Source organism: Paraburkholderia sp. EB58 (genome assembly GCF_050436665.1).
Lineage (GTDB): Bacteria > Pseudomonadota > Gammaproteobacteria > Burkholderiales > Burkholderiaceae > Paraburkholderia.
In genome coordinates, this window is record NZ_JBNDMQ010000002.1 from 344,642 (window position 1) to 561,087 (window position 216,446).

Annotated in this window: 190 protein-coding genes, 1 tRNA gene and 3 riboswitches (1 of these 194 cut by a window edge); of the genes, 105 read left to right on the forward strand and 86 right to left on the reverse strand. The window is 62.7% G+C overall.

The genetic code is table 11. The features are described from left to right. Positions 1–391: the 3' portion of a hypothetical protein gene (locus P3T40_RS04200; protein WP_429266407.1), read on the forward strand. 68 nt of this gene lie to the left of the window's left edge; only the last 391 of its 459 coding nucleotides appear in the window; its start codon lies off the left edge, out of view; the stop codon is at positions 389–391. Further along, positions 372–611 (forward strand): hypothetical protein, encoded by a 240-nt coding sequence (locus tag P3T40_RS04205; protein WP_429266408.1) that lies wholly within the window; start codon positions 372–374, stop codon positions 609–611. Before P3T40_RS04200 ends, P3T40_RS04205 begins: the two co-directional genes overlap by 20 nt. Before the next feature lie 154 nt (positions 612–765). Here P3T40_RS04205 and P3T40_RS04210 read toward each other — a convergent pair whose 3' ends face one another. The 8 genes from P3T40_RS04210 to P3T40_RS04245 all read right to left on the reverse strand — a co-directional run bounded on the left by P3T40_RS04210 (position 766) and on the right by P3T40_RS04245 (position 12,011). Then, on the reverse strand, positions 766–2,472 hold the full coding sequence (locus tag P3T40_RS04210) for a thiamine pyrophosphate-binding protein (protein ID WP_429266409.1): 1,707 nt from the start codon (positions 2,470–2,472) through the stop codon (positions 766–768). 173 nt (positions 2,473–2,645) lie between these two features. Further along, positions 2,646–4,034, reverse strand: a complete 1,389-nt coding sequence (locus P3T40_RS04215; RefSeq protein WP_429266410.1) for an L-serine ammonia-lyase — start codon at positions 4,032–4,034, stop codon at positions 2,646–2,648. Between the two features lie 29 nt (positions 4,035–4,063). Continuing rightward, on the reverse strand, positions 4,064–5,206 hold the full coding sequence (locus P3T40_RS04220) for an alginate lyase family protein (protein WP_429266411.1): 1,143 nt from the start codon (positions 5,204–5,206) through the stop codon (positions 4,064–4,066). A 119-nt stretch (positions 5,207–5,325) separates the two neighbouring features. Further along, positions 5,326–8,256, reverse strand: a complete 2,931-nt coding sequence (gcvP, locus tag P3T40_RS04225) for an aminomethyl-transferring glycine dehydrogenase (protein WP_429266412.1) — start codon at positions 8,254–8,256, stop codon at positions 5,326–5,328. 75 nt (positions 8,257–8,331) lie between these two features. After that, complete coding sequence (gene gcvH, locus P3T40_RS04230; RefSeq protein ID WP_429266413.1) at positions 8,332–8,712, reverse strand: glycine cleavage system protein GcvH; 381 nt, start codon at positions 8,710–8,712, stop codon at positions 8,332–8,334. Positions 8,713–8,778: 66 nt separating this feature from the next. After that, positions 8,779–9,897 (reverse strand): glycine cleavage system aminomethyltransferase GcvT, encoded by a 1,119-nt coding sequence (gene gcvT / locus P3T40_RS04235; RefSeq protein WP_429266414.1) that lies wholly within the window; start codon positions 9,895–9,897, stop codon positions 8,779–8,781. A gap of 83 nt (positions 9,898–9,980) precedes the next feature. Further along, positions 9,981–10,132, reverse strand: a riboswitch (glycine riboswitch). A gap of 48 nt (positions 10,133–10,180) precedes the next feature. Next, positions 10,181–10,283, reverse strand: a riboswitch (glycine riboswitch). A 141-nt stretch (positions 10,284–10,424) separates the two neighbouring features. Next, positions 10,425–10,775 (reverse strand): hypothetical protein, encoded by a 351-nt coding sequence (locus tag P3T40_RS04240; protein WP_429266415.1) that lies wholly within the window; start codon positions 10,773–10,775, stop codon positions 10,425–10,427. A 183-nt stretch (positions 10,776–10,958) separates the two neighbouring features. Then, a complete protein-coding gene (locus P3T40_RS04245; RefSeq protein ID WP_429266416.1) occupies positions 10,959–12,011 on the reverse strand; it encodes an oxidoreductase in 1,053 nt (350 codons plus the stop codon). Positions 12,012–12,255: 244 nt separating this feature from the next. Here P3T40_RS04245 and P3T40_RS04250 point away from each other — a divergent pair, with 244 nt between their 5' ends. Then, complete coding sequence (locus P3T40_RS04250) at positions 12,256–14,340, forward strand: UvrD-helicase domain-containing protein (protein ID WP_429266417.1); 2,085 nt, start codon at positions 12,256–12,258, stop codon at positions 14,338–14,340. Between the two features lie 141 nt (positions 14,341–14,481). Here the strand turns inward: P3T40_RS04250 and P3T40_RS04255 are convergent, their stop codons facing one another. Beyond that, complete coding sequence (locus P3T40_RS04255; protein WP_429266418.1) at positions 14,482–15,387, reverse strand: c-type cytochrome; 906 nt, start codon at positions 15,385–15,387, stop codon at positions 14,482–14,484. Between the two features lie 278 nt (positions 15,388–15,665). Here P3T40_RS04255 and P3T40_RS04260 point away from each other — a divergent pair. Together P3T40_RS04260 and P3T40_RS04265 are read left to right on the forward strand one after the other, a co-directional pair. Beyond that, positions 15,666–15,741, forward strand: a tRNA-Arg gene (locus P3T40_RS04260). A gap of 126 nt (positions 15,742–15,867) precedes the next feature. Then, complete coding sequence (locus tag P3T40_RS04265; protein ID WP_429266419.1) at positions 15,868–16,074, forward strand: hypothetical protein; 207 nt, start codon at positions 15,868–15,870, stop codon at positions 16,072–16,074. Between the two features lie 175 nt (positions 16,075–16,249). Here P3T40_RS04265 and P3T40_RS04270 read toward each other — a convergent pair whose 3' ends face one another. The 3 genes from P3T40_RS04270 to P3T40_RS04280 all read right to left on the reverse strand — a co-directional run bounded on the left by P3T40_RS04270 (position 16,250) and on the right by P3T40_RS04280 (position 19,125). Continuing rightward, entirely contained in the window at positions 16,250–17,125 is an 876-nt protein-coding gene (locus tag P3T40_RS04270; protein ID WP_429266420.1) for an SDR family oxidoreductase, read from the reverse strand. 17 nt (positions 17,126–17,142) lie between these two features. Beyond that, positions 17,143–18,513: a tryptophan leader peptide gene (locus P3T40_RS04275; RefSeq protein ID WP_429266421.1), complete on the reverse strand. Its 1,371-nt coding sequence runs from the start codon at positions 18,511–18,513 to the stop codon at positions 17,143–17,145. Positions 18,514–18,615: 102 nt separating this feature from the next. Next, positions 18,616–19,125, reverse strand: a complete 510-nt coding sequence (locus P3T40_RS04280; RefSeq protein ID WP_429266422.1) for a hypothetical protein — start codon at positions 19,123–19,125, stop codon at positions 18,616–18,618. 324 nt (positions 19,126–19,449) lie between these two features. Between P3T40_RS04280 and P3T40_RS04285 the strand changes: the two genes are divergently transcribed. From P3T40_RS04285 to P3T40_RS04305, 5 genes are all read left to right on the forward strand, one after another. Next, on the forward strand, positions 19,450–19,746 hold the full coding sequence (locus tag P3T40_RS04285) for a DUF2442 domain-containing protein (protein WP_429266423.1): 297 nt from the start codon (positions 19,450–19,452) through the stop codon (positions 19,744–19,746). Positions 19,747–19,839: 93 nt separating this feature from the next. Next, complete coding sequence (locus P3T40_RS04290; RefSeq protein WP_429266424.1) at positions 19,840–20,043, forward strand: cold-shock protein; 204 nt, start codon at positions 19,840–19,842, stop codon at positions 20,041–20,043. Positions 20,044–20,202: 159 nt separating this feature from the next. Continuing rightward, positions 20,203–21,432 (forward strand): patatin-like phospholipase family protein, encoded by a 1,230-nt coding sequence (locus P3T40_RS04295; protein WP_429266425.1) that lies wholly within the window; start codon positions 20,203–20,205, stop codon positions 21,430–21,432. A 382-nt stretch (positions 21,433–21,814) separates the two neighbouring features. Further along, positions 21,815–22,522: a phosphate signaling complex protein PhoU gene (phoU, locus tag P3T40_RS04300; protein ID WP_429266426.1), complete on the forward strand. Its 708-nt coding sequence runs from the start codon at positions 21,815–21,817 to the stop codon at positions 22,520–22,522. Positions 22,523–22,742: 220 nt separating this feature from the next. Beyond that, entirely contained in the window at positions 22,743–23,618 is an 876-nt protein-coding gene (locus P3T40_RS04305) for a DUF3300 domain-containing protein (protein ID WP_429266427.1), read from the forward strand. Positions 23,619–23,701: 83 nt separating this feature from the next. Here P3T40_RS04305 and P3T40_RS04310 read toward each other — a convergent pair whose 3' ends face one another. Beyond that, positions 23,702–24,544 carry a helix-turn-helix transcriptional regulator gene (locus P3T40_RS04310; protein WP_429266428.1) on the reverse strand — a complete coding sequence of 281 codons (843 nt, stop codon included), beginning with the start codon at positions 24,542–24,544 and terminating at the stop codon, positions 23,702–23,704. A 513-nt stretch (positions 24,545–25,057) separates the two neighbouring features. Between P3T40_RS04310 and P3T40_RS04315 the strand changes: the two genes are divergently transcribed. From P3T40_RS04315 to lpdA, 4 genes are read left to right on the forward strand one after another with little or no spacing between them, the layout of a single operon-like run. Next, positions 25,058–26,290 (forward strand): 3-methyl-2-oxobutanoate dehydrogenase (2-methylpropanoyl-transferring) subunit alpha, encoded by a 1,233-nt coding sequence (locus tag P3T40_RS04315; protein ID WP_429266429.1) that lies wholly within the window; start codon positions 25,058–25,060, stop codon positions 26,288–26,290. A 2-nt stretch (positions 26,291–26,292) separates the two neighbouring features. Continuing rightward, positions 26,293–27,345, forward strand: coding sequence for an alpha-ketoacid dehydrogenase subunit beta (locus tag P3T40_RS04320; protein ID WP_429266430.1), 1,053 nt, complete (start codon positions 26,293–26,295; stop codon positions 27,343–27,345). Position 27,346: 1 nt separating this feature from the next. Beyond that, complete coding sequence (locus P3T40_RS04325; protein ID WP_429266431.1) at positions 27,347–28,804, forward strand: dihydrolipoamide acetyltransferase family protein; 1,458 nt, start codon at positions 27,347–27,349, stop codon at positions 28,802–28,804. Between the two features lie 2 nt (positions 28,805–28,806). Continuing rightward, positions 28,807–30,228 carry a dihydrolipoyl dehydrogenase gene (lpdA, locus tag P3T40_RS04330; RefSeq protein ID WP_429266432.1) on the forward strand — a complete coding sequence of 474 codons (1,422 nt, stop codon included), beginning with the start codon at positions 28,807–28,809 and terminating at the stop codon, positions 30,226–30,228. A gap of 73 nt (positions 30,229–30,301) precedes the next feature. On the opposite strand, the gene P3T40_RS04335 is transcribed toward lpdA, so the two are convergent. Further along, a complete protein-coding gene (locus P3T40_RS04335; RefSeq protein WP_429266433.1) occupies positions 30,302–31,234 on the reverse strand; it encodes an HAD family hydrolase in 933 nt (310 codons plus the stop codon). A gap of 983 nt (positions 31,235–32,217) precedes the next feature. Between P3T40_RS04335 and P3T40_RS04340 the strand changes: the two genes are divergently transcribed. The 3 genes from P3T40_RS04340 to P3T40_RS04350 all read left to right on the forward strand — a co-directional run bounded on the left by P3T40_RS04340 (position 32,218) and on the right by P3T40_RS04350 (position 36,175). Further along, positions 32,218–33,633 carry a DUF1254 domain-containing protein gene (locus tag P3T40_RS04340; RefSeq protein WP_429266434.1) on the forward strand — a complete coding sequence of 472 codons (1,416 nt, stop codon included), beginning with the start codon at positions 32,218–32,220 and terminating at the stop codon, positions 33,631–33,633. Positions 33,634–33,660: 27 nt separating this feature from the next. Next, entirely contained in the window at positions 33,661–35,136 is a 1,476-nt protein-coding gene (locus tag P3T40_RS04345; RefSeq protein ID WP_429266435.1) for a DUF1254 domain-containing protein, read from the forward strand. A 64-nt stretch (positions 35,137–35,200) separates the two neighbouring features. Further along, positions 35,201–36,175, forward strand: coding sequence for a SphA family protein (locus tag P3T40_RS04350; protein ID WP_429266436.1), 975 nt, complete (start codon positions 35,201–35,203; stop codon positions 36,173–36,175). A 67-nt stretch (positions 36,176–36,242) separates the two neighbouring features. Here the strand turns inward: P3T40_RS04350 and P3T40_RS04355 are convergent, their stop codons facing one another. Next, positions 36,243–37,697: a hypothetical protein gene (locus tag P3T40_RS04355; RefSeq protein WP_429266437.1), complete on the reverse strand. Its 1,455-nt coding sequence runs from the start codon at positions 37,695–37,697 to the stop codon at positions 36,243–36,245. A gap of 194 nt (positions 37,698–37,891) precedes the next feature. Here P3T40_RS04355 and P3T40_RS04360 point away from each other — a divergent pair, with 194 nt between their 5' ends. Then, complete coding sequence (locus P3T40_RS04360; protein ID WP_429266438.1) at positions 37,892–38,371, forward strand: hypothetical protein; 480 nt, start codon at positions 37,892–37,894, stop codon at positions 38,369–38,371. 122 nt (positions 38,372–38,493) lie between these two features. On the opposite strand, the gene P3T40_RS04365 is transcribed toward P3T40_RS04360, so the two are convergent. The 6 genes from P3T40_RS04365 to P3T40_RS04390 all read right to left on the reverse strand — a co-directional run bounded on the left by P3T40_RS04365 (position 38,494) and on the right by P3T40_RS04390 (position 44,055). Then, complete coding sequence (locus tag P3T40_RS04365) at positions 38,494–39,501, reverse strand: hypothetical protein (RefSeq protein ID WP_429266439.1); 1,008 nt, start codon at positions 39,499–39,501, stop codon at positions 38,494–38,496. Positions 39,502–39,547: 46 nt separating this feature from the next. Continuing rightward, on the reverse strand, positions 39,548–39,913 hold the full coding sequence (locus P3T40_RS04370; protein WP_429266440.1) for a hypothetical protein: 366 nt from the start codon (positions 39,911–39,913) through the stop codon (positions 39,548–39,550). Then, positions 39,910–41,439, reverse strand: coding sequence for an NTP transferase domain-containing protein (locus P3T40_RS04375; protein WP_429266441.1), 1,530 nt, complete (start codon positions 41,437–41,439; stop codon positions 39,910–39,912). Before P3T40_RS04375 ends, P3T40_RS04370 begins: the two co-directional genes overlap by 4 nt. 120 nt (positions 41,440–41,559) lie before the next feature. Further along, a complete protein-coding gene (locus tag P3T40_RS04380) occupies positions 41,560–42,669 on the reverse strand; it encodes a DegT/DnrJ/EryC1/StrS family aminotransferase (RefSeq protein WP_429266442.1) in 1,110 nt (369 codons plus the stop codon). Beyond that, positions 42,650–43,093 (reverse strand): sugar 3,4-ketoisomerase, encoded by a 444-nt coding sequence (locus P3T40_RS04385; RefSeq protein ID WP_429266443.1) that lies wholly within the window; start codon positions 43,091–43,093, stop codon positions 42,650–42,652. The genes P3T40_RS04380 and P3T40_RS04385 overlap by 20 nt, the downstream gene beginning before the upstream one ends. After that, positions 43,090–44,055, reverse strand: a complete 966-nt coding sequence (locus tag P3T40_RS04390; RefSeq protein WP_429266444.1) for a glycosyltransferase family 2 protein — start codon at positions 44,053–44,055, stop codon at positions 43,090–43,092. Before P3T40_RS04390 ends, P3T40_RS04385 begins: the two co-directional genes overlap by 4 nt. A 219-nt stretch (positions 44,056–44,274) precedes the next feature. Here P3T40_RS04390 and P3T40_RS04395 point away from each other — a divergent pair, with 219 nt between their 5' ends. The 3 genes from P3T40_RS04395 (at position 44,275) to P3T40_RS04405 (ending at position 52,070) form a co-directional block, all read left to right on the forward strand. Further along, positions 44,275–44,754, forward strand: a complete 480-nt coding sequence (locus P3T40_RS04395; RefSeq protein WP_429266445.1) for an acyltransferase — start codon at positions 44,275–44,277, stop codon at positions 44,752–44,754. Positions 44,755–45,248: 494 nt separating this feature from the next. Next, positions 45,249–49,076, forward strand: coding sequence for a beta strand repeat-containing protein (locus P3T40_RS04400; RefSeq protein ID WP_429266446.1), 3,828 nt, complete (start codon positions 45,249–45,251; stop codon positions 49,074–49,076). A gap of 240 nt (positions 49,077–49,316) precedes the next feature. Beyond that, positions 49,317–52,070: a beta strand repeat-containing protein gene (locus tag P3T40_RS04405; protein ID WP_429266447.1), complete on the forward strand. Its 2,754-nt coding sequence runs from the start codon at positions 49,317–49,319 to the stop codon at positions 52,068–52,070. A gap of 92 nt (positions 52,071–52,162) precedes the next feature. Here P3T40_RS04405 and P3T40_RS04410 read toward each other — a convergent pair whose 3' ends face one another. Then, positions 52,163–54,010 (reverse strand): tetratricopeptide repeat protein, encoded by a 1,848-nt coding sequence (locus tag P3T40_RS04410; RefSeq protein ID WP_429266448.1) that lies wholly within the window; start codon positions 54,008–54,010, stop codon positions 52,163–52,165. A 343-nt stretch (positions 54,011–54,353) separates the two neighbouring features. Here P3T40_RS04410 and P3T40_RS04415 point away from each other — a divergent pair, with 343 nt between their 5' ends. From P3T40_RS04415 to P3T40_RS04425, 3 genes are all read left to right on the forward strand, one after another. Beyond that, the gene (locus P3T40_RS04415; RefSeq protein ID WP_429266449.1) at positions 54,354–55,880 is read left to right on the forward strand and encodes a flagellin; all 1,527 of its coding nucleotides are present in this window, start codon (positions 54,354–54,356) and stop codon (positions 55,878–55,880) included. A 169-nt stretch (positions 55,881–56,049) separates the two neighbouring features. Then, positions 56,050–57,711: a hypothetical protein gene (locus P3T40_RS04420; protein ID WP_429266450.1), complete on the forward strand. Its 1,662-nt coding sequence runs from the start codon at positions 56,050–56,052 to the stop codon at positions 57,709–57,711. Positions 57,712–57,747: 36 nt separating this feature from the next. After that, positions 57,748–58,296 carry a dTDP-4-dehydrorhamnose 3,5-epimerase family protein gene (locus tag P3T40_RS04425; RefSeq protein ID WP_429266451.1) on the forward strand — a complete coding sequence of 183 codons (549 nt, stop codon included), beginning with the start codon at positions 57,748–57,750 and terminating at the stop codon, positions 58,294–58,296. 36 nt (positions 58,297–58,332) lie between these two features. Here P3T40_RS04425 and P3T40_RS04430 read toward each other — a convergent pair whose 3' ends face one another. The 10 genes from P3T40_RS04430 to P3T40_RS04475 form a co-directional block, all read right to left on the reverse strand. Then, entirely contained in the window at positions 58,333–59,556 is a 1,224-nt protein-coding gene (locus P3T40_RS04430; protein ID WP_429266452.1) for a class I SAM-dependent methyltransferase, read from the reverse strand. A gap of 16 nt (positions 59,557–59,572) precedes the next feature. Further along, positions 59,573–60,688 carry a CDP-glucose 4,6-dehydratase gene (gene rfbG / locus P3T40_RS04435; RefSeq protein ID WP_429266453.1) on the reverse strand — a complete coding sequence of 372 codons (1,116 nt, stop codon included), beginning with the start codon at positions 60,686–60,688 and terminating at the stop codon, positions 59,573–59,575. After that, positions 60,688–61,464 carry a glucose-1-phosphate cytidylyltransferase gene (gene rfbF / locus P3T40_RS04440; RefSeq protein ID WP_429266454.1) on the reverse strand — a complete coding sequence of 259 codons (777 nt, stop codon included), beginning with the start codon at positions 61,462–61,464 and terminating at the stop codon, positions 60,688–60,690. The genes rfbG and rfbF overlap by 1 nt, the downstream gene beginning before the upstream one ends. Positions 61,465–61,538: 74 nt before the next feature. After that, the gene (locus tag P3T40_RS04445; protein WP_429266455.1) at positions 61,539–62,309 is read right to left on the reverse strand and encodes a cephalosporin hydroxylase family protein; all 771 of its coding nucleotides are present in this window, start codon (positions 62,307–62,309) and stop codon (positions 61,539–61,541) included. Between the two features lie 35 nt (positions 62,310–62,344). Next, positions 62,345–63,196, reverse strand: coding sequence for an NAD-dependent epimerase/dehydratase family protein (locus P3T40_RS04450; RefSeq protein ID WP_429266456.1), 852 nt, complete (start codon positions 63,194–63,196; stop codon positions 62,345–62,347). Positions 63,197–63,355: 159 nt separating this feature from the next. Next, positions 63,356–65,977: a tetratricopeptide repeat protein gene (locus tag P3T40_RS04455; protein ID WP_429266457.1), complete on the reverse strand. Its 2,622-nt coding sequence runs from the start codon at positions 65,975–65,977 to the stop codon at positions 63,356–63,358. Next, positions 65,974–68,631, reverse strand: a complete 2,658-nt coding sequence (locus tag P3T40_RS04460) for a tetratricopeptide repeat protein (RefSeq protein WP_429266458.1) — start codon at positions 68,629–68,631, stop codon at positions 65,974–65,976. Before P3T40_RS04460 ends, P3T40_RS04455 begins: the two co-directional genes overlap by 4 nt. A 237-nt stretch (positions 68,632–68,868) precedes the next feature. Then, a complete protein-coding gene (gene fliT / locus P3T40_RS04465; protein ID WP_429266459.1) occupies positions 68,869–69,186 on the reverse strand; it encodes a flagellar protein FliT in 318 nt (105 codons plus the stop codon). 26 nt (positions 69,187–69,212) lie between these two features. Beyond that, complete coding sequence (gene fliD / locus P3T40_RS04470; RefSeq protein ID WP_429266460.1) at positions 69,213–70,808, reverse strand: flagellar filament capping protein FliD; 1,596 nt, start codon at positions 70,806–70,808, stop codon at positions 69,213–69,215. Between the two features lie 177 nt (positions 70,809–70,985). Next, positions 70,986–72,497, reverse strand: coding sequence for a flagellin (locus P3T40_RS04475; protein WP_429266461.1), 1,512 nt, complete (start codon positions 72,495–72,497; stop codon positions 70,986–70,988). A gap of 279 nt (positions 72,498–72,776) precedes the next feature. Between P3T40_RS04475 and P3T40_RS04480 the strand changes: the two genes are divergently transcribed. Together P3T40_RS04480 and rpsU are read left to right on the forward strand one after the other, a co-directional pair. Continuing rightward, complete coding sequence (locus P3T40_RS04480; protein ID WP_429266462.1) at positions 72,777–73,733, forward strand: aldo/keto reductase; 957 nt, start codon at positions 72,777–72,779, stop codon at positions 73,731–73,733. Positions 73,734–74,036: 303 nt separating this feature from the next. Further along, a complete protein-coding gene (gene rpsU / locus P3T40_RS04485) occupies positions 74,037–74,249 on the forward strand; it encodes a 30S ribosomal protein S21 (RefSeq protein ID WP_074262890.1) in 213 nt (70 codons plus the stop codon). Positions 74,250–74,372: 123 nt separating this feature from the next. Here rpsU and P3T40_RS04490 read toward each other — a convergent pair whose 3' ends face one another. Further along, complete coding sequence (locus P3T40_RS04490; protein WP_429266610.1) at positions 74,373–74,798, reverse strand: hypothetical protein; 426 nt, start codon at positions 74,796–74,798, stop codon at positions 74,373–74,375. 485 nt (positions 74,799–75,283) lie between these two features. Continuing rightward, entirely contained in the window at positions 75,284–75,880 is a 597-nt protein-coding gene (locus tag P3T40_RS04495) for a DNA-3-methyladenine glycosylase I (protein WP_429266463.1), read from the reverse strand. Between the two features lie 158 nt (positions 75,881–76,038). Between P3T40_RS04495 and P3T40_RS04500 the strand changes: the two genes are divergently transcribed. After that, positions 76,039–76,932 (forward strand): BadF/BadG/BcrA/BcrD ATPase family protein, encoded by an 894-nt coding sequence (locus tag P3T40_RS04500; protein ID WP_429266464.1) that lies wholly within the window; start codon positions 76,039–76,041, stop codon positions 76,930–76,932. 95 nt (positions 76,933–77,027) lie between these two features. Further along, positions 77,028–77,849 carry a Cof-type HAD-IIB family hydrolase gene (locus P3T40_RS04505; RefSeq protein WP_429266465.1) on the forward strand — a complete coding sequence of 274 codons (822 nt, stop codon included), beginning with the start codon at positions 77,028–77,030 and terminating at the stop codon, positions 77,847–77,849. A 13-nt stretch (positions 77,850–77,862) separates the two neighbouring features. Here P3T40_RS04505 and P3T40_RS04510 read toward each other — a convergent pair whose 3' ends face one another. Continuing rightward, positions 77,863–78,582, reverse strand: a complete 720-nt coding sequence (locus P3T40_RS04510; protein ID WP_429266466.1) for a histidine phosphatase family protein — start codon at positions 78,580–78,582, stop codon at positions 77,863–77,865. Positions 78,583–78,715: 133 nt separating this feature from the next. Then, a complete protein-coding gene (gene aqpZ / locus P3T40_RS04515; RefSeq protein ID WP_429266467.1) occupies positions 78,716–79,459 on the reverse strand; it encodes an aquaporin Z in 744 nt (247 codons plus the stop codon). A 295-nt stretch (positions 79,460–79,754) separates the two neighbouring features. Between aqpZ and P3T40_RS04520 the strand changes: the two genes are divergently transcribed. Then, positions 79,755–80,057, forward strand: a complete 303-nt coding sequence (locus tag P3T40_RS04520) for an H-NS histone family protein (RefSeq protein ID WP_429266468.1) — start codon at positions 79,755–79,757, stop codon at positions 80,055–80,057. A gap of 222 nt (positions 80,058–80,279) precedes the next feature. Here P3T40_RS04520 and P3T40_RS04525 read toward each other — a convergent pair whose 3' ends face one another. Next, the gene (locus P3T40_RS04525; RefSeq protein ID WP_429266469.1) at positions 80,280–81,344 is read right to left on the reverse strand and encodes a glycosyltransferase family 4 protein; all 1,065 of its coding nucleotides are present in this window, start codon (positions 81,342–81,344) and stop codon (positions 80,280–80,282) included. Positions 81,345–82,020: 676 nt separating this feature from the next. Between P3T40_RS04525 and flhD the strand changes: the two genes are divergently transcribed. The 20 genes from flhD to P3T40_RS04625 all read left to right on the forward strand — a co-directional run bounded on the left by flhD (position 82,021) and on the right by P3T40_RS04625 (position 104,045). Continuing rightward, on the forward strand, positions 82,021–82,341 hold the full coding sequence (flhD, locus tag P3T40_RS04530; RefSeq protein ID WP_429266470.1) for a flagellar transcriptional regulator FlhD: 321 nt from the start codon (positions 82,021–82,023) through the stop codon (positions 82,339–82,341). 60 nt (positions 82,342–82,401) lie between these two features. Beyond that, positions 82,402–82,965, forward strand: coding sequence for a flagellar transcriptional regulator FlhC (gene flhC / locus P3T40_RS04535; RefSeq protein ID WP_429266471.1), 564 nt, complete (start codon positions 82,402–82,404; stop codon positions 82,963–82,965). Between the two features lie 192 nt (positions 82,966–83,157). Next, a complete protein-coding gene (gene motA / locus P3T40_RS04540; protein ID WP_122152876.1) occupies positions 83,158–84,018 on the forward strand; it encodes a flagellar motor stator protein MotA in 861 nt (286 codons plus the stop codon). A 24-nt stretch (positions 84,019–84,042) separates the two neighbouring features. After that, a complete protein-coding gene (gene motB, locus P3T40_RS04545) occupies positions 84,043–85,050 on the forward strand; it encodes a flagellar motor protein MotB (protein ID WP_429266472.1) in 1,008 nt (335 codons plus the stop codon). 79 nt (positions 85,051–85,129) lie between these two features. Then, positions 85,130–85,507 (forward strand): response regulator, encoded by a 378-nt coding sequence (locus tag P3T40_RS04550; RefSeq protein ID WP_429266473.1) that lies wholly within the window; start codon positions 85,130–85,132, stop codon positions 85,505–85,507. Positions 85,508–85,577: 70 nt separating this feature from the next. Next, positions 85,578–87,875 carry a chemotaxis protein CheA gene (cheA, locus tag P3T40_RS04555; RefSeq protein ID WP_429266474.1) on the forward strand — a complete coding sequence of 766 codons (2,298 nt, stop codon included), beginning with the start codon at positions 85,578–85,580 and terminating at the stop codon, positions 87,873–87,875. A 53-nt stretch (positions 87,876–87,928) separates the two neighbouring features. Next, on the forward strand, positions 87,929–88,465 hold the full coding sequence (gene cheW / locus P3T40_RS04560; RefSeq protein ID WP_429266475.1) for a chemotaxis protein CheW: 537 nt from the start codon (positions 87,929–87,931) through the stop codon (positions 88,463–88,465). A 43-nt stretch (positions 88,466–88,508) separates the two neighbouring features. Continuing rightward, the gene (locus P3T40_RS04565; protein WP_429266476.1) at positions 88,509–90,392 is read left to right on the forward strand and encodes a methyl-accepting chemotaxis protein; all 1,884 of its coding nucleotides are present in this window, start codon (positions 88,509–88,511) and stop codon (positions 90,390–90,392) included. 189 nt (positions 90,393–90,581) lie between these two features. Beyond that, on the forward strand, positions 90,582–91,535 hold the full coding sequence (locus tag P3T40_RS04570) for a CheR family methyltransferase (protein WP_429266477.1): 954 nt from the start codon (positions 90,582–90,584) through the stop codon (positions 91,533–91,535). Beyond that, entirely contained in the window at positions 91,532–92,323 is a 792-nt protein-coding gene (gene cheD / locus P3T40_RS04575; protein ID WP_429266478.1) for a chemoreceptor glutamine deamidase CheD, read from the forward strand. Before P3T40_RS04570 ends, cheD begins: the two co-directional genes overlap by 4 nt. A 5-nt stretch (positions 92,324–92,328) precedes the next feature. After that, on the forward strand, positions 92,329–93,423 hold the full coding sequence (locus P3T40_RS04580; protein WP_429266479.1) for a protein-glutamate methylesterase/protein-glutamine glutaminase: 1,095 nt from the start codon (positions 92,329–92,331) through the stop codon (positions 93,421–93,423). Positions 93,424–93,489: 66 nt separating this feature from the next. Next, positions 93,490–93,885 carry a chemotaxis response regulator CheY gene (cheY, locus tag P3T40_RS04585; RefSeq protein ID WP_429266480.1) on the forward strand — a complete coding sequence of 132 codons (396 nt, stop codon included), beginning with the start codon at positions 93,490–93,492 and terminating at the stop codon, positions 93,883–93,885. Between the two features lies 1 nt (position 93,886). Next, a complete protein-coding gene (cheZ, locus tag P3T40_RS04590; RefSeq protein ID WP_429266481.1) occupies positions 93,887–94,594 on the forward strand; it encodes a protein phosphatase CheZ in 708 nt (235 codons plus the stop codon). Between the two features lie 256 nt (positions 94,595–94,850). After that, on the forward strand, positions 94,851–95,372 hold the full coding sequence (locus P3T40_RS04595; protein ID WP_429266482.1) for a DUF2844 domain-containing protein: 522 nt from the start codon (positions 94,851–94,853) through the stop codon (positions 95,370–95,372). 23 nt (positions 95,373–95,395) lie between these two features. Then, the gene (locus tag P3T40_RS04600; protein ID WP_429266483.1) at positions 95,396–96,661 is read left to right on the forward strand and encodes a DUF3443 domain-containing protein; all 1,266 of its coding nucleotides are present in this window, start codon (positions 95,396–95,398) and stop codon (positions 96,659–96,661) included. 249 nt (positions 96,662–96,910) lie between these two features. Further along, a complete protein-coding gene (gene flhB, locus P3T40_RS04605; protein ID WP_429266484.1) occupies positions 96,911–98,125 on the forward strand; it encodes a flagellar biosynthesis protein FlhB in 1,215 nt (404 codons plus the stop codon). Continuing rightward, positions 98,122–100,218, forward strand: coding sequence for a flagellar biosynthesis protein FlhA (gene flhA, locus P3T40_RS04610; protein ID WP_429266485.1), 2,097 nt, complete (start codon positions 98,122–98,124; stop codon positions 100,216–100,218). The genes flhB and flhA overlap by 4 nt, the downstream gene beginning before the upstream one ends. A 262-nt stretch (positions 100,219–100,480) precedes the next feature. Further along, positions 100,481–102,421 carry a flagellar biosynthesis protein FlhF gene (gene flhF, locus P3T40_RS04615; RefSeq protein ID WP_429266486.1) on the forward strand — a complete coding sequence of 647 codons (1,941 nt, stop codon included), beginning with the start codon at positions 100,481–100,483 and terminating at the stop codon, positions 102,419–102,421. After that, on the forward strand, positions 102,414–103,283 hold the full coding sequence (locus P3T40_RS04620; RefSeq protein WP_429266487.1) for a MinD/ParA family ATP-binding protein: 870 nt from the start codon (positions 102,414–102,416) through the stop codon (positions 103,281–103,283). Before flhF ends, P3T40_RS04620 begins: the two co-directional genes overlap by 8 nt. Before the next feature lie 27 nt (positions 103,284–103,310). Further along, positions 103,311–104,045, forward strand: a complete 735-nt coding sequence (locus P3T40_RS04625) for an RNA polymerase sigma factor FliA (protein ID WP_429266488.1) — start codon at positions 103,311–103,313, stop codon at positions 104,043–104,045. A gap of 178 nt (positions 104,046–104,223) precedes the next feature. Here P3T40_RS04625 and P3T40_RS04630 read toward each other — a convergent pair whose 3' ends face one another. From P3T40_RS04630 to flgA, 3 genes are all read right to left on the reverse strand, one after another. Then, positions 104,224–104,667: a flagella synthesis protein FlgN gene (locus P3T40_RS04630; RefSeq protein WP_429266489.1), complete on the reverse strand. Its 444-nt coding sequence runs from the start codon at positions 104,665–104,667 to the stop codon at positions 104,224–104,226. Positions 104,668–104,743: 76 nt separating this feature from the next. Then, positions 104,744–105,097 (reverse strand): flagellar biosynthesis anti-sigma factor FlgM, encoded by a 354-nt coding sequence (gene flgM / locus P3T40_RS04635; RefSeq protein ID WP_429266490.1) that lies wholly within the window; start codon positions 105,095–105,097, stop codon positions 104,744–104,746. A 141-nt stretch (positions 105,098–105,238) separates the two neighbouring features. Then, positions 105,239–106,744, reverse strand: a complete 1,506-nt coding sequence (gene flgA / locus P3T40_RS04640) for a flagellar basal body P-ring formation chaperone FlgA (RefSeq protein WP_429266491.1) — start codon at positions 106,742–106,744, stop codon at positions 105,239–105,241. A gap of 220 nt (positions 106,745–106,964) precedes the next feature. Between flgA and flgB the strand changes: the two genes are divergently transcribed. The 12 genes from flgB (at position 106,965) to flgL (ending at position 119,267) form a co-directional block, all read left to right on the forward strand. After that, positions 106,965–107,462: a flagellar basal body rod protein FlgB gene (gene flgB, locus P3T40_RS04645; protein WP_429266492.1), complete on the forward strand. Its 498-nt coding sequence runs from the start codon at positions 106,965–106,967 to the stop codon at positions 107,460–107,462. Between the two features lie 107 nt (positions 107,463–107,569). After that, complete coding sequence (gene flgC / locus P3T40_RS04650; protein WP_429266493.1) at positions 107,570–107,995, forward strand: flagellar basal body rod protein FlgC; 426 nt, start codon at positions 107,570–107,572, stop codon at positions 107,993–107,995. 56 nt (positions 107,996–108,051) lie between these two features. After that, positions 108,052–108,735, forward strand: a complete 684-nt coding sequence (locus tag P3T40_RS04655) for a flagellar hook assembly protein FlgD (RefSeq protein ID WP_429266611.1) — start codon at positions 108,052–108,054, stop codon at positions 108,733–108,735. Positions 108,736–108,782: 47 nt separating this feature from the next. Further along, a complete protein-coding gene (locus P3T40_RS04660) occupies positions 108,783–110,297 on the forward strand; it encodes a flagellar hook-basal body complex protein (RefSeq protein WP_429266494.1) in 1,515 nt (504 codons plus the stop codon). A 20-nt stretch (positions 110,298–110,317) separates the two neighbouring features. After that, positions 110,318–111,079 (forward strand): flagellar basal-body rod protein FlgF, encoded by a 762-nt coding sequence (flgF, locus tag P3T40_RS04665; protein WP_429266495.1) that lies wholly within the window; start codon positions 110,318–110,320, stop codon positions 111,077–111,079. Positions 111,080–111,118: 39 nt separating this feature from the next. Continuing rightward, positions 111,119–111,907, forward strand: coding sequence for a flagellar basal-body rod protein FlgG (gene flgG / locus P3T40_RS04670; RefSeq protein ID WP_429266496.1), 789 nt, complete (start codon positions 111,119–111,121; stop codon positions 111,905–111,907). A 32-nt stretch (positions 111,908–111,939) separates the two neighbouring features. Continuing rightward, positions 111,940–112,644, forward strand: coding sequence for a flagellar basal body L-ring protein FlgH (flgH, locus tag P3T40_RS04675; protein ID WP_429266497.1), 705 nt, complete (start codon positions 111,940–111,942; stop codon positions 112,642–112,644). Between the two features lie 2 nt (positions 112,645–112,646). Beyond that, positions 112,647–113,813: a flagellar basal body P-ring protein FlgI gene (locus P3T40_RS04680; protein ID WP_429266498.1), complete on the forward strand. Its 1,167-nt coding sequence runs from the start codon at positions 112,647–112,649 to the stop codon at positions 113,811–113,813. 9 nt (positions 113,814–113,822) lie between these two features. Continuing rightward, on the forward strand, positions 113,823–114,749 hold the full coding sequence (flgJ, locus tag P3T40_RS04685; RefSeq protein ID WP_429266499.1) for a flagellar assembly peptidoglycan hydrolase FlgJ: 927 nt from the start codon (positions 113,823–113,825) through the stop codon (positions 114,747–114,749). 349 nt (positions 114,750–115,098) lie between these two features. Beyond that, positions 115,099–115,854 (forward strand): flagellar brake protein, encoded by a 756-nt coding sequence (locus P3T40_RS04690; RefSeq protein WP_429266500.1) that lies wholly within the window; start codon positions 115,099–115,101, stop codon positions 115,852–115,854. Between the two features lie 135 nt (positions 115,855–115,989). Then, complete coding sequence (flgK, locus tag P3T40_RS04695) at positions 115,990–117,984, forward strand: flagellar hook-associated protein FlgK (protein ID WP_429266501.1); 1,995 nt, start codon at positions 115,990–115,992, stop codon at positions 117,982–117,984. An 11-nt stretch (positions 117,985–117,995) separates the two neighbouring features. After that, a complete protein-coding gene (gene flgL / locus P3T40_RS04700; RefSeq protein ID WP_429266502.1) occupies positions 117,996–119,267 on the forward strand; it encodes a flagellar hook-associated protein FlgL in 1,272 nt (423 codons plus the stop codon). Between the two features lie 39 nt (positions 119,268–119,306). On the opposite strand, the gene fliR is transcribed toward flgL, so the two are convergent. The 13 genes from fliR to fliF all read right to left on the reverse strand — a co-directional run bounded on the left by fliR (position 119,307) and on the right by fliF (position 132,006). Beyond that, positions 119,307–120,089 (reverse strand): flagellar biosynthetic protein FliR, encoded by a 783-nt coding sequence (gene fliR / locus P3T40_RS04705; RefSeq protein ID WP_429266503.1) that lies wholly within the window; start codon positions 120,087–120,089, stop codon positions 119,307–119,309. A gap of 26 nt (positions 120,090–120,115) precedes the next feature. Next, entirely contained in the window at positions 120,116–120,385 is a 270-nt protein-coding gene (fliQ, locus tag P3T40_RS04710) for a flagellar biosynthesis protein FliQ (protein ID WP_429266504.1), read from the reverse strand. Between the two features lie 35 nt (positions 120,386–120,420). Then, complete coding sequence (gene fliP / locus P3T40_RS04715; RefSeq protein WP_429266505.1) at positions 120,421–121,275, reverse strand: flagellar type III secretion system pore protein FliP; 855 nt, start codon at positions 121,273–121,275, stop codon at positions 120,421–120,423. After that, positions 121,276–121,836, reverse strand: coding sequence for a flagellar biosynthetic protein FliO (gene fliO, locus P3T40_RS04720; RefSeq protein WP_429266506.1), 561 nt, complete (start codon positions 121,834–121,836; stop codon positions 121,276–121,278). Further along, positions 121,833–122,285 carry a flagellar motor switch protein FliN gene (gene fliN, locus P3T40_RS04725; RefSeq protein ID WP_429266507.1) on the reverse strand — a complete coding sequence of 151 codons (453 nt, stop codon included), beginning with the start codon at positions 122,283–122,285 and terminating at the stop codon, positions 121,833–121,835. Before fliN ends, fliO begins: the two co-directional genes overlap by 4 nt. Continuing rightward, positions 122,278–123,276 carry a flagellar motor switch protein FliM gene (gene fliM, locus P3T40_RS04730; RefSeq protein WP_429266508.1) on the reverse strand — a complete coding sequence of 333 codons (999 nt, stop codon included), beginning with the start codon at positions 123,274–123,276 and terminating at the stop codon, positions 122,278–122,280. Before fliM ends, fliN begins: the two co-directional genes overlap by 8 nt. 55 nt (positions 123,277–123,331) lie before the next feature. Then, a complete protein-coding gene (gene fliL / locus P3T40_RS04735) occupies positions 123,332–123,847 on the reverse strand; it encodes a flagellar basal body-associated protein FliL (protein WP_429266509.1) in 516 nt (171 codons plus the stop codon). Between the two features lie 1,000 nt (positions 123,848–124,847). Beyond that, complete coding sequence (locus P3T40_RS04740) at positions 124,848–126,374, reverse strand: flagellar hook-length control protein FliK (RefSeq protein ID WP_429266510.1); 1,527 nt, start codon at positions 126,372–126,374, stop codon at positions 124,848–124,850. Between the two features lie 109 nt (positions 126,375–126,483). Next, positions 126,484–126,933 (reverse strand): flagellar export protein FliJ, encoded by a 450-nt coding sequence (gene fliJ / locus P3T40_RS04745; protein WP_429266511.1) that lies wholly within the window; start codon positions 126,931–126,933, stop codon positions 126,484–126,486. A gap of 11 nt (positions 126,934–126,944) precedes the next feature. Then, a complete protein-coding gene (gene fliI, locus P3T40_RS04750) occupies positions 126,945–128,570 on the reverse strand; it encodes a flagellar protein export ATPase FliI (protein ID WP_429266512.1) in 1,626 nt (541 codons plus the stop codon). Then, positions 128,564–129,247, reverse strand: coding sequence for a flagellar assembly protein FliH (gene fliH / locus P3T40_RS04755; protein WP_429266513.1), 684 nt, complete (start codon positions 129,245–129,247; stop codon positions 128,564–128,566). Before fliH ends, fliI begins: the two co-directional genes overlap by 7 nt. Next, complete coding sequence (fliG, locus tag P3T40_RS04760) at positions 129,234–130,229, reverse strand: flagellar motor switch protein FliG (protein ID WP_429266514.1); 996 nt, start codon at positions 130,227–130,229, stop codon at positions 129,234–129,236. The genes fliH and fliG overlap by 14 nt, the downstream gene beginning before the upstream one ends. Beyond that, the gene (gene fliF / locus P3T40_RS04765) at positions 130,219–132,006 is read right to left on the reverse strand and encodes a flagellar basal-body MS-ring/collar protein FliF (protein ID WP_429266515.1); all 1,788 of its coding nucleotides are present in this window, start codon (positions 132,004–132,006) and stop codon (positions 130,219–130,221) included. The genes fliG and fliF overlap by 11 nt, the downstream gene beginning before the upstream one ends. A gap of 236 nt (positions 132,007–132,242) precedes the next feature. Here fliF and fliE point away from each other — a divergent pair, with 236 nt between their 5' ends. From fliE to P3T40_RS04790, 5 genes are all read left to right on the forward strand, one after another. Then, a complete protein-coding gene (gene fliE / locus P3T40_RS04770; protein ID WP_429266516.1) occupies positions 132,243–132,578 on the forward strand; it encodes a flagellar hook-basal body complex protein FliE in 336 nt (111 codons plus the stop codon). 296 nt (positions 132,579–132,874) lie between these two features. Next, positions 132,875–133,318, forward strand: a complete 444-nt coding sequence (fliS, locus tag P3T40_RS04775) for a flagellar export chaperone FliS (protein ID WP_429266517.1) — start codon at positions 132,875–132,877, stop codon at positions 133,316–133,318. Then, entirely contained in the window at positions 133,315–133,641 is a 327-nt protein-coding gene (locus P3T40_RS04780; RefSeq protein ID WP_429266518.1) for a flagellar protein FliT, read from the forward strand. The genes fliS and P3T40_RS04780 overlap by 4 nt, the downstream gene beginning before the upstream one ends. A gap of 178 nt (positions 133,642–133,819) precedes the next feature. After that, on the forward strand, positions 133,820–135,367 hold the full coding sequence (locus P3T40_RS04785) for a flagellar hook-length control protein FliK (RefSeq protein ID WP_429266519.1): 1,548 nt from the start codon (positions 133,820–133,822) through the stop codon (positions 135,365–135,367). Then, positions 135,367–135,696 (forward strand): EscU/YscU/HrcU family type III secretion system export apparatus switch protein, encoded by a 330-nt coding sequence (locus P3T40_RS04790; protein ID WP_429266520.1) that lies wholly within the window; start codon positions 135,367–135,369, stop codon positions 135,694–135,696. The genes P3T40_RS04785 and P3T40_RS04790 overlap by 1 nt, the downstream gene beginning before the upstream one ends. A gap of 60 nt (positions 135,697–135,756) precedes the next feature. On the opposite strand, the gene P3T40_RS04795 is transcribed toward P3T40_RS04790, so the two are convergent. Then, complete coding sequence (locus P3T40_RS04795; RefSeq protein ID WP_429266521.1) at positions 135,757–137,175, reverse strand: coniferyl aldehyde dehydrogenase; 1,419 nt, start codon at positions 137,173–137,175, stop codon at positions 135,757–135,759. A gap of 50 nt (positions 137,176–137,225) precedes the next feature. Beyond that, the gene (locus tag P3T40_RS04800; RefSeq protein WP_429266522.1) at positions 137,226–138,908 is read right to left on the reverse strand and encodes an isovaleryl-CoA dehydrogenase; all 1,683 of its coding nucleotides are present in this window, start codon (positions 138,906–138,908) and stop codon (positions 137,226–137,228) included. 347 nt (positions 138,909–139,255) lie between these two features. Between P3T40_RS04800 and P3T40_RS04805 the strand changes: the two genes are divergently transcribed. Further along, positions 139,256–140,896 carry a GMC family oxidoreductase gene (locus tag P3T40_RS04805; RefSeq protein WP_429266523.1) on the forward strand — a complete coding sequence of 547 codons (1,641 nt, stop codon included), beginning with the start codon at positions 139,256–139,258 and terminating at the stop codon, positions 140,894–140,896. Positions 140,897–141,300: 404 nt separating this feature from the next. After that, positions 141,301–143,064: an OmpA family protein gene (locus tag P3T40_RS04810; protein WP_429266524.1), complete on the forward strand. Its 1,764-nt coding sequence runs from the start codon at positions 141,301–141,303 to the stop codon at positions 143,062–143,064. Positions 143,065–143,140: 76 nt separating this feature from the next. Here the strand turns inward: P3T40_RS04810 and P3T40_RS04815 are convergent, their stop codons facing one another. Beyond that, the gene (locus P3T40_RS04815; protein ID WP_429266525.1) at positions 143,141–144,106 is read right to left on the reverse strand and encodes a LysR substrate-binding domain-containing protein; all 966 of its coding nucleotides are present in this window, start codon (positions 144,104–144,106) and stop codon (positions 143,141–143,143) included. Between the two features lie 302 nt (positions 144,107–144,408). Here P3T40_RS04815 and P3T40_RS04820 point away from each other — a divergent pair, with 302 nt between their 5' ends. The 11 genes from P3T40_RS04820 to P3T40_RS04870 all read left to right on the forward strand — a co-directional run bounded on the left by P3T40_RS04820 (position 144,409) and on the right by P3T40_RS04870 (position 157,230). After that, positions 144,409–145,182 (forward strand): glycosyltransferase family 2 protein, encoded by a 774-nt coding sequence (locus tag P3T40_RS04820; RefSeq protein ID WP_429266526.1) that lies wholly within the window; start codon positions 144,409–144,411, stop codon positions 145,180–145,182. Positions 145,183–145,251: 69 nt separating this feature from the next. Continuing rightward, positions 145,252–145,387, forward strand: a riboswitch (S-adenosyl-L-homocysteine riboswitch). A 33-nt stretch (positions 145,388–145,420) separates the two neighbouring features. Then, on the forward strand, positions 145,421–146,842 hold the full coding sequence (ahcY, locus tag P3T40_RS04825) for an adenosylhomocysteinase (protein ID WP_429266527.1): 1,422 nt from the start codon (positions 145,421–145,423) through the stop codon (positions 146,840–146,842). A 191-nt stretch (positions 146,843–147,033) separates the two neighbouring features. Continuing rightward, a complete protein-coding gene (locus tag P3T40_RS04830) occupies positions 147,034–147,387 on the forward strand; it encodes a phage holin family protein (protein WP_429266528.1) in 354 nt (117 codons plus the stop codon). 33 nt (positions 147,388–147,420) lie between these two features. Continuing rightward, positions 147,421–148,251 carry a methylenetetrahydrofolate reductase [NAD(P)H] gene (gene metF, locus P3T40_RS04835; RefSeq protein WP_429266529.1) on the forward strand — a complete coding sequence of 277 codons (831 nt, stop codon included), beginning with the start codon at positions 147,421–147,423 and terminating at the stop codon, positions 148,249–148,251. Between the two features lie 282 nt (positions 148,252–148,533). Beyond that, positions 148,534–150,177 (forward strand): ABC transporter substrate-binding protein, encoded by a 1,644-nt coding sequence (locus P3T40_RS04840; protein ID WP_429266530.1) that lies wholly within the window; start codon positions 148,534–148,536, stop codon positions 150,175–150,177. Between the two features lie 203 nt (positions 150,178–150,380). After that, positions 150,381–152,009, forward strand: coding sequence for an ABC transporter substrate-binding protein (locus P3T40_RS04845; RefSeq protein WP_429266531.1), 1,629 nt, complete (start codon positions 150,381–150,383; stop codon positions 152,007–152,009). Positions 152,010–152,128: 119 nt separating this feature from the next. Further along, on the forward strand, positions 152,129–153,142 hold the full coding sequence (locus P3T40_RS04850) for an ABC transporter permease subunit (protein ID WP_429266532.1): 1,014 nt from the start codon (positions 152,129–152,131) through the stop codon (positions 153,140–153,142). Between the two features lie 4 nt (positions 153,143–153,146). Continuing rightward, on the forward strand, positions 153,147–154,064 hold the full coding sequence (locus tag P3T40_RS04855) for an ABC transporter permease subunit (RefSeq protein WP_429266533.1): 918 nt from the start codon (positions 153,147–153,149) through the stop codon (positions 154,062–154,064). Between the two features lies 1 nt (position 154,065). Then, entirely contained in the window at positions 154,066–155,070 is a 1,005-nt protein-coding gene (locus P3T40_RS04860; RefSeq protein ID WP_429266534.1) for an ABC transporter ATP-binding protein, read from the forward strand. Further along, positions 155,067–156,086 (forward strand): peptide ABC transporter ATP-binding protein, encoded by a 1,020-nt coding sequence (locus tag P3T40_RS04865; RefSeq protein WP_429266535.1) that lies wholly within the window; start codon positions 155,067–155,069, stop codon positions 156,084–156,086. The genes P3T40_RS04860 and P3T40_RS04865 overlap by 4 nt, the downstream gene beginning before the upstream one ends. After that, positions 156,079–157,230: a TraB/GumN family protein gene (locus tag P3T40_RS04870; RefSeq protein WP_429266536.1), complete on the forward strand. Its 1,152-nt coding sequence runs from the start codon at positions 156,079–156,081 to the stop codon at positions 157,228–157,230. Before P3T40_RS04865 ends, P3T40_RS04870 begins: the two co-directional genes overlap by 8 nt. Positions 157,231–157,240: 10 nt before the next feature. On the opposite strand, the gene P3T40_RS04875 is transcribed toward P3T40_RS04870, so the two are convergent. From P3T40_RS04875 to pxpB, 6 genes are all read right to left on the reverse strand, one after another. Continuing rightward, entirely contained in the window at positions 157,241–159,037 is a 1,797-nt protein-coding gene (locus P3T40_RS04875) for a tetratricopeptide repeat protein (protein WP_429266537.1), read from the reverse strand. A gap of 198 nt (positions 159,038–159,235) precedes the next feature. After that, a complete protein-coding gene (locus P3T40_RS04880; RefSeq protein WP_429266538.1) occupies positions 159,236–160,192 on the reverse strand; it encodes a DUF979 domain-containing protein in 957 nt (318 codons plus the stop codon). Continuing rightward, complete coding sequence (locus P3T40_RS04885; protein ID WP_429266539.1) at positions 160,189–160,932, reverse strand: DUF969 domain-containing protein; 744 nt, start codon at positions 160,930–160,932, stop codon at positions 160,189–160,191. The genes P3T40_RS04880 and P3T40_RS04885 overlap by 4 nt, the downstream gene beginning before the upstream one ends. Positions 160,933–161,138: 206 nt before the next feature. After that, positions 161,139–161,891: a 5-oxoprolinase subunit PxpA gene (pxpA, locus tag P3T40_RS04890; RefSeq protein WP_429266540.1), complete on the reverse strand. Its 753-nt coding sequence runs from the start codon at positions 161,889–161,891 to the stop codon at positions 161,139–161,141. Positions 161,892–161,909: 18 nt separating this feature from the next. Continuing rightward, a complete protein-coding gene (locus P3T40_RS04895; protein WP_429266541.1) occupies positions 161,910–162,962 on the reverse strand; it encodes a biotin-dependent carboxyltransferase family protein in 1,053 nt (350 codons plus the stop codon). Then, positions 162,959–163,612, reverse strand: a complete 654-nt coding sequence (gene pxpB, locus P3T40_RS04900; protein WP_429266542.1) for a 5-oxoprolinase subunit PxpB — start codon at positions 163,610–163,612, stop codon at positions 162,959–162,961. The genes P3T40_RS04895 and pxpB overlap by 4 nt, the downstream gene beginning before the upstream one ends. 216 nt (positions 163,613–163,828) lie before the next feature. Between pxpB and P3T40_RS04905 the strand changes: the two genes are divergently transcribed. Next, on the forward strand, positions 163,829–164,341 hold the full coding sequence (locus tag P3T40_RS04905; RefSeq protein ID WP_074301362.1) for a winged helix DNA-binding protein: 513 nt from the start codon (positions 163,829–163,831) through the stop codon (positions 164,339–164,341). Positions 164,342–164,401: 60 nt separating this feature from the next. Here P3T40_RS04905 and P3T40_RS04910 read toward each other — a convergent pair whose 3' ends face one another. Continuing rightward, positions 164,402–165,007, reverse strand: a complete 606-nt coding sequence (locus P3T40_RS04910) for a 5-formyltetrahydrofolate cyclo-ligase (protein WP_429266543.1) — start codon at positions 165,005–165,007, stop codon at positions 164,402–164,404. A 20-nt stretch (positions 165,008–165,027) separates the two neighbouring features. Between P3T40_RS04910 and P3T40_RS04915 the strand changes: the two genes are divergently transcribed. The 4 genes from P3T40_RS04915 to P3T40_RS04930 all read left to right on the forward strand — a co-directional run bounded on the left by P3T40_RS04915 (position 165,028) and on the right by P3T40_RS04930 (position 169,939). Next, positions 165,028–166,998: a transglycosylase SLT domain-containing protein gene (locus P3T40_RS04915; protein WP_429266544.1), complete on the forward strand. Its 1,971-nt coding sequence runs from the start codon at positions 165,028–165,030 to the stop codon at positions 166,996–166,998. 74 nt (positions 166,999–167,072) lie between these two features. Next, on the forward strand, positions 167,073–168,026 hold the full coding sequence (locus P3T40_RS04920; protein WP_429266545.1) for a complex I NDUFA9 subunit family protein: 954 nt from the start codon (positions 167,073–167,075) through the stop codon (positions 168,024–168,026). A 33-nt stretch (positions 168,027–168,059) separates the two neighbouring features. Next, positions 168,060–168,707, forward strand: coding sequence for a glutathione S-transferase family protein (locus P3T40_RS04925; RefSeq protein ID WP_429266546.1), 648 nt, complete (start codon positions 168,060–168,062; stop codon positions 168,705–168,707). After that, positions 168,704–169,939, forward strand: coding sequence for a multifunctional CCA addition/repair protein (locus P3T40_RS04930; protein ID WP_429266547.1), 1,236 nt, complete (start codon positions 168,704–168,706; stop codon positions 169,937–169,939). Before P3T40_RS04925 ends, P3T40_RS04930 begins: the two co-directional genes overlap by 4 nt. Positions 169,940–170,357: 418 nt before the next feature. Here P3T40_RS04930 and P3T40_RS04935 read toward each other — a convergent pair whose 3' ends face one another. Both P3T40_RS04935 and P3T40_RS04940 read right to left on the reverse strand, forming a co-directional pair. Next, complete coding sequence (locus P3T40_RS04935) at positions 170,358–170,552, reverse strand: DUF2905 domain-containing protein (RefSeq protein ID WP_429266548.1); 195 nt, start codon at positions 170,550–170,552, stop codon at positions 170,358–170,360. Between the two features lie 55 nt (positions 170,553–170,607). After that, entirely contained in the window at positions 170,608–171,795 is a 1,188-nt protein-coding gene (locus tag P3T40_RS04940; RefSeq protein ID WP_429266549.1) for a class I SAM-dependent methyltransferase, read from the reverse strand. A 13-nt stretch (positions 171,796–171,808) separates the two neighbouring features. Between P3T40_RS04940 and P3T40_RS04945 the strand changes: the two genes are divergently transcribed. The 6 genes from P3T40_RS04945 (at position 171,809) to P3T40_RS04970 (ending at position 178,223) form a co-directional block, all read left to right on the forward strand. Then, positions 171,809–172,633: an SDR family oxidoreductase gene (locus tag P3T40_RS04945; protein ID WP_429266550.1), complete on the forward strand. Its 825-nt coding sequence runs from the start codon at positions 171,809–171,811 to the stop codon at positions 172,631–172,633. Positions 172,634–172,712: 79 nt separating this feature from the next. After that, complete coding sequence (locus P3T40_RS04950) at positions 172,713–173,108, forward strand: dihydroneopterin aldolase (RefSeq protein ID WP_429266551.1); 396 nt, start codon at positions 172,713–172,715, stop codon at positions 173,106–173,108. A 3-nt stretch (positions 173,109–173,111) separates the two neighbouring features. Beyond that, entirely contained in the window at positions 173,112–174,128 is a 1,017-nt protein-coding gene (gene ttcA / locus P3T40_RS04955; RefSeq protein WP_429266552.1) for a tRNA 2-thiocytidine(32) synthetase TtcA, read from the forward strand. A 157-nt stretch (positions 174,129–174,285) separates the two neighbouring features. Next, the gene (gene glmU, locus P3T40_RS04960; RefSeq protein WP_429266553.1) at positions 174,286–175,647 is read left to right on the forward strand and encodes a bifunctional UDP-N-acetylglucosamine diphosphorylase/glucosamine-1-phosphate N-acetyltransferase GlmU; all 1,362 of its coding nucleotides are present in this window, start codon (positions 174,286–174,288) and stop codon (positions 175,645–175,647) included. Between the two features lie 61 nt (positions 175,648–175,708). Then, positions 175,709–177,526 (forward strand): glutamine--fructose-6-phosphate transaminase (isomerizing), encoded by a 1,818-nt coding sequence (glmS, locus tag P3T40_RS04965; protein ID WP_429266554.1) that lies wholly within the window; start codon positions 175,709–175,711, stop codon positions 177,524–177,526. 235 nt (positions 177,527–177,761) lie between these two features. After that, positions 177,762–178,223, forward strand: a complete 462-nt coding sequence (locus P3T40_RS04970) for a lipocalin-like domain-containing protein (RefSeq protein ID WP_429266555.1) — start codon at positions 177,762–177,764, stop codon at positions 178,221–178,223. Between the two features lie 51 nt (positions 178,224–178,274). On the opposite strand, the gene P3T40_RS04975 is transcribed toward P3T40_RS04970, so the two are convergent. Both P3T40_RS04975 and P3T40_RS04980 read right to left on the reverse strand, forming a co-directional pair. Next, a complete protein-coding gene (locus P3T40_RS04975; protein ID WP_429266556.1) occupies positions 178,275–178,613 on the reverse strand; it encodes a hypothetical protein in 339 nt (112 codons plus the stop codon). 131 nt (positions 178,614–178,744) lie between these two features. Beyond that, positions 178,745–179,089 carry a hypothetical protein gene (locus P3T40_RS04980; protein ID WP_429266557.1) on the reverse strand — a complete coding sequence of 115 codons (345 nt, stop codon included), beginning with the start codon at positions 179,087–179,089 and terminating at the stop codon, positions 178,745–178,747. Positions 179,090–179,473: 384 nt separating this feature from the next. On the opposite strand from P3T40_RS04980, the gene P3T40_RS04985 reads away from it, so the two are divergent. The 5 genes from P3T40_RS04985 to P3T40_RS05005 all read left to right on the forward strand — a co-directional run bounded on the left by P3T40_RS04985 (position 179,474) and on the right by P3T40_RS05005 (position 183,082). Then, on the forward strand, positions 179,474–179,722 hold the full coding sequence (locus P3T40_RS04985) for a hypothetical protein (RefSeq protein WP_429266558.1): 249 nt from the start codon (positions 179,474–179,476) through the stop codon (positions 179,720–179,722). A gap of 144 nt (positions 179,723–179,866) precedes the next feature. After that, entirely contained in the window at positions 179,867–180,520 is a 654-nt protein-coding gene (locus P3T40_RS04990; RefSeq protein ID WP_429266559.1) for a lytic transglycosylase domain-containing protein, read from the forward strand. A gap of 181 nt (positions 180,521–180,701) precedes the next feature. After that, positions 180,702–181,445, forward strand: coding sequence for a DUF2242 domain-containing protein (locus P3T40_RS04995; protein WP_429266560.1), 744 nt, complete (start codon positions 180,702–180,704; stop codon positions 181,443–181,445). Positions 181,446–182,296: 851 nt separating this feature from the next. After that, positions 182,297–182,572 carry a hypothetical protein gene (locus P3T40_RS05000; protein WP_429266561.1) on the forward strand — a complete coding sequence of 92 codons (276 nt, stop codon included), beginning with the start codon at positions 182,297–182,299 and terminating at the stop codon, positions 182,570–182,572. 297 nt (positions 182,573–182,869) lie between these two features. Then, positions 182,870–183,082 (forward strand): hypothetical protein, encoded by a 213-nt coding sequence (locus P3T40_RS05005; RefSeq protein WP_429266562.1) that lies wholly within the window; start codon positions 182,870–182,872, stop codon positions 183,080–183,082. A 367-nt stretch (positions 183,083–183,449) separates the two neighbouring features. On the opposite strand, the gene P3T40_RS05010 is transcribed toward P3T40_RS05005, so the two are convergent. Further along, the gene (locus P3T40_RS05010; RefSeq protein WP_429266563.1) at positions 183,450–183,737 is read right to left on the reverse strand and encodes a hypothetical protein; all 288 of its coding nucleotides are present in this window, start codon (positions 183,735–183,737) and stop codon (positions 183,450–183,452) included. Positions 183,738–183,796: 59 nt separating this feature from the next. Further along, a complete protein-coding gene (locus P3T40_RS05015) occupies positions 183,797–184,585 on the reverse strand; it encodes a Mut7-C RNAse domain-containing protein (RefSeq protein WP_429266564.1) in 789 nt (262 codons plus the stop codon). A gap of 94 nt (positions 184,586–184,679) precedes the next feature. Between P3T40_RS05015 and P3T40_RS05020 the strand changes: the two genes are divergently transcribed. Further along, positions 184,680–185,549 carry an NAD(P)-dependent oxidoreductase gene (locus P3T40_RS05020; RefSeq protein ID WP_429266565.1) on the forward strand — a complete coding sequence of 290 codons (870 nt, stop codon included), beginning with the start codon at positions 184,680–184,682 and terminating at the stop codon, positions 185,547–185,549. Between the two features lie 104 nt (positions 185,550–185,653). Continuing rightward, positions 185,654–186,289, forward strand: a complete 636-nt coding sequence (locus P3T40_RS05025; RefSeq protein ID WP_429266612.1) for a LysE family translocator — start codon at positions 185,654–185,656, stop codon at positions 186,287–186,289. 296 nt (positions 186,290–186,585) lie between these two features. On the opposite strand, the gene P3T40_RS05030 is transcribed toward P3T40_RS05025, so the two are convergent. The 5 genes from P3T40_RS05030 to P3T40_RS05050 all read right to left on the reverse strand — a co-directional run bounded on the left by P3T40_RS05030 (position 186,586) and on the right by P3T40_RS05050 (position 192,531). Next, complete coding sequence (locus tag P3T40_RS05030) at positions 186,586–187,410, reverse strand: OmpW/AlkL family protein (protein ID WP_429266566.1); 825 nt, start codon at positions 187,408–187,410, stop codon at positions 186,586–186,588. Between the two features lie 152 nt (positions 187,411–187,562). Further along, positions 187,563–188,780, reverse strand: a complete 1,218-nt coding sequence (locus tag P3T40_RS05035) for a DUF2957 domain-containing protein (RefSeq protein ID WP_429266567.1) — start codon at positions 188,778–188,780, stop codon at positions 187,563–187,565. Between the two features lie 77 nt (positions 188,781–188,857). After that, on the reverse strand, positions 188,858–190,267 hold the full coding sequence (locus P3T40_RS05040) for a DUF2957 domain-containing protein (RefSeq protein WP_429266568.1): 1,410 nt from the start codon (positions 190,265–190,267) through the stop codon (positions 188,858–188,860). 498 nt (positions 190,268–190,765) lie between these two features. Next, the gene (gene argC, locus P3T40_RS05045; protein ID WP_429266569.1) at positions 190,766–191,713 is read right to left on the reverse strand and encodes an N-acetyl-gamma-glutamyl-phosphate reductase; all 948 of its coding nucleotides are present in this window, start codon (positions 191,711–191,713) and stop codon (positions 190,766–190,768) included. A gap of 215 nt (positions 191,714–191,928) precedes the next feature. Then, positions 191,929–192,531: a YbhB/YbcL family Raf kinase inhibitor-like protein gene (locus P3T40_RS05050; protein ID WP_429266570.1), complete on the reverse strand. Its 603-nt coding sequence runs from the start codon at positions 192,529–192,531 to the stop codon at positions 191,929–191,931. A 336-nt stretch (positions 192,532–192,867) separates the two neighbouring features. Between P3T40_RS05050 and P3T40_RS05055 the strand changes: the two genes are divergently transcribed. Then, on the forward strand, positions 192,868–193,557 hold the full coding sequence (locus P3T40_RS05055) for a response regulator (RefSeq protein ID WP_429266571.1): 690 nt from the start codon (positions 192,868–192,870) through the stop codon (positions 193,555–193,557). A 166-nt stretch (positions 193,558–193,723) separates the two neighbouring features. Here the strand turns inward: P3T40_RS05055 and P3T40_RS05060 are convergent, their stop codons facing one another. Continuing rightward, positions 193,724–194,410, reverse strand: coding sequence for an orotate phosphoribosyltransferase (locus tag P3T40_RS05060; protein ID WP_429266572.1), 687 nt, complete (start codon positions 194,408–194,410; stop codon positions 193,724–193,726). A gap of 445 nt (positions 194,411–194,855) precedes the next feature. Between P3T40_RS05060 and P3T40_RS05065 the strand changes: the two genes are divergently transcribed. After that, positions 194,856–196,127: an MFS transporter gene (locus P3T40_RS05065; protein WP_429266573.1), complete on the forward strand. Its 1,272-nt coding sequence runs from the start codon at positions 194,856–194,858 to the stop codon at positions 196,125–196,127. A gap of 355 nt (positions 196,128–196,482) precedes the next feature. Beyond that, positions 196,483–198,765 (forward strand): NADP-dependent malic enzyme, encoded by a 2,283-nt coding sequence (locus P3T40_RS05070; protein WP_429266574.1) that lies wholly within the window; start codon positions 196,483–196,485, stop codon positions 198,763–198,765. Between the two features lie 1,023 nt (positions 198,766–199,788). Here the strand turns inward: P3T40_RS05070 and P3T40_RS05075 are convergent. After that, a complete protein-coding gene (locus P3T40_RS05075; protein WP_429266575.1) occupies positions 199,789–203,388 on the reverse strand; it encodes an indolepyruvate ferredoxin oxidoreductase family protein in 3,600 nt (1,199 codons plus the stop codon). A 377-nt stretch (positions 203,389–203,765) separates the two neighbouring features. On the opposite strand from P3T40_RS05075, the gene P3T40_RS05080 reads away from it, so the two are divergent. After that, the gene (locus P3T40_RS05080; protein WP_429266576.1) at positions 203,766–203,960 is read left to right on the forward strand and encodes a hypothetical protein; all 195 of its coding nucleotides are present in this window, start codon (positions 203,766–203,768) and stop codon (positions 203,958–203,960) included. A gap of 254 nt (positions 203,961–204,214) precedes the next feature. On the opposite strand, the gene hppD is transcribed toward P3T40_RS05080, so the two are convergent. Next, the gene (gene hppD, locus P3T40_RS05085; protein ID WP_429266577.1) at positions 204,215–205,312 is read right to left on the reverse strand and encodes a 4-hydroxyphenylpyruvate dioxygenase; all 1,098 of its coding nucleotides are present in this window, start codon (positions 205,310–205,312) and stop codon (positions 204,215–204,217) included. A 163-nt stretch (positions 205,313–205,475) separates the two neighbouring features. On the opposite strand from hppD, the gene P3T40_RS05090 reads away from it, so the two are divergent. Beyond that, on the forward strand, positions 205,476–205,994 hold the full coding sequence (locus tag P3T40_RS05090) for an Lrp/AsnC family transcriptional regulator (protein ID WP_429266578.1): 519 nt from the start codon (positions 205,476–205,478) through the stop codon (positions 205,992–205,994). 133 nt (positions 205,995–206,127) lie between these two features. Here the strand turns inward: P3T40_RS05090 and P3T40_RS05095 are convergent, their stop codons facing one another. The 8 genes from P3T40_RS05095 to paaA form a co-directional block, all read right to left on the reverse strand. After that, complete coding sequence (locus tag P3T40_RS05095) at positions 206,128–206,796, reverse strand: GNAT family N-acetyltransferase (RefSeq protein WP_429266579.1); 669 nt, start codon at positions 206,794–206,796, stop codon at positions 206,128–206,130. 240 nt (positions 206,797–207,036) lie between these two features. Further along, positions 207,037–207,642, reverse strand: coding sequence for a TetR/AcrR family transcriptional regulator (locus P3T40_RS05100; RefSeq protein WP_429266580.1), 606 nt, complete (start codon positions 207,640–207,642; stop codon positions 207,037–207,039). A 14-nt stretch (positions 207,643–207,656) separates the two neighbouring features. After that, positions 207,657–208,469, reverse strand: coding sequence for a DUF1835 domain-containing protein (locus P3T40_RS05105; RefSeq protein WP_429266581.1), 813 nt, complete (start codon positions 208,467–208,469; stop codon positions 207,657–207,659). Positions 208,470–208,618: 149 nt separating this feature from the next. After that, entirely contained in the window at positions 208,619–209,707 is a 1,089-nt protein-coding gene (paaE, locus tag P3T40_RS05110; RefSeq protein WP_429266582.1) for a 1,2-phenylacetyl-CoA epoxidase subunit PaaE, read from the reverse strand. Position 209,708: 1 nt separating this feature from the next. Then, positions 209,709–210,257, reverse strand: a complete 549-nt coding sequence (gene paaD / locus P3T40_RS05115) for a 1,2-phenylacetyl-CoA epoxidase subunit PaaD (RefSeq protein WP_429266583.1) — start codon at positions 210,255–210,257, stop codon at positions 209,709–209,711. A gap of 10 nt (positions 210,258–210,267) precedes the next feature. Next, entirely contained in the window at positions 210,268–211,071 is an 804-nt protein-coding gene (gene paaC, locus P3T40_RS05120; protein WP_429266584.1) for a 1,2-phenylacetyl-CoA epoxidase subunit PaaC, read from the reverse strand. 7 nt (positions 211,072–211,078) lie between these two features. Next, positions 211,079–211,375, reverse strand: coding sequence for a 1,2-phenylacetyl-CoA epoxidase subunit PaaB (gene paaB, locus P3T40_RS05125; protein WP_429266585.1), 297 nt, complete (start codon positions 211,373–211,375; stop codon positions 211,079–211,081). A gap of 82 nt (positions 211,376–211,457) precedes the next feature. Next, positions 211,458–212,456 (reverse strand): 1,2-phenylacetyl-CoA epoxidase subunit PaaA, encoded by a 999-nt coding sequence (paaA, locus tag P3T40_RS05130; RefSeq protein WP_429266586.1) that lies wholly within the window; start codon positions 212,454–212,456, stop codon positions 211,458–211,460. Between the two features lie 174 nt (positions 212,457–212,630). On the opposite strand from paaA, the gene P3T40_RS05135 reads away from it, so the two are divergent. The 3 genes from P3T40_RS05135 (at position 212,631) to P3T40_RS05145 (ending at position 216,075) form a co-directional block, all read left to right on the forward strand. Next, entirely contained in the window at positions 212,631–212,936 is a 306-nt protein-coding gene (locus tag P3T40_RS05135) for a DUF2628 domain-containing protein (protein ID WP_429266587.1), read from the forward strand. A 145-nt stretch (positions 212,937–213,081) separates the two neighbouring features. Continuing rightward, entirely contained in the window at positions 213,082–214,704 is a 1,623-nt protein-coding gene (locus tag P3T40_RS05140; protein WP_429266588.1) for an NAD(P)/FAD-dependent oxidoreductase, read from the forward strand. A 105-nt stretch (positions 214,705–214,809) separates the two neighbouring features. Beyond that, a complete protein-coding gene (locus P3T40_RS05145; RefSeq protein ID WP_429266589.1) occupies positions 214,810–216,075 on the forward strand; it encodes an SGNH/GDSL hydrolase family protein in 1,266 nt (421 codons plus the stop codon). 110 nt (positions 216,076–216,185) lie between these two features. Here the strand turns inward: P3T40_RS05145 and P3T40_RS05150 are convergent. Next, a partial coding sequence (locus tag P3T40_RS05150; protein WP_429266590.1) for a hypothetical protein occupies positions 216,186–216,446 on the reverse strand: 261 nt, incomplete at its 5' end.

Here is a 216,446-nt window from a genome sequence, read left to right on the forward strand (position 1 = left end):
CATTCGGATTGAGCACCGTCCCGATGAACACCAATTGGACCTTGGTTTCAAACGTGTCAACGGTGAAATCGAGTTTCTGCGTTTCCTGCAGGTAAGCGCTCTACGCATCGTAGACTTCGCCGAACAAAACGTCGCGTCCCGAATACTGCTAACGCCAATGCACGTGTTCTCTAACCTCGATGTGTGTTCATTCGTCGGATGGGTCCGCAGCTATGTAGATTCACGACCCGCGCACGTAAGCGAAGAGCAGGCGGAACAGCTCACTCAAGACTTCTTGGAAGGGAAAAAAGCCTTGTTCGCGCTCGAACCTTCATGCGGCGCTGAGATTGTCGTTCTCTGCGAATCAGCATGGCTACTCAGTGAGCGAACCCATGAACACGAAACTGAATGAAAAAGGTGAGAAGAGCAAGGCGATCTGCGAGAGTTGTCGGCAGATCGTGAGTACAACCTTTGCCCGGCGCGATGTGCCCTTTAGTGACGGCAAAGGCGAGGTAAAAGACATCCTTGTTGCAGTCTGCGGTCTGTGCAACCAAGTGGTCGCTGTTCCGGCGCAGTCCATTCCGGCTATTCGGGAAGCGCGCCTGAAGGAAGTGAAGGCCACCAAGGCGTAATGATCTATCAGATTCAGGCGGACGTAATCGAAGCGCGCAAGCCGGCTTTGATGAAGGAGCTCAGCGCCTTGGCCGCGATTTCTGCTTAGCAGCGGACCTTCGTGAGCGCGTTGGGCGGCCGTCGCCGGTAAGAGCGCCCCCTTGCCGCCTATTTCTACTCACCCCGCAGCTTGCGCCCCTGCTCCCGAATCTGCTCCAAGGTCGCGCCAGGCGTGCTGGCTTCCTGCGGCATGCGAATTTCGATCACCGCCGCGCGCTTTGCCGCAAGTGAGCGCTCGAGCGCCGGCAGGAAATCCTCGGTACGCTCCACCGTCTCGCCATGCGCGCCAAACGACCGCGCGAAGGCCGCGAAATCCGGATTGGTGAGACCCGTGCCGTGCACACGGTTCGGATAGTGCCGCTCCTGGTGCATGCGGATCGTGCCAAAGTGGCTGTTGTTCACGACGATGAAAAGCACGTGCAGGTCGTACTGCATCGCCGTCGCCAGCTCTTGAGCAGACATCATGAAGCAGCCGTCGCCGGCCAGTGCTACCACCGCGCGCTGAGGGTAGAGCGACTTCGCTGCAATCGCCGCCGGCACGCCGTAGCCCATCGCGCCGCTGGTCGGCGCGAGCTGCGAGCGGAAATGGCGATACGAGAAATGCCGGTGCAGCCATGTCGCGTAATTGCCCGCGCCATTGGTCACGATCGCGTCGTCCGGCAAGTGCGCGCGCAGTTGCTGGATCACTTCGCCCATCTGCACGTCGCCCGGGATCGGGCGCGGCGTGCGCCAGTCGAGATAGGCGCGATGTGCTTCCTCCACAGCCCCCGCCCACGCCGGCTTTCCTGAAGGAGGTTGCAGGGCCGCGAGAAGCGATGCGAGTTCGGGCATCCCCGAGACGATCGGTAGATCCGCGGAATACACGCGGCCTAATTCCTCCGCGCCCTGATGCACATGGACTAACGTCTGCTTCGTCTTCGGAATATCGAGAAGCGTGTAGCCGCCGGTCGTCGCTTCGCCGAGACGCGGGCCTAACGCGAGCAACAGGTCCGCATCACGGATGCGTTTCGCCAACGCGGGGTTAATGCCGAGACCCACATCGCCTGCGTAATTGGGGTGCTCGTTATCGAGCGTGTCCTGGAAGCGGAACGCCAGGCCAATCGGCAACTGCCAGTTTTCGACGAAGCGCTGCAGATCGGCGCAGGCTTCTGGCGTCCAGCCGCTGCCGCCGGCGATGAGCATCGGCCGCTGGGCGCTTTCCAGCAGTTGCCGCAGTTGCTCCATCTGCGCTGCCGACGGCGACGCCGCCACCCGGTGATAAGCGGGTGCACCCGGCACCACCGGGCATACGTCGCTCAGCACATCTTCCGGCAACGACAGCACAACCGGACCCGGCCGTCCTGAAGTTGCGGTATGGAACGCGTGGCTCAGATATTCGGGAATACGCTTCGGATCGTCGATCTGCGCGACCCACTTGGCCATCTGGCCGAACATGCGTCGATAGTCGATTTCCTGGAAGGCCTCGCGGTCCAGATGCTCACGCGCGCATTGGCCGATCAGCAGGATCATCGGCGTCGAATCCTGGAACGCGGTGTGCACGCCTATCGAGGCGTGCGTCGCGCCGGGGCCGCGCGTGACGAGCGCGACGCCGGGTCGACCGGTGAGCTTGCCGACTGCTTCGGCCATATTGGCCGCGGCAGCTTCGTGCCGGCAGACGACGGTCTCGATGCGTTCGGTCTCATCGTGCAGCGAGTCGAGTACGGCAAGAAAACTCTCGCCGGGAACACAGAACACACGTTCGACACCATGCGTCAGCAGGGCATCGACTACAAGTCGCGCACCAGTGGTGGTGGCGGAAGCGGGAACATTCGGCAGCGGCATTGCGATGAAGCCTCCAGTCGGGTCGGTCGGCTGGTCGGCCAAAGGGTGGCCGACGGGCTTCGACAGCTTACGCCGACTGGGCGGCTGGTGTCACGGGGAAGGCCATGCCGCGGCGCATCAACGGCGGTGTGCCGCAAGGGTGCTGTCAGCAATGCACCTCGTGCCTTATGAGATCAACACTCAACAATATTCACCGCCAAGCCGCCGCGCGAGGTTTCCTTGTACTTGGTCTTCATATCTGCGCCGGTTTCGCGCATGGTCTTGATGACCGAGTCCAGCGAAACATAGTGGCTGCCATCGCCACGCAGCGCCATCCGTGCCGCATTGACCGCCTTCACCGACGCCATCGCGTTACGCTCGATACAAGGAATCTGCACCATGCCGCCCACCGGATCGCAGGTCAGCCCAAGGTTATGTTCCATGCCGATTTCCGCGGCGTTCTCAACCTGCTCCGGTGTGCCGCCCATCACCGCAGCCAACGCGCCCGCAGCCATCGAGCAGGCCACGCCCACTTCGCCCTGGCAGCCCACTTCTGCGCCCGAAATCGACGCATTCAGTTTGTACAGAATGCCAATCGCCGCAGCGGTCATCAGAAAATCGATCACACCCTGCTGGTTCGAACCCGGCATGAAGCGCGTGTAGTAATGCAGTACCGCCGGAATGATCCCAGCAGCGCCGTTAGTCGGCGCGGTGACCACACGTCCACCGGCCGCGTTCTCTTCATTGACGGCAATCGCGTACAGATTGATCCAGTCGACCATCGACAACGGATCGCGCAGCGCCAGTTCCGGATTACCCGACAGCGAGCGATACAACTGCGGCGCGCGCCGCTTCACCTGGAAAGGCCCCGGCAGCGTACCGTCCGCATCCGGATTGCCGATGCCGCAGCCGCGCGCGACACACGACTGCATCACGTCCCAGATCTTCAGCAGGCCCGTGCGTGTCTCCTCTTCGGTATGCCACACGCGCTCGTTTTCCCACATCAACTGCGCAATGCTCTTACCGGTGGCCTTGCACAGCGCCAGCAGTTCATTGCCGCTGCGAAACGGATGCGGCAGTTGATCGACGGCGCTCAGCACCTTGGTATTCGGCGCGCCTGCGGTGACGACAAACCCTCCGCCCACCGACAAATATGTGGATTCGCGCAGCGTCTCACCTTGCGCGTCGAACGCGCGCAGCTTGAGCCCGTTCGGATGCTCGGTAAGCGCCTGACGGTAGAACGAAATGTGATCCTTCTGCACGAACGGCACGGGATGCGTGCCGAGCAGCGCCAAAGAGCGCGAGGTGCGCACCGTTTCCAGCCGCTGCGCAATCGTATCCGGATCGACGGTATCCGGCGCATCGCCCATCAAGCCGAGCATCACGCCGCGATCCGTACCGTGGCCCTTGCCAGTTGCGCCGAGCGAGCCGTACAGATCCACCTTCACCGAAGCCGTGGCCGCAAGCAGTCCGTCGCGCTCGAGCCCCTGGACGAACATCAGCGCCGCGCGCATCGGCCCGACCGTATGCGAACTGGACGGCCCAATGCCGATTTTGAAGAGGTCGAACACACTGACTGCCATTACTGCTCCTGCAAAAGAATGAATCGGGTCTACCGCGCCGGTAGCGGCAGGCACACGGCCAGCCACGCGGGCGGAGTGGGCGCCAGATGCAGCGCGATCGGCGTATAGCGGCCATCGAGCCGCGCAGCCAGGTGAAACAGTTCCGTCGCGTTCTTCGGATCCCACTGACCCGAATAGCCCGGCAAGCCGGCTTCGCGACGCTTTGCATCGAACGGGACGTCCGAATGCACAAATTCTTCATGCGTCTTCGTGCCCAATGCGTAGGGCGTCAACCAGTTGAGTGCGGCTGCCAGCGTCGCACCGTTGCTTCCCTTCTCCGGCAACCAGTTGCGGTTGTGGCGGCGTGCCGCTAGCGCCGCGGTTACCAGCGGCTGTAAGTCGTAGGCCACGTAATGCAGCGCATCGCGTTCCTTGAAATCGATCGTCGAACCGTCCGGCTCGATGTTGTCGCCAATGTGTTCCACAAACAGACGCTGCGCCGCGTTGATCATCTTGCGGTTGTCGAGCGTGAACGCGGCCATTGCAATCAGCTTGATCCGGTGGCTCTGCCAGTTGTTGCGAAACGTGCCGGTCAGCGGGCGCGGCTGCGCGTCGATCTGCGCGATGTAACCGTTTCCGAGTTTTGTCAGGAACGCCATGGACGCGTTACGGGTCTTCACCGGCAACGCGCTCGCGGTCATGTCGTAGGCGAGGATCGAGCCTTCTAACTGGGTTTCGTCGATCGGGTTGAAGCTCGGTTGGTACGTAGTCACCCACGCGTACAGCAGACGGTCGACCAGTTTCAGATAGCGGTCGTCGCTGGTGGCGCGCCAGGCGAGCGCGGCGTCGCGCAACAGGTCGAGATCCTTCTCCGCTTCGACGCTTTGATCGTAAATGCCCTCGTGCGGCAGCGTGCCTTCGGTATGTAGTTTGGACACGGCATGGGCCGGGTCGTTCAGATGCGCTTCCACATTGCTGACAAGTGCCTTGACGCCGGGATCGGCATTGGTGCGTTCGCTCGTCTGCAGCGCAGGCGCTGCACAAAAATTCATCGCTGCGCGGGCGTGCCGCATCGGCAGCATGACGGCGCCGCACACCAGCAGCAGCGTCGCGAGCGGCGTGCCCGCTGCCTGCCAGGACGGCATGCGCCGTGAATAGCTCCGGCTTTCCATCATTAGCACCTTTCGCACCATGCGAAACTCCTTCGTTGGGCTGATTCGGTGTGTGATGTTAGCCGTTCCCGGGCGCGAACGACAGGACCGCGCGCCACCTGTAAGGCGGTGCGCGGTTCGAGACAGTTGCTAAAGCGGCGTTACGCGTAATCCGCGATCGGCACGCAGGAGCAGAACAGATTGCGGTCGCCGTACACGTTGTCGGCACGGCCGACTGGCGGCCAATACTTGTTCGCGATCAGCGACGGCAGCGGATATGCCGCAGTTTCGCGCGCATAAGCATGCTTCCAGTCATCCGCGATCACCACGGCTGCCGTGTGCGGCGCGTGCTTGAGCGGGTTGTCTTCACGATCCGAGCGGCCTTCCTCGACGGCGCGAATTTCCTCGCGGATTGCCGTCATCGCTTCGATGAAGCGGTCGAGTTCTTCCTTCGATTCCGATTCGGTCGGCTCGACCATCAGCGTGCCCGGCACCGGGAAGCTCATGGTCGGCGCGTGGAAGCCGTAGTCGGCGAGACGCTTGGCGACGTCGTCGACGGTAATGCCGCTGGTTTCCTTGATCGGACGCAGATCGAGAATGCACTCGTGCGCGACCAGACCGCCGGGGCCCGAGTACAGCACCGGATAGTGCGGCGCGAGCTTGTTGGCGACGTAGTTGGCGTTGAGGATCGCGGTCTCGGTCGCAGCGGTGAGGTTCTTCGCGCCCATCATCGCGATGTACATCCACGAGATCGGCAGAATCGAAGCGGAACCGTAAGGCGCACCCGACACGGCACCGATACCTTGCGGCGCACGTTCGTAACCCGACGACGTCTGATTCGGCAGGAACTGCGCAAGGTGCGCGCCGACTGCCACCGGACCGACGCCCGGTCCGCCGCCGCCGTGCGGAATGCAGAAGGTCTTGTGAAGATTCAGGTGCGAAACGTCGCCGCCGAACTGCCCCGGTGCACAGAGGCCGACCATCGCGTTCATGTTAGCGCCGTCCACGTAGACCTGGCCGCCGTGCGCATGCACGATTTCGCAGATTTCGCGCACGTTCGCTTCGAACACGCCGTGCGTCGACGGATACGTGATCATGATCGCCGCCAGCTTGTCCGCGTGTTGCGCGGCCTTCGCCTTCAGGTCTTCAATGTCGACGTTGCCTTGGGCATCACATGCCACGACGACCACCTGCATGCCGGCCATCTGTGCCGAAGCCGGGTTCGTGCCGTGTGCCGAAGCGGGGATCAGGCAGACGTTGCGGTGCCCTTCGCCACGCGAGGCGTGGTAAGCGTGGATGATCAACAGGCCCGCGTACTCGCCTTGCGAGCCGGCGTTCGGTTGCAGCGACACAGCCGCGTAACCGGTTGCCGCCACGAGCATCTGCTCGAGCTGATCGATCATTTCGCGGTAGCCGACCGTTTGCTCGGCCGGAGCGAACGGGTGGATCTGACCGAACTCGGGCCACGTGACCGGCAGCATTTCCGAGGTCGCATTCAGCTTCATCGTGCAGGAGCCGAGCGGGATCATCGAGCGGTCGAGCGCCAGGTCCTTGTCGGAGAGGCTGCGCAGGTAGCGCAGCATTTCCGTTTCCGAATGGTGACGGTTGAACACATGGTGCGTGAGGTACGCGCTGGTGCGTTCGAGCGCGGCCGGCACGGTGCTTTCTGCGGGCAGTTCGGCGTCGAGCGCGTCGATTTGCGGCACTTCGCTTACGAACGCCGCTTGCGCGAACACGGCCAGCAGATCGGCCAGATCGCTGCGCTTGGTGGTTTCGTCGATCGAGATGCCGACGCGCGTATCGCTCACACGGCGCAGGTTGATGCGCTTGGCGGTCGCCGCGTCATGCAATGCCTGGGTGCGGGCGCCGGTTTCGAACGTAAGCGTATCGAAGAACGTCTCGTTGACGAGCGTATAGCCGAGCTTTCTCGCGCCCGCTGCGAGCAGCGAGGCGATGCGGTTCACGCGCTGTGCAATCGTCTTCAGGCCATGCGGGCCGTGATAGACCGCGTACATGCTGGCCATGATCGCGAGCAGCGCTTGCGCGGTACACACGTTCGAGGTCGCCTTTTCGCGGCGGATATGCTGTTCGCGCGTTTGCAGCGCGAGACGCAGGGCGGGCTTGCCTTGTGCATCGACGGTCACGCCGACCAGACGGCCCGGCATTTGCCGCTTGAATTCGTCGCGCACGGCGAGGTACGCCGCGTGCGGGCCGCCGAAACCAACCGGCACGCCGAAGCGCTGCGTGTTGCCGACGGCCACGTCCGCGCCCCATTCGCCCGGAGGGGTAAGCACGGTGAGGGCGAGCAGATCGGCGGCGACCACCACATGGCCGCCCGCTGCGTGGATGGCTTCAGCCAGCGCGCGGTAGTCGCGCACGTCGCCGTTCACGCCCGGATATTGCAGCAGCACGCCGAAGGCGTTGGCGCTGGCAGCGCCCGCAGCCGGACCGACCTTCACTTCGATGCCCACCGGCGTGGCGCGTGTCTTCACCACTTCGATGGTTTGCGGCAGCACGTCGTCGGCTACGTAGAACACGTTCGACTTCGGCTTGCCCACGCGTTGCAGCAGCGTCATCGCCTCGGCGGCGGCGGTGGCCTCGTCGAGCAGCGATGCGTTGGAGATGGCGAGGCCCGTCAGGTCGATGATCATCTGCTGGAAGTTCAGCAGCGCTTCGAGACGGCCTTGCGAGATTTCCGGCTGATACGGCGTGTAAGCCGTGTACCACGCGGGGTTTTCGAGCACGTTGCGCAGGATCACCGTCGGGGTGTGCGCGTTGTAATAGCCCTGCCCGATATACGAGCGGAACACCTGGTTCTTGTCCGCCAGTTCGCGCAGCGCGGCGAGTGCTTCGGCTTCGCTCTTCGGTTGCGCGAAGGGGCCGAGCGGCAGCGCTTCGCTGCGGCGGATCGTCTTCGGAATCACGGCGTCGATCAGCGCGGCGCGCGACGCGAAGCCGAGGGCTTCGAGCATCGCTTGCTGGTCGGCCGAATCCGGGCCGATGTGCCGTTCGGCGAAGGCGTCATGCACTTCGAGCGCGGCGAGCGAGAGAGGAGTGCGGTTCATCAGACGATCCGGGTGTTCGAGCTTCATGGGGTGTTCCTGGTGGTGCGGCCGTCCGCGTTCGTCGGACGCCGCACCTGACGGTTAAAGCGGGTTTGAAATAACTTACTCGCCGATGGACTTGCTGTACGCGTCGGCGTCGATCAGGCGTTCTTGCGTTGCGCCCGCTGCCGGCTTGATCTTGAACAGCCAACTGTCATACGGCGCGCTGTTGACGGAGTCCGGCGTGTCGGCCACGGCTGTGTTCGCTTCGATGATTTCGCCCGAAACCGGCGCGTAGATATCGGAAGCGGCTTTCACGGATTCGATGACCGCGACGGTGTCGCCTGCGCTGACGGTCTTGCCCAGTTCCTGGACTTCGAAAAAGACGATGTCGCCGAGCGCTTCTTGCGCGTGGTCGGTGATGCCGACCGTCAGCGTGCCGTCTGCTTCGGTGCGGACCCATTCGTGCGATTCGGTGTATTTCAGATCGGCCGGGATGCTCATCGGATGCTCCTATGCGGTGTGTTCGGGAATGACTTAAAAGTGTGGGCGCGTACGCGACGGTATGGCTTAAGCAGCAAGCACCTTGCCGTTGCGCACGAATGGCAGTTTTACCACGCTTGCGGGAAGGGCTTTATCACGGATTTGCACGTGAACGATATCGCCGGGTTTCACTTCCTTCGGCACGCGGGCGAAGGCGATGGATTCCTGCATGGTCGGCGAGAACGTGCCGCTGGTGATTTCACCGTCGCCGTGCGGCGTGACGACCTTCTGATGGGCGCGCAGCACGCCGCCCGCCTTGCCGTTTTCCTTCTGCAGGATCAGGCCGACGAACGCGCACTGGCAACCGTCCGCTTCGAGCTTCGACTTGCCGACAAAATCGCGCGGCGAAGTCAGATCAACCGTCCAGGCGAGACCGGCGTCCAGCGGCGAGACATTGTCGTCCATGTCCTGGCCGTAGAGGTTCATGCCGGCTTCGAGACGCAACGTGTCGCGCGCACCGAGCCCGGCTGGGCGCACGCCTTGGCGCACCAATGCGTCCCAGAACTCGCAGACGGAAGTGGCCGGCAACACGACTTCAAAACCGTCTTCGCCGGTGTAGCCGGTGCGGGCGATCATCAACTCGCCGAACGGCGTGTTGTCGACGATGGCGGCGTTAAACGGCTTGAGCAGTTCGGTCGAGGTGCGGCTGGACGGCGCGACTTGCCAGACTTTGTCGCGGGCGTTCGGGCCTTGGACTGCGACAATCGCCAGATCGCGGCGCGGCGTGATGGTGAGGCCGTAGTTGCCTTCGGCGTTCAGCTTGCCGAACCAGGCGACGTCTTTTTCGGCGGTGCCGGCATTGACGACCAGACGGAAATGATCTTCGCTGAAGTAATAGACGATCAGATCGTCGATCACGCCGCCGTTCGGGTTTAGTAGGCAGGAGTAGAGCGCGCGGCCCGGCGTCTGCAGTTTGCCGACGTTGTTGGCAATCGCGTGTTCGAAGAAGGCGCGCACGCGCTCGCCTTTGAAATCGACGACGCACATGTGCGACACGTCGAACATGCCGGCGTCGGTACGCACGGCGCGATGTTCGTCGATCTGCGAGCCGTAGTTGACGGGCATGTCCCAGCCGCCGAAATCGACCATACGGGCGTTCAGCGCGCGATGGGTGGCGTTAAGCGGGGTGTGTTTGAGTTCGTTCATCAGGGCCTCAGGCAATCTCGCGAAACAAAAAAGGCCATGCGGCTTGATCCCTCGCGGCCGGAATGCCTGCGAGCGATGCCTTGCATGACCCCTCTGTCCTCGATACCTGAGAGATTGCGCTGCCGTGAGCTTTTGCAAGCCGTCACGGCGAAACGCGCGCCCCTTCGGTGGGCAGCCTGCCTGGCTCGATGACGTTCGATGCCGGTGGCTACTGCCGCTCTCCAGAGTGCGAAAAACCGGTGCCTGATGGAAGCCCGGAACATGCCGGTATCAGACGGGTTCTTCGACGCAGTCGGTCCTTTTGCCTGAGAGTTTGCGGGTGTGCCCCTTCGGCGGCGCGGCCTGCGAAAACAACAGCAGCCAGCGCGCTCTCCCGACGCGTGCGGCGAATGTACGCGAGGCCCGGAGGCTTGTCAAATGGAGGCTTCGGAGGAAGGCGGGGTGGTGCAATGCACACCGCGCACGCCAAAAAAAAGCGCGAGGAGCGACCCCCGCGCTTGTACCGAGACGGCAGATTGCTGAGAGGATTACTCGCCGATCGCGTGAGCTGCGCCGTCGAGTTCCTGATTCAGCACGCGCTGTTCGTCACCGGACAGGCCGCCGCCATGTTGTGCAGCCATGTCGTGCGCTTCCTGACGGATCACGTCGAGGCGATGATGCAGTGCGCCACCTTGCGGGGGCGGATATGCGCCTGCGTTGACGTGAGCGTCGATGCGGCGGCTCAGGTTGTCGGCACGGCCGTCAACCTGCCTGAGACGCTGTACGGCAATTTCGTGTGCGTCCGGATGCGGTGCCGGTGCTTGCGGCTGCGTCACCACGCAGGCCGCCAGCGAAGAAACCAGCGCGCAGCCAGCCAGCGCACGGATGAAACGTTGCATACCAACTCCTTGTCGTCGTCTTTTCTTGATCGATGGTCAGATCGATACCGGATAGCAACGGCCAAGCCGTGCCACCCGATGACCTGAACTCAGCAACATATTGTAACGGAGCGTTCCTTTCGGAACTGTTGCCAGAGGTTACCGTCATGTAAGCCGAGATTTAAGGTGACTTGCGCGGCGATCTCAACGAATGCGTTCGAACGGCAGACGCTGGCCTTCCTCTTCGCTGCGCGCGGCCAGTTCGATGATCGTCATGACGTCGACGGCGTCCTGCGGGCTAACCGGGAAGCGGTCGCCATCCAGGATCGTGGCGGCGAGGGCCTGATAGAAGCCGACGTAGTCACCGTCGCGAGTGGGCAAAGTGCGCTCGACTTCCTGATTGTTGGCGTCCAGTACGCGCAGGAGGCCAGCCGCGTTGCCGCCACCGAAACCGGCGTCACCCGGCCGCAGACCGGCCTTCAATTGATCTTCCTGGGTGTCCAGTTCGCGTTTGACGTAGCTGCCGCGCGTGCCGTCCATTGCGAAGCGCGGCGGCGCCAGCGCGGTGAGAGCGCTGGCGTGCAGCACGACTTCGAGGCCCTCATAGCCAAGTTGCAGATGCACGTAATCAGGCGCGCCGCCCCCGTCGCGATACGTCTTGACGGTGGCCGACACGGTGACCGGGGTGCCGAAAAGCGCGAGCGCCTGGTCGATCAGATGCGGCCCGAGATCGAACAGCAGGCCGCCGCCACGCGACGCTTCCTCGCGCCAGCGCGGCCGCACATCGGGACGGAAGCGGTCGAAGTGCGATTCGTAGTGGGTGACGCGGCCCAACTCGCCGCTCGCGAGCAGATCGCGGACGGTGAGGAAATCGCCGTCCCAGCGACGGTTGTGAAACGGCGCGAAGGTGAGGCGGCGCGCCAGTGCCAGATTGGCGAGCGTCATGGCCTCTGTGGCCGTCAGCGTGACCGGCTTGTCGACCACCACGTGTTTGCCCGCTTCGAGCGTGCGTTTGGCCAGTTCGAAGTGGGTGTCGTTCGGCGTCGCGATCACGACGCACTGGATGTCGTCGAGGGCAAGGAGAGCCTCGAGATCGGGCACGACGGTGGCGCGCGGATAGTCGGCGCTGGCCTGCTCGGCCTTGCTGGTGGCAATCGCTGCGACGGTGGCCCGGCCGCAATGTTCGATCACCGGTGCATGGAAGGTTGCGCCAGCGAAACCGTAACCCATCAATCCTGTTTTCAGCGGTGCAGACATGTGAGTTTCCTGCAAAAAAGGCGCGCCGCTTTGCCACCGCGGCGGCGGCGCGCGGCCTCTAATTGTGGCATGTCCCGCGCGGCGCTTGTTCCCGCAGCTCGGTTGGCAATTTAGGGCGGCACGCGGCGCGGCGCTCGCGAGGGCGGTGCGGGCTTCGTGTTAACATCGCTCCTCTCGCGCGAATCGGCTCAGCCGACCTGCCGCCGCACTTCCCCTCTCAACCGTAAGACCCCATCCACAGACGATGTCCGCAGGCCTGAACCCCGCCCAAAACGAAGCGGTGCGCTATCTCGATGGTCCCTGTCTCGTGCTTGCCGGCGCGGGCAGTGGCAAGACGCGCGTGATTACGCAAAAGATTGCGCACCTGATCGAAGTCAAAGGCTTCGAGCCGCGCCATATCGCCGCCGTGACCTTCACGAACAAGGCGGCGGCGGAAATGCGCGAGCGTGTCGGCAAGCTGCTCGAAGGCAAGACGCTGACCACGCCCGGCAAGGAAGGCCGCAAGGTGCCGGTCAATCAGTTGACGGTGTGTACCTTCCACTCGCTCGGCGTGCAGATCCTGCGTCAGGAGGCTGAGCACGTCGGCCTGAAGCCGCAGTTCTCGATCATGGATTCGGACGACTGCTTCGGCATGATCCAGGAACAGGTCGGCTCGACGGATAAGGGGTTCATCCGCAAGATCCAGTCGATCATCTCGCTGTGGAAGAACGGCATGATCATGCCCGAAGAGGCGATTGCGATTGCCGCCAATGAGGATGAACATCAGGCGGCAATCGTCTACCGTAATTACGTGGCGACGCTGCACGCGTATCAGGCGGTGGATTTTGACGATCTGATCCGCGTGCCCGCCGAGCTCTTCGCGAAGAACGAGCAGGTGCGCGAGCGCTGGCAAAACAAACTGCGCTATCTGCTGATCGACGAGTATCAGGACACGAATGCGTGCCAGTACGAACTCGTGAAGCTGCTCGCCGGGCCGCGCGCGGCATTCACGGCGGTGGGCGACGACGACCAGGCCATCTACGGCTGGCGCGGTGCGACGCTCGAGAACCTGGGCCAGCTCAGCAAGGACTTCCCGAAGCTGCATCTGATCAAGCTCGAGCAAAACTACCGGTCGACGGTGCGCATCCTGACCGCCGCGAACAACGTGATTGCGAACAACCCGAAGCTGTTCGAGAAGAAGCTGTGGTCCGAGCACGGTATGGGCGACACGATCACCGTGACCGGCTGCAATGACGAAGAGCACGAAGCCGAATCCGTCGTGTTCCGATTGTCCGCGCACAAGTTCGAGCGGCGCGCGCAGTTCCGCGACTACGCGATCCTGTACCGCGGCAATTTCCAGGCGCGCATCTTCGAACAGGTGCTGCGGCGCGAGCGGATTCCATATGTGCTGTCGGGCGGCCAGTCGTTCTTCGACAAGGCCGAGATCAAGGATATCTGCGCGTATCTGCGCCTGATCGCCAATGCCGACGACGATCCTGCGTTCATTCGCGCGATCACCACGCCGCGGCGTGGTGTGGGCAATACGACGCTCGAAGCGCTCGGGTCGTTCGCGGGTCAGGCGAAGGTGTCGCTGTTCGAGGCGGTGTATATGGGCGGCATCGAGGCGCGGTTGTCGGCGCGTCAGGTTGAGCCGCTGCGCACCTTCTGCGATTTCATGCAGCGCCTGACCGACCGCGCGGACAAGGATCCCGCCTCCGAGGTGCTCAACGACCTGATGGACGCGATCCACTACGAGGCCTACCTGTACGACGCGTTCGACGAGCGCCAGGCGCAGTCGAAATGGCAGAACGTGCTGGAGTTTATCGAGTGGTTGAAGCGCAAGGGCACCAAGCCTGAGCCGGCGGCGGGGTCCGAGGTCACTGGCTATGACAACGCCGATGGTCTCGCGGATACCGGCAAGAACCTGCTCGGCCTGATCCAGACGGTCGCGCTGATGTCGATGCTCGAAGGCAAGGAAGAAGATCCGGATGCGGTGCGGCTTTCGACGGTGCATGCGTCGAAGGGACTCGAGTATCCGCACGTGTTTCTGGTGGGCGTCGAGGAAGGCATCATGCCGCACCGCGGCGGCTCGGACGACGCGCCGATCGACGACGCGCGCATCGAAGAAGAACGCCGGCTGATGTACGTGGCGATTACGCGCGCGCAGCGCAGTCTGCACCTGAACTGGTGCAAGAAGAGGAAGCGCGCGCGGGAGACGGTAGTGTGCGAGCCGTCGCGATTTATTCCCGAAATGGGTTTGGACGAGGCACCGCCGCCGACGGCGGAAGAGGCACCGATGTCGCCGAAGGATCGGCTCGCGAGTTTGAAGGCGTTGTTGCAGAAGCCTTGATTGGTGGCTGGGCTTGGCGTTACGCCTTTGCCGCCGCCTGCTGGCCTATCGCCCGTTATTAGCACGTAAAAAATCCCTGCCCGTGTTGCCACGGTGCAGGGATTTTTGTTTTCCAGCTACGAAATGAAGCGGGGTTGGTGTTTATTTCGCCGCGCTGACCATGTAATCGACGGCGGCCTTCACGTCCGCATCCGACGCGTTCGACCCGCCCTTGGGCGGCATCGCGCCCTTGCCGTGCAGTGCGTAGTTGTAAATCGTGTCCATCGGATCCTTGAGGCGCGGCGCCCAGGCGGTCTTGTCGCCGAACTTCGGCGCGTTGAGCACGCCGGCGGCGTGGCACGTCTGGCAAACCTGCTCGTAGAGCGCCTTGCCGGCCTGCGCGCTGTCGGCGCTCGGCGTGGCGCCGGCGGGCGGGGCTTCCGGTGCGCTGGCGATGGCGGCAAGCGCGGCCGCAGCCTGGGAAGCCGCCGCGCCTGCGTCTGCTGCGGCACCCGATGCGGGTGCTGCCGCTGCGGCTGCGCCCGAAGCGGCTTGCGCCGCGGTCGGCACCGGCGGCTCGGCGAAATTGCCGCCCGAATTGTTCGCCATGTAGACGACGGCGCGGGCAATCTCGTAGTCGCTGTAGTCGTCCGGACTGGTGCCGCCGCGTGCGGGCATGGCGCCCTTGCCAGTCAAGGCGGTATGCCAGAGCGTGTCGAAGCCCTGCGCGATGCGCGGCGCCCAGTCGGCGGAGTTGGTGAATTTCGGTGCGCCTGCCGCCCCGGTGGCGTGACAGGCCGAGCAGACCGCCTTGTAGACTTCCTCACCAGTCTTGTAGACGCGAGGCGCGTTGGCGTCGCGAATGTCGACCTGGGCGAGCGGCGCGATGCGCGCGCTGACCTCGGCGTCGGAGAGACTATCGGTGCCGGCGCCGGTGCGGGTCCAGTTGTCGGCGTAGACCGCTAGCAGGACGATGATGACGATCGGGATCGCAAAACTGGCGATGATCGCGGCAATGAGCTGTCCTGGCGTTTTGATCGGGGCTTCGTGATTTGGTGCTTCGCTCATGCTTGTCTCGTCTCCCGTGGGTATTGTGAGCGGTACAGCGTGACGGCAACGACCTTTTGATTATTTAGCCACGGACGATTATAGACGCAGAGTTTCGGCGGCGGCGAGCGGCGGCTGAGGGTCTTCAGCGGGCGTTTACCCGAATCGGCGGCGGCGGACGGCGCCTTGGGGCGGGCGCCGGCGGGGCCTCTCCAGGGCGGCCGGTGGACGGGTTGCCGGAAACCGGGTATCCTCTCGGTCTCGCTTTGGCGCTGCTTTCGTGGCGCTTTCGTGTTGAAGCGCCCGTAGCTCAATGGATAGAGTACTGCCCTCCGAAGGCAGGGGTTGCTGGTTCGATCCCAGCCGGGCGCACCAATTCTGACAAGGGTTCTGACGAATCCACCTGTTCCCGCTCCCCCCGAATTTCACGTAAGACGCGACCCTTCAGTCGTGAACGTGGCATTCGCGTCGCGACTGTCTCCGTTCGACCAACGCTCGCCCGTGGGCATCGTCATCGAATCAGCGACCGCAGCAGATCACCGCAATCTTGACCATGGACTTGTGAGTTTCGAAACCGAATATTTCGCTTCGGACGCGATTTGCGAGAAGGCTCGCGCCGGCGAGCTGTTTCAACCCACACGTCTCGTTACACACAAACACACTGGTAATCTGCGCGCCAAATATATTGGCTTCACTACTAACAAGTGAGGCACGTATGAAACGAATTCTTGCGCTGATGCTGATGGCTGTATGTCTCGGAACCGCGTTGAGCGGCTGCATCGTTGTTCCTGAAGGAGGCTACTATCACCGCTATTAACGGTAGCTGACGCGCACCGGCAAACGTCGTTGCGCGCTAAACAGGCTTATCGTCTACGCCCGAATCTCACGAGGGCCTGCTGCGCTTTGTCATGTTGTCCGAGGGCAGCATGCCTGGCAATGCCTCTACAAAGAAGTCTGCTTGCAGCGCAGCGCCGGCCTGCACGTCATACTGTGCAAAGTCGCGCACACCCGCTGCCAGCAAGACTTCGTCGTCGAGAAAGAAGTTTCCCGAACACTCGTTGGCTGGACGCGTCAGGATATAGTGGGCCGCGTCGGCGACAATCTCTGGCTTGCGACACGCCGCAATCATTTCCGCTCCGCCAATCTCGTTTCGCACCGCAGCGGTCGCGATCGCCGTTCGGGGCCACAGTGAATTGACTGCGACACCACGGTTTTTGAATTCGCCAGCAAGCGCCCGCGTGAACAGGCTCATCGTGTACTTTGCGATGGTGTATGCGGGAAAATCGCTAAACCACTTCGCGTCCTGGACCAATGGCGGCGACAGTGTAAGGATGTGCGGGTTTGCCGAATTGAGGAGGTGCGGCAGACATGCCTGTGCGCACACGAACGTGCCTCTGCCGTTGACTCCGTGCATCAGGTCATACCTTTTGACGGGCGTATCCAGCGTGCCAGTCAGTCGAATGGCGCTGGCATTGTTCACCAAGGCGTCGATACCACCGAACCGCCCGACGGCCTCGGCAACTGCGGCTTTCACGCGTTCTTCGTCCCGAATGTCCACAACAAGCGGGAGCGCCTTGCCGCCAGCAGCTTCTATAGCGGCAGCTGCCGTATAAATCGTTCCCTCGAGACGCGTGTCCGCGTCGGCGGTCTTGGCTGCAATCACGACGTTCGCGCCGTCGCGTGCGGCTCTGAGGGCAATTGCGAGTCCGATGCCGCGACTGCCACCGGAAATAAATATGGTCTTGCCGGCTAGGTCCATGGTCGTGTCCTGACGATTTACAGGAGGATGCGCAACTTGTCGTCGATGTCGGGCAGGGAATGGCCCCCCGCGCGGACTTCTGCCACCAGCCTCTGTGCATACGAGCGGCAGTTTTCGAGCGTGCTGTGCAGTTGTGGCTCGGCCTGCAGTGCGACAACCGCTCTTTCAATTTCTGTCGGCGAGTCACTCAACAGGGCTGCGACGACTTCTTGCGGCGGTATCGGCGACGAATGACTGCGTAGCTGACACATCCAGTCCGTTGCAAATAGTGCGGTACGGCGTTCCCGCTGAACGCTCTCGGCTTGCTCGAGCGTTGCGAGATGGCGGGCATTGTTGTGAAGCGCCGAGCGCCAAACGTCCATGACCTTGCTCCGCAGTTCTGCAATCGCGCCTCCGAGCAACTCGTTTTCGCCCCCTGTCATCAGACGATGGTCTTCTAGCTGGTCCAGTCGCTCTCTCAGCCCATTCAGAAGTGGGTGCCAGTCGGCAGGCAACTCAGTGAGTCCGTAAAACTCCCGAGCGAGTTCAGCGAGTTCGTTGCGAATATTAGCCAGCGCCTCATGGTCCGCGACACGCGCTTCGTAGACGTCGCTTGAGGTGACAACCTGGCGATGTAGCGGAAACAGAGGATTGCTATAGCGCCGCTGCAGATGGCGCTCCTTGGCACCGGGCGCCGCGCTCCATTTCCATCGAGGCAGAGTGCGGGCGTCAAAGCCCTGGATAGCCTGCACCATCGGTTTGAAAATCGGCAGTGCTTGCTCGGTGGCACTGCGAAGGCAACCCGCCAGCTTGATGTCGTTGCCCTCGAAGTCGACACCCGGTCGAGCATAGTAAGGTGAGTCGGGAGACTGAAGCAGGAAGCCTGTTGCCAGAAAAAACTCCATCGGCAGCGCTACCGTCTGGCCATTTTGTACGAAGCTGCGTTGTTCAATCGGAGTTGCGTCGAATGACTGGATAAGCCGATTCTCCAGTTCAATCAGATTGTCGAGAACTTCCCCTGTGGACGGCTGAGCGTCTTCCGCCAGGAGACAAAATGTGTCGCGAGCCATTCTCGCGGCGACCACGCCGTGCTTCTCGGCAAAGACCCAGAACCAGAGGGCGAGCAGATAGCCTTTCGTCGCACTCTGCACGGTGTTCTCAACGTTGGGCGCGAACACGACGTCCTGCGCCTTCCAGTTCGAAAAAGGCGGCGCGTCTGCTCGCATCAGCATACCAAGCAGATGCCCCGACGCCTCATAGGTATCGGTTGGCCGTTCGGACTCAGCGGGAGTAGGAGAGCTTGTCTTGTTCCAGAACTTCCAGTCCACGATTTCCTCGACGGTGCAATACACGCGTTTTCGGGGCACGATTGGCGCCCGGATATGCAAGTTTGAGGTCTCGCCAATCATGGGGTCTTGCGCGCTCTTAGGCAAGGTCTGCTTGACGATTCGCTGCGCTTGTCCACAAGCGAATCTGGGCAGAGGAGGCGCGGTACCCTAAACAGCAGTGCGTCAGGACGTCGACCCAGGCTGGGGCCAAGGCCAACCCCTCTTCTCTTCGGGCGCATCCCAATCCGAGGCCAGCGCGGTCTTGCCCGGACCCGCCTCTTCAGCAGCATCGGGCGTCAGTTTGGTCGAGGCGTCCTCTTTTATCTTGGGAAGCCCGGCCCCAAACCACTTCACCTTCTTTTGCATGTGGGCGGCATATGCCTTCCAGCCGTCAGGGTTGCCATCAAAAAGGTCGTGCTGAACGGTTGACGCCAGCGCATTCCGGTTGAGCTCCGTATCGAGCAGTTCCTTTGGCCACAGGAAGAAGGCGCTCGCGACGCGGGCGCTGAACTCGGCCACTGTCATCTTCGGAGAAACCGTGCGGAGGAACTCGAAGCCTTGCAACGAATCCTGTTCCTTCGCGAGTTGTCTCACCAGCGCTTCTGGCCGACCTGTCCTGCCTAAACAGCTCAAAGCTTCGAGCATGTCCGCGAGGTGCAACAGCAGTTCCCGTCTATCAAATCGGTCGTCCATTGCAATATCTCCGTTGTGTTCGGTGCGCGCCCCGTGTGCCATTGCTTACGAGGGGTCATTGCGATTGATGAAGCTTCAGTCCCTCTTCGACAGGTTGCTACGCCCGACAGTTTCCACGTGTCGCCGTTCCTGGAAACGCGAAGTAACGGTAGTAGTTGCTCGCAGAATAGACCTGGATTGAAACGTACCTGGCGGCGGGTTGACCGGTTCGGTCGCTAATCGGGGCGTGATGAAATTCGGCGCGAAAAACCAGCTCGAATCGCGCCGTACGCCGTTCTCCTGAATCGCCCTGCAAAGCTCGTACCGGTTTTGGCGCCATTTCTCTTGAAGGTCGCTCCGGCGCCACCTATCTTTAAATTGCTTTACGTCCTGGAGATGGCCATGGCTTGCGGTGTGATAAGCGTGCATTTTGACAGCAGGCACTTGTTTCTCGACCTGTCCAGCGGTCGGGCCGTTCTGTTTCCGTTGGACCGATTTCCTATCCTGCAGGCGGCAACATCAGCGCAGCGTGAGCATTTTGCAATCTCTATGGACCGTAAGCGGTTGCTTTGGCCGGAAATCGACGAGGAAATCGAGGTCTCCGCGCTGTTTTCACGCCAGCACGAGACTGCGCATCACTAGCGCTTCTCTAACACTGCGTCATCGGACTTTCGATACGAAGCAGCCAATTGCAGCCGTGTAACGCGGCCTGCAATATTTTTCGAAGGAGGCGCTATGGCGACTGGCACTGTGAAGTGGTTTAACGATGCAAAGGGCTTTGGTTTCATTACACCTGACGATGGCGGCGATGACCTGTTTGCTCATTTCTCGGAAGTGAAGGCGGAGGGGTTCAAGTCTCTCCAGGAGGGGCAAAAGGTAAGCTTCGAGGTCAAGCAGGGACCGAAGGGCAAGCAGGCGGCGAATATCAAACCGGTATAAGCACAGAGGATTTGCCTACCGCCACCCTTTTTAAGCAGGCGACGCTGCCCCGCGACTCACCGTATGCTACATGACCGCACTATGGTTGATGTCTTGCCACCATGCGAGTCAGGTTGAGCCGCGTGGACAGGAAACGGGAGTCAACGGGGAGCGCGCGCCATGGCATTTCGCATTCTGTCGCTCGACGGCGGCGGCACGTGGTCGTTGATACAGATTCGAGTGCTTCAGCACCTTTATGGCCCAGACGAAACCGGGCATGAGGTACTTAGGAATTTCGGGCTCGTCGTCGCCAATTCCGGCGGCAGCGTCGTCCTTGGTGGCCTGTTGGCGGATATGAAGCTGTCGGAGTTGACGAAACTGTATCTCGACAAATCCGCGCGTCAGGCAATCTTTCATTATCTGAATGTGTTCGCGCATCCGATTGACAGGGGCGTACACGCGCTTTGGCATGTCTATCCTCAGTTTTCAACTGAAGCGAAGCTTAAGGCGCTGCAGCAAATCCTTGGGACAGTCGGCGCTAAAACGCTGGAAGCGATTGCGAATGAGGTGCCGCGATGTCCGCACATCCTGATACCTGCATTCGATTACGATTCGCGTCGTGCGACTTTCTTTCGCAGCGATATCAACTCGGTAGCTAATGCGAGCAGAGGACGTCCAGCACCGACGCTCGCTGAAGCCATTCATGCATCAAGCACGGCGCCCGTTAACTTCTTCGACCACCCAGCCGGTTTTGGGACCGGCATCGACTTCCTGCATCGACGTTTTTGGGATGGAGCCGTGGGTGGCTACAACAACCCGGTACTGGCTGGGGCAATTGAAGCGCTGGCGAATGCCGCCCGATATGAATGCCACGCTGCAAGCATTAGGGCGCTTTCTATCGGGACGGCGAGAACCGCGTTGCCTCTGCAAGGTACCTACGCCACGCAGTCCCCCCTCCTGGTCGAACAGCCTCAGACGTCGAGGCCGGTGACCGATATCAAGCTACTGGCCACGGCAATCGTCGATGATCCGCCCGATGCAGCCAGTTTTGCTGCGCATGTCATGCTTGGTGGACGCGTAACAGGCGACGCGTCAACGCCTGTCGCTGATGGTCCAGTCGTGAGATTGAATCCGCTCATTCAACCGAAGTTAGCGGGTAACGAATGGCAACTGCCCGATAAGTCGGTGCCAGCCGTCGGCCGGACACTTGATATCGCGTCCTTCAACGCACTGACGAAGATTGACCTGGCAGCGGTTGAAGACAATCAGGTCAAGCTTATCCAACTGCTCTGCGATGCGTGGATGGACGGCAACGCTTTGAATCAGCCAGTACAGGCCGGCGTCGAACTTCAGCCTCTCATTGGTCACCGGTACTACGACGAAGGCGTAGCGGCCTGGATGAAGAGCTAAGCCGCTATGCGAGGCTCGTGTCTGGCGCAAACGCTTGCCATTGCATGCGCAAAGGCCGCCGCTGAATGCGGATGCGCACGGCCGAGCCCGGGACGTCTCGCCACAAAAAAACGCCCACGACTGGCGAGGGCTAAATCATGCGCATGAGTCGGGGAATTCACGCGCATGTCATGCCTAAACGTTAGGCGACATTCTAGAAAATACTTTAGATAAGTTTGTAACTGATTGTTTTATATTAATAATATGCAAGACAGTCGCGGGGGGCGGTTCAGTGCGGTCCGGTTCGGAGGAGGGAAATCGAACCCCCCACATCAAATTTTTTCCTGTAGTAATACGGTATATACTGTTTTTAACAAGGATAAGCCGTTCTTGAGGAGCAAATATGCCGGACAAACATCTCTCAAGTCGGTTTGACGCGGATCTCACTCTGCTTTCAACACGACTACTCGAAATGGGCGGACTGGTGGAGTCACAGATCGCCCACGCAATCGAGGCGCTGCACACATCCGACCTGGACCTTGTCGAGCGTGTGCTCGAGGGCGAACGCCGCCTCAATGTGATGGAAATGGAAATCGACGAAGAAATAAGTAACGTCATCGCTCGTCGACAACCGGCCGCTCGCGACCTTCGCCTCCTCATGGCTGCTTCAAAATGTGTCACGAACCTCGAGCGTGCGGGCGACGAGGCACGCAAGATTGCGAAGCGAACCCGTCGAATTGCGCTGGATTCGAACGCGCGGGACATCAACATTGCTGAAATCAAGGTCTCTGGCGAAATGGCTTCAAACGTTCTTCGCCGAGCTTTGGACGCGTTCGCACGCATGGACACGACTGCCGCAGAACAGATTATCCGGGATGACGAAGCCATCGATAACGAGTTTCGCGCGTTTGTGCGAAAGCTGGTGACATACATGATGGAAGACCCTCGGGCAATCACGACAGGTTTGGATTACCTGTTCATTGCGAAGGCCATCGAACGTATCGGCGACCACGCGACCAACATTGCCGAATCCGTGGTCTACGTTGTTCGCGGCACCGATATCCGCCACGAACATAGAAAGCAGCGTGAGCGCGAGGAGCTTCACAGCTAAAGGCAGAAGTGGACGGGCCAGACAGTTGTGGTTCGCATTCCAAATGATTAAATACGCAGCCCGAAACGGGTTATTGCAAAAAAATTCAGGCGGCCGGAAGGAGCCTTGAGAGCGCCTTCATCAAAAGGAACGTGAAGAAAACGTCATCAACCGACAAGTTTCCGGATACCTCGTTTTGCATATAGTGGGGTTGTCAGATTGCAAGCCGGGAGCACATTCCATGAAGTTGATGAAACGGGTCTTCTCGTTCGTTGTGTCGTCATGCATCGCGTTCGGGATGGCAGGCCGGGCGTTCGCTGATCAGGATAACCAGGCATTGGTTGCGCCGTCCGCTGCCATCCACCGCTCGCCTGCCGAGCTGCAGCAACTTGTCGCACCCATCGCGCTGTATCCGGATGCTCTGGTCGCACCCATTCTCGCGGCAGCCACTCATATGGTGGAAGTCGTCGCAGCGGACCGCTGGATGCATTTGCATTCCCAACTGAAGGGCGACGAACTCGCCGCTCAAGTCGATCAGCAGATCTGGGATGCGAGCGTCAAGGCGCTCACCGGATTTCCCATAGTGCTCGCGAACATGGACCAGAATGTGGTCTGGACATTATCGCTTGGCGACGCGTACCGGAGCCAGCCACAGCAGGTGATGGCGGCCATCCAGGCGATGCGAGATCGAGCCAGCACAGCGGGCAACCTGGAGATCAACCAACATCAGACGGTAACGACCGATGGTGGATTGATCAGCATCCAGCCGGCCGATCCCGAGGTCGTGTACGTGCCGGAATACGATCCGGCGCTTGTGTATGGCGCGCCGGTGGCGCTGTGGCCAAGCTGGTATCCGGATCCGAATCTCTACCTTGATGGGCCGGGCGTTGCGTTCGGCGCTGGATTCGATTTAGGATACTTCGGCGGCTACGGATGGGGCTGGCGACACTGGAGGCCCGACTGGCAACATCGGGCGGTGTGGTTTAACGGCGGCCAGTATGCGTGGCACGACCGCAGTCTCATCGACGCCAATTACCTCTTTCATGGCAACGAAGATTTTAGTCTTGCTCATGGAGATTACGACGTGCGCGCCGATGCCGGGAGCGGCCGCAGCTAGGCGCAGTGCAATCGCCCACCGGCGCTGTCGCCGCGCCAGTAAAACTCCGAAGGCAGGCATTGCTGGTTCGACCCCCAGTCTCCTCACGCCACCTGAAGCTTCCTCGAAACAAGCGCCTCAATCGCCTGCTTATCCGCCACGGACACCGGCGAAAACACAACCATATTCAGCCCCTCTGCACCATTAATAGCGAAAGACGAATATTCGAGCGTAAGCACCCCGGCGACAGGATGCCGAAAGTGCTTCACCCCACCCCACAGACTGTGCACCTCGTTCTCGGCATAGAGTCGCCGGAACTCCGGACTTGTTTCCTGCAGTTCGGCGGCAAGCGCCGCAGCTTCTGGATCACCACCCACCCGCGCGACATCAATGCGAAACACGCCCACCGCAAGCCGTGCGCTTTCCTCCCAATTCTTCTGCGACCCGCGCGCGGCCTTGTTGCCAAACAGAAGCCTGAGCACATTTCGCTCGCGAACCGGCAGTGCAGCGTAGTCGGTCAGCACCGCAGCCGCGGCAGCATTCCACGCCACAACATCCCAAGCCGCCGTCTTCACAATTGCGGGGCTGGTGTGCATACCGTCCAGCACACGTTGCAAGGCAGGCGTGACCGCAGACGACGCACCCGGATTAAGCGGCGGCGGCCGCTGCTGCGCGAGCAGAAACAGCATCTCCCGCCCGGTAGCGTCGAGCTCCAGCGCGCGGACCAACCGCTCCAGCACCTCATCCGAAGGCGGCCCGCCACGTCCTTGTTCGAGCCACGTGTACCACGCGACGCTGACGTTAGCCCGCATCGCCACTTCCTCCCGCCTGAGACCGGGCGTTCGACGCCGGCCCCGGACATCCTGCCCAGGTTGCAGGCGTGACCGGCGATCGCGAAGGAAGCTGCCTAACGAGGCAACCGGATCTGGAAGGGTGTTGACGGTCATAACGGTGTACGCCTCCAGCTTTTACAGCCCGAAGGTACGCAGGGAAATGTGCTCATTCGTTCCGCCCATTCATTCGCGAACCCATGAGACGGTCAGAACGCGTGGATTCGCAAAGGGAGCCGCAGGCTCGATAGGTGAAGCCATCCTGGATGAGATTATCACAGCAGAACCAGCGGATCCTGGAGTCGCGCTCGGGGCCACCGGCGGGTCTCGCCGCACTGCAGCCAGGCTCTCGGTCTGCTCAGGTAAGCGCGGCGGCCGGTCGGCCTGATAGCAGATACGCCGCAGTGCACAAGAGCCAGCTCGAACCCGCGCACCCACCCGCCCCGCCAGCCCCATGGCAAACCAGATCACCCCAATTGAGCGGCTTGGACATCGAACCCCGCTAGCAGATTGGCCTACACTCTTAAGAGACCAGCGCGCGATACAACACGCGCCGGCTTGGCGCTCGTCCGGCTACCCCCGGCGAGCTGCCTATCAGCGTGAGACACAATCAAGCGTGGAGACAACCCAATGAGCTTAAATGAGCCGTTGCGTCTGCATGTACCGGAGCCCACCGGGCGCCCTGGCTGCAGAACCGACTTTTCCTATCTTCATCTTTCCCCTGCCGGCTCGGTGCGCAAACCGCCAATCGACGTCAGTGCCATCGATACCAGCGATCTGGCACACAGCCTCATACGCGTACTCGACGATGACGGCCGCGCCATCGGCCCCTGGGCCCCGGATCTCACTGACGAACAATTGCTGGCCGGCATGCGGGCCATGCTCAAGACGCGCATCTTCGATGCCCGTATGCTGATCGCCCAGCGTCAGAAAAAGATCTCTTTCTACATGCAAAGCCTCGGTGAAGAGGCGATCGGTGCGGCCCAGGCCATGGCCTTGCGGCGCGACGACATGTGCTTTCCGACCTACCGGCAGCAGAGCATCCTGATGGCGCGCGAGGTGCCGCTGGTGGGCATGATGTGCCAGTTGATGTCAAACGAAGCCGACCCGCTCAAAGGCCGCCAGTTGCCGGTGATGTATTCCGACCGCGAGGCCGGCTTCTTCTCGATCTCCGGCAACCTCGCGACGCAGTTCATTCAGGCGGTGGGCTGGGCGATGGCGTCAGCCATCAAGGGCGACACGAAAATCGCCTCGGCGTGGATCGGCGATGGCGCGACTGCCGAGTCTGATTTCCATACGGCGCTCACCTTCGCGCACGTCTATCGCGCCCCTGTCATTCTGAACGTGGTGAACAACCAGTGGGCGATCTCGACCTTCCAGGCGATCGCCGGCGGCGAGGGCGCGACCTTTGCAGGACGCGGCGTCGGCTGCGGCATCGCCTCGCTGCGCGTCGACGGTAACGACTATCTCGCCGTGTATGCGGCCTCGTGCTGGGCGGCTCAGCGCGCCCGTCGCAACCTCGGGCCAACGCTGATCGAATGGGTCACCTATCGCGCAGGCGCTCACTCGACCTCCGACGATCCGTCGAAATACCGCCCCGGCGACGACTGGGCCGATTTCCCGCTCGGCGACCCGATCGCGCGCTTCAGGAAGTACCTCAACGCGAAGGGCATCTGGTCGGATCAGTCGCACGACGCACTGATGGCCTCACTCGAAGCCGAGGTCATCGCGGCCCAGAAGGAAGCCGAACAATTCGGCACGCTGAACGACGAGCGCATCCCGAGCGCCGCCAGCATGTTCGACGATGTCTACAAGGACATGCCGGAACATCTGCGCCGTCAGCGTCAAGAACTAGGAGTGTGAGCATGGCGGAATTCGATCCTATCCACGAAACGAGCACGACCACCCGGCCGATGACGATGATCCAGGCGCTGCGCTCAGCGATGGACGTGATGCTCGGACGCGACGACAACGTCGTCGTGTTCGGTCAGGACGTGGGCTACTTCGGCGGCGTGTTTCGCTGCACCGAGGGCCTGCAGGCGAAATACGGCACCTCGCGCGTGTTCGACGCGCCGATCTCCGAAGGCGGGATTGTCGGCGCGGCGGTCGGCATGGGCGCGTACGGTCTGCGTCCCGTCTGCGAGATCCAGTTCGCCGACTATTTCTACCCGGCGTCGGACCAGATCGTTTCGGAAGGCGCGCGCTTGCGCTATCGCTCGGCCGGGCAATTCATCGCACCCCTGACTATTCGCATGCCCTGCGGCGGCGGCATCTATGGCGGCCAGACTCACAGTCAGAGCCCCGAGGCGATGTTCACGCAGGTCTGCGGATTGCGCACGGTGATGCCGTCGAATCCGTACGACGCCAAAGGGTTGTTGATCGCCTCCATCGAGAACGACGACCCGGTGATCTTCCTCGAACCGAAGCGCCTCTACAACGGACCGTTCGACGGTCATCACGAACGCCCGGTCACGTCGTGGGCGAAGCATGCGTCGAACGCAGTGCCTGAGGGCTACTACACCGTGCCGCTCGATTCGGCAGCGGTCGTGCGTCCCGGCAATGCGGTGACGGTGCTGACCTACGGGACGACCGTCCATGTGTCGCTCGCGGCGGCTGAAGAAACCGGTATCGATGCGGAAGTGATCGACCTGCGGACCCTCTGGCCGCTCGATCTCGAGACCATCGTCAAGTCGGTGCGCAAGACGCGGCGCTGCGTGGTCGTGCATGAGGCCACGCGGACCTGCGGTTACGGCGCGGAACTGGTGTCGCTCGTGCAGGAGCATTGCTTCTATCACCTGGAAGCGCCGATCGAGCGGGTTACCGGCTGGGATACGCCGTATCCGCATGCGCAGGAATGGGCCTATTTCCCCGGCCCTCGCCGGGTTGGGGAAGCACTACGACGCGTGATGGAGGCCTGAGATGGGTGTGCACGTAATCAAGATGCCGGATATCGGTGAAGGCATTGCAGAAGTGGAGCTAGGCGCCTGGCACGTGGAAGTGGGCCAGATGGTCAAGGAAGACGGGCCGCTCGCGGACGTGATGACGGATAAGGCCGCGGTCGAGATTCCATCGCCGGTCGCTGGCAAGGTGATCGCGCTCGGCGGCAAGGTGGGGGAAGTGCTGGCAGTCGGCAGCGAGTTGATCCGGCTGGAGGTTGAAGGCGAGGGCAATCTTAAGGCGGGCAGTGGAGCACACGCGCCTGCAGCGAACGGGGCGAATGGGACGCACGGCGGTAGCGGCACGAACGGTCATCATGGGACGCACGCCGCTGCGGCAGCGAACGACGCTGGGGTAGGGCGGGCACAAGAAGCGAGCGCCGCGTCCGCGTCCAAAGCTGCCGTTGACGTAGGCGCTGCGGCAGCTACCGTCGCCGCGTCCACTCCCGCCGCGTCGACGCCGCGTCTGCACGCATCCAACTCACCGCAAGCGTCGGCAGCGCCGCACGGCTCAACCACAGTCGCCGCGCGTTCGCCGGTGGCAGTGCGCCAGCCCGACGAGCGTCCGCTCGCTTCACCCGCAGTCCGCCAGCGCGCCTGGGACATGGGCGTCGAGCTGCGTTTTGTACAGGGCACCGGCGAGGCAGGGCGCATCTTGCACGCGGACCTCGATGCCTACGCGCAAACTCGTGGCGCTGTGCCGTCCTCTGCGGTGCAGGCACGCTCAGGCTACGCCGAACGTCTCGACGAGACAGAGGTGCCGGTGATCGGCATGCGTCGCGCTATCGCTCGAAAGATGCAGGAGGCCAAGCGTCGCATTCCGCATTTCAGCTACGTCGAAGAGATTGACGTCACCGAACTCGAAGACCTGCGCGCACAATTGAACAAGCGTTGGGGTGAAACGCGTGGCCGCCTGACCATGCTGCCGCTGCTGATTCGTGCCATGGTGATCGCGTTGCGCGATTTCCCGCAGATCAACGCGCGCTTCGACGACGAGGCCGGCGTCGTCACGCGCTATGGCGCGGTGCACGTGGGCGTGGCCACGCAGACCGACGCAGGGCTCACCGTGCCGGTGCTGCGCCACGCCGAAGCACGCGACGTCTGGTCGATCGCGGCGGAGATTGTGCGCCTCGCCGAAGCGGTGCGCAGCGGCAAGGCCAGCCGCGACGAACTGACTGGCTCGACCATCACAATCTCCAGCCTGGGTGCGCTCGGCGGAATCGTCTCGACGCCGGTCATCAATCATCCTGAAGTCGGCATAGTCGGCGTCAACCGTATGGTGGAGCGCCCCATGATCCGCCAAGGCGCCGTGGTGGCCCGCAAGATGATGAATCTGTCGTCGTCGTTCGATCATCGGGTGGTCGACGGTATGGATGCCGCTGAATTCATCCAGTCGGTTCGAGCGCTGCTGGAGCAGCCCGCCCTGCTTTTCGTGGAGTGAGCATGACCCAGATCGAACATACAAGCCTGCTGGTCATCGGCGGCGGGCCGGGTGGCTATGTCGCGGCGATCCGCGCGGGGCAGCTCGGCATTCCGACCGTGCTGGTCGAGCGCGAGCAACTGGGCGGCACCTGCCTGAACATCGGCTGCATTCCGTCCAAGGCCCTGATTCACGTTGCGGAGGAATTCGACAGGACTCTGCAGTACGCCGAAGCATCGCCGCTCGGCATTCGCGTGCGTGTGCCGGAGATCGACATTGAGCGCACGGTGGCATGGAAAGACGGCATCGTGCAGAGACTGACCCGCGGTGTGGGTGCGCTCCTCAAGAAGCACGGCGTCAAGGTCGTCAAGGGCGAGGCCCGGGTGATCGACGGCAAGACCGTGGAAGTCACCACCAGCGGTCAAGGTCAGGGTGAGGGTGAAGGCGAGCGTGTGCGCATCCATTGCGAACACTTGCTGCTGGCGGCCGGCTCCGAACCTACCGCGTTACCGTCGATGCCGTTCGGCGGCAAGGTGGTGTCGTCCACCGAAGCCTTGTCGCCGAAGACGTTGCCTAAACGCCTCGTGGTGGTTGGCGCCGGCTACATCGGCCTGGAACTGGGCACGGTATATCGCAAGCTGGGCGTCGAGGTGACTGTCGTCGAGGCGTTGGACCGCGTTCTGCCCGCCTACGACGCCGAGCTCGTCAAACCGGTGGCGGACGCGCTGGCGCGAAAAGGCGTCTCGGTGCTGCGCGGACACAAGGTGCTGGGTCTTAGCGCGGACGGCAATGCCGTACGTGTTCAGAACCGCGAGGGCAGCGAGAAGGCGTTGCCGGCCGATCAGGTGCTGGTGGCGGTCGGCCGCCGTCCGCGCACCCAGGGCTGGGGGCTCGAGAGCCTCCAGCTCGATCGCAACGGGGCCGCGTTGCGCATCGACGATCAATGCCGCACGTCGATGCGTGGCGTGTGGGCGATCGGCGATCTGGCGGGCGAACCCATGCTTGCCCATCGGGCGATGGCGCAAGGAGAGATGGTTGCGGAACTGATTGCCGGCAAGGAGCGCCGCTTCGTGCCGGCGGCGATTCCGGCCGTGTGCTTCACCGATCCCGAGATCGTGACGGCCGGGATGTCACCGACAGACGCCGAAGCCGCAGGCCTCGATTGTCTGAGCGCGTCGTTCCCGTTCGCCGCGAACGGCCGCGCGATGACGCTCGAGGCAACCGACGGCTTCGTTCGCGTCGTGGCGCGTCGCGACAACCATCTGATCGTCGGATGGCAGGCGGTGGGTCGTGGGGTATCGGAACTGGCCGCGGCGTTCTCGCAGTCCATGGAGATGGGGGCGCGGCTGGAGGACATTGGCGGGACCATTCACGCGCATCCCACCTTGGGCGAAGCGGTCCAGGAAGCGGCGCTGCGTGCGCTGGGGCACGCGCTGCACATCTGATCGGGTCTGCGATCTGCAACCACAGTGACAGCAGGGCACACGGGTCGGGCATGGCATGCGCCCGGCCCGGCCGTTATTTACCCGTCGTCGCCCCGTTCGCTTCACCTTTGAATAACGTCCGCCAATCGTCCTTCACGTCGACGATCAGCCAGCCCTTCACGTTCGCCTCTTCCAGCCCGTTATCCAGTTTCCCGCTGCGCGCCGTGCGATCGTAGGCATACTCGCGTTGCGCGTCGGTGTGATGCACGAGGGCCGCAAAGCGCGGACCATCGCCGGAAGTGGTCCATTCGAGCATTGGCAGGTCACCGTCCGAACTACCGAACGCCATCAACGGCCGCCGGCCGATCACGGCCTGGATGGTTTGCGGTTTCATCGGGCCGTCGTTGATCGTCTCGATCTGCGCGGTTCGCGTGAGCGAAGCTGCGCCGTTCACCAGCCCGTACTGATACCGGATCGTGCTGCCGATCACCTCCTCAGGCGGCACGCCGTACATGCGCTGCGAAATCGCGCGCATGAATTCGACGCTCTCAGGCACGACGATGTAGGTCTTGAAGCCGTTGGCGCGCAGGTAGGCGAGCAATTCGACCATCGGCTGATACGCGAGACTCGTATAGGGCCGGTTGAAGTGCGGATCGCTCGCTGTGTCGAACCAGTCGTGCACGATCGACGCGAAGCTGTCCGTCGTCATGCCCGCATGGCTCGCGGCCAGCAGTTTCAGCGCGCCCGCATCGCCACTGCTGTCAACGACCTTCAGATTGCCGCGCAGGATCGAGCGGAACGGCTCCTGGCGTTTCCATTCCGGATGATGGGGGGCCAGCGTCTTCACCCGTTGCAGCGTGAAGACCAGTTGTACGGAGGCGGGTTGCTCGACCCACAGCGTGCCGTCCAGATTGAATACCGCAATCCGTTCGGCGCGTGGCACGAAGTCTTTCGATTCGGGCGTCGTGACTCGCGTGACGAAGTCGACAATCGAGCGCTCAGCCGGCGTGTCGTTCCACGACGCCATGGTTGAGTTGCCAGACGGCGCGCGGGCTGGGCGGGAGGCTTGCGTCGTGCCCGGGTGCGACGTGCTTGCGCAGGCGCAGAGAATGACAACGGCCAACCCGATCCAGCATCTGCGCATCGAGCAAATCATGAAAGCCCCATTAGTATTAGTGTGTGATGTCGTGCGGCATTGGATTCTCCATTAGTCCAATTCGCGCTTACTAGATATCACATTCGGCGCGTTTGTTTAGCGGTTTATGGCGCATTTGCGAGGCGGTGAGAGGCATCTGGGTCAGAGGTCGGTGCGCATGCTGCGCACGGGCCTCCCAGTTCGGTACCGGGACGCGCCAGGCGGACCATGGCGAATCCATCCTGTGCCCCGACCGCTTGCCGGTTCCGATCGCCGAGCCACTCAGCGCCGCGCTGGTCAGGTGCAATTGTTTATCTATTCGCATCAATTCAATAGAACGACCATCGGCATTTCAAAAACAGGTTTTATCAGACGGAATGGTCATTCAATAAACATCAAAAAGTCTGCCTTTCTATCGTGTTACAAATTTATCTCTGTGCATTTAGGAAACGTTTGCTAGTATTTTCCAAGGATGCCACCGATCGACTGCATCCATTATCGGCCGCACATGTGCCGTCCTGCGCGGCTTACGGGTCATATACGAGGAGCGTCCATGCAAGCCCGGTTTCCTGCCGTCGAGCTCCACACAGGCGTCCCTGATACCTAGCGCCTATTTAGTCGCACCTATTCGCGTTTCAGCATTTTCCCGCCACTTCCGGTGATAGCGGGCAGTATGAATTCGCGCCAGCATTAATCAACTGACCGCGTTATCACGCGACCTCCTGTTTGTTTTGTGCAAAGGAATGCGTTCGCTCATTAATAACGCCAGAACCGGGGAAATTGAATGTCCATGAAACGATCCGTTGCAGCAAGTGCGGTGTTGTGCGCGGCGGCGTTTTCGTCGGCGTGACGGATAAACCCTGGAAGACCACCCTATGAATCTTTCTACGCTCCTGCGCATTGGTGCGATATCAGTCGCACTGACGCTCATGACGCTGCCTCAGCAGTACGCCAGCGCACAGGCGAGCGCCACGACGGCCACGGTGACCGCGTCGCCGGACGAAGCGCGCGGCATCGCCAAAGATGCGTTCATCTACGCCTACCCGATGCTGTTCAACTACAAGACGTTGTATCAGCAGGCGCTCGATCCCGGTTCGAAGTCCTACGTGGGCGGCTTCGGCAAATTCCGCAACTACTCGCAGCCGTACGGTCCGGAGAACAAGGAGATCGTGACGCCCAACAACGACACGCCGTACTCGTGGGCGTGGCTCGATCTGCGCCGTGAGCCCTGGGTGCTGACCGTGCCCGCCGTGAAGAACGACCGCTACTACGTGTTCCAGTGGATCGACCTGTTCACCTATAACTTTGCCTACGTCGGCTCACGCACGACCGGGAACGGCGCGGGTCATTACCTGTTTGCCGGTCCCAACTGGCACGGCGATACCCCGAAGGGCATTGACAAGGTGTTCCGCTCGGAGACCGACCTCATTCTCACCTTGGGGCGTACCGCGCTCAGCGGCTCGGCTGATGTGAAGAATGTCCAGGCAATCCAGAAGCAGTATCAAGTCACGCCGCTGTCCGCGTTCGAACATACCAGTGCGCCGCCGCCGGTGGCCAAGGTAACGTTCCCGAAATGGGACGAAGCGAAAGCCACCTCGATCGACTTCATCTCCTACCTGAACTTCCTGTTGCAGTTCACGCAGCCGACGGCGCCGTCCGAAGTGGAACTGATGCAGCGCTTCGCGAAGATCGGCATTGCACCGGGCGAGGCCTTCGATCCCGCTGCACTGCCACCCGCGACGCGCGAGGCGATCGAAGCAGGCGTCGCAGATGGTAAAGCGGCACTCGCCGACGCGGAGAAACACACCACTAGCTCGTACGACCTATTCGGCAGCCGGCAGGATCTGAACGGCGATTACATGAAACGTGCGGTCGCCGCCGCGATGGGTATCTACGGCAACACCAAGGAAGAAGCGGTTTACGTCGGCACGCACGTCAACGCCGACCACGAACAACTGGTGGGCACGCAACCCTACGTGATCCACTTCGACAAGAAAGACCTGCCGCCAGCGAAGTTCTTCTGGTCGATGACGATGTACGACCTGCCCGCCCGCCATCTGGTGGCGAATCCGATCCATCGCTACTCGATCGGTGACCGCACCAAGGGCATCCAATATGGCGCCGACGGCTCGCTCGATATCTACGTTCAGCACGCCTCGCCCGGCGCTGATAAGGAGTCCAACTGGTTGCCCGCTCCAGAAGGCGCATACGACGTCATCGCGCGTATTTACGGACCGGATGCTTCGGTCTTCGACGGCAGCTGGAAATTCCCGGAACCGCAAAAGCGATGAACACAAATGGACGAGTCGGAGCCTGACATGAACAAGAAAACCGCAACTTGGGTCACCGCGGCCGTGCTGGCGTCCCTTGCAAGCCCGATTCTGGCGCGAGCCCCCACTGGCACTCAGATGTCAGCGGCGCCAGCACTCGCAGTACCGGGCCCGGTACCTGGCTACAACATCTCAGAGGAGTACGCACGGCTAGTAGCACGTCAGACCTACTTTTGGGCGTGGCCGATGGTCAACGTCTATAACCGTCTGCTGGCGATGAAGCAGGTGCCGCAGCCTGGCCTGAACGGTGGCATTGTGCCGGTGGCCCCGCCCAATCATCTGTCGATGTTGCACGACTATATCGAGCCGCAGGAACGTTTCGTGGCGTGCCCGAACCAGGACGTGGTGTACGGCTCGGCGATCTTCGACTTGGATCAGACGCCGGTCGTCGTACAGGTGCCGGATTTTGGCGCGCGCTTCTGGGTGTACCAGGCCGTTGATCTGCGCACCGACGGATTCGCCAGTCTCGGCAAGCTATACGGTACGAAACCGGGCTTCTATCTGTTCGTTGGGCCAGATTGGCACGGACAAGTGCCCAAGGGCATCCGCCAGGTGTTCCGGTCCGCGACGGCGGTGGGCAGTTTCATCCCGCGCGTGTTTATGGATGACACGCCGGAAGACCGCGCTGCTGTTCAGGCGGTCATCGGCAAGATCGGCCTGTACCCGCTGTCCGAGTTCGACGGTAAGGTGAAGGTGACTGACTGGTCGAAGCTGCCGAGCTTCGGCTCAGGCGAAACGAGCGCCGAAGAAATCAAATGGGTGGACCCCGCAAAGTTCTGGGACGAACTGCCTACAGTGCTTGATCAGACGCCACCGCAGCCGGGCGAAGAGGCGCTTTACGCGCAAGCCAGGGCGCTCGTGGCCGCCGCGCAGAAAGATCCTGCCATCAGGGCGGCTATCGTGGATGAGGCGGCGCAAACCGATGCCCGCCTGGTCACGCCGCTCTTCAACTTCAACACGTTCGGCAAGGCGTTGCCGGCTCACTGGAACACCATCAGCAACGGCGCGGAATTCGGCACCGACTACTTCACGCGCACGGCAGTGGCGAAGTCCAACATCTTCGTCAACAAGCCCAACGAGACGAAATACTTCTATGCCGATTCCGACGCTTCAGGCCAGCGGCTTAACGGCGCGCAGCGCTATACCGTGACGTTTCCGAAGGGACAGTTGCCGCCCGTCAAGGGTTTCTGGTCCCTGACTCTGTACAACGCACATCACTTCTTTTCGCCAAACGAGCAGAAACGCTATTCGCTCGGCACCAAGAACAAGAAGCTGAAATACAACGACGACGGCTCGCTGACGCTCTATGTGCAGAGTTCGACGCCCGGCGCCGACAAGGCCGACAACTGGCTGCCCGCCCCGGCCAACGAAGATTTTTCGCTGTATGTACGGGCTTACTGGCCGGAGCAAGCCGCGCTGGATGGTACATGGACGCCGCCGCCGGTTGTGCAGGACACACGGTAGTTGATGGCAATGCAAATAACCTTCCTCGCCGCAGGGAGCGAGAACCAGATTCGTGAGGATGGCTATGAATGAGTTTCGCACCTTGTTTCAAGGCAGTTCCCGAGCCGCGCGGTTCTCCGCCGGAGCGGTGATCGCTGCCGCCGGCGTGGCACTTCCGCCGCACGCACTGGCGACGGAAACCGGCATTGGGCGCCCGATCACAGGCATGCAGATCGCCCCGTATGCCGGCATCGTGCCGCCCACCGACGACTGGATCGTGTCGATCACCTCGATTTACTACGAGGGCTCGCTCGGTGCTAGCAAGACGTTGCCGATTGCCGGGAAAATCACGGCGGGTCTCGATTACCACCTCTCGTACAACATCGTGAACGCGATCAAGACCTGGGGCATTACCGCCGGTGGGTGGAATTTCGCGTCGTCGTTCGGCATGCCGCTTCAGTACACCGACGTTTCGTCGTTTCATGGCCGTCTGCCGGATGACCATGCCACGCAGTTCGCCGATATCTTCTTTACGCCGGTGGTGGCGGGGTATCACCTGACCAAGACCGATCACATCGCGTTGAGCGTGCAGATCTACGCGCCGACGGGTGCCTACAACACGGACCGCCTCGCCAATGCCGGGCAGAACACCTGGACTTTCACTCCGACCTTCGCGTACACCAAGCTGCTGCCGAAGGAAAACATCGAGCTGTCGCTGAATTACGGCGTCGAGTTCTACACCACCAACAACCAGACGGAGTATCACAATGCGCCGGTCAGCGTGCTCGATGTCCTGGCGCTCAAGCGCTTTGGTGCGGGCTGGGGCGTGGGCGTCGTGGGTGGCTATATCCAGCAGCTTGGCCATGACACTGGCGGTCTCGCGGATATTGTGGGCGGCGCGCAAGGGCATTCGGTGGGCGTCGGGCCGATGGTCACGTGGAACGGCAAGGTTAGCAAGACACCCGTGGGCGCGACGTTGCGCTGGGTGAACGAGTTCAACGTGAGCAATCGGCCGAAGGGGAATGCGGTGGAGTTGTCGGTGAATGCGACGTTTCAGTGACGGGGGGCGGTTCAGGCGCTGAGTTGCGGGTGGTGAGCTATGGGGTTCCTCGAGCACGGTTCGGCCATTATCGGCCGGCGCGAGTCCGTGAATCCTGTAGTTGCTCGAAAGCATCGACAATGCGCTGCACGAATGCGTTCTTGTGGGCGAGTACGCCATCGGGCGATTCGGGATGAATCAGCATGGTTGCGTTAGCTTCGAAGACGAGCACGCGGCCATCCGCTAGCAACGTAAAGTCGATCCCCGCGTAGTCGAGATCGAGCCGGCGTCCTATCGCAGCGATCGCCTTGGCTGCCCGCTCGCCAAGTGCCTCGCTCGTATTCTCGAGAAAGCGGCGCTCTTCGTCGAGCTTCCATGGATTCGTGGTCATTTCCGCCGAGACATAGTGGACCATCCACTGCGGCGAGATCGCGAGATGGTAGGCGTACGGCTCGCGATCGACGAACACGATGCGGTACTTCCGAAAGTACCCGTCCGCACTGCAGAAGTTGCGAAACATCGTCAGATAGCACGGCGCGCCGAGCGCATCGAGCGCGGGCCACAGCGTGTCGACGGAGTGGTGCAGCGTCAAATCGTCGCCACCGTGTTTCGCGAGCGGGCGCATCAGCAGCGGAAAACCGATGCCGAGTCCGACAAGGTGATGCGCGAGTGCGTCGGGCGACTCATAGGTGCCTTCGAGACGGACGCACGGCGGGACCAGCACGTCGTCGAGGCCGGCAAGCAATTCGGGCAGCCGGTGACGCTGGGTACGCATGACTGGCGCGGGCTGGTTGAGCAGCGGCCGGGCGCAGCGCCGGGCGAAGCTCTCCAGCCGTTGCGTGAGCGGCTGGGCGACGTCCGGATCGCCGACCGTGTTGAAGACCAGATCGAACGGAGGTAAGTGGTAGTCTTCGGCTTCGCGGGCCCAATCGATCGCGTATTTGATGAGGTAACTGGTGGCCTGTGGAAGCAGCGTCGCGATAGGGATGTTGCCCGACTCGCGCCCGGCACACAGGATCAGCACACGGCGTGAGGCCCGTTCCGACGGTTCGACGAAGACGCGTTGCAGGCTATAGGCGCGACTACGGTGGGTCTGTGCGTCGCCGGCGCGGCCCAGCAGGTCGAATACGGCGGCGAGGTTCTGGTGCGCCATCGCGAGATTCGGCTCGACTTCGAGCGTGTGCTCGTACCATCGCAGCGCTGACGTGTTGTCGGCTTTCAGGTAGTAGTAAGTGGCAAGGTTGAAGAGCGCAAGCGCAGGTCGGGGCTGCGCTGCGGCTGCAACGGCCTCGAAGGTTTCGAGCGCTATGCGGTGAGCACGGGAGCCGGTTTCGTCGCCCGCGTCGTGCATCGCATCGGCGACAGTGCTGTGCAGGGCGACGTTCAGCGGATCGAGGTCGAGCAAGCGGGCCAGCTCCTTAAGCGCAGCGGGCATGTGCTCCCGGCCGTTTCCCGGCGACACCGGCTGCGCCTGGGGCGCGGCGCTGGTGGCGTCGGCTTGATCGCGTGAGGGGGCGGGGGCGGTTCCTGAGGCAGACGTCATGTCGGTCCTTGAAATGGGCACCGTCTCGCACGCTTTTGCGACGGAGCCGGGCGAAAAAAACGAACGAATAGGGCGGCGCCGGACCGGTCCGTGTCTACCGCTCGATCTCGGTTTCCGCGGACCGGCGTCCAAAAATCGGTTCAGGTTGCCGGGGAGGGTGCCGTTATACAGGCAAACCGCTACCGTCCAGAGTCATGCTGCGCAAAAAATTCGTCCCTCCCGTGCCTGTTCCGCCCAAGCGGGTGCGGCCGAGTTCGCACGATCGGCAGCCACTGCCGGAACGCAACCTCACTCATGCCGCACTGGAGTATCACTTTGCACTTCGCTGGCTCGATAACGGATGCGGAACCCTGCAGAACTTCATATTGCTCGCGCGGCATCTTGTCGTCGCCCGTGCGCTCGGAAAACTAGGCTGCCAACGCATTCCGGATGTCATGCTGGCCGGAGCTGACGAAGCCATCACGAAGTGGACGCGCCACGGTCTCAAGACGGGCGAATTCCGGGTCGATAGCCATGCGTTCGAAGCGATCCGGTGTTTTCTTCTGGCGCACGATGAACAACTCAGCACAGCATCGAGCGCGGCGGTTTCTGTTGCGCTAGCCGATCTGAACGAGGTGTGCAGCACGGCTTGGGCAACACCCGCTGCCCCGTATGCCAGCGCGGGGTCAGGATGAATCGTTTCAGCGGCGATAAACCGATGCACAGCGCCTCCCTCAGGGTCGTCCAGTTGCGGGACGGTTCGCGGTCAGTCGGGAAACAGCAGCGACATGCTTATGGAACACCGCCGCCTATCCGGTTATTTGGCTCTTCGAAGTGACCGCTTTGCCTTTCCTTTGACGGCGAAATCGGTGATTTGGCTGATCTCGCCCTGGTCGAGCGTATCGCCGTCGACCTCGAAATCGCGGATGGAATCGTTGCCAGGGTAGATTCGGGCAAGTGCCAGGCCCGACGTGGACACCCCGCGCGCGTGATTGAAACGCTGCTCTTCCGCCGGCGGTTCAGCTGTCACGTGGTACACGACAGCAAGTTTCCCGCGCTGGGTGGACGGCACGGAGCCCATCAGGTCGGTCAGTCCGCTACGAAGGGCGACCACCGCGTCGAAGGCGCCCATGCTGCCGATCAACTCCTTGACTGACATCTGCAGCAGTTGGGCATTGAGTGGAATCGCACCCGGGTAGCTCGTGCTTTCGAAGAACACCTGATAGCCCTCTGCGTTCAGCTGGTCAGTCAGGATCTGCCACATTTCGGGTTGAAACGGCTTGTGGCTGTTGGCATGCGGGATCACCAGGACGCGGCGTGCCTGCGCCAGCAGTGCCTCGGGAAGGGGCACTTCCGGCACGAGTGCCTCTATGCCGGCGGATGTCAGCGGCAAGCCCAGGGCGTAGGCGTAGCTTTCCTTCAGCGTCAGGCGGCCTTCCCTGCACACCAGTTCCATGTTGAAACGTCCGTCGGCAAACCAATCGGTAAATGGAACGAAGGGGTAGCCAGGCTTGCGCATGCCCTGGTGGAACAGTTCGGGCAGAAACTGGACGAAATGTGGCGCGTAGCGCACCACGAAATCAGCCGCCTGCGGAAAGAGTTCAAAGAAGTCCATCCGATGGTCGGGCAGGAACAACGCAACCGGGCCTTCTTGACGCAAGAGGGGAAGCAAGGAGCAAATGAAGGTGAATTCGCCGAAACCGCCAAACGGAAATACGAAAAACGTTTTGTCGGGGTCCATGCCATTTTGTTTGACGTGTTCGCGGCACAGATCGAAAAATGCGTGAGCCGATTCGCGTGCAGAGCCGTGCCTGAGGCGTATCATTTCTGGTCCTTTCCAGCAGGATAATGAGTATGACTACGTAGATGAATCAATCGGTCAGCTCGAACGCGATGCCGGACAGACCCTCGTCGCGCTTGAGGTTGAATGCCAACGCAGTTTGAAGTCCGCGTGGCTTGACGTCGTTAAGCAGCACGCGCTCACCCTGCGGCAGCCCGAAAATCGCCTGGTCGAATCGAAGTCCCGCCTGGCTCAGGAATTCCAGCGTGCTCTGGCGGTATTGTTCCTCGCGCGCACTAAGCAACAGAATAAAATCCGTTTCCGGAATGTTTTTCCAGAACGCAAGCACACCGGGCAGCAACTCGTCGCCGCTGGATTTGTGGCCGTTGTGCTTGAGGATGGTTCCGTCGAGATCGATCAGCCAGGTGTGCGCGAGACTGCTCAAGGCTATGCTCATAGTTTCGCCGTGCCGCCTTCCAGCCAATACAAGCCAAGGTAGAACGAGCCAATCACCGAATCGATGTCATCGCGAGCGTACCCGGACAACGCAAGCCAGATGAGACCATGCAGCACTTCGATGCGCGCAAGCTCCGGGCCAAAATACTCGGCGAAGATTTCCCGCGCGGTATGCGCATAACGTGGCTCCTCGAGCAAAACCTCGACGGTCTCGTTATCGACATGTAGCTTGAATTTGCGCCGATTGAACGTGTCGTAGCCGCCCACTGCCGAATAGAACACTTTGGCGAAGTCATACCATGGGTCGCCCATGATCCCGGGCTTCGAAAAGTAACCGCGCGGGTCGATAAACCAGGTGCGCAGCTTGTTGTCGATCAGCGAATTGGAGAAGGTTGCGTCGCCGTGGATCGGCTTGAACCGGTCTGGAATCAGGCGCGGCATCAGTGACCCGATGACATCAGCATGCTTGTCAGCGAACAGGTTGCGGCATTTGCGACCATTGATGGTGATGGAGGGGCGGTCGAAGTTGGGGATAATCGAAGCGACGCTGTTGACGCGGCTGATGGTCTTATTCAGGTAAACGTCGATCACTTCGTCGTGCCGGGTTTCGATGCTGCTTTTGTCGTGCAGCGAAGTCAGTGCATCGAGATAGTCGGCGAGCACGGCACGCTGCTCACGCAGCGACAGGTCCGGAATCTGGTACAGGTGCATGCCGTCTATCCGTTCCAGCACAAACGGCGTTTCCGACAGGACCTTGGGAATGCGACGGAACCCGAGCCGGGTCGCTTCGCGGTACCAAGCTTGCTCCTTTTCGACCAATCCCTCGTATTGCGGATCAATCGCGCACTTCTCGACCGTCTTGTCGCGGATGGTCACCTTATTGAAGAAGCGGGAAAAGCCGGCAGCATCATTGGCGCTCTCGAGCGTCGCGAAGTCGCCCAACTCCTGGAGGTCGTTGAAGTTGGCCAACTCGAAATCGTGCACATTGGCCGCAAACCACTTGACGAATTCGCCTTGTGGCGGCGGCGCCGGAAACAACTTTGCCTGGGGGAAGTAAAACATCCCCGGGATACCGCCGTCCGAGGCCGGCGATTCGTGCAAGGCGCCTTCCGCGGATACGGTCCAGCGGCAGGCGAAGGCCGACGTGGTAAACACGACGGGCTTTTCCGTTTCGGGCCACTGCGGCTGGGAGGTCACGATCAGATCGCTCCATATCAGGGCCAGCGGCTGCTCGGCTGGAACCTGATGTAGCGCTTCCGCGATGCCGGAGGCGGTCCCTTCGCCGCCCGCGCGCAACAGCTTGTGCGGCACTCGCGGCGGATTCATCAGCAGGTATTTTTCCAGCTGTTCGTATGCGTAGTCCCCGATGACCGTAAAACTGGCTTCAGGAAAGCGGTCGAACAGGTGATACAGCAGCGGCTTGCCTTGAACCGAGACCAGGCATTTCGGCTTGTTCCAGGTATGGTGACGCAAGCGGCTGCCGCGCCCCCCTGCTTGCACGATGATGTGGAGTGCCTTGTCAGTCATATAACTCTAAGGGGCTATTCACAGATTAGAGGAAGGCCAGTTGCAAGCGAACGGATGCACGTGTCATCCATGCCTGCGCATGGGTTTCGCCAGGCGGCTTGCTGCCCGGCCAACGGAGCGCTAACCGACGGACGCGACTGCGGATTTCACTGCTGCGATCACATGCTCCACGGCGGCATCATCCAGTTGAGGGCCGATCGGCAAACTGAGCAGTTCTGCGGCCATTGTTTCGGCCAGTGGGAACTGCCCTGGGCGGAACCCGGCGTCGCTATAGGCGGCCTGCAGGTGTGGCGGAATCGGGTAGTGGATGAGTGTCGAGACACCTGCTTCCTTGAGTGCATTCTGCAAGGCGTCACGACGCGGATGGCGGACCACATAGAGATGCCAGACCGGCTCGGCCGAGCGATGGACCGAGGCAGGAGTCAGGGGCAAGCCGGCGAACGCCGCGGTATACCGGTTTGCCACCACTGCCCGGCGCGCGTTCCAATCGTCGAGCCGCCGAAGCTTCACGCGAAGCGCCGCCGCCTGGAGCGGATCAAGCCGACTGTTGAACCCTTGCGCCTCGTTGACGTATTTGACGCGCGATCCGTAGTTGCCCAGCACCCGTAGTTTGTCGGCAACGGCAGGGTCGTTGGTCGTCACCGCACCGGCATCACCGAGCGCCCCGAGGTTTTTGCCGGGATAGAAGCTCCACGCTACGGCATCGCCATGACCACCGAGCCGTCGGCCCTTGTATCGAGCGCCATGCGCCTGGGCGGCGTCCTCCAGAACCTTCAGGTTATGCCGGCGCGCAATGTCCAGGATCGGGTCGAGGTCGGCCGGCTGGCCATACAGATGAACCGGCAGGATTGCGCGTGTCCAGGGCGTCAATGCGGCTTCGATACGAGCCGGGTCGAGGTTGTACGTTCCCTCAGCCGGTTCGACCGGCACGGGCACGGCACCGCACTGGGTCACCGCCAGCCAGGTTGCAATATAAGTGTTGGACGGCACGATCACTTCATCGCCGGGACCGACTCCGAGAGCGCGTAGCGCCAGGTGCAAGGCATCGAGGCCGTTGGCGACGCCGACGCAATGGCCGGTTCCCGTATAGGTAGCGAATTCCCGCTCGAAGGCCGTGACTTCCTCGCCGCCGATGTACCAACCGGAGCGCATCGAGGCGAGCACGGCCGACTCGATGTCATCCTGCAGTTCGCGGTACGCCGCGCCAACGTCAAGAAACGGAATGCTCATGGATGTTCTGTGCACGGAGGTATTGTTGATAGTCGCGGTAATAGTCGTCTTCGTCGTATTTGTTCGAGGCAAGGACGAGGCAGACCGAACCGGACGAGAAGTTATCGAGCTCGCGCCAGATCATCGGGCACACATACAAGCCGTGATAGGAGCGGTTCAGATGAAAGCGCCGCTTGTTGCGGCCGTCGTCGAGCACGACATCGAAGCTGCCGGACATCGCAATGATCAGCTGCTGCAAGCCCTTGTGGGCATGACCGCCTCGCTCTGCGCCGCCGGGTACGTCATATAGGTAATAGACGCGGCTGATATCGAACGGAATGTGGCCCGAGCCTTCGACGAAGGTCAGGTTGCCGCGCGGCTCATGGATCTTCGGCAAGCTGATCGTTTCGCAATAGTCCAGAGTGCCTTGCTTGATTGGTCTCATGCTGGCGTGTCCACGAGAAGGTTGCGGGGCTTCGCAGCCTTGGCGGCCGGCTTGCGAGTCGATTTCTTTGGCGGCTCGGTCTGCTTCGCCTGAAGCGTTTCGAGAAAGCTCAGGTAGCGCTCGCAGGACGCGCTGACCTGTGGGAATACCGCACCCAGCCGGGCCGCCAGGGCCTGGACCTGTTCCCGCATCCCGGCAAGCTCAGCCGCCGTGATCACGCCGGTGGCATAGGACGCGACGAGCAGGTCGATATAGTCGGAGAAGCAATATCCAAAGTCGGGGTTGGCACTGGCGTTGGAGTTCGACGCCAGGCGATCGTCGCGCCGGAAATAGGTCAGTTCCTCGTCGATATAGAAGGCGGAGCCGCCCTCCGCCACCTGGCAGTAAAAGGCCAGATCGGCCAGTCCGGACGTGAAGTCGTGACCGCCGAAGCGGAACATGTCACGTGTACCGATCTTCCAAAGCTTTTCCCGTCTGAACAGGATCGACGAGAACTCACCGACGAAGTTGCGCATCCCCAGCGTCATGATGCGATGCATCTCCCTGCCGGTGAGCGAACCGTGCGCCTCGTAGGGGCGGCGCGTTTCCGTGCGCTGGTTGTCGATGTTGATGACCTGCGAGGCCGAGAACACGAGTTCCACGTCGCTGGCACTGCGCAACGCGGCCACCATCCGCTCGACGCAGAAGGGGTGCAGCAGATCGTCGTCGAACAAGGGTTTGATCAGCTCGCCTTTGGCCGAGAACAGGGCGGCGAGTACGTTGTCGGTGCGCTTCACCGGGCAGCGTTGGTAGATCACGCTGGGAAACTGGCGGCAGATCGTCTCGATAGCGTCGGTCGGGCAGTTGTCGCTGACCAGGATCTCTATGTTCGGGTAGGTCTGGCCGATCGCGGAGCGCAGGCATTGCTCGAAGTGCGCCGGCTTGTACGACGGGATCACGATGCTAACTAACGGCAGCGACATGGTGTACTCGTTCTGGGAGGTTAGGCGATTCAGGTATCGACGCGCTCGAGGTTGCGCTTGTAAGGCAGGATGATCTCCCGACCGGCGCACCGATGATCGGCTGAAAAGATCGGGTTTTAGGCTTCAAATCGGCGGCTGATGCCTGCCTGGCCAACCTGGCGTAAGCCGATGATAAAATTCGCCGCTTGATTGCCAACGCGCAGACTCAAGGCCGCCTACATGAACCATCAAGCCGAGCCGTACTTCATCCACGCGCTTGCGGACGTGCAAACGGACGCCATCGGTGCGGGTACAAAAATCTGGCAATTCGTTGTCGTTCTGGCGGGAGCCGTGATCGGTCGCAACTGCAACGTCAACGCACACTGCCTCATAGAAAGCGATGTCGTGGTTGGGGATAACGTCACGGTCAAGTGCGGCAACTTTCTGTGGGACGGCTTGCGGATTGAAGACAATGTCTTTATCGGGCCGAATGTCACGTTTACAAACGACAAACATCCACGCTCGAAGCAATATCCGGAGGCTTTTCTGCCGACTACGGTCAGGCGCGGCGCATCGATCGGCGGCGGCGCCACAATTTTGCCTGGCATTACGATCGGCGAGGGCGCCATGGTCGGCGCAGGCTCGGTCGTCACGCGGGATGTGCCTGCGGGCGCGACGGTAGTCGGGTCGCCTGCCCGGATACTGAAAACAGGTGGTTGATCCGGCGCTCTGATCACACTCTGATCAAATATTCGTGGTCATGTCTGGCGTGACCACTTCTTCCGGCTTCGCGCATCGTGCCGGGATTGTCCAGTGTCAAACGGCCCGCATCCTTGGCGCGCGCCACCTCCCTCTCTCGTGATCCCGCTAACTCGCATGCCTGAAGCAAGTTTCAGGCCAATTCGTCACCAAGGCGTCACGATCAGGAAAGGAATCGAACGGAAAACACGCTTGTAAACGCGCGCCGTCCGTGATACGCGACGTTCATGCGAGGACGCGCGGTTTTTTTCATGTCTTTGAATAAATTGAATAAATCCGAATTCTGATGGTTTTGGATTGGCGTCGTTTGAAGTTTATTTAAGCCGGTCCCTAAAGTTTAGGTAAGGAATGTCGATGACCAGATTGAGTCAGGCGTCGAGTGGGCCATTGAATCTAGTGCGATAGACGAGTGTGAAAGACGCCGCCCGGGAACAATAAACTAGGAAGGATCAAGCATGACCTCAATCGTATCGTCGCTTACGCCGGCTCAGATCGGCGCCCTGACCACGAGCCAGATCGCGAGTTTGACGACCGCCGATACCGCCGCGCTGACGACCGCGCAGGCTGCAGCTCTCACGACGACGCAATTGTCGGTGATGCCGACCGCCGATGTGGTCTCGATCAGCACGGCGGGCCTGGCCGCCCTTTCTAGCAGTCAAATTGATGCGATCTCGACGACCGCTATTGCCGGCCTGAAGACCAACCAGATCAGCGCGCTGACAACGTCACAACTGGAAAACCTGACTACGGCTCAAGCGGCAGCGCTGACCTATGTTCAGGTGGCGGCGTTGACGACGACGCAAGTGGCGAACGGCCTGTCGACGGCGCAAATCGGAGCGCTGAACACGAGTCAGGCGACGGCTCTGACCACGGCCGACGTGGCTGCGCTGAGCAGCGCGCAGGTTGGCGCGCTATCGACGGCCGACGTGGCCGCGTTGAAGACCAACCAGATTAGCGCGCTGACGACGGCGCAATTGCCGGGCCTGACGACGACCCAGATCGCCGTGCTGAACACCGCACAGGCAGCAGCACTGACGACCGGGCAAGTGGCCGCGCTGAGCACGACTCAGCTTGGCGCGCTGTCAACGGCCGACATCGCTGCACTGAAGACAAACCAGATCACCGCGCTGACGACATCGCAACTGCAAAATCTGACGACGAGCCAGGCGGCCGCGCTGACGACGTCGCAAGTAGCCGCGCTGACGACGGCACAACTGTCCACCGGCCTGACGACGACCCAGGTCAACGCACTGAGCACGGCGCAGGCATCGGCTCTGACGACGGCACAAGTGGCGGCCCTGACGACGGCCCAGGCTAACGCGCTGTCGACGACCGACGTGGCCGCGCTGAAGACCAACCAGGTCAGCGCGCTGACGACCTCGCAACTGCAGGGCATGACGACGACGCAGATCGCTGCGCTGAACACCGCGCAGGCATCGTCGCTGACGACCGGGCAAGTGGCCGCACTGAGCACGGCTCAGACCGCCGCGCTGTCGACGGCAGACATTGCTGCGCTGAAGACGAGCCAGATCACCGCGCTGACGACGTCGCAACTGCAGAACCTGACGACGAGCCAGACGGCCGCGCTGACGACATCGCAAGTGGCCGCGCTGACGACGGCACAATTGTCCACCGGCCTGACGACGACCCAGGTCAACGCACTGAGCACGGCGCAGGCATCGGCCCTGACGACGGCACAAGTGGCGGCCCTGACGACGGCCCAGGCTAACGCGCTGTCGACGACCGACGTGGCTGCGCTGAAGACCAGCCAGGTCAGCGCGCTCACGACCTCGCAACTGCAAGGCATGACGACGACGCAGATCGCCGCGCTGAATACCGCGCAGGCATCGTCGCTGACGACCGGGCAAGTGGCCGCGCTGAGCACGGCTCAGACCGCCGCGCTGTCGACGGCCGATATCGCCGCGCTGAAGACGAGCCAGATCACCGCGCTGACGACATCGCAATTGCAGAACCTGACGACGAGCCAGGCGGCCGCACTGACTTCCGCACAAGTAGCGGCGCTGACCACGGCTCAGGCCGACAGCCTGACGACGGCGCAGGTCAACGCACTCACCACGGCGCAGGCATCGGCGCTGAGCACCGCTGACCTCGCCGCGCTGACCACGGCTCAGACGAGCGCGCTGTCGACGTCCGATATCGCCGCGCTGAAGACGAACCAGGTGGCAGCCCTCACGACCGCACAACTGCAAAACCTGACGACGACCCAGACCGCAGCGCTGACGACGTCGCAAGTGGAGGCGCTGACGACTGCACAGCTGTCCACCGGTCTGACGACGACGCAGATCAACGCACTGAGCACGGCGCAGGCATCGGCCCTGACGACGGCACAAGTGGCGGCCCTGACGACGGCCCAGGCTAACGCGCTGTCGACGGCCGACGTGGCTGCGCTGAAGACCAGCCAGGTCGGCGCGCTGACGACCTCGCAACTGCAGGGCATGACGACGACGCAGATCGCCGCGCTGAACACCGCGCAGGCATCGTCGCTGACGACGTCGCAAGTGGCCGCGCTGAGCACGGCTCAGACCGCCGCGCTGTCGACGGCAGACATTGCTGCGCTGAAGACGAGCCAGATCACCGCACTGACGACGTCGCAACTGCAGAACCTGACGACGAGCCAGGCTGCCGCGCTGACGACGTCGCAAGTGGCCGCACTGACGACCGCACAGGTGGCCAACGGTCTGACGACGACGCAGATCAACGCACTGAGCACGGCGCAGGCATCGGCACTGACGACGGGGCAAGTGGTGGCCCTGACGACGGCACAGGCTAACGCGCTGTCGACGACCGACGTGGCCGCGCTGAAGACCAGCCAGGTCAGCGCGCTCACGACCTCGCAACTGCAGGGCATGACGACGACGCAGATCGCTGCGCTGAACACCGCGCAGGCATCTTCGCTGACGACGGGGCAAGTGGCCGCGCTGAGCACGACCCAGCTTGGCGCGCTGTCGACGGCCGACATCGCCGCGCTGAAGACGAGCCAGATCACCGCGCTGACGACGTCGCAACTGCAGAACCTGACGACCAGCCAGGCAGCCGCGCTGACGACGTCGCAAGTGGCCGCGCTGACGACGGCACAGCTGTCCACCGGCCTGACGACGACCCAGATCAACGCACTGAGCACGGCGCAAGCATCGGCACTGACCACGAGTCAAGTGGCCGCGCTGACGACGGCACAGTCGAGCGCGCTGTCGACGGCAGACGTGGCTGCGCTGAAGACGAGCCAGGTGGCCGCATTGACGACCACACAACTGCAAAACCTGACGACGGCCCAGACGGCCGCTCTGACGACGTCGCAAGTGGCCGCGCTGACGACCGGGCAGGTAGCCAACGGCCTGACGACGACGCAGGTCAACGCACTGAGCACGGCGCAAGCATCGTCGCTGACGACGGCACAAGTGGCGGCATTGACGACGGCCCAGGCTAACGCGCTGTCGACGACCGACGTGGCCGCGCTGAAGACCAGCCAGGTCAGCGCCCTCACGACCTCGCAACTGCAGGGCATGACGACGACGCAGATCGCCGCGCTGAACACCGCGCAGGCATCGTCGCTGACGACGTCGCAAGTGGCCGCGCTGACGACGGCGCAGACCGCTGCGCTGTCGACGGCCGACATCGCCGCGCTGAAGACCAACCAGGTCGCAGCGCTGACGACGTCGCAACTGCAGAACCTGACGACGGGCCAGGCAGCCGCGCTGACGACGTCGCAAGTGGCGGCACTGACGACCGCACAGGTGGCCACGGGTCTGACATCGACGCAGGTCGGCGCACTGAGCACGGCGCAGGCAGCGGCGCTGTCGACGGCCGACGTGGCCGCGCTGACGACGGCCCAAGCTAGCGCGCTGTCGACGTCCGATATCGCCGCGCTGAAGACGAACCAGGTCAGCGCGTTGACGACGTCGCAGCTGCAGAACCTGGGCACGAGCCAGATCGCAGCGTTGTCATACGCACAGATCGCTGCACTGACGACGACGCAGGCACAGAACGGCTTGACCACCGGCCAGATCGGCGCGTTGAGCACGGGTCAGGCATCCGCGCTGACGACGGCGGATCTGGTGGCGTTGAGCACGGCGCAGATCAACGCGCTGTCGACAGCAGACGTGGCGGCGTTGAAGACCAACCAGGTTTCGGCACTGACGACGGCTCAGGTACAGAGCCTGACGACGACCCAGGTGCAAGCGCTGTCGAGCGCACAGGTCAACGCGCTGACGTCGTCGCAGGTGCAAGCCATGACGACAACCCAGATCCAGTATCTGACCTTGTAATCCACGTCATCGATTGACGCATCTTCGATGACGGCCCAAGTCGCCTGACCACGGTCAGGCGACCAGGGTGCAGCAGCGAAATTTTACGGCGCTAGGCTCTTGAGGGCTGATTGCGCCGTTTTTTTATAGGAAGCGCAGATCTTCGATCGACTCCATGGTCGAGCGATCCGGGGGGCGGACAACCATGCATGTGTGCGGAAAGCGCCGTCGCGCAACAATAAAATCCAGGAAGTGTGAAGCATGACTTCAATCGTATCGTCGCTGACGCCGTCTCAGATTGCTGCCCTGACGACCCAACAGATCGGGAAACTCACGACCTCCAACATTCAGGCGCTGACGACCGCGCAGGCCGCAGCCCTGACGACCACGCAATTGTCGGTGGTGTCGACTGCCGACGTCGTCTCGATCAGCACGGCGGCGCTCGCCGTCCTTTCCAGCAGTCAGATCGACGCGCTTTCGACGGGCGATATTGCCGCGCTGAAGACCAACCAGATTGCGACGCTGTCGACGGTACAACTGCAGAACCTGACGACCGCGCAAGCGGCCGCGCTGACCTACGCCCAGGTAGGGGCGTTGACGACGACGCAGGTCGCGAACGGCCTGTCGACAGCGCAAATCGGAGCCATGAGTACTAGCCAGGCGAGCGCGCTGACGACGGCGGACGTGGCTGCGCTGAGCACAGCGCAGGTTAGCGCGCTGTCGACGCAAGACGTCGCCGCGCTGAAGACCAGCCAGATCAGCGCGTTGACAACGGGGCAACTGCAGGCGCTGACGACGGGCCAGATCGCCGCGCTCAACACCGCGCAGGCAGTGGCACTGACTACGATGCAAGTGGCCGCGCTGACGACGGCTCAGTCGAGCGCGTTGTCGACGCAGGACATCGCGGCGCTGAAGACCAGCCAGATCCGCGCGCTCACGACAGCGCAACTGCAGAACCTGACAACGAGCCAGGCCGCAGCGATGACGACGGCGCAAGTGGCGGCCATGACGGCAACGCAGGTATCGAGTTGGCTGTCGACGTCGCAGATCGGCGCAATGAGCACCGCGCAGGCAGCGGCACTGACGACCGCGCAAGTGGCCGCACTGACGACGGCACAAGCTAGCGCGTTGTCGACGCAGGACATCGCGGCGCTGAAGACGAACCAGATCGGCGCGCTGACGACGACGCAGCTGCAGAACCTGACGACAAGCCAGGTGGCGGCGCTGACAACGGCACAAGTGGCCGCGCTGACGACATCGCAACTGGTCAACGGCCTGACGACGTCGCAGATCAACGCGCTGGGTACGGCGCAGGCAGCGGCGCTGACCACGGCGCAAGTGGCCGCGTTGACGACGGCACAAGCTAACGCGCTGTCGACGCAGGACGTCGCCGCACTGAAGACCAATCAGGTCGACGTGCTGACGACGGCGCAACTGCAGAGCTTGACGACGGACCGGATTGCCGCGCTGGGCACCGCGCAGACAGCGGCGCTGACGACGGCACAAGTCGCCGCGCTGACGACGGCACAGTCGAGCGCGTTGTCCACGCAGGACGTCGCTGCGCTGAAGACGAACCAGATCACCGCGCTGACGACGGCGCAGCTGCAAACCTTGACGACGAGCCAGGCAGCCGCGCTGACGACGGCGCAAGTGGCGGCACTGACCACGGCACAACTGGTCAATGGCTTGTCCACCACGCAGATCAACGCACTGAGCACCGCACAGGCCGCGGCGCTGACGACGGCGCAAGTCGCCGCGTTGACGACGGCACAAGCTAACGCGCTGTCGACGCAGGACATCGCCGCGCTGAAGGCCAGCCAGGTATCGGCGCTGACGACGGCGCAGGTCCAGAGCCTGACGACGGGCCAGGCAGCGGCGCTGAGCGCCGCACAAGTAGCGGCGCTGACTACGGCTCAGGCCGACAGCCTGACTACCACGCAGATCAACGCGCTGACCACTGCGCAGGTGTCAGGACTGTCGACGGCAGACGTGGCGGCGCTAAGCACGTCCCAGACCGGCGCGCTGTCGACGGCAGACATCGCCGCCCTGAAGAACAGCCAGATCAGCGCACTGACGACATCGCAACTGCAGAACCTGACGACGGACCAGGCAGCAGCACTGACGACATCGCAAGTCGCCGCGCTGACCACGGCACAAGTGGCCAACGGCCTGTCGACCACGCAGATCGCGGCACTCAGTACGGCTCAGTCGTCGTCGCTAACAACAGCCCAGTTGGCCGCGCTGACGACTACCCAAACGCAGAGTCTGACGACGAGCCAGGTGGCTGCGTTGTCCACCGCGCAGGTAGCAGCGCTGACGACGGCGCAAGTCGCAGCGCTGAGCACGGCTCAAACGAGCGCGCTATCCACTGGCGATATCGCCGCGCTTACCACCGGCCAGGTCGCGGCGCTGACTACCGCGCAACTGCAGAATCTGACGACGAGCCAGACGTCGGCACTGAGCGCCGCGCAGGTGGCGGCATTGACGACGGCACAGGTATCGAACGGTCTGACGACGGATCAACTCGCCGCATTGAGTACCAGCCAGGCGGCTGCGCTGACGACGTCGGACGTGGCAGCGCTGAGCACCACGCAGGCGAGCGCGCTCTCAACCGCGGACATCAGTGCTCTTGGGACAAATCAGGTAGAGGCGCTGACCACGACCCAGCTGCAAAACCTGACGACCAGCCAGATGGCAGCGTTGACGTACTCACAAGTGGCTGCGCTGACAACGGTGCAGGTGCAAAGCGGTCTGTCGACTGGGCAGATCGCGGCCTTGACCACGGCTCAGGTGTCGGCACTGACGACGTCGGATCTCTCGGTGTTGAGCACAGATCAGACGGTTGCGCTGTCCACCGCAAGTATTGTCGCGCTCAGCACGGGTCAGATGGCAGCGCTCACCTCGGATCAGGTGCAAAGCCTGACGTCCAGCCAGGTGGGTGCGTTGAGCGCAGCACAAGAAGAGGCACTCACAACACCGTTGACGTCGAGCCAGATTCAGTACCTGACGGTTTGATGTGTGACCGCGATCGCAGCGTAACGCTGCGTCGCAACGACGCGGCGAGAGGATTCTCTCGCCGCTTGCAACAGCTTAGGTTGAGTGCCGGGTCAAACAGCAGATTGGTCCAGCGCACCAACAAGCTTCCTGAACTGCTTTTCGAGGTTGGCGGTAAAGCGCGGTGTGTCGAACAGCACCCCGCTTTCCCTGACCTGGGCGAGATGCGCACGCAGGCGCAAGCAATCCTCCTGCGCATTGGCGAGGGCCACGGCCTTTTCCTCGTAGTCCTTCAGGCTGTAGGTGATCAGCTCCTCCAACCCGGCAGCGGTCAACAGCGCGCCGGCCATGCGGGAGGCGAAGGTCCGACCGCTGTAGGTGAGGACCGGCAAACCCATCCACAACGCGTCATTGGCAGTAGTGCCGGCATTGAACGGGAACGAATCGAGGAACAGGTCGGCGACCGCATAGCGGGCCAGATAGTTCTCCGGCGCCACGCGCGGCGCGAACACCAGGCGGTTCGCGTCGACGCCAAGCGCCTCTGCGGTCTTGCGCAAATTCGCCTCGGCCCACGGGTTGTCGGACAGCAGCCAAAGCACGCTATTGGGCACCTGGCGCAGGATATTCATCCAGACTTCGAATACCTCAGGCGTGAATTTGAAATTGTTGTTGAATGAGCAGAACACGAACCCTTCAGGCGGCAAGCCGCAGCTTTCGCGCGAAGGCGCCGGTCCGCTGACGCGTTTTCGATCGCTGACCTGGTACACGTCCGGCATGTACAACGGTGTTTCGGAGTAGTACTTCGCGAATTTCTTCGGAATCAGGAAGCGATCGGCAATGACGTAGTCGATAAACGGCAGACCTGTCGTAGCCGGCAATCCGAGGTAGGTCACCTGGATGGGCGCGGGACGATAGGCCAGCAAGTTCGGGCGTGCCCCGAGAGTCTGGCCGTGCAGATCGACGAGGATATCGACCTCATGTTCGCGGATCAGCCGCGCCGCCGCCTCGTCAGTGAGTTCGTGGATCCGCTCAAAGCGGTCCATCGACTGGATGATGCGCTGGCGAAGGGCGGAGCCGTCTTCACGCGACCAGCAATAGCCGTAGACTTCAAAGCGCTTCCTGTCATGGAGCTCGAACAATTCGGCGGTTAGCATCGCGACCGGATGCAGGCAGAAATCCGATGACAGGTAGCCGATGCGGATCTTCTTGTGCCCGTATGCCGTCGGACCCGACAAAGCGGGAACGTTGAGGTTGATCTTGTTCTTGACGTAGTTCCTGGCAGCTGCCAACTGCGCTTCCGGATCGTCGGACAGGGCGATCATCGCCAGCGCCGAGGTGGATTGGCGCATCAGCGCCGGATCCACCTGACCGACCGGCGTGTAGACCGGCCAGTCGCACTGTTTGCCGCGCAGGAACACCCAGTGATGGAGCACGTCGGGTTGATTCGGTTCCAGCTCCAGACTTCTCGTCAAGCTGGATAGCGCTTGTGCGTACTGCTGTCTGGTTTCCTGCAACCGGCCGAGATTGTTGAGCGCCAGCAGCCGAAGCGGCCGATCCTCTGCCTCGTCAGGCGAGGTGTTCTCCGCGACCCATGACCATTGGGCAAGGGCGTCGTCAACCTGATTCGCCCGCTCATAGATCAGGCCAAGGTTGAAATGCGGTTGAACGAAAGAAGCCGACAGATCGATGGCCTGAAGGTAGGCGCGTTTGGCCCCTTCCAGATCGTTCAGGTTGAATAAGGTCGTGCCGAGGTTGAAATGGGCAAAATGCTTGAACGGCGAACTGCTGTGCGCGATCCAGGTTTCATACAGTACGGCCGCCAATTCGGCCTGCTGCACCGCCTCCAGTTGGCTCGCAATCGTGAACAGCTCGGTCAGATTGAGCGTTCCTCGCCGCGCCGAGAGGATGTGCGACACGAAATCCGTTACGGGAGAGAGAACGACCTCGCTTGCAACATTCATAAAAAGCGGTCCTGTTGAAAAATGGTATGCGCTCGCGCGAGGCAACTAATGACAGATGTGTGCGGATCAGGCGGGCGTCTTGAACTTGCGTGATGCAGGAGGAGGGCAATTTTGAGCAGTGTAGAGGCAGACTGTATCGCCTAAAGCGCAGAGCAGAGCCTTGATTTCCTCGTATTTCGGATGATTGGCGGGGGCACGAGAGACGGCGGATGCCATCCAGTGTCTCAAGTTTCAGCCCTCCGCCGCCGATATCCAGATTCAGGAGGCCGCTACGAGTGAATACATGCTTCCGTCAAATCTCAGCGTAGCCACATCGCCGATGTGACGCGATTACGGACCCCGGATGCTCAGCATCAGCAGCAACATCGATTCGCTCATCGCACAGGAAAACCTGAATGGCTCGGGCAGTGCCCTGACGCAGGCGGTCACCCGTCTCTCGTCCGGCAAACGCCTCAACAGCGCCGCTGACGACGCAGCGGACCTCGCGATCGCGACCACGCTGCAATCGTCGATCAACGGGCTGAATCAGGGCGTGTCCAACGCCAACGACGGCGTATCGCTGCTGCAAACGGCCAGCGAGGGCGTGACCCAGATTACACAGAGTTTGCAGACGATCCGTCAGCTTGCAGTCGAAGCGGCGGGTGGCACCTTATCGGTGAGCGACAAGGCTGCGCTGCAACAGGATGTGGCCCAGCAGATCGCCGAAGTGAACCGCATTGCGTCTCAAACGTCCTACAACGGTCTGAATCTGCTGAACGGTACGGCCGGCGTGATCACTGTTCAGGTCGGCGCAGAAGTCGGCCAGACCGTCAGCATCAACCTGGGTCAAGGTCTGTCGGCAGCCTTGCTTGGAGCCGTCTCCGGTCCGGATGACTACCTGCCAGGCGGTACACCGCTCGGCACCCTCGCGGGCCTCGACCTGACCTCGAGCGGAGCCGAAAACACCTCAGGCGGCGCCGGTGCGATCACCGCAATCAATGTCGTGGCTAACGGTCTGGGCGGTTTCAGATTCACCGACCAGAACGGCCAGACGATCTCGAGCACGGTAACCAGCGCGCTGTTCACTACTACATCCGGCAGCGCCGGACAGCAGTTATCGCTCAACACGGGCGGCAACAGCGCGCTCCTGCCGTCGACAGAGCTCGCGGCCATTAGTGCTGCGGCAGGGGCCAGCAACACGTCGACGGCCAACGCCGCTGCCGGCACCGTGCTCGGTGTGATTTCGGGCGTCGATATCGATCCGCAGACCGGTGCAGCCGCGACGTCCAGCACGGCAAACGCGATTACCTCGATCAGCGTGCAAGCCAATGGCGCGGGTAGCGTGACGTTCGTCGACCAGAACGGCAACCAGCTGTCGAGCACGGCCGCGTCCGCCCTGTTCGATGTTGCCGGCAACGGAACCAGTCTGGCCGTCTCGTGGAACACGGCGGGCGGCCCGGCGAGCACTTTTGGGGCGAGCGTGGCCATACAGCCGGCTGGAACCGCTCTCGCCAGCATCAATGCGAACAACGGCCTCGTCGTCACGAACAGCACGGGCAACGCTACCAGTGTGCCGACCTCGGTGGCAGCCCTGGACGTCACCACCATGGCCGGCGCGAACCTCGCAATGGAAACGATCGACGATGCGCTGGCGTCGGTGAGCGCCATTCAGGCGACGCTCGGCGCGGCGCAAAATCGCTTCGTCGGGATAGCCGGTTCGCAGCAGGCCGAGTCGACGGACCTTTCGAGCGCGCAATCGCAAATCACAGATGCTGATTTCGCGCAGGAAACCGCCAACCTGAGCCAGGCAGAAGTGCTGAATCAGGCGGGTATTTCGGTGCTGGCCCAGGCAAACTCGCAGCCGCAGCAAGTGATGAAACTGCTGCAATAACAAGCCGCCACATCGCCCCTGCCGATCGGTTCATCCTCTAAATTGCGCCCGATTCAGGGGTCTGTTTATCGCCTGCCATTGACCCGAACCACGCGATACTGCGGAACCATGGGGCAGGCTGGCCTTGCCGCGGATGGATATATGACGGGCGAACAACAGGCGGGCAGTGATGAAAGCCAATATCTTTCAGATTACTAATGACGAAGCGGGCCACAGCCTGCTCGACCCGGGGTTTCCGGTGCTCGACAACACCGCGAACGCGAAACCGGATTGGCGCGAATACAGTGCGGTGCGGAATTTTTTCCTGAGCCATACCGTCAATGAGGACGAGCTCTACGGCTTCCTGTCATCGGACTTCGCGCAGCGGACCGCACTGAATGCGGAGTCGGTTCACGCGTTCATCGAGGGCAATCCAGGTTACGAGGCTTACACCTTTTCGCCCGCCAGCGAGGAACAAGCCTGCTACCTGAACGTGTTTGAGCACGGCAACCAGCTTCATCCTGGCTTGATTGAAGCGGCAGAGGCGTATCTGCGGGAACTCCAGCTCGACGTTAACCTCCGCACGCTGGCGATGGATTTCCGCTCTGCCATGACGGGCTACTACATCGTTGCGAAGCCATCGTTCTGGAACACCTGGTTCGCGCTCACGGAAAAGCTCTTCGACCTGTTTGAAGGCGAGCCCGGCGAATTCCGCAAGGCGCTTGACTCGCTTGCGACTTGTGCGGACGGGACCAGTTTCAAAACGCTTCTCGTCGAACGGATCACAGCGCTGGTACTGGCATTGTGTCCTGACATCCAGGTGCGCGCATTCGAACCGTCGTCCTTACCCGCTCCGCATCCGAACTACCGGAAACACGGGGAACAGATAGCATTCCTGAACGAACTGAAGGAAACCATTCGCCAGAGTGAAGACCCGTCCCGCTTGAGCAATTTCTACGCACTGCGCGGCGCGGTACTGCAGGCGTGCGAGGGCAAGCGGTTTGGCCAGGCGAGCGAGAGTTTCATCGCGACGCCGTTGGCCGCCTCGCGCGAGCTACTGTACGTGTGCTTTACCCACGTGCCGCCGCCTTATGCGTTTCCGTCTTACGTGACCATGCTGCACCTCGGGGAGGCCCAAGGTCCCGGCAAAACCAACCTGCGCGATCTCGCGCCCGAGTGGGAACCCTATCATCCGCAACTGGGCTCGCTCGCTGGATGCTTCGCCCTCAAGAACTACATTGTCAAAAATCGGCTTCAGGTACGCCATGTAGGGATGTGCCAGTACCGGAAGTTCGTCTCCAACACGAGGATCAGCGGTGTGCCTGCCGCGAATTACCCCGTGATGGACGTAGTGAACCGCCGCATGCTCGACAACGCCTTGCTGCACCAGTCTATGTTGCCGGGCGGTCGCGAATTTCTGGTTGTCAAACCGGGGACGGTGAGCGGCGGCTACTACAACCAGTACAAGTTGGCGCACGTCCCGGAGGATTTTCTCCGCTTCACATCGGAAGCCGTGGAACTGGGTGTGTTGACTGGCGACGAAGTCATGCCGTTTTTCCGCAGCGACGCGTTTATGCCCGGCGGCATCGAGCTCGGCGTGTTCCCGACTGACTTCTGGATACAGACCATTTCGTCGATCGAAAAGGTGGTGCGGGCCTGTGTGACGCGCTATCCGGCAAAGCGTTCGGGTTATCAGACCCGCAATTGGGCGTTCTGTGTGGAACGCCTCGGCAGCTACCTGCTGCTGAAGCACCTGACCTCCGCCTATCCGGGCGTCTGGCAACAGCAGTTCATCGGCCAGCTCAATCTGCTGACCGAGGATGAGAAAGCCGTGTACGTGGCCGGACGCTAATCGGATCTCTCCCGGCTTTTCTTTCAGACACAGCGTATGACATCCAACCCATTGAGCGCCCTGCCGATAGCAGGTGCGTTTGTCGCACAGAGCAGTCCGAAGGAAGATGCGCGCGGTAGCTTCATGAGGCTCTTCTGCGCAAACGATTTTGGCGAGGCCCACGGTGCACGGCAGATCGTGCAGATCAACTGGTCGCATACGGTCACGGCCGGCACGGTGCGGGGCCTGCATTTTCAGCAAGGCGCTGAGGCCGATGCAAAGTGGGTGCGCTGCGTTGAGGGCCGGGTTTGGGACGTGATCGTGGATCTGCGGCCCGCTAGCGCGACCTTTATGAAATGGCATGCGGTGGAACTGTCGGCGGCCAATTGCCGGGCGGTGTTCATTCCGGAAGGCTGCGCACACGGTTTTCAGAGCCTCGAGCCCGATAGCCGGTTGCTCTATCTGCATACCGCTTTTCACAACCCGGCGGCCGAGCGTGGCGTAGCCTTCAATGATCCGCAACTCGCGATCGGATGGCCGCGCGAAGTCACGTTGTTGTCCGAGCGGGACCGCGCGCTACCGACCGTGCAGGCCCTGTTCGGCTAACCCGCGCCGTCGGCTGACGCGGGCACCGCCAGCCTGTCACAGGTATCTGACCGCCGGCATGGCTACTGCGAAGCGGACCTCGGGCCCGAGCGCCGGTCTCTGTTGCGCGACGATCTCATCCGAAATATTCCACGGCAGGATCAACACGACATCGGGCTTCGCACGGGCGAGATCGGCGGGAGAAACGATGGGAATATGGCTGCCGGGCATGAACTTGCCCTGCTTGGAAGGTGCAGCATCGCAGACGATGGGCAGCAGGTCAGGTCTGACACCCGCGTAGTTGAGCAACGTATTGCCTTTCGCGGCGGCGCCGTACGCCGCCACCTTGAGGCCGGCATCTTTGGCGTCCAGCAGAAAGCGCAGCAGGCCGTTCTTCGCATCGTCCACGCGTTGCTGGAAATTCCTGTAGGTCTCGGGCTGCGTGATGCCGCGCGCTTCTTCGAGGTGACGGATGCGTTCGACCGAAGCGTCGTCGGCGCGCGGGTCCTCTGCATGGCAGCCGAACACACGCAGGCTGCCGCCATGAGTGCGGATCTGCTCGACGCGACAAACTCGCAGGCCAGCCACGTGGAAGATATGCTCGACGGCCTGCAATGAAAAATATGAGAAGTGCTCGTGATACACCGTATCGAACTGCACTTCGTCGAGCAGGTTCACCAGATGCGGAAACTCCAGCGTAATCGTGCCGCCGGGTTTGAGCACGGTTTTCAGGCCGGCGGCGAAGTCGTTGACGTCGGGCACGTGGGCAAACACGTTATTGCCGATGATCAGGTCGGCCAGGGGGCCGGACGCAGCCAGTGAGCGCGCTAGCTGCTCGCCAAAAAATTCCCGCACGACCGGAATGCCGAGCGCTTCGGCGCGCGCCGCGGTGCTCGCGGTCGGCTCGATGCCGAGACACGGGATCTGCGCGGAGACGAAATTGCGCAACAGATAGCCGTCGTTCGAGGCGACCTCGATCACGAACGAATCGCGGCCCAGCGACAATTCTTCGATAACCGATGACGCATAGTGGCGCGCGTGCGCGAGCCAGCTTTCGGAGACCGAAGAGAAGTACGCATAATCCGCATCGAACAACGTCTCCCGCGCGGCGTAGTCCTCGGTTTGCACCAGTCGGCACGCGTCGCAGACGAACAGCTTGAGCGGATAGTGGCGTTCGGGCCGCGCCAGATCGGCATGGCTCAGATAGGCATTCGAGGGCGGTGCGAAGCCAAGATCCAGAAACGGAAACGTCAGCGGATGATCACAGTGGCGGCAGTTCAAGACTTCAATCCTCGCATCAATTGACAGCAGGCGCAGTCGTTTCGGTTGCTGTCACGCCAATTCTGGCTTCGTAGCGCCCGATTTGCTCGAGCGTGATTTGCCGTACGCTAGCGCCGGCTTGTCGTGCGCGGTGCCACTGCGCGATCCAGACGAGCGCTTCCTCCAGTTCGAGCCACGATCCCCAGCCAAGCTCGCGGCGCGACTTGCTGGCGTCCAGCAACAACAGTCCCGTCTCGTGCGGAGCGCTGGCTTCGGCCTGCACAGTGAACGACGCGCCGTCGCCAAGCGCCGACGTAAGTGCGGCAGCTATTTCGTCGACGGCGCGCATGTCGTCGGCGCGAGGCCCGAAGTTCCATGCCCCGGAATAATGTTCAGGGCTCCTGTGCAGGCGCTCGGCGAGCGCAAGATATCCCGCGAGCGGCTCCAGCACGTGCTGCCAGGGGCGAACCGCGCGTGGGCGGCGCACGATCGCGGGGGCGCCGCGCTCGAATGCGCGCAACAGGTCGGGTACCAGGCGGTCGACAGCCCAGTCGCCACCGCCGATCACATTGCCGGCCCGAGCGCTGGCAATGCCTACGCGCGCTACCGCACCCGTGGCGGACGCGAAGAACGAGCGTTGATAGGCGGCGGTGACCAGTTCCGAACATGCCTTACTGTTGCTATACGGATCGTAGCCGCCGAGCCGGTCGCTTTCCGCGTAAGCGTGCGTGCTTTCAAGATTTTCGTAGCATTTGTCACTTGTCACGTTGACCACGGCGCGCACGCTGCCGATCTGGCGAACCGCGTCGAGCACGTGAACGGTGCCCATCACATTGGTCCCGTACGTGTCGACCGGGTCCACATAAGAGCGCCTGACCAGCGATTGCGCGGCGAGGTGAAACACCACTTCGGGCCGCGCGGCGTTCATAGCGTCGCGTATGGCGGCCAGATCCCGCACGTCGCCGCTAACGGATTGCATACCCCGCGCCACCTCGGCTTCTGCGAATAGCGATGGCTGGGTGGGGGCGTCAAGAGAAAAGCCTGTGACCTGTGCGCCGAGCTGCTGCAGCCATAGGCACAACCAGCTTCCCTTGAAGCCGGTGTGGCCGGTCACGAAGACGCGCCGACCGAGCCAGAAGCGAGTGTCGTTCATCACCAGGTCTTCCAGGGCGCTTTGCCAGTTGCCCAGATCGCATCGAGCTGATGCTTGTCGCGCAAGGTGTCCATCGGTTGCCAGAATCCGTTGTGGCGATACGTCTGCAGTTCTCCGTTAGCGGCTAGCTGCTCCATCGGTGCGGATTCCCACGGCGTCGCATCGTCGGCGATGTAGTCGAGCACGCGTGGTGAGGCGACGAAATAGCCGCCATTGATCCACGACGTGCCATCCTGTGGCTTCTCCGTGAAACCCACCACGGCATTCTCGTCATCGGCGAACTGCAGCACGCCGTAGCGTCCCGGCGGCTGCACGCCGGTCACGGTGGCGAGGCGGCCATGACGCTTGTGAAAACGCACCAGTTCGGTGATGTTGACGTCGCCAACACCGTCACCATAGGTGAAGCAAAACGCGTCTTCGTCGCGCAGCAGATGCGACGCGCGCTTCAGGCGACCGCCGGTCATGGAATGCTCGCCGGTATCGATCAGCGTGACCCGCCACGGTTCGGCGTAGCGCTGATGTACCTCCATGCTGTTCTTCGCAAGGTCGAAGGTGACGTCGGACGAGTGCAGGAAGTAGTTGGCAAAATACTCCTTGATCACATAGCCCTTGTAGCCACAGCAGATGATGAAGTCGGTCATCCCGTGCGAGGCGTAGATCTTCATGATGTGCCACAGGATCGGCCGGTCGCCGACTGTGACCATCGGCTTCGGACGCGACTGTGTCTCTTCGGATAAACGCGAGCCGAGCCCGCCAGCGAGAATGACGACTTTCATTTCGATTTGCTTCGTGCAGGATGTGGACTACGGTTAGCCATTGCCGGCTCCGGAACCTGAACGCCTCACGCGTATCAGCGAACGCGTTTGAGATAGCCTTCGGGCGCCACGGAAATCAGCAGTTTGTTATCGATCTGCCAGTCGACCTCGAACTCCGGGTGTCGTGCGACGTAGGCCCTGACGGCCGTTTTCGGATTGTTGCCGACGTCCCATGGCCGGTCGGGATAGCTGCCGGCCGGCATGTCCTCGATGAGCGTATCGAAGGCGACACAGTAGCTGCCGGGCGTGACCAGTGGCGCGTAGGCCTCAAGTTCGGCGAGCACGTGTTCGTGCGTGTGGTTCGAGTCGAGGCAGACCAGCACCGTTTGCCAACCTTCCGCATGACGGCGCACCTGGTCGATGACCTCGGGGGCGGTCGACGAACCCTGGATCATATCGATCCGGTTTGCCAACGGATGGGCTTCGATCGCGTGGCGATTGTGCGCACGGATGTCGATATCGATGCCGAGCACACGGCGCCTGGGGCGGCTCGGATCGAGCATCTGCTTGCTTTCGACCGCGTCGCAATAGTCGAGCAATGCCAGCATCGACGCGCTCAGGATCAGGGAGCCGCCATGCGCGATCCCGGTCTCGATGATGAGGTCCGGCCGCACTTTCCAGATCAGCTCCTGCATCGCGACCATGTCCTGTGGATACTGGATGATCGGACGGCCAAGCGAGGCGAAGTTGTACGAATAGCGTTGCTCGGCGCTGAGCCGCAGAAACGCCTGACCCGCATCGCGCAGCTCGGCATTCTCGCCGTTAGCCGCGATACGCTCCCGCACTTCCTGTTGGAAATCATTCATGGGCGATACCGGTGTAGTTGAAGTTTGAAGCTGGGTCATGACGTCTCCAGTAGCTGCTCGAGTTTGCGCGGCACGCCCCAGAACGCCATCGGCTCATAGTCGGGGTAGGGGTAGTGACCCAGATCGAGCGCAATCCGCCAGTCGTTGTCACGCAGCCATTGTTCGACCATTCCGCGAACCGAGCGTGGCGTTCCCGAGCAGACATTCAAGGTCCCGATGTCCTCTTGCCTGAGCGCCAGCTCGACGAGCTGCTTTGCCACCTCGCTGACGCGTAAATAGTCGCGTAGCTGTTCGCCCCCAGACATCCTGAAAACGGGGTCGCCTCGCTCCACAGCCTGCTTGAGTTGCGGCAAGAGCGAGGTGGGGGCTTGCCCTTCGCCGTGCATGAAGAAGAGCCGTGCCCAGGTCAGCTTGAATGCAGAACCGCTCTCGCGTTGCAGGTATTCGAGTTGGCGGCGTAGCGTGTCCTTGGCAAATCCGTACGGCGTGACCGGGGCAGTCGGGTCGGTCTCACTGAGGGCGCCTGAACGCAAGCCATACTCGAGGCAGGTTCCTGCGACGAGCAATGATTTCAGTCCCGCGTCGGTCAATTGCCGCAAGAACGCATAGTGCGCGGGGAGTTCCACCTCGAAATGCCTGAGCGAGCGATAGTTCGGCAGGCCGCCCCAAGCGAGGTGGATCAGCACGTCAGGACGGCCGAGTGCCTCGAAGGCTTGCCCGGGCGCTGAGGACAGGTCGAGGTTGACCCATTTCACGTTGGCCAGGTGCGGCTCATCGAGCGAGTGGCTGCGCCTTGTCGCGACGACACCAAGATCGCGCGAGGCGAGTTCAGCGAGCACATGCCGGCCGACAAATCCGGTTGCGCCGGTGATGGCGACTTTGGTCATGAGAAGGCTGCGTCGAGTCTGAAGTGGCGTTTGCGGATTGGAAATACCTGATGCGAAGTCTACGGGGCGCTGTACCGAAGCATTCCGAGGAACAGCGGCCTAAACGCTGGTCAATTCGTGAGGCGCCCGGCAACGCAGCAAGCCAGGCGATCTGCGCCGTCAGGTGCGATGCCGGTGCAAGGCGCCGTGGCCCTCGTGGGGGCTGACGTCGAACGATTCGGCCGGCAAGCCGTCGCACCAGCGTTGCCACATGATGCGCAGCGCAGCGCTTGCGCCCGTGGCGATCATGTCCGGGCGGAACATCGGTGACTGCAGGCAGCGCTCGCGCATGCCGGCGCGCAGCGCGGCGAGCGCCGGCAGGTCCGCCGCGGCGGCAATGCCGCGGCGCACGAAGTCCTGCGCATCAGTGGCAACGAATTCTTCCAGCCCGGCATGCCCCATCGCAGTGGCGCCGCTGCGGCCGGGCACCGTCCGGCCGGGCAGCGTCAGGGTCGGCACGCCCATCCACAACGACTGGAGGGCCGTGGTGAGGCCGCCGAACGGCAGGGTATCGAGACAGATATCGACATGATGATGCTGCTGCAGAAAGACCGGCACCGACGCGCGCTCGCGGAAGTTGAGGCGTTCGCGAGCGATGCCCTCTTCGGCGAACCAGTCGGCCAGCCGCTCAGTGGCGCTGCCGTCGGCCGGCATGGCGCCGATCAGCATGCGCGAGGTCGGCAATGCGTGCAGCAGTTGCGACCACAGCGCGATGACATCGCGGCGTAGTTTGTTGAGCCGGTTGAAACTGCCGAACGTGATGTAGCCCTTGTGCAGGGCGGGCAGCAGGTTGACGGGCGGGGCATTGCGCTCGGGCAGGAACGGCGCGAGCGCGGGCAACCGCGCGATCTTTTCGGTGAACTGACTGCTGTACTGTTCGGAGGGCACCCAGAAACGGTCGGCCATGAAGTAGTCGACCGCGCTTAGGCCGGTCGTGCCGGGGTAGCCGATCCAACTGGCCTGGACCGGAGCCGGCTTGCATGCCATTACCAGCAGACGGTTATTGGCCGTGTGTCCGGCGAGGTCGATCAGGATATCGATTCCATCGGTGCGGATCAGGTTGGCCACCGTGTGGTCAGGAGTACCGTAAATGTCTTTCCAACCGGCGAAATGGCCGCGTAGCCGCTCAGTCACTTCGTCGACACGTGGTGTATTGGAGTAGGCATGCAGGCACAGGCTGGCGTCGCGAGCGAGATAGGGCAGCACGGGTTCTAGGAAGCTCGCCACTGCATGACGGCGGAAGTCGCCAGAAATGAGGCCGATCCTTAGCAGGCGTTCTGGCTCCTTCGGATTGGTGTGCTGCGGCCAGTGCGCCTTGCGCGGTGTTTCGAATTGGGCGCCGAACCGGCGATGCTCAGCGAACAGCCCGGCAGGCTCCGCCGCTTCGCTGTGGGTCAGACAGAGCAGCAGATTGCTCCTGGTCTGGTCGCCGTCTGGGCCATGCTCGAGCGAGCGCTGGAACCACACGGCCGCCTCGGTGAGCCGCCCCAGCCTCATGTACAGCAAGCCCAGCGTGTTGGGCGCCAGAGCGGTATTCGGCGCCGCCTCCACCGCGCGCAAGCACACTTGTTCGGCTTCGTCGAATTGTCCCGTCGACATCAGGACGATGCCAAGGATGCGCAGTCCTTCCGCGTGGCGCGGGGCCAATTCAAGCAGTTGCCGGCAGGCTTGCCCCGCTTCCTCGTGCCGGCCTTTCGCTTCCAGGATGGCGGCGCACACCTGGAGCGCGTCGACATCGCGTGGGTTCAGCTCGCGGGCACGCAGCAACGCCGAGAGCGCATCGTCGTAACGATTCAGCCGGTACAGCGAAATACCGAGCAACTTCCAGCCCATTGCGTGTTGCGGGAACTGTTCTACGAGGATGCTCGCGCCCGCTTCTGCTTCGCTGAAGCGCCCGCCGTTGAACAACGCCACCACCGTGTCGACTTGCTGACGGGGCGGCTGCGCGACGGGGCCGTCGCGCTCGTGACTGGCGTTCGTGTGCTTTGCCGTTGTGGCTAGCGGCCCACGCTCCTGTGGGGAAGACGCCTTTTGCTCGCCAGAAGGCGGCTTCGACACAGGGCTGGCGGTCTGCGTGGAGAGCGCGGTCATCCGTGCGATCAGGGCATCTGCGAGCGGGCCGCTCATGCCACGTTGTTGCCCCATCTCCAGCGCGATCCAGGCGGCCTTCATCTGCCCGGACTGGACTAATGCATCGACGTAGCTAATCCAGTACTGGCCAATTCCCGGGCTGGCGCCGAGGGCCGTTTCGAGAAGGGGAATCGCGGCGTCAGGCTGGCCGAGGCGAAGCGCAATGACGCCCAGCCTGTGGTTCGCCTCGGGATGGTGCGGGTAGGTTTGCAGAACGGTTTGATATTGCTTGCCCGCCTCGGCGTATCGGCCAGGTTGGTCCAGCGCGAGCGCCTCGTGCATGGCCGTAGCTGCGTGCAGATGGCGCGCAAGTTCGGCGTCGGCTGGCAGCAATGCGGCACCTCTGCGCAGCGGTTCGAGTGCGCCGGCGAGGTTGCCGCGCCTCAGGTATCCATAGGCGAGCGTTTTCCAGCCGAGGCCTTCAGCGGGCAGAAGTTCGACCATCCGCCGGGCCAGCGCGTCGCCCTCGTCATGCAGGCCGCGGGCCGTCAGCGTCCCGAGGGTCGCGATGAATTCGCCCGCCAGCGCGGCGCGCTGGGCGGCGTCCGGTTCGTCGAATGCCTGGACATGTTGATGATTCACGGTCTGCTGCAGCTCGGCGTCGATAGTCATGAATTGCCGTGGGCGTCCGCGACCACGGGTGAGCCAGCGCTGCGTTCGTCCGTCCGCGCCGCATCGTAGACGTCGAACGATTCGGCCGGTAAGCCGTTGCACCAGCGCCGCCACATCACACGCAGCGCCTCGCTTGCGCCTGCGGCGATCATCTCGGGGCGGAACATCGGCGACTGCATGCAGCGCTCGCGCATGCCGGCGCGCAGCGTCGCCAGCGCCGGCAGATCCGCCGCGGCGGCGATGCCGCGGCGCACGAAGTCCTGCTCGTCGATGGCGACGTATTCTTCCAGCCCGGCGTGTCCCATCGCGGTGGCACCACTGCGGCCGGGTACCGTCGGGCCGGGCAGCGTCAAGGTCGGCACACCCATCCACAACGACTGGAGAGCCGTGGTGAGGCCACCGAACGGCAGCGTATCGAGGCAGATGTCGACATGGTGATGCTGTTGCAGGAAGACCGGCACCGTCCCGCGCGGGCGGAAATCAAGACGATCGCGCGCGATGCCCTCTTCTGCGAACCAGCCGGCCAGCCGCCCGGTGGCGCTGCCGTCGGTCGGCATGGCGCCGATCAGCATGCGCGAAGTCGGCAGTGCGCGCAGCAGTTGGGACCACAGCGCGACGACCTCGCGGTGCAGTTTATCCAGCCGGTTGAAGCTGCCAAACGTGACATAGCCCTTGTGCAAGGCAGGCAGCAGGTTGACGGGCGGAGCTTCGCGCTCGGGCAGGAACGGTGCGAGCGCGGGCAGCCGTGCGATCTTTTCGGTGAACTGGCTGCTATACCGTTCGGAGGGCACCCAGAAGCGGTCGGCCATGAAATAGTCGACCGCGCTCATGCCGGTCGTGCCGGGGTGGCCGATCCAGCTCGCCTGGAGCGGGGCCGGCTTGTACGCCATCACCACCAGGCGATTTTCAGCCGTGTGACCGGCGAGGTCGATCAGGATATCGATCCCGTCGGCGCGGATCAGGCCGGCCACGATGTCGGAGCCGACCTGACAGATATTGTGCCAGCCGACGAATTGACGGCGCATCCGCTCGGTGACTTCGTCAGAGCCTGGTGTATTCGAGTAGGCATACAGGGACAAGCTGGCGTCGCGGGCGAGGTGTTGCAGCACGGGTTCGAAGAAGCTCGCCACCGCGTGACGGCGGAAGTCGCCGGAAATGAAGCCGACGCGCAGCGGGCGCTCCGGATCTTTCTTATTGGCGTGCTTCGGCCAATTCGGCTTGAGCGGCGTTTCGAAATGCTTGCCGAACCGGCGATGCTCGGCAAACAGCGCGACAGGGTCCAGTTCCTCGCTGTGAGTCAGAGAGAAAAGCAGGTTGCTCCAGTTGAGGTCCCTACTGGGATCCAGTTCAATAGCGCGCCGATATTGCGCGCTTGCCTCGGCAAGCCGTCCTTGCTTCATGTAGACGGTGCCCAGCGTAGTGGGGACGAGAGCGGATTCGGGCATGCCCTGCAAGGCCTGCAGACAGGCCTGCTCGGCTTCGTCGAGCCGTGTCAGCGACATCAGGATGATGCTGAGAATGCGCAGCGCCTCCGGGTTGTTCGGGGACACTTCGAGGAACTCCCGGCAGGCGCGTTCCGCTTCCTCGTGCTTGCCCGTCCCCTCCAGCACGGTGGCGGAAATATGCAGCACCTGGCTGTCCCGCGGACTGAGTTCACGCGCTGTCGCCATGGGCTTCACCGCCTCGGCATAGCGGCCGAGGTTGTAGAGCGAAATGCCGAGCACCTTCCAGCCGAGCGGATGCTGCGGGAACGCCTCGACGAGCGCGCGTGCACGGGCTTCGGCTTCGTTGAAGCGCCTTGCATTGAATAGGGCAACTGCGTCTTCGAGATGCTGGCGGGGCGGTTCTGCGATGACCTCCTGGTTCGGCTGACCGCTGGTCTTCGCGGACTCCGCCGGGGTCAGCTTGGGCTTCGGCTGCTGGGCCGCCGGCCCCCGGGGAGCGGTAACGAAGCGCCGAAGTCGCTGCAGCCTCGCGTCCGTATCGTTGGACAGCGTGCTCATCAGGGAGATCAGGTTTTCTGCAACCGGGCCCGTCATGCCGTGCTGTTGGCCCATCTCCAATGCGATCCAGGCGGCCTTCAACTGGCCGGACTGGATCAGTGCGTCGACGTAGTTGGCCCAGTACTGGCCGTTGCCTGGATTGGCGCCTAGCGCCGTTTCGAGAAGGGGGATCGCGGCTTCGGGCTGGCTGAGGCGAAGCGCCACGACGCCAAGCCTGTGGCTCGCGTCAGGATGGTTCGGATAGGCTTGGAGAACCATCTGATACTGCTTGCCCGCCTCGGCGTAGCGGCCGGACCGGTCTAGCAGGAGGCCCTCGTGCATGGCCGTGGCCGCCTGCAGATGACGCGCGAGTTCGGCGTCCGGCGGCAGCAGTGTGGCGCACTGGCGCAGCGGCTCGCGCGCGCCGAGGAGGTTGCCGCGCCGCAGGTGCGCGTAGGCGAGCGTCTTCCAGCCGAAGCCTTCGGTGGGTACGAGTGTGACCATCTGCCGGGCCAGCGCTTCGGCCTCGTCGTGCAAGCCGCGGGCCGTCAGCGTCTCGATGGTCGCGATGAATTCGCCGGCCAGTGCGGCAAGCTGCGCGGCGTTTGGTTCGTCGGACGCCGGGGCTTGTTGATGATTCACAGTCTGCTGCAGGTCGGCATCGGTACTCATGATTTCCTTGGAGCCCCGCGGAATGGGCCTAGGATGAGTCTACCGATTCGCCTTTTGGGCGATTCAGGGAGCAACGATGGGATTTCCCGCCATTTCGCCGGGTAGGGCGAGGGCGCGCCAAGAAAAAAAGCCCGCGCAAGGCGGGCTCGAGTCGAACGAGCGCGCCTTTACATCGGCGCGTTTATTGTTGATGTCTTGTCGGGTTCGTACCTGCGAACCCGGGCATGCGTCCGTGGCCTACAGCAGGGCAGCGCGGTGATAGGCCTTTACCGTGCCCGCACGGTCCATTGCCCCGCGATATTCCGAGGCCAGTTCGGACTGGGCGCGCGACGCATCGCGCAGGATCGCGTCCCCGATTGCCTGAATCCGACGAACGAGTTCAAGCGAGCGGGGCTGCTGATTCGCCTGGATCGACTGCAGCAGCGGCGAGCGCTCTTCCCCGAGGCGCGCCGCATGCCGCCAGTCGGCGAGGTTGACGGCGTGTTCCATTGCTTGCGTCAGCTCGAACACACGTTCGACAAGCTGAACCTGATCCTGGCCGTGCTCTTGCGTCATGGTTGACCTTCGAACGTTATGGCGGGTTACGAGGACGATGCACCGGTGGCCAGCGCGCCGGCACTGTTGGTGCCGCCGAACAGGGCCGTCAGATATTTCGAATCGCTGTTGGTGCTGGCCATCAAGGAATTCAGCGCGGTGAACTCGTTGGTGTATTGCGAAGTCAACTGTGCCTCGTAGGCTGTCAGCGCCGTCGCCTGGGTCTTCACGCTCTGCAGATCGGCCGTGTACTGGGCGGTCCGTTGATCGAGGACGCCGCCGCTTTCCGAGAACGTGTTGACCGCGGCGTTCAACTGTTGCCCAAGGCCGTTGGTCATGTTGAACAGTGCGGCAACCTGCGTCGGGTTGTTTTGCACGGCGTTGTCGAGGGTGGCCGTATTGACCGACAAGGTGCCGCTGTCACTCGAACCGTCCGATACCAGCGTGATGCCGATCGATGCAAGCGACACAGTGCCGTTCGGGCCCGGGACGCCACTCGAAACCAGGTTGCCGAGCATGTTCTGGACCGCAGTGAGCGCCGAATCGCCGAGCAGCGGGCCGGACGACGAGCTTGAAGTTGCGCCGGCGGTAAACGAGGTCTGCGCAGCCATCAGGCTCACGACCGCGTTGTAGTCGGACACGAAATTCGTGATGTCGCTCTCGATCGTCGTCGGGTCCGACGCCACCGTCAGCGTTTGCGTTGTTCCGACGGCGGCGGAGGCGATATTCAATGTCACGCCGGTCAGCGCAGTGCTGTCCGAATTGGTGGCGCTGGACACCGGCGTGCCGTTCAGCGTGAATTGAGCGTTTTGCGCCGCGGCTCCTTGGGTCCAGGTGTTGGGGTACGACGAGTTCGTGCCCGTCGAGGTGATCGTCGATGCGCCGATTGCACCGGCCGTGGTGCCGGCGCCTGCTGTGGACGTCACGCCAAGGGCCGACAGTCCGGTGTCGGTCGTAGCATTGACGACGACGTTGATCGTGTTGGTCTGACCAGTTCCCGTCGCCTGGAGTACGAGGTGGGCGCCGTCGGAGCCGTTGACGACCTGCGCCGTAAGGCCAGGGTTGCTGCTCGAGGAGTTGATCGCCGCGGCGATCCCAGTCAGGCTGTTGTTCGATGACGTGACGTTAAGACTCATCGACTTGCCGCCGACCGAGATGGTCATGGTGCCGGTGCCCAGCGAGTTGGCCTCTGACGAACTGAACGCCCCCGAGGTGAGGCTTTGCGCCTGGGCGATCTGTGTCACGTCCACGGAGTAGGTGCCTGCCGTTACGCCCGCGCCGGCCGTCGCACTCAGGCCGTTGCCGCTGGCAGTCGCAGTGAAGGTCGCCTGCAACTGTCCGTTGAAGAGCGGAGCAAGACCGACCTGAAGCTGCGATAGGGCCGCCTGAAGCTGGCCGTACGATGAAATCTCGGCGGTGTCGGTGGCGGACTCGTCCTGCAAAGCGGCACTTTGAGCGGCGACTTTTGACGTGACGAGCGCCGATACGATGGTCGAGGTGTCGAGAGTCGTATCGCCCGTTACACCACTGATCAAAGACTGTCCTGCTTCCTGCAACGCAGACTGCGCAGCCGCGGCAGCAGCAGCAGCAGCTTGTGCAGCCGACTCTGGCGGGGTCGAACTGGTACCGGTTACGGACGACATGAAAGATTCCTCAAAAGATCCGGATCACGCGACAAATCGCAATTGACGTGGTCGATTCGAAGTGGACGTCTTGAGAGAAAATCTCCCATCTGCGCCCGGATAAAACGTCTACGCGGACGAGCTCCTGGCGTTAGCCAGTGGCTCGTCCGCGCTCGCATACTGCGCGAGACTACTACCTTATTGCAACAGCTTCAGTACGCTCTGCGGCAGCGAGTTTGCCTGAGCCAGCACCGAGATACCCGCTTGCTGGAGCACCTGCGCCGAGCTCAGGTTCGCCGTTTCCGTTGCGAAGTCCGCGTCGGTGATCTGCGATTGAGCGCTCGACAGGTCGGTCGACTCGTCCTGCTGCGACGTCGCAATGCCGGTGAAGCGGTTTTGCGCTGCGCCGAGCGATGCTTGCAGGTTGCTCACGGTTGCCAACGCGTTCTGGACGATTTCCATCGCGAGAGTCGCGCCTGCCGTGGTGCTGACGTTGACGGCTGACACCGAGGTCGGTGCGTTGTTGATGTTGATCTGACCCATCGTCGAAACGAGCCCGCCAGCGTCGGCGGCCGTGGTGGGGGTAGTCGAGGCGCCTGCAGTGTCGACTGCGCCGTCAAACGTGCTGGTCGGCGGAGTAGCCGAAAACCCGATGGTGCCCGGGGTTGCGGTGGTTCCGGTCAGCGAGCCATTGGTGATGGCGAACAGTCCAGCCGTTGCGGCGCTCGACAACTGTTGGCCGTTCTGGTCCAGCAACGTGAAGCCGCCTTGGCCGTTCGCCTCGACGGTAACCGAAGTGATGATGTTCGCGATGCCTGTCGACGCCACATCGAGGCCGGTGGTCGGGTCGACCGAGATGCCCGAGATCGTGCCGAGGACGGCGCCCGCGGTCGTTACCGTGGTTGCCGCGCTTTGGATCGAGGTCATTTCGTTCGCTTGATTCAGGCCGTTGTTAGCAGCCGTGGACAGCGAAACCGATGCGATGCCGTTGGTCGTCGTGGTCGTGAACAGGTTGGCTGCCGTTCCAGACGAAATCACCGCGCCGTTTTGGTCGGTGTAGCTAAAGCCGCCTTCGCCGTTCGCCACCACGTTGATCGAGGTGATCGCGCCCGGGGTGCCCGACGTGTTTTCCGAGCCATCCGAGTTCAGGTTGAGGCCCGAGAGCGTGCCAACCGTGTTGCCGGCTTCCACGTAGCCGCCGCCGAGCGATTCAGCCGACAGGCCTTGGCTCAGGTCGAGCGAAACGGTCTGGCCAACTGCTGCGCCAACCTGAACGTTGATCACGCCAGCCGTGCCGTCCAGCAGGTTCAAGCCGTTATAGCTGGTTTGCGAAGCAATACGGTTCACTTCCTGGATCTGCTGCGCCACGTCTTGTTGCAGTGCTTGCTGGTCGCTCGGTGCCAGCGTGCCGCCAGCGGCTTCGCCAGCGAGCGAGCGGATCGTTTGCAGGCTCTGCGTGATCTGGGTCAGGCCCGTGCTGGCCGTTTCCACCATCGAGACTGCGTCGTTCGCGTTCGACACACCTTGGGTCAAGCCGTTGATCGACGTTTGCAGCGTGGTCGAGATCGCCAGGCCTGCCGCATCGTCGGCCGCGCTGTTGATGCGCTTGCCCGACGACAGACGCGTAATCGCTTGCGTCAGTGCAGAACCCGAACCGTTCAGGTTTTCCTGAGCGATCATCGACGGGATATTACTGTTGATGCTGAGCATGAATTTCTCCCAAGAGGCTGTTGGCCTAAAGTTACTGCCACGTTGACATGGGCGGAGCACTCGTTCATTGCTGGCCGCCTCTGAGCAGGATGTCGGCGCCGGAAAAAAAAACTTGAGGGACTTTATTCAACACGCACTCAATTCTTTTACATTGAATTACGGCGTTGGCCGGTCGAAAGGAGGCTTAAGAGGTCTGTTGGTCAAGCGTTGGCGCGGTCGGCAGAGGTGGAAAAGTCGGCGTATTCTTTTGTTCGACTAGTCGGAATCCTTGGAGAAATCATGCAAAGACGCAAGATCGGCAATTCGAAATTAGAGGTTGCGCCGCTCATGTTCGGCGGCAATGTGTTTGGCTGGAGCGCGGACGAAGCGGCTTCCTTTACGATACTCGATGCGTTCGTGGACGCCGGCCTGAACTTCATCGATACCGCGGATGTTTACTCCGTCTGGGTGCCGGGCAACCAGGGCGGCGAGTCGGAAACCATCCTCGGCAAATGGTTTCGTCGCAGCGGTAAGCGCGAGCAGATCGTGCTGGCGACCAAGGTGGCCAAGCACCCGCAACGGAAGGGGCTGTCCGCCGGCAACATCCAGGCGGCCGTCGAGGATTCGTTGCGCCGTCTGCAAACCGATTACATAGACGTGTATTTCTCCCACGAGGATGCGAGCGATACACCACTTGCCGAGACGCTCGGCGCCTATCAGCGGCTGATCGAGGCGGGCAAGGTGAGGGTGATCGGCGCATCGAATTACAGCGGCGAGCGTATTCGCGAGGCGCTGGCGGTATCGCGCCAGCACGGCCTGCCTGAGTATCAGATCATCCAGCCCGAATACAATCTTTACGACCGTGAAGCCTATGAGACCGACCTCGAACCGGTGGTGCTGGCTGAGCACCTGAGTTCGGTCGTGTACTACAGTCTTGCAAGTGGCTTTCTGTCAGGGAAATACCGCTCGGCGGCCGATCTGGGTAAGAGTAGTGCGCGCGGCAGCCGGGTCGAAAAGTACCTGAACGAGCGCGGCACGCGGATCCTCGATGCACTCGACACCGTGGCCGACCAGCACGGCAGCACACCCGCCGCCGTGGCGCTCGCATGGCTGATCGCGCGGCCCAGCGTGACGGCGCCCATTGCCAGCGCGACTTCGGTGCAACAGCTTGAAAGCCTTGCCGCGGCTGTCCACCTGATGCTGACCGGCGCGGACACGCGCCTGCTCGATGACGCAAGTGCCTGGCGGAATGGCTAAAATGGTGGTAGGCACGTTATTTTCCTGATATTATCGGGAGTGAATTGAGATCTTTGCCTGTTTCGTCTGCTCTTGGACGGGCGAAGCGGCAACAGACGCGGCGCTTACGATGTGCGTCTGCCCGCGTTAAGCGGTGAACTCCCCACCTCTCTTTTCCGGCCCTCCGTGGCCGCTTGCCTCTCGCTTCGTGCATGGTTACGTTTTCCTGTTATTGGCCATGAAATCGAAGCGACCGGAGGACCGGCGCGTGAGCGGTATGCCGCCACGCAATTACCCGTATCCAGCGATTTAGTTAGGAATTACATGACGACGATTCTTCTGAAGGAAAACGAGCCGTTCGAAGTGGCGATCCGCCGCTTTCGTCGCGCAATCGAAAAGAACGGCCTGATCGCAGAACTGCGTGAACGCCAATCGTACGAAAAGCCGACGACGGCACGTAAGCGTAAGAAAGCGGCTGCTGTGAAGCGCCTGCACAAGCGCCTGCGCAGCCAGCAGCTGCCGAAAAAGCTGCACTAAGCACGCTTTTCAAGCACAGCCGAACGGCGGTGTGAGCTTCGAAAGAAGCCACATCGCCGTTTTGCATTGTGGGGCGCGATCAGGGCGGTTTCGCGGCCGTCGGGTGGTTAAGCTATCGAACGGTCAGGCTGCGTTTTTCACCCGTGCGGCGGATACCCCGAACTGGCGGGCGATCGACATCAGCCGGTCCTGCCATTCCCACGGGCCGAACACGTCATGGACGTTTTGCAGGCAACTGAGCAGATCGACCGTGGCGGGGTCGTAAATATTGATGCGCGCGCGCAGTAGTGCCTTTTTCAGTGCGGCGATGCCGACGTCCATATAGGCAGGCACTTCGACCGGCGTCTTGCCGATATAGCGGACCGGAATCCCTTCCATCGCCGTCATATAGTCGCGCGGCTTGATGAAGCTGCCGACCGGGCAGCCACCGCAGTAACCCCGATAGGCGCCGCCGCCGCGAGGAAGAAGTGCGGCGCACCCTTGGCCGTCGAGGTGGCTGACGGCTCGGTCGAATATCTCCTGATGCGTCAGGAAGTTCAGACTTTTCATGGTGGTTCTCCCCTGCGGTGTGGGCGCAGCGGTCATTCGTTCGTTGTTTGAGTACGTTTCGTAGCGGGCGACGCGTCGCCAACGCGGTGCGGCGACGTTTGCGCCTTCAATTGTTATAACGACCGAAACCGGTAAAAACGTAGAGGCGCCGCACGCGAGCGCGCAATTTTGACACAACGGCGCTTTGGCTGCAGTCGGCCCGCCTTCGGCAAAGGCAGGCGGGATAAGGGCGGCAGCCTGCCGCACGGGGAGATTGGGATTTTCCCGAAGACGTCGTGTCATTGCCGTCGCCGCGCTGAGGTGCGCCAAGTCGGCGCTTCGGCCGTGCAGATAGAAAGGTGCGCGACATTCAATACTGCGGCCTCTCAGCCCGAATGGCGCGTCGGATACCAGACTTGGCGGATTGAAATGTGCGCGCGATTCGATAGACGGCCATGGGGGCTCAAAGGTGCGCGAGATCGGCTACGTCTCGCCGAGACCCTCCTTCAGCCCACCTTCTTATTGCGCCCCTTTTTGCCGAGCGCCGCGCAGCGTGCCCGACAGTCGCAATCCGTCTGATGGTCGTTGACCATGCCCACGGCCTGCATGAACGCGTAGCAGATGGTGGTGCCGACGAACTTGCAGCCGTAGCGCTTGAGCCCTTTGCTGAGTGCGTCTGAGATCTCGGTCGAGGCCGGCGCGTGCTGATATGAGGCCCAGTCGTTCTGGATCGGTGTCTGATCGACGAAGGACCAGATGAAATTCGCCAGCGAGCCGTGTTCCGCCTGGATCTGCTGTACCGCGCGCGCATTGGTGATCGCCGCTTCAATCTTGCCCCGATGACGCACGATGGATTCGTCGAGCACCAGTGCATCCACGTGCTTTGGCGTGAAGCGGGCCACCTTGTCGATCTCGAAGTCAGCGAACGCCCGACGGTATCCGCTGCGCTTGTTCAGGATCGTCGACCACGACAGGCCGGCCTGTGCGCCCTCCAGCACGAGCATTTCGAAGAGGTGCTGATCGTCGCGCGACGGCACGCCCCATTCCGTGTCGTGGTAGTGTGCGAGCGCTTCGCTCGTTGCCCAATTGCATCGCTGTGTCACGTTCCGGCTCCTGCTTGGTCATCTGTCGAAATCCCGGTTCGTCCGGGCTTTGCCAGCATATCGGAACGCTCGCGCGGTGCAACTAGGCCATTCGGCCAGTTGCCGGATCGAAATGGACCTGCCACGCTATGCGGCAACTCTTCACTGACACTCATTCGATGAATACAGACCTCTTTCTGATCGGCGTCGACGGCGGCGGCACCGGCACGCGCGTGGTGCTCGGCGACGGGCACGGCCGCGAACTGGCTCAGGCGGCAAGCGGCCCGTCTGGCCTTGGCCTCGGCGTCGAGCGCGCCTGGCAGGCCATTCAGGCGGGTTGCGCCGAAGCGTTCAGTCGGGCTGGCGTCGCGCCACAGTGGGAACGTTGCGTGATTGGCTGTGGGCTTGCCGGGGTCAACAATCGCGTCTGGCTTGCCGGGTTTCGGGCGCAGGCGCCGAAGCTGGCTGGGCTGGCCGTGGAGAGTGATGCGTACACGACATTGCTCGGGGCACACGGCGGCTCACATGGGGTGATCGTGGCGCTGGGCACCGGCAGTGTCGCCGCCGCAGCAGACGGGGAGGGCGAATGCCGCATCGCCAGCGGTTTCGGTTTCCCTTCCGGTGACGAGGCAAGCGGCGCCTGGCTCGGCTTGCGTGCGATCGTCCACGCGCAGCAGGCGCTCGACGGCCGTGTCCCGCTGGACGAGTTTGCTCAGGCGTTGCTCGATCGGGTTGGGGCGCAGGACCGCGATAGCCTCATCGTCTGGCTGTGCGCAACCAATCAGACTGGCTACGCGAGCCTCGCGCCGATTGTGCTCGCCCACGCCGGCCATCCTTTCGCCGCGCGCCTCCTGGCCGAAGCGGGCGAGGAAATCGGTAAGATGATTGCAGCGCTAGACCCATCTGGCGCGCTGCCGGTCGCCCTATGCGGCGGACTCGGTGCGCCTCTGCGCGCCTATGTGCCGCAGCGTTATCAGGCGCGCTTGCGTGCGCCGCTGGCCGATTCCGCGCACGGCGCTCTGCAGCTGGCACAGCATGAAGCCGCGCGAACCGGTGCCAGTGCGGCCGGCTGATCTGGCGTAGGCGCCCAGCCAATCCAGCCGTGGCCTCGAAAGCCTCGAAAGGAACGCTAAAATAGCGCCTTTGACGCCGCCCGGTTGCCCACACCATGTACAAAGTTATCGCCACGGATCTCGACGGCACCCTGCTCAACGGCGACCATCAGCTCGATCCGTTCACCGTCGCCACGGTGCGTCGGCTGGAAGCCGAGGGGCTGCACTTCATTATCGCCACCGGCCGGCACTACCGTGACGTGGCGGGCATTCGCGACCTGCTGGGTATCCGGCCGTACCTGATCACGTCGAACGGCGCGCGCGTGCATGCTCCGGATGACACAAGAATCTACGCGGACGATCTTCCGCCCGCTGCCGTCCACCGCCTCGTGCGGCCGGAGATTGCCGGCGCGCATGGCCGGGTGATCGTCAATCTGTTCGCCGATGAGGAATGGCTGATCGATCGCGACGCGCCGGAACTGCTGCGCCTGCATCAGGATTCGGGCTTCGGCTATGCCGTGACCGATCTGCAGCGGCACAACGGCGTCGGCATAGCAAAGGCGCTGTATATCGGCGAACCCGCCGACCTCGCGCCGGTTGCGGCGAATCTGCAACGCGAGTTTGGCGACGCGTTGTACGTCACCTACTCGCTGCCCGATTGTCTCGAGGTCATGACATCGAACGTGTCAAAGGGCCGCGCGCTGAAGTTTGTGCTCGAGCGCCTCGGCGTGGACGCCGCGCGCTGCGTCGCGTTCGGCGACAACATGAACGACATTGACCTGCTCGAAACCGCCGGCCATCCGTTCATGATGAACAACGCCAATCCGGACCTGATCACGCGTCTGCCGAATGTGCCGCGCATCGGCAACAATTTCGAAGCGGGCGTCGCGCATCATTTGCGTAAGCTGTTCGCCCTGGATGACGAACTGGCGTCGTAAGGCGCCTCTGGTGTCAAGGCGCCGCGCCTGATGCCGCGGCCGGCGGCAGCGCTGCGCACGGGCAATCCGCGGACCGTCCATTCAGTCCTTCCTGGCTATGCTGGAAAGTCGCATGCGGCGTGCCGCCTTGCCAGTCGAGCTTGACGATATAGATGCTGTCGAAATCGTCGCTGTGCCACTTCGGGACCTCGCTGGCGTTGCCGCCATGGGCGCTCACGATCTGTCGTACCAGCTTCTCGATCAGCTTGTGCTCCCAAGCCACCACCACAAACTTGTTGCGATATGCAGGGGCGACCAGCGTACTGCTTAGCTTGTCTATCTCCGCGAAGCCATAAGGCGTTTGCACAGGCATCTCGAATTGAATCGCGGTGGGCTCGATGGTCGCCAGCGGGCGGACATAGTAGTAAGGATGTCCGCTGTCGTTCTTCTGCTGGCCCGGGTCGGGCGCGAAGAGCGCATCGGGCTTGCCGAATTTGGCGGCAATCACCGCGGGCAGCGCCATCGAGCGGTTGAGGCCCTGGCAATTGAGCTGGCCGAAACCTTGCGCCGGCTTCTCGCCATGGCGGACAAACACCAGTGTTTCAACCGGGCGGTCGGCCGCCGGAGCGCCAGCCGCCGGATGGCTGGCCCCCTGGTTGCCAGCCGCATACGCCGTGGCGGGCAACAGCGCGCCGCCGCAAGAAGCGGCGAGCCAGAGAGCGACGCCACGCAGGAATCGGCGGGAACGGTTCATGGGGAGCCCCTTTGCGAGCCGTATGAAAGTCGGACGATTCTAGCAGCGACGTCTTGGCTTGCTGCGGATCGGCCGCATCAAAAGCAAAGCGGGCGCCGCAGCGCCCGCTTTACAGATTAGCCTGGCCAGTCCGTCAATCGGCCAGCGCAGCGCGTTGGTTGGCGGTTGCGCGGCTTTCCGCGATGACCGGGTACACGAAACCGGCAATGACCGCGCCGAGGATCGGAGCAACCCAGAAGAGCCACAGCTGGTCGACGGCCGCGCCGCCGACGAACAATGCCGGGCCCGTCGAACGCGCCGGATTGACCGAGGTGTTCGTGACCGGAATCGAGATCAGGTGGATCAGCGTCAGGCACAGGCCGATGGCGATCGGGGCGAAGCCTGCCGGCGTGCGCTTGTCGGTCGAGCCCAGAATCACGAACAGGAAGAAGGCGGTCATCACCACTTCGCAGATGAACGCGGCCATCAGCGAGTAGTGGCCCGGCGAGCGGTCGCCGTAGCCATTGCTGGCGAAGCCGCTTGCCACCAGGTCGAAGCCCGGTTTGCCGCTGGCGATGAGGGAGAGCACGAAGGCGCCGAGCACCGCGCCGACTACCTGCGCGACGATATACGGCACGAGATCGCGCGCCGGGAACCGGCCCGCCACGGTCAAGCCGACGCTCACCGCCGGATTCAGGTGGCAGCCCGAGATGTGGCCGATGGCATACGCCATGGTCAGCACCGTCAGGCCGAACGCGAACGAAACGCCCACGAAGCCGATGCCCAGCCCGTGTACCGGGCCAGCGAAATTAGCGGCGAGGACGGCGCTGCCGCAGCCCCCGAGGACAAGCCAGAAGGTGCCGAACAATTCGGCTGCGAGGCGCTTTGACAACTGCATGATATGGAATCCTAAAAAGTTTGACTTGCTGGCGGCGGCACAAAGGGTATTCAGGTGCACACCTCCGAGCGCGAAATTCTAGGCAAATATCGTTGAATCAGGTGTCAAGAATTGTCAATGTGGTGGTTTGCGAACGGAATTATTTCGCGATAAAGCGCGGAGTCATTTAACAATTCACCTGCATTAAAATTATCAGACGATATCTCGAATTGTGAGTATTAGTGTCCATTGCGAAATTCGCTAATTGCGGCTAGTCTCCGAATGACAATGCGTTCTACAAAAGGGGAGAAGGGAAATGTCGCAATATGCAGAACTCAAGGCGCAGATCGCCAGATTGCAGGCTCAGGCAGACGAGGCGCGACGCACCGAACTCGGTAATGTAATCGAGGAAATCCGCGGCAAGATCGCTGAGTACGGCTTGACGGCCCAGGACCTGGGCTTCGCCGTCGCGGCACGGCGCGGGCGCCCGCCCAAGAAGGCGCCGCTGCCGCCGAAGTATCAGGATCCGAAGTCGGGCAACACATGGAGCGGGCGCGGCAAGCCGCCCAAGTGGATTGCCGGAAAGAACCGTGAGCGGTTTCTGATCGAGCAGGTTTAGTCTCAACAACTCATTTTTGCCATGAAAGCTTTCTGAAGGTTGTTGGTATTCAGGAAGCGCATTCGTTACGTAATATGTATCGAATTTGTGGCGGAATTTGCCAGTAAAAAAAGCCGCCTATGAAAGGCGGCTTTTTAGAAGATGCGCGGCGTATCGACGCGGTTCTGCTCACGCAAACGATTCACATAGGGTTTTTACGCGTAATACCCTGGGTAAAGCCGTTCAACCCATCGCCACACGGCGCAACATGGGGCGGCGTTCAGCTTCGATAAGCGTGGCGTAGCCGTCCAGATAGTTCTGCGCCATGGTCTTCGCGCTAAACCGCCGTTCGAATTGCGCGCGGATTTCCGTGCGCGACAGTTCGTCCAGCCGCTGCAGCGCGGCCACGGCGCCTTGCACGTCCTCTACGACGAAACCCGTCACGCCGTGATCGATCACCTCGGGCACCGAGCCACGGTTAAAGGCGATTACCGGCGTGCCGCATGCCATCGATTCGATCATCACCAGCCCGAACGGCTCCGACCAATCGATCGGAAACAGCAGCGCCTTAGCGCCCGAGAGGAACTCCGGCTTCTGCGCCTCGTTGATCTCGCCGACGAATTCGACGTGCGCCTGCGACAGCAGCGGCTCGATTTCCGTCTTGAAGTACTCCTGGTCGACCTTGTCCACCTTGGCGGCGATCTTCAGCGGCAGACCGCTTTGGGCAGCGATCTTGATGGCTGTATCGACGCGCTTCTCCGGACAGATACGACCGAGGAACGCCAGATATTCGGGCTTCTTGTGCGGCTGCGGCGTGAGCAGCTGCTCCGGCAGCCCGTGGTAAATCGTATTGAGCCAGTTCGCCTGTTTGAGCGGCAGGCGCTGCGAATCCGAGATCGACACCACCGGCGCTTGCGTGAACGTATCGAAAATCGGCTGCAGCTCGGGTAGGTCCAGACGGCCATGCAGCGTCGTGACGAACGGCGTGTCCATCGACGAAAACAGCGGGAACGGCAGATAGTCGAGGTGGAAGTGCAGCACATCGAACTCGTGGGTGATGCTGCGCACCCGCTCCATCAGCAGGACGTGCGGCGCCATCGCGTCGCGCACCGTCGGGTCGAGGCGCAGCGCGCGCGGCCAAGCCGCTTCGAGCTTGGCGGAGGTGACCGAATCGCCGCTCGCAAACAGCGTCACGTCGTGGCCGAGGTCGACCAGAGCCTCGGTCAGGTAGGACACGACACGTTCGGTGCCGCCATAGAATTTTGGCGGTACAGCCTCGTATAAGGGCGCAATTTGTGCGATTCGCATGCGTACTCTCCTAAGTTCATGGCGGCTTCGCACGGCGGCGCTCGGATCGAGCGAGGGGCGAATGCCTTACGGACGGTCGGGCGCGGTGAAGCCCGCCGCCCAGAGACAAACCGACACTGCATCGGGTTATCCCTTAAGGCCATTATCGGGATCGGGCGACGCAATTCGAGTTGTTTTTCAAACACTTAACGTTGTTACAGCGCGAAACATGCTCCGTTACAGGTCGCCGAGGCTTCCTGGTGGCGGTTTCAAGAGATCGCATATCCTTCGCATGTCACCCTTAGCAAGGCGCGTGCCGCGGGTGGCCACTTTCGCCTCGCGGCCGATACCATGCGCCGCGCATAGCAAGCGTGTGTTGCCCTAGTGTGAAAAACATCTATAATCCGACCTCACCGGTAACGGTGCGTGAAATACGCATAATTCGCGCACCGATCGATCCCCTAAATCCGCCTCACCTTTCAGACCTCTTTCAGGCCGCCTATTTGTAGGAAAAATTCCTACATCATTTATGGATGAATCCGTCATTCATATAGGGTGTCTGTCCGATTTCCGTTCGCATTCCCTTTGGACACAATGCTGGCAAGACCATAAACGGGCCGTTCGTGCGGATGTAGTGCGCGCGATCGAGCAAACGTTTCCGTAACGGCCTGACCAGCCAGATCGACCCGGGGGAATCATGAGCACCACAAGTGACATGCTCAATGAGATAAGAGAAGTGAATCTTTCTTATCTCCTGCTCGCTCAACGTCTGCTGCGTGAAGACAAGCCCATGGGCATGTTCCGCATGGGCATTTCGGATCAGTTGGCCGACGTCATCGCCAATCTGTCGCTCGCGCAGACCGTCAAACTGGCCGCATCCAGCCAGGTTCTATGCCGCTTCCGCTTCGATGACCACGCTGTCCTGTCCACGCTTGCGGACAAGGGCAAGACCAGCGCCATTTCTCAGGCGCATTCCGCGATCCTGATGGCTAGCCAGCCCGTCGAGCAGGTCGGCTGATGCCGGCACGCCACGGCAGCAATGCCAACCAGCAATACCAGGATGCGGGAAGCCGAGCGGATGGCCACTAAAAGCGTAATTCTCGAAGTCAGGGAAATCACCCTGGCGATCGAATTGATCGAACTCGGCGCGCGTTTGCAATTGCTCGAGGCCGAGACCAGTCTGTCGCGCGACCGGTTGATCAGGCTTTACAAGGAATTGAAAGGAGTGTCGCCGCCCAAGGGCATGCTGCCGTTCTCGACGGACTGGTTCATGACCTGGCAGCCGAACTTTCATTCGTCGTTGTTCTATAACATTTACCGCTTCATGGCGAACCACGGCGGCTGCGAGACGATCCAGTCGATCGTGAAGAGCTACCGGCTCTATCTCGAACACATCAAGCTGCACGACGACGAGCCCGTGCTCAGTCTGACCCGCGCGTGGACGCTCGTGCGCTTTTTCGACTCCGGGATGCTGCAAATGACACCCTGCTGCCGCTGCGGCGGGCATTTCGTTGCGCATGCACACGATCCGCAGCACGCCTTCGTCTGTGGATTGTGCCAACCCCCGTCCCGCGCAGGTAAGACAAAGAAAGTTGCCGAAGCCAAGGTACGGGCGAGCCAGCTCGCCGAACTGGCGCTTTGAGCCGCGGGGCGGGCACGCCCGTCCCGCTTGCATCCCAGCCTGGGCAGAATGGGCGCCCCGCACCCCGGACCGGGGGCGTGCGCCTGTGGTTTACACGGGCTCCTCCACTCGCTTTTCCACCAAAGTTTTCCGCTCCGTTGCCGTAAACCAGTTTAACGACGGTCTCCGTCGCTTCCTTGTGAGGGCTCGGCTGTGCTGATTTTCGTGGGAACACTCGTGACGCTGTTGTCCGTCTTTGGCGGTTATGCCATGGAAGGCGGGCACTTGGGCGCGCTGATGCAGCCAGTCGAATTGCTGATGATCGGGGGCGCCGGCGTCGGCGCATTCGTCCTCGGTAACGGGATGAAAACGATCAAATCGACGCTGGGCGTGCTTCCGACCCTGTTTAAGGGCTCCAAATACAACAAGGACGTCTATATGGAGCTGATGGCGCTTCTGTACGTCCTGCTGGCGAAGGCGCGCAAAGAGGGCACGCTGACGCTCGAAGCCGATATCGACGATCCGTCCAAGAGCCCGATCTTCACCCAGTATCCGAAGATCCTCGCCGACCACCACATCATTGAGTTTCTGACCGATTACCTGCGTCTGATGGTCGGCGGCAACATGAATGCGTTTGAAATCGAAAGCCTGATGGATGAGGAAATCGAAACGCATCACACCGAGGGCGAAGCCCCGGCGCATGCGCTCGCCAAGGTCGGCGACGCCATGCCGGCGTTCGGGATCGTCGCGGCGGTGATGGGCGTGGTGCACACCATGGCTTCGGCCGACAAACCGCCTGCCGTGCTAGGCGAGATGATCGCCCAGGCGCTGGTCGGCACCTTCCTCGGCATTCTGCTTTCGTACGGGCTGATTGGGCCGCTCTCGAGCGTCGCGGAACAACGCGTCGCCGAGTCGACCAAGATGTTCCAGTGCATCAAGGTGACGATTCTCGCGAGCCTGAATGGCTATGCGCCGGCGATCGCCGTCGAATTTGGCCGCAAGGTGCTCTTCTCGACTGAACGCCCGTCGTTCGCCGAGCTGGAAGAGCACGTGCGCCGCGTGAAAGCCAAGTAACCGCGCGGACCAGGGACCGATTCGATGAGCAAGGACAAAGACCGCGCGATTGTCGTCAAGCGCGCCGCGCCGAAGAAGGCGGGCCATCACGGCGGCGCGTGGAAGCTCGCCTACGCGGACTTCATGACCGCGATGATGGCGTTCTTCCTGCTGATGTGGCTGCTCAGTTCGGCGACCACCGTGCAGTTGCGCGGCATTGCGGACTACTTCAACCAGCCGCTGAAGATCACCCTGTGGGGCGGCGATCGCAGCGCGGAGGATTCGAGCATCCTGAAGGGCGGTGGACGGGATATTTCCACGGATCAGCAGGGCATCACGCGCCAGAGCGACGGTTCGATGAGTCGCGCCGAGCGCACCGCCGCGCGCAACGACGAAGATGCGGTGAAGCAGATGCAGGGCCAGCTCGAACGCCAGGAGCAGGTCCGCCTGCACGATCTGCAGATCAAGTTGATGGCTGCGATCGAGGCCAACCCGGTCCTGCGCCAGTTCAAGCAGCAGATCCGCATTGACTCGACCTTGACGGGGCTGCGCATCGAGATCGTGGACTCGCAGAAACGGCCCATGTTTGACACCGCCAGCGACGAGGTCCAGCCGTATATGCGCGACATCTTGCGCGAAATCGGCCACACGCTGAACGATGTGCCGAACCGCATCATCGTGCAGGGTCACACCGACGCCGTGCAGTACGCCGGTGGCGAAAAGGGCTACAGCAACTGGGAGCTGTCGGCAGACCGCGCGAACGCGTCGCGCCGCGAGCTGATCGCAGGCGGCATGGACGAGCCGAAGGTGATGCGCGTGATAGGCATGGCGTCGACGCAGAACCTGAACAAGACCGATCCGCTCGATCCGGAAAATCGCCGTATCAGCATTCTGGTTCTGAACAAGAAGTCGGAGGACGCGATGATGCACGACGACTCGACCACGACCACCTTGTCGGACGACGCAGCCGGTTCAGCACAACAGCCGCTGCTGCAACAAATTGCGCAACCGGTGACGGTTGCTCCAAAGGCGCCCAGCGTGGCGCCGAAGTGAAGGACATGATGGCCCGACCCGCGCAGCCGCTCGTACGGCGCGCAGTCGGGCGATCCATAGTGAGCGCAGCGAGGTTTTAATGATCAGGCACATTCTGGCAATCGACGACTCGGCAGCGATGCGGCAGATTCTCTCCGCCACGCTGACGACGGCCGGCTATCAGGTGACGCTCGCGGCCGATGGCGAAGAGGGCCTCGAGAACGCGCTTGCCATGCCGTACGACCTCGTGCTGACGGACCAGCACATGCCGGGCAAGACTGGCCTTGATCTGATCACGGCGCTGCGCGGCAACCCGGCTTACCAAGTGACGCCGATCCTCGTCCTTACGACGGAATCCGGCGAACCATTCAAGGCGGCGGCGCGAGCGGCCGGGGCGACCGGCTGGATTGAAAAGCCGCTCGACCCCGACATGCTGACCGAACTGGTCGCGGCGCTCGCCGAGTCAGGCGAAGCCTGAGCTCATCCACCATTTATATAAGCGGCACGGCAGCCAAAGCCTAGACAGGATCTCTCGCGGTGACCCAGGCATGACACTCGACATCACTCAGTTCTATCAGACGTTCTTCGACGAAGCGGACGAACTGCTCGCGCAGATGGAGCAGTTGCTGCTCAATCTGGACATCGGCCATCCCGATCCGGAAGATCTCGCGGCCATTTTCCGCGCGGCGCATTCAATCAAGGGCGGCGCGGCGACCTTCGGTTTCACCGCACTCACCGAAACGACCCACATTCTCGAATCGCTGCTCGATCGCGCACGCAATAACGAACTCGTGCTGCGCAAGGACATGATCGACACGTTCCTTGAAACCAAGGACGTGCTGTCCGGCCAGCTCGCGGACTATCGCGCGAGCGCCGAACCGGATGCGGCGGTGGCGAAGGCGATTTGCGCCAAGCTTGACCAGCTCTATAAGGAAAGCCTGGGACAACCGACTGCCGCAGCGCCAGCTCCGGTCGCAGCCAGCACTCCCGCGCCGGCCGCCGTCCCTGATGGCCACGCGCCCGAGCACGTCGTTCAACAGGCCGTCGAGGCGGCAGGCGAACTATCAGGCAACGAGCCGGCACAGACCGGCGCAACAACAGCAGGAACGGCAGGAACGGCAGGAACGAACGGAACAAACGGGACCGCAAGCGCAGACGGCGGCCCGCATCTGAAAATCACGCTACGGGGTGTAGGTGAGAAGGACCAGGAACTGCTGGCCGAAGAGCTCGGCAACCTGGGGCATATCGTTGGGCAGGTCAAGGCAGGCGGCGATCTGACGCTGTGGCTGCAGACCGATGTCACGTCCGACGACATTATCGCCGTGTGCTGTTTCGTGATCGACGACAGTCAGATCCTGATCGGCCGCGGCACTGCACCGGTGGATGAATCGCAGGAAGGCGAACCTGGAACGCCTGCCACTGCGGCGCATGCACCGGCGCCTGCGCCGGCACCGGCCCCCGCGCCGGTTGCCGCACCGCAGTCAAGTGCAGCTGCGCCGACGCACGAGCTGTTCAGCGCACCGGCGCAGGCGGCTCCGGTTCCGGCGCCCGCGCCGGCACCCGCCGCAGTTGCTGCGGCGCCCGCAGCGGCACCGGCCGCAGCTACGGCAGCCGCCGAGAATGACCGCAAGGCGCGTCCGGCTGCTGCCGCCGCAGCCGAAGGCAGTTCGATCCGGGTGGGCGTCGAGAAGGTAGACCAGCTGATCAATCTGGTCGGCGAACTGGTGATCACGCAGGCGATGCTGGCCGAGACCACCAGCACCTTCGATCCGGCCTTGCACGACCGGCTGTTCAACGGCATGGCGCAACTGGAGCGCAACGCCCGCGATTTGCAGGAAGCGGTGATGTCGATCCGCATGATGCCGATGGATTATGTCTTCAGCCGCTTTCCGCGCCTCGTGCGCGATCTGGCGGCGAAGCTCGGTAAAGAGGTCGAGCTTGTCACCTTCGGTCAGGCGACCGAACTCGACAAGAGCCTCATCGAGCGGATCATCGATCCGCTCACCCACCTTGTGCGCAACAGTCTCGATCACGGTATCGAGACGGTGGAAGCGCGCCGCGCCGCGGGCAAGGATTCGACCGGCCAACTGGTGCTGTCGGCGGCGCACCACGGCGGCAATATCGTGATCGAAGTCAGCGACGACGGCGCGGGCCTGCGCCGCGACAAGATTCTCGCGAAGGCCGCCAAGCAGGGCATGCAGGTCAGCGAAAGCATGACCGATGACGAGGTCTGGAACCTGATCTTCCTGCCCGGCTTCTCGACTGCCGAGCAGGTGACGGACGTGTCCGGCCGCGGCGTCGGCATGGATGTGGTGAAGCGCAACATTCAGTCGATGGGCGGTCACGTCGAAATTAGCTCGCAGGCAGGCAAGGGCAGCACCACGCGCATCGTGTTGCCGCTAACGTTAGCGATCCTCGACGGCATGTCGGTGAAGGTCGGCAACGAAATCTTCATTCTGCCGCTGAACTTCGTGATGGAGTCGCTGCAGCCGCAAGCCGAAGACATCTACACGGTGGCGAACGGCGAACGGGTGGTGCGCGTGCGCGGCGAATACCTGCCGCTCGTCGCGCTGCATGAAGTGTTCTCGGTGGAGGACGCCAAGTCGGAACCGACCCAAGGCATCGTCACCATCATGCAGACCGAAGGACGGCGCTTCGCCATGTTGATCGACGAACTGGTCGGCCAGCAGCAGGTAGTCGTGAAGAATCTGGAAACGAATTACCGCAAGGTGCACGGCATTTCCGCGGCGACCATCCTCGGCGACGGCAGCGTCGCGCTGATCGTGGACGTGGCGGCGTTGAACCGCGAGACGCGCAACGCGCATGGCGCAATGAGCCTCGCGTAACCCTCGAGCAACTTTTTACTTAACTCATTTCATCCCAACCGTTTGGGGGTAACGTGGCAGAAGTCCAATTCAACAATTCGAGCGTCGCAAACGCGAGCGGTACGAATGGCCGCCGCGACGCGCTGCAGGCAGACGCCGGCGGTCAGGAATTTCTCGTCTTCACGCTGGGCGCGGAAGAGTACGGCATCGACATTCTCAAGGTGCAGGAAATCCGCGGCTACGACAGCGTGACGCGCATCGCCAACGCACCGGAATTCATCAAGGGCGTGATCAATCTGCGCGGCATCATCGTGCCGATCGTCGACATGCGTATCAAGTTTCATCTGGGCCGTGTCGAATACGACCATCAGACCGTCGTGATCATCCTGAACGTCGCGCATCGCGTGGTCGGGATGGTGGTGGACGGCGTGTCGGACGTGCTGACCTTGCAGATGGATCAGATCATGCCGGCGCCGGAATTTGGCGCAACGCTTACCACGGAGTACCTGACGGGTCTCGGCACGGTCGATGGCCGCATGCTGATCCTGATGGACATCGAAAAGCTGATGACCAGCCGCGAAATGGCGCTGATCGAGTCGCTCGGCGGCTAAGGGCCGCGAGCGTGCACATGACCGGACAACAGGGAGCATCAAGATGCTAAGCAGGTGGTCGATTCGTACGTCGTTGACCATGGTCGGGGTCGTTCTGGTCGCACTGACGATCGTGGTCGGCGCGCTCGGCCTCACCGCGCTGAATCGCGCGAGCCAGTCTCTTGACGGTATCGCACGCGGCGATCTGGTGGCCATTCATGCGCTCGACGATGCGTCGGGCTACCTGTTGCGCTCGCGCCTTGCGGTTGACCGGTACAACACGCTTACCGCCGCGGGCAATGCCGACGAAGCGAAGACCGTGCTGGACCGGGCGCAGGAACTGCTCGCCAAAGGCAACGAGAGCTGGCAAACGTTTGTAGATGCGCCGAAGGCCGGCATTGACCAGGCCCTCATCGACGACCTGCTGGCGCGCCGTGCGACCGTGATGCACGACGGCGTCGATCCGGAGTTCGCGGCGCTGCGCGCGGGCGATCAGGCGGGCTTTCACGCGATTGCGGATACGAAGATCAGCCCGCTCTTCATTGCTTACGACGCGTCCGCTTCGGCGGTCGTGAAGGCCTTGCTGCAACGCGCGGCCGATCAGCAGACGACGGCGCAGTCGAACGTCACGCTCATGACCTCGCTGATCGTCGCAGTGGGGCTGATCGCGCTGGTGCTGGTGGTGCTGATCCGTTTCGCGCTGCGCGGCCTGATCGTGCAGCCGCTCAACGACGCAACCGAATGCTTCGAGCGGATCGCCGCAGGCGACCTGACGCACCCGGTGAACGTGTTCAGCACCAACGAGATCGGGCGCCTGTTCCGCAGCATCAAGCAGATGCAGGACAGCCTCTCGACGATGGTGAAAGCGGTCCACAGCAGCACCGAATCGATCGACACCGGCGCGCGCGAGATCTCGATGGGTAACACCGATCTGTCGCAGCGTACCGAGCAGCAGGCCGCTTCGCTGCAGCAGACCGCCTCGAGCATGGAACAACTGACCGGCACCGTGCGGCAGAACGCCGAGAACGCGCGCCAGGCGAGCCAGCTCGCCGTCAACGCGTCGGACATCGCCACGCGCGGCGGCGACGTGGTGGGCCAGGTCGTGCACACGATGCAGGACATCGCCACGAGTTCGAACAAGGTCGTCGACATCATCGGCGTGATCGAAGGCATCGCGTTCCAGACCAACATACTCGCGCTGAACGCGGCAGTGGAAGCCGCACGCGCCGGCGAACAGGGCCGCGGCTTTGCCGTGGTGGCCGGCGAAGTGCGCAGCCTCGCGCAGCGCAGCGCCAGTGCGGCGAAGGAAATCAAGGAGCTGATCGGCGACTCGGTGGACAAGGTGCAAAGCGGCTCGGCACTGGTAGGCCGGGCAGGCACGACGATGGACGAGATCGTCCAGGCCGTGCGCCGCGTGACCGACATCATGGGCGAAATCAGCGCGGCCTCGGAAGAGCAGTCGACCGGCATCGAACAGGTCAATCGCGCGGTGGTGCAGATGGACGAAGTCACGCAGCAGAATGCCGCGCTCGTTGAAGAGGCAGCCGCTGCGGCGGCTTCGCTCGAAGAGCAGACGCGCCAGTTGCAGACCGTGGTCGGCGGTTGGCGGGTGGAAGGCGGGCAGCGTGCGGGCTCTTCTGCGCGCAGCAGCACGCCTGCGGCACGCAGCAAGAACGCGCCGCGCGCGTCGGCTGCAGCGGCGCCGAAGGCGGCAGCCACGCCGGCTCACGCAGCGTCACCGGTTGCGGGTCATGGGGCGACTCATGCAGCGTCTCAGTCAGCGGCACCGGCTGCGCCAAAGCACGACGCGGCACGCACGGCTGCGTCGGCGCGTGCCGAACCGGCGCTCAGACCCAGGACGTCGGCTGGCGCCGCCGAACCGACGGCGCGGCCCGCCGCAACAGGCGCGTCTGCCGCAGGCTCGGACGCGGACTGGGAAACGTTTTAAGGAATGGCACGCAGATATGCAGGCTTTCGGCACCTCGCCCCAGCATGGGCGATTCATTGAAGGACGCCCACAAGGCGTGCTTCGTGCCGTCGGCCGGTTGGACACTCAGTTGCAAGTATTCGCGGGTAGGCGCGACCCCGCGATGCAAGTCCCTGCTGGGGACGCTTCGTATCGCAGGCAGGAAACTTCATGATGGCAACGCGCGCACAGCTTCGCTCCGATAAGGCGGAACCGGCCAGAGCCGGCGACCAGGGGCGTGATTTCGAATTCACTTCGGCGGACTTCGCTCGTATTCGCGAACTGATCCACCGCGGCGCCGGCATCTCGCTGTCGGACCACAAGCGCGACATGGCATACAGCCGTCTCGCGCGGCGTCTGCGTGCGCGCGGCCTCGACAGCTTCCGCGAATACCTCGACCTGCTCGAGTCGGAAAATGATCCGGCCGAGTGGGAGGCCTTCACCAACGCGTTGACCACCAACCTGACCGCGTTCTTTCGCGAGGCACATCACTTTCCGATTCTCGCGGAGTTCGCCGCGAAGCGGCAGCAGCCGGTGTCGGTGTGGTGCTCGGCGGCCTCGACCGGTGAGGAGCCGTATTCGATCGCGATGACGCTGATCGAAGCGCTCGGCGACAGCGCCGCACGCCAGGCCACCGTGCTCGCCACCGACATCGACACCCAGGTGCTCGCGAAAGGCGAAGCGGGCATGTATCAGTTCGATCAGGTCAAGCACCTGTCGCAGGAGCGGCTCAAGCGCTTTTTCCTGAAGGGCACCGGCGCGCATGCGGGGATGGTGAAAGTGCGTCCTGAAGTGCGCGCGATGATCCGCTTCCAGCAACTGAATCTGACCGATCGCGATTACGGGTTGCGCTCCCAGTTCGACGCGATTTTCTGCCGCAACGTGATGATCTATTTCGACAAGCCGACCCAGGCGCAGGTGCTTTCGCGCTTCGATCCGCTAATGAAGCCGGGCGGCCTGCTGTTTGCCGGCCACTCGGAGAACTTCACCTATGTTACGCAGGCATTCCGCCTGCGCGGCCAGACGGTCTACGAACTGACGCGCGACGCCGGCGCCGCCGCGCGCGCTCCGCAACGCAGCCAGACGCACACTGCCCACACGTCGACTAGCGGGGTGAGCGCATGAGTGCCGCCCTGCCGATTGCCAGCAATCTGTATTTCGACAATCACTTCAAGCGCCCCGGCGTGAAGCTGTTGCCGAACGAGTTCTATACGACGAACGAAGACATGGTGCTCGTCACCGTGCTCGGCTCGTGCGTGGCGGCCTGTATTCAGGACCGCACAGCAGGCATTGGCGGCATGAACCACTTCATGCTGCCCGACGACGGCGCCGACGTCGGCCAGGCGGCTTCGGACTCGATGCGCTACGGCGCCTACGCGATGGAAGTGCTCATCAACGAGCTCATCAAGGCAGGTGGACGGCGCGAACGTTTCGAGGCCAAAGTGTTTGGCGGCGCGGCGGTGCTCGCGGGCATGACGACGATGAATATCGGTGACCGCAACTCCGAGTTCGTGCGCCGCTATCTGGCGCTGGAAAAAATCCGCATCACCGCCGAGGATTTGCAAGGCAGCCATCCGCGCAAGGTGGCGTTCATGCCGCGCACCGGTCAGGTGATGGTGAAAAAACTCCGCCTGCAGCAGGAAGCGGGCGTGGCCGAGCGCGAACAGGCGCTCGCACGGCAAACCTCCGAACAGCGGGCCGAACGGCTCGCGCGGGCCCGCGAACGGGTCGAGCTGTTCGCCACCTCGCCTAGCCAGGCTGGGCGGCCACGTCTCGAACTGTTTGGCGCAGGCTCGACCACGGGTACAGGATCAGGGACGAGCGCCGCTGCAGGCAAGCCGCGCATCGAGCTATTTGGCGCGAGCCCGCGCCCAATTAATTCAAACAACGCCAGAACCGCAGAGGAGGCGTGAGAGCTGTGCAAAAGATCAAAGTATTGTGCGTCGACGACTCGGCGCTGATCCGCAGCCTGATGACGGAAATCATCAATGGCCAGCCGGACATGACCGTCGTTGCAACCGCGCCCGACCCGCTCGTCGCGCGCGAACTCATCAAGCAGCACAACCCGGACGTGTTGACGCTCGACGTCGAAATGCCGCGCATGGACGGCCTCGACTTCCTCGAGAAGCTGATGCGCCTGCGGCCGATGCCGGTCGTGATGGTGTCGTCGCTGACCGAGCGCGGCAACGAAATTACGCTGCGCGCGCTGGAACTGGGCGCGGTCGACTTCGTGACCAAGCCGAAGGTGGGGATTCGCGACGGCATGCTCGACTACTCGGAGAAGCTCGCCGACAAGGTCCGCACCGCCGCGCGCGCGCGCGTGCGCCAGGCCGCACCTGCGCAGCATGCCGCGGCGGCTGGGCAAGCAGCGGGCCACGTCGCCGCTCCCGCGCCGAACTTCAACAATCCGCTGCTGAGTACGGAAAAGCTGATTATCGTCGGCGCTTCGACGGGCGGCACCGAAGCGATCCGCGAAGTGCTCGTGCCGCTGCCGCCCGATGCACCCGCGGTGCTGATCGCACAGCATATGCCGCCGGGGTTTACGAAATCTTTCGCGCAACGCCTTAATGGCTTGTGCAGAATTACCGTTAAAGAGGCTGAGCACGGCGAACGCGTGCTGCCGGGACACGCTTATATTGCCCCTGGCCACGCTCACCTGTTGCTAGCCCGTAGCGGTGCGAACTATATTGCACACCTGTCCGACGACCCGCCGGTGAACCGGCATCGTCCGTCCGTCGATGTGCTGTTCCGCTCCGCTGCACAGCACGCCGGCAAGAATGCAGTGGGCGTCATCCTCACGGGGATGGGCCGCGACGGTGCGGCTGGACTGCTGGAGATGAAAAAAGCAGGCGCGTATACGCTTGCGCAGGACGAAGCGAGCTGTATCGTGTTCGGCATGCCGCGCGAGGCGATCGCGCTGGGCGCTGCCGACGAGATCGCCTCGTTGCCCGAGATGAGCCGGCGCGTCATGGCGCGCCTCTCGTCGATGGGCGAACGCGTACAGCGGGTATGATGCGCGTGCCTGATAGAAGAGGCGCTCAATCGCCGCACCATCTGGGTTAAGGGAAAGGGAATTGAAATGGATAAGGGAATGAAGATTCTGGTCGTAGATGACTTTCCGACGATGCGTCGGATCGTGCGCAATCTGTTGAAGGAACTGGGCTACTCGAACGTCGACGAGGCGGAAGATGGCATGGCCGGTCTCGCGCGTCTGCGCAGCGGCAAGTACGACTTCGTGATTTCCGACTGGAACATGCCGAACCTCGACGGTCTGGCAATGCTGAAGGAAATCCGTGCCGATGCGAGCCTGACGCACCTGCCGGTGCTGATGGTGACGGCCGAGTCGAAGAAGGAAAACATCATCGCGGCGGCGCAGGCCGGCGCAAGCGGCTATGTGGTCAAGCCGTTCACAGCAGTCACGCTCGACGAGAAGCTCAACAAGATTCTCGAGAAGATGGCGAAAGCCGGGAGCTGACGTGAACCAGCCGACCAACGCGGCAGCCGCCGACGCGCTCGACGGCGGCGACCTCGCCAGCGACCGCATTCTTGCCCGCATCGGGCAACTGACGCGCACGCTGCGTGACTCGATGCGCGAGCTGGGGATCGACAAGCATGTCGAGCGCGCCGCAGAAGCGGTGCCCGACGCGCGCGACCGTCTCAAGTACATCGCCAACATGACCGAGCAGGCGGCCGAAAAGGTGCTGAGCGCGATTGAGGTCGCCAAGCCGATGCAGGAACAGTTGCAGCAGGACGCGGCTGTGCTCGACGCGCGTTGGGAGCAATGGTACGCGGCGCCGATCGAACGCGAGGAAGTGCGCGCGTTGATGAACGACACGCGCACTTTTTTGCGCGTCGTACCCGAAGTGACGACGGCGACCAATTCCCAGTTGCTCGAGATCATGCTGGCGCAGGACTTTCAGGATCTGACCGGGCAGGTCATCAAGAAGATTACGGAAGTCGTGTACCTGATCGAGCAGCAACTGCTCGGCGTGCTGATCGAGAACATCGCGCTCGAGCGGCGTGAGCAGTTCGCCGCGACTGCGGCGGCGTTGGCGGCTGAACCGTCGGCCACCGGCAGCCCGGAAGGTTTGCTGAACGGGCCGCAAATCAACCCGGAAGGCAAGGCCGACGTGATGCAGGATCAGGGCGAAGTCGACGACCTGCTGGCGAGCCTCGGCTTCTAGGCCGGATTTCGCGGCCGCTTGCAAGCTGGCCGCAGGACATCCGGGCACGGCGCGCCGCAGCGCGGCCGTCGTGCCTCGTAAGACTTTGTAAATATCGCTGGGTGTGACGTGAACGCGTGGTATTGCGGGCACACCGGCAACCCCCCCGAACAAACCTTCATGCGTGCGGCCAGCGCAGTGCCGTATGATCTTGGTTAAATGCGGGCGCTCATGCGATGCGTGGGCCGTTGCGCAATCGATTGGGAGGGGTCGGGCCATGTTGAGTCGTATAAGCCGCGCTGTCTTCATGACGGCGTTAGGGTTGTCGTGTGTCGTGCCCACCATTCAGTCCGCTTACGCGGCGCTGGGCGGCAGTCCAATGACGCCGCCTGCCGGCGCCTCTGTGAATTCCCAGGCCGTTTCATCCGCAGCCGTTGCGCACGCCGCCGCGTCGAGCGCCGCGTCCACGGCCAGTACCCCGTCGTCCTATACCGTGCGTACGACGACGTTCGGCAACGGCACCGTCGTGCGGGAGTACCTCGCGCAGGACGGCACTGTGTTCGGGCTCGCGTGGAACGGCCCGCAAATGCCGAATCTGAACGATCTTCTCGGTACTTATTTCCCGCAGTATCTCGCCGGCGTTCAAGCCGCACGCGCGGTGCGCGGCGGCCATGGACCGGTCGCAGTCGACCAGGATAGCCTCGTGGTCCACTCCGGCGGCCATATGGGCGCCTTCGCGGGTCAAGCGTGGCTGCCGCAGGCATTGCCTGCCGGTGTCAGCGGTTCCGATATCCAGTGACAGTGACGGACGGGAGACGAGCCATGCAATTTGCAGCAAAGCTCACAGGGTGGGCGCGGGTGGCGGTGACGGTCGCACTGGTGTCGCTGATCGCAGCGTGCGGCGGCGGAGGCGGCAGCGACAACAATTCCGCTTCAAACTCGTCTTCGGGTAGCAACTCGCTGCCGGCGAGTCCGGGCGCGACTCCGGTCGCGGCAAATGCGGGGAACACCGCGCCGATCACGGTGGGGCGTGGCGTGGCGAACGTCATCAACATTCCAACTGTCACCGTGACGGTTTGTGTGCCCGGCACGAGCACCTGCCAGAGCATTCCCAATGTGCAGGTGGATACCGGCTCGTACGGGCTGCGGATCGTCAGTGGCGCGTTGAATATCGGGCTGCCAACCGTCGCTGCTCCCACCGCACCTGGCAAACAGCTAGTGGAATGCACGATTTTCGCCGACGGCTATTCGTGGGGTTCGGTCCGCACGGCCACGGTACAGATTGGCGGTGAGACCGCCATCAACATCCCGATCCAGGTGCTCGGTGACGTGAGTTTCAATGTGCCGACCAGTTGCGCGAGCGGCGCCGAAGAGAACACGGCCAACGAGATTGGCGCCAACGGCATTCTCGGCATTGGCACTGCGCCAGTCGACTGCGGCTCGACCTGCGCGAGTGCGTCGACGTTCGCCCAGTTCAGCAATTATTACGCGTGCTCCGGCGGGAGCTGCACGACCACGCAGGTGCCGAACACCAGCCAGGTGACGAACCCGGTCACCGGCTTCGCCGACAACAACGGCGTGATCGTGGAGATGTCGCCCGTCTCGAACAGCGGCAACGGGTCCGCTACCGGCACCCTGGTGTTTGGCATCAACACGGCCGCGAACAATAAACTTGCGGCGTCGCAGGTCTTCACGACCGATGCTTTCGGCGACCTGAACAACAGTACCTTCAACGGCAGCAAGCTGACAGCGTTCTTCGATTCCGGCTCGAACGCGTACTTCTTCGCCGACAGTAGCTTGCAGCAGTGCGGCAGCAACTTCAGCGGGTTCTATTGTCCATCGTCGGGGCAGACGCGCACGGTGAACGTAGTCGGCCTCAATGGCGTGTCCGCCGCGGCCAACATCGGGATTCTCAGCGCGGCGACGCTGTTTAGTAACGGCAACAACTACGCCTTCAACGACCTCGCCGGCCAGATCGGCGGGGCGGGCAGCTTCGATATCGGCTTGCCGTTCTTTTACGGCCGCTACATCTACTTCGGTATCGACCAGACGGCGCTGGGCGGCCAGGCGCCTTTCGTCGCCTATTGAGCGGGGCTTAAGCCCTTCACTCCTTTAGCGGCTACACCGCCCTCCCGCCCGTCCCGCGCCCCCTGGCGCCGGACCGGGCGGGACCGTTCTGCCTGCGGTGCCTCCATCCGCACGCTGTGCTTTCCCTTTCCCCATCGCTTGAAATGCCCCCGTTTCCCTGTCCTTATCCGCCGATCATGGCTTGAGTTCTACGGGAATAATCGCTCTCACTAGAAATAGGCATGGTGCCTTGACCGACTGGAGAGCTGCGTGGCAGAGGATAGCGACCTCGACAAAACCGAATCAGCCACTCCCCGGCGCCTCGAAAAGGCGCGGGAGGAGGGGCAGATCGTCCGTTCGCGGGAGCTGACGTCGTTTGCCTTGCTGTCGGCGGGTTTCTATGGCGTCTGGGCCATGTCGGGATCGATCGGCGACCATCTGGGATCGATGTTGCGCGGCGCCCTGATGTTCGATCACGCGAGCGTCTTCGAAACGCGCCGGATGTTGATTGGCGCGGGTGCCGCGAGCCGTGAAGGGCTCTATGCGCTGCTGCCGATCCTCGCCATGACGGGCGCCGCCGCGCTCCTCGCGCCACTCGCGCTGGGCGGCTGGCACGTCTCGAGCTCGTCTCTCCAGCCCAAATTCAGCCGCCTCGATCCTATCGCCGGGCTCGGCAAGCTATTTTCGATCAACGGGCCGATCCAACTCGGCATGTCGCTTGCCAAGACCCTCGTGGTCGGCTTGATTGGCGGCGTGTCAATCTGGAATCGTCACGACGCGGTTCTCGCGCTTGCCACCCAGCCGCTCACCGTGGCGTTCGCCAACGCGGCGCACCTGATCGCGGTCTGCTGCGGCAACACGGTCGCGGGCATGTTCCTCGTGGCGGCGCTCGACGTCCCGTACCAGATCTGGAATTTCCACAAGAAACTCCGCATGACGAAGGAAGAAGTGAAGCGGGAGCACAAGGAAAGCGAAGGCGATCCCAAGATGAAGGGCCGCATTCGCGCCCAGCAGCGCGCGATTGCGCGGCGGCGGATGATGAGTAAGGTTCCGACGGCCGACGTGGTCGTCACCAACCCGACCCACTTCGCGGTCGCCCTGAGCTATAGCGATGGTGAGATGCGCGCACCGAAGGTGGTGGCCAAGGGCGTCAATCTGGTCGCCGCACGGATTCGCGAGATTGCGGCCGAGAACAACGTGCCGCTGCTCGAAGCGCCGCCGCTCGCGCGGGCGCTGTATCACAACGTCGAGCTCGACCGCGAAATTCCCGGCCAGTTGTATGGGGCGGTCGCGGAAGTACTCGCGTGGGTTTATCAGTTGCGCCGCTTCAAGACCGAAGGCGGTGTGGCGCCGGTGGCACCGACCGAATTCGACGTCCCCGCCGACCTGGACCAAGGGCCGGTATCCGACGAGGAAGCGAACGAAGAAGCCGCCGACGCTCTTAACGACAGCAAAGACAACAAGGCACCTGGAGCCTCCGCATGAACGTACGCGCCGGTTTCCTGTCCCGACGGCCGGACTCGATGAGCAACACTAACCTGCGCGCCCTCGCAGGGCCGGTGCTGATCGTGATGATCCTCGGCATGATGATCTTGCCGTTGCCGCCGTTCCTGCTGGATCTGCTGTTCACTTTCAACATCGCGCTTTCGGTGATGGTGCTGCTCGTCAGCATGTACACGATGAAGCCGCTCGACTTCGCGGCTTTCCCGAGCGTGCTGCTGTTCTCGACGCTGCTGCGTCTCTCGCTGAACGTCGCGTCCACGCGGGTGGTGCTGCTCGAAGGCCACACCGGGCCGGATGCGGCCGGGCAGGTGATCGAGTCCTTCGGACACTTCCTGGTGGGCGGCAATTTCGCGGTGGGGATCGTGGTGTTCGTCATCCTGATGGTGATCAACTTCATGGTCATCACCAAGGGTGCGGGCCGGATTGCTGAAGTGGGCGCGCGCTTCACGCTCGATGCGATGCCCGGCAAGCAGATGGCGATCGACGCCGACCTGAATGCCGGCATCATCAACGAAGACCAGGCACGCAAGCGCCGTCTGGAGGTGGGCCAGGAAGCCGAGTTTTACGGTTCGATGGACGGCGCGAGCAAGTTCGTGCGCGGCGATGCGATTGCCGGCCTGTTGATCATGGTGATCAACATCGTCGGCGGGCTGATTGTCGGCGTGGTCCAGCACAACATGGATTTCGCCTCGGCCGCCAAGACCTACACGCTACTCACCATCGGCGACGGCCTCGTCGCGCAGATCCCGTCGCTGGTGATCTCGACCGCTGCCGGTGTGATCGTGTCGCGGGTCGCGACCAACGAGGACATCGGTACGCAGCTGACCGGCCAGTTGTTCACGAACCCACGCGTGCTGATCATCACGGGCGCCATTCTCGTGATGATGGGGCTGATTCCAGGCATGCCGCACTTCGCCTTCCTGCTGCTGGGCGGCGGCCTGATCCAGATTGGCCGGATGATGAAGAAGCGCGCGGCCGACGTGAAGACCGCGGCGGCCCTCGTCGATGTGGCGCCGACGGCGCTCAAGCCGACCGAAAACACCGAGGCAAGCTGGGACGACGTGACGATGATCGACACGCTCGGTCTCGAAGTCGGCTACCGGCTGATTCCGCTCGTCGACAAGAACTCGGACGGCGAACTGCTCAAGCGTATCAAGAGTATCCGCAAGAAGTTCGCGCAGGAAATTGGCTTCTTGCCGCCGGTCATCCACATCCGGGACAACCTCGAATTGCGGCCCAACGGCTACCGGATCACCCTAAAGGGTGTCGAGGTTGGCGTCGGCGAGGCCTACCCCGGCCAGTGGCTTGCGATCAATCCGGGCCAGGTCAGCGCGGCGCTGCCGGGCACGGCGACCCAAGACCCGGCGTTCGGTCTGCCGGCCGTCTGGATCGACACCGGTCTGCGCGAGCAGGCTCAGGTGTATGGCTACACGGTGGTCGATTCGAGCACGGTGGTCGCGACCCACCTGAACCATCTGGTAGTCACGCACGCCGGCGAACTGCTCGGCCGCCGCGAAATCCAGGCGCTGATCGAGCGGATGCAAAAGGACACGCCATCGCTGGTCGACGATCTTATTCCAAAGTCGCTGTCGTACATCACGCTGCAGAAGGTACTGCAGAACCTGCTGGAAGAAGGTGTGCCCATCCGCGACATGCGCACGATTCTCGAAGCGCTGGCCGAACATACGCCGAAGGTCAGCGATCCGCATGAGTTGACCGCCGTCGTTCGCCTTGCGCTCGGCCGCGCGATCAGCCAGCAGTGGTTCCCCGGCACCGGCGAAATGCAGGTGATGGGTCTTGATTCGAACCTCGAACGGGTACTGTCGCAGGCGCTTTCGACCGGCCCCAACCCTGGGCTCGAACCGGGTCTTGCGAACACGCTGATGACGGAGACGCAAAAGGCCATGACGCGACAGCAGAACCTTGGGCTCGCGCCGGTGCTGCTGGTGCAGCATGCCCTGCGGCCGATGCTCGCGCGTTTCCTGCGCCGCAGCCTGCCGCAACTGAAGGTGCTGTCCTATGCAGAAGTGCCGGATACGCGCAACGTCAAGGTGGTGAATCTGATTGGCGCATAAGCCCTATCCGCTGCACTCCCCAGACCGGCGCTCGATGCGCCGGTTTTCATTTGAGCCATAGCCGCTGCTTTCTAGCGTGCCTGCAGGGATTTTCCATGCGGGTTAGCTTTTGCACGGCGCGGTGCCGGAGCCTGGCCCATCACGCGAATTGCCTACCTTTCCCGGCCTTTATCAACCGATCGTCCCTGGACATCTTTCGCAATAATCGATCTCAATGGGAAGCGGTATGTTGCCGGTCCGTTAACCTCATCGGGGGTCGAGCTTGAACATTCGTAAATTTGTCGGTGCTACCAGTCGCGACGCGCTGCGCCTCGTTCGCGAGGCTCTGGGCCCCGACGCGGTCGTGCTGTCGAACCGCACGATCGAGGACGGTACCGTCGAAATCGTCGCACTCGCCGACAGCGAACTCGCGGCGATCACCCCGAAGAAGCGCGACGGCGCCAGCGCAGCCGCGCCATCGTCAGCAGCGCCCGCCCGCGCGCCGATGATGCAAGCCAATCCCTACGCGAGCGGCATGCCGGACGTGTTTTCATCGGTGTTCGGCGCGAGCCCGGAAGCCGGTACCGAGAGCACGTCGGCCAGCAACACGCCGGCGCAGCCGGCGGCAAGTGCAGCAGCACCGGCACCGGCCGCAACGGTAACTGCAGCTGCAGCAACGGAACAGCCGGCCGGCGCGATCTCGCAGAGCGCTGCCGCTGGACAAGCACCGCTTGGTTCGCAAGCCGGCCAAGCCTCACAAATCACGCCGGCACTGCAAGCTGCACCGCAAGCGCAAGCCGCCTCGGCAGCACCGGCGCCGTCCGTCCCGCAAGTGCCGCGCACCAGCGACGACATCCGCGCCGACGTCCTGAAGGCCGCAGGCATTCCGCCGGCACCGGCGTCGCTTGCCCCGGTTGCGCCCCGCACGATGGCGGAGTCGAACCCCTGGCTGATCGACCACGCGCGCAACATTGCCGGCAAGCAGCAGGGCGCCTACAGTGCACGGCCTTCGTCGATGACGCCGGCTGCGGCGATGGCGAAGGGCCTCGGTGCACCGGCTGAGATTCAAGTCGGCGCACGGACCTCGTTTAGCAACGCCGAAACGCCCGACTGGGCGCGCGAAGCCGCACAACTCGCCGCGCGCCGCGCTGCACAGAAGACGAACCCGATGGACGACACCCGCGCGCCGAACAATACCGCCGCGAGCGTCACGGAAGCCATCAAGGCGCGCATGGAGCAGGTCGTCAACGAAACGGTGATGAGCGAGCTCTCCTCGATGCGCGGCATGATGGAGGAACACTTCGCCGGCCTGCTGTGGGCCGACCGCCAGCGCCGCAGCCCGACGCGCGCGTCGCTGACCAAGCACCTGTTCGCCGCGGGCTTCTCCGCGCAACTGGTGCAGATGATGGTCGACAACCTGCCACCTGAAGTCGACAACATGGAAGGCGGGATGGACTGGGTGCGCAGCGTGCTCGAGTCGAACCTGCCGATCATGGAAAACGAAGACGCGCTGATGGAGCGTGGCGGCGTGTTCGCGCTGATGGGCCCGACGGGCGTCGGCAAGACCACCACCACAGCCAAACTCGCCGCGCGTTGCGTGATGCGTTTCGGCGCGAGCAAGGTGGCACTCCTGACCACCGACAGCTACCGGATTGGCGGCCACGAGCAACTGCGCATTTTCGGCAAGATCCTCGGCGTCTCGGTACACGCCGTGAAGGACGGCGCCGATCTGCAACTGGCGCTTGCCGAGCTGCGCAACAAGCACATCGTGCTGATCGACACGATCGGCATGAGCCAGCGCGATCGCTCCGTGTCTGACCAGATATCCATGTTGTGCCGCGCCGGTCAACCGGTGCAACGTCTGCTGCTGCTCAACGCGACCAGCCACGGTGACACGCTCAACGAGGTCGTGCAGGCCTACCAGCGCGCACCGGATCAGCAGCCGCTCGCCGGCTGCATCCTGACCAAGCTCGACGAAGCCACCAATCTGGGCGGTGTGCTCGACACGGTGATCCGCTACAAGCTGCCGGTGCATTACGTTTCGACCGGCCAGAAGGTGCCCGAGAACCTGTATGTTGCGACCAAAAAATTCCTGATCAAAAGCGCCTTCTGCATTCCGCGCGACAGCTCGCCGTTCGTGCCACACGACGACGATATTCCGGCCTTGCTCTCGGCGCTCTCCGCGCGCTCGACGTCCGAACTGCACGAGGTACGTTTTGGATAAAGTCGTTTCGGATCAAGCAGAAGGACTGCGGCGTCTGTTGGCCCGCAGCGGTTCACGGGTTGTGGCGGTGACGGGCGGCTCGACCAGCGTCGGTTGCACCACGACGGTTGTCAATCTGGCGGCCGCGCTGGCCGAACAGGGCAAGGATGTGCTGGTGATCGACGAGTGCCTCGGCGATCACTCAGTGAGCGCGATGCTCGGCGGCGTGCGCGGTGCGGGCAACTTCGCGGCGGTAATGCGCGGCGAGATGCCGCTCGAAGCGGCCGTGGCTCGCCACGCACTCGGTTTTTCCGTGCTGGCCGCCTCGCGCAGCAATCGCGAAGGCTACAGCGCAGAGCAACTGAGCGTGGTGCTGGAAGGTCCCGCTGATGTCGTATTGATCGACGCGCAGCTCGACCGGCTCGGCCAACTCTCCGCGCTGGCGATGCAGGCGCATGACCTGATGATCGTCACGCGGGTGGCCGCCCAGGCGATCACCGATGCGTACGCCTGCATGAAGCGTCTGCATTACGCACACGGCATCGGCCAGTTCCGCGTGCTGGTGAATCTCGTGCAAAGCGTCACCGACGCGCACACCGCATTTGAAAACCTCGCGGGGGTGGCGGGGCGTTATCTGACCGTGTCGCTGGACGACGCCGGCTGTATCGCCGCCGATCCGCGCATGGCCCGGGCGCTCGAACTGTCGCGCTGCGTCGTCGACGCATTTCCGTCGACACCGGCCGCGCGTGGTTACCGGCATCTCGCCGCCGAATTGCAGTACTGGCCGATGCGGCCAGCGATGTCGTCACGCCACCACTGGGTGGCCCCGGCGACAGTAACAGCGGCGCAACACGCCGACCAACCGTCTGCGCAGCCCGCCTGAAGGGGCGATGCGGACAAGGGGAGCACGATGTACAACGCTCAGGGAAAGATTTCCCAAGCCGAGGTTCTGACGAAGTACGCGCCGCTGGTGCGGCGGCTCGGCTTGCAGCTAGTCGCGAAAATGCCGGCGAGCGTCGATCTCGACGACTTGATTCAGGCCGGCATGATCGGGCTGCTGGATGCTGCGAGCCGGTACAAGGAAGACCAGGGCGCGCAGTTCGAGACCTACGCGAGCCAGCGGATTCGCGGCGCGATGCTCGACGAGCTGCGCAGCAACGACTGGCTGCCGCGCAGCCTGCGCCGCACCTCGCGTGAGGTGGAGACGGCCGTGCACCAGGTCGAACAGACGCTGGGTCGCTCGGCCAGCGAAACGGAGATCGCCGGTCATCTGAAGATGCCGCTCGACGAATATCAGTCGATGCTGCAGGACCTGCATGGCAGCCAGCTGATCTATTACGAAGACTTCGACCGTTCCGCTGACGACGAGCCGTTCCTCGACCGCTATTGCGTCGATCACTCGGACCCGCTCTCCGCGCTGCTGGACGAAAGCCTACGCGCCGCGCTGGTCGAGGCGATCGAGCGCCTGCCGGAGCGCGAAAAGCTGTTGATGTCGCTGTACTACGAGCGCGGCATGAACCTGCGCGAAATTGGCGCGGTGATGGAAGTCAGCGAATCGCGGGTCTGCCAGTTGCACAGCCAGGCGGTGGCGCGGTTGCGCACGCGCCTGCGCGAGATGGCCTGGGCGAAGGCCGAAGCCGAATAAATCGACGCGGGCGACGGTACGCTGTCGCAACCGCGCAGAAGCTTTGAGATTGAACGCCGTCCTAGTGACGGCTTTTTTTTGGGGGAGGGGGAGACAGGCAGCGCGGGGGCCACCCAAAAAGACAAAACCGGCCCGACGCAAGTTCAGACAACACTCGCGCCGCGACCGGCTTCTTGACTTAAAGTGCGCCGAATCCCGGGACCCGGCCATTCGGCCCGTAGAACGAGGGCTTCGGCGGGCGAACCTGCAGCACATCGAGGGCGCGCTGGTTGTAGTCCATGCGGGTGCGGATCAGCACGCCATTGGTCTTGTTGGAGCGATGTGCGCGCTTGGCGGACTGCTGCAGCAAAGCCCATTGCGCGGCGAGCTTCGGGTCGCGCCCGGCGGCCAGTTCGATGCCGCTCCAGCCGCCCGGCAAGCCCATTTCGGCGAGTTGGCTGTCGCGGATCTTCTCCAGCGTCGCCAGCTTGCCGACCAGTTCGATTTTCTTCTCGACGATCGGCCGCAACATCTCAGCCGGATTGACCTGGCACAACGCTTTCTGTTCGGCGACCAGCACCGAGGCGAATGCTTCGATGGTGGCGTACTCGTCGATAACGGTGGCAAGCAGGGCGTCTTTCATCGCAACTCGCTTTCACGGCGGCCCGCTCATGACGCGCGGGCCAGGGTTTTAAGGTGTCGCCTGACGGCGTCCAACCTTAATTGCCGGTCGCCGGGGCTCTCGTTTGCAACAGGCTGCGGGTGGTTTCAAGCACGCCGTCAGCAATCTTGCCCGGATCGATGGTCAGTGTGCCGTTCTTGATGGCCGCCTTAATCGATTCGACGTGAGCGGTGTCGATGTCTGCCGAACCCGAGGTTGCCAAGTTACGCAGGTCGGACGACAGGCCCGACAGGCTCACATTCGCGTCGCCACCCGAGCCGGTGGCGGCTTGCGCGGTGGTGGTCGCGCCTTGGGCGGGGCTAGCCGCCGTCGTCAGACTGTCCTGCTGCGTGCGCGTCGCGCCGTTGGTCAGGCTGTCTGTCTGGGTGCTGGTGGTGGAATCGATTTTCACGATTGGCTTCCTGAACGATTTGATTCTTATAACGGCAATCAAGAAGCCAAACTTTAGCGCAATTGGTGTATCCCTTTGTAACGGCGGCGCCGACCAGACTTTCGCGTGAATTCCCGTCCCGCGCCCGGTTTCGGGTTCGGATCACATCTGGATCTGAACCGTTGAACTGTTCTTCACGATCCCCATGAGAATCTGGCCCGTGGAGGTCCTCACCCTGACCGGCTGGCCCGGCGTCGCATTGCTCAGCGCGCTGCCTTCCGAGGAAATCGAAAAGCCGTCGCCCTGCGCCACCACCCGCACCAGCGTTCCCGCGGTCACCGAGGCGGTGTTCTTCAACATGTCCTGACGCAGCGGCAGACCCGCGCCGACCCGCATCAACGTGACTGAACCGATCGCTTGCGACGGCGCCGTGATGATCGACATGGGCAGCATGGTCAGATCGCCGTCGCGCCCCTCTATATCGGCTTCCGAAATCACCTCGCCGGGCATCATGGCCCGTGCGGCTACGTAGTAGGTCGCGTGGATCGAAACCTTGGCCTGCAGCCAGACTGTCCACGGATGCCCGCTCGTGCAGCGGACCCCCACCGTAGTACGGCCCCACAGGCGCGCGCCGTTCGGCATGAAAGGCTGCAGCGTGGCGCAGGCCGCGAGCCCGCGCGGGAAGGCCTGCGCCACGGTCAGTTCGACATTGCCGGGCAAGCCGTTGGCCTGCTGCTTGAGGAAGTCGAGCGCTGCGGCGTGGATCAGTTCGCCGTCTTCCTGGCCTGCCGGTACCGGCACGGCGGCTTGGGCCGGCTGAGACGCCTGCGTGGTCTGAGCGGCTTGGGCTGGCTGAAGCGCCGGATTGAGTGCTGGATTGGCTGCCGTTTGTGCCGTTTGTGCCGCTTGCGCTGCCTGCGCGGGCTGCAGAGCCCGCACTGCCTGCTCGCGTTGCGCCGCCTCAGCGAGTGCTTGCGCCTGGTTCTGCACCCGAGCTAACGTTTGGACCCGCACTGCGGCGACGCGCGGCGCCGGGCTGCGGGCCGGTGCGCTGGCGCCGAGTTCAGGCGGCTCACCGCGCGAGGCGAGGCTGTCGATTTCGATATCGCTCGCGGGTGCCGCAGCCGGCACGGTGGCCGGAGCCGCATTGACCGGCCGCACGGACGCGGCGTAGGCGCGCGGCGGCGCCGAGGTGACGATCACCGGCACGACCTGGCTTGCGGCGAGCGCTGGGCTCATGTTGACGCGGGTGAGGCCGGGGTTGTTCGCAGGACTGACTTGCGGCGTGCTCACCATGACCGGGGCGCCCGGCGCCGCGGCCTCACCGGTCCCGGGAATCACGATGGCGCCACTCGCGTTCGCCAGCGCGCTAAACCGATCGCTGACCGGCAGTGTCGCCGAAGGCGTCATCACCGCTGCGAGCTGCGGATTCATCGCCCGTGTGCTGTGGTTGCCGCTGGCGCTGGTCGCCATCGCGGTCATCCTGGCGAGATCGGCCGGGTTCTGTTCACCGGGGCCCGGGATCACGATCGGACCACCCGCCTGCTGGGCAAGCGCCACAGGCGCGAACCACACACCCGCCACTGCGCACACCAGCCAGGCAGCAGCAGTGCGTCGCGTAACGATGCGGCAGCGCGGCTGCGGCACATCGCGAGTGGGTCGGGCCATCGTGAATCTCCAGCATGTGGCAAAGGTACGAATTGCATTCTAGTGACGCCGCTTATCCCGCAAGCGTCGAATAGAGGCGACCTTCCCCGGTTATTCCGACGATTGCCGCTTGCACGGCGCGCCTAAGATGCTTCTCATGCAAAAAGGCCTTTTGGGGCGCCGCATCTGACGTGCGCGTTGCAACGCACGGCAGACGCGGGAACGTTATCCGGAGATTTCAATGCTCGACAAACTCGATGCCGAATTTGCCTTTGGCCGTCAGGTGCTCGATGTCCGCTCGTACCGGCAGGAATTGCTGTCGTCGAATATCGCGAATGCCGACACGCCAGGTTACAAGGCGCGCGATGTCGATTTCTCGTCGACCCTCGCAGGGGCGCTGAGAAAGAACGGCGGCAGCACCAACGGCACCGGCACATCGAACAGCTCGACGCTGGCGATGACACAGTCCGCTGATGTCACGAGCGGCATGACGATGGCGTCCGACGAGCCGGGCCACATGGCCGGCAAGGCGAGCCTGATCGCCACCGGCGGCCCGAGCGACGACTACGGCCAACTGCAGTACCGCATTCCGGTGCAACCGTCACTCGATGGCAACACGGTGGACCTCGACGCGGAACGCGTGCAGTTTGCCGATAACTCGCTGCATTTCGAATCGACCATGACGGAAGTGTCTGGCCAGATCAAATCGATGCTGTCGGCGATCACGTCCGGCTCCTGATGGAGTTCTGATGCGACGACCGGCACACGCTGGATGTATCCGCTAAAAACCACGCACACGGGAATCAACCAAGCCGGAACCTGCCGGCAGGAGAGGTCAGAGAAGCCATGCCATCCCTGATGAATATTTTCACTGTCGCCGGTTCGGCCATGTCGGCCGAATCGCAACGGCTCAACGTGACGGCGTCGAACCTGGCGAACGCCGACAGTACGACGGGTCCGGACGGTCAACCGTACAAGGCCAAGCAGGTCGTGTTCGCAGTCAACCCGCTTGGTGGCTCGCGTTCCGCGTCCGGCCAGCAGGTCGGCGGCGTGCAGGTGACTGGTGTGGTGGACGATCCGACGCCGATGAAGCAGACCTACGACCCGGGCAACCCCGCGGCCGACGCGAACGGCTACGTGACGATGCCGAACGTCGACCCGGTGGAAGAAATGGTCAACATGATCTCGGCGTCGCGCGCTTATCAGGCGAACGTCGAAACCCTGAATACAGCAAAGACGTTGATGCTGAAAACTCTCACCATCGGAACCTGAGGAGCACTTCCTTGACCACACCAATCGGCGGCAGCGGGACTACGGTCTCAAACCTCATGCAGGACACGATGAGCGCGAACTCGGCGACCGGTTCGGCGTCCAGTTCGTCGGCCAGTTCCGCGAGCAGTTCCGCCAATTCGGGCGCATCGCTGCAGAGCACCTTTTTGCAACTGCTCGTCACGCAGTTGCAAAACCAGGATCCGACCAACCCGATGGACAGCTCGCAGATGACCTCGCAGCTCGCGGAAATCAACACCGTGACGGGCATCAGCCAGTTGAACACCTCGCTTTCGTCGCTGTCGACGCAGCTCAATGCAGGCCAGACCTCGCAAGCTGCGTTGCTGATCAACTCGAGCGTGCTGGCTCCGGGAAACTCGATCACCGTGGCGAGCGGCAAGACCAACGAGTTCGGCGTGCAGCTTGCCACCGCCGAGGACAACGTGCAGGTCAACGTGGTGAACTCGTCCGGCCAGGTCGTCAACACACTCAATCTCGGCAACCAGTTGGCCGGCACCGTGCCGATCACGTGGTCACCGGTCGATTCTTCGGGCAACGCGTTGCCTGCCGGCAATTACACGATCACTGCGACAGGTGTGTTGCCGACCGGTGCGGCCGGCACCGCCACCGCGCTCACGCCGGGCGTCGTCGAGAGCGTCGTGCAGGGTGCGAACGGTGCGCCGAGCCTCGTGTTGTCGAACGGCAATACGGTTCCCCTGACTTCGGTCGCGGCAGTCCTCTAAGCAAACAGTTCAACCAGATTTAGACATTTTCCGGAACGGAGACCGTCATGGGTTATCAGCAAGGTTTGAGCGGCCTGTCGGCCGCATCGAGCGATCTGGACGTGATTGGCAACAACATTGCCAACTCGGACACGGTCGGTTTCAAGAGCGGCACCGCCGTGTTCGCCGATCTGTATGCAAACTCGGTCGCCACGGCCGTGAACGACCAGATTGGTATTGGCACGCAGCTCGCCGAAGTGCAGCAGCAGTTCTCGCAGGGCACGATTGATACGACAGGCCAGTCGCTGGATGTCGCCATTAACGGCAGTGGCTTCTTCCAGATGTCCAACAATGGGTCGCTCACGTATTCGCGCAACGGCATATTCCAGGTGAACAAGGCCGGCCAGATCACGAATGCGCAAGGCTTGCAGGTGATGGGTTACGCAGCCAACGCCGCCGGCGTCATCAATACCGCGCAAACCGTGCCGCTGACGGTGCCGACCCAGAACATCGCGCCGTCGGAGACGACCACCGTCGGCGCCCAGTTCAACCTGGACGCGCAGGCCGTGGCTACGATCGGTACGGTCGCGACCCCCTCCACGACCGATACCGGCTCGCTCGTGAGCAGCGGCGTGACGGTCACGGACCCGACCCAGACGACCAACTCGGACGCCTACACGATCACCTTTACCGCAACGGGCACGCCCCCGACGTACACGTATTCGGTCCAGGACACGACGGCCGGTACGGCGCCCGTGACCGGTACTTACACCGCGGGTACGGCGATTCCGCTCGGCGCCGGTCAGAGCGTGGCGTTTACTGGCACACCCGGGAACAACGACACGGTGACGGTGGCGAATACCACCTTCAACCAGAACGCCTCGACAACCTACAACTACGGGAATAATTTCACGGCCTACGACTCGCTCGGCGGCCAACAAACCGTCGACTATTACTTCGCGAAGACGAGTTCGGGCAACTGGAACATCTACGCAGGCGTCGCAGGTTCCACGGCGGCTCTTGTCGGCACCGCGCAGTTCAACAGTTCCGGCACGCTGACCAGCGTGACGAGCACGACGCCGTCGACCGTACCGGATTCACTGGTGTTCTCGATTCCGAATACGGACGGATCCGGCACGCCGCAGCAGATCACGCTGAACCTGACGGGAACGACACAGTACGGTGGCCAGACCGGGCTCAACGGCTCCCCGACGAACAACGGTTTCGCGGCCGGCACACTATCGAGTTACTCGATCGGTCCGGACGGCGTCATTACCGGCACCTATTCGAACCAGCAGACTGCCGCGCTCGGTCAGATCGTGCTGGCGAATTTCAACGACCCGAACGGCCTTGTCGACCTTGGCAATAACGAGTATGAAGCGACCGAGGCCTCGGGCCAGCCGCAGATCGGCGTGCCGGGCGGTACCAACCTCGGCGTCCTGCAGGGCGGCGCGGTGGAAGAGTCAAACGTGGACCTGACCAATTCCCTGGTCGACCTGATCACTGCGCAACGCAACTACCAGGCGAATGCGCAGACGATCAAGACGCAGCAGACCATCGACCAGACGCTGATCAACCTGTAAGCGTCACCGGAGCCGAACGAATGACCGACCGTCTGATTTATACCGCGATGTCGGGCGCCACCCAGGCGCTCGAGCAGCAGGCCATTGTCGCGAACAATCTCGCGAACACCTCGACCACCGGGTTTCGCGCCCAGCTCGAGACGTTTCGCGCGGTACCGATGTCGTTCGGCGACGGCAGTTCAGTCAACGACGAGACCACGCGCACCTTCGTGCTCTCGTCGACCCCGGGCGCGGACGAAACGCCCGGACCGATTCAGCAGACCGGCAATCCGCTCGACGTCGCCGTGCAAGGCGACGGCTGGCTCTCCGTGCAGACCGCCGACGGCGGCGAGGCGTATACGCGCGCCGGCAATCTGCACATCGACCAGAACGGGCAACTGGTGAACGCGACCAATCTGCCGGTGCTGGGCACGGGCGGCCCGATCTCGGTCCCGCCTGGCGCGCAGATCACCATCGGTAAGGACGGCACGGTCTCCGCGCTCGCACCGGGAGATCCGGCTTCGGCGATCGCGGTGGTCGATCAGCTGAAGCTGGTGAAGCCGGCGGCCGGCTCGCTCACGCGCAGCGACGACGGCATGTTTCGCAGCGCCGACGGCAATCCGGTCGACGCCGATCCGACCGTGACGCTCGCACCCGAATCGCTGGAAGGCAGCAATGTGAATCCGGTGAACGCAATGGTCTCGATGATCACCAATGCGCGGCAATTCCAGATGCAGACCAAGATGATCGAAAACGCCGATCAGAACGACCAGACTGCCAACCAGTTGCTCACCTTCAGCTAACGGGCAAGACGCACGCGTCGACCCAGGAGAACTCACACTGTGAACCGCTCACTCTATATCGCTGCGACGGGCATGAACGCGCAGCAGTCCCAGATGGACGTCATCTCGAACAACCTTGCGAACGTTAGCACTAACGGTTTCAAGGGCTCGCGCGCCGTGTTCGAAGATTTGCTGTATCAGACGGTGCGGCAGCCTGGCGCCGACTCGACGCAGCAGACACAAGTGCCGTCGGGTATTCAGCTCGGCACCGGTGTGCAACAGGTCGCCACGGAGCGTCTGTACACCCAGGGCAACCTGCAGCAAACCGGCAACTCCAAGGACGTGGCGATCAACGGCAACGGGTTTTTCCAGGTGCAGATGCCGGACGGCACCACGGCCTATACCCGCGACGGTTCATTCCAGACCAACGCGCAGGGCCAGCTCGTGACGTCGAGCGGCTATCAGGTCATTCCGGCGATCACGATTCCGCAAAACGCCACGCAGCTGACCATCGGCACCGACGGCGCCGTGTCGATCACCCAGGGTAACTCGACCGTCTCCACGCAGGTCGGCTCGCTGCAGCTTGCGACCTTCATCAACCCGGCCGGCCTCGACGCGCAAGGTGAAAACCTGTTCGCGGAAACCACTTCGTCGGGTACGCCGAACGTCTCCGCACCGGGTGCGAACGGGACGGGTTCGCTGCAACAGGGCTACGTCGAAACGTCGAACGTGAACGTCGTGCAGGAGCTGGTCAACATGATCCAGACCCAGCGCGCGTACGAAATCAACAGCAAGGCTGTAACCACGTCCGATCAGATGTTGCAGACCCTGTCGCAGATGCAGGTCTAAGAGTTCGGGACTACAGGCGGTAGGTAAACACGATGTCGCAATTCAATCTCAATCCGGTCATGGGCGACGCACGCAGCGCGCTCGTCGCCACGGCCAGCGTGCTGGCCCTGGCGCTGGGCGGCTGCGCGCTGGTGCCGAAGCAGCCCATCGTGCAGCAGCCGATGACGGCCGTGCCGCCGGTGCCGCCGCATGCTCAGACGCCGGGCTCGATCTTCAACCCGGGCTATGCGGGCCGGCCGCTTTTTGAAGACCAGCGGCCGCGCAATATCGGCGACATCCTGACTATCGTTATTCAGGAAAACATCAACGCAACCAAGTCGTCAGGGGCCGCCGCCAATCGCGCTTCCACGACCCAGTTCTCTACCACGACCGCTGGTTTCCTCAACGGCCTGTTCGGCAAGGCCAACCTTAATTCCCAGGGCTCCAACACGTTCCAGGGGACCGGCGGCGCGAATGCATCCAACACGTTCAATGGCGTGATCACCGTCACGGTGACCAACGTGCTGCCAAACGGCAACCTGGTGGTGAGCGGCGAAAAGCAGATGCTCATCAATCAGGGCAACGAGTTTGTGCGTTTCTCGGGCGTGGTCAACCCGAACACGATTTCCGGTTTGAATGCGGTGTACTCGACCCAGGTGGCCGACGCCAAGATCGAATACTCGGCGAAGGGCTATATCGACGAAGCGGAAACCATGAGTTGGCTGCAACGCTTCTTCCTTAACGTTTCGCCGTGGTGACCATGAGACTCGCATCTTTCCGCCCTTTCGGCCACGCCTGTCTGGTGTTCGCGCTCACGTGCGGGGCGCTGCTGCCCGTCACGCAGGCAGCCCACGCCGAACGGCTGAAGGATCTGGTCGCGATTCAGGGTGTGCGCGACAACCCGCTGATCGGCTACGGCCTCGTCGTCGGTCTCGACGGTACGGGTGACCAGACCACGCAGACCCCGTTCACGACGCAAACGCTCGCGAACATGCTCGCGAACCTCGGCATCTCGATCAACAACCAGTCGGCCGGTTCATCGAACAGCACTTCGGCGCTGACCAGCATCCAGTTGAAGAACGTCGCGGCCGTGATGGTGACGGCGGTGCTACCGCCGTTCGCGCGGCCGGGTGAGGCGATCGACGTCACCGTGTCGTCGCTTGGGAATGCGAAGAGTTTGCGCGGCGGTACGCTGCTGCTCACGCCGATGAAGGGTGCCGACGGCGCTGTCTACGCGCTTGCCCAGGGCAACATGGCGGTGGGTGGCGCGGGCGCCAGCGCGAACGGCAGCCGGGTGCAGGTGAACCAGCTCGCAGCCGGCCGCATCGCCGCGGGTGCGATCGTCGAGCGTGCGGTGCAGACCAGCATCACGCAGGACGGCACGATGCAGCTCGAACTGAACGACATGGACTACGACACGAACCAGCGCATTGTGGCCGCAGTCAACAACGCCTTCGGCCAGGGCACCGCTACGCCGCTCGACGGCCGCACGATCCAGCTGCGCGCACCGGCCGATCCGTCGCAGCAGGTCTCGTTCATGGCGCAGCTTGAGGATCTCGATGTGAAGCCGGCGGCAGGCGCTGCGAAGGTCGTGCTGAATGCGCGCACCGGCTCGATCGTGATGAACCAGATGGTGACGCTCGAGAACTGCGCGGTCGCGCACGGCAACCTCTCGGTGGTGGTCAATACGCAGCCGGTGGTGAGCCAGCCGGGCGCGTTTTCGAACGGCCGCACCGTGGTGGCCCAGCAATCCCAGATCCAGTTGAAGCAGGACGACGGTGCGATGAAATACGTCAAAGCCGGCGCCAATCTGGCCGATGTTGTAAAGGCGCTCAACGCGCTTGGCGCGACGCCCGCCGATCTGATGTCGATCCTGCAGGCCATGAAGGCGGCAGGGGCCTTGCGTGCCGAACTTGAAATCATCTAAGGAGTCGCGATGACTACCGATCCCACTTCAGGCCCGAATGATCTGACCCAGCGTTTTGCGCTGGATGTTCAGGGATTCGACAGCCTGCGTGCCAAGGTTGCCGCGTCGCCGCAGCAAGGCGTGAAGATGGCCGCCAAGCAGTTCGATGCGAGCTTCATCACGATGATGCTGAAGAGCATGCGCGACGCGACGCCGCAGGACGGCCCGCTCGATTCGCGCGACGGTGCGCAGTTCACCTCGATGATGGACGAGCAGATGGCGCAGCAGATGTCGTCCAAGGGTATCGGCGTGGCCGATGCCATGCTCAAGCAGTTGATGAACAACGCCGGCATGCAAAGCGGCAGCGCCAGCAGCGGTAGCACGGCTGCGCTGGACGCGCTGGCGAAGGCCTACGGCAATTCGCAGGCGAACGGCTCGCTCGCCAACGGCGTCGGCTATTCGCGCAACAGCGCGTTGACACCGCCGTTGCACGGCGACGGCACGACCCATGTCGATGCGTTTGTCGACAAGCTGGCCTCGTCCGCTCAGGCGGCGAGCGAAAGCACCGGCGTGCCGGCGCGCTTCATTATCGGCCAGGCTGCGCTCGAGTCGGGCTGGGGCAAGCGCGAGATCATGAAGGCGAACGGCGAGACCAGCCACAACGTATTCGGCATCAAAGCGACCAAGGACTGGACCGGCAAGACCGTGTCGACGGTGACCACCGAATACCGCAACGGCCAGCCGCAGCGGGTCGTCGAAAAATTCCGCGCCTACGACTCGTACGACGAGGCGATGGCCGATTATGCGCAATTGCTGAAGAACAACCCGCGCTACGCGCAGGTGCTGAACGGTTCGCACGACGCGGCAGGCTTTGCGGCCGGCATGCAGCGGGCGGGCTACGCCACTGATCCGCATTACGCGAAAAAGCTGATGTCGATCATGAGTCGTATGAGCTGACCGGCCCGGGCGGGTCGGCAGGAAAAGCAGCAGGCGACGGGGCCATGTCGCAAAACAAGACGGTGGGGCCGACGGCACGCATACGTGCCGCCGGCCAAGCCGCAACAATGGGTGAGTGCCGCAAGGTTGATGCGGGATGGGTGAATGGTTCAAGAGTGGAGTGGAACGTGACCGGTTTAACGTTTGCGCCAAATATTTCCCTCGGTTACCCTAAACTTTGGGTTCAGACTGCCGCTATTCAGTCAGACCTAAATACCGGGTAATGTTTTCCCGGTCAACGCACGTGTCACGGTCCCCGGCACTGGACCTCGGGCACGAGCCCGTCAGAAACATGCATACCGGCAAGCCCATGGATACCACTGAGACGAACGGCCAAACGGACGGCTCTTCTGAAACCGGCAACGACTTCGGTCGCCGCAATCCGCTGGAGATCGGTGTCCAGTTGCGCAATCTCGTCAACCGCGGTGATTTTCTGACCGCGCAGTACAAGGGAGGCCAACTTGTCACCCGGATTCTCGACGTCGACGTGCGCGAACGCACGTTCACTTTCGACTGGGGCGCGCTCGCCGAGCAGAACCGCGGCCTGATCGCTGCGCCCCGGTGTGTGTTTCACGCCCAGCCTGAAGGCGTGCGCGTCGAATTTGTCACCGGCACGCCGCGCGAGACCCGCTTCGAAGGCCGGCCGGCGTTCGAAGCCGACTTCCCCGAAGTGCTCTTCTACGTGCAGCGCCGCGAGTATTTCCGCGTCGACGCGCCCGTGCTCGACCCCTACATCTGCACGGGCCGGCTGCCCGACGGGGACCGCTTCCGTTTCGAAGTGCACGACCTGTCGCTCGGCGGCGTGGGCATGCGCACGACCGACGCGCGCGTGGTCGACCTGCCGATGGGGTGCGTGCTGGACGATTGCGAACTGAGTCTCGGTGCGCCGGGCAAGCTTTCGGTGGATCTGCAACTCGTGTCGTTCCGCGCAGTCGATCTGCCGAACGGCGCCCAGCGTTACCAGCTTGGCATGCGTTTCGTGGCGCTGCCCGGCAATGCCGAGAACACGTTGCAGAGGCTGATTACGCAACTTGAAATGAAGCGTCGCTCGCTGGTGCGAACCTGATTTTGGCGCGCGTCGCGGCAGGATTGCGGCGCGCGTTTAAATACCGGTTGCCCCCTCAATTTTGTCGCCAGTGCGCCGATATACAGAGAGTCTTGGCAACTCGGTGGGCGCGTTGCCAGCCCTTCAGGATGACGCATGTCCAGCAACCTAATCAATATCGGTCTCAGTGGACTTAACGCAGCCCAGTGGGGGCTGACGGTAACCAGTGAGAACATCAGCAATTCGACGACCCCCGGCTATGACGTCGAGAATCCCGTCTACTCGGAAAGCTCCGGTGAGTACACAGGCTCCGGCTATCTGCCGCAGGGCGTCTCCACCACGACGGTCCAGCGCGCCTACAGCCAGTACCTGGCGAGCCAGTTGAATACCGCGCAATCGCAAAGCGGCTCGTTGAATGCCAACTATACGATGCTGCAGCAGTTGAACAACCTGGTCGGCAGCCCGACGTCGGGTATTTCGACGGCGATCTCGACCTTTTTCACGGGTTTGCAGAACGTCGCTAACGGTGCATCGAGTGTAGCGACACGGCAGACTGCGATCAGCGACGCGCAGTCGCTCGCGAACGAGCTGAACTCGGCGGGCGCGCAGTATGACCAGATGGGTCAGAGCGTCAACACGCAGTTGTCCGAAACGGTGACGCAGATCAACACGTACACCACGCAGATCGCTTCCCTGAATCAACAGATCGCCACTGCCAGTTCTCAAGGGCAGCCGCCCAACCAGTTGCTGGACCAGCGCGACGAGGCGGTGTCCAACCTTTCGCAGCTCGTGGGTGTGCAGGTGGAAACGAGTTCCAACGGCGACGCGAATGTGTTCCTGACGAGCGGTCAGGCGCTGGTCACCGGATCGACCAGCTTCAACCTCGGCGCCTCGCCCTCGCCGGCGAATCCAAACGAGGACTCGATCACCTATCTGGGCGCGGCCGGCACGACGCCGACTGCCAAGACCACGCAGTACCTGTCCGATAGCACCATGCAGAACGCAGGTGGGGCGCTCGGCGGTTTGATCCAGTTCCGTACCCAATCACTCGACCCTGCCGAGGCGCAACTGGGTGCCATCGCCACCAGTTTCGCTGCGCAGGTCAACAACCAGAATGAGCTCGGTCTCGATCTGAATGGCAACCCCGGGACCGCGTTGTTCTCGGTGGGGGGGCCGCAGGTCACGGCGAACACGAACAACACGGGTAACGCCACCCTCAGCGTCACCTTGAGCAACGCGACGCAGCCGCCAACGGGCAACTACACCCTGTCATATAACGGCGCCGCCTATACGCTGACCGACAATTCGACGGGTGCAACGGTGGCCTCGGTGACCAGCCTGAGCCAGCCGATCGACGGCATGCAGTTCTCGATCGGTTCCGGCACGATGCAGCCCGGCGATTCGTTCTCGGTCTCGCCGACGAGCGGTGCGCTCGACAGCTTCTCCCTCGCGACGACCAGCCCCTCGGCGATTGCTGCCGCATCGCCTGTGCTGACGACGGCTTCGACGGCTAATACCGGCACGTTGAGTGTCTTGTCGAGCTCGGTATCGCAGGGTTATTCCTTGCCTTCGACGCCGACCACGATTACCTACAACTCCGCGTCGGGTGGTTTCACTGGCTTCCCGGCGGGCTCGGTGGTGACGATCAACGGTACCCCCACGACCATCGCTTCGACGTCGACGGTCGTGCCGTATTCGCCGACCGCCGGCGCGACGATGACGATCAGCACGACGCCGGTCACGGCCGGCTCGATGAACGGCGTGACGGTGTCGCTCAGCGGCACGCCCGCGAACGGCGACACCTTCACCATCGCCCCGAACACCAATGCGCAGAGCGATGGCAGCAACGCGAAGCTGATGTCGAACATCGTGTCGGCCGCGACGCTGGACGGCGGGACCGCGACGCTCACCCAGGCCTATGCGAGCTACGTCAATTCGGTAGGCAACGCAACGAGTGAGGTCGGCGCGTCGAACACGCAGCAGAGTGCGCTGGTGACGCAGGTCACCTCGGCGCAGCAGTCGGTGTCGGGCGTCAACATCAACGAGGAAGCCGCGAACCTGCTGCAGTATCAGCAGCTGTATCAGGCTAACAGCAAGGTGATTCAGACCGCGCAGACGTTGTTCCAGACCATTATCGGCATCTTCCAGTAAGGCGTTGAATCATGCGTATCTCTACGTCCCAATTTCAGAGCATGAACGTCCAGGCAATGGACAATCAGCAAGCCGAACTCGCCCAGCTTTATGGAGAAATCTCGAGCGGCTCGGCCATCTCGACCCCCTCGGACAATCCGCTGGGCGCGGCGCAGGCGGTGCAGCTCAGCGAGCAAGGCGCCGCGCTGTCGCAATACGCAACCAATCAGAGCAGCGCGACAACCAACCTGAATTCGGAAGATACGACGCTTACGAGCGTTATCACCGCGCTGCAATCCGTGCATCAACAGTTGGTCGGCGCCGGCGACGGCACCCTTAACGATACGAACCGCGGTTCGATCGCCACTACGCTCCAGGGTCTCGAGAACGAACTGGTGAGCTACGGCAACACGACCTCGCCGGGCGGCGGCTACCTGTTCGGCGGCTTCCAGTCGGCATCGCAACCGTTCACGCAGAATACGTCCGGGGCAATCGTCTATAACGGCGATAACGGTGTGTCGAGCGTGCAGATCTCCGATTCAACCTCGGTCGCGACCAGTGACAGCGGCTCGTCAGTTTTCCTGAGCGTCACGCCGCAAACGGCGAGCCCGGTTCCCGCAGGCGCCGCGACGAATACCGGCACGGGGACGATCGGCGCGGTGAGCACCAGCGGCTCAACGACTGCCGCCGAAAACGACGCCTACGCGATCAATTTCACCGTGACCGGCACCGGCAGCGCGGCGGTAACGACCTACACGGTGACCGATACCACGACCGGCACGCAAATCACACCCCCAGTGACCACCCCGGCAACGGCGGACCCGACCTATACCGCTGGCTCTTCCATTGCGCTGGGCACGACCGGTATGAGCGTGGCGATTTCCGGCGCACCGGCCAACGGCGATTCGTTCACCGTGACGCCCGCGGCGAACACCACGAACTCGAATATTTTTTCGACCATCCAGAGCATGATCACGGCGTTGCAGACGCCGGCCGACACGCCCACCGCGCAGGCGGCTCTGACGAATTCACTCGCGTCGGGTCTCACTCAGGTGGAGAACACGCTGAACAATGTGACCGCGGTGCAGGCGTCGGTGGGCGGCCGGACGCAGCAGGTTGAGGCGATGCAGACCGTGACCGCGTCGCTGACGTCGCAAAATACGACGGCGTTGAGCGGCATCGTTTCGACCAATCTGACCCAGACGATCAGCCAATACACGCAGACGCAATACTCGCTGCAGGCGTCGGAACAGGCGTTCGTGCAGGTTCAGCAACAGTCGTTGTTCCAGTACCTGAATCAGTAAGCGACGAGCGGCGTCCGCTCGTGACGGCGGGTGCCGCTGCTAATGCAGTCCCGCCGCGACCCGCGCCATCTGCTCAATCCCGTTATCGAACAGCCGCGCGAAGAACGGAATCATGTTCGGCACCATCAACTGCAATAGCAGCATACCGACCAGCATCGTCAGCGGAAAGCCGATCTGGAACACGCCGATCTGCGGCGCGGCGCGGTTGAGAATGCCGAGCGACAGGTTGGCGATCAGCAGGGCAGCAACCACCGGCAACGCCAGCAGCAGCCCCATCGAAAAGATCGTGCCACCCCAGTTCACCAGCGAGCGCCAGCCGGCGGCGCCGAGCAGGTCGGCGGAGATCGGCAGCGTCTGGAAGGTGGCGATCAGCGCGCTCACCATCTGCAGGTGACCGTCGAGCACCAGAAACACCAGCATCGCAAACACGTTCAGATAGCTCGAGAGCACCGCGGTCGAGCCGCTCGATTGCTGATCGAAAAAGGTCGCGAAGCCCAGACCCATGCCGAGACCGACGAATTCGCCGGTGGCCTGAATCGCGGTGAAGACGATCTGCATGGTCAGGCCGAGTGCGGCGCCGATCACGAACTGGTTGACGATGATCCATACGCCCATCGCCGAGAAGACCGTGAACTGCGGCATCGGGCCGAGCGTCGGGGCGACGATGATGGTGATGAAGCAGGACAGGCCGACCTTCACCGGTGTCGAAACGGACGCATTGCCGAACAACGGTGCGCTGGCCACCAGCGCCAGAATCCGCACGAGCGGCCACAGAAACGCGGCCATCCACGAGTTCAGTTGCGCATAGGTGACGGAAAACATGGCGGCGGCCTAGTCCCTTGCGTCGCTCAGTTGGCGAGCGTCGGGATGTTCATCAGCATCTGGCGCAGATAGTCGAGCATGTTCGTCAGCATCCACGGACCGGCAACTACCAGGGTGATGGCGATCGCCAGCAGCTTGGGGATGAACGACAGGGTTGTTTCGTTGATCTGCGTGGCTGCCTGAAACAGGCTCACGGCCAGACCGACAACGAGCGCCACGAGCAACAACGGTGCGGACATCAGCAAGGCGATGTACATCGCCTGGTGCGCGAGCGCCATGACTGATTCGGGTGTCATGATGAATGGGCCAGAAGCGTTGAGGGTTAAACAGGTTAGACGAAGCTCTGCGCGAGCGAGCCGATCAGCAACTGCCAGCCGTCCACCAGCACGAACAGCATCAGCTTGAACGGCAGTGAGATCGTCGCAGGCGAGACCATCATCATCCCCATCGACATCAGCACGCTCGCCACCACCATGTCGATGATCAGGAACGGAATGAAGATGGTAAAGCCAATCTGGAAGCCGGTTTTCAGCTCGCTCGTCACAAAGGCCGGCACCAGCAGCGGCAGCGGCACGTCTTCCGGGCCCTGCATCGGCGGTGCGTGCGAGATCCGCGCGAACAGCGCGAGGTCGGTCTCGCGGGTCTGCCGCAGCATGAACGTCTTGAACGGCGCGAGACCGCGTGTGACCGCCTGATCCATCGGCAGCGTGCCGTCCGAAAACGGCTTGTAGCCGTCGTTATAGGCCTTGTCGATCACCGGCGACATGATGAACAGCGTGAGGAACAGCGCAAGACCGACCAGCACCTGGTTCGGCGGCGTGGTGGTGGTGCCCAGCGCCTGGCGCAGCAGCGACAGCACGATGATGATGCGCGTGAAGCTCGTCATCATCAACAGCATGGCCGGCAGGAACGACAGTACCGTGAGCAGCAGCATGGTCTGCACGCTCAGGGAATAGGTCGTGCCGCCATTCGGTCCCGGGCTGGTGTTGAAGGCGGGCAGACCGGCCGTCTGGGCGAACGACAGCGATGGCATTGCCATCAGCAGGATCGGCAATGCCGGCAATGCCAAGGTTGCAAGGCGCCGTAGCGTGCTGCTGAATGTGGCAAGGAGGCTGCGCCGGCGGGTAGCGGAGACACGGGTCGAGGCCGCGTGCTCGCAGCGCGCTTGTGGATGACTGAACTGCATTTACTGATCCCTGCCGTCTGGCCGGTTGAAACGTTTGCCCACTTCGCCCTTCAGCGCCTCGCGAAAGCGCTGTCCGAAGGTACCGGGCAGCGCGCTGCCCGGATTGCCTGGCGGCAGCGTTGCGGCGGATGCTCCCACGCCCGTAGTCGAACCGGCCGGCATGGTGTGCAGCAGACGGACATTGCCGGGTGCCGCGCCGAGCACGAGCCAGGTATCGCCGATCTCGACGACGGCGACGCGCTCCTTGCCGCCGAGCGACGCACCGCCGATGGTCTTCACGAGGCCGCCGCGACTGCCCGGTTGCAGGCCGAATCGGCGCGCGAGCCACGCGCAGGCGAACACGAGACCGATCACGACCAGCAGGCCGAAGACGGTTTGCAGCACCGCGCCGACACCCAGCGACGGCACGGCAGAGCCGGCGCCAACATTGGACGCGATCGGGGCGGGATGATTGACCGCATTCATGTCAGCTGCGGCGGCGCTCAACGAAGGGAGGGCCAGCAGCGCGGCCAGCAGGACGTGCCCGCAACCGCTCGCAATGCGCCCGGCAAGGCGTTTCATCGATTCAGCTTCCGGATCCGCTCGGACGGCGTGATGATGTCGGTCAGGCGGATACCGAACTTGTCGTTGACCACGACGACTTCACCCTGCGCGATCAGACAGCCGTTGACGAGCACGTCCATCGGCTCACCGGCGAGGCCGTCGAGTTCCACCACCGAGCCTTGCGCGAGTTGCAGCAGGTTACGAATGGCGATCTTGGTGCGGCCGAGCTCGACTGTCATCTGGACCGGAATGTCCAGGATCATGTCGATGTCGTTGCGCGTCGTGTTCGGTTCCACCTTCGACAGCGGCTGGAACACGCCGGCGGTCGTCGCGTTGACGGCGCTGTTATCGTTCTGTTCGGCGAGGGCGCTGGCCCAGTCGTCGAGCGCGGCGTCGTCTACTTCCGCGCCGGGCAGTTGCGGCTCTGCCGGCAGTTCCTTCTCCGGCGTTGCGTTCAGCTCAGTCATATCCACCTTCCTTCATCGTGTCCGCTGCGCTGATCATTTTCTGGACGCGCAACGAATATTGACCATTGAAAATACCGTAGCCGCATTCCATCACCGGCACTCCATCCACCTTGGCGGTGATGTGTTCGGGGATGTTGATGGGCAGCACATCGCCTTTGCGCATGTTCAGGATCTGCTCGAACGTGATCGGGATCTGCGCGAGATCGGCGGTCAGTTCGACTTCCGCGGCCTGCACCTGTTGCGAGAGCACGCGCACCCAGCGGCGGTCGACGTCGACGGCTTCGCCCTGGATCGGCGATGACAGGATGTCGCGGATCGGTTCGATCATCGAGTAGGGCATGCAGATATGCAGCGTGCCGCCGGTGGAGCCGAACTCGATCGAGAACTGCGTGACGATGACAATTTCGTTCGGCGTCGCGACGTTGGCGAACTGCGTGTGCATTTCCGAGCGCACGAATTCGAACTGCAACGGACGCACGCTCTTCCACGACGTCGTGTAGTGCTCGAACACGAGGTTGAGCAGCTTGCTGATGATGCGTTGTTCGGTCGCGGTGAAGTCACGTCCTTCGACGCGGGTATGGAAACGCCCGTCGCCGCCGAACAGGTTGTCGACCACAAAGAACACGAGGTTCGGGTCGAACACGAACAGCGACGTACCGCGCAACGGCTTCACGTGGACCAGGTTCAGGTTGGTCGGGATTGGCAGGTTGCGGGTGAACTCGCTGTACTTCAGCACCTTCACGGGGCCGACGGAAATCTCCGCGGTACGCCGCATGAAGTTGAAGATACCGACGCGCAACAGACGCGCGAAGCGGTCGTTGATGATTTCGAGGCCGGGCATCCGGCCGCGGACGATGCGTTCCTGCGTAGCGATGTTGTACGGCCGGACACCGGAGCGATCAGCCTGCTCCGCTTCCGAGTCGGACTCGCCGGTTACGCCCTTGAGGAGTGCATCGACCTCCTCCTGGGACATGAACTCTTCGTGGCCCATTCCTATTCCTCGTGCGTCCCTTGGCGGTTGATGATGGCAGCAGCGTTACGCGGCGTCACTGCACGACGAATTCGGTGAACAGGACATCTTCGACATTGACGGGCGCGGCCCCTTTGTCGGTCGGCTGTTCGATGAGCGTCTTGAGTTCGGTGGCGAGCGCGCGCTTGCCGTCGAGGGGCGCGAGATCATCCGGGTGTTTGTTCGACAGCGCGAGCAGGACGCGGCTGCGGATTTCCGGCATGTGATCGGTGAGCTGTTGCTGGACCTTGGGATCATTCAGCTTGAGCGTGAGACCGATGCGCAGATAGTGTTGCTGGCCGTCATCCGATTGCAGGTTGACGGTCATGGGTTCGAGCGGGAAGAACACCGGGATTGCGAGCGGCGCGGGAGCTGCCGCGGCGGACTGTGCCGGAGCGGGGGCCGGCTCACGGCGGGACATGAAGAACCAAGTACCGGCGCCGGCTGCGCCTGCAGCTAGCAGCGCGATCAGCACGATCAGGATGATGCGCTTCATTGGGCCTGGAGCGGCCGGCTGAACGGTTGCTTGCTGGTTTGCGGTCGTCGATGCCATGGGTGCTTGGTTGCCTCAGTGCTGGTAGGGTGAATTGTTGTTCACTTGCGTGTTGCGTGATGGGTCGAAAAGAAGGGGGTTTGGGGGGTATCTCTTGGGTTTGTTTCGTTTGTCTGACTATGGTTTTGTTTTTTGCTTTTTTGCCTGCGCGGCGCTTTGGTTGTTGTTCCTGCGGTGTTGGCCTTTCCTTGCATTCTTATCGGGCTGTTGGCGTTGCCCTTGGTTGTTTGCCTACGGTGTTGGCCTTTCCTTGCATTCTTAGTGGTCTATTAGCTTCGCCCCTGTGCGGGGCGGCACCTACTTTCTTTGCCGCCGCAAAGAAAGTAGGCAAAGAAAGCGGGCTGCAACCGCCAGCCTTTAGGTGTCCATCTCTGTCGTGAACCGGGAACGGCCCAAAACGAGAGCCGCCCTCGCGCCACACACCTCAGTGACAAAGCACTCATCCGCTTCAGCGTCGCGCTTCGCGCCCCGCCGTCGGGCATAACCCCCTCTGCATGTCTCGGCGGGCGTCATAGCCATGCACACGCCGCCGTACGTTCCCCCGAGTCGCCTCGCTGCGTGATTTGCGCCGCCATGTTGCGCACAGTTCAACGCAAGCGCCTCGCGCGTAACGCAAGCGGTTTGGGACGGGTACAGCTGAAGACGAAACCGAATGAATCGCGGGCAGAAGCAAGCCCGAGTTAGTGGACCTGACCGCCGCGCACGGAGTGCGTGGGCGGGATGAATGACTGCTGTGTCACTAGCGCGTGTGGTGCGAGGGCACGTCTCGTCTCGGGCCGTTCCCGGTGGATGACCGAGATGGCTCACTACGGGCTGGCGGTTGCAGCCCGCTTTCTTTGCCTACTTTCTTTGCGGCGGCAAAGAAAGTAGGTGCCGCCCCGCACAGGGGCGAAGCTAATAGACCGATAAGAATGCAAGGAAAGGCCAACGCCGCAGGCGAACAACCAAAACCAAGGCGCCGCACGCACCCCCCCAAAAGCGCCGCGCAGGCAAAAAAAAATCAAGCAAACGTATCCACCAACCCCACAGACCGCCGAACGGCAACATTACCCACAGTAGCATCGCCCTCAGAATCCCCGCCGGAGGCAAACCCGCTGCCAGAACGACCCTTGGCAGACCCGTTAGAAGACTGACCGCCCTGCCCAGTCTGCCGCGCAAACCCGTCGGAGACACTCGCACTGCCCAGCCCAATCCCATTTTGCTCCATCGCCTCCCGCAACTTCGGCAAGGCCGCCTCAACGGCCTCCCGAACCTGCGGATGCTCCGAAACAAACAACGCATGTGCATGGTTATCGGCAACCTGCAACACCACCTGAAGTGGCCCTAGGTCCTTCGGGTTCAAACTCAACTGGGCACTCTGCTGATCCCCGTTCGCCAGAAACACCACCTTCTGCCCCAACTCCTCCTCCCAGTCCGATGTGCCCACCTTCGACGCCAGCGCGCTCGCCGCCGCGGCGGCGGCCGCCGGGTTCGCCCCCTGCGCCGCTGCCGTCGTTGCTGTCGAGGCGCTCGCCGCCGCAGCCTGGCTCGCCGCCAGCGCCGCATTCGCCGCGTCCGCCGTGCTCTTCGAGCTCGATAAGCTATCCTGCGTAACCGTCGTCGCCGCCGCCAGCGCGTCAGCCGCGTTCTTCGCTTCCGTGCTCGCCGTGCCCCCCGTCGTGGCCGCCGTCTGCTCCATCTTGTCGCCCAGCTTGCCCTTCGCGTCACCCTGCGTCGAGTCGCTCGCTAACGTCTTGCTGCTCGTCGAGACGTGCTCAGCCATTGCCTTGTCGCTGCTCAGCCCACCAGTGTTCGTCGTCGCATTGCCGACATTCACGGCCTGTGCTGGTACCACACTCTGTCCACCACTGAGCGCTGCCAGCGCCGCTTGCAACGCGTCGCTGACCGACTTCGGATCCTCTGCGGCCAGTCGCTTGCCGTGATGCGAGCCGTCCGCCGTCTTGTCGCTGTCCGCGGTGCCCGTCGTGCCGTCCAGCAGCGTACTGGCATCGCCCGTCGTCGCGGTTTTAGCGCCGTCAGCGTCGGCCTGGGCCTGAAGCTGTGCCTGCGCCTGCATCTGCGCCGTCACTAATGCCGCAGCCGGTGAAGTCGTGGGGTTGCCCGAAGCGTCGCCGCTGCGCTGCGACGTCGAGCTCTTATCGTTGCTGCTCGCCTGTTGCGTGTTGCCCGAGGACACGGTCGAGCCAGTGCCACTGCCATTTGCACCGTTGCCGTTATTGGCGTTGTCCGTATTGCTGCTGTTATTCGCGCTGCTCGACGCCTGGGTGTTCGACTGTGAAGCGGCTTGCGCACTCGAAGAAGACGACTGCGCATCCGTCGAAGGCGCGGGCGCCGGCGACGGTGCGGCTGCCTGTGGCGGCACACTCTGCGCGGCGGTACTCGCGCTCTGCGCCGCGTCGTTTTGCGAGTCGATGCTCTGTTGCAAGGTCTGGCCGAACGGCTGCGCGCTCGCGGTGCTCAGCGGCGAACTCGTCGGCAAACTGCTCGAAGCATCGAATAGCGAACTGATAGGCGAAAGTGGCGACATGGCTGATCCTGTCTATCCGGTGAATCCGGTCGGTACGGGTGACGCTGTGATGCGCTCAGGTGCTCAGGCGCCGGCGGGTGCCGGTCATGCGGTCATGCAGGCGCGCGGGTTATGCACCCTCAGCGCGCATCCTGAGAGTTCGTGCTGCGTGTTCATCGGCGTCGCGCTGTTCGCGCCTTGCCGTCTGCTGGGCTTCCGCTGCGTTGCCGCGTGCCTGCAGTACTTCGTACGAGCCTAGCTTCTGTTTTTGGCGCTGCCAGTCCGGCTTGGCCGCTTCGACCTTCGCATTGGCCGTGTTCATCAGCTTGCGCTGCTGTTCGATGGCGGCGTCGAGCGTGTCGATGAAAGCCTGGAAATTGCGCATGTTGCCGGCCGGCATCCCGCTCCGCGCGGTTGCCGTGAAGCGAGAGTGGTATTCGTCGCGGTAGCTCACCAAGGCGTCAAGCTGCGCCCGCGCGTCGGTCGCCTCGCGCTGGGCGCGGCCCAGGCGTTGGGCGGCGGCGTCCACGTCGTCCTGGGCGAGGCCGATAAGCGTCTTGATTGGAAAGTGTTTCGCCATCGTCAACCTCCTTAGCCAAACAGTGCATTGAGTCGTTGCAGACTCGCGTCGAATCCCGCAGATTCGCGGAAACCCTGTTGCAAAAACGCTTCGATGCGCGGATATAGCGCGATCGCGCGGTCGAGTAGCTGGTCGCGTCCGCTTGAATAGGCGCCCACATTGATCAGGTCGCGGTTACGCTGGTAACGCGACAGCATCTGTTTGAACAGACGCGTCTTCTCCAGGTGCGGCTCTTCGATCAACGCCGTCATCGCGCGGCTGATCGAGGCTTCGATATCGATGGCCGGGTAATGGCCGGCTTCCGCCAGCGAGCGCGACAGCACGATATGGCCGTCCAGAATCGCGCGCGCCGAATCGGCGATCGGATCCTGCTGATCGTCGCCCTCGGTCAACACTGTGTAGAACGCCGTAATCGATCCACCACCCGCCGGTCCATTGCCGGTGCGCTCGACCAGCGCCGGCAGCTTCGCGAATACCGAGGGCGGATAGCCCTTGGTGGCCGGTGGCTCGCCGACGGCGAGCGCGATTTCGCGCTGCGCCATCGCATAGCGGGTCAGCGAGTCCATCAAGAGCAGCACGTGCTTGCCCTGATCGCGGAAGTACTCGGCGAGCGAAGTGGAGTACGCCGCGGCCTGCATCCGCAAGAGCGGTGAGACGTCCGCGGGCGCAGCCACGACAACCGAGCGTGCAAGGCCGTCCTCGCCAAGAATCTGTTCAATGAATTCCTTGACTTCGCGACCGCGTTCGCCGATCAGGCCAATCACGATCACCTCGGCGCTGGTGTATCGCGCCATCGTGCCGAGCAGCACCGATTTACCGACGCCCGAGCCGGCGAAGAGCCCCATGCGCTGGCCGCGGCCGACCGTCAGCAGCGCATTGATCGCGCGTACGCCGACGTCCAGCACCTTGTGGATCGGCTCGCGGTTGAGCGGATTGATCGTCGGTGCGGAAAGCGGCGCGTCCGATCTGGCGCCGAGAGGCCCGAGTCCGTCGAGCGGCCGCCCCGAGGCGTCCAGCACCCGGCCAAGCAATTCCCAACCGACCGGCAAGCGCTTCGCGCCCGCCATCGGATCGGTGATCGGCGCGCTTTCGAGCGGATAGACACGTGCGCCCGGCAACAGGCCGATCACCTCGGTGGTTGGCATCAGGAACAGCTTGTCACCGGCGAAGCCCACCACTTCGGCTTCCGCCATCGACAGCGAGCTGCCCTGCGGTAGTTCGATCATCACCTCGGCGCCGACCGACAGGCGCAACCCGACCGCTTCGAGGACGAGGCCCGCCGCTCGCGTCAGACGTCCACAGGCGCGCATCGGTTTCGCGATGGCGTTACGGGCGCGCAGTCCATCCAGATGAGCGCGCCAGGCGTTCATGTGAGGGTTGTTGGCGAACGCCGGGTTCGGCGCGGGGCGTTGCGGCGTGTCGACGGCGCTCGGCGCGGCCAGTGCGCCGTCGCGGCTCGCGGCGGTAAACGGGGAGCTCGAATGCCCATGGCGAGGATCGTGCGAGGTGGCCTTCGGACGCGTCGTGTCGTTGGGCTCGGCCAGCAGCGCCTCGGCGCCGAACGACGCCAGCGCCAGCTCCTGTTCGAGCGGCGTCAGGTCGCTCGTGCGGATGTCCTCGATGGTCGGCTTTACCATGTGCTTGCCTTGCCGAGGGCGGCGGCAACCCGCTCCCAACGTGTGTCGATGCCGGCGTCCACTTCGCCTGTGCCGGCGTGGGCGCGGCAACCGCCGCGCTCGACCGCCGGGTCGGTGCGCACAGACCAGCCGCGCGCCTGCAATTCTTCCATCAGATAAGCCTCGACCACCGGCAGGTCAGCCGGGCTCACGATCAGGTGCGGCGCGCCGATCAGTGCAGGCTCGACTGCCAGCACTTCGCGCGCGGCGGCGATCAGCGCGGCCGGGTCGTGCTGCACGTGCTGGCGCACCACCTGCTGCGCGATGTCGAGCGCGAGTGCGACCAGCGTTTCCGAAATTTCGTGTTGCGCGCCATCGAGCGCGGCCTTGAAGGTTTCCGCCAGTGCGGCGAGGCGCGCGGCTTCTTCGCGCGCTTCGGACTGCCCCTGGGCGAAGCCTTGCGCGTGACCCTGGTCGTAGCCAGCCTGGTAGCCGAGCGCCTGGCCGGCCACGTGACCGGAGGCGACGCCCTGAGCGTGCGCGGCATCGCGCAGGCGTTGCAGTTCGGCTTCGAAGGCACCGTCGTCGACCACCTCCTCCGGCGGCGCCGGCGGCACTGGGTCGAACGAGGCCATCTCCCAGCGCTGGTAGGCTGAGAGGCTGCCTTTGCGCGCGGGATCCTGATCAGACATATGCATCTTCCGCCTTGCCGCCTATCGCGATCTGGCCGCTTTCTGCCAGGTTGCGCACGATCTGCAAAATGCGGCGTTGCTGCGTTTCCACTTCGGAAACGCGTACCGGGCCGCGGGCATCGAGGTCTTCGGCGAGCAGTTCCGCTGCACGCTGCGACATGTTCGAGAGGAACTTCTGACGCAGTGCCGGCGGGGCGCCCTTCAGCGAAATGATCAGCGCTTCGGACTCGACTTCCTTCAGCAGCAACTGGATCGCGCGGTCTTCCAGATCGAGCAGGTTCTCGAACACGAACATCTGGTCGATGATCTTCTGCGCGAGTTCGGCGTCGTACTGGCGGACGTTTTCGATTACGCCTTCTTCGTGGTTGCTCGACATGAAGTTGAGAATTTCCGCCGCAGTGCGGATGCCGCCCATCGGGCTGCGCTTGAGGTTGTCGCTGCCGGAGAGCAGGCCAGTCAGCACGTCGTCCAGTTCGCGCAGCGCGGCCGGCTGGATGCCGTCGAGCGTGGCGATCCGCAGCAGCACGTCGTTGCGCAACCGGTCGCTGAAGCAGGAGACGATCTCGGAGGCCTGATCGCGGTCCAGGTGAACCAGGATGGTCGCGATGATCTGCGGGTGCTCGTTCTTGATCAGCTCAGCCACGGCCGACGAATCCATCCACTTCAGGCCCTCGATACCGCTCGTGTCGCTGCCCTGCAGGATCCGGTCGATGATCGCGCCGGCCTTGTCGTCACCGAGCGCCTTGGTCAGCACCGAACGGATGTAGTCGCTCGAATCGAGCGACAGCGCCGTGTGCTGCTCGGCCTCGCGGACGAATTCGTGCAGGACTTCGTCGACCTGCTCACGCGTCACGTTCTTCAGCGCCGCCATTGCGACACCGATCTTCTGGACCTCGCGCGGCCCGAGAAACCTGAATACCTGCGCGGCTTCTTCCTCGCCGATCGACATCAGCAGGAGCGCGCTTTTCACCACGCCTTCAGCGCTCATCGGACACCCAGTTCTTGACGACAGTTGCAACGATCTTCGGATCCTGGCGCGCGATGTTGCGTGCGTATTCCAGGTTCCGCTCGAATTTGTGTTTATCGCTCTCAAGCGACATCAGCTCGGACTCGCCGTCGTCGTCGCCAGCCGCGCTGCCGTTGCGCTCGGCGACCGGCAGGCCGTCGAGCAGCATCGGCTCGTCTGGCGAGGCCAAGGCGGCGATCGGCGGCGCCGGCGGCGGGAAGGCGCGGCGCAGGGCCGGCTTGACCATCACGAAGTACAGGAACAGGGCGACGGCGCCGATGCCCAGATAAGTCCCAAGCTGCCTCGCCAGCGCGATCATGTCAGGCGTGCGCCACCACGGCAGGTTCGCGTTCGGGTCGACGTCAGTGGTGAAGGCGCTGTTGACCACGTTCACCGAGTCGCCGCGCTGGGCGTCGAAGCCCATCGCATCCTTCACCAGTTGATTGACCTGAGCGAGCTTGTCGGCGCTGAGCGGCTGCATGGTCGCGTGCCCCTTGGCATCCACCGTGGGCAGGTAATTCACCACCACCGCCACCGACAGCCGCTTGATGTTGCCCACCGACTGCTGGATGTGACGCACGGTCTTGTCGAGCTCGTAGTTGGTGGTCGCATCCTTGCGATCGCTGACCGGCGTCGTGGCCGGTGCGCCGGTGCCGTTCGGCGCGTTGATCGGCGCGGAGGCCGGTTGCGGCGGCTGGTTCGACAGCGCGCCCGGCACGCCGGAAGCACCGCCTTGCGACAGCTCCGTGTCCGTGCTGGTCTGCTGGCTGCGAATCGCCGCCTGCTGCGGATTGGCGTTCGGGCTGTAGGTTTCCGAAGTCTGCTCGGCCTGCGCGAAATTGACGTCGGCGCTCACCTGCGAGTGCGCATTGCCGGCGCCGAACAAGGGAGCCAGGATTGCGTCGATACGCTGCTGCGTATCGTGCTCGATCTGCTGCACATACTTGAGCTGGGTGGCGTCGAGCCCCGCGCTGGACGGCGGCTGGGTCAGCAGATTGCCGTCCTGGTCAACGATGGTCACGCCGCGTGCCGGCATGTCGGGCACCGCCGACGCCACCATATGGGTGATCGCCGTCACCTGACCTTCGTCGAGCATGCGGCCCGGATACAGGTTCACCAGCACGGCGGCGGACGGCGTCTCATGGTCGCGCACGAACACGGACGGCTTCGGGATGGCCAGATGCACGCGCGCCGACTTCACCGCGTTGACCGATTCGATAGTCCGTTCGAGCTCACCCTCCAGCGCCCGCTGGTAATTGACCTGCTCGGCGAACTGACTGATGCCGAACTTCTCGTTGTCCATCAGTTCGAAGCCGACCGAGCCGCTCTTGGGCAAGCCCTGTGAGGCGAGACGCAGACGCATTTCGTGCACGTCTTCGGATGGCACGAGAATCGCGCCGCCGCCGTCGGAGAATTTGTAGGGGATGTTGGCCGCTTGCAGCGCGGTGATGATCGAGCCACCGTCCTGGTCTGACAGGTTGCTGTACAGCACCTTGTATTCCGGTGCACGCGACCAGAGCCACAGGCCGACTACGACGGCGACCAGCACGGCGACGGCGAAGATCAGCGGCGCGCGCGGATTGCCGCGCATCTGCGTCAAGCCGGACAGGCGCTGCGTAAAGTTGCCGCCGAGACCTCCACCGCCGAGGTCCGCGGCGCCGCCGGCCTGACCGGCGGCGGGCGCACCGCCAGGCGCTTGTGCGCTGGCGAGGCCCATACGGGCGTCGGGGTTGATCAACGAGTTGGCTGACGAATCCATGCGTCGGGTATCTCCGGGATGCCTGGGGTCCTGCCGCTGCCGCCACACCGGGGTCGGCGGGCGCACGGACAGAGACTTTCACCATTGGAATTATGCGCAGGCACAGACAACCCGATTGCCCGAATAGAGCAGGGTTTCCCCCCTAGTTTCGGGTCTTTCGAACCAGGCCCACTGATATTCTTTCGGTCAGATCGGCTAGGCTTGGCTGCGCCGCTCTACCTTCCTCTGGAGAGAACATGACAATGCCCGTGAACGCGCTCTCGTCGGCGCTGCAGCAAATGCAGGCGATGGCCGCGCAGGCGGCCGGCGGCACCGAATCCGTGGCGGATCAGGCCGGTGCGGCAAGCTCAAGCGGTTTTGCGTCGGCGCTTAAGGCGTCGCTCGACAAGATCAGCGCCGACCAGAACACGGCGGCCGGCGAGGCGAAGGCGTTCGAAATTGGCGCGCCCAACGTCTCGCTGAACGACGTGATGATCGACGGTCAGAAGGCCAACCTGGGTCTCCAGTTCGGCCTGCAGGTGCGCAACAAGCTGGTGTCCGCCTACAACGACATCATGCAGATGTCGGTTTGATAGCATGGCCGTCGGCTGATGCACTCACCGGTAGCAGGACCGCCGGCGTACCCGTAGCGGGCGTGCCAGGATGTTTCCGGTCCGCGAGCGGGTGCTTGCGGCCGCGAGGCGCCACACGACACCACTGCGGACATGCCGGTTGCATTTTGCGGCGTTTCGCTTCAAACCTCCTCATAGCGGCCTAAAGCTTTTCGGTTGCCTATCCGATAACCAGGTACAGACTGACATCCGGGCGCGGCGACGTGCCCGGGGAGTCGTCTCATACTTTCCGATTCTGCAGCAAAGGAGGAGCGCCGATGTTTTCCCAAGGACACGCTGGAGCCAACGCATACGCAAAGGTGGGTGTCGAGACAGGCGTGATGGGTGCCAGTCCGCACCGTCTGGTCGTCATGCTGTATCAGGGCGCGCGTCAGGCGATTGCGCAGGGACGCATGCACCTCCAGCAAGGCGGTCCGTCGGCGGTGGCGGCGCGTGGGAATGCCATCAGCAAGGCGATCCGGATTATTGAAAGCGGGTTGCAGGCGTCGCTCAACATCGAAGCAGGCGGTGAGATCGCCGAGCGCCTGAATGCGTTGTATAGCTATATGACGCGTCGCCTGCTGGAAGCCAATATCCAGAAGAGCGAGGTCATGCTGGTCGAAGTCGACCGCCTGCTGGCCACGCTCGAGGAAGCGTGGATCGGGATTGCCCCGGAGATCGCGCGGATGGCGGCACAGCCGTCCGCGGAAAGTATGAGATGACTTCGAACGCAGAATATTTTGCCCGCTACGAGGCGATCGCAGCGATTTCCGCACGCATGCTGCTGGCAGCGCGCCGCGCCCTGTGGAGCGATCTGGTGCCGTTGCAGGAAGAGTACCGGCACCTGGTCGATGCGTTAAAAGACGCGGAAACCGGGGTGAGGCTCGACGAGCTGGAGCGCGCGCGCAAATTCGACCTGATCCGCCGGATTCTGGCGGACGACGCGGCGATCCGGGATCTCGCGAACCCGCGCATGGCGAATCTGTCGGCACTGTTTGCCGGCCGGCCGGCCCGGGTGCTCAAGGAGTTGTACGGAGCCCGCTGAGCTTTTTTGACTGCGATAAGTTGACTGCGTTAGCCGCGCGCAGTCAGGTGTAAATCTGAATTCGGTGCCCCCAAACCTGGCCCTTCGTGCCAGGCCCCCCGAGGGGGTCAATCCCACAGGGGGACTTCCTGCGGGGCGGAAAACTCGGGGCGGCCCAGCGTTTTCTTGAGGAACCGGCATGAACGGAATCGACACGGCCATCGCTTCGCTGCTTGCGAGCCGGGTCGACAGCCTGCTCAATATCGCTCCCGGCGCGCCGAGCACGGCGCAAGCGGGTGCGTCCGCGCTGAGCGGGGACACCCCGGTCACGCCGGGCACCCCCGAGGTGCCGACGCCACCTCCTGCCTCCGCGCAGACCGTCTTGTCAGCGGTGGCGCAGACACTCAACGCGATTGCACTCTCCGGCGGCGAGGTGACCACGGCCATTCTCGGCCAGTTGCCGATCTGGCCCGCCGCACCGGCACTCGACGTCGAGATGGCCGAACTTCCCCTGTTCGATTCGGCGGGCGGCCAGTCCGCGGATGCGGGCAATCCAAACGCCGCGAATACAGCAAACACAGCTAATCCGACGAGCGCGACGGGCACGACTGCCACGGCCGCCACCAGCGTGGCGGCGTCGCCGGTGCCGGTCGCGGCGCTCGCCGCAGCGCTCGAGCAGACCGTGGCAGGCAGCGGTCTGTTCTACGAAGCGCATCTGGCGCAGTGGCTGGCCGGCCAGTTCACGCTGCCCGACCTCGCCAGCGAACCGCAAAACCGCCTGCTCGATACCGCTTCGCAGTTGCCGCTCGACTGGGCGGCCGACGCCGATGCCGGCGCGCAACCCGGCTCAGCGTCGGCGTCGGCGCAGCAGGCCCGCCCTGGCACGACGCAGACCGCCGGCGGTGCCGCCGAGGGGAACAGCGCGGCCCGTGCGCAGCCTTCGATCATGTCGCCCCAGGCCGCGCGCTTCGCCGCCGGGGAAGTGCTGGCGAATTCGCTTTCCGACCTGTCCGCCCAGCCTGAGCGCGCCGCCTTGCACGCCGCGGTTGCCCAGACGAGCGATACGCCGACGCAGGCGACGCAATCGGTCGCTTCGGCGATCAATGCGGCGACGGTTCCGCTGGTGCGCCAGCAACTCGACATGCTCGCCACAGGGCAGTTTCGCTGGAGCGGCGAAGCGTGGCCGGGCGCGAAATTCGACTGGACCATCCAGCAGGACGGCGACGAGTGGGAGCGCGGCGGCGGGGGCGCCGGCGCGGAGGAGGACTATCCGTGGCGCACCCGGCTCGCGCTGTCGTTGCCGATGCTGGGTACCGTGGATGCCGAACTGATCCTCAACGGCAACCGCCTGTCCGCGCGGGTGCTGGCCAGTCCGCTTGGCGCGGCTCGGCTCGTCGAGCAAAGCGAGAGTTTCAGGCAGCGCCTCGCCGCTGCCGGCATTGAATTGAGCGGCCTGTCGATTCGCGAGGTGGGTGGTGCCGTGCCGTCAGGTGCGTCGAGCGCCGCGGCCGCCGCAGCGGCTCAGGCGGCAGCCTCCGCCTATGCACGTACGGCGCCGGCCGGCGGCGATGCAGCGGACGGCGATCCCAAGGGCGCGTCGCGCCGAGGCTACCGTTCGGAGCAGGCCGAGCGGCCCCAGCGCCCAGAGCGGGTTGAACGCCAGACGCGCCCGGCACGCCCAGGGCGCCCTGAACGCGCCCAATGGCCGACCACGACGACGGATACCGATTTCGACTGGGACATGTGATGAGCCGCACGCATCGCAAGAGCGCAGCCGCGCTCGTCTACGACGCACAGAGCAGCGACCTCGCGCCGCGCGTGATCGCGAAGGGCTACGGCCTGCTCGCAGAAATGATCATCCAGCGCGCCAAAGAGGCGGGCCTGTATGTGCATGAGGCGCCCGAGATGGTTTCGCTGCTGATGCAGGTGGATCTGGACGCGCGCATTCCGCCGCAGCTCTATCAGGCGGTGGCCGAACTGCTGGCGTGGCTGCACCGGCTGGAAAGCGGCGCGGCGGACGAGCCGCCGTCCACCGCGCTCGAGCCTGTCGAACCGGTCGAGGTAAAGGGCGACTAAGGTTTCGCGATGCGCCCGGGTGGCGCGATCGATCGCGAACCTGTCCTTCGGCTGTGGGCCCTAGAACCTCAGCATCAGGTTGAGCAGCGCCTTGACGCGCTTGCCATACGGCGGCGCGACCCACGCCCGTGCGTTCCAGCGCGCCTGGGTGAGCACCGGCTTCATCTTCGAGAAGGTCACGAAGCCTTCGTAACCGTGGTACGCACCCATCCCGCTTGCGCCGACGCCGCCGAATGGCAGGCTCTCGCAGGCCAGGTGCATCAGCGTCTCGTTGACCGCCATGCCGCCCGCAATGGTTTCCCGCTCGACTCGGCGGATGGTCGCCGCATCGTCGTCGTACAGATATAGCGCAAGCGGTCGCGGCCGGGCGTTGATCCACGCGATGGCGTCGTCGAGCGTGTCGTAAGGCACGATCGGCAGTAGCGGCCCGAAAATCTCCTCTTGCATCAGCGCGGTCTCGTCCGCCGCGTTCGTTACGGCGATCAGCGGAAAACGCCGCGTCGCCGCGTCCGCGACGCCGTCAGCGAGTGGATGGAGTTGCGCGCCGGCCGCCTGCGCCTCGTCGACGAGGCGCTCCAGCCGCGCGAAATGACGCTCGGAGATGATCGACGTGTAGTCGCGATTGCGCGCGAAATCCGGATACATCGCCGTCATGCGCGTGCGAGCCCGTTCGATGAACGCCTGCTCCTTGCCGCGCGGCACCAGCACGTAGTCGGGTGCGACGCAGGTTTGCCCGGCATTCATCGTCTTGCCGGCGACGAGGTTGTCGACTGCGTTGTCGAAGCGCGCATGCGGGCCGATGATGGCGGGCGACTTGCCGCCCAGTTCTAGCGTGACAGGCGTCAGATGCTCAGCGGCGGCGCGCATCACTTCGTGGCCCACCTTGGTCGAGCCGGTGAACAGCAAATGATCGAACGGTTGCGCGCTGAAGGCGGCGGCGAGCGCGGCGTCGCCATTCACCACGGTGACGTGGTCGCGCGCGAAAGTCTTCGCGATCAGTTGCTCGAACAGGGCCGAGGTGCGCGGCGTCAGCTCCGACATCTTGATGATGGCGCGGTTGCCGGCGGTGAGGGCGCTCACCAGCGGACCGGCGGCGAGCAGCACGGGGTAATTCCACGGCACGATGACGCCGACCACGCCGAGCGGTTGCGGGATCACCTTGGCGCGCGCCGGCAACAGCCACTTGTTCGTGCTGCGCCGCTGCGGTCTCATCCAGCGCTTGCCGTGCCTGAGCGCGCCGTCGATCTCCTCTTTTACGAGGAGGAACTCCGCGAGCAGAATTTCTTCCTTGGCGCGGTTGCCAAAGTCCGCGTTCATCGCTTCGGCGAGTGCGTCGCGGTTGTCGAGCAGCATCGCGCGCAACGACTTCAGATGTGCGGCGCGGTTGTCCCATGCCGGATACGGCGCGCGCAGATACGCCTGGCGTTGTTCGCGCAGCAGCGCTCCGAGCGCGGCAATCTCTGGCAGATCGTTTTTCATGTCCACTCCCTTGATGGTGGTCCGTGCGCGGTTGGCCGCGCTTATTTTGATCAGGCCGGGAAGGCCCGTTCGATAATCGCCGCGTGATTGAACGTGGACGGCAGCGTGCCGTACACGCGCCCGCTTTCGCCGCAGCCGTCGGCGAGGCGCGTTGCGATGAAGGCATCGGCGACTGCCGCCGGCGCGTACCGCACCAGCAGCGTTGCCTGCGCGGTCAGCACGATCTGCTGGGCGATCCGGCGTGCCGACGCTTCGCGTGTTTCGGGCGCAGCTTTGAGCGTGGCGGCGAGGCGCTCGAGCGCAGCGATGAGCGCGGGATGCCCCTGCGCATCCACCTGCCACGCGGCAAAGAGAGCCTGCGCGGCGTCGGTTTCACGCTCCATGGCGCGCAAGACGTCGAGGCACATCACGTTGCCGGAGCCCTCCCAGATCGAATTGACGGGCGCCTCGCGATAGAAGCGCGCCATCGGTCCTTCTTCGACATAGCCGTTGCCGCCCCATACTTCCATCGCTTCGCCGGTGAACTCGAGCGCGCGCTTGCACACCCAGTACTTCGCGGCCGGCGTGACGATGCGCCGCCACGCGCGTTCTTCAGGCGCACTCGCGGCGTCTTCGAATGCGCGGGCAAGCCGCATGAACAACACCGTCGCCGCTTCGGATTCCAGCGCGAGGTCGGCCAGCACGTTTTGCATCAGCGGCTGCTCGGCCAGATGCCGGCCGAACGCGGTGCGATGCCGCGCATGGTGGATTGCCTGCACCAGCGCGGCACGCATCAAGGCGGCGCTGCCGATCACGCAATCGAGCCGCGTGTAGTTGGCCATTTCGATGATGGTCGGCACGCCCCGTCCTTCCTCGCCAATCAGGATGCCGTACGCGTCGAGAAACTCGACTTCGCTGCTCGCGTTCGAGCGATTGCCTAGCTTGTTTTTCAGGCGCTGGATCTGCACGGCGTTTTTGCTGCCGTCGGGCGCGAAGCGCGGCACGAAGAAACAGGACAGGCCCTCGTGATCGTCGGTTCGGGCGAGCACCAGATGGGCGTCGCACTGCGGCGCGGAAAAGAACCACTTATGGCCGACGAGCTGATATGCGCCGCCGCGACCGCTTCCCTCGCTGCCGCCCGTGGCGTAAGCGCGGGTCTGATTGCTGCGCACGTCAGAACCGCCCTGTTTCTCGGTCATGCCCATGCCGATCAATGCCGAGGTTTTCTGCGTGAGCGGCAGGTCGCGCGGGTCGTGTTCGCGCGCATAGAGTTTGTCGCGCAGCGTCTCGAATAGCGCGGGTTCGCGCTGCAGCACGGGAATGCTGGCGAAGGTCATGGTGGTCGGGCATAGCGAGCCGGACTCGATTTGCGCATGCAGGAAGTAGCCGGCGCAGCGTGCGGCCATCGCGCCACGTTGCGGGTCGGAGAACGGCAGCGCGTGCAGTCCTTCACGCCGCAGCAAGGACAGCAGGGTGTGCCAGGCCGGGTGAAATTCCAGCGCGTCAATGCGCTCGCCGCGCGGGCTGTACGTGAACAGTTCCGGGGTATGGCGGTTCGCTACTTCGGCGAGCGCCAGCGTCTCCGGTGTGGTGAGTGCCGCGCCATCGCGCAGCAGCGCCTCGCGATGCCAGGCAGCGCCATCGCGTTCGAGAGCCGCGACGAGGGCGGTATCGCTGGCAAACAGGTTGTAATCCGCCAGTGGCGGGACCTGATTGGTGACGTCGTGCGTTGTTCCGGGGCCATGCCGTTCCATCTGCTGTCTCCGTTCGCCGGATCTGCGCCGGGCTCTGATTAAGAGGGCGTTTGTTTTATCGAGGGATGCCGTGCCGCGTGCCAGTTACGCAGCAAGCGTAATGCCGTGTTTGAATGCTACGCCTCTGGGCGCCGTGCGGCCTCTGGAAGGCACTGGCCGTCGCAAGGTACACCTCGGCGGCCCCGCCTTTCATCATAGGGTCGCGATGTGTGTTTCGTTTAGAGGGATAGCTCTGGCGCGGACCTGCCACACCGCGACAACGCTCCCTACAATGCGCAGGAAACACACGTAGACAAGTGTGCACGAGACAGCGGACCGCACCACGCGGCCCGAATCAGGAGGAGCGCATGCAATACGACTACATCATCGTAGGTGCGGGGTCCGGCGGCTGTTCGCTGGCGGGCCGTCTCGCGGATGCCTGTCCCGACGCGACCATCGCGCTGATCGAAGCCGGGCCGCATACGGACCGCAATCTGTTCGTCAACATGCCGGTTGGCGTGGCGGCCGTCGTGCCGAACAAGCTCAAGACCAATTACGGCTATGAGACCACGCCGCAACCGGCGCTGGCGGGCCGGCGCGGTTATCAGCCGCGCGGACGCGGCGTGGGCGGTTCCAGCGCGATCAACGCCATGATTTACACGCGCGGCCACCCGCTCGATTACGACGAGTGGGCGCAACTCGGCTGCGAGGGTTGGGCCTGGTCGGACGTCTTGCCTTACTTTCGCCGTGCCGAGGGCAACGAACGCGGCGCGGATGCGTGGCATGGCGCGGACGGCCCGCTGACCGTCAGCGATCTTCGCTATTGCAACCCATTCTCGCAGCGCTTTGTGAAGGCCGCACTCGAAGCGGGCCACCGCGCCAACGCCGATTTCAACGGTGAGGACCAGGAGGGGATCGGTTTCTACCAGGTCACGCAGCGCGATGGACGGCGTTGCAGCGTCGCGCGGGCCTATATCTACGGCCGCAACCGCTCCAATCTGCACACGCTGGCAGATGCCACGGTGCTGCGTGTGACCTTCGACGGCAAGCGGGCGAGCGGCGTCGAGATCGTGCGCGGCGGCTGCACCGAGACGCTCGAAGCACGGGCCGAGGTCGTGCTTGCGGCGGGCGCGTTCAATTCGCCGCAGTTGCTGATGTGCTCGGGCATCGGACCGGCCCCGCATCTGCAATCGTTCGGTGTGCCGGTGATTCACGACGCGCCGCAGGTCGGCCAGAATCTGATCGACCATATCGATTTCACGATCAACAAGCGGGTGGCATCGATCGAGCCGACAGGCTTTTCGCTGCGCGGCATCGCCCGGATGGTGCCGCAGTTCGTGAGCTTCATGCGGCACGGCACGGGCATGCTGTCGAGCAACGTCGCGGAGGCGGGCGGGTTCCTGAAGAGCCGGCCCACGCTCGAGCGGCCGGATCTGCAATTGCACTTCTGCGCAGCCCTCGTCGACGATCACAACCGGCACATGCACTGGGGCCACGGCTATTCGCTGCATGTGTGCGTGCTGCGGCCGCATAGCCGCGGCGCGGTGACGCTCGCCAGCGCGGACATGCGGCAAGCGCCGGTGATCGATCCGCGCTTCCTGAGCGATCCGCGCGATCTGGATCTGCTGCTGGAGGGGGCGCATATCGCGCGGCGGATTCTCGATGCGCCGTCGCTGGCGCTGTGCGGCGGCAAGGAGCTGTACACGCATCCGGGTCAAAGCCACGAGGAATTGCGCAAGACCATCGCGGAGCATGCCGACACGATCTATCACCCGGTCGCGACCTGCCGGATGGGCAGCGATTCGGCCTCGGTGGTCGATGCACAGTTGCGGGTCCGCGGCGTGTCGGGACTGCGGATCGTCGATGCGTCCGTCATGCCGACGCTGATCGGCGGCAATACGAATGCGCCAACCGTGATGATCGGTGAGCGAGCCGCGGAATTCATCGCGGCAGCGCGCCGCGCTGGGCCGTCGGCCCGGGCGGGTGTGGCGGCGGGGGTGATTGCGTGAGCGCATGAGCACATGCGTCAGCGCCGTGGTACCGGTGATTTTGATATACGGCCGGAATGAACCGAATAAAGCGCGGGCTGCATGAGTTATTGTGGCTCGCGCTCCCGTCAATCCCCCTTTTCTAATAATCTGAGTGGGCTCCCTCCATCCGAATAAACAAGCATGGACTTGTCGGATTAATCCCATAAACCCGTCTGAAATCTCTTCTTGACCCATCGATAAGGCTCCTGGCCGGATGGAGCGAAATGATCGATGTAAGGGCTGCATTCAAGGGTATTTGAAGACAATTCCGAATTTATGTAATTAATCTTCTCGATCCGTTTTTGAGATTTTCACGCCCCTATACTCTCGCGGCGAAAAAGAGCGTGTCAGGTGGCGCGTTCACCCACTCAAGGAACGAGTCGATGAGTATTAATGTAATTCAACTGATTCAGTGCGCGCTGTCAGATAGCGTGGTGCGGCAACTGTCGGCGCGCTTCGGGCTGCCGGGAGAAGCAACGGATAAAGTCATTAGCGCAGCTGCGCCGGCGCTGGTCGCCGCACTGATGCACAAGGGTGCCACGCTGGATGGCGCACGCTCGTTGTTCACGACGATCATGGCGCCGGAAGTCAACGCGCACATCGGCGAACAACTGCCGCAACTGCTCGCCAGCACGGCCGGCTTGAGCCAGCTCGAAGGCGTTGGCCGGCAACTGCTGCAGCGCGTGACGGACCGCCGGATCGACGGCCTGAGCGACACTATCGCCGCGCAAACCGGCGTGCCGGCCCAGTCGACGCATGCATTGACGGGCATTGTCGGCGCGACCGTTCTCGGCGTGCTGAAGCGCCATTTCCTCGACGCTCAAGGCAGCGTCGGACAGTTGCCGACGCTGCTCGGCCATCAGTTGCCGTCTATAGCTCCCTACCTGAACGACGGGCTGCTCTCGGCGCTCGGTCTCGGCGGCGTCGCCACGTTCATGGGCAGCGTCCTGTCGCAACTGAAAGCGGTCTCCGCGCATATCGAACATCCGGTCGCCCCGGCCACGCCGGCCGCGCAGCCGGCCCCGTCCGCTCAGGCCACGCCGCGCGTGCCGGTCGACGCCGTGTTGCGTGAGGAGCGGCGCTCGCACAAGTGGTTGTGGTGGCTGCTCGCCGCTATTGCTGCCGTGCTTGCGTTCCTGTTCCTGCGCGGCTGCAACCATGAGCAGACGGCTGAAGTAACCGCCCCGGCTCAGGCAGCCTCCGCGCCCGCAGCAGTCGCCGCTTCTGAGACGGCCGCCGCGGCTAGCGATGCTGCGGCATCGGCCGTGGCTGCTTCGGATACGGCAGCCCCGGCTGTCGCCGCAAGCGCCGCTGAGGCGTCGCAGCCGGCCGCTGCTCCGGCACCCACGAAAGACAGCCAGTTGACCTTCACGGTCGATCCGGCCGGCAAGCCGACGCTTAACGCCACCGTTGGCAGCGAAGCCGAAAAGGCCACGTTGCTCGACGCACTGACGAAGAAATTCGGTGCCGATCACTTCACGGCGAACGTCACGGTCGATCCAGACACCAAGCCGGCGGACTGGCTCTCGCACCTCGATGCCCTGCTGCCGCTCCTGGCCCTGCCGGGTGCGGAAGTGAAGGTGGACGGTGCGCACATCGAACTGAGCGGCGCGGCGGCGAACGCCAAGCTCGGCTGGCTTGACCGCCTGAAGTCGCTGTTCGGCGCGTCGTACCAGATCGGCTCGTTCAACGTGGACCAGGCCGTGGCTGACGCCACGCAGTCGTTCCGCAGCGCCGTCAAAGGCCTGCTCGCACCGGATAGCTCGTGCGCGGTGGCCGATGTCGTCAAGGTGCTGAACCTGCAGGTCATCAACTTCGCGAGCGCAAGCGCCCACGTGCCGGCATCGGCTGTGGAAGATCTGCGCCAGTCGGCCCAGGTGCTGATGGCCTGTTCGCACAATGGCAAGGCCGCGAAGCTCGAAGTGGCGGGCTACTCGGACAACGTCGGCGGTGATCAGGCGAATCTGCAACTGTCGAAGAAGCGCGCCGAATCGGTTCGTGCGTTCCTCATCAAGACGGGCGTGCCGGCTGACTCGTTGAGCGCGCAAGGCTATGGCGATGCGCGTCCGGTGGCGAGCAACGACACGGCGAGCGGCCGCTTTGCGAACCGCCGCATCGAGTTCGTCGACGGACAGCAGCAACAGTAAGTCGCACACTCAAGCACGCACGAGGTCAGTGCGCTGCTGCGAAACATGCCGCCCGGCGCAAGCCGGGCGGCATGTTTTATTTGGGCGGTGCAGACGCAACGCCGACCGGCACGGCCCCGGTAATGCCGATGTCGGGCCAGTGCATCAGGTCGTCGCCGGTCTGCGTCCGCAGGGTTTCGCGCGCCACCTCGAGCCACGCGCGTGCGGCGTGCGAGAGGTAGCCGTTGCGCCGCCAGCCGATCGCCATTTCCCACGGAATCTCGGGCTCAATCACCGGCCGGCAGGTGAATTGCGTCGCGTCCAGCCGCCTGCAATAGGGCGCGGGCAACAGCGCAATGCCGACGCCAGCCAGCACCAATGCCGCCATGAAATCCCAGTGACCGCTGCGCCCGACGATGGTCGGCGCGAAGCCGGCCGCGCGGCACGCGCTCAGGACTACGTCGTTGAGCGCGAGGCTTTCGCCATAGAACACGAACGGCTCGCTAGCGAGCTCCGCGAGCGGCACCTGCTGCAGGTCGTCCCAGCGTGAACCGCGGCGCGCGACCAGCCAGAGCCGCTGATGCGTCATCGGCAGCACGTCGATGTGTTCGGCGTCCACCGGCTGCAGCACGCCGCCTAGCTCCAGCTCTCCATTGATCAGTGCCGTTTCGATGGCCCGCGAACCCTGTTCGAACAGTTTCAACTCGATCTTCGGATAGCGCTGCCGGAACACGGCAATGGCGGGTGTGAAGAGCGATCCGCCCATCGGCGGAATACCGATGGTCAGCTCGCCGCGTCCGAGCGTGTCCAGATCGTTGAGCTCAGCCTGCAATCGCGCGTGCGCGGCGAGTACGTCCTGACCGCGCTGATAGACGATGCGTCCGGCGTCCGTGAGCACCATGTGCCGGCCGTCTCGCAACAACAGCGGCGAGCCGATCTCGTCTTCCAGCGATTTCACCATCTTGCTGATGGTCGGCTGGGTGACGAACATCTGCTCGGCGGCCACGGTGAAGCTTTGCTGGCGCACGACTTCGACGAAATAGCGGAGGGCACGAAGTTCCACGATCTCAGGCTCCAGAATTCCAGTACGGAATGATTTTGACGTTGTCGAGTCATTATATTTATGTTGCGGTGCAACCTACACCCAGCTTCGTCGAAAGTCACGTAGGAGCATTGTCACGAGCGCGGACCTCGCCTCCCCGACGCACAACCACCGGCAATCGCAAACGGCGTCGTGCGCGGTCCACTGCGCCGTGTTGTTCGGCGCGGCGGCCTCAACCCGTTTTCAGGATGAGCGCCAAATCAGCCGCGCTATGATGAGCGCCAACTTTTACCCGCGCTTTCGCGCCGTTCTCCGCGCCTGTCATGCTGCCCATTTCGATCATCATTCCGTGCTACAACGCAGCCGCCACCCTCGCTCGCACGCTCGATAGCTGCATCATCCAGCCCGAGGCGGCGCAGATCATCGTCGTGGATGACGGCTCGAGCGACGATTCGATCGGGATCGTGCGCCGCTACGGTGAGCGCGATGCACGCATCGGTTTGCTGCAGATGCCCGTGAATGGCGGCGCCGCGCGGGCGCGCAACTGGGCGGCGATGCACGCCACGCAGCCGTTGTTAGCCTTTATCGACGCCGACGACGAGTACTTGCCCGGCGCGCTCGCGGCCGCGAGCGGCTTTCTCGAACACCATCCCACCGAAGCCTCGATCCGCCTCGACGTGGAATACGCAGGTTTTCCGGCGGAGATCGTCGTGCATCCGCAGTTCGAAACGCACGCGGCGACGCTGAGCAACACGGTGCCGAGCAGCCTCGTTATTCGCCGGTCGGTCTATGCGGCGTTCGGCGGCTTTCCTATGGACGACTTTTTCCGCCGCAACGGTGGCGAAGACGGCGCGTTTTCGTGGGCTCTGCGCGAACTGTTCGGCAACCGGCGTCTAAACGACGCCAAGCGCGTGCGCATGCATTACCACCCGCGCATCCATGCCGAGCGCTATTTCCGCATCTGCTTCGGTATGCAGGCGCCGGTTCAGGCCGATGTTGAGGAGTCGTTCCGCCTTTCCGGCCTGTTCGTCGAAGCGGCCAAAGCCAGCATCGCGCAATTGCGCGCGCTGAGCACGCCAGCCAGTGGGGCGGCATAAAAGCCTCGAAGTCCCCCGCATCACCCCACGTCACCCCGACTTCATCTCGATTTGCTACAATCGTCGTTCGTCTCCGAGGAGCGTTGCGACGGGTACCGCGAATCTGCATTCGCTGGCCGCCCGCCAGGCTCGGGGGCCTTCAATCGGACGGCTTGATCGCGCGCTGCGCTTTCCAGGCCACCGCATCGAACCGCGCTCACGTCAAATTTCTAGTCAATTTCTTAGAAAGGAGGGCGTGATGAACGCCGCAGTTATCGATTCCAAAAATTCCCAGGATTTCATTGTTGCCGACCTGTCGCTTGCCGACTGGGGCCGCAAGGAACTGAACATCGCCGAGACCGAAATGCCCGGTCTCATGCAAACGCGCGAAGAATACAAGGCCAGGCAGCCGTTGAAGGGCGCGCGCATCGCCGGTTCGCTGCACATGACGATCCAGACCGGCGTGCTGATCGAGACGCTGACCGCGCTCGGCGCCGACGTCCGTTGGGCTTCGTGCAACATCTTCTCGACGCAGGATCACGCTGCTGCGGCGATTGCCAAGGCCGGCACGCCGGTGTTCGCGTTCAAGGGCGAATCGCTCGACGAATACTGGGAATTCTCGCACCGCATTTTCGAATGGCCGAACGGCGAATTCGCCAACATGATCCTCGACGACGGTGGCGACGCCACGTTGCTGCTGATCCTTGGTTCGAAGGCTGAGAAGGACCGCTCGGTTATCGCGAAGCCGACCAATGACGAAGAAGTCGCGCTGTACAAGTCGATCGCTTCGCACCTCGATGCAGACCCGACCTGGTACTCCACGCGCCTGAGTCACATCAAGGGCGTGACCGAAGAGACCACGACCGGCGTGCACCGTCTGTATCAGATGGAAAAGGAAGGCCGTCTGCCGTTCCCGGCCATCAACGTCAACGACTCGGTCACCAAGTCGAAGTTCGACAACCTGTATGGCTGCCGTGAGTCGCTCGTCGACGGTATCAAGCGCGCCACCGACGTGATGATCGCCGGCAAGATCGCGGTGGTCGCAGGTTACGGCGACGTGGGCAAGGGCTGCGCGCAATCGCTGCGCGGTCTGGGCGCGACCGTGTGGGTGACGGAAATCGATCCGATCTGTGCACTGCAGGCCGCGATGGAAGGCTACCGTGTCGTGACGATGGAATACGCCGCCGACAAGGCCGACATCTTCGTGACGGCCACCGGCAACTTCCACGTGATCGGTCACGACCACATGAAGGCGATGCGTCACAACGCGATCGTGTGCAACATCGGCCACTTCGACTCGGAAATCGACATTGCGTCGACCCGTCAGTACCAGTGGGACAACATCAAGCCGCAAGTCGACCACATCATTTTCCCGGACGGCAAGCGCGTGATCCTGCTGGCTGAAGGCCGCCTCGTGAACCTCGGTTGCGCAACGGGCCACCCGTCGTTCGTGATGTCGAACTCGTTCACGAACCAGACGCTCGCGCAGATCGAACTGTTCACCGAAGGCTCGAAGTACGAGAACAAGGTGTATGTGTTGCCGAAGCATCTCGACGAGAAGGTTGCACGCCTGCATCTGGCGCGCATCGGCGCGAACCTGACAGTGCTGTCGGACGAGCAGGCTGGCTACATCGGCGTCGACAAGAACGGTCCGTTCAAGCCGAACCACTATCGTTACTAAGCAAAGTCGCTAATAGGCCGCTGTTGCGGCGCGCAGAGTGTCGCGCGTCGCAACGGCATCCCCACGTTGCACGCCATGGCCACATGGCGTGCGGCAAGGGGGCAAAGGCGGTGCCGTACGGCGATCCGCCTTTGTTTCATCGCCGGCCTGTTCCGCTCAATTCTGGACTCTCAGCCTAAAAGGAGCTTTACATGACCGTGCTGCTGACCTGGGTGATCAACGCGCTCGCGCTCCTGATCATCACGTACCTCGTGCCCTCGATCCACATCCGCAGCTTCGGCACCGCGCTGATCGTCGCTGTGGTGCTCGGCCTGATCAACACGGTGCTGCGCCCGGTGCTGATCCTGCTGACGCTGCCCGTGACGATCCTCACGCTCGGAGTCTTCATTCTGGTCGTCAACGCACTGTGCTTCTGGCTGTGCGCGTCGCTGCTGAAGGGCTTCGAAGTGTCGGGTTTCTGGTCGGCGTTCTTTGGCTCGATCCTGTACAGCATCGTGTCATGGCTGCTGTCCGCGCTCATCTTCGGCAACCGCAGTTTCGGCTGAAATGAGCCTCATTTTTAGAACGGCGATTGAGTCATGAATCCGCTCGAACTTTCATTCGAATTTTTCCCGCCCAAGACGGCGGACGGCGTCGAGAAGCTGCGCGCTACGCGTGCGCAACTCGCACCGCTCAAGCCGAAGTTCGTCTCCGTGACCTTCGGCGCCGGTGGTTCGACGCAGCAAGGCACGCTCGACACCGTTGTCGATATGGCGAAGGAAGGGTTGCAGGCGGCGCCGCATCTGTCGTGCATCGGCTCGTCGAAAGAGAGCCTGCGGGCGATCCTGAACGAGTACCGCGCGCATGGCATCCGTCATATCGTGGCGCTGCGCGGCGACCTGCCGTCCGGTATGGGCGAGGTGGGTGAGCTGCGCTACGCGTCGGAACTGGTGAGCTTCATTCGTGCCGAGTTCGGCGACTGGTTCTGGATCGAGGTGGCGGGCTACCCGGAATACCACCCGCAGTCGCGCTCGCCGCGCCACGATCTGGAGAACTTCGCCCGCAAGGTGAAGGCCGGCGCCAATTCGGCCATCACGCAGTACTTCTTCAACGCGGATGCGTATTTCCGCTTTGTCGACGACGCGCGCAAGCTCGGCGTCGACGTGCCGATCGTGCCCGGCATCATGCCGATCACGAATTTTTCGCAGTTGATGCGCTTCTCCGAGATGTGCGGCGCGGAAGTGCCGCGCTGGGTGGCGCGCCGGCTGGAAAGCTTCGGCGATGACCGCGAAGCGATTCGTGCGTTCGGACTGGATGTGGTCACGGACCTGTGTCAGCGCCTCGTTGATGCCCGCGTGCCGGGGTTGCATTTCTATACGCTCAACAACGCAGCGGCCACCAAGGCCATCTGCGAGCGGCTGGGTGCATAAGTTTGAGTTTCACACCGCGCGGCCGGCTGGCTGCGCGGTTCACTTCCTGACTGAGCGCTAGTCTCAGGCCCCGCCTGGCATTCTGCCGCGCGCTCTGCACCGCCTTTTGTCCACACACACGCCGTCAAGATTCTGGCCGCTTCGCCCAGGCTGATTTGGTGCGCCGCCGCAGACGTGCTTGCCCCATCGCAAGGCGCGCCGGGTAGAACCGTGTATTGAAGCTGAATATTGTGCTGTCTATGATCAAGACGCAGCCAACCCGGTTGCCGTCCGGAGAACGTTATGACAGTGTCATCCATGCTCTTCGCAGTTCGCCAGTTTTGCCTGCCCGCACTGACAACCCTGGCCGTCGCCACGGCATGCTTTACACCCGTCACCGCCCCCGCCGCATCCCTGCCCGATAAAACGCTGGTGTTCTGCTCCGAAGGCAGCCCAGCGGGTTTCGACACCGCGCAGTACACCACCAGTGTCGAGTTCACCGCCGGGTCCTATACGGTCTACAACCGGCTGGTCGAGTTCGCCCACGGCAGCACCGACATCGAACCAGGGCTTGCCGAGACATGGGACGTCTCTCCGGACGGCCTGCAGTACACGTTTCATCTGCGTCACGGGGTGAAGTTTCAAACCACCTCATTCTTCAAGCCGACTCGCGAGTTCAACGCGGACGACGTCGTCTTCACCTACGAGCGGATGCTCGATCCGGACCAGCCGTTCCATAAGGCTTACCCGGTGCCGTTCCCGTACTTCAGCGACCTCGGGCTAGCGAAGAACATCAGCAAGATCGAGGCGCTCGACCCCTACACGGTGCGCTTCACGCTCAAAACGGTCGACGCGCCGTTCCTGCAGCAGATTGCGATGCCGTTCGCATCGATTCTGTCAGCGGAATACACCGATCAACTGCTGAAGGCCGGTAAGGCCTCCGACATCAATCTGTTCCCGGTCGGAACCGGACCGTTCATCTTCCGCAGTTACACGAAGGACGACACCATCCGCTTCGACGGTAATCCGGACTACTGGAAACCGGGCGTCGTGAGAGTGAGCAAGCTGATCTTCGCGATCACCGTCGACCCGGCGGTGCGGCTGCAGAAGTTGAAGCGCGGCGAGTGTCAGGTGATGGCCTACCCGCGTCCTGCGGACATTCCGGCGGTCAAGGCCGATTCGTCGCTGGCGATGCCGAGCGAGGTGGGCTTCAATCTGGGCATCCTCGGCTATAACACGACCAAGAAGCCGCTCGACAACGTGCTGGTGCGTCGCGCGCTGGATATGTCGATCAACAAGAAGGCGATTATCGAGTCGGTGTACCAGGGAGCCGGCCAGATTGCCACCAATCCGATGCCGCCTACCCAGTGGGGCTATAACAAGAGTCTGAAAGACGCCCCCTATGACGTCGACAAAGCCAAGGCACTCCTGAAGGAAGCCGGCTATCCCGACGGCTTCGACCTGACGCTGTGGGCCATGCCCGTGCAGCGGCCCTACAACCCGAACGCGCGGCTGATGGCCGAAATGCTGCAGTCCGACTGGGCGAAGATCGGCGTGAAGGTCAATATCGTCACCTTCGAGTGGGGCGAATACATCCGCCGCGCTCACGCCGGCGAACACGAGGCGATCCTGATTGGCTGGACCGGCGATTATGGCGACCCGGATAACTGGCTCGGCGTCCTGCTGGGCTGCGATTCGGTGAAGGGCAGCAACTTCTCGAAGTGGTGCTATAAACCGTTCGATGACCTGATCACCGCGGCTCGCAGCACCACGGACCTTTCCCAGCGCACCAAGGATTACATGGAGGCGCAGGTCATCTTCAAGGATCAGGTGCCATTCACGCCAATTGCCCACTCCACGGTCTATCAACCTATCTCAAAAGAGGTGACCGGCTTCAAGATCGACCCGTTTGGTCCGACGCAATTCCTCGGTGTCGGACTGAAATGAGCGGATATGGGCGCTTTTGCGCCCGCTTATGGCCTCGCACACGCTATGAGGGCCTGTCAATCACACGTTGACGGGCCTCAATCCAGGCCTAACAAGTGTTTCCGATAGTGAACAGAAGGAATTTCCTCCGCTTGTTGCTGCAAGCTATGCTCAAGTAATATCGCGCTACGCCGGTGAAAGCCGGCTCCGAACCTGGAGGAAACATGAAGCAAAACAACCTGTTGCGCGCCGCGCGGATTACGACGCTCGTCGCAGCTGCAGCGGCATCGATGGTGGGCGCGAGTGTCGCGCGTGCCGAGATTCCGAATAAAACCCTGGTTTACTGCTCAGAAGGCAGCCCTGCGGGTTTCGATCCGGCCCAATACACCACGGGCACCGATTTCACGGCCAACACGTTCACCGTCTATAACCGCCTCGTCGAGTTCGAGCGCGGCGGCACCCAGGTCGAACCGGGCCTCGCCGAAAGCTGGGACGTCTCGCCGGACGGCAAGACCTACACGTTCCACCTGCGCCACGGCGTCAAGTTCCAGACCACGGCGTACTTCAAGCCGAGCCGCGAATTCAACGCGGACGACGTCGTGTTCACGTTCACGCGCATGCTCGATCCGACCATGCCGTTCAACAAGGCGTATCCGGCACAGTTCCCGTACTTCACGGACATGGGCCTAGACAAGCTGATCACGAAGGTCGAAAAGGTTGATCCGTACACCGTGCGCTTCACGCTGAAGGAAGTGAACGCCCCGTTCATCCAGAACATGGCGATGGAGTTCGCGTCGATCCAGTCGGCGGAGTACGCAGACTCGCTGCTCAAGGCCGGCAAGGCGCCGGACCTCAACCAGAAGCCGGTCGGCACGGGCCCGTTCATTTTCCGCAGCTATACGAAGGACGCCACGATCCGTTTCGACGGCAATCCTGACTATTGGAAGCCGAACGACGTCAAGATTTCGAAGCTGATCTTCGCAATCACCCCGGATGCCGGCGTGCGCGTGCAGAAGCTGAAGCGCGACGAATGCCAGGTGATGGCCTATCCGCGTCCGGCCGATATCGCGCCGCTGAAGACGGAAACCAGCATCTCGATGCCGTCGCAACCGGGCTTCAACCTCGGCTACCTGTCGTATAACGTCCAGCACAAGCCGCTCGACAAGGTCGAAGTGCGCGAGGCGCTCGACATGGCGATCAACAAGAAGGCGATCATCGATTCCGTCTACCAGGGCGCGGGCCAGTTGGCCACGAATCCGATGCCGCCGACCCAATGGTCGTATGACAAGAGCCTGCCGAGCCTCTCCTACGATCCGGAGAAGGCCAAGGCGCTGCTCGCCAAGGCAGGTCTCTCGAGCGGTTTCGACATCACCCTGTGGGCGATGCCGGTGCAGCGTCCGTACAATCCGAACGCGCGTTTGATGTCGGAAATGATCCAGGCGGACTGGGCCAAGATCGGCGTGCGCGCGAAGATCGTCACCTACGAATGGGGTGAGTACATCAAGCGTGCCCACGCAGGTGAAGACGATACGATGTTGATTGGCTGGACCGGCGACAACGGCGATCCGGACAACTGGCTCGGTACGTTGCTCGGTTGCGAAGCCATTAACGGCAACAACTTCGGCAAGTGGTGCTACAAGCCGTTCGACGATCTGGTCCAGAAGGGCCGTACGACGGTCGATCAGGGCGAGCGCACGAAGATCTACACGCAGGCGCAGCAGATTTTCGCGCAGCAACTGCCGTTCTCGCCAATCGCGCACTCGACGGTGTATCAGCCGGTCAGCAAGAAGGTCATCGATATGCGCATCGAGCCGCTCGGCTATTTGCGCTTCGACGGTGTTGGCGTGCAGTAAAACTGACGCAGTCCGTTTTTCGCACGGTTAGAAAACTGGTCGAAATGGTCCGGCGACCGGGGTGTCAAGCCCTCGTCGCCGGTTGTGTTTTCCGTTCATCAAGACCATAGGGACGAACCATGTTCCGCTTCGTTTTACGCCGCATTGGCATGGTGATACCGACGTTCATTGGTATTACGATCCTTGCGTTTGCGCTCATCCACCTGATACCCGGCGATCCCATCGAAGTGATGATGGGCGAACGCGGTGTCGATCCGGCGATGCACGCCGCCGCCATGCACCGGCTGGGACTCGATGAGCCGCTACCTCTGCAATACGTCCACTATCTCAAGCGGGCGGTGCACGGCGACCTCGGGATGTCGATCATCACCAACACCAGCGTGATGGACGAGTTTCTTGCGCGCTTTCCCGCCACTGTCGAACTGTCGATCTGCGCGATGCTGTTCGCCCTGATCATCGGGCTGCCGGCCGGCGTGTTCGCGGCTTTAAGGCGCGGCACAGTGGTCGATCACGGCGTGATGGGCACCGCGCTGACGGGCTACTCGATGCCGATCTTCTGGTGGGGCTTGATCCTCATCATGCTGTTCTCGGTGAAGCTCGGCTGGACGCCGGTGTCGGGCCGCATTGCGGTCGAATACGACATTCCGCACGTCACCGGTTTCATGTTGATTGACTCGTTACTGCCAGGAAGCGATGAAGGCGCCTTCAGGTCGGCGTTGAGCCATCTGATCCTGCCGGCCATCGTGCTCGGCACGATTCCTTTGGCGGTGGTGGCCCGCATGACGCGCTCTTCCATGCTCGAGGTGCTGCGCGAAGACTACATCCGCACGGCCCGCGCCAAGGGCTTGCCGCCGGGACGCGTGATTGTCGTGCATGCGCTGCGCAATGCGCTGATTCCGGTGGTGACCGTGATCGGCCTGCAGGTCGGCACGCTGCTCGCCGGCGCGGTGCTGACCGAGACGCTGTTTTCCTGGCCGGGCATCGGCAAATGGCTAATCGATGCGATTAGCCGGCGCGACTATCCGGTCGTGCAGGGCGGTATCCTGTTGATTGCCACACTCGTGATCGTCGTGAATCTGATCGTCGATCTGTTGTACGGCGTGTTGAATCCGCGCATTCGCCATACGAGGTAAAACCGTGGCTGATATACAAAACACAGTCCCCACCGCAGTGACGCCGCCCAGTGGGCGCGCACTGGCCGCCCGCGAGTTCTGGGCAAACTTCTCGCGTAACCGCGGCGCGGTGACGGCCGGCGTGATCGTGTTATTGCTGGTCTTCGTCGCGATCTTCGCGCCGGTGATCGCGCCGCACAGCCCGATCGAGCAATACCGCGACTACGTGAAGATCCCGCCCGCCTGGCTCGACGGCGGCAACTGGAAGTTCATCCTCGGCACCGACGAAGCGGGCCGCGATATGTTGTCCCGCCTGATGTACGGCGCGCGCCTGTCGTTCTGGATCGGCTTCGTCTCGGTCGTGCTGGCGCTGATTCCGGGTGTTGTGCTCGGCTTGATTGCCGCCTTCTTCGAGAAGTGGGCTGATACGCCGATCATGCGCATCATGGACGTGCTGCTCGCGCTGCCGTCGCTGCTGCTCGCGGTGGCGGTGGTCGCCATCATCGGGCCGGGGCTCTTCAATACAATGTTCGCGATTGCGATCGTGGCGTTGCCCGGCTATGTGCGTCTGTCGCGCGCCTCGGCGCTTGGCGAGCTGCAGAAGGAATACGTGACGGCTTCGCGGGTTGCAGGCGCGGGCACGCTGCGTCTGATGTTCTCGCAGGTGCTGCCCAACTGCACGGCACCGCTCATCGTGCAGGCAACGCTCGGTTTTTCCTCGGCGATTCTCGATGCGGCTGCGCTCGGTTTCCTCGGCCTCGGCGTACAGCCGCCGGCGGCGGAGTGGGGCGCGATGCTCGCGTCGGCACGCGACTATATCGACAACGCGTGGTGGATCGTGACGTTGCCGGGCCTCGCTATCGTGATCTCGGTGCTGGCGATCAACCTGCTAGGCGACGGGCTACGTGACGCGCTTGACCCCAAACTGAAGCGGATGGCGTGATATGACGAACTTACTAACCATCCGCAACCTGGCGGTGGACTTCAACGGCTTGCCCGCTGTCGACCGCATCAACCTCGACGTGGCGCAGGGCGAAGTGGTCGGCGTGGTGGGCGAGTCAGGCTCGGGCAAAAGCGTCACGATGATGGCCCTGATGGGTCTGATCGACGCGCCGGGCAAGGTCAGTGCCGACGAGGTCACCTTCGACGGCAAGGATCTGCTGAAAGCCTCACCCAAGGAGCGCCGCAAGATCATCGGCAAAGACATCGCGATGGTGTTCCAGGACGCCCTCACCAGTCTGAATCCGAGCTATACGGTCGGCTACCAGATCAAGGAAGTGCTGAAGCTGCACGAAGGGCTGCGCGGTGCTGCGCTGCATCAGCGCGCGCTCGAACTGCTCGACCAAGTCGGCATTCCGGATGCAAAGAACCGCATCATGTCGTTTCCGCACCAGATGTCCGGCGGGATGAATCAGCGCGTGATGATCGCGATGGCGGTCGCCTGCAATCCGAAGCTGCTGATTGCCGATGAGCCGACCACCGCGCTCGACGTGACGATCCAGGCGCAGATCATGGAGCTGCTGGTGAAACTGCAGAAGGAACGCGGCATGGCGCTCGTGCTGATCTCGCACGATCTGGCGGTGGTGTCGGAAGTCGCGCAACGTGTGGCCGTGATGTATGCCGGCGAGGTGATCGAGACGAACAAGGTGCCGGATATCTTCGCCGCGCCGCATCATCCGTACACGGAAGCGTTGCTGGCGGCGATTCCCGAGCACAATGTCGGCGCGGTGCGTCTGGCGGCGTTGCCGGGCATGGTGCCGGGGCGCGATGACCGGCCGAAAGGGTGTCTGTTCGCGCCGCGCTGCAAGTACGTGGTGGACGACTGCACCAAGGCGCGGCCCGCGCTGGCGCCGTTGCAAGGTCATGCGGAGACAACCAGAGTACGCTGTATCAAGCCGCTGAACCTCACCGGCGACGCGAACGTCCACACTCACGGAGGCGCACGATGAATGCAGTACCCGAAACGCGCCGCCAGACGGGTCAGGCGGGCGATCACGTGCTGGTCGCCGATCAGCTGGCGCGGCACTACTCGGTGCGCCGCGGCATGTTCGGTCATGGCACCGTGAAGGCATTGAACGGCGTGTCGTTCTCGCTCGACCGCGGCAAGACGCTGGCCGTGGTCGGCGAATCCGGTTGCGGCAAGTCGACGCTCGCGCGTCAGCTGACGATGATCGAAGGTCCGACGGCCGGCCGTCTCCTGATCGACGGCGAAGATGTGGCCGGGGCCGATCACGCGAAGGTTGCGGCGTTGCGCCGGCGCGTGCAGATGGTGTTCCAGAATCCATTTGCCTCGCTCAATCCGCGCAAGACCGTCGAGCAGACGCTTGGCGAGCCGCTCGCCATCAACACGCAGTTGAGTACCAGCGAACGCGCCGAGCGGATCGCGCAGATGATGCGCACCGTCGGTCTGCGGCCTGAGCACGCCAAACGCTATCCGCATATGTTCTCGGGCGGTCAGCGCCAGCGCGTAGCGATCGCGCGCGCGATGATTCTCGATCCGCAGATCGTCGTCGCTGACGAGCCTGTATCCGCACTCGACGTGTCGATCCAGGCGCAGATCCTGAATCTGTTCATGGACCTGCAGGAGCAGTTCAAGACCAGCTACGTGTTCATCTCGCACAACCTGTCGGTGGTGGAGCACATTGCCGACGATGTGATGGTGATGTACTTCGGTGGCGTGGTCGAACTGGGCGACAAGAAACGGATCTTTACGAATCCGCGCCATCCGTACACGCGGGCGTTGATGTCGGCGACGCCGTCGATCTTCGAGGCGGATCGCAGCATCAAGATCAAGCTGCAAGGCGAGATGCCATCGCCGCTCAATCCGCCGTCGGGCTGCACGTTCCATCAGCGTTGCCCGTATGCGATCGAGCGCTGCCGCAGCGAGGAGCCAAAGCTGCGTGAAGTGGATGGACGTCAGGTGTCATGCCACCGCGCTGAGGAGGTGGGGGACATGGATGCCTGAAGCGTTGGCGGCGCGTCGTCCTGCGCGCCGCTTGCGTGAAGGCGGCTGTCGCGCCGTTTTCGCGCGGCGCTGGCGAGCGTGGCTGCTGGGATGCACCGCGCTCGCTTGCGTCTCATCCGGTTCTGTTTGGCCTGTCGCCACGGCTTACGCTGCGGGCGCGGCCGCGAATACGCCTGCACAAAGCGGGCGGCCGGCGCTGCCGGTGCCTGCCGTGCCCGGTGCGCCTGGCCAGCCGCGCGCCACCTTACCCGGCTTCAATCCTCCGCCTGCGAACTCGGGCAACACGGCGAGCGGTCCGGTGCGTACGCAGCCGGCGCATATGCCGTTCTATGTCGCGACGCGCGGCACGACCACCATCTACATACTCGGCACGTTGCATGTCGGCGATCCGGCCGACTATCCGGCGAACCAGCCGTTCCGGCCGCAGATTCTGGCCGCGCTCGCGGCGTCGCCCACTCTCGCGCTGGAACTGTCACCTGACGACTTGCTGGTGTCGCAGGACGACGTGTCGAAATACGGCGTGTGCCGGAGCGCGTGCCTGCCGAAGTATTTGCCGGAATCGCTATGGCATAAGCTCGAAGTCCGGCTGCGCGACAATCCGGCTGCGCTCGACGAGATCAAGAGAATGCGGCCTTGGCTCGCTTCGCTGCTGGTCGAAACCTACGATTCTTTAAGTGCAGGATTGCAGACGGAATACGGCACTGAGGCGCAGTTGCAGAATGTCTATCTGCGCACCCGCGGCAAGATTGTCGGGCTCGAGACGCTTGGGGAGCAGATGCGCGCGTTCACGAGCCTCTCGTCGGCGCAGCAGCGCGAGATGCTGGCGCAGGATCTGGTGCAGCCGCCTGCCGGCAACCTCGCGGATGTGCAGACCTTGCACCGGCTCTGGCAGGTGGGTGATGCGGACGCGATCGCCGCGTGGCAGGCGGCCAAGTCCGAAGTGCTGGCGCGCAACAAGCGGGTGTCCGACTCGGTTGACAACAAGATCGTGTACGAACGGAACCGGCGTTTCGTCGCGCGGATGCTCTTGATTGCCGGGCCGAACAAGCCGGTATTCGTAGCCGTCGGTGCGTTGCATCTCGGCGGCCCGAAGGGCGTGCTGCAGTTGTTGCGGCAGCAAGGGTTTGTGGTGGTGTCGGGGTGAGCGCGTATGTCTAGCGCAACGCCTCTGCCACGCTATCAACCACCGGTGCCCAGTCGCCCAGCACAGACTGTCTGAACAGACGCGCGTTTGGATACCAGGGCGAATCGCTGCGGTGTTCCAGCCAGCGCCAGTCAGAGTTCGCCGGCAGCATCACCCAGACCGGCTTGCCTAGTGCGCCCGTCAGGTGCGCAACGCCGGTGTCCACGGCAATCACGAGATCCAGATTCATGACCAGCGCGGCGGTGTCCGAGAAATCGTGCAGTTCGGCAGTGAAATCGCGCGGCTCGGCGTCATTCGGCGTGTCGGCAAGTTGCGCCTGAGACGGCCCTTTCTGCAAGGAGAACCACGCAACATCTTCGACCTTGGCGAGCGGCGCGAGATCTTCGAAACGCATCGACCGATAGCGGTCATTGCCGAAGGTCGGGCTGCCGGCCCACACCAGGCCAATCTTGCGTCGCGAGCCGGCGGCCTTGTCTACGCGTTCGCGCCACATTTCCACTTTGGCTTCGTCAGCGAACAGATACGGCACGTCCGCAGGAACTGTTGACAGTTCGGTGCCGATGCACGACGGCACGCTCATCAACGGGGCCCAGAAATCGTAACGGCCCTCGGCCTTGCCGCTGCTCCATGCGCGATGCACGCCGGCCACTCCCCGCGTTAGCGGCAGCAGTGGCTCACGGACACATACGTCGACCGTTGCGCCGAGCTTCGCAAGCTCGCTGGCAAATCGCACGAACTGCAATTGATCGCCAAAGCCCTGGTCGCCGACCAGCAGGATCGTGCGTCCTTCGAGCGGTTCGCCATGCCATTCCGGCACGCCTTCGATCGCAATCGCCGCGTAATCATGTGGACGCCAGCGTTTCGCGTATTCCGCCCAGCCTTGCGCGTAGTCGCCACGTTTGAGCAGCGTCCACGCGAGATTCTGATGAGCGTCGACGTAGTGAGGATCAAGCTCGAGCGCGCGGCGATAGAACACTTCCTCTTCGTCGAGGCGGCCTTGCGCGCCCAGCGAACCGCCCACGCATACCAGATTGGTGGGATTAGGCTTGAGTGCGACGGCACGACGATAGTGCTGTTCGGCCTCGGCATAGTCGCCCAGCTTGCCGACGGCGCTGCCCAGATTGACGTGCGCGTTGGCAAAATCGGGCCGCAGTTCAAGGGCGCGCCGGAAGTGGACGATGGCCGCGGCGCTGTCGCCTTTCGCCGTCATCGCGTTGCCGGCATTGAAGTGCGCATCGGCCGAATTCGGATCGAGCGATAGCGCCTGCTCGTAGCAAGCCAACGCCTCGTCGTACCGGTCGAGTTTGGTGAGCGCGGTGCCCAGATTCAGATGCGCGTCGACCAGCGAAGGATTGAGCACCAGCGCCTGACGGTACTGATGCACGGCGCCTTCCAGGTCGCCTTGCGCCTGCAAGGTCACGCCGAGGTTATTGCGCGCGTCAGGGAAATTTGCATGCAGTTGCAGCGCCTGCCAATAGCAGCGGCGCGCTTCTTCGTGCCGTCCGAGCGCGGCGGCGACGAGGCCGCGGTTGCTCCAGCAGACGGCGTCGGTGGGTTCGAGCTGGAGGGCGTGATCCAGCAGGTCGGCCGCGGCCGCGTGCTGGCGCCGCTGGTGTTGCAGCACGCCGTAGTAGTGCAGCGCTTCCGTGTGAATCGGGTTGATCGCCAGCGCTTCCTGATAGAGCGGCGCGGCCTGTTCGAGCTGACCTGAGCGATGCGCGTGGAGCGCATTGGCGACAAGGGCGGTGAGGTATGACGGTGAGACTGCGTCGTGGCGCGCATCACCGGTATGAGCATGCTGTTCCATGAGAACCTGCTTCAGAGCGCCGGCGCACGCGTGCTGCGCGCGCCGGCTGGTGGATGAGATGACGTCCACCAGCTTAGGTCTCAGGCCTTCCCGCTTCGATCAGACATATCCTAATTTAGCGCGGCAGGTCGTCGCAGCGGGTGCTCGTGGGGCGCCGGCGTATCGCAAAAAGACGCGTCAGGCCGGTCGCGCAGCCCGCTACAGGAACATCAGGAAGTTCAGCAAAAAGATATTGATCACCAGCATCGTCAGTGCCGTCGGCACCTGCACTTTGATCACGGCGTTCTTGTCCGGCAGTTCGAGCAACGCGACGGGCACCATGTTGAAGTTCGCCGCCATTGGTGTCATCAATGTGCCGCAGTAGCCGGAGAACATGCCGATCGCGACCATCACGGCCGGGTTGCCGTGGAAGACGCCGACCAGAATCGGCACGCCCACGCCGCCCGTCATCACCGGAAATGCGGCGAAGCCGTTGCCCATCACCATCGTGAATACGGCCATGCCGATGCAGTACACGGCGACCGCGACGAACCGGTAGTCCAGGTTGATATAGGCGGTCGTCACGTGCGCGACCGCTTTGCCGACACCCGCATCGGAGAACACGAGGCCCAGCATGCCGAGCATCTGCGGCAGCACCGCGGCCCACGACAACGCATCGACGAGACGGCGTGCTTCCTTCATCGACTGGCCGACCGTGTCTCGCGTCATCACGCAGGCCACCGCGAGGGCGATCACGCAGCCGATCCCGAAGCCGATCAGCGTGACGTTCTTCTGCTCGATCAGCGGCGTACCGCCGAAGATCAGATGGCTTGCCGCCAGCGTGATCACGACGGTGACCACCGGAATCGTCAGCGCGGGAATGAACAGCTTGTTGCCAAGGCGTTTGGCGCTCGCCTGGCGGGCTTCCAGCGACAACACTTTGGGTTTGGCCGCTGTCACGCCGCCGAACCCGGCGATCAGCGCCATCACGATCACCAGCAGGCCGACTACCGAGGGCGGCAGCAGGTCGCCGATCAGAAACACCAGCGAGTACAGAATCCAGAAACCGCCGGCGGTGAGGCGACGGGGATGTTCCTTGTCGGTGAGGATCATGCCGCCGATCATGAGCAGCACGATGCCTACCAGCCAGAACAGGTAGTTGATGGTGAGCGTCATGCCTGATCTCCCGTCGCCGATGAGGTTTGCGCGGCCGCTTTCGAGGCGGCGTTGCCACGCAGTTCACGGTCGAGCTTGCGATCGAGCAGATAAAGCCGGAAGCCGTGAACCAGGAATGCGCAGATGGCCGTAGGGATGCCCCACACGGCGACGTGAATCGGTTCGATCTCAATACCCGCTTCGCGCAGGAAGGTGGTCATCAGCACGATGGCGCCGAAGGCCACGAAGATGTCTTCGCCGAAGAACAGGCCCACGTTGTCGGTCGCCGCGGCGAAGGCGCGCAAGCGGTAGCGCACGGCATCGGTGAGCTTGCCGTAGCGGCTTTCGGCGGCGCCTTCGGTCATTGGTGCGATCAGCGGGCGCACCATCTGCGGATGGCCGCCAAGGCCGGTCAGGCCGACCGCTGCCGTCAGCTCGCGCACCAGCAGGTAGACGATCAGGAGACGCCCGGCGGTGGCTGCCTTGATGCTGGCAATCCATGTTTGAGCCCGCTCACGCAGACCGTGCCGTTCCAGCAGGCCGATCACGGCGAGCGGCAGCAGGATGATCAACGGAATGTTGCGGGTCTTGATAAAGCCCGTGCCGATCGCGGCGAGGATTTTCTCTGGCGGGAAGTGCGCGGCCAGCGCGGTGACGATAGCGGCAACGGCCACGATCAGCATCGGATTGAAGCGCAACACAAAACCGATGATGATCACGGCCACGCCGATAAGCGGCCATAGATTGACTGCTGTCTGCATCAGGATCTCCAAACAGGGTTGCTAACCTTGCCGCTGATGGCGGCTAACGTGAGGCGGCGCTTCGGTATGCCGTGCGCCGTCTTGCTATGCGCGGCTCTGGATGGCCGCGTCCGTTCACTGCGTTTTCGTACCGCACCTGGCAAACGCCCCGCGCGGGGCGGGGCGTTGCTTGCTCTGTGGCTGACCGTTGCGCGGGGCGCTTCGGCTCAGGCGCGCGCGGCGTTGGCCGCGTGCACTTCGATGCCGGCGCTCTCGAGCGCGGCGCGGATGCGGCGCGCAAACGCCAGCGCATGAGGCCCGTCGCCATGCAGGCAGATGGTCTGCGCGTTGAGCGGCACCCAGCGGCCGTCGACAGCCTGCACGCGTTGCTCGCGCACCATCGCAAGGGTGCGTTCGAGCACCTCTTCTTCGTCGTCGAGCAGCGCGCCGGGCTCCTTGCGCGGCACGAGCGAGCCGTCGGAGCGATAGCCACGGTCGGCGAAGACCTCCTCGATGGCGATCAGGCCGGCTTCCCGGGCGGCCGTCACGAGCCCGCTGTTGGCGAGAGCGAACACCGCCACCGACGGATCGAAATCATGCACCGCGGATACGATCGCATCGGCGATCTTCGGGTCGCGCGCGGCCTGGTTGTAGAGCGCGCCGTGCGGCTTGACGTGCGCGATGCGCCCGCCTTCGGCCTGGGCGATCGCCGAGAGCGCGCCCAACTGGTACAGCACGCCGGCGTAAATCTCGTTGGCGGGCAGGTCCATTTCCTTGCGGCCGAAGTTCTCCGGATCGTTGAAGCTCGGATGCGCGCCAATCGACACGCCCTTTTTGACAGCCCAGCGGACGCAGTCGTGCATCGCATTGGCGCCGCCCGCGTGCCAGCCGCACGCAATATTGGCCGAACTGACGAGGTCGAGCAGCGCTTCGTCGGATCCACAACCCTCGCCGAGATCGGCATTCAAATCGATTTCCATAATGTCCTCTACTTGGTCTTACAACGCTGCTAGCGCCGGCTGGCGTGCACAGCGTTCCTCATGCATCGCGATCGCGGCGTCGATCTGCCGCAGATACGCCCGTTCTTCGAGTAAAGCCTGACGCGCCTCTTGAGGCGTCGTCGGGATAAAGCGGATCGCGCCGTTCAGGCGCACCTGGGCGAGCTTCCACAGATCGGCCTGGATCACCGCGCCGATCTTCGGATAACCGCCGGTGGTCTGCGCGTCGCTCAACAGCACGATCGGCTGGCCATTCGGCGGCACCTGGATCGTGCCCGGCATCACCGCGTGCGACAGCAGGTCGGTCTTGTGCTTGCGCTTGAGCTCCGTGCCGGCAAGCCGGTACCCCATGCGGTTGCTGTTCGGCGTGACGAGCCATTCGTCCGACCAGAATGCCTCTTGAGCGCTTGCCGGGAACTGATCGTATTCAGACCCTGGCAGCACGCGGATGGGCGCGGCCCAAGGCACACCGGACGGGTGCCGGCCGCGGCGCAGCGGCTCGTGAACGAGCACGAACTTGCACCAGGCAGGCGCCTTCACGCCGAACTCAGGCGCTTGCGGACTAAAGCCGAAGCCCGCGCGCGGCGCCGGCGCGCCGACCGGCAAGCGGTCGCCGTCGCGCAGCGCCCGGCCACCGAGGCCGCCGAACTGGCCGGCGAGGTCCGTGCTGCGCGAGCCGAGCATCGGCAGTACATCGATTCCGCCGGCGATGCAGACATAGCCGCGCATGCCGCGCTTCGCCGCCTGCAGCGTCAACTCCTGGCCGGCTCGCACCGGCAGGCTCCACCACGAATAGACCGGTTTGCCATCAAGTGTGGCGCCGAATTCGGTGCCGGTGATCGCGATCCGGGTAGCGCGCAGAAAGCGTAGCACGGTCGGCCCAAAGGTGATCTCGAGGCAGGCAGCATCCGGCCGGTTGCCGACGAGGCGATTGCCGACCTCGAGCGAGAGCCGGTCGAGCGCGCCGCTCATCGCCACGCCGAGGTGCCGGTAGCCATGTCGGCCAAGATCCTGAACCGTGGTCAAAAGACCCGCGCGAATCACGTCGATCATGCCGCTATCCCCGCCACGGTGAAGCGCACCCGGTCGCCCGGCTGCAGCAGGGTGGGCGGCGAGCGCGCCGGATCGAACAAAGGGACGGAGGTACGGCCGATCAGTTGCCAGCCACCCGGCGACGTGGCCGGGTAGACGCCGGTCTGCTCCCCGCCGATGCCGACCGAGCCCGCCGGCACTTCGACTCGTGGCGACGAGCGGCGCGGCGTGTGCAGCGCTTTGTCGAGCCCGCCCATATAGGCAAAGCCGGGCTGAAAGCCGAGAAAGAACACGATGTACTCGCCTGCCGCATGGCGGTTGACCACCTCTTTCGCCGACAGCCCGGTGTGACTGGCCACGGTCTGCAGATCTGGGCCGAACTCGCCGCCGTACTGCACCGGAATCTCGACCTCGCGGCCGCCGACCGACGCTGCACCGTCGGCATCCCACGCCGCCAGCAACTGGCCGGCGAGCGCCGCGCTATCCGCTGCCAGCGGATCGAACACGATGGTCAGGTTGTTCATGCCGGGCACGACCTCGAGCACATGCGGCCAGGCGTGCGCCGCCTCGGCGGCCGCCCAGACGCGCCGCTGGCAGTCGAGCGTGGCTGGCGCGGGCGCCTCGCACACTAGCGCGGCATCGCCGAACTGAAAGATTCGTGGTTGCGTCATCGCTGATTCATTCAGGTTGGATCGGAAACCTTGCCAAGGTGGCAAGGGCACCGCTCATAACTGGTTATCGGCACCAGGAGCGTCATCCATGATGTATAGCCTACATTCTCAATAAAATATCGACAATTTATCAATAAGCGTTTTTGCCAGGCACCCAAAAAGAGGCGCTCGTCGTACACTTCGTGCACCTCTATTCGTGCATTGAGAACACCTGTCATGTCGCGTCAACCGACCAAAATCGTCTCCTCGGAACATCTTGTTTCTGAAACAAGCGCGGAGCTGTCCGAGCTGGAGTACGGACTCATCATGGCGAGCAACGCGTTCAATCGCTGGATGGTGCGTTGCATGTCGGCGGCGGGCGAAAAGGACATGACCGCCATCGAGGTGTCGCTGCTGCACCACGTCAGCCATCGCGAGCGCCGCAAGAAACTCGCCGACATCTGCTTCGTGCTGAACATCGAAGACACTCACGTTGCCACCTACGCTTTGAAGAAGCTGGTAGCTAGAGGGTATGTAAAAAGCGAAAAGACCGGCAAGGAAGTGTTCTTCTCGGCGACGCAATCCGGGCGCGATCTGTGTCTCAAGTACCGCGAGGTGCGCGAAAGCTGCCTGATAGCCACGCTCAAGGAGAGCGGCCTGACGAATGAGCAGATCGGCGAGGCCGCGCAGTTGATGCGTAACGCTTCAGGGCTGTATGACACGGCGGCGCGGGCGGCGGCGTCGCTGTAACTCCACTTTAACTCCGCTTTAACTTTTTAATTTCACACGCCTTGAGGCTCTCCCGCTTTGCTAACCTTGCTGGCCTTGCTCCGGATAGCAGGCCGCCTCGGTGACGACCATGTCGAGCGGGATGTCGTGGGCTTCGCGCCGCAGCGCGTCGGTGCGGCAGGCTTCGTTGGCCACGCCGACGGTGATGGGTTTCATCTTGCCGGGCCACGTCGCGAGCGTGCGATCGTAGTAGCCGCCGCCATAACCTAACCGATAGCCGTCGGCATCGAAGCCGACGCACGGCACGAACAGCAGGTCGGGCACCACGACCACTTCCTCGGCTGGCTCAGGAATCCGGTGATGACCGATTTTCATCGGCGTATCGGGCGCCCACGCATGGAACTCCAGCGCTTCGCCACGCTTCCTGACCACGGGCAGACTCGCTTGCCGGTGCAAACCGGGCGCCAGCCAGATGGCGATCGCGGCACGTGCATCGAACTCGCCCGGCAGTGGCCAGTAAAACCCGACACACGCCGGCTCGTAACGTTTGAGCGCATCGAGCAATCGGCGGCTCAACGCCTCCGTCCCGGCAGGCCCGAGAGCCGCATGCAGACGTGTTTCCAGCAGCGTTTTACGGAGCGCGTTTTTCGATTCCGGAATGGGGTTGCGTGCTATGCTTTGGTTCAATTCGCGCTCCAGAAACAACGATGTCAAAACGCCTTTTTCGAGTATATCGCGCGGCAGGTCTTGCGCTTGCCGCTGCAGCACTCGTCGCTTGCAGCACGGCTTCGGCCGTCAAGCCCGTCCCCCTTTCGCAACTCTCCAACGACGACCAGATTTTTGTGCAGCTCCGTGAGGCAGCGCGCAATAACGATCCTGCACGCGCAGCGCAACTGGCGGCGATGATTCCGGACTATCCGGCTCCGGGCTATGTGGAGTACTTCCAGCTCAAGCCGCAACTGTTCGATTCGAGCGGGCATCCGCAAGTCGATACGCCGGACGCGCCGGTGCTGTCGTTCCTTCAGAAGTACGACGGCCAGGCGATCGCCGACCGGCTGCGCAACGACTACCTGGTGGTGCTCGGCGCGCGTCATGACTGGAACAACTTCGACCAGCAATATGCGCGCTTCGTGCTCAACGACGACACGCAGGTCAAGTGCTACGCGCTCGAATCGCGCGCCGCTCGTGGTGAGAACGTGGCGGATGCAGCACATGCGCTGCTGGTGGAGCCGAAGTGGTATGGCGACGGTTGCGTCGATCTGATCACGGCGCTCGCCCTGAAACAGCAGTTCAGCGCGGACGACGTCTGGCAACAGATTCGCCTCGCTTATGAACAGAACTACACAAATGTCGGCAGCAAACTGGTCGATGCGCTCGGCAACCAGCGCCCCGACCCGGTCCTGTTCGACCAGGCGGCGAGCACGCCGCCGTTGCTGCTGGCGCGTGGTGTCGGGCCCGATTCGCAGTCGCATCAACTGGCCTTGCTGGCGATCACACGCATGGCGCGCAACGACCCGGCGATGGCCGCGGCCACCTTCGCCTCCGTGGCGCCATCGCTGAGTTCGCCTGAGCGGGCGATCGGCTGGGGTACGATTGCCTATCAGGCCGCGGCCAAGCAGATGCCGACCGCAGTGGACTGGTACCGGCTGTCGGCGAACGCGCCGTTGCTGTCGAACCCGGCATATGAATGGCGTACCCGCAGCGCGCTGCTGGCCGGCGACTGGACGATGGTGCGCTGGTCGATCGAGCAGATGCCGGCCGCTTTGCGCAGCCAGCCGTCATGGGTCTACTGGCACGCGCGCGCGCTCAAGGAGGCAGGCGACACCACGCAGGCCAACCAGGAATTCACCCAGATCGCTTCGGGCTACAACTTCTACGGCCAGCTCGCCACGGAAGAACTGGGCCAGAAGATCACGGTCCCGCCGAAAACCATGGTGTCCGACGCGGAAGTGCAGCAGGCGGCGAACACGCCGGGTCTCGCGCTCGCGCAACGCTTCTATCAGATGAACCTGCGGCTCGAAGGCAATCGCGAATGGAACTGGCCGCTGCGCAGCATGACCGACCGGCAACTGCTGGCGGTGGCCGAGTACGCGCGCCGTCTCGAACTGTATGACCGCACCGTCAACACGGCGGACCGCACGAAGACCGAGCACGATTTCTCGCTGCGCTACCTGTCGCCGTTCCGCGACATCGTCGAGCGCGATGCGCAGACGAACGGGCTCGATGTCGAGTGGGCGTATGGGCTGATCCGCCAGGAATCGCGCTTCATCATGAATGCGCGCTCCGAAGTGGGCGCGAGCGGCCTGATGCAGTTGATGCCGGGCACCGCGCAACTGGTGGCGAAGAAGATCGGCCTCGGTCCGATTTCGCGCGAGCAGATGAACGATATCAACACGAACATCCTGCTCGGCACCAACTACCTGTCGATGATCTACAATCAGTTCGACGGGTCCGCCGTGCTTGCCACCGCCGGTTACAACGCCGGTCCGGGCCGTCCGAAGGCATGGCGGGAAGGGCTCGCGCACCCGGTTGAGGGAGCGGTCTTCGCGGAGACGATCCCGTTCAACGAAACCCGCGACTACGTCAAGAATGTGCTGTCCAACACGGTCTACTACGCGGCACTGTTCGAAGGCCGTCCGCAATCGCTGAAGGCGCGTTTGGGTTATATCGCGCCGTAAGCGTCGTGCCGCCGCGTGCCACGCGGCGGCACCTCACTCCAGCCGTTGCCGCGGCTTCCACCAGGGAGTCGGAAATGCGACATCAAGCCATTGCGATCATCGGCGGCTCCGGTTTCATCGGCAGCCATCTCGTCAACGCGCTCGTCGAGCTCGGCAAAGACGTGCGCATTGCTACGCGCCGCCGCTACAACGCGCGTCATCTCACCCTGCTGCCCATCGACGTGATCGAAACCGACGTGTTCGATCCGGTCCAGCTCGCGCGCTTCGTCGAGAACGCCGACGCGGTGATCAACCTCGTCGGTACGCTGCATGGCGGTCGCGGCACACCGTATGGCCCCGAGTTCGCGAAGGTGCACGTCGAGTTGCCGACGAAGATCGTGGCCGCATGCGAAGGCAAGGGCGTGCACCGGTTGATCCATATCAGCGCGCTCGGCGCCGACACGAATGGTCCGAGCATGTATTTGCGCTCCAAAGGCGATGGCGAAAAGGCGGTGCGCGCATCCACGCTCGCCACGACGATCTTCCGGCCTTCGGTCGTGTTCGGACCGGAGGACACGTTCCTCAACCAGTTCGCGTTTTTGCAACGGGTCTTCCCGGTGATTCCGCTGGCGAGCCCGGATGCGCAATTCCAGCCGGTGTTCGTCGCCGATGTCGCGAAGGCGATCGTAAACGTACTCGATCTCGATGCCGCCAGTGGCCGCAGCTACGAACTGGGCGGCCCGACCGTCTACACGCTGGAGCAACTGGTGAAGTACTGTGGCGATGCGATCGGGCGTCACGCACGGATCATCCGGCTGCCGGATGCGTTGGCGCGGCTGCAGGCGTTCACCTTCGAAATGGCGCCGGGCGAGCCCTTGATCTCGCGCGACAATCTGGATTCGATGAAGATGCCGAGCGTGCTGAGTGGTCCGCTTGCGCCTGAACTGGGCATTGAGCCGGCCAGCATCGAGACAATTGCGCCCGTGTATCTGACCGGCGCGTCGACCCGCTCGCGCTTCAATACTTTCCGTGCCAACGCCGGGCGTTGAATTCTCTGTTGTCCATTTCTTTCTCTATCAGGCATGAAACTCGTTATTGGTGACAAGAACTATTCGTCGTGGTCGATGCGTCCGTGGGTGCTGTTGAAGCACTTCGGCATTCCGTTCGAGGAAGTGTGTGTCGAGATGTATGAAGCCGGCTCAAAAGCCGCGATCCTTGCGCATTCGCCTTCGGGCAAAGTGCCTAGTCTCGCTACGGACGAGGGGCTGTCGGTGTGGGATTCGCTAGCGATCGCCGAGACGCTGGCTGAGCGTTTCCCGCAGCATGCATTGTGGCCGCGTGATCCGGTGGCGCGTGGCCACGCGCGCAGCATCAGTGCCGAGATGCATTCGGGCTTTGGCGAGATGCGCTCGAACATGTGGATGAACATTCGTGCGTCGTTCGCGGGCATGGGTGCGACGCCGGGCGCGCTCGCCGATATTGCGCGGATCGATGCGATCTGGAGCGGTTGCGTCGAGCAGTACGGCGGCCCATTTTTGTTCGGCGAGTTCAGCATTGCGGATGCGATGTATGCACCGGTGGTGATGCGCTTCAACACATGGAAACCGGCGCTGTCTGAAACAGCGGCGGCGTACGCCCGACGCGTGACGGAACTGCCGGCCGTGCACGCGTGGATTGAGGACGCGCGGCGCGAGAGCCACGCGATCCCTGTCTACGATAGGTGCGCATGAATATCTACGCGGTAGGCGGCGCGATCCGCGACGAGTTGCTGGGCGTGCCGGTTCAGGACCGCGATTACGTGGTGGTGGGCGCGACGCCTGAGCAGATGGTGGCGCAAGGCTACCGTCCGGTGGGCAAGGATTTTCCGGTGTTTCTGCACCCGCAGACGCACGAGGAATACGCGCTGGCACGCACCGAGCGCAAGACGGCGGCGGGCTACCACGGCTTCCAGTTCTTCTACGCGCCGGACGTGACGCTGGAGGAGGATCTGGCCCGGCGCGACCTGACGATCAACGCGATGGCGCGCGAGGTGCTGCCGGATGGCACGCTGACCGGGCCGGTGATCGATCCGTTCAATGGACAGGGTGACTTGCAGGCGCGCGTCTTCCGCCACGTCAGCGATGCGTTCCTTGAGGATCCGGTGCGGATCTTGCGCGTCGCGCGGTTTGCCGCGCGCTTCACCGATTTCACGGTGGCGCCGCAGACGCTGGAACTGATGCGCAAGATGGTGAGTGCGGGCGAGGTGGATGCACTGGTGCCGGAGCGGGTGTGGCAGGAGTTGTCACGCGGCTTGATGGAGGCGCGGCCGTCGCGGATGTTTGAGGTGTTGCGTGAGTGCGGCGCGCTTGCGCGGATTTTGCCGGAGATCGAGGCGTTGTGGGGCGTGCCGCAGCGGGCTGATTATCATCCGGAGGTGGATACTGGTGTGCATGTGATGATGGTGGTGGATCATGCCGCGGCGCGGGGGTATGCGTTGGCGGTACGGTTTGCTGCGCTGACGCATGATCTGGGTAAAGCGACCACGCCGGAGGATGTGTTGCCGCGGCACATTGGGCATGAAGGGCGCAGTGTGGATTTGCTCAAGCCGTTGTGCGAACGGTTGCGGGTGCCGAATGAGTGTCGGGATTTGGCGGTTCTCGTTGCACGGGAGCATGGGAATATTCATCGGGTGATGGAGATGGGTGCCGCTGGCGTTGTGCGGTTGTTTGAGCGCTGTGATGCGCTTAGGAAACCTGCGCGGTTTGCTGAGGCTCTTCAGGCTTGTGAGGCCGATGCGCGTGGGCGGTTAGGGTTTGAGGCGAGGGAGTATCCGCAGGCTGAACGGCTTCGTATCGGTCTTGTCGCTGCGCGGGCTGTTGATGCTGGAGCCGTTGCGCTTGCTCTTGCTGATAAGCCTTCGCTCATTAAGGATGCTGTGCATCGGGAGAGGGTGAGGGTTGTTGCTGCGGCTTTTGGGGAGTAGGTTTTTTTTGCATGCGCGGCCGATGGATTTACTAATGGTGGGATGCGAGTGGGAGCTGGCGAAGTCATATGAGAGAAAGTTCGCAAACCTAAATATCGGCGCGACAGGATGAGTACATCAAGATGCGGATTATGCCCTTCGGCGGGGCGCGCAGCGCGACGCTGGAACGGATGAGTGCTGTGTCACGAACGCGGGTGGTGCGAGGGCACGTCTCGTGTTGGGCCGTTTCCGGTCGAAGACCGAGATGGCTGACTACAGGCTGGCGGTTGCAGCCCGCTTTCTTTGCTTACTTTCTTTGCGGCGGCAAAGAAAGTGAGTGCCGCCCCGCACAGGGGCGAAGCTAATAAACCACTAACAAAGCAAGGAAAGGCCAACGCCGTAGGAACACCAACCATAGCGCCGCGCAGGCAAAATAAACTTACAGCACCCGCGCTATCAACGACAAAACCATAGACAAAACAAGCGTAGACATAAACGGAAACGGATACTCCTTCCCGAACAACCGAAGAGTCACATCCCCGGGCATCCGCCCAATCCCAAGCTTACGCAGCCAGGGCCAGCACGACGACAGAATGGCCACGGCGATAAACGTAGTCAACAACCACCGAATCATCGCGAGCCCCCAACGGAAGTGAACCCAACGGAACTGCCAACCCACACGAACGTGTTCACAAGGTATGCGTCCGATCCCCGCTCGCAAACGCATCGAGTGTCTCCTCAATGCCCCGCGAAAACGCAATCACCTTGAACAGCTCACCCATCTCCGCCTCTGACAACAACTTCTGCACCGAATTAGCCGCCGGCAAAAACCGCGCCGTATCCGCAGGGTCAATCTCACCCAACACTTCAGTAATTCCGGCATTCAGAAGAAACCGCGCCTGCGACGTATACCCCAACAAATCCGCCCCCGTCTCGACGCCCGCCTCGGCAATCCCCGTAAACTCCACGTGCGCCGTAATGTCCTGCAAACCCGGATAAACAAACGGATCACCATGCGCACGATGCCGGTAGTGACACATCAACGTCCCCTGCGCACGCTGCGCATGGTAGTACTCATGGCGCGGAAAACCATAGTCGATCAACAACGCCGCGCCCCGCGTCAGCATCGTGCAGATCGTCCGCGTAAAGGCCCGCGCCGCGTCGTGCGTCTCCGTGACGTACTCGCCGTCCACTTCGATGCCCGTCAGAAATTCCACGTCCTGTGCTGCGCTCACCGGCCGGTCTTCAAAGTCAAAATCACCCTCGCGCAACGTCACGCCGCGCTCGTGCCAGACGCCGTCGGTATGAGAGAAAAGCCGCACCGGCATCGCGTCCAGGACTTCGTTGCCGATCACGACCCCCTCGAACTGCTCCGGCAGCGCGTCCAGCCAGCGCACCCGCGCGGCCAGCGCCGGCGCCTCAGCCTCGAGCGTCGCGCGTTGGCGTTCACGCAGTTCGCCCGACAGATCAACGATCGAGTACGTGTCGAACTGCGCGCCCAGTGCATCCAGCGCCTTCAGCAGGCCCGCCGCAAGCTTGCCCGTGCCGGCGCCGAATTCCATCAGGTGCCGCGTGCCGCTCGCCTCGAGTGCCTGCGCGACCGGTCGGGCCAGCGTCGCGGCGAACAGCGGCGACAGTTCCGGCGCCGTGACGAAGTCGCTGCCATCCTCCGGTCGGCGGCCGAATTTGACCGATCCACCGCCGTAGTAGCCCAGTCCCGGCGCGTATAAGGCGCGCTCCATATAGCGGTCAAACGGCAGCCAGCCGCCGGCTTGCGCGATCTCCGTGCGGATCCGCTCAGCCAGCGCTTCCGACTGCGCAAGCGCGGTCGGGCCGGGAGCAGGTAAACTGTCGGGTTGGTGAGCTTTCGGATTCATCCGCGTATTGTAAATGACCGTCCCCTCCGATACTTCCGCAGTCCACGCCCGTCCGGCCGCCGTCGCGCGGGTCGTGCTGATCACCGGCGCCGCCCGGCGGATCGGCCGCGCCCTCGCGCTTGGCTTTGCCAGCCGGGGCTGGGACGTCGCCGTCCATTACGGGAAATCGAAGGCCGAAGCGGACGAGGTGGTCGCCGAAATCGCCGCGCTCGGACGCCGGGCGGTTGCGCTGCAGGCGGACCTGGCCATCGAGGCCGAGGTCGCCCAGCTCGTGCCGGACTGCACGGCGGCGCTTGGCCGGCCGGTATGTATCGTCAACAATGCTTCCCAGTTCGACGAAGATACCGCCCAGAACGTCAGTTATGAGCATCTGCTGAGCCATATGGCCGCTAATGTCGGCGCGCCGCTCGTGCTGGCGCGTATGCTGTACGAGGCCACGCCGGAAGCCGCGCGCAGCGACGAAACGCAGCGCGCCGTCGTCATCAACGTGCTGGACCAGAAGCTGTACAACATGAACCCGGACTACCTGTCCTACACGCTGTCCAAGGCGGCGTTGCAGACAGCCACCGTCGCGCTCGCCCAGGCTTTGGCGCCGAAGCTGCGCGTGGTGGGCCTCGCGCCCGGTCTGACGCTGCAGTCGGGCGATCAGACGCCGGAAGGCTTTGAGGCGGCGCATCGTGTCACCCCGCTCGGCCGTGCGTCGCGGCCCGAGGATATTGTTGCCGCCGCGCTGTATCTGGCCGAAGCGGCGGGCGTGACCGGGACGACGCTGGTCGTCGACGGTGGTCAGCACCTGGTGCCGTCCCCGCGCGACGTGATGTTTTTGACGGGCGCCTGAACGCGCGCGGCCTTGGAGGCCGTCGTGCATTGAAGCGCCCCCTTGCGTGCTCCGCACGCCTTTTTAGATTGGAACGACCATGTTTGCCGCTCTTTCGCACCCCCGGCTAGCCGATTGCCGCCGGCTTTTTCTGCGCAACTACGAAGTGCACATCAACATCGGCGTGCACGACTTCGAAAAGCGCGGCGAGCAGCGCGTCGTGATCAACGTCGAACTGTACGTGCCGCTCGCGCTGTCGACCCCCGTCGAAGACAAGCTGCGCGAAGTCGTCGACTACGACTTCATGCGTGCCACCATCGCGCGCCGCGTCGAGCGGGGTCACATCCATCTGCAGGAAACGCTCTGCGACGATCTCTTGACCGCGCTGCTCGCCCATCCGCAGGTGCGCGCGGCTCGCGTGTCTACGGAAAAGCCGGACGTGTACCCGGATTGCGATGCGGTCGGCGTCGAAGTCTTCCGTATCAAGGAGGATTGAGCCATGAACGCTCCCGAAATCCTGAGCGCGGAGACTCCGCAGCCCACGGCAGCTGAAGCAACGATAGCCGCCGCGACCGCCGATCGCCCCGCCAAGCCCGCGCTCACGCGCCGCGAGCAGAAAGAGGCGTACGAGAACAACAAGCTCTTCAAGCGCCTCGCGCGCCTCGTCGGTCAGGCGATCGGCGACTTCAACATGATCGAGGAAGGCGACAAGGTGATGGTGTGCCTGTCGGGCGGCAAAGACAGCTACGCCATGCTCGACGTGCTGATGCGCCTGCGCGAACGTGCACCGATTCACTTCGACATCGTCGCGGTGAACCTCGACCAGAAGCAGCCGGGCTTTCCGGAGCACGTGCTGCCGGAATACCTGAAGCAACTGGACATCCCGTTCCACATCGAGAATCAGGACACCTACAGCATCGTCAAGCGGCTGGTGCCGGAAGGCAAGACCACCTGTTCGCTGTGCTCGCGGCTGCGGCGCGGCATCCTGTACCGCGTGGCGGGCGAACTGGGCGCGACCAAGATCGCGCTGGGTCACCATCGCGACGACATCCTGCAGACGCTGCTCCTGAACCTGTTCTACGGCGGCAAGCTGAAGGGCATGCCACCGAAGCTGCAATCGGATGACGGCAAGAACATTGTGATCCGGCCGCTCGCCTACGTGAAGGAAACGGATCTGGAGAAATACGCGGAATTGCGCGAATTTCCGATCATTCCGTGCAACCTGTGCGGCAGCCAGCCCAATCTGAAGCGCGCGGAAATGAAGGCGCTGATCCGCGATTGGGACAAGCGCTTCCCGGGCCGCGTCGGGAATATGTTCAACGCGCTGTCGAACATCGTGCCGTCGCATCTGATGGATCACAAGCTGTTCCCGTTCGCCGGTCTGCGCGCAACGGGCGAGGCCGATCCGCAGGGCGACATCGCCTTCGACGAAGAGCCGTGCTCTACCGACGCCAGCGACGGCTTGACGCTCAATGGTTCGAAGCCGATTTCGATTGTGCAATTTGACGATCTGTGAAGTGACCCGGGTTCTTCCGGTTCTTTAGCGTCCTCAATAAACCCGGAAGCCCGACGCTTCCGGGCTCGCGCCGCTGGCGTGCGCCGTGACGGCTGATTGGCCGTCATGAGGCGCATGCTAGAATCGTCCGCTCCAAACTCCTCCCCTCGCCGATGCCATGAACATTGTGATTTTGGCGGCAGGCACCGGTAAGCGCATGCGCTCTGCGCTGCCCAAGGTGCTCCATCCCGTGGCCGGCCGGCCGCTCCTGTCTCACGTTATCGATACTGCCCGTACGCTCAAGCCCACCCGCCTCGTGGTGGTAGTGGGCCATGGCGGCGAAGCCGTGCGCGCAGCAGTGGCGGCGCCCGACGTCCTGTTTGCCGTGCAGGAGCAGCAACTCGGCACCGGGCACGCGGTGCAGCAGGCCTTGCCGCTGCTCGATCCCACGGTGTCGACGCTGGTGCTGTATGGCGACGTGCCGCTCACGCGGGCAAGCACGCTCAAACGGCTGGTCGACAGTGCCGCTGAAGGCTGCTACGGCGTCCTCACCGTGACGCTCGACGATCCGTCAGGGTACGGGCGCATCGTGCGCGACCAGACCGGCTGCGTGGTGCGAATCGTCGAGCAGAAGGACGCGACGGCTGAACAGTTGCGCATCGCCGAGATCAACACCGGCATCGTCGTGACGCCGACCGCACAACTCGGCATGTGGCTCGCCTCGCTGAAGAACGACAACGCGCAGGGCGAGTTCTATCTGACCGATGTGGTCGAGCGCGCGATCGAAGCCGGTTTCGAAGTCGTCACGGCACAGCCGGACGAAGAGTGGGAAACGTTGGGCGTCAATAGCAAGCAGCAGTTGGCAGAGCTTGAGCGGATTCACCAGCACAACATCGCCGAAGCCTTGCTGGTGGCGGGCGTGACGCTGGCTGATCCGGCGCGTATCGACGTGCGCGGCACGCTTGAATGCGGGCGCGATGTGTCGATCGACGTGAACTGCGTGTTCGAAGGGCGCGTGACGCTGGCGGACAATGTGTCGATCGGGCCGAACTGCGTGATCCGCGATGCGACGCTCGGCGCGGGCACGCGGGTCGAAGCGTTCACGCATATCGAAGGCGCCGAAATTGGCGCGAACGTGGGGCTTGGGCCGTATGCCCGGCTGCGTCCCGGGGCGTCGCTGCAGGACGAGTCGCATGTCGGCAACTTCGTCGAAGTGAAGAATGCCGTGCTCGGCCACGGCTCGAAGGCGGGTCACCTGACCTACATCGGCGACGCGGATGTCGGCGCGCGCGTGAACATCGGCGCCGGCACGATCACCTGCAATTACGATGGCGCGAACAAGCACCGCACGATTATCGAAGACGATGTGTTTGTCGGCTCGGATACGCAGTTTGTCGCGCCAGTACGGGTCGGACGCGGCGTGACGATTGCCGCGGGCACGACGATCTGGAAGGACGTTGCGGAGAATGTGCTGGTGCTCAACGACAAGACGCAGACGAGCAAGACGGGCTTTGTGCGCCCGACCAAGAAGAAAAGCTGAAGGGCACCTGCGTGCGACCACTGCACGCTCCGAGACCAAACCCCTGCAAAGGACCCAATCTATGTGCGGCATTGTTGGCGCGGTTGCGCAACGTAATATCGTTCCCGTCCTGATTGAAGGACTGCGTCGCCTCGAATATCGCGGCTACGATTCATGCGGCGTCGCCGTGCTGGCCAACGGCGAACCACGTCGCGCGCGCAGCGTCGCGCGGGTGGCGGATCTGGATGAGCAGGTGCACGAGAGCCACCTCGAAGGCGTCACCGGGATTGCGCATACGCGTTGGGCGACGCACGGCGCACCGGTCACCGACAACGCGCACCCGATTTTCTCGCGTAATTCACTGGCGCTCGTTCACAACGGCATCATTGAAAATTACGAAGCGCTGCGCGAGATGCTGCGTGGCAAGGGCTACGAATTCGTCTCGCAGACCGATACGGAAGTGATCGCGCATCTGGTGCATAGCCTGTATCAGGGCGATCTGTTCGCCGCCGTGCGTGCCGCGGTTCGGCAATTGCACGGTGCGTATGCGATTGCGGTGCTGCATAAGGACCAGCCGCATACGGTGGTGGGTGCACGGCAAGGTTCGCCGCTCGTCGTTGGCCTTGGCGACGGTGAGAATTTCCTCGCCTCGGATGCGCTGGCGCTTGCCGGCAGCACCGAGCGCTTCATCTTCCTCGAAGAAGGGGATGTGTGCGAGCTGACGCTCGAACGCGTGCGCATTGCGGACCGTGATGGCCACGACGTGCAGCGCGAAGTGCGTCAGGTGGCAGCGTATGGCGGCGCGGTCGAGCTGGGGCCGTATCGTCACTTCATGCAGAAGGAAATTTTCGAGCAGCCACGTGCGATCACGGACACGATTCCGCAAACCGAAACCTTCGATGCAACGCTGTTCGGCGAGAGCGCGGGCAAGGTGTTTGGCGGCATCGACAGCCTGCTGATTCTGGCCTGCGGCACGAGCTACTACTCGGGGCTGACCGCGAAGTACTGGCTGGAGTCGATCGCAAAGATTCCGACCCAGGTCGAGATTGCGAGTGAGTATCGCTATCGCGAGTCCGTGCCGAATCCGAAGGCACTCGTGGTGGTGATCTCGCAGTCGGGTGAGACGGCGGACACGCTCGCGGCGTTGAAGCATGCGCAGGCGCTTGGGCATCAGCATACGCTGGCGATCTGCAACGTCGGCACGAGCGCGATGGTGCGGCAGACCGAATTCTCGTTCCTGACGCATGCGGGCCGCGAGATCGGCGTGGCGTCGACCAAGGCGTTCACCACTCAACTGGTGGCGCTGTTCACGCTGGCGGTGACGCTCGGCAAGCTGCGCGGCCATGTGGGCGCGGCGCAGGAAGCGGATTTCATCAAACAGTTGCGGCACTTGCCCGCGGCGCTCAACAGCGTGCTGGCACTGGAGCCGCAGATCATTGCGTGGTCCGAAGAGTTTTCACGCAAGGAAAATGCTCTGTTCCTCGGGCGCGGCCTGCATTATCCGATCGCGCTTGAAGGTGCGCTGAAGCTCAAGGAAATCTCGTATATCCATGCAGAGGCTTATCCGGCGGGTGAGCTGAAGCACGGGCCGCTGGCTCTGGTGACCGAGGCGATGCCAGTGGTGACGGTCGCGCCGAACGATACTCTGCTCGAGAAACTGAAATCGAATATCCAGGAAGTGCGCGCGCGGGGCGGTCAGCTTTATGTGTTCGCGGATGCGGACACGAAAATCGTCAGCGAGGAAGGGATACATGTGATCCGGATGCCCGAGCATTACGGATTGTTGTCGCCGATCCTTCACGTCGTACCGCTGCAGTTGCTGGCGTATCACACGGCGTGTGCGCGTGGGACGGATGTGGATAAGCCAAGAAATCTGGCTAAGTCGGTGACGGTGGAGTGAGGGTAGGGGCTCGGCTATCGAACTCCGGCAACGGAGTTCGATAGGCCGGCAGCAACCGGATCGCAAACATTCGCTCCGGCAACGTAGCGAATCAGCTTTCTGGCGGTGAGCAATCTTGCCGCCTAGAATGTCTAAGAGTTTGCGTCACTCCTTCAGGAATTTTCCGTCCTCACCCGTGTGCAAGCCGCGGGGCGGCCCGGCTATGACGCGCAGATGTCGTCAGAGGGGAAATTCGATGACACTCCCGTCTGTCGAACAACAGCCGCAGAGCCGCGCCGGCCCGCTACTTGGAACCTGGAAGCTACAGTCCTTCACGGACGAAGACGTGGCGACCGGCCAGAAAGCCGATTTGTTCGGCGCTCACCCAAGCGGTTACCTCCACTATGGGCCCGACGGCCGGATGTACGCCATCCTGCTTAAAGAGGGGCGAAAGGCGCCTGACACGCTCATTCCAACCGACGCGGAGCGGGTCGATCTCTACAGCGGGCTTATCGCATACGCGGGGACCTACAGTATCGAGGGCGACTTGATTAGCCACCATATCGATGCATCGTGGAACCAGTTGTGGACAGGCACGACTCAAGTGCGTCAGATCAGAATCGACGGCAACTCCCTGTACATCAAGACGCTGCCCGCCAGGAACCCGCTGACCGGCAAGGAAAGCTCGGCCGTGTTGGTCTGGATCAAGGTCGAGTAGACGTGGATCCCCGGCCACGCCGGCTAAACGCGCTCACATCACAAACCCGACCTACGCAGGGGCAAACACCACAGCTCCAACATTGGCGACGTGCGTGAAGCTTCGAAAAAAGCGATAGGTCTGATCGCCGACGGTAATCTGATTTGCACCGGAATTCGTGTACTCCAGTATTTCGTCGGCCACTGCCGTCGCGATGGTGCCATGAGCAGTCAGATCGCTTTCCTCGTCAGATGGGTCTCCGACGTAGACAGAACAGACGTCTGTGCCGTGCCGCATCATCACGAGCGACTTCCCTTTGTCGAGCGAGAGCTCGAGATACTCGGCCAGCGCACGCAATGATTCTGGCGGCTGGCCCTGCGCGCTGTAAGTCAACCCTGAAGCGGTAGTCATGGTGCCGTCCCTCGTCAAAGACGTGTGTCCTCAACCCGAAGCTTACCCCGAAGGGAGCCATGGTTTCACTATGAGCGCCCATGGTTAGTCATGTTACTCCGCGTCCGAATCTCGTGGTCGGCCTGCCGCCCTCAAAGCGCCTCGTGACAAAGCGCCATCATTCTCTGCACCATGGTGCTTGCGCCGTTCAACTCCATCTCATTGGTGAAAAGTGCGTTCACGCTAGATAGCCGAACCGCGACGCCAGCTTCCAGCAAATCCTGACTGGCAATCTTCAGCGCAAGTTGACCAATCAGGATGCGGTCAAGCCAGTGCATCTTCAGCCGGTTTTTCTTGAGCCACTGGCGGCAACATTCCACAACATGATCGACGCGCCATTCCTGAGTTAAGGCATACGATGCCGCTGCAATCGCGACGAGGAAACATAGCAAGTCGGGACGCGCACTGTCGGGCTCGGTAAATTCAGGTTTGTTCATGTTTATTGGCCTGCCTACTATCGTTACTCGACGTCCGCAGATATGGGCGTGAGCATGAGAATCAACATCTGTGCACATTCTATGGCCCAGCTTATTTGACTCAGGTTATTTGACCTTTGCCTGTGGTCGGACCCCACCTCGTGGTGAGCCACGTAGTGCCTTCCATGCGGAAGTCTAAACTCGCTCACGCCCCGCGGCGGATTCCGTTCCGCTTCAGAGACCGTCCGCGCTGTCTACCGTAACCGTGCGTTACCGATCTCGTATTGCTGTTGCACCCTCAGCGAGGCGTGTCTTTTATACTGCGACCCGTAGTCCGTCACCTGGCGCCAGGTGTGAGCCTCGCAGACACACCGCCGCGCCCATCCACACACGAGTTATTTACACATGAAAGCAAGTCGCATCAGGTTTGTCCTCTTGAGCGCCGCGCTGGCGCTCGCCACGATCGGAACCGCCAACGCGGCCGGTTGCATCAAGGGCGCGGTCGTCGGCGGTGTCGCCGGTCATTACGCCGGACATCACGCCGTGGTTGGAGCCGTTGGCGGTTGCCTCGTCGGCCGGCACCTTGCCAAACAGCACGCGCAACAACAGGCCCAGCAACAGGCGGCCATGCATCAGCAGGTACAGGCGCAGTAATTCAATCGCGGCGTCCCCGTCCATCAACAGGTGGGGACGCGCCATCCATCCACAGCGTGTTTTTGACTATGTTCTGACGAATTAGTGCCTTGTTTTTGAGCAACGGTATAATGCGAGTCTTCTCCTCTCGAACGGTACCCGCTCATGAGCCGCTTACTCTGCCTGATCATGCTGTCGCTGGGCCTGGTGCAGATCGCAGCGGCCGATGAGAGCGACCACGACCGCATCTCGGACTACCTGACGCAGAAGTTCGGCGTTGCCCGGGCGAAAGCCACGCAGATCTCGGACGCCGTCCAGTCCGCCGCGGCGAAATACTCGCTGCCGCCGGCGCTCCTGCTGGCCATTATCTCGATCGAATCGCGCTTCAAGGAAAAGGCCAAGGGCCCGCGCGGTGCGACGGGCCTGATGCAGGTCGTGCCGGCCGCCCACCGCGGGCTGCTGCGGAACGTCAAGGACCTCACCGAGCCCGACGCGAATATCGAAGCAGGCTCGGCCATCCTGCACGGCTACATGCAGTCAGCCGGCGGCGATCTGAATCAGGCGCTGAAGAGCTACGGCGGCTCGCTCGCTTACGCGCAGAAGGTGAGCATGCGGATCGAGGCGTTTGCGCCGGTGGTCGCGAGGCCGGACGGCGCACCGTCTTCCGCCGCGCAGCAAGCAGCCTGCGACGCCCACGCAACCGACGACTGCCCGGCGCCGGCAAGCGGCGCGCGCTCGTTCTACATTCCTTCGGCGAACGCCGCGGCCGGACCGGCCGCGCTCGGCTTGTCGGCCGCAGCACCGGCTTCGGCGCCCTGACGGCGTCGCGGCGCTCATCCGACCACAGGGCTCGGCCCGGTCAGCGCGGGTCACGCTGACGAAATCCCTCCAAAGCTTGTTATTTCAACGCGTTACGTCGCTTGCGGGTTGTTTTCGCTTCGCCTGGCAACCGCTCTACAATGCATGCCATTCGACGTTAAGTAGTCCGCCTCCCGGAATCATGCGCACCTCATTTTCCAAAGCCACCGCAGCGTCGCTGCTCGGGCTGGTCGTGCTCGCCGCCTGTTCTAGCGCGCCGCAACCGAAGTTTCAGCAGGAACAGTTCGATACGGGCGCAAGCCCCTTTGCCCGCAATTTCAACGCAAGTACCAATGACGCCTGCGAAGCCGCCCGCCGAGCGCTGCTGAGCCAGGGTTACATGACGACGTTGACGCATTCGGATACCGTCGACGGCACGAAGAATTTCCAGCCCACCGGCGATTCGCACATCGTGGTGGAATTTCACGTCGTCTGCACGCCGGGCGAAGAAACCAGCGATACGAGCATCGTCTACGTGAACGCGGTGCAGAACGGCTTTGCGCTAAAGAAAAGCGATACGTCGGCGAGCGTCGGCCTGAGCGTGCTTGGCTCGCTGTCGTTGCCGATCCGCTCGAACAACGACGCGATGGTGAAGATATCCAGCGAGACGATCCCGTCGGGCACGTTCTATGATCGCTTCTTCGCACTGGTCGACCACTATCTGCAGACCGTCGTGAGGACCATGCCGGTCAAGTCGAGCGACGTGGTGAGCACGCCGCTTCCGGTTCCCACTGCGGTTCCGGCCGTAGCACCTGTGCCGGTGGTGCCGGCGCCGATGCTGGCGACCGCGCCGGTGGTGGCACCGCCCTCGAGCGCGCTGAACGTGCCGGTATTGATGCCGGTAGCGCCTGCTGCGCCGGATGCGTTGGGTCGCCCCCCGCCATGACGCAGCCTGCGAGTGCCCCCAGCGTGACGCAGTAACAGCCCACTGCGGTGATCATCCTTTGATCGGCCGCCGCATTTAGCGGCCGTGCGGACTTTTCCCCAGTCTTTTACTTCATATGTATATGTATGTAGTAATAGTTAACAAGGGCGCCCGCGTCCTGTGGACAAGCGGAAAATCCCCCGCCTGGTCAACGCCGTAACAAAACCATAACGGTGCGGAGCGCGCGTGCAGAGATGCGACGGGCCGGGGATAAGTTTGGTGGTGCGTCAGCTCATGCAGCGGTTATCAAGATTCCGCGCACAGGCTATTAGCTGCGCTATCCCGGAGTTGTCCAAAGGTGTACGTGGATAACTCTGCGCCACTCACCTTAAAGTTGTCCGCGAGAACGCCGTTTAACCGTTGTCAGAGCGGTGCGGTTTTGAGTTACGGCGCGGTCCCGTGAGCCGTTGTTCCCATCCAGTTCGTTGCGGTCGCCAGCGCACATACTGCACTGCGCCAATGCGCGCACATTGGTGTCGGGCGGCACGGGCATCCAGTAACGCGCGATTTCAACCGCGACTGTTGCTATTTAGCCAAAAACTACACAGCAGTGCACCGTCCAGGCATAAAGTTAAAGTGATTTGTGAAGTTACTTGTGCAGTGCGGGGGTGTGCGATGAAACGCAGAACGGCACGACAGCTTGTCCGTCTTCTCTCAGACATCAGACATTCTGCTCATTGCAGTACGTTGAGGGCCGCGGCGACCAACCGTGTTATGGAACTGGCGGAGGACGAAGCCGATGAGTCCTCCAGCTCGGAAAGTGCCGACGACACGCGCGACGTGACTCAGGACGAACGCATGTGGAGAAGGTCATGAGAGCCGCCAGCGAGCAGTCCCTGCGCTTCCTCGTTGAAAAGTGGCTGGCGCCGGGGCCGTCGATTCCCGTTCGCGTGACTGAATTCAGCCGCACCCGCTCGGGTCGCAGACGCTACGTGCGGGTCGAAACGGCCGTCGCGGCGGGTGGGCGAGGCCTGTTCTTCTTCAGGCACGACGATGGTTGTTGGTGCGTGTTCCCGCCCACGGCGGATCACCACCAGCATGTGGTGAACGAGGCCGTCGGGGCGCAACCGGCGATGGCGGGGTTTTAGTAGCGAGGTGTGCAGTTTTGCAGGAAACGGCCCGTCTCTGCTGCGCAATCTCGTCCAGATGACGAGGTCCCCAGCCCGTCACGCGAACGCCAATCGCTGCCCCAAACCCCCCAAAGGGATATCGAAAGAAACCTGTCTCCCGAAAAATACACGCGGCGCTATATGGGATGACAAACGCCCTACGCTGCGTAATACTCCCCGCGGGGAGCCGCCAGGCGCCGCGTCGCCATGTCTGCTTCACCATGCTGTTCTCATTCATTCACATTGACACAGTCGTTCAGGTTTGGGGATTAACACATGAAAAAAGTCATTGCCTCGCTCGCAACTGCAGCTCTCGCGCTGGTTTCCGTTCAAGCTTTCGCACAAGCATCCGACGCAGCAGCGCCGGCCGCAGCTAGCACCGCGAAGCCTGCCAAGCACCACAAGAAGCTGAAGACGCATGGCAAGCGTGCCGCCGTTTCGGAAGCTGCATCGGCTGGGGGCACGAACGACAAGGGCACGCAGAACTAAGCTGCCGTTTTTGTCTGCCGCGCGAGCCGCGCCGGTTCGCACCCGTAGCCAGCCATCAAGCTGGCACGGACTTCGAGACCGGTTGAGGTCGCTGGGAAAAGGCCAGAGCATCGCGCTTTGGCCTTTTTTCATGGGCGCAGAAAGCCGCCTGCGCGTATTGAATGGGCGCGGACGGATGCTCATGTCCAAAGCATCGAATCAGTACTGCGTACCAATTGCCGTTGACGGGCTCAGGAGATGTCTGGGCGTGAAACCTGGGAGTAGCCGCGCGCGGAGATGACCCCGCGCCTGCGTGCCGGCCGGCGCTGTCTCGCGGCGAGACTCGGGGCGTGCCTGCCAGGACCTGACGGCAGCAGGCGGATGGATATTACGACGCGTCTGCAGCGAGGCCGCGTTTGATGACTTCGGTCAGCAGGCCGGTCATGCCGTCCGGATGAGACGCAGCCTGCTCCTTCAGTTGAGCGACGAGTTCTGCGTTGAGCTTGCAGGCAAACGGCACGAGTCCTTGCGCCTGGTCGAGCTTGCGTTGTTCGCGGCGGTCGAGCACCGGCGCGGCAGCGGAGGCTTTGCCGAAGCGGTCGGCGGTCGACAGCTTCATCGAATTGGTCAGTTTTAGGGCCTTGTTCTTCTCAAGGTCGGTTTTTTTCATCGCCATACGGAATGCCTCTGCATGATAGGTAATCCCGCATTGTACGCATCGCGCCGCCTTACCACTCAGGGGCAGGGTCCAGCGGGGTGTAACGGCGCTTCGACTGGCGAGGCGCGCTCGCCCGCCACGCTGTCCATCAAGGCACGCATGCGCTGCCAATGGGTGCCTTCCCAGAACACGCGGCGGCACATGTCGCAGGTGACAAATTGGGTGTGCCGCTCGAGTACGCCCTCCGGCGCGCGGCCAGCCACCTCATCCTTCGGGATACGTCGCAGCGGCACGTTGCAGGTGAGGCACAGGCGAAACGGGCGGGCGCTGCCGGCCAGATCCAGCCGGTCGAATATCTCGCGCAATTGCGCCTTGGGCTTGAGCGTGCGCACGTAGCAACCGTGCGTGATGGTGCGCCGTTTGAGCAGCTCGCGGTCGCGCGTGAGCACGATGCGGTGTTCGGCGGCAGCCAGCACCTCGATGTCGGCGTCCGGGTAATGGTTGTCGTAGAGCGTGTCGAAGCCCGCAAGCCGCAGCAGTTGCGCGAGGCCGCCAAGATGGGCGTCGGCGATGAAGCGCATCACCCGCAAAGGGCGCTCGCGCACGCGCAGCAAGGGCTGGATATCGAGCGCTTCGAACTTCGGGTACACCGCCACGCGGTCGCCTTCCGCCAGTTGCCGGTCGAAGCCGACCGACTCGCCGTTCAGCAGGATCAATTCGACTTCCGTGTGCGGTACGCCGAGCGCTTCGATCATGTGCTTGGCGGTTGCGGCGTGCGCGCAGACGCAGCTGAACGCGCGCCGGCGCAGCGGCCGGGCGAGAAAATCGTTCAGCTCCTCATAGAAGCGGAATGTCGCGGTGACCATCGTGCCAGTATGGCACCGTGTCCCGTGGCGCGCTGAATGCACGTGTCACAGGGCTATGTTTTACTTCCGGTTCCTTTGAAGATTGGAGCAAGAGATGGACATCGGTTTTATCGGTCTGGGCGAGATGGGCGCCGCTATGGTTCGGAACATGCTGAAAGCGGGCCACACGGTTCGGGTTTGGAACCGTTCGCCGCAACGCGCCGAGGCACTGGCCGCGGACGGCGCCAAAGTGGTGGGTTCGCCATCCGACGCGTTCACCGGCGACGCGGTGTTTTCGATGCTCGCCGACGACGCGGCGCTGCGCGAGGTGATCGACGCGCAATTGCTGGAACACGCGCCGCGCGGGCTGATTCACGTCAACATGGCGACGATTTCCGTCGCGCTGGCCGAAGAACTGGCCCACGCGCACGCCTTGCTCGGGCTGCACTATGTGGCCGCGCCGGTGCTGGGACGCCCGGACGTGGCGGCAGCGGGCAAGCTCACGATTGTCGCCGGCGGCCCGGCGGAGGCGATCGACCGCGTGCAGCCGGTGCTCGACGCGATCGGTCAGAAGACATGGCGCATCGGTTCGCTGCCGCAACAGGCGAATGTCATGAAGCTCGCGGCCAATTTCATGATTGGGTCAGCGGTCGAAACGCTCGGCGAGGCGGCGAGCCTCGTCACGGCGCATGGCGTCGCCATGCAGGATTTTCTCGACGTGATCACGGCCGGCCCGTTCCAGGGTCCCGTCTATCAGGGTTACGGCAAGATGATCGCGGAGCGGCGCTATGAGCCGGCGCTCTTCAAGGCGCGTCTGGGCCTGAAGGACGTGCGTCTCGCGCTGGCCGCCGCCGATGCGGTGTCGACGCCAATGCCGGTCGCGAGCGTCGTGCGCGATAGCCTGATCGAAGCGATCGCGCACGGCGACGGCGAAAAGGACTTCGCGGTCCTCGGACAAGTGTCGGCGCGCCGAGCAGGGCGTTGAGGGCTTGTGTGGCGGGGCGCGGCGGGGCGATTTGAGCCGCCGGCCGCACCGGATGCCGCCGGCGGGCATAATGCGTGTCCCGCCATTTTCTCGCCGTGTCGATCATGAGCCTGCATACCTGGTGGCTGTTTGTTGCCACCGTCTTCGTCGTTTCCGCCATTCCCGGTCCGAACATGTTGCTCGTCATGACGCACGGCGCGCAGCACGGGCTGCGCCGCTCGAGCGCCACGATGGCCGGTTGTCTGACGGCACTGGTGCTGATGCTGTCGGTATCGGCGGCCGGGCTGGGCGTGTTCCTCGAGGCGTGGCCGGCCATGTTCAACGCGCTTCGAATGATCGGCGCCGCGTATCTGATCTATCTCGGCGTCAAGTCATGGCGCGCGCCAGCCGACGATGCCGAGGTGCACGACCCCGACGAACTCGCGGCGAAACCGGTGCGCTCGCGCTTTGCGCTCTTTCGTAATGGCTTTCTGGTTGCCGGCAGCAATCCGAAGGCGATCCTGTTCGCGGCGGCCTTGCTACCGCAGTTCATTGATGCCAGCCGCCCGACGCTACCGCAGTTCGGCGTGCTCGTCGCCACCTTCGCGGTGATCGAGGTGAGCTGGTATCTGGTTTATGCCGGCTTCGGTACCCGCATCGGGGCCACGCTGAAGAGCCACAATGTCGCGAAGGCGTTCAATCGCCTGACAGGCGGCGTGTTTGTCGGCTTCGGCGCGATGATGGCGCTGGTGCGCCGCTAGCGGCTCTGGTTTTCAAAGGCGACCGCGGCCTGCTGCTGAACAGAAAATAAATCAACAACTGGGCCGATAATTTTGATGTGGTTTAAACGCAACATTGAGGGTCTACCCTAATTATGATGTTGCGCCGCACCAAGCCTTTTGCTAGTATTTGTCTTGTCTCCTCCATGTCTCCTCTGATATGGATTCAGCCCGCCCACATAGGCGGGCTTTTTTTCGTCCTGCGTTTCCTCCGCTCCTTGCAAGGCTTTCTGTCACCGCTCCATGAGCCCCGGCCCTAACAACGGTGTCTCCACGTATCAAAACTTATACGAAACAGCAAGGAACGAGATGATCGGATCGGCCTTCAGCTCCGCCTTGCTCACCGCCAGTTCCGTGCCGTCGGCTGCCTTGACGATCACCGACGAGGTGGTTTTCAGCGGGATATACGTGACCGAGGCGATCAGGCCCCAGTGATCCGTGATGTTGTACTCCGCGCCCGCGTTGAACACCGGTTGCCATGACGACGAAGCCTTGGCCGTCACCTGGGTGGTTCCCGGTTTGCCTGCGCCGGCGGCCAGCACTGAGCCGAGATTGTTCTGGGTCGAAGTGACGAAGTTCGGGTTCAACTGGATGTCGGAAAACCAGTTGTACGACACCCCGAGGCCCACGAACGGGCGGAATTTTGCGGTCGGCTTGTTGAAGTAGTACTGCAGGATCGCCGCCGGGCTCCATTGGCGCACGCTCTTGATGATCGGATTGCTCGACGGGTCACCCAGATTCTGAGTACCGAGTGCGCCGGCCGGCCCGGGGGGCATGATCGTGCCGTGACCGTAAACCTTGAACACCGGCGGCACACCGGCGACCGAGGTAAGCGCAATGTGGTCGGTCAGGAAGTGGCTGAACACGAGACCGGCCGTGTCCGCGTTGTTGGTCGAGAGGCCGGTGCCGGTCGAGGTGAACGAGTTCGGCAGACGCAGCGGCGTGTTGATCGGGGTCGGCGCGACGTAGGTAGTGAGCGGCGAGCTCGATTGTTGCGGCGCGACGTGGAACCAGCCAAGCACGGCGAGATTGTCGCCCGCCTGCTGGGCATGGACGCTGAGCGACAGGCACGCGGCCAGCGCCGCGATAAGTATTCTTTTCATGACGTTCCTCCTGAGCGGGCGTCCCTGCTGCGCGCGGCGCCGAGGTTCGATTCCCGATTCGCCGTCGCGCTCTGGGCAGACCCCGGCCGCTGCATGTGCTGCAGCCGGGGAGCGGGCGCCTCGTTACGTGATGACAGGGTTCGCTGCGTCCATTACTGGACGAACGCGCCGATCGTGAAGTACGGCGATGCTGGTGTCGTAAGATCCAGGTAGCCGAACACGCCACCGGTGAAGATCATCTTTCCGGTCGGCGTGTTGCCGGTCGATGCGCCCACCTGGGTCGTCGTTACGACGCCTGGCACCGCCTCGGTGAAGTCCAGATTCAACGCCGTCGCGAGCGAGGCCTGCGACGCGTTGAACGGATCGAGCAGCGTCGCCTGGGTGCCTTCGAGCGCCGTCGTGCGATAGTCGAACTGGCTATCCACGCCGATGTACTCGCCGTTCTGCGAGTTCACCGCGGTCGTCGACTGCGGCGCGAGAATCGAAATGCCCGATTCGTCGTCGGCTTCGAGGGCCGCCGGATTGGCGACGCCGGTGCGTACCAGGATCGGCACAAGCTGGCCGCGCAACTGGCCGACGATCATGAAACCCTTGGCGACCGGGGTAGTGGCGAGCGTCGCCTTTGCCTGGCCCTGGAAGTTGTCGGTCTCGAACGCCCCGCTGCCGTCCGAAGACTGTACGAGGTTGGTTCCAGGCTGCTGGCACTTGCCGGCGTTGATACCGGTGTTGTCGCACTCGGTCCAGGTACCGTCAGCGTTGATCGTGATCTTCGCGTCCACCGAGACCGGCAGGAAGTTCTGCGAGGGAATCTGGTGATAGCCGAGCTGGTTGTAGGTGCCCGCCAGACTCGCAATATTCGTTTCAATCGACGAGAAGCCGATGAACGGGTAGTACGGGAACGTCGTGTCGGGCACGGCGCCCACGCCGAGCACGCCACCGAACTGAATCTGCGCGCCGGGGATCGTGCCGCCCGCCACGCCTTCGCCAATGAAGACACGCGCCGGACGAGTCGGGTCAAGGCTGGCGCCGTTCAACTGAAACGCGCACTGGTTCAGCTTGGCGGTCGGCAGTCCGGTTTCGTGGGTTAGCGTGCCGCTCACGGTCTGGCCCGCGCGGGTGGGGGTGACGGTGCCCGTGGTTGCCGGAACGGGCGATTCGACATAGGTGATCTGCCAGGTCATCTTGGTGGTGTCGATCTGCAGCTTGGCGAGTTCGCCGTCGCCGCCGCCGCCGGTGTAGACCGTGCTGTAGTCAAGCGTGGTGGGACACAAGGCTGCTACAACGGGCGCCGGCGGAGTGCTGCCGCCACCGCCGCATGCCGTCACCAGCGGCGCTGTCAAAGCCAGTGCCGCGAGGAATTTCCATTTCATACCGCCCCCTCCAGAATGTTCTCGTTTTCGATGACCGGCTCCCCGTCCGGCCATCCCTCGATCTAGTTGTTTCTTTTCTACTTGCTGACCTGTGCGCCGACGCCGAAGTACGGGCTCTGCGCTGTGCCTGAAATGGCCGAGGTCGACGCTACACCGTTGTTTTCCTCACCCTGGATGAGGATCGCGTACAGGCCGCCCGTGGCAATCGCGTAGCCGCTCGCGGTGGTACCGCTGGTGGTCTGAGCTGTGACGCCGACCAGCCCCGGACTCGTGGAGACACCGTAGGTCAGGCTGAAGCCATCCTCGGCGCTCGACGTTCCGGGATTGACGAAGGTGCCGGTTGCGCCGTTGATCAAGGTTGCGGTGTAGTTGAAGTTCGAATCCGCGCCAACGTAGCCGCCGTTGAAACCACCCGAGGCGAGCGCTGTGGCGGGAGCGAGCATGGCGATGCCGGACTCGTCGTCCACTTGGGGGATGCCGCTGAGATTAACGTTGCCCGTGCGCACGACGAGCGGGATGGTTGCCCCGTTCAACTGGCCGAGGATCATGTGTGCGACGCCAGACTTGCCGAGTAGTGGAATTGTCGGAGCAATGATCTGCGGAGCCTGGGTGCTGTCGAAATAGCCGTTGCTGTCAAGCGTGTACGGGTTGCCCGTGGTCAGGCAGCCGCCTGCATTGGGCGAGTAGCCGGTCGTGCTTTGGGTGGACGTGCAGGTGCCGCTGGCGTCGAAGGTTTCGATGGTGTTCGTGCCGACGGTTGCATAGTTACCGGAATTACCGGAAGGCGTCAGGTGGTAGAGGAGACCGTTATAGGTTCCCGGCAGCTTCGTGATATCCGTTGTCGTGCTGGCGAAGCCGAGGAACGGGTAAAAGTCGAAGTGACGGTTATCCACGGCGCCAATGCCCGACGTTAGCCCGGGAATCCCGAATAACCCGTTGAACTGCACCGTCGCGCCCGGAATGCCGCCACCTGCCACGCCTAAGCCAACGAAGATCGTCGGCGGATTGGCCGAGTTAAAGGCGGCTGCGGTGCTGTAGGTACCGTTGGGTCCTGAACCAGTGCCCGGCGCCAGCACGAACGCGCAACGTATCTGCTCAGCGGTCGGCAGCGAGCCGGCAGGCGGATGCGCAACCTGGCCGGTGATCTGCACGCCCTGGCGGCTCGGCGACACCGTGCCGGTTGCGAGCGGAATGGGAGACTCGAGCCACGTCAAGGTGTACGTCATCGCCGTGGCATTGATGTTCAGGCGCACCACTTCGCCACTACCGGCGCCGCCCAGATACGTGTTGTTGCCGATATCAGCAGTAGCCGGGCATAGCGAAGCCACGGTGCCCTGGGGTGGTGGACCCTCCCCGGTGCAGCTCGATCCGGAACATTGCGGCGCGTTGATCGCACCGGGGTTGCTGGGGCTACCGCCACCGCAGGCGATTAACAAAGGGGCGGTGATAACGGCCAATGCGAGGCCTCTATTTATGGCGTCCCACATGCTGCTGTCTCCCTTTCCTGTAATTGTGCGGAGTAATTTCGCTGCACGTTAGAGGGCTGTCAATTGACAGAACCGTCTAAAAAGGTCGATTCAAACAGCCTCTGAAACGCGCGACTCTTGCTGCCGTGAGGTTGACGAGCCTTTTAAACAAAAAATGATTTTTCAGGTGTGGGAGCCGCACCGTTGCTTCGCCGCACACGCTTGCCTGTCAAGCCTCGGAGCAAAATGGCTCTATCATCTTCGAACGATCGTTCGCGAAAAAATCAGGTGTTTCCCCAGGCGGAAAACTATGCGTATTGGGCCGTGAGAGCGCACGATTTACCGATTGCGGAATAACTGTGGGAGTTGGGTTTAAAAGTAATTGGGACTAGTACTAATTAGGTATTCGGAATGAAACTTTTAAAGCAGGAATTTGAAACTAAATGAAACAAAAAAGCCGGTTTATGAAAACCGGCTTTTAAGTTGAATGACAGCAAAGCGCTGTCCAGCGGAAGCAAGTTAGCGTTTCAATCCGCTGTCTTCGGCCACGCCGATCGCGAGGTTCATGCACTGGATGGCCGCACCCGATGCGCCCTTGCCGAGATTGTCGAGGCGCGCCACGGTGACAAAGCGCTCTTCGGTGCCGAACACGAACAGGTCGACGCGGTTGGTGTCGTTGTTCGCCTGCACGTCGAAGAAGCCGCCGTCGAGATTGGCCTCGGCATCGAACGGGGCGACGCGCACGAACGCTTCACCCGCGTAGTACTCGGCGAACAGCGCGAGCACATCCTGCGGCGTGGTCTTCTTTGTCAGCTGGCTCGGCGAGAAGTAAGTGGTGACGGCCAAGCCCTTGTAGAAGTCGCCGACGATCGGCGTGAACACCGGTGCCGACTTCAAACCTGTGTGGGCCGCCATCTCCGGCAGGTGCTTGTGCGTGAGACCCAGCGCGTAGGGGCGCGGGCTCTTCAGCTTGTCGTTGCCGCCAGCCTCGTAGTCCGCAATCATCTTCTTGCCGCCACCGCTGTAGCCGGTGATCGAATAGCTGTGCGCGGCGAATTCCGGGGCGACCACGCCGGCTTCGACAAGCGGACGCATGGCGAGCACGAAGGCCGAGGCATGGCAACCCGGCACGGCGATGCGCTTGGCAGTGCGCAGGCGCTCACGTTGCGAGCGGGCCAGTTCCGGCAAGCCGTAAGCCCAGTCCGCACTGGTACGGAACGCAGTGCTCGCGTCGATCAGCACGGTGTGGTCGTTCGCGACGAGCGAAGCCGACTCGCGCGACGCGACATCCGGCAGGCACAGGAACGTGACGTCCGACGCGTTGATGAGACGACGACGCTCCTCGATGTCCTTGCGCTTCGCTTCTTCGATACGCAGGATTTCTACGTCGGCGCGTTGTGACAGGTATTCGAAAATCTTCAGGCCGGTTGTACCTTCCTGGCCGTCGACAAATACTTTCGTGCTCATCTCAATCTCACTGGCTTACGGGGAGTGCGGGGGCGCAGGAATGCGCCGGAACGTCATTTTAAGACCGGATGGCGGCGAGCGTGCGCAAACATCGTTGAAAAACGACGTTGCGCCCTGGAAATGACATTGAGATGACGGTTTTATACGGCAGATGCCATCCGTTGACGGCGGGTTCGCGGTGCACCGCGCGGCGTCACGCCGCCGCGACGCGCGCCCTAGCGTCCGTAGTTGACCACCATCCGCGCGCTGCCGAGCGTTGCGGTGCCGATCTCGTGATCGAACATCAGCGCCGGCCGACCCTGGGCGAGCCGAAGATCGGTCGTGTTGAGTGCATACACGGTGATCACATAGCGATGCGGTTTGCCAGCCGGCGGACATGGGCCGCCGTAGCCGTCGATGTCAAAGTCGTTGCGTGCCTCGACGGCGCCGATCTTCTTCACAAAGCCCGAGGCGCTCGCATTTTCGGGCAAGCGGTCGATATTGACGGGGATCTGCGCCACCGCCCAGTGCCACCAGCCGGGGCCGGGCGCATCGGGGTCGAAGATGGTGACCGCGAAACTGCGGGTGCCTTGCGGCGCGTCATGCCATGACAATTGCGGCGAGCGGTTGCTGCCCTTGCAATCGTCCTGGTCGAAAACCTGGGCGGCGTCGACGGTGCCGCCATCGTGGAAGCTGGTGCTCGTCAGCGCAAAGGGGCCCTCGGCGAGCGCCCGTGGCCCGTGCGCGACGGCGAGCGCGAGACTGAGCATCGCAATGGCGAAAGACGGTGTTCGGGAGCGGGGCGAAGCAAGCGAAACGACCAGGCAACGCGAGCGCATGTGCCGATTCTCCATTGTCGAACGGAGTTAGCGCTTTAGCGCTTACTCCGGTCCCATGCAAGGTTCTTGCGCAGGGGTCGTGAACGATCATCCTCACGTTCATTATTGCCCCAATTTTGTCTCCCGAGGTCGAATCACGTCTAACATTTGGTCTGTTGCGACTTCTCGGCAACGCCCGGACGGGCCGAGGCGCCCTGAAATGGGCTATAGTCGGATGAATGCACGCGTGGGCTGGGTCGCGGGCAAGTTCAGAAATTTAATACCTAGAACCAAGAATTTTCAGAATGATGCATGGCTGAGGTTTCGGAGAGCGTGTTATCAGGCGAAGGGAGAGCAATGCCAGATCCAGTCAGGGTCGTCGTGGCCGATGACCATCCGGTGATCTTGTTCGGTGCGGAACATGCGCTGCTCAAGTTTCCCGGCATTCAGGTTGTTGCGCGTGCACGCCAGTCAACTGAACTCATTAAGGTGTTGCAGACCGTCCCTTGCGATGTGCTCGTGACAGATCTGGCGATGCCCGGTGGCCAGTACGGGGACGGTTTACCGCTGATCGGTTACTTGCGTCGTAATTTCCCCACTCTGCCGATCGTCGTATTGACGATGCTGGAGAACGCGGCGCTGCTCAAGCGGCTGAGCGAACTCGGCGTTACTTCGGTCGTCAACAAGGCCGACGATCTGAGTCATATCGGACTCGCGGTTCAGCACGTCAGCCGCAATCTCGAGTACATGAGTCCATCGGTCAAGGCTTCGCTCGATACGCTGCGCATGAACGCGGGCGGCAAGAGCGACGAGGTGATTCTGTCGAAGCGCGAGCTGGAGGTGGTGCGGCTGTTCGTCTCCGGTATGACTATCAAGGAAATCTCGGAGCAGTTGAACCGCAGTATCAAGACCATCAGCACCCAGAAGAACACCGCCATGCGCAAGCTCGGCATTGATCGCGATTCCGAACTGTTTCAATACGCGCAAAGCAATGGGCTATTGAATCTGTCGTCGTATTCGGCGGGAGAGCGCGGCGACGGATCCTGACGCGGCACCGGCCGTTTTCTGGCTGCCTGCGTGTGGCGTATAGGTGCAGCGTATAAAAAAGGGCTGCCTGTCGACAAGACAGGCAGCCCTTTTTAACAACAGCCGTCAGGACTGAGACCGGCCGCTTTGGGTGGTCCGGGCTCAGTCCGTTGCCGCTGATGCGAGCTTACTGCGGCGATGCAGTTGCGCCGCCGTGCGCGGCCGACCACTCGGCCGGTGCGTGTAGGAATTTCTCGACTTCGTCGAGCGTCTTCGTGTCGAAGTAGCCGTTTTCCTTGGCGACGCGCAGTACGTCCCACCACGTGGCGAGCGCGTGCAGATCGACGTCGATGTCTTTCAGCACCGACACGCTTTCCTTGAAGATGTTGTAGTGGAACAGCACGAAGCAGTGGTTCACCGTCGCGCCGGCGGTGCGCAGCGCGTTGATGAAGTTGATCTTGCTGCGGCTGTCGGTGGTCAGGTCTTCCACCAGCAGCACGCGCTGGCCTTCCGTCAGCAGGCCTTCGATCTGTGCGTTACGGCCGAAACCCTTCGGCTTCTTGCGCACATATTGCATCGGCACCATCAAGCGGTCGGAGAGCCATGCCGCGAACGGGATACCGGCGGTTTCGCCGCCGGCGACCGCGTCGATCTGCTCATAGCCGACGTCGCGCAGGATGGTGGCTTCGGCCATTTCCATCAGGCCGCGGCGCACGCGCGGATAGGAGATCAGCTTGCGGCAGTCGATATACACCGGGCTCGCCCAGCCGGACGTGAAGATGTACGGTTTTTCCGCGTTGAAGTGAACTGCTTGCACTTCCAGCAGCATCTTGGCGGTCGTGTCGGAGATCGTCTGGCGATCGAAGCCTGTCATGGGCGGATCCTTGGGTGAGAGCGGGGAGGGCGCGGGCTCAGAGGCCCGGTGGCGCAGCAAGCGGGGCATTCCGCGCCTGATGGGCGGAACACGTAGCCGGTCAGTGGAGTGCAGGCCGGTTTTGCTACGCGCGTAGCCCGACATTTTACCCGATTCGGACACTTCCGAGGAGGCTGTCGTGCGTGAAAACCCGTAATGACAGATATCGCGGCGTTGGGGGAGTTGGTGGAGCGGCTGCGTGGGGCACGCGCATTGCCGGGCCGCCGTCCGAGATGGGGCAGCCGCGGTACGGCCGGCCGGGAAGCGGCACAGCAAGACTAGCGTGGCGGCCTTTTTGGTTGGCTTGTGGCTCGGGCGGCCGCCGATTACACTCACGCGAATTTTCAAGGGCGGGCGGCGCTGCGGCGATATCGTCACCAAAGCCGCGCCCTACGGGATGCTTTCGATGACTGTCGCCTCTACCTCCACGTCCTCCCGCGCGACCGCGCCACGCGGCTATGCCGGCCGCGCGCTGCTCGCAGCGGTGCTCGGCTATGCGATGGACGGCTTCGATCTGCTGATCCTCGGCTTCATGCTGCCGGTGATCGCCGCTGACCTGCACCTGTCGTCCGCCCAAGCGGGCTCGCTCGTGACCTGGACGCTGATCGGCGCGGTGGCGGGCGGCTTTCTCTTCGGCGTGTTGAGCGATTATTTCGGCCGGGTGCGGATGCTTACGTGGACCATCCTGCTCTTCGCCGTGTTCACGGGTCTCTGCGCGTTGGCGCAGGGCTATACGGATCTACTGGTTTACCGGACCATTGCGGGCCTCGGACTGGGAGGGGAGTTCGGCATTGGCATGGCGCTCGTCGCCGAGGCGTGGCCGGCGTCGCAGCGGGCACGGGTGTCGTCGTATGTTGGGCTGGGCTGGCAACTGGGCGTGCTGGCCGCCGCGCTGCTGACGCCGCTGCTGTTGCCGGTCATCGGCTGGCGCGGCATGTTCGCACTGGGGCTCGCGCCTGCGGTGGTGTCGTTCCTCGTACGGCGACGCGTCGAGGAACCGGCTCTGTTCGTCGAGCGCGCGGAACACGCGAGGCACGCGAGGCACGCGAGGCATGCGGGGCAAGACACCGCGCGCAAGCTGCCGCTCACTCGCCTCGTGGCCGACGTAAGCACGACGCGCGCGAGCATCGGCGTGGCGATTCTCTGTTCGGTGCAGAACTTCGGTTACTACGGCCTGATGATCTGGCTGCCCAGCTATCTATCCAAGACCTTCGGCTATTCACTGACCAAATCCGGTTTGTGGACTTCCGTGACGGTTCTTGGCATGGCCCTTGGCATCTGGCTCTTCGGCGTCGCGGCTGATCGCTTCGGCCGTAAGCCGACCTTCCTGTTCTATCAGGTCGGCGCAGTCGTGATGGTGTTTGTCTACGCACACCTGAGTACGCCGTTCGCGCTCTTGATCGGCGGTGCGGTGATGGGCGTGTTCGTCAACGGCATGATCGGTGGATACGGCGCGCTGATTTCCGAGCTGTATCCCACCGAGGCGCGGGCCACCGCGCAAAACGTCCTGTTCAACATCGGGCGGGCGGTTGGCGGCTTTGGACCGGTCGTGGTTGGAGCGCTGGCGGCGCGCTATTCGTTCGGTGCAGCGCTCGCGTTGCTCGCCTCGATCTACCTGCTCGACATTGTCGCGACACTCTTCCTGATCCCCGAACGTCGCGGCGCCGCACTCGACTGAGTGACGCGCTTCACGCTTTTCGCGAACTGCAAAGGCAGCGCGCAACGCCTGTCAGCAATGACGCGCCGCAGCATTGCGATGACGCGCGCCGTGCGCGATCAAGTCCTTGTTTCGCCGATGGTTAGCGGCACTAAAGGCTACGCGTAATGACTCATGCGGGGTGTACACTAACTCCCCCGCAAACGCTCTGCACCGTCTTGCCAAACGCTCAGGTTCGACGCTGCGCCTAACCGGCGCCAAGCGAAAACCGCTGCAGTCGATTACCCGTTCGATTCATGCAAGCGAGGCACACGGCACGTCGAGTCGGGCCCCAAGCGGGCCGCGCCCAATTTACTTACGTCTCGCAGGCCAAAAAATGGACGAACAACTGAAGCAAAGCGCTCTCGCGTATCACCAGAATCCGAAGCCCGGCAAGATCTCGGTCACGCCGACCAAGCCTCTGTCGAACCAGCTCGACCTGTCGCTCGCGTACTCGCCGGGTGTCGCCGCAGCCTGCATGGCGATCTACGACGAACCGCTCGACGCGCAAAAGTACACCTCGCGCGGCAACCTCGTTGGCGTGATCACGAACGGCACGGCTGTGCTCGGTCTCGGCAACATCGGTCCGCTCGCCGCCAAGCCGGTGATGGAAGGCAAGGGGTGTCTGTTCAAGAAGTTTGCCGGTATCGACGTGTTCGACATCGAACTGTCCGAGACGGATCCGGACAAGCTGGTCGAAGCCATTGCAATGCTCGAGCCGACTTTGGGCGGCATCAACCTGGAAGACATCAAGGCGCCGGAATGCTTCTACATCGAGAAGAAGCTGCGCGAGCGCATGAAGATTCCGGTCTTCCACGATGACCAGCACGGTACCGCGATCATCGCCTCCGCTGCGATTCTGAACGGCCTGAAAGTGGTCGGCAAGAAGCTTGAAGAAGTGAAGCTCGTCTGCTCGGGCGCGGGCGCTGCGGCAATTGCCTGTCTGGACCTGCTGGTGCACCTGGGTCTCTCGAAGAAGAACGTGCTCGTCGCCGATTCGAAAGGCGTGATCTACGAAGGCCGTGGCAATCTGGATCCGTCGAAGGAACGGTACGCGGCAAACACCGACGCGCGGACGCTGGCTGACGCAATTCGCGGCGCCGACGTGTTCCTCGGCTGCTCGAGCGCCGGGGTGCTGAAGCCGGAAATGGTCGTGGAAATGGGCACCCAGCCGCTGATTCTCGCGCTGGCTAACCCGGAACCGGAAATCCGCCCGGAAGAAGCGAAGAAGGTGCGCCCCGATGCGATCATCGCCACGGGCCGCTCGGACTATCCGAACCAGGTCAACAATGTGCTGTGCTTCCCGTTCATTTTCCGCGGCGCGCTCGACGTGGGCGCGACGACCATTACGGAAGAGATGAAGCTTGCCTGCGTGCGCGCGATCGCGGAACTGGCCGAAGAAACCGACCAGGGCGATGAAGTGGCGAAGGCCTACGAAGGCCACACGCTCGAATTCGGCCCGGACTACCTGATCCCGAAGCCGTTCGACCCGCGCCTGATCATCAAGATCGCGCCAGCCGTCGCACAGGCCGCGATGGATTCGGGCGTAGCCACCCGTCCGATCAAGGACATGGACGCCTACCGCGAAGAACTCGGCACCACCGTCTACCGTACCGGCATGGTGATGCGTCCGGTGTTCGCTGCGGCAAAGTCGGCGCCGGCGCGCATCGTGTTTGCGGAAGGTGAAGACGAGCGCGTGTTGCGCGCCGCGCAATTCGTGCTGCTGGAGAAGATCGCCAAGCCGATCCTCGTGGGCCGTCCGTCGGTGATCGAGATGCGCCTGAAGAAGATGGGCTCGAAGCTCAAGTGCGGCGAAGACTTCGAGATCGTCAATCCGGAAGATGATCCGCGCTATCAGAAGTGCTGGCAGGAATACCACGAGATCGGCGCGCGCGAAGGCGTCACGCCGGAAGTCGCGAAGGCGGCGCTGCGCAAGTTCAACACGTTGATTGGTGCGCTCCTCGTGCGCGTGGGCGACGCGGACGGCATGATCTGCGGGATGATCGACACGTACCAGAGCCATCTGAAGTTCGTCGAACAGGTGCTCGGCAAGGCGGAAAACGTGCAGAACCTGGCGGCGATGAATCTGCTGATGCTGCCGGGCCGCAATCTGTTCATCTGCGATACGTACATCAACGAAGTGCCGACCGCGGAGCAACTCGCTGACATGACGGTGTTGGCCGCAAGCGAGATCGAGAAGTTCGGCATTACGCCAAAGGTCGCGCTGCTGTCGAACTCGAACTTCGGCAGTGTGCCGTCGGCTTCGTCGCAACGGATGGCCGAGGCACGCAAGCTGATCGTGCAACGCGCGCCTCAGCTCGAAATCGACGGTGAGATGCATGGCGACGCTGCCTTGTCGGAGATGGTCCGCAAGGCGGCGTTCCCGGGCACCAAGCTCACTGGCGAGGCGAACCTGCTGATCATGCCGAACGTGGAGGCCGCGAACATCACGTACAACCTGCTGAAAATGATCGGCGGCGAAGGCGTGACGGTGGGGCCGTTCCTGCTCGGTTCGGAGAAGCCGGTGCATATCCTGACGCCGGCAGCAACGGTGCGCCGGATCATCAACATGACGGCGGTGGCTTCGGCGAACGCGCGGGTGCGTGTCAACGCGGAGTAACTGTTCCCATTGCGTCTGATGCAGCGGCGCGTTGCCGTGCTTGCGGACGGACAGCAAAAACGCCACGGAATCGGATTCCGTGGCGTTTTTTTGTGCGTGCCTTTGGCGATGTCTTGTGCGCTTTGATGCGTTGGGAATGCGTGTCGGGAGGCAGTGTTGCCACGGAGTCTTATGAGGGCGCGCCATCTTTAAGAATGCTCTTATTCGTTCCTGTGTCGAGAATTTGTAAAGTTACTTCTGAAGCGCGGCACATCACATCGATAGACGACGGGACGCCCTTCTGGCCGACACGCTTCGACGCGTCCCAGGCACAGCGCTTCATCCAGTTTCGTAGTAGCGGTAGCTGTAGTAGTTGATGGTAGCAATGGGTAGTAGTTGTAGAGGCAGGTGAAGGTGTTGTGAAGTAGTGTGGGTAGTTGATGGTTGTAGTAGCAGTCGTAGATGAAGTTGTAGTGGGTAGTTGTAGTTCCTGCGTTGTAGATGGTTGAAGTGGCAGTAGTTGTAGATGAAGGTGTGGTGAGTAGTTGTAGTTCCAGTGTTGTAGGTGGTTGAAGTGGCAGTAGTCGTAGATGAAGGTGTAGTGGGTAGTTGTAGTTCGTAGTTGTAGATGGTTGAAGTAGCAGTAGTCGTAGATGAAGTTGTAGTGGGTAGTTGTAGTTCCTGCGTTGTAGATGGTTGAAGTAGCAGTAGTCGCAAAATGAAGTTGCGGTATCCGATAAGCAGTACGTAGTAAGTAGTGTGTTGTAAGTAGTTGATGGGTGAAGCAATAGTAAGTAGTAAGTCGTAAGTGAAGTTGCTGTAAGTCGTGTTGGTGTTGTAAGTGGTAGTAGTGGTGGTAGCAGTACCGCCCGTTCCCGCGCTTTAGTTTCATGCGTGGGCCACAGGCAAAAAAAGGCGGCTGTCCTTGCGGGCAGCCGCCTTTTCCATTTCCATGTACCGCCTCGTGTTCGGGCTGTCGGCTATCAGACGCGCACCCGATAGCCGCGACCGCGGGCGCCCACATCCAGCGCCCGTAATCTCCGATCAGGCAGCGTGTTGTGCCTGATCGCCTTGCGGAGAGCGCCAGCGAGCCAGCAAGTCCCGCCACTTCACGCGCACGCCCTTGAGGTTGTTTTCCTTCACGTGTCCATAGCCGCGGATACCGTCCGGCAGGTTCGCCAGTTCGACTGCCAGTGCGTGTTTTTGCACGCTCAGGCCGCCGATCAGTTCATGCACCAGTGCCTCATACTCACCGATCAGCGCACGCTCGGTGCGACGTTCCTCCGTCTTGCCGAACACATCGAACGCCGTGCCTCGCAGGAACTTGAGCTTCGCGAGCACGCGCATGGCGCTGAGGATCCACGGTCCGTACTTCTTCTTGATCAGATGACCGTGTGCGTCCTTCTTCGAGAAAGCCGGCGGCGCGAGATGGATGTTGACCTTCCAGTCACCCTCGAAACTTGCCTTCAGCTTTTCGATGAACGCCGGATCGGCGTACAGGCGTGCGACTTCGTACTCGTCCTTGTAAGCCATCAGCTTGTGGAGGTTCTTCGCCACCGCTTCGGTCAACGGCAGTTGACCGTCTCCGACGTCGAGCGCCGATTCCGCCACCCGCACCTGCGCCACCAGTTCGCGATAGCGTGTTGCGTAGGCGTCGTCTTGCCATGCGCTCAGGTAGTCGGCCCGCTTGTCGATCAGCGTATCGAGCGCCTTCGGCGTGTGCAGCGAGATGATCTTGCTGCTGGCGGTCTCGGCGGTAGCGCTGCGCCCTTGCGACTGCGTGAGTTGGCGCACCGCAGCGAGGTCGTGCGCGGCACGGCGGCCCCATTCGAAGGCCGCACGGTTCTTCTCGACCTGCACCGCGTTCAGTTCGATCGCACGCATCAGCGATTCGTACATCAGCGGCACCCAGCCCTTTTGCCACGCGTAGCCGAGCACGAACGGGTTCGCGTAGATCGCATCGCCGAGTAACGCGACGGCGAAGTGGTTGGCGTCGATCGCATCGACTCCGGCATCGCCCGCACCCAGGCGCACGTCCGATTCCGCGTCGGCGCCGGGGAATTGCCAGTTCGGGTTCTTGATGAAGGCGGCGGTCGGCGTACGCGCGCTGTTCAGCACGACACGCGTGCGTCCCACCTGCATCCGCGAGACGCATTCGTCGCTGGCCGTGACGATGGCGTCACAACCGATCACGAGACTCGCTTCACCCATGGCGATGCGCGTCGCGTGGATGTCGGCGGGCTGATTCGAGATCTGTACGTGGCTCATCACGGCACCGCCCTTCTGCGCGAGGCCAGTGACGTCGAGCACCGTCACACCCTTGTTCTCGAGATGAGCGGCCATACCCAGCAGCGCGCCGATTGTCACGACGCCCGTGCCACCCACACCGGTCACGAGCACACCATACGGCCGCTCGATCGACGGCAACTCAGGCGCCGGCACTGGCGGCATGGCATCGGCCGTCGCGCCTGATGATGCCTTGGGCTTGCGCAACTGTCCGCCTTCGACCGAGACGAAGCTCGGGCAGAAGCCGTTCACGCACGAAAAGTCCTTGTTGCAGGTGGACTGATTGATCTGGCGCTTGGTGCCGTATTCGGTGTCCAGCGGTTCGACCGACAGACAGTTGGACTTCACCGAGCAGTCGCCGCAGCCTTCGCAAACGGCTTCGTTGATCACCACGCGGCGCGCCGGGTCTGGATAGGTGCCGCGTTTGCGGCGGCGGCGTTTTTCGGTGGCGCAGGTCTGGTCGTAGATCAGGATCGACGTACCGGCAATTTCGCGCAACGCGCGCTGCACGTCGTCGAGCTGGTCGCGGTGATGGACTGTGATGCCAGGGGCGAGGCCGACGTTGGCGTTGTACTTCTCCGGTTCGTCGGTGACGATCACGATCTTCGACGCGCCTTCGGCGGCGAGCTGATGCGTGATCTGCGGCACGGTCAACACACCATCGACCGGCTGGCCACCCGTCATCGCCACCGCGTCGTTATAGAGAATCTTGTAGGTGATATTCGCCTTCGACGCGATCGCCGCGCGAATCGCCAGCAGCCCCGAGTGGAAATAGGTGCCGTCGCCGAGGTTGGCGAACACGTGTTTGTCATTCGTGAACGGTGCCTGGCCGATCCACGCGACGCCTTCACCGCCCATCTGGCTGAAGGTGCTGGTGCTGCGGTCCATCCATACGGTCATGTAGTGACAACCGATCCCTGCCATCGCCCGCGAGCCTTCCGGCACGTTGGTCGACGTGTTGTGCGGGCAGCCGGAGCAGAACCACGGCTTGCGTTCGACTTCCACACGTGGCCGGGCCAGGGCTTTTTCCTTCGCTTCGATCACGGCGATACGCGAGGCGATGCGCGCGCGCACGTCGGACGGAAGGTCGAACTTGTCGAGACGGGTGGCGATTGCCTTGGCGATGATCGCCGGCGACAACTCGTAGTGCGCCGGCAGCAGCCAGTTGCCCATCGGCACCGACCATTCCCCGCCCGCGCCGTCCTTCTCGTCGAACTTGCCGAACACACGCGGACGCTGTGCGTCCGGCCAGTTGTATAACTCTTCCTTGATCGCATACTCGAGGATCTGACGCTTTTCCTCGACCACCAGAATTTCTTTGAGGCCGTGGGCAAATGCGTGTGCGCCTTGCGCCTCAAGCGGCCACACGCAGCCCACCTTGTAGAGGCGAATGCCGATGCGCGAACAGGTTTCGTCGTCGAGGCCGAGGTCGGTCAGCGCCTGACGTACGTCGAGATAGGCCTTGCCGGCCGTCATGATGCCAAAGCGCGCGTCCTGCGAATCAATCTCCACGCGGTCGAGCTTGTTGGCGCGGACGTAGGCCAGCGCGGCGTACCACTTGTAGTCGAGCAGGCGTGCTTCCTGTACGAGCGGCGGATCGGGCCAGCGGATATTCAGGCCGCCTTCGGGCATGGCGAAATCTTCCGGCAGGATGATTTTCGTGCGATGCGGATCGATATCCACCGAAGCCGACGATTCCACCACGTCGGTCACGCACTTCATCGCGACCCACAGGCCGGAGTAGCGGCTCATGGCCCAGCCGTGCAGGCCGAAGTCGAGATATTCCTGCACGTTCGACGGGAACAGCACCGGCAGGCCACAGGCCTTGAACATATGTTCGGACTGGTGCGCGAGCGTTGAGGACTTGGCGGCATGGTCGTCGCCGGCGAGCACGAGGACGCCGCCATGTTGCGACGAACCGGCCGAATTGCCGTGCTTCAGCACGTCGCCGGAACGGTCGACGCCTGGCCCTTTGCCATACCACATCGAGAACACGCCATCGAATTTGGCGTTCGGATACAGGTTGACCTGCTGCGAGCCCCATACGGCGGTGGCGGCGAGGTCTTCATTGACGCCGGGCTGGAACACGACCTGGTGTGCGGCGAGATGTTGTTTCGCCTTCCACAGCGACTGGTCGAGACCGCCAAGCGGAGACCCGCGATAGCCGGAAATGAAACCGGCGGTATTGAGCCCTGCGGCCTTGTCACGTTCCTGTTGCAGCATCGGCAGGCGCACGAGTGCCTGAATACCGCTCATGTACGCGCGACCGCGTTCGAGCGTGTATTTGTCGTCGAGCGTGACGGAATTTAGCGCGGCTTCGAGCGAGGTTCGCTGACCAGCGTCTAGCGGGGCATTCATATATGTGTACTCCTCCACCCTGTTTGGGATCACCAAAACTTGTTGGCCGTGGCATCTTTTGGATGCTTGGACCGGGGTCGCAATATTGACGTGTTTTAAGGGATGGTAGCACTGGGAGAAACCCGCCGCAGGGCGTCCAGTCTGCCGTCGTGCGGCGCGCATTCCTGATTGTTGAGGGCGCGTCTGGTTACGAGGCGATGACAGTGCAGCATCCAATTGAAATCTTTGCTGTGTCTTCTGTAACAAGCTGTAAAAGCTTCAAACTTGCGGAACCGCACTTGAGAGCCCTGTCTAACCAGCCACCTGTGCACGTGTCTGCGCAACGCTCCGCGGTTGGCGGAGCTTCACGACGACAGGCAGTCAGAAAAGGAGTACGCATGAACACCAGAAACATCCAGACCTTCCTGATGGTCTCGGCCGCATTTTTTGCAATGAGCGCCCCGGTTCGCCCAGGCAGCGCACGGACGCTCGCAAACGCAGTCACTCACACCGTGCAGGTTGCGCCGGTGAGCCTCGCTTCGGAACGCATCAAGCTATCGAGCGAGTCCGACGAAGACGAGCAGGCTTCCTGATGGGCCGCTAAGGCGACCTGTCGATCCATTTCTTGCCGTCGCTGGAAGCTGGGCGGCGGCGTAAACAACGAAGGGCGAGGATCTTACGATCCCCGCCCTTTTCTTTTAGCGCCGTGCCATTTTAACCGGCGACCGTCTGACTGGCTTTATGTGACAGCCTCAGGCTCGCGCTACGCGCTTGCTGCTGCGTACAGCAAGCCTGGTCGGCCCTCGGATTGTGTTGTCCGGTCGCGTTCGGCACAGCACTGGAGGTTTTACACCTTGTCTTGCACTACACCGCGGCGAATCTGGTCCAGCTCGATCGACTCGAACAACGCCTTGAAGTTGCCTTCGCCGAAGCCCTGATTGCCCTTGCGCTGAATGATCTCGAAGAAGATCGGGCCAATCTGGTTTTCGGTGAAGATTTGCAGCAACAGATCTTCCGGCGCGCCGTCGATCAGGATCTTGCGCTTGCGCAACTCGTCGAGCGGCTCGCCGTGATTCGGCACGCGGCGATCGACCAGTTCATAGTACGTGTCGATCGTATCGAGCAGCGAGATCTTCGATTCGCGCAGTCCATCAACGGTGCGGTAAATATCGTTGCTGCCGAGCGCGATGTGCTGGATGCCTTCGCCGTGATACGCGTCGAGGTATTCCTGGATCTGGCCGGCCGTCTCCGAGCCTTCTTCGTTGATCGGAATGCGGATCTTGCCGCAAGGTGAAGTCATCGCCTTCGACTTCACGCCGGTCACCTTGCCTTCGATGTCGAAGTAGCGCACCTCGCGGAAATTGAACAGGCGCTCGTAGAACTCCGCCCATTCCTGCATGCGGCCACGGTGCACGTTGTGCGTTAGGTGGTCGATGTAGGTGAGGCCGTGACCGACCGGGTTCGGATCGGCACCAGGGATGGGCACGAAATCGACGTCGTAGATGCTGATATCGCCGATGCTGTTCGGCACCACGCCGTTCTTGCCGCGCCAGCGGTCCACGAAGTAGATCAGCGAATCGCCGACGCCCTTGATCGCGGGGATGTTCAGCTCCATCGGGCCAGTCTTGTTGTCGAAGCCCCATGCGCCTTTTTCGAGCGCCTGCTTGTAAGCCATGGCGGCGTCCTGCACGCGGAAGCCAATGGCGCAGATCGACGGGCCATGCAGCCGCGTGAAGCGTTGTGCGAACGAATCCGGCTCCGCGTTGACGATGAAGTTGATCTCGCCCTGGCGATACAGCGTCACGTCCTTGTGACGATGCCGCGCGATCGCGGTAAAGCCCATCTGTTCGAACAGCTTGCCGAGCGCCTTGGGATCCGGGGCGGTGTACTCGATGAATTCAAAGCCGTCGGTGCCGACGGGGTTATCCCAGGTTTGAACCTGCATGTCTGTCTCCTCTGATCCCATGCAAAGCTAAGGGCGCGCGCACGGAGCGCGACGGAATGACGCAAGTGTAAAGGGTGGTATGCGGCGGAAACTTGCGAATTTAATCGCGCTTGCGTAGGCTGGCGCTACTTCATAGCTCAAATATAGACTCAGGTGGCAGAAAATGGCCAATATCGAGATGGACGCGATTGACCGGCGGATTCTCACCATCCTGCAGGAAAACGGCAGGCTGTCGAATCAGGAGATTGCGGAACGGGTGAGCCTGTCGCCCAGCCCTTGTCTGCGGCGCATTCGCCGGCTGGAGGAGAGCGGGGTGATTCGCGGCTACGTTGCGTTGCTCGACGCGCAGCGGCTCGGCCTCGATTTGCTCGCCTATGTGAATGTGCGGCTGGAAAAGCGCGGTGTTCCGGCACTCAGCCCGCGTGGCGACGGCACGCCTGCCCGGGCAGGCGCGACGCATGCTGAACTCTTCCGCGCCGCAGTGCAGGCCTGGCCGGAAGTGGTCGCCTGCCACGCAATGACGGGGGATACGGATTACCTGCTACGCGTGCAGGTGGAGGATATGGCGCACTTTTCGCGCTTCGTGCAAGACCGGTTGCTGCACCATCCGTCGGTGATCGACGTGAAGTCGAGTTTTTCGCTCGAGACCTTCAAGGAGACAACGGCGTTGCCGATTTTATGAGTTGATCAGATAGGCGCCGCACGGCACCGCGCTGTTGTATGGCGCGCCACCAGCGACGTCCCGGATAAGTCCGGGCGGTGCAAAAGGAAAAGGGCGGCCAAGCCGCCCTTTTCCTATTTGATGCAGGTGCCGCTTATGCAGCCACAGCCGCAGGGAGGAACGATTCAAAAATCTTCGATGCCTGACGCGCCTGACGTTTCAACGCATAGTCGAACACGGCGGCTTGCTCCTGCAGCATTTCGGCAATGATGCTCGACTGGTCGGCCGGCGGCAGCGTCAGATACGCGTCGGCTTCGCCATACGAGTATTCGATCTTCATGCCCGCCTTCTTGGCGATGTGCATCATCGTCGAGTTGCGCGACAGGCAGTGCATATAGAGCATCGTGACGTGCGTATTCCGGCTGCGAATGGCGGCACGCTCGAACAGCTTGCTGCCGATACCCTGGCCGCGCACGCTTTCCAGCACCGACACGCCGAACTCGGCAGTGCGCTTGTCGCCTTCCACGGGCAGATAGGCGAGGTGCCCGACGCCGACCAGTTGCAACTGGTTGTCGAAAACGCCGAACACGGTGTCGCGGGTGAAATCGATGGAGCGCACGTAGTTTTCGATCACGTGGTCCGGCACGATCTGGCCGAAGCGCAGCAGCCGGTCGTCTTCATCCAGCGCGAGGAAGTGTGTCAGCAGGCGTTCGCGGTCGACCGCAGTCAGTTCCCGCACCAGAGCATGCGCGCGACCGGTCGCCTGCAACAGGCGATCGGGTGTGACGATCGGCTCGGCGGCGCGAGTAGAGAGCGTGGTCATGGTTGGGTTCTCCTATTAATCAAGCGGCATGGTGCACCGCAAGACCAATTCTATCGGAAACGCCATCCCATAACTAGGGAAAACCCGTATCTCAATTCGACGTTCAGTTCTACTTTGTTGCGAACCTATTTTTATGCGATTGATTATTAAGGTTTATCTATATTGCATGTGTAATGCTGAAGCCTGTGGTCCATAGACAACTCTTTCTTCCGAAGAATGTTGCTGTGCAACAGGATATCGTTACTCGGCCGCCCTCAGCCCATGGTCGACCATCTCGACAACCTGCTCGGCGAATTCCCGATAGCCCATCCGGCCGCCAGGTTTCAGCCACGTGAAGGTCCAGTTGATCATGCCGAACACCATCATCGTCAGCGCCGTCTGGTTTTCGCGGGTGGCGCGCTCCGGATAGGCGCGTGTCAACTGGCGCGCAAACGCCGCCACGACGTCACGCTGGCGGTTCAGGACGATCTCGCGCTGCGCGTCGACCAGGTACTTGACGTCGTTCAGCAGCGCGACGTGCCGGCTGTGCGAATTTTCATATTCGGAGAGAAACGCGCGGATCAGTTCGGCGAAGGTTTCGCGCTCGGTCAGCCCGCGCCGCTGGCTCGCGCCTTCTACCTCCGCAATGATCAGCATCAGCCGCTTCGTGTAGCGGTCGAGCAGGTCGAACAGGATCGCTTCCTTGCTTTCGTAATAGTGGTACAGGCGCGCTTTGGAGGTGCCGCTCGCGGCGGCCAGATCGGCCATCGAGGTGCTCGGATAGCTTGTCTGGGCGAACTTGGCCGCGGCCAGTTCGAGGATCTGGTCGCGCTGGGTTTCGTGGTCGGGGGCGCGGGTGCGGGCCATGGTCCTTGGGATCCTTAGCTTGAACAGGTGGAAAGGGCCGCGCGCAACTCCAGCGCGCGCCATCCGGAGGCGTTGCCGCGCAGGCTGACCCGCCCGCTCGCGGCAAGCTCGCGAAAGCGCCACAGCACAAGGCTGTCGCTGACAAGGAAGCCCTGATCGGTGACCATCAACTGCGCGGCGATGCGGGCGGCGGGCTGCCACGTGTCGCTGGCGTGCTCGAGGATCAGCGTGTCCAGGTCGCCGAAGGTGCCGCTGCTAAAGGTGTTGTCGCGCCAGCGGCGAGTTTCGCCGTTCGCCTGCTTGACCTCCTGCCATTCCAAGGCGAGGCGGCTGATGCGCAGCACCGAGATCGGTGCAACGTGCGGGAGCCGCGTCTGCAGGACGTCGGCTGCGAACATGCCAACCGACGTGGCGCGGCCCGCCCGGCTGTGGGCGAAGGCGCCGGGATCGGTGAGGTCGCGGATCGAGAGGCGGACTTCGTTCAGGCGCTGCGGGCTGTTGCGCAAGTGGTAGCAGACCCGGCGCAGGGTCAACTGGTCTGCGGCACTTTCGCCGTGCCAGACGACCACCTGCGTAGCAGCGGCCGCAACCTGCTCCAGGACCATTGCCTGTTCGCTGAACTCACGCAGGAAATTGCGCGGTGCGCCGTCCATTACGCGTTGCCAGAACTCCGCGCGCACCTCGGGCGTGTCGTCGACGCCGCGCAGCGGGCCGACCGCAAGGTCGTCGCGCAACGCCTGCACGTGATCGTTGCGTCCTGCCTGTTGCAGGGCGGTTCGCAGGGAGTCGGCGGCAACATCGCCGTTGGTCAGGTGGATCGTGCTCATCGACAGCTCGCAGGCAAATCAGTCACAAAAAGGGCCGCTTGGCGAGCGGAACCGGGTCCCGATCGCGAGCGGCCCCTAGTGTAAGCGGATCGCGGGTGAGCTGAAAGCGCTCAGGCGTGCATCGTGGAAGATGGACGCCCGAATGTTGCTCAACGTTCGTCGTAGCTGACCACGACCCGGTCGCTCACCGGATGGCACTGACACGTCAGCACGAAACCGTCGCGGATTTCGTGTTCTTCCAGCGTGTAGTTCTTTTCCATCCGCACTTCGCCTTCAAGCACCTTCGCGCGGCACGTGCAGCACACGCCGCCTTTGCATGCATAGGGCAGCGCGAGTCCCGCCTTCAGGCCGACGTCCAGTACGCTGACGCCCTGGTAAGGCAGACGCAGCTTGCGCTTCTTGCCGTCGAGGACGATTTCGAGGTCGGCCGCCGGCGTGTCTTCGGTGATCTCGACAGGCGGAACCCCGGCCTGCGGCAACGGTGAGCCGAAGCGTTCGACGTGAATGCTCTCATGCGGCACGCCCGCGGCCTTCAGTGCGGCCTCCGCGGCGTCCATCATCGGCGCGGGGCCGCAGATAAACGCCTCGTCGATGGCCTCGGGGGGCACCAGGTTCTCGATGAACGCTGCGCACTTTTGCTGATCGAGCACGCCATTGAACAGCTCGACATCCTGCAGATCGTCCGACAACACGTGGTACAGCACAAACCGGTTCATGAAGCGGTTCTTCAGGTCCTCGAGCTCTTCGGCGAACATGATCTGGTCGACGCTGCGATTACCGTAGACCAGCGTGAAGGTGCTGCGCGGCTCGATCTCGAGCGTGGTCTTGATGATCGCGAGCACCGGTGTAATGCCCGAGCCGCCGGAAAAGGCGATGTATTGCTGGCCTTGATCCGCATTCAGATGGGTGAAGAAACGGCCGTCGGGCGTCATCACGTCGATGGTGTGGCCGGGCTGCAGGGTATCGAAGGCGAAATTCGAAAAACGGCCGCCCCGTACGCGCTTGATGCCGATGCGCAATTCGCCGTCGCGGTCGTAATCGGTGACGCCAACGCAGATCGAATACGAGCGGCGCGTCTCCTCGCCGTCGATGTGCGTTTTCAGCGTCACGAACTGGCCTTGCGTGAAACGAAATTGCTCGCGCAGTTCAACAGGGACTTCGAAGGCGACCGAGACCGCATCGGCGGTTTCGGGCCGGACTTCGCGGATGCGCAGGGGATGAAATTGCGGGGTGGCCATATCAGTATGGTTTGAAGTAGTCGAAGGGTTCGCGGCAGTCGAGGCAGCGGTACAGCGCCTTGCAGGCCGTTGAGCCGAACTGCGCGAGACGTTCGGTATGAGCCGAGCCACAGCGCGGACAAGCCGGTGCGGGGAGTGCCCTGGGAACGAAGCGAATGACTTTCTCGCCGGGTGCGTCGTGTGCACAGTTGCCGGTAGGCGGCGCAATGCCGTAGGCGCGCAGCTTCTCGCGCGCGTCGGCCGTCATCCAGTCCGTCGTCCAGGCAGGGGCGAGCACGGTGGCGACCCGATACGGCGCAAGCTTCGCCACTTCCAGCGCATGCTCGACGTCTTCGGCGATTTGCGACATCGCCGGGCAACCCGAGTAGGTCGGCGTGATGACGACCTCGAGTACGCCGTCGGCGGCGCGGCGGACGTCGCGCAGAATGCCGAGCTCACGAATTGACACCACCGGAATCTCCGGGTCGGGCACAGTTTCGAGCACGGCCCAAGCGCGCTCCAGCGCGGGGTCGGCGGCCGTCGTGAGGCTTGCGGTCGAGGTCATTGTCATGCTCCGGGGCTTACCAGCTCGCGCCGGGGTGTTGCCGCGCGAGGCTCTGCATCTCGGCGAGCACATAGCCCATGTGTTCCGAGTGCTCGCCATGCTTGCCGGTCGTGATGTGCTTCACCGGTTCTGGCAGCGTGAGCGTGGCTTCGTCGAGCGCGGCGTGCACGTCTTCCTCCCAGCCGGCTTGCAGATCCGCCGTCAGCGGACCGATGCCGGCAGCGGCGATGGTCTCCTCAACGGCGTCCACGCTAAAAAATTCGCGGGTGTAGGGCATCAGGTAGTCGAGCGCGGCCTGCGCGCGGCGGTGCGATTCGTCCGTGCCGTCGCCCAGCCGGACCAGCCATTCGCGCGCGTGATGAACGTGGTAGTGGGTTTCCTTGATCGATTTCGCGGCAATCGCGGCAAGCTGTTCGTCGGTTGAGGTGGTGAGCGCTGTCCAAACGTGCGCCATCAGCATCGAATACAGGAAGTTGCGCGCAATCGTGACTGCGTAATCCTTGTCTGCATGCGTGGTGCCGGCGAGCGGTCCGTAGTGCGGCAGCTCGGCGAGCGTGTAGTTGGCGAATTCGCGCTCGGCACGGAAATACGCGTAGTCGTCCTCGCTCCGGCTTGTGCCAGTGAGCGTCTGCTCGAGCGTCGCGGCATGCGTGTACAGCAAGCGGGCCTGGCCAATCAAGTCGAGGCTCATATTGGCGAGCGCGATGTCCTCTTCGAGGATCGGGCCGTGGCCGCACCACTCGGCATCGCGCTGACCGAGGATCAGAGCGGTGTCCGCGAGGCGCAGGACGTATGAAAGATGTTGGGGCGTAATATTCATGACGCGCTTACATGTGGTTGACTTCGTCGGGGAGCGTGAAGAACGTCGGATGGCGGTAAATCTTGTCGCCGGCCGGTTCGAACAGCTCCGCCTTGTCCTGCGGATCGGACGCGGTGATCGCCGAGGACGGCACCACCCAGAGGCTCACGCCTTCCTGGCGCCGCGTGTAGACGTCGCGCGCCATGCGCAGCGCCATCGGCGCGTCGGCCGCGTGCAGACTGCCGCAGTGCTTATGGTCGAGGCCCTGCTTGCTGCGCACGAACACTTCCCAAATCGGCCATTCCTTGTTCACTGACTTGTCCATTCTCGAATCTCCTGAATCTTTCGCTGCAGCTTTTCGCTGCTATCACCAGGCATTGCCTGCGTTGAGCTGATCGTCGCCGGGATTACGCGGCGTGCTGTTGCGCGCGCTGACGCTGCTTTTCCGCGTGTGCGAGGGCGGCTTCGCGTACCCAGGCACCGTCGTTATGGGCTTTCACGCGGGTGGCGAGGCGCTCCCGGTTGCAGGGGCCGTCGCCGTTGACCACGCGCCAGAACTCTTCCCAGTCGATGTCGCCATAGTCATAGTGGCCGCGTGCCTCGTTCCACTTCAGGTCTGCATCCGGCAGCGTGACGCCGAGCACCTTCGCCTGATCCACCGTGGCGTCGACGAACTTCTGACGCAGATCGTCGTTGGAGATACGCTTGATGCCCCATTTCGACGACTGGTTGCTGTGGATTGAGTCCTTGTCGCTCGGGCCGAACATCATCAGTACCGGCCACCACCAGCGGTTCACTGCCTGTTGGACCATCTCGCGCTGCGCTTCGGTGCCTTTCATCATCGACAGCAGCGCGTCGAAACCCTGGCGCTGGTGGAACGACTCTTCCTTGCAGATGCGGATCATCGCGCGGGCGTACGGTCCGTAGGTGCAGCGGCACAGGGGGATCTGGTTCATGATCGCTGCGCCGTCGACCAGCCAGCCGATCACGCCGACATCCGCCCACGTAGGCGTCGGATAATTGAAAATGCTCGAATATTTGGCTTTGCCGGCATGGAGGGCGTCGATTAGCTGATCGCGCGATACCGCGAGCGTTTCTGCCGCGCTATATAGATAGAGACCGTGGCCCGCTTCATCCTGTACTTTGGCTAGCAGGATTGCTTTGCGCTTGAGGCTCGGCGCGCGCGTGATCCAGTTGCCCTCGGGCAGCATCCCCACGATTTCCGAGTGCGCGTGCTGCGAGATTTGCCGCACCAGCGTCTTGCGGTAGGCGTCGGGCATCCAGTCCTGCGGCTCGATTTTGCCGTCGGCCTCCATGACCGCGTCGAAACGTGCCTGCTCGGGCGAACTGGCGGCCGCGTCGAGCGGGGCGACGTTGCCGGGAATGTCGAGGGATTGCGTATACATGGCGAACGCTCTCGTCCGAAGTTGTCTGTGTTCGGCAGTATAAACCAACCGACCGGTCGGTTAATGATTTTTTTGAGAATGATTTTGGGGTGGGTTCAGGCGCCTCAAATGGGTTACGGTGGAGGCCGTTGGCGCGTCACGCGCCGGGACAGATTAAGCGAGGGAAGAACAGAGATGACGGAGCGGATCTTTTTGCGGCACCCGGTGAAGGACGAGACGGTCGAGGTGAGAACCGGCTTTAGTTGGGCTGCCTGCCTGCTGGGTTTCGTCTGGGCATTGATGAAGAGGATGTGGCTCGTCGCGCTGCTGTTGCTGGCGGCGGACCTGGCGATCGGTCTGATCGGCTTTGCGGGTGTGACGGCCGATGTAATCAGTCTGTTGCTCAGCATCGTTTTCGCTGCTTACTGCGGCATGAGAGGCAACCAATGGTATCGCCGCGACCTGGAGCGCAAGGGTTACGTGGTCTTATCGCAGACTTGAAAAGGGCCGGCCCGACAGCCGTGTTTTGACGCGAAATGCGCGCCGCGAGCTTCCCGATCTCAGCCGTTGCCGCCCCTGGCGTGTCGCAGAACCTATAAAATCGCGGATTGGCTGCGTTTTTGCGCCCCTAGCATCCCCGGTACCTATGTTACGTTTAAGCGAAATCAAACTCCCGCTCGATCACCCCGAAAGCGCTCTCGAAGCCGCGATTTTCGCGCGCCTCGCCGAGCTCGGGGTGCCAGCCGACGGGCTCGTCCGCTACACCGTCTTCCGCCGCGCGCATGATGCGCGCAAGCGGGCCGATATCAAGCTGACCTACATCGTCGATGTCGAGGTCAAGGACGAAGCGGCTGTTGTGAAGCGCTTGGCTGATGTGCCACATTGTGGCGTGACGCCTGACATGGAGTATCGCTTTGTCACCAAAGCGCCCGAGCGCATGGCCGGGCCGCGCCCGGTCGTGATCGGCATGGGGCCGTGTGGACTGTTTGCCGGGTTGATCCTCGCGCAAATGGGTTTCCGCCCCATTATTCTCGAGCGCGGTAAGGCTGTGCGCGAGCGCACCAAGGACACCTTCGGCTTGTGGCGCAAGTCGGTGCTCAATCCGGAATCCAACGTGCAGTTCGGCGAAGGCGGTGCCGGGACGTTCTCCGATGGCAAGCTGTACAGCCAGATCAAGGATCCGCATCACTACGGTCGCAAGGTGCTCGACGAGTTCGTCAAGGCGGGCGCGCCGGAAGACATCCTTTATCTGAGCCGGCCGCATATCGGCACCTTCCGCCTCGTCAGCATGGTGGAGAAGATGCGCGCCACCATTCACGAACTCGGCGGCGAAGTGCGGTTCGAAACGCGCGTCGAGGACATTGAGATCGAACAGGGCAAGGTGCGCGCACTGCAGTTGTCCAATGGTGAGACGCTGCCATGCGATCACGTGGTGCTGGCTGTCGGACACAGCGCGCGCGATACCTTCGAAATGCTGCATAAGCGCGGTGTCTACATCGAAGCGAAGCCGTTTTCGCTGGGTTTCCGGATCGAACATCCCCAAGGGCTAATTGACCGGAGCCGCTTTGGCAAATTTGCAGGCCACAAGCAACTCGGCGCCGCAGACTACAAGGTGGTGCATCACTGCAGCAATGGGCGCGCGGTGTACAGCTTCTGCATGTGCCCGGGTGGAACTGTGGTGGCGGCAACCTCGGAGCCGGGTCGCGTGGTGACCAATGGCATGAGCCAGTACTCGCGGGCCGAGCGCAACGCCAACGCCGGCATTGTCGTCGGGATCACGCCTGAGGATTACCCGGGCGGACCGCTCGCCGGCATTGCGTTTCAGCGGAAATGGGAAGAGCGCGCCTTCGAACTGGGAGGTCGGAACTATTGCGCGCCGGGCCAGCGGGTGGGCGACTTTATCGCCGGGCGGCCGTCTACGTCGCTCGGTTCGGTCGTGCCGTCGTACAAGCCGGGCGTGACTCCGACTGATCTCAGCACGGCGCTGCCTGACTATGTGATCGAGGCGATTCGCGAAGCGTTGCCGCAACTGGACAAGAAGATCGCCGGCTTTGCGATGGACGACGCGGTGTTGACCGGGGTTGAGACGCGCACCTCGTCGCCGATCCGGATTCGCCGCAAGGACGATTATCAGAGCATGAACGTCGAAGGTCTTTATCCCGCGGGCGAGGGGGCGGGATACGCCGGCGGCATCTATTCTGCGGCCATCGACGGGATTGAAGTGGCGCAAGCGTTGGCCCTGAGCATGACGTCGGGGCGCGCTGGCTGAGGCTGAGGGACGGCGGGAGGGTTTTAGAGCCAGGCCTGCGGGCATCTGTCACCCGCAGCGATCGATCGGGCACAATGGGCGCTTTGCCTCCAGCCCATTTCCCGAATGACCCTTCGTACTCTGGCCGCTGCATGCGGCGCCGTTTTTCTTGCCCAATTCGCCGTTTCGCCGGCGGCCGTTGCCGCCGATGTGCCTTCGCGCTGGGTCGCGACGTGGGCTACTGCGCTTCAGTCCATTCCTCAGCAGGCCAATTTGCCGCCGCTGTACCGCGCACCACAGGTCGCCGGGCGCACGGTTCGGCAAATCGTCTATCCGACGCTGTCCGGCAATACCGTGCGGATTCACCTCAGCAACGAGTATGGCAACGCGCCGCTTGTCGTCCAGGCGTTGCGCATTGCGCGCTCGGCGAGCGGGGCCGCGCAAAGCAACGCTGGTGTGCCGGTGACGTTTGGCGGCAAGGAATCGGTCACGGTGCCACCCGGCGGCGAACTGGATAGCGACGCGGTTTCGTTCGATATTGTCGCGGGGGCGCCGTATGCCATCAGTTCGTATATGGGGGCGGACCAACGTCTCGTCGCGTGGCATCGCGTGTCCAACCAGGTCAATTACGTTTCTCTACCGGGCAATCACGCTGACGATGCCATGGCCGGGGCTTTTCATCAGCGCTTCACACAGTTCGCATGGGTGACGGGCCTCTCGGTGGAGGCGCCGTCTGCGGCTGCTGTCGCCGCGATCGGCGACTCGATCACAGATGGTATGCGCTCGAGCCTGAATGAGAACCACCGTTGGCCAGACGCCTTCGCGCGCCGGCTGGCGCGGGAGGGTGACCGGTCGACCGCAGTCGTCAATCTGGGCATTAGCGGCAATCGTCTGCTTAATGATTCTCCTTGTTACGGCGACGCGCTGGTTAAGCGTTTCGGGCGGGACGTGCTCGAGCGCCCGGGGGTGAAGACGGCGATCCTGCTGATCGGCATCAACGACATCAACTTTTCTTCCATGCCGCCGCGGGCCGGGTTGGATTGCGATTACCCGCATGCGTCCGTGACGGCGGCCGACCTGATCGCGGGCTACCAGCGCGTGATTGCCGAGGCTCACCGCCATGGCGTCCGCGTATTCGGAGCGACGCTCACGCCGGCCTCGTTGCCGCCGCAGCGTGAAAGCATCCGGCTGGCGGTGAATCAGTGGATTCGGACGACCCGGGCACTCGACGGCGTGGTCGATTTTGACGCGGCACTGCGTGATCCGGCGCAGCCCGATCGTCTGCGTCACGGGTACGACAGCGGCGACAACATTCATCCAAGCGACGCCGGATACGCAGCAATGGCCGAGGCGATTCCGCTGGACGCCGTAGTAAATTCGACTCGGAAGTGACTCGCCAAAAAAACATTTCGGTCAAACCCTTGTCATATGGCTGATGTTCGCCTAATATTCGCCTCCTCGTTTGCGAACGAGCGCCGCTGCCGGAACCAGCGGCCGTAGCGTCAACAACGTTTTAAGCGAAAGCAAAAAATGTTGTTGACGAAGCGAAAAAGATTCTTCATAATCTCGTTTCTCTGCTGCTGATGCAGCGACGCAGAACGAAGCGGTGCCGGGTGGTTGTGATGTTGACAATGCGCGGTACGGTTTTGGTAGTGGATGCGTAATCGATCTTTAAAAATTAACAGCCGATAAGTGTGGGCGCTTGATGGCGACGCGGCGGTGGATCCTTCGGGGTGTGCTGCAAAAGCGAAAGTATCAAGTCT

Bases quoted from the DNA above. Each gene is read 5' to 3' on its own strand.
- P3T40_RS04205 (WP_429266408.1), top strand. From the start codon at position 372: ATGAACACGAAACTGAATGAAAAAGGTGAGAAGAGCAAGGCGATCTGC.
- P3T40_RS04210 (WP_429266409.1), bottom strand. From the start codon at position 2,472: ATGCCGCTGCCGAATGTTCCCGCTTCCGCCACCACCACTGGTGCGCGA.
- P3T40_RS04215 (WP_429266410.1), bottom strand. From the start codon at position 4,034: ATGGCAGTCAGTGTGTTCGACCTCTTCAAAATCGGCATTGGGCCGTCC.
- P3T40_RS04220 (WP_429266411.1), bottom strand. From the start codon at position 5,206: ATGGTGCGAAAGGTGCTAATGATGGAAAGCCGGAGCTATTCACGGCGC.
- gcvP (WP_429266412.1), bottom strand. From the start codon at position 8,256: ATGAAGCTCGAACACCCGGATCGTCTGATGAACCGCACTCCTCTCTCG.
- gcvH (WP_429266413.1), bottom strand. From the start codon at position 8,712: ATGAGCATCCCGGCCGATCTGAAATACACCGAATCGCACGAATGGGTC.
- gcvT (WP_429266414.1), bottom strand. From the start codon at position 9,897: ATGAACGAACTCAAACACACCCCGCTTAACGCCACCCATCGCGCGCTG.
- P3T40_RS04240 (WP_429266415.1), bottom strand. From the start codon at position 10,775: ATGCAACGTTTCATCCGTGCGCTGGCTGGCTGCGCGCTGGTTTCTTCG.
- P3T40_RS04245 (WP_429266416.1), bottom strand. From the start codon at position 12,011: ATGTCTGCACCGCTGAAAACAGGATTGATGGGTTACGGTTTCGCTGGC.
- P3T40_RS04250 (WP_429266417.1), top strand. From the start codon at position 12,256: ATGTCCGCAGGCCTGAACCCCGCCCAAAACGAAGCGGTGCGCTATCTC.
- P3T40_RS04255 (WP_429266418.1), bottom strand. From the start codon at position 15,387: ATGAGCGAAGCACCAAATCACGAAGCCCCGATCAAAACGCCAGGACAG.
- P3T40_RS04270 (WP_429266420.1), bottom strand. From the start codon at position 17,125: ATGGACCTAGCCGGCAAGACCATATTTATTTCCGGTGGCAGTCGCGGC.
- P3T40_RS04275 (WP_429266421.1), bottom strand. From the start codon at position 18,513: ATGATTGGCGAGACCTCAAACTTGCATATCCGGGCGCCAATCGTGCCC.
- P3T40_RS04280 (WP_429266422.1), bottom strand. From the start codon at position 19,125: ATGGACGACCGATTTGATAGACGGGAACTGCTGTTGCACCTCGCGGAC.
- P3T40_RS04290 (WP_429266424.1), top strand. From the start codon at position 19,840: ATGGCGACTGGCACTGTGAAGTGGTTTAACGATGCAAAGGGCTTTGGT.
- P3T40_RS04295 (WP_429266425.1), top strand. From the start codon at position 20,203: ATGGCATTTCGCATTCTGTCGCTCGACGGCGGCGGCACGTGGTCGTTG.
- phoU (WP_429266426.1), top strand. From the start codon at position 21,815: ATGCCGGACAAACATCTCTCAAGTCGGTTTGACGCGGATCTCACTCTG.
- P3T40_RS04305 (WP_429266427.1), top strand. From the start codon at position 22,743: ATGAAGTTGATGAAACGGGTCTTCTCGTTCGTTGTGTCGTCATGCATC.
- P3T40_RS04310 (WP_429266428.1), bottom strand. From the start codon at position 24,544: ATGACCGTCAACACCCTTCCAGATCCGGTTGCCTCGTTAGGCAGCTTC.
- P3T40_RS04315 (WP_429266429.1), top strand. From the start codon at position 25,058: ATGAGCTTAAATGAGCCGTTGCGTCTGCATGTACCGGAGCCCACCGGG.
- P3T40_RS04320 (WP_429266430.1), top strand. From the start codon at position 26,293: ATGGCGGAATTCGATCCTATCCACGAAACGAGCACGACCACCCGGCCG.
- P3T40_RS04325 (WP_429266431.1), top strand. From the start codon at position 27,347: ATGGGTGTGCACGTAATCAAGATGCCGGATATCGGTGAAGGCATTGCA.
- lpdA (WP_429266432.1), top strand. From the start codon at position 28,807: ATGACCCAGATCGAACATACAAGCCTGCTGGTCATCGGCGGCGGGCCG.
- P3T40_RS04335 (WP_429266433.1), bottom strand. From the start codon at position 31,234: ATGGCGTCGTGGAACGACACGCCGGCTGAGCGCTCGATTGTCGACTTC.
- P3T40_RS04340 (WP_429266434.1), top strand. From the start codon at position 32,218: ATGAATCTTTCTACGCTCCTGCGCATTGGTGCGATATCAGTCGCACTG.
- P3T40_RS04345 (WP_429266435.1), top strand. From the start codon at position 33,661: ATGAACAAGAAAACCGCAACTTGGGTCACCGCGGCCGTGCTGGCGTCC.
- P3T40_RS04350 (WP_429266436.1), top strand. From the start codon at position 35,201: ATGAATGAGTTTCGCACCTTGTTTCAAGGCAGTTCCCGAGCCGCGCGG.
- P3T40_RS04355 (WP_429266437.1), bottom strand. From the start codon at position 37,697: ATGACGTCTGCCTCAGGAACCGCCCCCGCCCCCTCACGCGATCAAGCC.
- P3T40_RS04360 (WP_429266438.1), top strand. From the start codon at position 37,892: ATGCTGCGCAAAAAATTCGTCCCTCCCGTGCCTGTTCCGCCCAAGCGG.
- P3T40_RS04365 (WP_429266439.1), bottom strand. From the start codon at position 39,501: ATGATACGCCTCAGGCACGGCTCTGCACGCGAATCGGCTCACGCATTT.
- P3T40_RS04370 (WP_429266440.1), bottom strand. From the start codon at position 39,913: ATGAGCATAGCCTTGAGCAGTCTCGCGCACACCTGGCTGATCGATCTC.
- P3T40_RS04375 (WP_429266441.1), bottom strand. From the start codon at position 41,439: ATGACTGACAAGGCACTCCACATCATCGTGCAAGCAGGGGGGCGCGGC.
- P3T40_RS04380 (WP_429266442.1), bottom strand. From the start codon at position 42,669: ATGAGCATTCCGTTTCTTGACGTTGGCGCGGCGTACCGCGAACTGCAG.
- P3T40_RS04385 (WP_429266443.1), bottom strand. From the start codon at position 43,093: ATGAGACCAATCAAGCAAGGCACTCTGGACTATTGCGAAACGATCAGC.
- P3T40_RS04390 (WP_429266444.1), bottom strand. From the start codon at position 44,055: ATGTCGCTGCCGTTAGTTAGCATCGTGATCCCGTCGTACAAGCCGGCG.
- P3T40_RS04395 (WP_429266445.1), top strand. From the start codon at position 44,275: ATGAACCATCAAGCCGAGCCGTACTTCATCCACGCGCTTGCGGACGTG.
- P3T40_RS04400 (WP_429266446.1), top strand. From the start codon at position 45,249: ATGACCTCAATCGTATCGTCGCTTACGCCGGCTCAGATCGGCGCCCTG.
- P3T40_RS04405 (WP_429266447.1), top strand. From the start codon at position 49,317: ATGACTTCAATCGTATCGTCGCTGACGCCGTCTCAGATTGCTGCCCTG.
- P3T40_RS04410 (WP_429266448.1), bottom strand. From the start codon at position 54,010: ATGAATGTTGCAAGCGAGGTCGTTCTCTCTCCCGTAACGGATTTCGTG.
- P3T40_RS04415 (WP_429266449.1), top strand. From the start codon at position 54,354: ATGCTCAGCATCAGCAGCAACATCGATTCGCTCATCGCACAGGAAAAC.
- P3T40_RS04420 (WP_429266450.1), top strand. From the start codon at position 56,050: ATGAAAGCCAATATCTTTCAGATTACTAATGACGAAGCGGGCCACAGC.
- P3T40_RS04425 (WP_429266451.1), top strand. From the start codon at position 57,748: ATGACATCCAACCCATTGAGCGCCCTGCCGATAGCAGGTGCGTTTGTC.
- rfbG (WP_429266453.1), bottom strand. From the start codon at position 60,688: ATGAACGACACTCGCTTCTGGCTCGGTCGGCGCGTCTTCGTGACCGGC.
- rfbF (WP_429266454.1), bottom strand. From the start codon at position 61,464: ATGAAAGTCGTCATTCTCGCTGGCGGGCTCGGCTCGCGTTTATCCGAA.
- P3T40_RS04445 (WP_429266455.1), bottom strand. From the start codon at position 62,309: ATGAATGATTTCCAACAGGAAGTGCGGGAGCGTATCGCGGCTAACGGC.
- P3T40_RS04450 (WP_429266456.1), bottom strand. From the start codon at position 63,196: ATGACCAAAGTCGCCATCACCGGCGCAACCGGATTTGTCGGCCGGCAT.
- P3T40_RS04455 (WP_429266457.1), bottom strand. From the start codon at position 65,977: ATGACTATCGACGCCGAGCTGCAGCAGACCGTGAATCATCAACATGTC.
- P3T40_RS04460 (WP_429266458.1), bottom strand. From the start codon at position 68,631: ATGAGTACCGATGCCGACCTGCAGCAGACTGTGAATCATCAACAAGCC.
- fliT (WP_429266459.1), bottom strand. From the start codon at position 69,186: ATGACGCAAGAGCACGGCCAGGATCAGGTTCAGCTTGTCGAACGTGTG.
- fliD (WP_429266460.1), bottom strand. From the start codon at position 70,808: ATGTCGTCCGTAACCGGTACCAGTTCGACCCCGCCAGAGTCGGCTGCA.
- P3T40_RS04475 (WP_429266461.1), bottom strand. From the start codon at position 72,497: ATGCTCAGCATCAACAGTAATATCCCGTCGATGATCGCTCAGGAAAAC.
- P3T40_RS04480 (WP_429266462.1), top strand. From the start codon at position 72,777: ATGCAAAGACGCAAGATCGGCAATTCGAAATTAGAGGTTGCGCCGCTC.
- rpsU (WP_074262890.1), top strand. From the start codon at position 74,037: ATGACGACGATTCTTCTGAAGGAAAACGAGCCGTTCGAAGTGGCGATC.
- P3T40_RS04490 (WP_429266610.1), bottom strand. From the start codon at position 74,798: ATGAAAAGTCTGAACTTCCTGACGCATCAGGAGATATTCGACCGAGCC.
- P3T40_RS04500 (WP_429266464.1), top strand. From the start codon at position 76,039: ATGAATACAGACCTCTTTCTGATCGGCGTCGACGGCGGCGGCACCGGC.
- P3T40_RS04505 (WP_429266465.1), top strand. From the start codon at position 77,028: ATGTACAAAGTTATCGCCACGGATCTCGACGGCACCCTGCTCAACGGC.
- P3T40_RS04510 (WP_429266466.1), bottom strand. From the start codon at position 78,582: ATGAACCGTTCCCGCCGATTCCTGCGTGGCGTCGCTCTCTGGCTCGCC.
- aqpZ (WP_429266467.1), bottom strand. From the start codon at position 79,459: ATGCAGTTGTCAAAGCGCCTCGCAGCCGAATTGTTCGGCACCTTCTGG.
- P3T40_RS04520 (WP_429266468.1), top strand. From the start codon at position 79,755: ATGTCGCAATATGCAGAACTCAAGGCGCAGATCGCCAGATTGCAGGCT.
- P3T40_RS04525 (WP_429266469.1), bottom strand. From the start codon at position 81,344: ATGCGAATCGCACAAATTGCGCCCTTATACGAGGCTGTACCGCCAAAA.
- flhD (WP_429266470.1), top strand. From the start codon at position 82,021: ATGAGCACCACAAGTGACATGCTCAATGAGATAAGAGAAGTGAATCTT.
- flhC (WP_429266471.1), top strand. From the start codon at position 82,402: ATGGCCACTAAAAGCGTAATTCTCGAAGTCAGGGAAATCACCCTGGCG.
- motB (WP_429266472.1), top strand. From the start codon at position 84,043: ATGAGCAAGGACAAAGACCGCGCGATTGTCGTCAAGCGCGCCGCGCCG.
- P3T40_RS04550 (WP_429266473.1), top strand. From the start codon at position 85,130: ATGATCAGGCACATTCTGGCAATCGACGACTCGGCAGCGATGCGGCAG.
- cheA (WP_429266474.1), top strand. From the start codon at position 85,578: ATGACACTCGACATCACTCAGTTCTATCAGACGTTCTTCGACGAAGCG.
- P3T40_RS04565 (WP_429266476.1), top strand. From the start codon at position 88,509: ATGCTAAGCAGGTGGTCGATTCGTACGTCGTTGACCATGGTCGGGGTC.
- P3T40_RS04570 (WP_429266477.1), top strand. From the start codon at position 90,582: ATGATGGCAACGCGCGCACAGCTTCGCTCCGATAAGGCGGAACCGGCC.
- cheD (WP_429266478.1), top strand. From the start codon at position 91,532: ATGAGTGCCGCCCTGCCGATTGCCAGCAATCTGTATTTCGACAATCAC.
- cheY (WP_429266480.1), top strand. From the start codon at position 93,490: ATGGATAAGGGAATGAAGATTCTGGTCGTAGATGACTTTCCGACGATG.
- P3T40_RS04595 (WP_429266482.1), top strand. From the start codon at position 94,851: ATGTTGAGTCGTATAAGCCGCGCTGTCTTCATGACGGCGTTAGGGTTG.
- P3T40_RS04600 (WP_429266483.1), top strand. From the start codon at position 95,396: ATGCAATTTGCAGCAAAGCTCACAGGGTGGGCGCGGGTGGCGGTGACG.
- flhA (WP_429266485.1), top strand. From the start codon at position 98,122: ATGAACGTACGCGCCGGTTTCCTGTCCCGACGGCCGGACTCGATGAGC.
- P3T40_RS04625 (WP_429266488.1), top strand. From the start codon at position 103,311: ATGTACAACGCTCAGGGAAAGATTTCCCAAGCCGAGGTTCTGACGAAG.
- P3T40_RS04630 (WP_429266489.1), bottom strand. From the start codon at position 104,667: ATGAAAGACGCCCTGCTTGCCACCGTTATCGACGAGTACGCCACCATC.
- flgA (WP_429266491.1), bottom strand. From the start codon at position 106,744: ATGGCCCGACCCACTCGCGATGTGCCGCAGCCGCGCTGCCGCATCGTT.
- flgB (WP_429266492.1), top strand. From the start codon at position 106,965: ATGCTCGACAAACTCGATGCCGAATTTGCCTTTGGCCGTCAGGTGCTC.
- flgC (WP_429266493.1), top strand. From the start codon at position 107,570: ATGCCATCCCTGATGAATATTTTCACTGTCGCCGGTTCGGCCATGTCG.
- P3T40_RS04655 (WP_429266611.1), top strand. From the start codon at position 108,052: ATGCAGGACACGATGAGCGCGAACTCGGCGACCGGTTCGGCGTCCAGT.
- P3T40_RS04660 (WP_429266494.1), top strand. From the start codon at position 108,783: ATGGGTTATCAGCAAGGTTTGAGCGGCCTGTCGGCCGCATCGAGCGAT.
- flgF (WP_429266495.1), top strand. From the start codon at position 110,318: ATGACCGACCGTCTGATTTATACCGCGATGTCGGGCGCCACCCAGGCG.
- flgH (WP_429266497.1), top strand. From the start codon at position 111,940: ATGTCGCAATTCAATCTCAATCCGGTCATGGGCGACGCACGCAGCGCG.
- P3T40_RS04680 (WP_429266498.1), top strand. From the start codon at position 112,647: ATGAGACTCGCATCTTTCCGCCCTTTCGGCCACGCCTGTCTGGTGTTC.
- flgJ (WP_429266499.1), top strand. From the start codon at position 113,823: ATGACTACCGATCCCACTTCAGGCCCGAATGATCTGACCCAGCGTTTT.
- P3T40_RS04690 (WP_429266500.1), top strand. From the start codon at position 115,099: ATGGATACCACTGAGACGAACGGCCAAACGGACGGCTCTTCTGAAACC.
- flgK (WP_429266501.1), top strand. From the start codon at position 115,990: ATGTCCAGCAACCTAATCAATATCGGTCTCAGTGGACTTAACGCAGCC.
- flgL (WP_429266502.1), top strand. From the start codon at position 117,996: ATGCGTATCTCTACGTCCCAATTTCAGAGCATGAACGTCCAGGCAATG.
- fliR (WP_429266503.1), bottom strand. From the start codon at position 120,089: ATGTTTTCCGTCACCTATGCGCAACTGAACTCGTGGATGGCCGCGTTT.
- fliQ (WP_429266504.1), bottom strand. From the start codon at position 120,385: ATGACACCCGAATCAGTCATGGCGCTCGCGCACCAGGCGATGTACATC.
- fliP (WP_429266505.1), bottom strand. From the start codon at position 121,275: ATGCAGTTCAGTCATCCACAAGCGCGCTGCGAGCACGCGGCCTCGACC.
- fliO (WP_429266506.1), bottom strand. From the start codon at position 121,836: ATGAAACGCCTTGCCGGGCGCATTGCGAGCGGTTGCGGGCACGTCCTG.
- fliN (WP_429266507.1), bottom strand. From the start codon at position 122,285: ATGACTGAGCTGAACGCAACGCCGGAGAAGGAACTGCCGGCAGAGCCG.
- fliM (WP_429266508.1), bottom strand. From the start codon at position 123,276: ATGGGCCACGAAGAGTTCATGTCCCAGGAGGAGGTCGATGCACTCCTC.
- fliL (WP_429266509.1), bottom strand. From the start codon at position 123,847: ATGGCATCGACGACCGCAAACCAGCAAGCAACCGTTCAGCCGGCCGCT.
- P3T40_RS04740 (WP_429266510.1), bottom strand. From the start codon at position 126,374: ATGTCGCCACTTTCGCCTATCAGTTCGCTATTCGATGCTTCGAGCAGT.
- fliJ (WP_429266511.1), bottom strand. From the start codon at position 126,933: ATGGCGAAACACTTTCCAATCAAGACGCTTATCGGCCTCGCCCAGGAC.
- fliI (WP_429266512.1), bottom strand. From the start codon at position 128,570: ATGGTAAAGCCGACCATCGAGGACATCCGCACGAGCGACCTGACGCCG.
- fliH (WP_429266513.1), bottom strand. From the start codon at position 129,247: ATGCATATGTCTGATCAGGATCCCGCGCGCAAAGGCAGCCTCTCAGCC.
- fliG (WP_429266514.1), bottom strand. From the start codon at position 130,229: ATGAGCGCTGAAGGCGTGGTGAAAAGCGCGCTCCTGCTGATGTCGATC.
- fliF (WP_429266515.1), bottom strand. From the start codon at position 132,006: ATGGATTCGTCAGCCAACTCGTTGATCAACCCCGACGCCCGTATGGGC.
- fliE (WP_429266516.1), top strand. From the start codon at position 132,243: ATGACAATGCCCGTGAACGCGCTCTCGTCGGCGCTGCAGCAAATGCAG.
- fliS (WP_429266517.1), top strand. From the start codon at position 132,875: ATGTTTTCCCAAGGACACGCTGGAGCCAACGCATACGCAAAGGTGGGT.
- P3T40_RS04780 (WP_429266518.1), top strand. From the start codon at position 133,315: ATGACTTCGAACGCAGAATATTTTGCCCGCTACGAGGCGATCGCAGCG.
- P3T40_RS04785 (WP_429266519.1), top strand. From the start codon at position 133,820: ATGAACGGAATCGACACGGCCATCGCTTCGCTGCTTGCGAGCCGGGTC.
- P3T40_RS04790 (WP_429266520.1), top strand. From the start codon at position 135,367: ATGAGCCGCACGCATCGCAAGAGCGCAGCCGCGCTCGTCTACGACGCA.
- P3T40_RS04795 (WP_429266521.1), bottom strand. From the start codon at position 137,175: ATGAAAAACGATCTGCCAGAGATTGCCGCGCTCGGAGCGCTGCTGCGC.
- P3T40_RS04800 (WP_429266522.1), bottom strand. From the start codon at position 138,908: ATGGAACGGCATGGCCCCGGAACAACGCACGACGTCACCAATCAGGTC.
- P3T40_RS04805 (WP_429266523.1), top strand. From the start codon at position 139,256: ATGCAATACGACTACATCATCGTAGGTGCGGGGTCCGGCGGCTGTTCG.
- P3T40_RS04810 (WP_429266524.1), top strand. From the start codon at position 141,301: ATGAGTATTAATGTAATTCAACTGATTCAGTGCGCGCTGTCAGATAGC.
- P3T40_RS04820 (WP_429266526.1), top strand. From the start codon at position 144,409: ATGCTGCCCATTTCGATCATCATTCCGTGCTACAACGCAGCCGCCACC.
- ahcY (WP_429266527.1), top strand. From the start codon at position 145,421: ATGAACGCCGCAGTTATCGATTCCAAAAATTCCCAGGATTTCATTGTT.
- P3T40_RS04830 (WP_429266528.1), top strand. From the start codon at position 147,034: ATGACCGTGCTGCTGACCTGGGTGATCAACGCGCTCGCGCTCCTGATC.
- metF (WP_429266529.1), top strand. From the start codon at position 147,421: ATGAATCCGCTCGAACTTTCATTCGAATTTTTCCCGCCCAAGACGGCG.
- P3T40_RS04840 (WP_429266530.1), top strand. From the start codon at position 148,534: ATGACAGTGTCATCCATGCTCTTCGCAGTTCGCCAGTTTTGCCTGCCC.
- P3T40_RS04845 (WP_429266531.1), top strand. From the start codon at position 150,381: ATGAAGCAAAACAACCTGTTGCGCGCCGCGCGGATTACGACGCTCGTC.
- P3T40_RS04850 (WP_429266532.1), top strand. From the start codon at position 152,129: ATGTTCCGCTTCGTTTTACGCCGCATTGGCATGGTGATACCGACGTTC.
- P3T40_RS04860 (WP_429266534.1), top strand. From the start codon at position 154,066: ATGACGAACTTACTAACCATCCGCAACCTGGCGGTGGACTTCAACGGC.
- P3T40_RS04865 (WP_429266535.1), top strand. From the start codon at position 155,067: ATGAATGCAGTACCCGAAACGCGCCGCCAGACGGGTCAGGCGGGCGAT.
- P3T40_RS04870 (WP_429266536.1), top strand. From the start codon at position 156,079: ATGCCTGAAGCGTTGGCGGCGCGTCGTCCTGCGCGCCGCTTGCGTGAA.
- P3T40_RS04875 (WP_429266537.1), bottom strand. From the start codon at position 159,037: ATGGAACAGCATGCTCATACCGGTGATGCGCGCCACGACGCAGTCTCA.
- P3T40_RS04880 (WP_429266538.1), bottom strand. From the start codon at position 160,192: ATGACGCTCACCATCAACTACCTGTTCTGGCTGGTAGGCATCGTGCTG.
- P3T40_RS04885 (WP_429266539.1), bottom strand. From the start codon at position 160,932: ATGCAGACAGCAGTCAATCTATGGCCGCTTATCGGCGTGGCCGTGATC.
- pxpA (WP_429266540.1), bottom strand. From the start codon at position 161,891: ATGGAAATCGATTTGAATGCCGATCTCGGCGAGGGTTGTGGATCCGAC.
- P3T40_RS04895 (WP_429266541.1), bottom strand. From the start codon at position 162,962: ATGATCGACGTGATTCGCGCGGGTCTTTTGACCACGGTTCAGGATCTT.
- pxpB (WP_429266542.1), bottom strand. From the start codon at position 163,612: ATGACGCAACCACGAATCTTTCAGTTCGGCGATGCCGCGCTAGTGTGC.
- P3T40_RS04905 (WP_074301362.1), top strand. From the start codon at position 163,829: ATGTCGCGTCAACCGACCAAAATCGTCTCCTCGGAACATCTTGTTTCT.
- P3T40_RS04915 (WP_429266544.1), top strand. From the start codon at position 165,028: ATGTCAAAACGCCTTTTTCGAGTATATCGCGCGGCAGGTCTTGCGCTT.
- P3T40_RS04920 (WP_429266545.1), top strand. From the start codon at position 167,073: ATGCGACATCAAGCCATTGCGATCATCGGCGGCTCCGGTTTCATCGGC.
- P3T40_RS04925 (WP_429266546.1), top strand. From the start codon at position 168,060: ATGAAACTCGTTATTGGTGACAAGAACTATTCGTCGTGGTCGATGCGT.
- P3T40_RS04930 (WP_429266547.1), top strand. From the start codon at position 168,704: ATGAATATCTACGCGGTAGGCGGCGCGATCCGCGACGAGTTGCTGGGC.
- P3T40_RS04935 (WP_429266548.1), bottom strand. From the start codon at position 170,552: ATGATTCGGTGGTTGTTGACTACGTTTATCGCCGTGGCCATTCTGTCG.
- P3T40_RS04940 (WP_429266549.1), bottom strand. From the start codon at position 171,795: ATGAATCCGAAAGCTCACCAACCCGACAGTTTACCTGCTCCCGGCCCG.
- P3T40_RS04945 (WP_429266550.1), top strand. From the start codon at position 171,809: ATGACCGTCCCCTCCGATACTTCCGCAGTCCACGCCCGTCCGGCCGCC.
- P3T40_RS04950 (WP_429266551.1), top strand. From the start codon at position 172,713: ATGTTTGCCGCTCTTTCGCACCCCCGGCTAGCCGATTGCCGCCGGCTT.
- ttcA (WP_429266552.1), top strand. From the start codon at position 173,112: ATGAACGCTCCCGAAATCCTGAGCGCGGAGACTCCGCAGCCCACGGCA.
- glmU (WP_429266553.1), top strand. From the start codon at position 174,286: ATGAACATTGTGATTTTGGCGGCAGGCACCGGTAAGCGCATGCGCTCT.
- glmS (WP_429266554.1), top strand. From the start codon at position 175,709: ATGTGCGGCATTGTTGGCGCGGTTGCGCAACGTAATATCGTTCCCGTC.
- P3T40_RS04970 (WP_429266555.1), top strand. From the start codon at position 177,762: ATGACACTCCCGTCTGTCGAACAACAGCCGCAGAGCCGCGCCGGCCCG.
- P3T40_RS04975 (WP_429266556.1), bottom strand. From the start codon at position 178,613: ATGACTACCGCTTCAGGGTTGACTTACAGCGCGCAGGGCCAGCCGCCA.
- P3T40_RS04980 (WP_429266557.1), bottom strand. From the start codon at position 179,089: ATGAACAAACCTGAATTTACCGAGCCCGACAGTGCGCGTCCCGACTTG.
- P3T40_RS04985 (WP_429266558.1), top strand. From the start codon at position 179,474: ATGAAAGCAAGTCGCATCAGGTTTGTCCTCTTGAGCGCCGCGCTGGCG.
- P3T40_RS04990 (WP_429266559.1), top strand. From the start codon at position 179,867: ATGAGCCGCTTACTCTGCCTGATCATGCTGTCGCTGGGCCTGGTGCAG.
- P3T40_RS04995 (WP_429266560.1), top strand. From the start codon at position 180,702: ATGCGCACCTCATTTTCCAAAGCCACCGCAGCGTCGCTGCTCGGGCTG.
- P3T40_RS05000 (WP_429266561.1), top strand. From the start codon at position 182,297: ATGAGAGCCGCCAGCGAGCAGTCCCTGCGCTTCCTCGTTGAAAAGTGG.
- P3T40_RS05005 (WP_429266562.1), top strand. From the start codon at position 182,870: ATGAAAAAAGTCATTGCCTCGCTCGCAACTGCAGCTCTCGCGCTGGTT.
- P3T40_RS05010 (WP_429266563.1), bottom strand. From the start codon at position 183,737: ATGGCGATGAAAAAAACCGACCTTGAGAAGAACAAGGCCCTAAAACTG.
- P3T40_RS05015 (WP_429266564.1), bottom strand. From the start codon at position 184,585: ATGGTCACCGCGACATTCCGCTTCTATGAGGAGCTGAACGATTTTCTC.
- P3T40_RS05020 (WP_429266565.1), top strand. From the start codon at position 184,680: ATGGACATCGGTTTTATCGGTCTGGGCGAGATGGGCGCCGCTATGGTT.
- P3T40_RS05025 (WP_429266612.1), top strand. From the start codon at position 185,654: ATGAGCCTGCATACCTGGTGGCTGTTTGTTGCCACCGTCTTCGTCGTT.
- P3T40_RS05030 (WP_429266566.1), bottom strand. From the start codon at position 187,410: ATGAAAAGAATACTTATCGCGGCGCTGGCCGCGTGCCTGTCGCTCAGC.
- P3T40_RS05035 (WP_429266567.1), bottom strand. From the start codon at position 188,780: ATGAAATGGAAATTCCTCGCGGCACTGGCTTTGACAGCGCCGCTGGTG.
- P3T40_RS05040 (WP_429266568.1), bottom strand. From the start codon at position 190,267: ATGTGGGACGCCATAAATAGAGGCCTCGCATTGGCCGTTATCACCGCC.
- argC (WP_429266569.1), bottom strand. From the start codon at position 191,713: ATGAGCACGAAAGTATTTGTCGACGGCCAGGAAGGTACAACCGGCCTG.
- P3T40_RS05050 (WP_429266570.1), bottom strand. From the start codon at position 192,531: ATGCGCTCGCGTTGCCTGGTCGTTTCGCTTGCTTCGCCCCGCTCCCGA.
- P3T40_RS05055 (WP_429266571.1), top strand. From the start codon at position 192,868: ATGCCAGATCCAGTCAGGGTCGTCGTGGCCGATGACCATCCGGTGATC.
- P3T40_RS05060 (WP_429266572.1), bottom strand. From the start codon at position 194,410: ATGACAGGCTTCGATCGCCAGACGATCTCCGACACGACCGCCAAGATG.
- P3T40_RS05065 (WP_429266573.1), top strand. From the start codon at position 194,856: ATGACTGTCGCCTCTACCTCCACGTCCTCCCGCGCGACCGCGCCACGC.
- P3T40_RS05070 (WP_429266574.1), top strand. From the start codon at position 196,483: ATGGACGAACAACTGAAGCAAAGCGCTCTCGCGTATCACCAGAATCCG.
- P3T40_RS05075 (WP_429266575.1), bottom strand. From the start codon at position 203,388: ATGAATGCCCCGCTAGACGCTGGTCAGCGAACCTCGCTCGAAGCCGCG.
- P3T40_RS05080 (WP_429266576.1), top strand. From the start codon at position 203,766: ATGAACACCAGAAACATCCAGACCTTCCTGATGGTCTCGGCCGCATTT.
- hppD (WP_429266577.1), bottom strand. From the start codon at position 205,312: ATGCAGGTTCAAACCTGGGATAACCCCGTCGGCACCGACGGCTTTGAA.
- P3T40_RS05090 (WP_429266578.1), top strand. From the start codon at position 205,476: ATGGCCAATATCGAGATGGACGCGATTGACCGGCGGATTCTCACCATC.
- P3T40_RS05095 (WP_429266579.1), bottom strand. From the start codon at position 206,796: ATGACCACGCTCTCTACTCGCGCCGCCGAGCCGATCGTCACACCCGAT.
- P3T40_RS05100 (WP_429266580.1), bottom strand. From the start codon at position 207,642: ATGGCCCGCACCCGCGCCCCCGACCACGAAACCCAGCGCGACCAGATC.
- P3T40_RS05105 (WP_429266581.1), bottom strand. From the start codon at position 208,469: ATGAGCACGATCCACCTGACCAACGGCGATGTTGCCGCCGACTCCCTG.
- paaE (WP_429266582.1), bottom strand. From the start codon at position 209,707: ATGGCCACCCCGCAATTTCATCCCCTGCGCATCCGCGAAGTCCGGCCC.
- paaD (WP_429266583.1), bottom strand. From the start codon at position 210,257: ATGACAATGACCTCGACCGCAAGCCTCACGACGGCCGCCGACCCCGCG.
- paaC (WP_429266584.1), bottom strand. From the start codon at position 211,071: ATGAATATTACGCCCCAACATCTTTCATACGTCCTGCGCCTCGCGGAC.
- paaB (WP_429266585.1), bottom strand. From the start codon at position 211,375: ATGGACAAGTCAGTGAACAAGGAATGGCCGATTTGGGAAGTGTTCGTG.
- paaA (WP_429266586.1), bottom strand. From the start codon at position 212,456: ATGTATACGCAATCCCTCGACATTCCCGGCAACGTCGCCCCGCTCGAC.
- P3T40_RS05135 (WP_429266587.1), top strand. From the start codon at position 212,631: ATGACGGAGCGGATCTTTTTGCGGCACCCGGTGAAGGACGAGACGGTC.
- P3T40_RS05140 (WP_429266588.1), top strand. From the start codon at position 213,082: ATGTTACGTTTAAGCGAAATCAAACTCCCGCTCGATCACCCCGAAAGC.
- P3T40_RS05145 (WP_429266589.1), top strand. From the start codon at position 214,810: ATGACCCTTCGTACTCTGGCCGCTGCATGCGGCGCCGTTTTTCTTGCC.